The sequence below is a fragment of the Streptomyces sp. NPDC001194 genome, from assembly GCF_042896985.1.
Taxonomy (GTDB): domain Bacteria; phylum Actinomycetota; class Actinomycetes; order Streptomycetales; family Streptomycetaceae; genus Streptomyces.
Genome location: NZ_JBIAXU010000005.1, coordinates 109,972 through 340,657 on the forward strand (window position 1 = coordinate 109,972; position 230,686 = coordinate 340,657).

188 protein-coding genes and 1 pseudogene (2 of these 189 running past the window's edge) are annotated in these 230,686 nt (G+C 73.3%); 97 read left to right on the plus strand and 92 right to left on the minus strand.

The window, feature by feature from the left end:
- From ACFY1T_RS14355 to ACFY1T_RS14365, 3 genes are all read right to left on the minus strand, one after another.
- Positions 1-646, minus strand: partial view of a cytochrome b/b6 domain-containing protein gene (locus ACFY1T_RS14355; protein ID WP_390788377.1) — the 5' portion only. 44 nt of this gene lie to the left of the window's left edge; only the first 646 of its 690 coding nucleotides appear in the window; its start codon is at positions 644-646; the stop codon falls past the left edge of the window.
- Entirely contained in the window at positions 630-1,400 is a 771-nt protein-coding gene (locus tag ACFY1T_RS14360; protein ID WP_390788378.1) for a molybdopterin-dependent oxidoreductase, read from the minus strand. Before ACFY1T_RS14360 ends, ACFY1T_RS14355 begins: the two co-directional genes overlap by 17 nt.
- A gap of 95 nt (positions 1,401-1,495) precedes the next feature.
- Positions 1,496-2,164, minus strand: coding sequence for a DUF6445 family protein (locus ACFY1T_RS14365; RefSeq protein WP_390788379.1), 669 nt, complete (start codon positions 2,162-2,164; stop codon positions 1,496-1,498).
- Between the two features lie 144 nt (positions 2,165-2,308).
- On the opposite strand from ACFY1T_RS14365, the gene ACFY1T_RS14370 reads away from it, so the two are divergent.
- Positions 2,309-2,968 (plus strand): DUF2278 family protein, encoded by a 660-nt coding sequence (locus ACFY1T_RS14370; RefSeq protein ID WP_390788380.1) that lies wholly within the window; start codon positions 2,309-2,311, stop codon positions 2,966-2,968.
- A gap of 204 nt (positions 2,969-3,172) precedes the next feature.
- Here the strand turns inward: ACFY1T_RS14370 and ACFY1T_RS14375 are convergent, their stop codons facing one another.
- Positions 3,173-3,448, minus strand: coding sequence for a hypothetical protein (locus tag ACFY1T_RS14375; protein WP_390788381.1), 276 nt, complete (start codon positions 3,446-3,448; stop codon positions 3,173-3,175).
- A 130-nt stretch (positions 3,449-3,578) separates the two neighbouring features.
- Positions 3,579-3,983, minus strand: a complete 405-nt coding sequence (locus ACFY1T_RS14380) for an LPXTG cell wall anchor domain-containing protein (RefSeq protein ID WP_234435226.1) — start codon at positions 3,981-3,983, stop codon at positions 3,579-3,581.
- Between the two features lie 178 nt (positions 3,984-4,161).
- Between ACFY1T_RS14380 and ACFY1T_RS14385 the strand changes: the two genes are divergently transcribed.
- The 3 genes from ACFY1T_RS14385 (at position 4,162) to ACFY1T_RS14395 (ending at position 6,862) form a co-directional block, all read left to right on the plus strand.
- Positions 4,162-5,397, plus strand: a complete 1,236-nt coding sequence (locus ACFY1T_RS14385; RefSeq protein ID WP_390788382.1) for a histidine kinase — start codon at positions 4,162-4,164, stop codon at positions 5,395-5,397.
- Positions 5,385-6,038: a response regulator gene (locus tag ACFY1T_RS14390; protein WP_390788383.1), complete on the plus strand. Its 654-nt coding sequence runs from the start codon at positions 5,385-5,387 to the stop codon at positions 6,036-6,038. The genes ACFY1T_RS14385 and ACFY1T_RS14390 overlap by 13 nt, the downstream gene beginning before the upstream one ends.
- Positions 6,039-6,103: 65 nt before the next feature.
- Complete coding sequence (locus ACFY1T_RS14395) at positions 6,104-6,862, plus strand: hypothetical protein (RefSeq protein ID WP_390788384.1); 759 nt, start codon at positions 6,104-6,106, stop codon at positions 6,860-6,862.
- Positions 6,863-6,980: 118 nt separating this feature from the next.
- Here ACFY1T_RS14395 and ACFY1T_RS14400 read toward each other — a convergent pair whose 3' ends face one another.
- Together ACFY1T_RS14400 and ACFY1T_RS14405 are read right to left on the minus strand one after the other, a co-directional pair.
- Positions 6,981-7,805: a hypothetical protein gene (locus tag ACFY1T_RS14400; protein ID WP_390788385.1), complete on the minus strand. Its 825-nt coding sequence runs from the start codon at positions 7,803-7,805 to the stop codon at positions 6,981-6,983.
- A complete protein-coding gene (locus ACFY1T_RS14405) occupies positions 7,805-9,085 on the minus strand; it encodes a VWA domain-containing protein (RefSeq protein WP_390788386.1) in 1,281 nt (426 codons plus the stop codon). Before ACFY1T_RS14405 ends, ACFY1T_RS14400 begins: the two co-directional genes overlap by 1 nt.
- A gap of 155 nt (positions 9,086-9,240) precedes the next feature.
- Here ACFY1T_RS14405 and ACFY1T_RS14410 point away from each other — a divergent pair, with 155 nt between their 5' ends.
- Positions 9,241-9,519: a hypothetical protein gene (locus ACFY1T_RS14410; RefSeq protein WP_030860610.1), complete on the plus strand. Its 279-nt coding sequence runs from the start codon at positions 9,241-9,243 to the stop codon at positions 9,517-9,519.
- A 98-nt stretch (positions 9,520-9,617) separates the two neighbouring features.
- Here the strand turns inward: ACFY1T_RS14410 and ACFY1T_RS14415 are convergent, their stop codons facing one another.
- On the minus strand, positions 9,618-13,097 hold the full coding sequence (locus ACFY1T_RS14415) for a M28 family peptidase (RefSeq protein ID WP_390788609.1): 3,480 nt from the start codon (positions 13,095-13,097) through the stop codon (positions 9,618-9,620).
- Between the two features lie 178 nt (positions 13,098-13,275).
- Here ACFY1T_RS14415 and ACFY1T_RS14420 point away from each other — a divergent pair, with 178 nt between their 5' ends.
- On the plus strand, positions 13,276-14,235 hold the full coding sequence (locus ACFY1T_RS14420; RefSeq protein WP_390788387.1) for a LysR family transcriptional regulator: 960 nt from the start codon (positions 13,276-13,278) through the stop codon (positions 14,233-14,235).
- Positions 14,236-14,254: 19 nt separating this feature from the next.
- Here the strand turns inward: ACFY1T_RS14420 and ACFY1T_RS14425 are convergent, their stop codons facing one another.
- The 4 genes from ACFY1T_RS14425 to ACFY1T_RS14440 all read right to left on the minus strand — a co-directional run bounded on the left by ACFY1T_RS14425 (position 14,255) and on the right by ACFY1T_RS14440 (position 19,457).
- Entirely contained in the window at positions 14,255-14,911 is a 657-nt protein-coding gene (locus ACFY1T_RS14425) for a TetR/AcrR family transcriptional regulator (protein WP_390788388.1), read from the minus strand.
- A gap of 108 nt (positions 14,912-15,019) precedes the next feature.
- Entirely contained in the window at positions 15,020-17,083 is a 2,064-nt protein-coding gene (locus ACFY1T_RS14430; RefSeq protein WP_390788610.1) for a discoidin domain-containing protein, read from the minus strand.
- 201 nt (positions 17,084-17,284) lie between these two features.
- A complete protein-coding gene (locus ACFY1T_RS14435) occupies positions 17,285-18,478 on the minus strand; it encodes an aromatic amino acid transaminase (RefSeq protein ID WP_390788389.1) in 1,194 nt (397 codons plus the stop codon).
- A complete protein-coding gene (locus ACFY1T_RS14440) occupies positions 18,471-19,457 on the minus strand; it encodes a DMT family transporter (RefSeq protein ID WP_390788390.1) in 987 nt (328 codons plus the stop codon). Before ACFY1T_RS14440 ends, ACFY1T_RS14435 begins: the two co-directional genes overlap by 8 nt.
- 138 nt (positions 19,458-19,595) lie before the next feature.
- Here ACFY1T_RS14440 and ACFY1T_RS14445 point away from each other — a divergent pair, with 138 nt between their 5' ends.
- From ACFY1T_RS14445 to ACFY1T_RS14470, 6 genes are all read left to right on the plus strand, one after another.
- On the plus strand, positions 19,596-20,054 hold the full coding sequence (locus tag ACFY1T_RS14445) for an Lrp/AsnC family transcriptional regulator (RefSeq protein ID WP_030860603.1): 459 nt from the start codon (positions 19,596-19,598) through the stop codon (positions 20,052-20,054).
- A gap of 526 nt (positions 20,055-20,580) precedes the next feature.
- Positions 20,581-22,089: an aldehyde dehydrogenase family protein gene (locus ACFY1T_RS14450; RefSeq protein WP_390788391.1), complete on the plus strand. Its 1,509-nt coding sequence runs from the start codon at positions 20,581-20,583 to the stop codon at positions 22,087-22,089.
- A complete protein-coding gene (locus ACFY1T_RS14455) occupies positions 22,086-23,612 on the plus strand; it encodes a GMC family oxidoreductase (RefSeq protein WP_390788392.1) in 1,527 nt (508 codons plus the stop codon). The genes ACFY1T_RS14450 and ACFY1T_RS14455 overlap by 4 nt, the downstream gene beginning before the upstream one ends.
- Positions 23,609-24,697, plus strand: a complete 1,089-nt coding sequence (locus ACFY1T_RS14460) for a glycine betaine/L-proline ABC transporter ATP-binding protein (protein WP_390788393.1) — start codon at positions 23,609-23,611, stop codon at positions 24,695-24,697. Before ACFY1T_RS14455 ends, ACFY1T_RS14460 begins: the two co-directional genes overlap by 4 nt.
- Complete coding sequence (locus tag ACFY1T_RS14465; protein WP_390788394.1) at positions 24,697-26,670, plus strand: ABC transporter permease subunit; 1,974 nt, start codon at positions 24,697-24,699, stop codon at positions 26,668-26,670. The genes ACFY1T_RS14460 and ACFY1T_RS14465 overlap by 1 nt, the downstream gene beginning before the upstream one ends.
- 1 nt (position 26,671) lies before the next feature.
- On the plus strand, positions 26,672-27,691 hold the full coding sequence (locus tag ACFY1T_RS14470) for an ABC transporter substrate-binding protein (protein ID WP_390788395.1): 1,020 nt from the start codon (positions 26,672-26,674) through the stop codon (positions 27,689-27,691).
- A 24-nt stretch (positions 27,692-27,715) separates the two neighbouring features.
- Here ACFY1T_RS14470 and proC read toward each other — a convergent pair whose 3' ends face one another.
- Positions 27,716-28,525 (minus strand): pyrroline-5-carboxylate reductase, encoded by an 810-nt coding sequence (gene proC, locus ACFY1T_RS14475; protein ID WP_390788396.1) that lies wholly within the window; start codon positions 28,523-28,525, stop codon positions 27,716-27,718.
- 55 nt (positions 28,526-28,580) lie between these two features.
- Positions 28,581-29,696, minus strand: a complete 1,116-nt coding sequence (gene proB, locus ACFY1T_RS14480; RefSeq protein ID WP_390788397.1) for a glutamate 5-kinase — start codon at positions 29,694-29,696, stop codon at positions 28,581-28,583.
- Between the two features lie 205 nt (positions 29,697-29,901).
- Between proB and ACFY1T_RS14485 the strand changes: the two genes are divergently transcribed.
- The 9 genes from ACFY1T_RS14485 to ACFY1T_RS14525 all read left to right on the plus strand — a co-directional run bounded on the left by ACFY1T_RS14485 (position 29,902) and on the right by ACFY1T_RS14525 (position 41,244).
- The gene (locus ACFY1T_RS14485) at positions 29,902-30,915 is read left to right on the plus strand and encodes a pyridoxal-phosphate dependent enzyme (RefSeq protein WP_390788398.1); all 1,014 of its coding nucleotides are present in this window, start codon (positions 29,902-29,904) and stop codon (positions 30,913-30,915) included.
- Positions 30,916-30,976: 61 nt separating this feature from the next.
- Positions 30,977-32,176, plus strand: a complete 1,200-nt coding sequence (locus tag ACFY1T_RS14490; protein ID WP_390788399.1) for an acetyl-CoA carboxylase biotin carboxylase subunit family protein — start codon at positions 30,977-30,979, stop codon at positions 32,174-32,176.
- Positions 32,173-33,369 (plus strand): MFS transporter, encoded by a 1,197-nt coding sequence (locus ACFY1T_RS14495; RefSeq protein ID WP_390788400.1) that lies wholly within the window; start codon positions 32,173-32,175, stop codon positions 33,367-33,369. Before ACFY1T_RS14490 ends, ACFY1T_RS14495 begins: the two co-directional genes overlap by 4 nt.
- On the plus strand, positions 33,362-34,546 hold the full coding sequence (locus tag ACFY1T_RS14500) for an ATP-grasp domain-containing protein (protein ID WP_390788401.1): 1,185 nt from the start codon (positions 33,362-33,364) through the stop codon (positions 34,544-34,546). The genes ACFY1T_RS14495 and ACFY1T_RS14500 overlap by 8 nt, the downstream gene beginning before the upstream one ends.
- A gap of 77 nt (positions 34,547-34,623) precedes the next feature.
- On the plus strand, positions 34,624-35,631 hold the full coding sequence (locus ACFY1T_RS14505; RefSeq protein WP_390788402.1) for a RimK family alpha-L-glutamate ligase: 1,008 nt from the start codon (positions 34,624-34,626) through the stop codon (positions 35,629-35,631).
- Positions 35,628-36,959: a hypothetical protein gene (locus ACFY1T_RS14510; protein ID WP_390788403.1), complete on the plus strand. Its 1,332-nt coding sequence runs from the start codon at positions 35,628-35,630 to the stop codon at positions 36,957-36,959. Before ACFY1T_RS14505 ends, ACFY1T_RS14510 begins: the two co-directional genes overlap by 4 nt.
- Before the next feature lie 62 nt (positions 36,960-37,021).
- Positions 37,022-37,864, plus strand: coding sequence for an ATP phosphoribosyltransferase (hisG, locus tag ACFY1T_RS14515; RefSeq protein WP_390788404.1), 843 nt, complete (start codon positions 37,022-37,024; stop codon positions 37,862-37,864).
- A 200-nt stretch (positions 37,865-38,064) separates the two neighbouring features.
- A complete protein-coding gene (locus ACFY1T_RS14520; protein WP_390788405.1) occupies positions 38,065-39,621 on the plus strand; it encodes an alpha/beta fold hydrolase in 1,557 nt (518 codons plus the stop codon).
- Between the two features lie 78 nt (positions 39,622-39,699).
- Complete coding sequence (locus tag ACFY1T_RS14525; RefSeq protein ID WP_390788406.1) at positions 39,700-41,244, plus strand: alpha/beta fold hydrolase; 1,545 nt, start codon at positions 39,700-39,702, stop codon at positions 41,242-41,244.
- 11 nt (positions 41,245-41,255) lie between these two features.
- On the opposite strand, the gene ACFY1T_RS14530 is transcribed toward ACFY1T_RS14525, so the two are convergent.
- A complete protein-coding gene (locus ACFY1T_RS14530; protein WP_390788407.1) occupies positions 41,256-42,992 on the minus strand; it encodes an amidase in 1,737 nt (578 codons plus the stop codon).
- A 304-nt stretch (positions 42,993-43,296) separates the two neighbouring features.
- Between ACFY1T_RS14530 and ACFY1T_RS14535 the strand changes: the two genes are divergently transcribed.
- The 3 genes from ACFY1T_RS14535 (at position 43,297) to zapE (ending at position 47,740) form a co-directional block, all read left to right on the plus strand.
- On the plus strand, positions 43,297-43,875 hold the full coding sequence (locus ACFY1T_RS14535; protein ID WP_390788408.1) for a TetR/AcrR family transcriptional regulator: 579 nt from the start codon (positions 43,297-43,299) through the stop codon (positions 43,873-43,875).
- A gap of 111 nt (positions 43,876-43,986) precedes the next feature.
- A complete protein-coding gene (locus tag ACFY1T_RS14540; RefSeq protein WP_390788409.1) occupies positions 43,987-46,560 on the plus strand; it encodes a PEP/pyruvate-binding domain-containing protein in 2,574 nt (857 codons plus the stop codon).
- Positions 46,561-46,615: 55 nt separating this feature from the next.
- Positions 46,616-47,740, plus strand: coding sequence for a cell division protein ZapE (gene zapE, locus ACFY1T_RS14545; RefSeq protein WP_390788410.1), 1,125 nt, complete (start codon positions 46,616-46,618; stop codon positions 47,738-47,740).
- Here the strand turns inward: zapE and ACFY1T_RS14550 are convergent.
- A complete protein-coding gene (locus ACFY1T_RS14550; RefSeq protein ID WP_390788411.1) occupies positions 47,679-48,179 on the minus strand; it encodes a hypothetical protein in 501 nt (166 codons plus the stop codon). The two genes, zapE and ACFY1T_RS14550, sit on opposite strands and share 62 nt — an antisense overlap.
- A gap of 195 nt (positions 48,180-48,374) precedes the next feature.
- A complete protein-coding gene (locus ACFY1T_RS14555) occupies positions 48,375-51,710 on the minus strand; it encodes an ALF repeat-containing protein (RefSeq protein ID WP_390788412.1) in 3,336 nt (1,111 codons plus the stop codon).
- A 626-nt stretch (positions 51,711-52,336) separates the two neighbouring features.
- On the opposite strand from ACFY1T_RS14555, the gene ACFY1T_RS14560 reads away from it, so the two are divergent.
- The 5 genes from ACFY1T_RS14560 (at position 52,337) to ACFY1T_RS14580 (ending at position 60,764) form a co-directional block, all read left to right on the plus strand.
- Complete coding sequence (locus ACFY1T_RS14560) at positions 52,337-52,852, plus strand: hypothetical protein (protein ID WP_390788413.1); 516 nt, start codon at positions 52,337-52,339, stop codon at positions 52,850-52,852.
- Positions 52,853-53,239: 387 nt separating this feature from the next.
- Positions 53,240-55,696: a trypsin-like serine protease gene (locus ACFY1T_RS14565; protein WP_390788414.1), complete on the plus strand. Its 2,457-nt coding sequence runs from the start codon at positions 53,240-53,242 to the stop codon at positions 55,694-55,696.
- Between the two features lie 130 nt (positions 55,697-55,826).
- The gene (locus tag ACFY1T_RS14570) at positions 55,827-57,401 is read left to right on the plus strand and encodes an FG-GAP-like repeat-containing protein (RefSeq protein ID WP_390788415.1); all 1,575 of its coding nucleotides are present in this window, start codon (positions 55,827-55,829) and stop codon (positions 57,399-57,401) included.
- Between the two features lie 185 nt (positions 57,402-57,586).
- A complete protein-coding gene (locus ACFY1T_RS14575; RefSeq protein WP_390788416.1) occupies positions 57,587-59,143 on the plus strand; it encodes an FG-GAP-like repeat-containing protein in 1,557 nt (518 codons plus the stop codon).
- A 94-nt stretch (positions 59,144-59,237) separates the two neighbouring features.
- A complete protein-coding gene (locus tag ACFY1T_RS14580) occupies positions 59,238-60,764 on the plus strand; it encodes an FG-GAP-like repeat-containing protein (RefSeq protein ID WP_390788417.1) in 1,527 nt (508 codons plus the stop codon).
- A gap of 62 nt (positions 60,765-60,826) precedes the next feature.
- Here the strand turns inward: ACFY1T_RS14580 and ACFY1T_RS14585 are convergent, their stop codons facing one another.
- Positions 60,827-61,945 (minus strand): fatty acid desaturase family protein, encoded by a 1,119-nt coding sequence (locus ACFY1T_RS14585; protein WP_390788418.1) that lies wholly within the window; start codon positions 61,943-61,945, stop codon positions 60,827-60,829.
- A 7-nt stretch (positions 61,946-61,952) separates the two neighbouring features.
- A complete protein-coding gene (locus ACFY1T_RS14590) occupies positions 61,953-62,963 on the minus strand; it encodes a ferredoxin reductase (protein ID WP_390788611.1) in 1,011 nt (336 codons plus the stop codon).
- Positions 62,964-63,094: 131 nt separating this feature from the next.
- On the opposite strand from ACFY1T_RS14590, the gene ACFY1T_RS14595 reads away from it, so the two are divergent.
- Positions 63,095-64,234 carry a helix-turn-helix domain-containing protein gene (locus ACFY1T_RS14595; RefSeq protein WP_390788419.1) on the plus strand — a complete coding sequence of 380 codons (1,140 nt, stop codon included), beginning with the start codon at positions 63,095-63,097 and terminating at the stop codon, positions 64,232-64,234.
- A 674-nt stretch (positions 64,235-64,908) separates the two neighbouring features.
- Here ACFY1T_RS14595 and ACFY1T_RS14600 read toward each other — a convergent pair.
- Entirely contained in the window at positions 64,909-72,231 is a 7,323-nt protein-coding gene (locus tag ACFY1T_RS14600) for a LamG-like jellyroll fold domain-containing protein (RefSeq protein WP_390788420.1), read from the minus strand.
- A gap of 394 nt (positions 72,232-72,625) precedes the next feature.
- Here ACFY1T_RS14600 and ACFY1T_RS14605 point away from each other — a divergent pair, with 394 nt between their 5' ends.
- Positions 72,626-72,871, plus strand: coding sequence for a hypothetical protein (locus ACFY1T_RS14605; protein ID WP_390788421.1), 246 nt, complete (start codon positions 72,626-72,628; stop codon positions 72,869-72,871).
- Between the two features lie 230 nt (positions 72,872-73,101).
- Here the strand turns inward: ACFY1T_RS14605 and ACFY1T_RS14610 are convergent, their stop codons facing one another.
- Together ACFY1T_RS14610 and ACFY1T_RS14615 are read right to left on the minus strand one after the other, a co-directional pair.
- Positions 73,102-74,625 carry an aldehyde dehydrogenase family protein gene (locus ACFY1T_RS14610; protein WP_390788422.1) on the minus strand — a complete coding sequence of 508 codons (1,524 nt, stop codon included), beginning with the start codon at positions 74,623-74,625 and terminating at the stop codon, positions 73,102-73,104.
- A gap of 54 nt (positions 74,626-74,679) precedes the next feature.
- On the minus strand, positions 74,680-76,005 hold the full coding sequence (locus ACFY1T_RS14615) for a GAF domain-containing protein (RefSeq protein WP_390788423.1): 1,326 nt from the start codon (positions 76,003-76,005) through the stop codon (positions 74,680-74,682).
- 214 nt (positions 76,006-76,219) lie between these two features.
- Between ACFY1T_RS14615 and ACFY1T_RS14620 the strand changes: the two genes are divergently transcribed.
- Positions 76,220-76,402 carry a hypothetical protein gene (locus ACFY1T_RS14620; RefSeq protein WP_030860521.1) on the plus strand — a complete coding sequence of 61 codons (183 nt, stop codon included), beginning with the start codon at positions 76,220-76,222 and terminating at the stop codon, positions 76,400-76,402.
- Positions 76,403-76,433: 31 nt separating this feature from the next.
- Here ACFY1T_RS14620 and ACFY1T_RS14625 read toward each other — a convergent pair whose 3' ends face one another.
- On the minus strand, positions 76,434-76,889 hold the full coding sequence (locus tag ACFY1T_RS14625) for an SAM-dependent methyltransferase (protein ID WP_390788612.1): 456 nt from the start codon (positions 76,887-76,889) through the stop codon (positions 76,434-76,436).
- A gap of 43 nt (positions 76,890-76,932) precedes the next feature.
- Positions 76,933-77,727 (minus strand): hypothetical protein, encoded by a 795-nt coding sequence (locus tag ACFY1T_RS14630; protein WP_390788424.1) that lies wholly within the window; start codon positions 77,725-77,727, stop codon positions 76,933-76,935.
- A 135-nt stretch (positions 77,728-77,862) separates the two neighbouring features.
- Between ACFY1T_RS14630 and ACFY1T_RS14635 the strand changes: the two genes are divergently transcribed.
- Entirely contained in the window at positions 77,863-78,777 is a 915-nt protein-coding gene (locus ACFY1T_RS14635; RefSeq protein ID WP_390788425.1) for an oxygenase MpaB family protein, read from the plus strand.
- Between the two features lie 77 nt (positions 78,778-78,854).
- Here the strand turns inward: ACFY1T_RS14635 and ACFY1T_RS14640 are convergent, their stop codons facing one another.
- A complete protein-coding gene (locus ACFY1T_RS14640; RefSeq protein WP_390788426.1) occupies positions 78,855-79,454 on the minus strand; it encodes a class I SAM-dependent methyltransferase in 600 nt (199 codons plus the stop codon).
- Positions 79,455-79,611: 157 nt separating this feature from the next.
- Here ACFY1T_RS14640 and ACFY1T_RS14645 point away from each other — a divergent pair, with 157 nt between their 5' ends.
- From ACFY1T_RS14645 to ACFY1T_RS14665, 5 genes are read left to right on the plus strand one after another with little or no spacing between them, the layout of a single operon-like run.
- Entirely contained in the window at positions 79,612-80,433 is an 822-nt protein-coding gene (locus ACFY1T_RS14645; RefSeq protein WP_390788427.1) for an MHYT domain-containing protein, read from the plus strand.
- Between the two features lie 57 nt (positions 80,434-80,490).
- The gene (locus tag ACFY1T_RS14650) at positions 80,491-83,214 is read left to right on the plus strand and encodes a nitrate- and nitrite sensing domain-containing protein (RefSeq protein ID WP_390788428.1); all 2,724 of its coding nucleotides are present in this window, start codon (positions 80,491-80,493) and stop codon (positions 83,212-83,214) included.
- On the plus strand, positions 83,214-83,657 hold the full coding sequence (locus tag ACFY1T_RS14655) for a roadblock/LC7 domain-containing protein (RefSeq protein WP_390788429.1): 444 nt from the start codon (positions 83,214-83,216) through the stop codon (positions 83,655-83,657). Before ACFY1T_RS14650 ends, ACFY1T_RS14655 begins: the two co-directional genes overlap by 1 nt.
- Complete coding sequence (locus ACFY1T_RS14660; RefSeq protein WP_390788430.1) at positions 83,657-84,055, plus strand: DUF742 domain-containing protein; 399 nt, start codon at positions 83,657-83,659, stop codon at positions 84,053-84,055. Before ACFY1T_RS14655 ends, ACFY1T_RS14660 begins: the two co-directional genes overlap by 1 nt.
- Positions 84,055-84,708: an ATP/GTP-binding protein gene (locus tag ACFY1T_RS14665; RefSeq protein ID WP_390788431.1), complete on the plus strand. Its 654-nt coding sequence runs from the start codon at positions 84,055-84,057 to the stop codon at positions 84,706-84,708. The genes ACFY1T_RS14660 and ACFY1T_RS14665 overlap by 1 nt, the downstream gene beginning before the upstream one ends.
- Positions 84,709-84,746: 38 nt before the next feature.
- Here the strand turns inward: ACFY1T_RS14665 and ACFY1T_RS14670 are convergent, their stop codons facing one another.
- Complete coding sequence (locus ACFY1T_RS14670) at positions 84,747-85,175, minus strand: PPOX class F420-dependent oxidoreductase (RefSeq protein WP_390788432.1); 429 nt, start codon at positions 85,173-85,175, stop codon at positions 84,747-84,749.
- A gap of 107 nt (positions 85,176-85,282) precedes the next feature.
- On the opposite strand from ACFY1T_RS14670, the gene ACFY1T_RS14675 reads away from it, so the two are divergent.
- Positions 85,283-85,681, plus strand: coding sequence for a roadblock/LC7 domain-containing protein (locus tag ACFY1T_RS14675; RefSeq protein WP_390788433.1), 399 nt, complete (start codon positions 85,283-85,285; stop codon positions 85,679-85,681).
- A gap of 122 nt (positions 85,682-85,803) precedes the next feature.
- Positions 85,804-86,664, plus strand: coding sequence for a DUF6397 family protein (locus tag ACFY1T_RS14680; RefSeq protein ID WP_390788434.1), 861 nt, complete (start codon positions 85,804-85,806; stop codon positions 86,662-86,664).
- On the opposite strand, the gene ACFY1T_RS14685 is transcribed toward ACFY1T_RS14680, so the two are convergent.
- The 3 genes from ACFY1T_RS14685 to ACFY1T_RS14695 form a co-directional block, all read right to left on the minus strand.
- The gene (locus tag ACFY1T_RS14685; protein WP_390788435.1) at positions 86,628-87,029 is read right to left on the minus strand and encodes a YchJ family protein; all 402 of its coding nucleotides are present in this window, start codon (positions 87,027-87,029) and stop codon (positions 86,628-86,630) included. The genes ACFY1T_RS14680 and ACFY1T_RS14685 overlap by 37 nt on opposite strands.
- A gap of 47 nt (positions 87,030-87,076) precedes the next feature.
- Complete coding sequence (locus ACFY1T_RS14690) at positions 87,077-87,979, minus strand: acyl-CoA thioesterase II (RefSeq protein WP_030860497.1); 903 nt, start codon at positions 87,977-87,979, stop codon at positions 87,077-87,079.
- Between the two features lie 73 nt (positions 87,980-88,052).
- Entirely contained in the window at positions 88,053-90,575 is a 2,523-nt protein-coding gene (locus ACFY1T_RS14695; RefSeq protein ID WP_390788436.1) for a DEAD/DEAH box helicase, read from the minus strand.
- Positions 90,576-90,720: 145 nt separating this feature from the next.
- Here ACFY1T_RS14695 and ACFY1T_RS14700 point away from each other — a divergent pair, with 145 nt between their 5' ends.
- A complete protein-coding gene (locus ACFY1T_RS14700; RefSeq protein WP_390788437.1) occupies positions 90,721-91,512 on the plus strand; it encodes a metal-dependent hydrolase in 792 nt (263 codons plus the stop codon).
- Positions 91,513-91,607: 95 nt separating this feature from the next.
- Here the strand turns inward: ACFY1T_RS14700 and ACFY1T_RS14705 are convergent, their stop codons facing one another.
- From ACFY1T_RS14705 to ACFY1T_RS14720, 4 genes are all read right to left on the minus strand, one after another.
- Positions 91,608-93,389: an ABC transporter ATP-binding protein gene (locus ACFY1T_RS14705; RefSeq protein WP_390788438.1), complete on the minus strand. Its 1,782-nt coding sequence runs from the start codon at positions 93,387-93,389 to the stop codon at positions 91,608-91,610.
- Positions 93,386-95,239: an ABC transporter transmembrane domain-containing protein gene (locus ACFY1T_RS14710; RefSeq protein WP_390788439.1), complete on the minus strand. Its 1,854-nt coding sequence runs from the start codon at positions 95,237-95,239 to the stop codon at positions 93,386-93,388. The genes ACFY1T_RS14705 and ACFY1T_RS14710 overlap by 4 nt, the downstream gene beginning before the upstream one ends.
- Before the next feature lie 154 nt (positions 95,240-95,393).
- Positions 95,394-98,342, minus strand: a complete 2,949-nt coding sequence (locus ACFY1T_RS14715; RefSeq protein ID WP_390788440.1) for an FAD-binding and (Fe-S)-binding domain-containing protein — start codon at positions 98,340-98,342, stop codon at positions 95,394-95,396.
- Positions 98,343-98,410: 68 nt separating this feature from the next.
- Positions 98,411-98,872 carry a MarR family winged helix-turn-helix transcriptional regulator gene (locus tag ACFY1T_RS14720; RefSeq protein WP_030860487.1) on the minus strand — a complete coding sequence of 154 codons (462 nt, stop codon included), beginning with the start codon at positions 98,870-98,872 and terminating at the stop codon, positions 98,411-98,413.
- Positions 98,873-98,985: 113 nt separating this feature from the next.
- Between ACFY1T_RS14720 and ACFY1T_RS14725 the strand changes: the two genes are divergently transcribed.
- Positions 98,986-100,842 (plus strand): ABC transporter ATP-binding protein, encoded by a 1,857-nt coding sequence (locus ACFY1T_RS14725; protein ID WP_390788441.1) that lies wholly within the window; start codon positions 98,986-98,988, stop codon positions 100,840-100,842.
- A gap of 63 nt (positions 100,843-100,905) precedes the next feature.
- Positions 100,906-101,808 (plus strand): endolytic transglycosylase MltG, encoded by a 903-nt coding sequence (gene mltG, locus ACFY1T_RS14730; RefSeq protein ID WP_390788442.1) that lies wholly within the window; start codon positions 100,906-100,908, stop codon positions 101,806-101,808.
- Between the two features lie 25 nt (positions 101,809-101,833).
- Here the strand turns inward: mltG and ACFY1T_RS14735 are convergent, their stop codons facing one another.
- From ACFY1T_RS14735 to ACFY1T_RS14745, 3 genes are all read right to left on the minus strand, one after another.
- Entirely contained in the window at positions 101,834-102,961 is a 1,128-nt protein-coding gene (locus tag ACFY1T_RS14735) for an FAD-dependent oxidoreductase (RefSeq protein ID WP_390788613.1), read from the minus strand.
- 69 nt (positions 102,962-103,030) lie between these two features.
- Positions 103,031-103,708: an HAD family hydrolase gene (locus ACFY1T_RS14740; RefSeq protein WP_390788443.1), complete on the minus strand. Its 678-nt coding sequence runs from the start codon at positions 103,706-103,708 to the stop codon at positions 103,031-103,033.
- Between the two features lie 46 nt (positions 103,709-103,754).
- The gene (locus ACFY1T_RS14745; RefSeq protein WP_390788444.1) at positions 103,755-104,234 is read right to left on the minus strand and encodes an Lrp/AsnC family transcriptional regulator; all 480 of its coding nucleotides are present in this window, start codon (positions 104,232-104,234) and stop codon (positions 103,755-103,757) included.
- A 140-nt stretch (positions 104,235-104,374) separates the two neighbouring features.
- Between ACFY1T_RS14745 and ACFY1T_RS14750 the strand changes: the two genes are divergently transcribed.
- From ACFY1T_RS14750 to ACFY1T_RS14760, 3 genes are all read left to right on the plus strand, one after another.
- On the plus strand, positions 104,375-106,045 hold the full coding sequence (locus ACFY1T_RS14750) for an SDR family oxidoreductase (RefSeq protein ID WP_390788445.1): 1,671 nt from the start codon (positions 104,375-104,377) through the stop codon (positions 106,043-106,045).
- Positions 106,042-107,430, plus strand: a complete 1,389-nt coding sequence (locus ACFY1T_RS14755) for a cryptochrome/photolyase family protein (protein ID WP_390788446.1) — start codon at positions 106,042-106,044, stop codon at positions 107,428-107,430. Before ACFY1T_RS14750 ends, ACFY1T_RS14755 begins: the two co-directional genes overlap by 4 nt.
- Before the next feature lie 142 nt (positions 107,431-107,572).
- A complete protein-coding gene (locus ACFY1T_RS14760) occupies positions 107,573-108,538 on the plus strand; it encodes a MerR family transcriptional regulator (RefSeq protein WP_390788614.1) in 966 nt (321 codons plus the stop codon).
- Here ACFY1T_RS14760 and ACFY1T_RS14765 read toward each other — a convergent pair.
- Together ACFY1T_RS14765 and ACFY1T_RS14770 are read right to left on the minus strand one after the other, a co-directional pair.
- Entirely contained in the window at positions 108,465-109,061 is a 597-nt protein-coding gene (locus tag ACFY1T_RS14765) for an RNA polymerase sigma factor (RefSeq protein ID WP_390788447.1), read from the minus strand. The two genes, ACFY1T_RS14760 and ACFY1T_RS14765, sit on opposite strands and share 74 nt — an antisense overlap.
- A 101-nt stretch (positions 109,062-109,162) precedes the next feature.
- A complete protein-coding gene (locus tag ACFY1T_RS14770; protein ID WP_390788448.1) occupies positions 109,163-109,894 on the minus strand; it encodes a YoaK family protein in 732 nt (243 codons plus the stop codon).
- A 51-nt stretch (positions 109,895-109,945) separates the two neighbouring features.
- Here ACFY1T_RS14770 and ACFY1T_RS14775 point away from each other — a divergent pair, with 51 nt between their 5' ends.
- From ACFY1T_RS14775 to ACFY1T_RS14800, 6 genes are all read left to right on the plus strand, one after another.
- On the plus strand, positions 109,946-110,539 hold the full coding sequence (locus tag ACFY1T_RS14775; protein ID WP_390788449.1) for a histidine phosphatase family protein: 594 nt from the start codon (positions 109,946-109,948) through the stop codon (positions 110,537-110,539).
- Positions 110,540-110,584: 45 nt separating this feature from the next.
- Positions 110,585-112,735, plus strand: a complete 2,151-nt coding sequence (locus ACFY1T_RS14780; protein WP_390788450.1) for an FUSC family protein — start codon at positions 110,585-110,587, stop codon at positions 112,733-112,735.
- Positions 112,736-112,835: 100 nt separating this feature from the next.
- Positions 112,836-113,477 (plus strand): class I SAM-dependent methyltransferase, encoded by a 642-nt coding sequence (locus tag ACFY1T_RS14785; RefSeq protein WP_390788451.1) that lies wholly within the window; start codon positions 112,836-112,838, stop codon positions 113,475-113,477.
- A 285-nt stretch (positions 113,478-113,762) separates the two neighbouring features.
- A complete protein-coding gene (locus tag ACFY1T_RS14790) occupies positions 113,763-115,256 on the plus strand; it encodes an FUSC family protein (RefSeq protein WP_390788615.1) in 1,494 nt (497 codons plus the stop codon).
- A gap of 228 nt (positions 115,257-115,484) precedes the next feature.
- Positions 115,485-116,621, plus strand: a complete 1,137-nt coding sequence (locus tag ACFY1T_RS14795; protein ID WP_030860463.1) for a nitric oxide synthase oxygenase — start codon at positions 115,485-115,487, stop codon at positions 116,619-116,621.
- A 58-nt stretch (positions 116,622-116,679) separates the two neighbouring features.
- Positions 116,680-117,756 (plus strand): lactonase family protein, encoded by a 1,077-nt coding sequence (locus ACFY1T_RS14800; protein WP_390788452.1) that lies wholly within the window; start codon positions 116,680-116,682, stop codon positions 117,754-117,756.
- A 253-nt stretch (positions 117,757-118,009) separates the two neighbouring features.
- On the opposite strand, the gene ACFY1T_RS14805 is transcribed toward ACFY1T_RS14800, so the two are convergent.
- The 3 genes from ACFY1T_RS14805 to ACFY1T_RS14815 form a co-directional block, all read right to left on the minus strand.
- The gene (locus tag ACFY1T_RS14805) at positions 118,010-118,930 is read right to left on the minus strand and encodes a sirohydrochlorin chelatase (RefSeq protein ID WP_390788453.1); all 921 of its coding nucleotides are present in this window, start codon (positions 118,928-118,930) and stop codon (positions 118,010-118,012) included.
- Positions 118,931-119,039: 109 nt separating this feature from the next.
- Positions 119,040-119,726, minus strand: a complete 687-nt coding sequence (locus ACFY1T_RS14810) for a uracil-DNA glycosylase (RefSeq protein WP_030860457.1) — start codon at positions 119,724-119,726, stop codon at positions 119,040-119,042.
- 11 nt (positions 119,727-119,737) lie between these two features.
- The gene (locus tag ACFY1T_RS14815; RefSeq protein ID WP_390788454.1) at positions 119,738-120,841 is read right to left on the minus strand and encodes a WD40/YVTN/BNR-like repeat-containing protein; all 1,104 of its coding nucleotides are present in this window, start codon (positions 120,839-120,841) and stop codon (positions 119,738-119,740) included.
- A gap of 216 nt (positions 120,842-121,057) precedes the next feature.
- Between ACFY1T_RS14815 and ACFY1T_RS14820 the strand changes: the two genes are divergently transcribed.
- The 3 genes from ACFY1T_RS14820 (at position 121,058) to ACFY1T_RS14830 (ending at position 124,085) form a co-directional block, all read left to right on the plus strand.
- Positions 121,058-122,419, plus strand: a complete 1,362-nt coding sequence (locus ACFY1T_RS14820; protein WP_390788616.1) for a wax ester/triacylglycerol synthase family O-acyltransferase — start codon at positions 121,058-121,060, stop codon at positions 122,417-122,419.
- Between the two features lie 80 nt (positions 122,420-122,499).
- Positions 122,500-123,645 (plus strand): NADH:flavin oxidoreductase/NADH oxidase, encoded by a 1,146-nt coding sequence (locus ACFY1T_RS14825; protein WP_390788455.1) that lies wholly within the window; start codon positions 122,500-122,502, stop codon positions 123,643-123,645.
- Between the two features lie 89 nt (positions 123,646-123,734).
- The gene (locus ACFY1T_RS14830; RefSeq protein WP_390788456.1) at positions 123,735-124,085 is read left to right on the plus strand and encodes an ArsR/SmtB family transcription factor; all 351 of its coding nucleotides are present in this window, start codon (positions 123,735-123,737) and stop codon (positions 124,083-124,085) included.
- A gap of 75 nt (positions 124,086-124,160) precedes the next feature.
- Here ACFY1T_RS14830 and ACFY1T_RS14835 read toward each other — a convergent pair whose 3' ends face one another.
- Positions 124,161-125,519: an FAD-dependent oxidoreductase gene (locus tag ACFY1T_RS14835; protein ID WP_390788457.1), complete on the minus strand. Its 1,359-nt coding sequence runs from the start codon at positions 125,517-125,519 to the stop codon at positions 124,161-124,163.
- Between the two features lie 52 nt (positions 125,520-125,571).
- A complete protein-coding gene (locus ACFY1T_RS14840; RefSeq protein WP_390788458.1) occupies positions 125,572-126,228 on the minus strand; it encodes a DUF305 domain-containing protein in 657 nt (218 codons plus the stop codon).
- Positions 126,229-126,320: 92 nt separating this feature from the next.
- Here ACFY1T_RS14840 and ACFY1T_RS14845 point away from each other — a divergent pair, with 92 nt between their 5' ends.
- The gene (locus tag ACFY1T_RS14845; protein WP_390788459.1) at positions 126,321-127,808 is read left to right on the plus strand and encodes an LVIVD repeat-containing protein; all 1,488 of its coding nucleotides are present in this window, start codon (positions 126,321-126,323) and stop codon (positions 127,806-127,808) included.
- Positions 127,809-127,817: 9 nt separating this feature from the next.
- Here ACFY1T_RS14845 and ACFY1T_RS14850 read toward each other — a convergent pair whose 3' ends face one another.
- The 3 genes from ACFY1T_RS14850 to ACFY1T_RS14860 all read right to left on the minus strand — a co-directional run bounded on the left by ACFY1T_RS14850 (position 127,818) and on the right by ACFY1T_RS14860 (position 130,210).
- Entirely contained in the window at positions 127,818-128,459 is a 642-nt protein-coding gene (locus tag ACFY1T_RS14850) for a TetR/AcrR family transcriptional regulator (RefSeq protein WP_030860442.1), read from the minus strand.
- Positions 128,460-128,646: 187 nt separating this feature from the next.
- Positions 128,647-129,585 (minus strand): M56 family metallopeptidase, encoded by a 939-nt coding sequence (locus ACFY1T_RS14855; protein WP_390788460.1) that lies wholly within the window; start codon positions 129,583-129,585, stop codon positions 128,647-128,649.
- Between the two features lie 91 nt (positions 129,586-129,676).
- Positions 129,677-130,210, minus strand: coding sequence for a DUF5134 domain-containing protein (locus ACFY1T_RS14860; protein WP_390788461.1), 534 nt, complete (start codon positions 130,208-130,210; stop codon positions 129,677-129,679).
- A 147-nt stretch (positions 130,211-130,357) separates the two neighbouring features.
- Between ACFY1T_RS14860 and ACFY1T_RS14865 the strand changes: the two genes are divergently transcribed.
- Positions 130,358-130,897 carry a GNAT family N-acetyltransferase gene (locus ACFY1T_RS14865; protein WP_390788462.1) on the plus strand — a complete coding sequence of 180 codons (540 nt, stop codon included), beginning with the start codon at positions 130,358-130,360 and terminating at the stop codon, positions 130,895-130,897.
- Positions 130,898-130,973: 76 nt separating this feature from the next.
- On the opposite strand, the gene ACFY1T_RS14870 is transcribed toward ACFY1T_RS14865, so the two are convergent.
- Both ACFY1T_RS14870 and ACFY1T_RS14875 read right to left on the minus strand, forming a co-directional pair.
- A complete protein-coding gene (locus ACFY1T_RS14870; RefSeq protein ID WP_030860438.1) occupies positions 130,974-131,666 on the minus strand; it encodes a glycerophosphodiester phosphodiesterase family protein in 693 nt (230 codons plus the stop codon).
- A 188-nt stretch (positions 131,667-131,854) separates the two neighbouring features.
- On the minus strand, positions 131,855-132,526 hold the full coding sequence (locus ACFY1T_RS14875) for a PadR family transcriptional regulator (RefSeq protein WP_390788463.1): 672 nt from the start codon (positions 132,524-132,526) through the stop codon (positions 131,855-131,857).
- 49 nt (positions 132,527-132,575) lie between these two features.
- Between ACFY1T_RS14875 and ACFY1T_RS14880 the strand changes: the two genes are divergently transcribed.
- The 6 genes from ACFY1T_RS14880 to ACFY1T_RS14905 all read left to right on the plus strand — a co-directional run bounded on the left by ACFY1T_RS14880 (position 132,576) and on the right by ACFY1T_RS14905 (position 139,170).
- Positions 132,576-133,700: an LLM class flavin-dependent oxidoreductase gene (locus ACFY1T_RS14880; protein ID WP_390788464.1), complete on the plus strand. Its 1,125-nt coding sequence runs from the start codon at positions 132,576-132,578 to the stop codon at positions 133,698-133,700.
- Positions 133,701-133,922: 222 nt separating this feature from the next.
- On the plus strand, positions 133,923-135,329 hold the full coding sequence (locus ACFY1T_RS14885) for a DUF6421 family protein (protein WP_390788465.1): 1,407 nt from the start codon (positions 133,923-133,925) through the stop codon (positions 135,327-135,329).
- A 26-nt stretch (positions 135,330-135,355) separates the two neighbouring features.
- Positions 135,356-136,120 carry an SDR family NAD(P)-dependent oxidoreductase gene (locus ACFY1T_RS14890; RefSeq protein ID WP_390788466.1) on the plus strand — a complete coding sequence of 255 codons (765 nt, stop codon included), beginning with the start codon at positions 135,356-135,358 and terminating at the stop codon, positions 136,118-136,120.
- A complete protein-coding gene (locus tag ACFY1T_RS14895) occupies positions 136,117-137,178 on the plus strand; it encodes a low specificity L-threonine aldolase (RefSeq protein WP_030860423.1) in 1,062 nt (353 codons plus the stop codon). Before ACFY1T_RS14890 ends, ACFY1T_RS14895 begins: the two co-directional genes overlap by 4 nt.
- Before the next feature lie 72 nt (positions 137,179-137,250).
- On the plus strand, positions 137,251-137,868 hold the full coding sequence (locus ACFY1T_RS14900) for a transglutaminase family protein (protein WP_390788467.1): 618 nt from the start codon (positions 137,251-137,253) through the stop codon (positions 137,866-137,868).
- 81 nt (positions 137,869-137,949) lie between these two features.
- Positions 137,950-139,170: an alginate lyase family protein gene (locus ACFY1T_RS14905; protein ID WP_390788468.1), complete on the plus strand. Its 1,221-nt coding sequence runs from the start codon at positions 137,950-137,952 to the stop codon at positions 139,168-139,170.
- A gap of 90 nt (positions 139,171-139,260) precedes the next feature.
- Here the strand turns inward: ACFY1T_RS14905 and ACFY1T_RS14910 are convergent, their stop codons facing one another.
- Complete coding sequence (locus ACFY1T_RS14910; RefSeq protein WP_030860417.1) at positions 139,261-139,983, minus strand: 1-acyl-sn-glycerol-3-phosphate acyltransferase; 723 nt, start codon at positions 139,981-139,983, stop codon at positions 139,261-139,263.
- 150 nt (positions 139,984-140,133) lie between these two features.
- Between ACFY1T_RS14910 and ACFY1T_RS14915 the strand changes: the two genes are divergently transcribed.
- The 6 genes from ACFY1T_RS14915 to ACFY1T_RS14940 all read left to right on the plus strand — a co-directional run bounded on the left by ACFY1T_RS14915 (position 140,134) and on the right by ACFY1T_RS14940 (position 144,872).
- Positions 140,134-140,559, plus strand: coding sequence for a thioredoxin family protein (locus ACFY1T_RS14915; RefSeq protein ID WP_390788469.1), 426 nt, complete (start codon positions 140,134-140,136; stop codon positions 140,557-140,559).
- A 170-nt stretch (positions 140,560-140,729) separates the two neighbouring features.
- On the plus strand, positions 140,730-140,810 hold the full coding sequence (locus ACFY1T_RS14920; RefSeq protein ID WP_351040880.1) for a putative leader peptide: 81 nt from the start codon (positions 140,730-140,732) through the stop codon (positions 140,808-140,810).
- 80 nt (positions 140,811-140,890) lie between these two features.
- Positions 140,891-141,406, plus strand: a complete 516-nt coding sequence (locus ACFY1T_RS14925) for a flavin reductase family protein (protein ID WP_051805146.1) — start codon at positions 140,891-140,893, stop codon at positions 141,404-141,406.
- A 203-nt stretch (positions 141,407-141,609) separates the two neighbouring features.
- Entirely contained in the window at positions 141,610-142,395 is a 786-nt protein-coding gene (locus ACFY1T_RS14930) for an electron transfer flavoprotein subunit beta/FixA family protein (protein WP_030161916.1), read from the plus strand.
- 62 nt (positions 142,396-142,457) lie between these two features.
- Positions 142,458-143,420 carry an electron transfer flavoprotein subunit alpha/FixB family protein gene (locus tag ACFY1T_RS14935; RefSeq protein ID WP_327131047.1) on the plus strand — a complete coding sequence of 321 codons (963 nt, stop codon included), beginning with the start codon at positions 142,458-142,460 and terminating at the stop codon, positions 143,418-143,420.
- Positions 143,421-143,573: 153 nt separating this feature from the next.
- A complete protein-coding gene (locus tag ACFY1T_RS14940; protein WP_030860410.1) occupies positions 143,574-144,872 on the plus strand; it encodes a DUF6986 family protein in 1,299 nt (432 codons plus the stop codon).
- 57 nt (positions 144,873-144,929) lie between these two features.
- On the opposite strand, the gene ACFY1T_RS14945 is transcribed toward ACFY1T_RS14940, so the two are convergent.
- Positions 144,930-147,494: a WD40 repeat domain-containing protein gene (locus ACFY1T_RS14945; protein WP_390788470.1), complete on the minus strand. Its 2,565-nt coding sequence runs from the start codon at positions 147,492-147,494 to the stop codon at positions 144,930-144,932.
- A gap of 199 nt (positions 147,495-147,693) precedes the next feature.
- Here ACFY1T_RS14945 and ACFY1T_RS14950 point away from each other — a divergent pair, with 199 nt between their 5' ends.
- A complete protein-coding gene (locus ACFY1T_RS14950; RefSeq protein WP_390788471.1) occupies positions 147,694-147,888 on the plus strand; it encodes a hypothetical protein in 195 nt (64 codons plus the stop codon).
- Positions 147,889-147,898: 10 nt separating this feature from the next.
- Here ACFY1T_RS14950 and ACFY1T_RS14955 read toward each other — a convergent pair whose 3' ends face one another.
- On the minus strand, positions 147,899-148,936 hold the full coding sequence (locus ACFY1T_RS14955; protein ID WP_390788472.1) for a LacI family DNA-binding transcriptional regulator: 1,038 nt from the start codon (positions 148,934-148,936) through the stop codon (positions 147,899-147,901).
- Between the two features lie 130 nt (positions 148,937-149,066).
- On the opposite strand from ACFY1T_RS14955, the gene ACFY1T_RS14960 reads away from it, so the two are divergent.
- Complete coding sequence (locus ACFY1T_RS14960; RefSeq protein ID WP_390788473.1) at positions 149,067-150,125, plus strand: NUDIX domain-containing protein; 1,059 nt, start codon at positions 149,067-149,069, stop codon at positions 150,123-150,125.
- A 148-nt stretch (positions 150,126-150,273) separates the two neighbouring features.
- On the opposite strand, the gene ACFY1T_RS14965 is transcribed toward ACFY1T_RS14960, so the two are convergent.
- Positions 150,274-150,975 (minus strand): MBL fold metallo-hydrolase, encoded by a 702-nt coding sequence (locus ACFY1T_RS14965; protein ID WP_390788474.1) that lies wholly within the window; start codon positions 150,973-150,975, stop codon positions 150,274-150,276.
- A gap of 74 nt (positions 150,976-151,049) precedes the next feature.
- Positions 151,050-152,414: a dipeptidase gene (locus tag ACFY1T_RS14970; RefSeq protein WP_390788475.1), complete on the minus strand. Its 1,365-nt coding sequence runs from the start codon at positions 152,412-152,414 to the stop codon at positions 151,050-151,052.
- 302 nt (positions 152,415-152,716) lie between these two features.
- Here ACFY1T_RS14970 and ACFY1T_RS14975 point away from each other — a divergent pair, with 302 nt between their 5' ends.
- Positions 152,717-153,994 carry a geranylgeranyl reductase family protein gene (locus ACFY1T_RS14975; protein WP_390788617.1) on the plus strand — a complete coding sequence of 426 codons (1,278 nt, stop codon included), beginning with the start codon at positions 152,717-152,719 and terminating at the stop codon, positions 153,992-153,994.
- A gap of 564 nt (positions 153,995-154,558) precedes the next feature.
- On the opposite strand, the gene ACFY1T_RS14980 is transcribed toward ACFY1T_RS14975, so the two are convergent.
- On the minus strand, positions 154,559-155,017 hold the full coding sequence (locus ACFY1T_RS14980) for a nitroreductase/quinone reductase family protein (RefSeq protein WP_390788476.1): 459 nt from the start codon (positions 155,015-155,017) through the stop codon (positions 154,559-154,561).
- Between the two features lie 145 nt (positions 155,018-155,162).
- Between ACFY1T_RS14980 and ACFY1T_RS14985 the strand changes: the two genes are divergently transcribed.
- Entirely contained in the window at positions 155,163-155,861 is a 699-nt protein-coding gene (locus ACFY1T_RS14985) for a TetR/AcrR family transcriptional regulator (protein ID WP_390788477.1), read from the plus strand.
- A 294-nt stretch (positions 155,862-156,155) separates the two neighbouring features.
- On the plus strand, positions 156,156-157,088 hold the full coding sequence (locus tag ACFY1T_RS14990; RefSeq protein WP_390788478.1) for a spherulation-specific family 4 protein: 933 nt from the start codon (positions 156,156-156,158) through the stop codon (positions 157,086-157,088).
- Positions 157,089-157,194: 106 nt separating this feature from the next.
- Here the strand turns inward: ACFY1T_RS14990 and ACFY1T_RS14995 are convergent, their stop codons facing one another.
- Together ACFY1T_RS14995 and ACFY1T_RS15000 are read right to left on the minus strand one after the other, a co-directional pair.
- Positions 157,195-157,446, minus strand: coding sequence for a DUF6332 family protein (locus tag ACFY1T_RS14995; protein ID WP_390788479.1), 252 nt, complete (start codon positions 157,444-157,446; stop codon positions 157,195-157,197).
- Positions 157,447-157,516: 70 nt separating this feature from the next.
- Positions 157,517-158,263, minus strand: a complete 747-nt coding sequence (locus tag ACFY1T_RS15000) for a maleylpyruvate isomerase family mycothiol-dependent enzyme (RefSeq protein WP_390788480.1) — start codon at positions 158,261-158,263, stop codon at positions 157,517-157,519.
- 48 nt (positions 158,264-158,311) lie between these two features.
- On the opposite strand from ACFY1T_RS15000, the gene ACFY1T_RS15005 reads away from it, so the two are divergent.
- On the plus strand, positions 158,312-158,998 hold the full coding sequence (locus ACFY1T_RS15005) for an alpha-ketoglutarate-dependent dioxygenase AlkB family protein (RefSeq protein WP_390788481.1): 687 nt from the start codon (positions 158,312-158,314) through the stop codon (positions 158,996-158,998).
- Between the two features lie 44 nt (positions 158,999-159,042).
- Positions 159,043-160,353: an ROK family protein gene (locus tag ACFY1T_RS15010; protein ID WP_390788482.1), complete on the plus strand. Its 1,311-nt coding sequence runs from the start codon at positions 159,043-159,045 to the stop codon at positions 160,351-160,353.
- Positions 160,354-160,637: 284 nt separating this feature from the next.
- On the opposite strand, the gene ACFY1T_RS15015 is transcribed toward ACFY1T_RS15010, so the two are convergent.
- Complete coding sequence (locus tag ACFY1T_RS15015) at positions 160,638-161,162, minus strand: ATP-binding protein (RefSeq protein WP_390788483.1); 525 nt, start codon at positions 161,160-161,162, stop codon at positions 160,638-160,640.
- Between the two features lie 198 nt (positions 161,163-161,360).
- On the opposite strand from ACFY1T_RS15015, the gene ACFY1T_RS15020 reads away from it, so the two are divergent.
- Positions 161,361-162,497 (plus strand): PLP-dependent cysteine synthase family protein, encoded by a 1,137-nt coding sequence (locus tag ACFY1T_RS15020; RefSeq protein WP_390788484.1) that lies wholly within the window; start codon positions 161,361-161,363, stop codon positions 162,495-162,497.
- Between the two features lie 55 nt (positions 162,498-162,552).
- Here ACFY1T_RS15020 and ACFY1T_RS15025 read toward each other — a convergent pair whose 3' ends face one another.
- Positions 162,553-163,047 (minus strand): SRPBCC family protein, encoded by a 495-nt coding sequence (locus ACFY1T_RS15025; RefSeq protein ID WP_390788485.1) that lies wholly within the window; start codon positions 163,045-163,047, stop codon positions 162,553-162,555.
- 298 nt (positions 163,048-163,345) lie between these two features.
- Here ACFY1T_RS15025 and ACFY1T_RS15030 point away from each other — a divergent pair, with 298 nt between their 5' ends.
- Positions 163,346-165,940: a hypothetical protein gene (locus ACFY1T_RS15030; RefSeq protein WP_390788486.1), complete on the plus strand. Its 2,595-nt coding sequence runs from the start codon at positions 163,346-163,348 to the stop codon at positions 165,938-165,940.
- Here ACFY1T_RS15030 and ACFY1T_RS15035 read toward each other — a convergent pair.
- The 5 genes from ACFY1T_RS15035 to ACFY1T_RS15055 form a co-directional block, all read right to left on the minus strand.
- Positions 165,882-168,347, minus strand: coding sequence for a right-handed parallel beta-helix repeat-containing protein (locus tag ACFY1T_RS15035; protein WP_390788487.1), 2,466 nt, complete (start codon positions 168,345-168,347; stop codon positions 165,882-165,884). The genes ACFY1T_RS15030 and ACFY1T_RS15035 overlap by 59 nt on opposite strands.
- A 138-nt stretch (positions 168,348-168,485) precedes the next feature.
- Entirely contained in the window at positions 168,486-169,085 is a 600-nt protein-coding gene (locus ACFY1T_RS15040; RefSeq protein ID WP_390788488.1) for a hypothetical protein, read from the minus strand.
- Positions 169,086-169,391: 306 nt separating this feature from the next.
- A complete protein-coding gene (locus ACFY1T_RS15045) occupies positions 169,392-170,216 on the minus strand; it encodes an MOSC domain-containing protein (protein WP_390788489.1) in 825 nt (274 codons plus the stop codon).
- Between the two features lie 117 nt (positions 170,217-170,333).
- Positions 170,334-170,855 (minus strand): DUF6643 family protein, encoded by a 522-nt coding sequence (locus ACFY1T_RS15050; RefSeq protein ID WP_390788490.1) that lies wholly within the window; start codon positions 170,853-170,855, stop codon positions 170,334-170,336.
- Between the two features lie 259 nt (positions 170,856-171,114).
- Positions 171,115-172,284: a glycosyltransferase gene (locus ACFY1T_RS15055; protein WP_390788491.1), complete on the minus strand. Its 1,170-nt coding sequence runs from the start codon at positions 172,282-172,284 to the stop codon at positions 171,115-171,117.
- Between the two features lie 1,289 nt (positions 172,285-173,573).
- Between ACFY1T_RS15055 and ACFY1T_RS15060 the strand changes: the two genes are divergently transcribed.
- A complete protein-coding gene (locus ACFY1T_RS15060; protein WP_390788492.1) occupies positions 173,574-174,368 on the plus strand; it encodes a glutamate racemase in 795 nt (264 codons plus the stop codon).
- Between the two features lie 237 nt (positions 174,369-174,605).
- Here the strand turns inward: ACFY1T_RS15060 and ACFY1T_RS15065 are convergent, their stop codons facing one another.
- Positions 174,606-175,526 carry an ADP-ribosylglycohydrolase family protein gene (locus ACFY1T_RS15065; RefSeq protein WP_390788493.1) on the minus strand — a complete coding sequence of 307 codons (921 nt, stop codon included), beginning with the start codon at positions 175,524-175,526 and terminating at the stop codon, positions 174,606-174,608.
- A 510-nt stretch (positions 175,527-176,036) separates the two neighbouring features.
- On the opposite strand from ACFY1T_RS15065, the gene ACFY1T_RS15070 reads away from it, so the two are divergent.
- From ACFY1T_RS15070 to ACFY1T_RS15080, 3 genes and pseudogenes are all read left to right on the plus strand, one after another.
- Positions 176,037-176,552, plus strand: a complete 516-nt coding sequence (locus ACFY1T_RS15070) for a hypothetical protein (RefSeq protein ID WP_234435694.1) — start codon at positions 176,037-176,039, stop codon at positions 176,550-176,552.
- Positions 176,553-176,594: 42 nt separating this feature from the next.
- On the plus strand, positions 176,595-178,190 hold the full coding sequence (gene lnt / locus ACFY1T_RS15075; RefSeq protein ID WP_390788494.1) for an apolipoprotein N-acyltransferase: 1,596 nt from the start codon (positions 176,595-176,597) through the stop codon (positions 178,188-178,190).
- 59 nt (positions 178,191-178,249) lie between these two features.
- Positions 178,250-178,717, plus strand: a pseudogene (locus tag ACFY1T_RS15080) (NUDIX domain-containing protein); the annotation flags it as partial.
- A gap of 356 nt (positions 178,718-179,073) precedes the next feature.
- On the opposite strand, the gene ACFY1T_RS15085 reads toward ACFY1T_RS15080, so the two are convergent.
- Positions 179,074-179,838: a trypsin-like serine peptidase gene (locus ACFY1T_RS15085; protein ID WP_390788495.1), complete on the minus strand. Its 765-nt coding sequence runs from the start codon at positions 179,836-179,838 to the stop codon at positions 179,074-179,076.
- A 154-nt stretch (positions 179,839-179,992) separates the two neighbouring features.
- Between ACFY1T_RS15085 and ACFY1T_RS15090 the strand changes: the two genes are divergently transcribed.
- Positions 179,993-180,808 (plus strand): alpha/beta hydrolase, encoded by an 816-nt coding sequence (locus ACFY1T_RS15090; protein ID WP_390788496.1) that lies wholly within the window; start codon positions 179,993-179,995, stop codon positions 180,806-180,808.
- A gap of 7 nt (positions 180,809-180,815) precedes the next feature.
- Here ACFY1T_RS15090 and ACFY1T_RS15095 read toward each other — a convergent pair whose 3' ends face one another.
- Complete coding sequence (locus ACFY1T_RS15095; protein ID WP_390788497.1) at positions 180,816-182,327, minus strand: hypothetical protein; 1,512 nt, start codon at positions 182,325-182,327, stop codon at positions 180,816-180,818.
- Positions 182,328-182,487: 160 nt separating this feature from the next.
- Between ACFY1T_RS15095 and ACFY1T_RS15100 the strand changes: the two genes are divergently transcribed.
- The gene (locus ACFY1T_RS15100) at positions 182,488-183,777 is read left to right on the plus strand and encodes an ATP-binding protein (protein ID WP_390788498.1); all 1,290 of its coding nucleotides are present in this window, start codon (positions 182,488-182,490) and stop codon (positions 183,775-183,777) included.
- 281 nt (positions 183,778-184,058) lie between these two features.
- On the opposite strand, the gene ACFY1T_RS15105 is transcribed toward ACFY1T_RS15100, so the two are convergent.
- The 5 genes from ACFY1T_RS15105 to ACFY1T_RS15125 form a co-directional block, all read right to left on the minus strand.
- Positions 184,059-184,676 carry a hypothetical protein gene (locus ACFY1T_RS15105; protein WP_390788499.1) on the minus strand — a complete coding sequence of 206 codons (618 nt, stop codon included), beginning with the start codon at positions 184,674-184,676 and terminating at the stop codon, positions 184,059-184,061.
- Positions 184,673-186,295 carry a serine/threonine-protein kinase gene (locus ACFY1T_RS15110; RefSeq protein WP_390788500.1) on the minus strand — a complete coding sequence of 541 codons (1,623 nt, stop codon included), beginning with the start codon at positions 186,293-186,295 and terminating at the stop codon, positions 184,673-184,675. Before ACFY1T_RS15110 ends, ACFY1T_RS15105 begins: the two co-directional genes overlap by 4 nt.
- 195 nt (positions 186,296-186,490) lie before the next feature.
- Entirely contained in the window at positions 186,491-187,747 is a 1,257-nt protein-coding gene (locus ACFY1T_RS15115; RefSeq protein WP_390788501.1) for a Tm-1-like ATP-binding domain-containing protein, read from the minus strand.
- A 54-nt stretch (positions 187,748-187,801) separates the two neighbouring features.
- Complete coding sequence (locus ACFY1T_RS15120) at positions 187,802-188,284, minus strand: NUDIX domain-containing protein (RefSeq protein WP_390788502.1); 483 nt, start codon at positions 188,282-188,284, stop codon at positions 187,802-187,804.
- A 64-nt stretch (positions 188,285-188,348) separates the two neighbouring features.
- Positions 188,349-189,440 carry a cation diffusion facilitator family transporter gene (locus ACFY1T_RS15125; protein WP_390788503.1) on the minus strand — a complete coding sequence of 364 codons (1,092 nt, stop codon included), beginning with the start codon at positions 189,438-189,440 and terminating at the stop codon, positions 188,349-188,351.
- 161 nt (positions 189,441-189,601) lie between these two features.
- Here ACFY1T_RS15125 and ACFY1T_RS15130 point away from each other — a divergent pair, with 161 nt between their 5' ends.
- Genes ACFY1T_RS15130 through ACFY1T_RS15140 form a run of 3 tightly spaced genes read left to right on the plus strand, consistent with a single transcriptional unit; the run spans position 189,602 to position 193,728 of the window.
- Complete coding sequence (locus ACFY1T_RS15130) at positions 189,602-192,058, plus strand: FHA domain-containing protein (RefSeq protein ID WP_390788504.1); 2,457 nt, start codon at positions 189,602-189,604, stop codon at positions 192,056-192,058.
- 6 nt (positions 192,059-192,064) lie between these two features.
- Positions 192,065-192,784 (plus strand): hypothetical protein, encoded by a 720-nt coding sequence (locus tag ACFY1T_RS15135; RefSeq protein WP_390788505.1) that lies wholly within the window; start codon positions 192,065-192,067, stop codon positions 192,782-192,784.
- Positions 192,784-193,728 carry a serine/threonine-protein kinase gene (locus tag ACFY1T_RS15140; RefSeq protein ID WP_390788506.1) on the plus strand — a complete coding sequence of 315 codons (945 nt, stop codon included), beginning with the start codon at positions 192,784-192,786 and terminating at the stop codon, positions 193,726-193,728. The genes ACFY1T_RS15135 and ACFY1T_RS15140 overlap by 1 nt, the downstream gene beginning before the upstream one ends.
- Before the next feature lie 18 nt (positions 193,729-193,746).
- Here the strand turns inward: ACFY1T_RS15140 and ACFY1T_RS15145 are convergent, their stop codons facing one another.
- Positions 193,747-195,072 (minus strand): streptophobe family protein, encoded by a 1,326-nt coding sequence (locus tag ACFY1T_RS15145; protein ID WP_390788507.1) that lies wholly within the window; start codon positions 195,070-195,072, stop codon positions 193,747-193,749.
- A 97-nt stretch (positions 195,073-195,169) separates the two neighbouring features.
- Between ACFY1T_RS15145 and ACFY1T_RS15150 the strand changes: the two genes are divergently transcribed.
- Together ACFY1T_RS15150 and ACFY1T_RS15155 are read left to right on the plus strand one after the other, a co-directional pair.
- Positions 195,170-196,447: a DUF6777 domain-containing protein gene (locus tag ACFY1T_RS15150; RefSeq protein WP_390788508.1), complete on the plus strand. Its 1,278-nt coding sequence runs from the start codon at positions 195,170-195,172 to the stop codon at positions 196,445-196,447.
- Positions 196,448-196,500: 53 nt separating this feature from the next.
- Entirely contained in the window at positions 196,501-198,567 is a 2,067-nt protein-coding gene (locus ACFY1T_RS15155; RefSeq protein ID WP_390788509.1) for a SpoIIE family protein phosphatase, read from the plus strand.
- A gap of 27 nt (positions 198,568-198,594) precedes the next feature.
- On the opposite strand, the gene ACFY1T_RS15160 is transcribed toward ACFY1T_RS15155, so the two are convergent.
- Complete coding sequence (locus ACFY1T_RS15160; RefSeq protein WP_390788510.1) at positions 198,595-199,656, minus strand: DUF4328 domain-containing protein; 1,062 nt, start codon at positions 199,654-199,656, stop codon at positions 198,595-198,597.
- 182 nt (positions 199,657-199,838) lie between these two features.
- Between ACFY1T_RS15160 and ACFY1T_RS15165 the strand changes: the two genes are divergently transcribed.
- Entirely contained in the window at positions 199,839-202,619 is a 2,781-nt protein-coding gene (locus ACFY1T_RS15165; protein ID WP_390788511.1) for a phosphodiester glycosidase family protein, read from the plus strand.
- 70 nt (positions 202,620-202,689) lie between these two features.
- On the opposite strand, the gene ACFY1T_RS15170 is transcribed toward ACFY1T_RS15165, so the two are convergent.
- From ACFY1T_RS15170 to ACFY1T_RS15180, 3 genes are all read right to left on the minus strand, one after another.
- Positions 202,690-204,645 (minus strand): ABC transporter permease, encoded by a 1,956-nt coding sequence (locus ACFY1T_RS15170; RefSeq protein ID WP_390788512.1) that lies wholly within the window; start codon positions 204,643-204,645, stop codon positions 202,690-202,692.
- Positions 204,646-204,799: 154 nt separating this feature from the next.
- Positions 204,800-205,624 (minus strand): molybdate ABC transporter substrate-binding protein, encoded by an 825-nt coding sequence (modA, locus tag ACFY1T_RS15175; RefSeq protein WP_390788513.1) that lies wholly within the window; start codon positions 205,622-205,624, stop codon positions 204,800-204,802.
- Between the two features lie 120 nt (positions 205,625-205,744).
- Entirely contained in the window at positions 205,745-206,140 is a 396-nt protein-coding gene (locus ACFY1T_RS15180; RefSeq protein ID WP_030157692.1) for a molybdopterin-binding protein, read from the minus strand.
- A gap of 134 nt (positions 206,141-206,274) precedes the next feature.
- Here ACFY1T_RS15180 and ACFY1T_RS15185 point away from each other — a divergent pair, with 134 nt between their 5' ends.
- Positions 206,275-206,694 (plus strand): RNA-binding S4 domain-containing protein, encoded by a 420-nt coding sequence (locus ACFY1T_RS15185; RefSeq protein ID WP_390788514.1) that lies wholly within the window; start codon positions 206,275-206,277, stop codon positions 206,692-206,694.
- Between the two features lie 108 nt (positions 206,695-206,802).
- Here the strand turns inward: ACFY1T_RS15185 and ACFY1T_RS15190 are convergent, their stop codons facing one another.
- The 6 genes from ACFY1T_RS15190 to ACFY1T_RS15215 all read right to left on the minus strand — a co-directional run bounded on the left by ACFY1T_RS15190 (position 206,803) and on the right by ACFY1T_RS15215 (position 213,475).
- Positions 206,803-207,207, minus strand: coding sequence for a PTS fructose transporter subunit IIA (locus ACFY1T_RS15190; RefSeq protein ID WP_390788515.1), 405 nt, complete (start codon positions 207,205-207,207; stop codon positions 206,803-206,805).
- A complete protein-coding gene (dhaL, locus tag ACFY1T_RS15195; RefSeq protein WP_390788516.1) occupies positions 207,204-207,815 on the minus strand; it encodes a dihydroxyacetone kinase subunit DhaL in 612 nt (203 codons plus the stop codon). The genes ACFY1T_RS15190 and dhaL overlap by 4 nt, the downstream gene beginning before the upstream one ends.
- A gap of 31 nt (positions 207,816-207,846) precedes the next feature.
- A complete protein-coding gene (gene dhaK / locus ACFY1T_RS15200) occupies positions 207,847-208,851 on the minus strand; it encodes a dihydroxyacetone kinase subunit DhaK (RefSeq protein WP_390788517.1) in 1,005 nt (334 codons plus the stop codon).
- A gap of 116 nt (positions 208,852-208,967) precedes the next feature.
- Positions 208,968-210,785: a glycoside hydrolase family 15 protein gene (locus tag ACFY1T_RS15205; RefSeq protein WP_390788518.1), complete on the minus strand. Its 1,818-nt coding sequence runs from the start codon at positions 210,783-210,785 to the stop codon at positions 208,968-208,970.
- Between the two features lie 47 nt (positions 210,786-210,832).
- A complete protein-coding gene (locus ACFY1T_RS15210; RefSeq protein ID WP_390788519.1) occupies positions 210,833-212,413 on the minus strand; it encodes a GMC oxidoreductase in 1,581 nt (526 codons plus the stop codon).
- 129 nt (positions 212,414-212,542) lie between these two features.
- The gene (locus ACFY1T_RS15215) at positions 212,543-213,475 is read right to left on the minus strand and encodes a cyclase family protein (protein ID WP_390788520.1); all 933 of its coding nucleotides are present in this window, start codon (positions 213,473-213,475) and stop codon (positions 212,543-212,545) included.
- A gap of 153 nt (positions 213,476-213,628) precedes the next feature.
- Here ACFY1T_RS15215 and ACFY1T_RS15220 point away from each other — a divergent pair, with 153 nt between their 5' ends.
- Positions 213,629-214,582, plus strand: coding sequence for a DUF389 domain-containing protein (locus ACFY1T_RS15220; RefSeq protein ID WP_390788521.1), 954 nt, complete (start codon positions 213,629-213,631; stop codon positions 214,580-214,582).
- Positions 214,583-214,596: 14 nt separating this feature from the next.
- Complete coding sequence (locus ACFY1T_RS15225) at positions 214,597-216,342, plus strand: cation:proton antiporter (RefSeq protein ID WP_390788618.1); 1,746 nt, start codon at positions 214,597-214,599, stop codon at positions 216,340-216,342.
- A gap of 4 nt (positions 216,343-216,346) precedes the next feature.
- Here the strand turns inward: ACFY1T_RS15225 and ACFY1T_RS15230 are convergent, their stop codons facing one another.
- Genes ACFY1T_RS15230 through ACFY1T_RS15245 form a run of 4 tightly spaced genes read right to left on the minus strand, consistent with a single transcriptional unit; the run spans position 216,347 to position 220,265 of the window.
- Positions 216,347-216,862: a gluconokinase gene (locus ACFY1T_RS15230; RefSeq protein ID WP_390788522.1), complete on the minus strand. Its 516-nt coding sequence runs from the start codon at positions 216,860-216,862 to the stop codon at positions 216,347-216,349.
- Positions 216,859-217,911, minus strand: coding sequence for a cytochrome d ubiquinol oxidase subunit II (locus ACFY1T_RS15235; RefSeq protein WP_390788523.1), 1,053 nt, complete (start codon positions 217,909-217,911; stop codon positions 216,859-216,861). Before ACFY1T_RS15235 ends, ACFY1T_RS15230 begins: the two co-directional genes overlap by 4 nt.
- Entirely contained in the window at positions 217,908-219,377 is a 1,470-nt protein-coding gene (locus tag ACFY1T_RS15240) for a cytochrome ubiquinol oxidase subunit I (protein WP_390788524.1), read from the minus strand. Before ACFY1T_RS15240 ends, ACFY1T_RS15235 begins: the two co-directional genes overlap by 4 nt.
- Before the next feature lie 45 nt (positions 219,378-219,422).
- The gene (locus ACFY1T_RS15245) at positions 219,423-220,265 is read right to left on the minus strand and encodes an SDR family oxidoreductase (RefSeq protein WP_390788525.1); all 843 of its coding nucleotides are present in this window, start codon (positions 220,263-220,265) and stop codon (positions 219,423-219,425) included.
- 184 nt (positions 220,266-220,449) lie between these two features.
- On the opposite strand from ACFY1T_RS15245, the gene ACFY1T_RS15250 reads away from it, so the two are divergent.
- Positions 220,450-221,364, plus strand: a complete 915-nt coding sequence (locus ACFY1T_RS15250; protein WP_390788526.1) for an aldose 1-epimerase family protein — start codon at positions 220,450-220,452, stop codon at positions 221,362-221,364.
- Between the two features lie 51 nt (positions 221,365-221,415).
- Here the strand turns inward: ACFY1T_RS15250 and ACFY1T_RS15255 are convergent, their stop codons facing one another.
- Entirely contained in the window at positions 221,416-221,931 is a 516-nt protein-coding gene (locus ACFY1T_RS15255) for a universal stress protein (protein ID WP_390788527.1), read from the minus strand.
- A 149-nt stretch (positions 221,932-222,080) separates the two neighbouring features.
- Positions 222,081-224,048 carry an amino acid transporter gene (locus tag ACFY1T_RS15260; protein ID WP_390788528.1) on the minus strand — a complete coding sequence of 656 codons (1,968 nt, stop codon included), beginning with the start codon at positions 224,046-224,048 and terminating at the stop codon, positions 222,081-222,083.
- A gap of 359 nt (positions 224,049-224,407) precedes the next feature.
- On the opposite strand from ACFY1T_RS15260, the gene ACFY1T_RS15265 reads away from it, so the two are divergent.
- Entirely contained in the window at positions 224,408-225,043 is a 636-nt protein-coding gene (locus ACFY1T_RS15265; protein WP_390788529.1) for an alpha-ketoglutarate-dependent dioxygenase AlkB, read from the plus strand.
- Between the two features lie 40 nt (positions 225,044-225,083).
- On the opposite strand, the gene ACFY1T_RS15270 is transcribed toward ACFY1T_RS15265, so the two are convergent.
- The 3 genes from ACFY1T_RS15270 to ACFY1T_RS15280 all read right to left on the minus strand — a co-directional run bounded on the left by ACFY1T_RS15270 (position 225,084) and on the right by ACFY1T_RS15280 (position 227,312).
- The gene (locus ACFY1T_RS15270; RefSeq protein WP_390788530.1) at positions 225,084-226,379 is read right to left on the minus strand and encodes an SUKH-4 family immunity protein; all 1,296 of its coding nucleotides are present in this window, start codon (positions 226,377-226,379) and stop codon (positions 225,084-225,086) included.
- Between the two features lie 98 nt (positions 226,380-226,477).
- The gene (locus tag ACFY1T_RS15275; protein WP_390788531.1) at positions 226,478-226,801 is read right to left on the minus strand and encodes a YkvA family protein; all 324 of its coding nucleotides are present in this window, start codon (positions 226,799-226,801) and stop codon (positions 226,478-226,480) included.
- A gap of 46 nt (positions 226,802-226,847) precedes the next feature.
- A complete protein-coding gene (locus ACFY1T_RS15280; RefSeq protein ID WP_390788532.1) occupies positions 226,848-227,312 on the minus strand; it encodes a MarR family winged helix-turn-helix transcriptional regulator in 465 nt (154 codons plus the stop codon).
- A gap of 131 nt (positions 227,313-227,443) precedes the next feature.
- Here ACFY1T_RS15280 and ACFY1T_RS15285 point away from each other — a divergent pair, with 131 nt between their 5' ends.
- The gene (locus ACFY1T_RS15285) at positions 227,444-228,001 is read left to right on the plus strand and encodes a DoxX family membrane protein (protein ID WP_390788533.1); all 558 of its coding nucleotides are present in this window, start codon (positions 227,444-227,446) and stop codon (positions 227,999-228,001) included.
- Positions 228,002-228,082: 81 nt separating this feature from the next.
- Positions 228,083-229,885, plus strand: a complete 1,803-nt coding sequence (locus ACFY1T_RS15290; RefSeq protein WP_390788534.1) for a glycoside hydrolase family 15 protein — start codon at positions 228,083-228,085, stop codon at positions 229,883-229,885.
- Between the two features lie 166 nt (positions 229,886-230,051).
- Here the strand turns inward: ACFY1T_RS15290 and ACFY1T_RS15295 are convergent, their stop codons facing one another.
- Positions 230,052-230,686 carry the 3' end of an APC family permease gene (locus tag ACFY1T_RS15295; protein WP_390788535.1) on the minus strand. 772 nt of this gene lie beyond the right edge of the window, so only the last 635 of its 1,407 coding nucleotides appear in the window; its start codon lies off the right edge, out of view; its stop codon occupies positions 230,052-230,054.

Here is a 230,686-nt window from a genome sequence, read left to right on the forward strand (position 1 = left end):
CCCGGTCCGCGGGGCCGACGCGCCCGGTCCGCCACAGCGGGTGCTCGCGCTCGGCCCACCCTCGGTCGACGGAGCCGGTACGCAGGCCCCGCCGCGCCTCGGGGTCGGCCAGGGCCTTGCCGATGTGTGCGGCGAGCACGACACCCACGGTGAGGGCCAGCCAGTCGTGGACGAAGGTGGCGGCCGTGCGCCGGACCAGCGGGACGAGTCCGGTCCACCACATGAGCGTCCCGGTGCCCGCCATCACGAGCACCGCCCCGGCCAGCCAGCCCGCGTACACCTTCTGCCCGGCGTTGAACTTCCCGGCGGGCCGCCCGGTCACCCGGTCCCGTCGCAGAGCGGCCCGCAGCCAGACCCGGTCGTGCGGCCCGAAGCGGCCGAGGCGCCGCAGATCGGCGCGGAAGGCGCTCGAGGCGAGCCCCAGCAGGAACGGGACGACCAGCAGCAGCCCGGACCAGACGTGCACGGTGACCACGAGGTGGCGGCGGCCGACGAGCTCGGCGAGCGCCGGCAGGTACAGGCAGGCCGCCGTGCCCGCGCAGAGCCCCATCAGCGCGGCGGTGGACCGGTGGATCCACCGCTCGGCCCGGCTGAACCGGTGGATCCGCTCGGCGCGCCCGGGCGCCGGCTCAGACGGTCGGGGCATCGTCGCGTCCGTTCGACCGGCCGACCCACGCGTCGACGTCGTACCCGAGGTCCTCCCAGTAGCCCGGCTCCACGTCACGGGTCACGGTGATGCCGGAGAGCCACTTCGCGGACTTGTAGAAGTACATGGGGGCCACGTACAGGCGGACGGGGCCGCCGTGGGAATGGCTCAGCGGCTCGTCCCGCATGCGCAGCGCCACCATGACGTCGTCCCGGCGGGCCTGGGGGAGGGTCAGGCTCTCCGTGTACGTGCCGTCGAAGCAGCTGAAGCGGATCGCGCGGGCCTCGGGGCGCACCCCGGCGGCGTCGAGCAGCCGCGTCAGCGGCACCCCCTCGAAGGGGGTGCCGGGCACCCGCCAGCCGGTGACGCACTGCACGTCCCGTACGACGCGGGTCTGCGGAAGCGCCCGGAGCGCGTCGAGGGTGTACGTCATGGGGCGGTCGACGAGGCCGTCGACGGTGAGCCGGTAGTTCCCGGGGCCGCGCTCGGGGACGGAGGCGGTCACCGAGTAGTAGCGGAACCCGCCGCCGTTGGGCAGCAGTCCCGTGAGGCCGGTGGGGTCCTTGGTGGAGGCCGCGCCGAGGAAGGCCTCGAAGCCTCCTTGCAGGTACGGGGCGGTGACCAGCCCGGCGGCGCCGAGCCCGATCGTGCCGAGGACCAGGCGGCGCCCGATCGGCGCGCCCTGACCGTCGGGGTCGGGGTCGGGGTCCGGTGGCGGCTGGGGTGCGGGTTCGGCCGCGGGTGCTGGGCTCACAGCCCGATTCGACCACCGCCGCCGCGCCCGCGCCAGGCCCGGCGGCGGTCCGTCAGACTTCCGTCACACCTTCCCCGCCGCCGGCGCCGCCGGGGTCAGGCCTTCCAGAAGAAGACGGCCGTCATCCGCTTCTCCTCCAGCGTCCGGCCCCAGTAGCCGGTGGCGCTGTGGATCAGGTTCGCCGAGTACAGGAGCAGCCGGTTGGCGCGATGGGGGACCCGTACGTCCTCGGTGAAGGAATCCGGGGAGACGAAGCGGGTGCCCAGGGCGTCGACCAGGTTGTTGTGCGGGGCGATCACCTGGTTGCCGCCCAGTGCGCCGCCGGGCAGGCTCTGCCGGTAGAAGCTGGTCCCGCAGTCCTTCGGCACCGTCGGGTTGAGGTAGAGCACGGCGGCGTAGCGGCACAGGCTCCGCGAGTCGGTGTGCGGGCGCGGCTCGGACTCGCCCTCGCCGACGACCTGGACGCAGTTGTGGTTGAACGTGCCGCCGCCCGCGTGCCGTTCGGCCCAGAGCTTCGGGGCGCCGGTGGACTTGCGCACCAGCCGCTCCACCAGGGCCAGTTCATCGGGCTCCAGACCCGGCATCGCGCGCAGCCCCGGCCAGCTCTCGGGCTTGTGCGGATAGCCCTCGGTCCAGTCGTCCTTGGCCAGGCAGCGCTCCCGTACGGCGTCCAGGTCGGGCAGTACGTCGTCCAGTACCCAGTAGTCGCGTCCGCGGGTCGGCTTGCGGTACGGGAGGACCGGGAGGGGAGGAGGTAGGGGCATGGCAGGGACGGTAGCCACCGGGTGCGGTGCGGCTCACTCCGGAAGGAGTCAACGTTCCGTCAAGTGTTCACCATGGCTTGGGAGATCGCCGGGACACGCCTGCGGGCACCCGCGGCCGGGCGGCCCGGGTGGTTCACTGGCGGCATGCCGCTCGAAAACTACGGAGTGCTGTCCGGAACCCTGCACCGCCACTTCCGTGACCGGCCCGACGACCAGGGCCGCTGGTTCCACGTCCACCTGGAGGTCGACACGCCCGCCGGCCGCTACGAGTGCGCGATCGACGTGGACAGCAAGCACTCCGCCGTGGGGGTGCAGTGGAAGGTCTTCACCCTGCACGCCTCGGTGCTCGAGCCCGCCGACTCGCCCGCGCCCGGCTACCACGACCTCGCCCGCACCTGCGGATCCGGCGCGCTCGACTACCTGCGGCACCCGGCGCTCGCGGACCGCCCCGGCTGCCTGCTCGGCGGCCACCCGCCGCGCTGGTTCCAGCGGATCCTGGACCGGCTGAGCCCGCCCCGGCCCTGGGTCTCGGGCTCGTACCTGGAGGCCTCGGCGGCGCTGGAGCCGATCCTCGTCGTGGGCCGCCCCGTCCTGGTCTTCGGCGAACCCTTCGACGAGGGGCTCGGCATGCACAACGTCCACCAGAACCAGGGCGATCCCCGCGACAGCCAGTGGTGGCCGGACAACGGGATCTGGCAGGACGGGGCCACGCTGACCCGGCGCCCGGACGGCCTCTTCGACGTGTTCGTCTCCAGGTTCTCCACACAGAAGGAGCCCACGGACGACGAAGGCCATCCGGTGTGACGTCCGCCCGGCGTTCTAGGGGGTGTCTTGTCGATCAGGCCGGGTCAGGGAGCGGTGGTGGGCGCCGTGGATCGCAAGGCGGACGTGGGGGTCCCCCCGCCGAAGGCAGGGGGAGGAGGCGACGTGGTGTGTCGGCGAGCGAGGACAACGCGGCGAGGCGCGGTGCCCGCCGCCGCGAGCCCGGCGTGATCGGCAAGACGCCCCCTAGTGCGCGGCGCGGCAGGCCCCGGACGCGATGTCCGCGGAGAATCCGACCGCCTGGAGGCTCGCGGCGCAGCTGGTCTGGTTGCCGATCTGGCCTTCGTAGCAGGCCTGCCCCACCCCGTCGACGATCTTCTTGCCGTGCTGCGTGATGTACTGCTCGCACTCCTGGACGCTGGTGGGGGCGGCCGCGCCGGCTGCCGGAGCGGCGAGGAAGGCGCCGCCGGCGGCGAGGACGAAACCGGCGAGGACGCTGGGGATACGGGCCGACGGACGCATACGGACGCACCTGCTCTCTCGGTCGGTCACGTGGCCCGCCGAGGCGCCGGGCCACGGGCGGGGGCGGTGCGGCGCGGGCACTCCGGGAGAGCGGCCGGCGTGGCACATCGGTCACCCCGCCCTTCCGACGCTAGAACACCGGGCGGCGGCCCGCCACCGCCGCGCAGGCCGCCGCCAGGGGCAGTTCCGCGCAGACCGCCAGGGCCACGGCCGCCGCCCGGGCGCTGCCCGGAGCCGCGGTCGTCACGTCGAACCAGGCGTCCATCACCAGCAGCGCGGCGGTCGCCGCGGCCAGGGGCGCCGCGCGGGGATCGTCGCGCCCCAGCAGCAGACCCGTACCGCTCAGCCCGGCCGCCAGCATGGCGTCCAGCCCGATCCAGGCGGTCGACCAGTTGGAGACCTCCGCGGTCTGCGGCAGCGTCTTCGCCAGCACCACCATCCACGGCAGCAGCGCCACCCCGGCGCCGGTGAGCAGCGTGGCCAGCCGGGGGCGGGACGTGCGGCGGGTCCGCAGGTGCGGGGCGACGAGGGTCATGGCGGTGGAGCTCCTTCCGGCCCCGGTGGTCCGTCCTCCGGGTACGGACATCACTCTGGTCGCGCGCAGGGGCGGAATCAGTAGCGGCACTGTCCGAACCGGGGGTGGCACTGGCTACACCCCCGACCGGGTACCAGGGTGGTGGAGCGGCCCTGACCAGTGCGATTACCGTACGGGCATGGGACTTTCCGGGGCGCTGAGGCGCACCACACGGTGGATCGCCGACCACGCGCCCTGGTCGGCGTGGGCCTGGCGGAGCACCGCCTTCACCGTCGCCGCGATTCCGATGGCCCTGCCCGCCGCGGCCGCGTTCGTGTTCCCCAAGGCCGCCGGTCTCACGCTGCTCGCGCTGCTGATCCTGACCCCGCTGCTCACCCTGGCGCAGCGCAGCCGGTTCAGGGAGCTGCTGGAGCGGGAGATCCCGGCCGTCGCGCAGGGCCGGCGGACGCTCCACCCGAAGGCGTTGCCCGCATGGCTGCGCGCGGAGTCGACCTGGCGGCAGTACGGGTACCACCTGCTGGTCAGCCCGCTCGCGGGGATCGGCGGGGCGCTGGTCGTCCTGGCCTGGGCGGGCGGGTTCGCCGGGGCCGCCGTGTACGGCTGGTCGTGGATGCTGCCCGACGAGTACGGCGGCCCCGGCTGGACCGGGCGCTACGACACCGTCACCGTGCTCGGCGCCCTGCTGCTGCTCGCCACCCCCTGGCTCGCCGCCGCCCTGGCCCGGCTCGACGCCTTCGCCGCGGCCGCCCTCCTCGGGCCCAACCGGGCCAAGGAGCTGGAGCGGCGCGTCGAGGACCTCGCCGAGAGCCGGGCCGACGTCCTCGACGCCGCCGACCTCGAACGCCGGCGGATCGAAAGGGACTTGCACGACGGCGCCCAGCAGCGCCTGGTCGCCCTCGCCATGAACCTCGGCATCGCCCGCGCCACGCTCACCGATCTGCCGCCGGAGGCCAAAGCCGTGATCGACGAGGCCCACCGCGAGGCCAAGGAGGCCATCGAGGAGCTCAACAGCCTCGTACGAGGCCTGCATCCGGCGGTCCTGGAGGACCGGGGGCTCGACGCGGCCCTGTCCGGGATCGCGGCCCGGGCGCCGCTGCCCGTCGAACTGACCGTGGAGCTGGCGCGCCGGCCCGGCCCCACCGTCGAGGCCGTCGCCTACTTCGTCGTCTCCGAGGCCCTCGCCAACGTCGCCAAGCACGCCAAGGCCTCCCGCTGCCGCGTGGACGCCCGCCGGGACGCCGACCTGCTGCGCATCACCGTCACCGACGACGGGGTGGGCGGCGCGGACCCGGCCCGCGGCACCGGACTGGTGGGCCTGCGCAAACGCGTAGGGTCGGTCGACGGAACCATCTTGATCAACAGCCCCCTCGGGGGCCCGACCGTCGTGACTGTGGAGCTGCCGTGCGGGCTGTGATCGCTGAGGATTCGGTGCTGCTGCGAATAGGGCTGGTCAAGGTCCTCGAAATGGCCGGATTCGAGGTGGCCGCCGAGACCGGGGACGCCGACGCCCTGCTCGCCGCCGTGGCCGCGCACGAACCCGACCTGGCCCTGGTCGACGTGCGCATGCCCCCGGGCTTCACCGACGAGGGCGTGCGCGCGGCCCTGATGATCCGCCGGCAGTGGCCGGGTACCTCGGTCCTGCTGCTCTCCCAGTACGTGGAAGAGCGTTACGCGGCCGATCTGCTGGCCGGTCGGGCCGGTGGCATCGGGTACCTGCTCAAGCAGCGCGTCGCCGACGTCGAGGAGTTCATCGACGCCGTCAGACGGGTCGCGGCCGGCGGCACCGCCCTCGACCCGCAGGTGGTCTCGCAGCTCCTGCTGCGGCGCGGCGGGGGCATCGATCCGCTGGAGCGGCTCACCCCGCGCGAACGGGAGGTGCTGGCGCTGATGGCCGAGGGACGCTCCAACGCGGGGATCGCGGCGCAACTCGTGGTCGGCGAGAGCGCGGTCGCCAAGCACATCAACAACATCCTGGCCAAGCTGGACCTGCCGCAGGCCGACGGCGACCACCGTCGGGTGCTGGCGGTCCTGCGCTTCCTGGACGGCGCCTCGTGAGCGGGGGCGGCGGCGGTCCCCGGCGTCCCGGGCGGCCCCGGCGGCCCCGGCGTACGGCGTGGGTCGTGGCCGCGGCCCTGAGCGCCGTGTTCGTCGTCGCCCCCGCCACCTGGCAGGTCTGGTCGTACGCCTCCGGCGAGAGCGGCCGCGCGACGCTGAGCGGCGGCAGCGGCGAACGGCCGGTGTCCGCCGTGGAGATCGACGCGGGCGGCGCCGACGTGCGCATCACCCCCCGCTCCGACGGACAGGTGGTCTACCGGGCCGAGACGCGCTGGTCGACGGCGGCTCCGGCCATCGAGGAGAGCTGGCTCGGCGACACCCTGAAGCTGACGCCGCGCTGCCCGGCGGCCGCGGGCTTCGTGGCCTCCGGCATCGGCTGCTCGGTCGACCTGGGCGTCACCGTGCCCGCCGGCATCCCGGTGAAGGTCACCGCGGGCTCCGGCACGGTGGCGGTCAGCGGGCTGGGCGGGGCCGTCGACGCCTCGGTCGGTGCCGGGACCCTCCGGCTGAGCGCGCTGCGCGGGCCCCTGAGGGCGAGCGTGGGCACGGGCTCGCTCGAGGCCACCGGGCTCAGCTCGCCGGAGGCCGAGGTCCGGGCCGGGGCGGGCTCGGCCGTCGTCCGGTTCGCCGCCCCGCCGGAGCGGGTCACCGCCCGGGCGGGTGCGGGGCGGCTCCGGCTCACCGTGCCCGCGGAGACCCGCTTCCGGGTCACGGCCCGGGCCGGGGCGGGTCGTTGCGACATCGCGCCCGGCCTGCACGATCCGTCGGCGGCGGGCCGGCTGGACATCGCGGCGGAAGCGGGCCGTGCCGAGGCGGGCTACTGACACCGGGAGCAGGCACCGGACGCCGCGGGAGCGCCCTCCGTGCGGACGGCTCTCCTTCGCGGACACCCCCAGGCGGGTGTCCGGCGGCCGCGGCGGGGTGCCGCGGCCGCCGGGGCGGTCAGCCGCGGGGCGGGACCCCGGAAGGGCGGCCCCTGCCGCGGGTGAGGGAGTACCCGAAGATGCCGGCGAGGGCGCCGAGGACCCCGCCCGCCGCCGTCCAGATCCAGCGGTCGGACCACCGGCCGCCAGACCAGCCGTCGGCCGGCTCGCCGAGCGCCGCCGGCTGCGCCGAACTCCCGGACCCCGCCTGCGCGGTCTTGCCGATGCCGGGTACGAGCGGCTTCGCCAGTGCCCCGTCCACCGCGAAGGCGCCTCCCGTGTCCCGGGTGGAGGCCTCGACCTCGGCCCGTACCGGAAGACCGAGGTCCTCCTCCGCCACGCCGACCACCGTCAGGCGGACGTAGTAGCTGCCGGGCAGCGGGTCGTTGGCCCACGGCTCCGCACCCGGGCGGACGGTGCGCAGCGTGCAGGACAGCTCCACCGAGGCGGCCTCCTTGGCAGCCGCGGCCTGCTGCGTGCCGTAGGTGCACGCCTGGCGGCGGCGCAGCCCGTCGTACACGTCGAGCTGCCACGTCGATGCGGAGTGCCGGTTCGCCGCCGGAGGCAGTTTCACCGTGGCCTTGACCGTGGCCCGCTGCCCCGAGTCCAGCGGGACCACCCAGTACAGGTAGTCACCCGTGGACGCTTCGGCCGTGGCCCGCTGGCCCGGCCGGATCGCCGTGGCGGTACGGAAGGCGGTGCCCGCCTCGGTCGGACCGGAGGCCTTGCCACCCGGGCTCGCGCTCGCACTCGCCGACGGGGTGTCGGCCAGGGCGGCGCCCGCCATGCCGAGCACACCGCCCGCGGCGAGGGCGGCAGCGGTCAGTATGCGTACGGTACGCATCAGTTGGTCCTCCAGACCGAGATACGCCAGCGGGAGACCCAGCCCCACAGCAGACCGGCGACGAGGCCGGCGAGCACCAGCACGCCGAGCAGCCACCAGCCGCGGCCGAGACCGAACGCCGCCGCGTCGGACGCGTCGTCGGGCCCGTCCACCACGTCGATGGTGAGCTCGACGGGCAGGCCCGGCGTGGTCTTGACCGAGGCGGGCGCCGAGAAGGAGTTGCTGACCTGCAGGCAGACGGTCTCCACCGGTTGCTTGCCGTCGCCGTCCTCGTCGGCGTCGTCGACCTCGGCCTTCGGGTAGCGCAGACCGGTCGAGATCATGTCGGTGCGTCCGTCGCCCGCCTCCGAGCCGCGGACGATCTCCCGCCCGTGCACGGTGGTGGCCCGCAGCATGACCCCGTAGTCGTTGTTGACGGTCCGGTCGGCGGCGATGCTCACCGAAGCGCGCAGCTCCTGGCCGGGCTTGACGTCCACCCGGTACCAGCGGTGCTCGCCGAAGGTCTCGCGGTCGGTGTACAGGCCCGCGCCGAGCTGCGGGGCGCCGGCGCACTGCTTGGCGCCCTCGGTCGCCACCGGGGTGACGACCGGTGTCGCCGCCCGGTCCACCAGCTGCTTGACGCGGCCGGAGAGTTCGGCGGTGTGCTGCACCGAGGTGTAGGTGCCGCCGGTGGCCTCGGCGATGCAGATCAGCTGGTTGCGCGTCTTGGCGTCGGGGACGAGCCCGAGCGTGTCGATGACGAGGTGGATGCCCTGGGCCGCGATGTCGCGGGCCACCTCGCACGGGTCGAGCGGGGCACAGGTGTCCTCGCCGTCGGTGATGAGCACGATCCGCCGGGTGGCGTCGCCGCCCTTGAGGTCCTCGGCCGCACCCAGCAGGGCCGGCCCGATCGGCGTCCAGCCGGTGGGGGCCAGGGTGGCCACCGCCGTCTTCGCCTCGGTCCGGTCGAGCTTGCCGACCGGGTAGAGCTGCTTGGTGTCCTTGCAGCCGAGCTGCCGGTCGTCACCGGGATAGGTGGCCCCGAGGGTCCGTATCCCGAGCCGTACCTCGTCCGGAGTGGCGTCCAGCACCTCGTTGAACGCCTGCTTCGCCGCGGCCATCCGGGACTTGCCGTCGATGTCGGTCGCCCGCATCGAGCCGCTGACGTCGAGGACCAGCTCGACCTTGGGGGACTCCTTCGCCACCGGTTCGCCGGCGGCGGCATTCGCCGGGAAGAGCCCGACCGCCAGAGTGGCCAACAGGCCACAGGCCCCGGCCGCCACCCATTTTCTTGTGATCATCGCCGGATCGTATTGAGGATCCGCCCCGGGACCAAAACGTTCCGGGCAACCCTGCCCGGCCCGGTGGCGGCCGAGGCCGACCTGCCGTCCCCGGCCGGCGCGGCTACCCTGGACGGGGGGACGGTTCGCAGTGCCCCGAAGCCGGAGGCGATCCCATGAGACGACGCCATCACTTCCACATCGATCATGCGGGGCACTCCGTCAGCGCCACCGTCGAGACCGGCCACCACGTCGAGGTGGAGATCCTGGTCGACGGCAAGGAGACCGGGCACGGCTCCACGCACCACGACCGGCCCGTCACCGTGCAGGTGGAGCTGCCGACCGATCCGCCGACACCGGTGTCCGTACGCGCCACGCCGGGGCCCGGCCTCCCGCGCTGCGTCCTGGAGGCCCCGGACGCCGTTCCCCAGGTCATGTCCCCGCGCCGCTACTGACGGCAGCCGGCAGCCGACGGCCGCGCACGCGGCCGGGCGGCACGCGCCCCGGCCGTGTGGCCGGGGCTCATGCCGCCCGGAAGGGGATCAGGCGGGCGTCAGCTCGCCTGGAGGGTGACGTCGTCCACGACGAAGGAGGTCTGGAGGGACTGGTCCTCCACGCCCTGGAACTTCAGGGTGACGGTCTGGCCGGCGAACCGGGACACGTCGTAGCTCTTGAGCACGTAGCCCGGGGCCGCGTCCAGGTTGGACAGGGTCTCCAGGGTCTGGCCGCCCACCGAGACGGTGAACCGGTCGTAGACCACGCTCTCGTCCTCATCGGTGTCGATGTGGAGGTAGAAGGCGAGCCGGGCCGTGGCGCAGCCGGCCGGGAGGGCCAGCGACTGCGAGGCGCTGTCGGTGTGCGAGGCGCCGTAGCCGTTCAGCCACGCCATGTACGAGCCGCTGTGCGAGACCTGGCCGGACTGGTTGGTGACGACCCCTGCGGTGGCGGTCCACGGGCTGCTGCCGCTCTCGAATCCGCCGTTGACCACGACCTGCTTCGGGGTGCACGTACCCCCGCCGCCGACGGTCAGGGTGTAGGTGGTGCTGTGCGCCACCGTGCCGGTACCGGTGACCGTCAGGGTGTAGGTGCCCGCCGTGGTGGCCGCGTCGACCTGCACGGTGAGCGTCGAGGAGCCGCCGGACTGCACGGAGGACGGGCTGAGCGTCGCGGTCACCCCGGACGGGGCGCCGGAGACCGACAGGGCGAGGGTCTGCGCGCTGCCGCTCACGGTGGTGGTGTTCACCGTGGACGTGACGCTGGTGCCCGGGGTGGCGGATCCGGCGGCCGGTGACGTGGAGATGGAGAAGTCCTGCGCCGGGGTGTCGCCGCCGACGGCCTGCTTCCAGATCGCGTAGGCGACGCCGTCGGCGCTGCGGTCCAGCACCGTCGCGTTGATGTTGTTCGTCGTGTCGCAGGAGCTGTGGTAGCAGGAGTCGTACGCCGCGTTCGCGGTGCCGCCCCACTTGGTCGCCTGCGCCGAGGTCTTGCGGGCGCTGGCGCCGGCGGCGTAGCCGGAGGTGGGGATGCCGCCCTGCTGGAAGGAGTAGTCGTCACTGCGGCCCTGGCCCTCGGTGTTCTCCTCGGGGGCGAGGTTCAGCGAGGCCCAGTACGCCTTCAGCGGTGCGGCCGTGGTCGAGTTGAGGTTGTTGATGAAGTAGCCGCCGTTGGGCGAGCCGACCATGTCGAAGTTGTAGTAGCCCTTGATGGCGGCCTTCTCGGCGCTGCTGAGCCGGCCCACGTAGAACTCCGAGCCGTTCAGGCCCTGCTCCTCGTCGGTCCACCAGGCGAAGCGCACGTGCTTGGTCAGGGTGGGGTTCTTCTGCGCGAGGACGAGCGCGTTCTCCAGCAGGGTCGCGGAGCCCGAGCCGTTGTCGTTGATGCCGGGGCCCGCCGAGACGCTGTCGAGGTGGGCGCCGAACATGACGGTCTGGTCGGCCGGGCCGCCGGGCCAGTCCGCGATCAGGTTGTTGGACGGGTAGGTGCACGAGGTGCAGTTCTGCTCGGTGACCGTGAAGCCGGCCGCCTGCAGCTTGCCCTTGATGTACGCCACGGACTGGGTGTAACCGGCGCTGCCAGCGCGGCGGTTGCCGCCGTTCTGCGAGGCGATGGTGTTCAGCTGGGTCAGGTGCGCCTGGACGTTGGCCACGTTGATGTTCGGGGGGTCGTTCCCGGGCTGGGTGCTGCCGACGGTCAGCGCGTAGTCGACGGTGTGCGCGAGGCTCGGGCCCTGGCCCTTGACCGTGATGGTGGAGGATCCGGGCGCCGCGTTGGCCGTGGCGGACAGGGTCAGGGTCGAGGACTGCCCGGACTGGACGGTGGCCGGGTTGAAGGAGGCGCTCACCCCGGACGGCAGGCCGGTGGCGGTGAGGGTCACCTGCTGCGCCTGGCCGGTGGTGGTGCTGGTGGTCACGGTGGTGGTGACCGAGGCGCCCTGCTGGACGCTGCCCGCGGACGGGTTCAGCGCCATCGAGAAGTCATCGTTCTGCCCGCTCGGGGTGCAGGTCGGGTCGCCGGACTGGGCGGGCACGCTGATCGCGTCCCAGGCCGCCTTGGTCCTGGTGAAGAGGTTGCAGGTGGCCGGGTCCAGCGACTTGGCGGAGCTGAGCGTCGCCGTCCGGTACTTCTTGTACGACATGCTGCTGGTCTTGAGCAGCATGCCGCCGTAGAAGATCTTGCCGGCGGTCTGCACGCCCACACCGGTGACCGTGGACTGGTTGCAGGTGGGGCTGGTGGGCTTGCCGCCACCCGGGTTGCTGCCCTCGGCCAGCAGGTAGAACCAGTGGTTCAGGGGTCCCGCGGCCGCGTGCACCTCGGTGCCGGGTATCGCGGAGCTGTAGCAGGCCGGGTCGTTGTTGACGGCCGGCGGGTTGTACATGTTCCGGATCGGCCCGCGGCCCTGGAGATTGATCATCTCGCCGACGGTGTAGTCCGGGGTGTCGTACGGGGCCGGCTCGTTGGCGTACGCCTCGGTCAGCGCGCCGAAGATGTCGCCGGTGCCCTCGCCGAGCCCGGACTCCTGGCCGCTGGTGCCGCCGGGGGTGTTGGAGTCGATGGCGTGCCCGTACTCGTGGCCCACCACGTCGATCCCGGCGATCCACTCGTTGGCGCTGTTGTGCCCGATCGTGACCGAGCTGCCGTCCCAGTACGCGTTGAGGTCGCTCAGGCCCACCTTGCCGGGGAAGCTGCGGCCGTTGCCGCTGACGCCGTTGCGGCCCAGCCACTGGCCCAGCATGTCCCACTGCTTCTGCGCGGCGAACATCAGGTCCGTACAGCCGGTTTCCTTGGACGTGGCGTTGCCCGTGCCCCAGGAGTCCGAGGACTTCGTGAACACGCTGCCGGTGCTGTAGTCGGCGCAGCTCAGACCGGGCCGGTTCGGGTCGCGCAGCGAGTACGAGCCGCCCGAGGCGGTGGTGTCGAGGGTGAGCGGGTTCGGGCCGTTCCACTTGCTGGTCCCGCTGCCGGCGACGACCTCGTCGTGGCGGTCGACGACCTTGCCGGTGCGGGCGTCCACGAAGACGTGCAGCTTGCTGGGCGCGGTCTTGCTGTTGCCGGAGAGGACGGTCTCCCAGGCGAGCACCTGCCGGTCGTCCTTGATCTTGACGACGAGCCGGCTGTCGAGCACCTTGTCGACCTTGGCCAGCTCCGCGCGCGAGAGCGTCTCCGCCGCCTTGGCGCTGACGGTGGGGGTGGTCGCGACGTCGATCGCGGCGGCCGAGGCCGACTGGACGGCGCGCACGCGGCCGGCGCCGTCGGCGAGGACGACGGCGTCGCCGCCGACGACCGGCAGCCCGCGGTAGCTGCGCTCGTAGGAGACGGAGTACAGGTCCTGTACCCAGGGGGTGACCAGGCGCCGGTCGTACTGCTGCTGGGCCGAGTTGACCAGGGTGTCGAGGCCGCTGCGGACCGCCGCGTCGGCGGCGGCGACGGCGCGCTCGGCGGATGTGGCCTGCGGGGAGGGGGAGGGGGGCTGGGCCTGCGCCGAGGCGGACGCGGCGGTGGCCAGCGTGCCGGCGAGGCTCGCCGTCAGCGCCATGGCCGCCACGGAGGCCGTCCATCTGGTGGGCTGCAAGAGTCCACTCCGATCGTGTGGGGGGCATTACGGGTGGGTGTTGGCGCCGAGTATGGGCGTGGACATGGCGAGATTGGGACATCCCTGCGCACATAAGGTCCGCGTTATGGTGCCGTGGGGTCACGCTGCGTAAGCTGCCCGGATGCAGCTGGAGTTGAGGCATCTGCAAGCCGTGTGCCAGATAGCGGAGTCAGGGAGTCTGGGCGGCGCGGCCCGCCGGCTGGGGGTCTCCCAGCCCGCGCTCTCCGCGCAGCTGCGCAGGATCGAGCGGGTCACGGGCGGCGAGCTCTTCGTCCGCGGCCGCAGCGGGGTGGAGCCCACGCCGCTGGGCCAGTTCGTCCTGGCCAAGGCGCGGCGCGTGCTCACCGAGATGGAGAGCCTCGGAGCCGAGACCCGCGCGATGGCGACCGACGCCCCGCTGCGGCTCGGCTGCATCCTGCTCGTCCTCATCGACGGACTGCTCGCGCGGACGGACCTCGTCCTGTCCGGGCGGGAGATCACCGTCGACGTGGAGCACTCGGTGACCGCGCTCGTACGGATGCTCGGAGCGGGCCGGTACGACGTCATCGTCTACGGCGAGGTCAACGACCACGAGGTGGCGCTGCCCCAGGGCACCCTGGCCCGGACCCTGGTGCCCAGGGAGCCGTTCTGCATCCGGATGTCCACCCGGCACCCGCTGGCCGGTCGGGAGGTGCTGGACCTCGCCGAACTGGCGGGCGAGCAGTGGATGACCCTCGTGGAGGACGACGACGGCGGTCCCGAGGCGCTGGTGGAGGCCTGCGCCAAGGCGGGCTTCGCCCCCTCGCTGCGCCACCGGATCACCGACCGCAAGATGCGCCACGACCTGGTGGCGGCGGGCCGCGCCATCTCCCTCACCCAGCCCACGGCCCCCGCGGTGGAGGGCACGGTGATGCGCCCGCTGCTCGGCACGCCGATCACGGGGCGCATCCGGCTCGCCTGGAACCGTTCGGCGGTCTCCGCCGGACAGGCGGACGCCCTCTACCGCGCGGCGGCCGGCGCGTACCTGGCCAACGTGGACAACAACCCCTTCCACCGGGCGTGGTGGGACGCCCACCCGGAGGCGCACCCGGTCCTGGGGTGAGCGCGGGCGTCAGCGGGCCTCAGGGGACCTCGGCGGCCTGTGCGGGCTTCAGGGCCGGGGAGCAGGACGGCGGAGGCGGCCGCTCGTCGTGGACGAGGCCGGCCACGTGGTCGGAGACCATGTCGAGGATCGCCTCCGCCGCGGCCGCGTCGCCGAGCACGAGGAAGTTCAAGGTCAGCCCGTCCGTCATCGCCGCCAGGTAGCGGGCCAGTACGGGCACGGGGACGCGCAGCCCGGTCTCCATGTCGAGGCAGACCTGCTCCAGCAGCTGCGCGTACGTCGCGCAGTACAACTGGTGCTGGCGCCGCGCCAGGTGCTCGAACCCCGGCTCGCGCAGGGCGTACTGGGTGAGCTCGTACGTGAGCATGTGCTCGGCGGGGTGGGCGCGGACGTGGTCCCAGTAGGCCCGGAAACCGGCCCTGACGGTCTCGCGGAGGGTGGTGCGCGGCAGGATCGCCTCCTTCACCACCGCCAGGTAGTGCTCGGTGATGGTCTCGATGACCGATTCGAGCAGTGCCTGCTTGGAGTCGAAGCAGTAGTGGAAGACGCTCAGCGACACGCCCGCCTCGGCGGCGATCGACCGGGTCGTCGTCCGCGGGACGCCGTCGCGGGCCATCGCCCGGATCGCGGCCTCGGTCAGGTGTCTGCGCCGCTGCGCCAACGGCATCCGTGCCATGCGGAATCGGTTCCCTTCGTGCGGGCGGCGGTACGGCCGAGGCCGGGGCCGGCGGGATCGGAAGAGCCGATCCCACCGGCCCCGGCCTGCGGGCGCCGCTTCGGGCCGTCAGCTGCTGTAGACGCCGACTTCGTGCAGGGAGTAGCCCCACTGCGTGCCGCGCCCCGCTCCGTGGACGCGTACGTACCGGGCCGGGACCCCGGCGAACCGTGCCGTGTCCAGTCCGCCGTCGCCGGCGGTGGTGGACCACACGGTCTGCCAGTTCACGTCGTCCGTCGAGACCTCGATCCGGTAGGACTTGCCGTACGCGCGCTCCCAGTCGAGGGTGACGCGCTTGACCACTCCGGCGGAGCCGAGGTCGATCCGCAGCCACTGGTCGTCGTTCCAGTCGCTCGCCCACCGGGTTCCCGTGTCACCGTCCACGGCCCGGCCGGGCGCGTAGCTGACGAACGGGTTCCACTCGGCGGAGCTGGCCGAGGAGGGCGCGCCCGCGGCGAGGTTGACCCCCGCCTTGTGCTGCTCCGACGCCCCCCAGGTGTGCAGGTAGGACTCGGCGCCCTTGAAGAGGTCGTCCACGACTCCCTGGCCGCCGACCTGCCGGATGTCCTCGATCCAGTCGGGGACCAGGCCGTAGTGCGCGGCGCCGTCGGTGTTGAGGTCCCAGGTGCGCTGCCCGGTGGTCTGCCTGTCGATGACGGAGCCGCCGTCGGTGCTGCGGAAGGGGTACTTCACCGGGTTCGGGGTGTCGGCGCCCCGCGGGCCCGGCCAGCCGCCGACCCCGTTCATGTCGGTGCCGTACCCGTAGCCGACCTGGTACTTGTCGCGCAGCGCCTTCGTACGGGCGGCCTCGCCGCTGAACCCCTCGGCGCCGTTCATGTACTGCGCGGCGAACCCGCCGAGCTTGTAGAGGCGTTCGGTCCAGCCCAGGTCCATCCAGCTGTGGGAGGAGATCACGCCCGGGTAGGACTCGGATTCGAGGATGTCGAAGGCCCGGCCCGCGGCCTTGACGCTCATGTGGTCGACTTCGAGCATCATCTTGCGTTTCATCATGCCGCGCACGGCGTACTCGCCGAGATCGGTCAGGCCGCGGGAGTTGCACTGCGCGTTCGCCGCGTACGAGGGGACCGCCACCCCCGCCGGCAGCTCCTTCTGCGCCGAGGGCGCGGGTGCCAGGCCGATCGGGTTGTCGTGCTGCGGGCCGGCGCACTGCTCGGTCTTCCAGAAGGTGCCGGTGGACAGGAACTGCCCGACGTTGATCGCCGTTCCCAGGGCGCCCTCGTCGAAGCGGACCCCGCACAGCGCGTTGTCGAACTTGTGGCAGAGGAACATGCTGCGGACGCCGAGCCGGTACAGCTCGTCGAGCCCGCGGTCGATGTCCTGCTTGCTGCACTGGGAGATGTCCAGGATCTGCTTGCAGCCGAACGGCTCGGAGGTCTCCACGCCCAGCACGACGGCCAGCTTGCCCTGCTGGACGACGTCGCGGGCCTGCGCGGAGTCGGTGACGATCCGGAACCAGCCCTTGCCTGGGCCGCCGTACATCTTGTCGATGTAGGCCTGCATGTCGTACGTCTTCTGCGCCTCGAGGCGGATGGCGGTCATCTCGTCGCAGCTGCGGTCCTTGAAGAAGTAGACCGAGCAGATCACGCCGTTGGTGACGAGGTCGTTGACGAGGACGCGCTGGCCGCCGCGCCAGGCGCGCTCGATCCAGGCGTAGTAGTTCTGCTGGTGGGTCAGGGAGTCGTGGGCGGGCCAGTCCTTGAACGTCGGCCAGCCGTTGGGGTCGTGCTTGCCGTCCCCGCCCTTGGTGATGAAGTCGAAGATCGCGAGGGAGCCGTCGGGGTAGTGCTCGGGGCAGTCCTTGAGGGCGTCGGCCACCCCCAGGTCGGAGAAGGCCTTGCCGCAGATGAGCCGGCCGCCGAAGCCCTCGTTGGACATGATGTGGTCGTGGGCGTCGACGAAGCCCCGGACCCGCCCCTGGGCGTCGGTGCCCTTGAACGGCTCGCCCGTGACGTTGATCTGGGAGTCGGGCGCGGGCCGTGCGGTCGGGTTCCACCAGCCGGCATCGCCGTCGGCCGCCGCGCCGGGCGCGGGACCGAGGGCCATGGCCGCCATGGCGAGGAGAAGGGCGAGCAGCGCGAGGGGCCTGCGCCTTCGGTGCGGGACTCGGGTCATGGTCATCACTCACGTCATCGGTCGGCGGATGGCGCGGTCGAGGACGCAGACCGTCTGAGGGAGCCGGCTGATTGTCATGTCCCGCGCAGGCAGTGTGACGAGAATGGCTACCGGCGGTAACAGAGTCAAGGGTCCGGGACGGACGACCTGATGGAATGTCATGTGACGGGCCGGGCCCGCCCGGGGGAGGGCCCGGCGCCGCTACTCGGCGCCCTCGGCGAGGACCGCCGCGACGCCCTGCGCGAGGCAGGGGATCCGGTGCGCCGGGATCCCCGCGATGTTGATCCGCCCGGCCGTCGTCCCGTAGATGGCGAACCGGCTGCGCAGCCGCAGCATCTGACGCGCGGTGAGCGGCAGCATCGAGAACATCCCCTTCTGCCGCGCCAGCACGTCGGCCTGCGCCTCCCACCCCAGTGCGGTCAGCTCCGCGGTCAGCCCGCGCCGGTTGTCCTCGATGCGCGCCCGCATCCCGTCCAGCTCCGCGCGCCACAGGGCCCGCAGCCCGTCGTCCTCGAGGATCGCCGTCACCACCGCGGCGCCGTGCTCCGGCGGCATCGAGTACAGGGTCCGGGCGGCGTTCTGCAGCGCCGTCTCCACGTGCCGCAGCGACTGCCGCGAGGCGCCGACCACGACGGCGCAGCCGGTCCGGTCGCTGTAGAGCCCGAAGTTCTTCGAGCAGCTGATGGCGACGAGCATCTCCGGCACCCGCTCCGCGAGCATGCGCGTGGCCGCCAGATCGGCCTCCAGGCCGTCGCCGAGCCCGTGGTACGCCAGGTCCACGAACGGCACCCAGCCGTGCTCGGCGGCGAGCTCGGCCACGGCCTCCCAGTCCTGCCCGGACGGGTCGACCCCGGTCGGGTTGTGGCAGCAGCCCTGGAGCAGGACCACGTCGTCGCGGCGCGCCTGGCCGAGGTCGCGCAGCAGGCCCGCCGTGTCGAAGCGGCCCTCGGCGTCCTGCCAGCCGTACGTCCGCACGGTCAGCCCGGCGGCCTCCAGGATGGGCCGGTGGTTGACGTACGCGGGGTCGCTGATCCACACGGTCGTACCGGGCCGGGTCCGGCAGATCAGGTCGGCCAGCAGCCGCAGCGCGCCGCTGCCCGCGACGGTCTGGACGGCCACCGCCCGCTCGGCCGCGCCACCGGAGCCCAGCACCAGCGACAGCATCGCCCGGTTGAAGGCCGTGTTGCCGGAGAGACCCCGGTACTCCTTGGAGGCGGAGCGCTCCGCCAGCCGTATCTCGGCCTCGCGCACCGCCGCCATGACGGGGGTGCCGCCCGTCTGGTCGCGGTAGACGCCGAGGACGAGGTTCAGGCGCTCGGGCCGGGCGTCGGCTCCGTACGCCTCGGTGAGGTCCCACAGCGGGTCGACGGGCGGCGGGAGGAGGAGCTCAAGCATGGTCGGGAACCTCGGGCTGCTGGATGCGGGTGGTGGTACGAGGGCGTCGGTTGGCGAGGGCGACGCCCGCGGTGATGAGGGGGACGCCGACGAGCACGGCCGCGGTCGGCACCTCGCCGAGCAGGGGGATCGCCAGCAGGACCACGGCGACCGGGCTGAGGCTGCCCACGGTGGAGCTGCGCTCCGCGCCGAGGCTGCGGATGGCGAAGGCGTACAGCAGGCCGGCGCACAGGCCGACCCCCAGCCCCTGCACCACCAGGAACAGGGCGATGTCGCTCCCCGTGGCCGAGGCCAGGCCGGTGGGCAGTGCCCCGGTCAGGACCAGGAGCGCCATCACCGCGAACGAGGGCAGGCACAGGAGGCCGATCGATCCGACGGGATCGAGGTCCACTTCCTTCAGGCCGACCGTGTACAGGGCCCACAGCCCGCTCGCGACGAGCAGGATCCCGGCGCCGGCCAGCACCTGCGTGTTCAGCGGGACGACGTGGCGCCAGACCAGGGCGATCACGCCGACCGCGATCAGTCCGAGCCCGGCCGCCTGCGTGCCCCGGGGCAGGCCCTTGCCCGCGGCGACCATCAGTGCGGAGACGAAGAGCGGGACCATCCCGGGGACGATCGAGCCGACGAAGGCCGCCGAGGTGAGCGAGCCGCCGTACATCGCGGCCAGGAAGAACGGCACCCCGGCCCCGCAGGCGATCTTGAGCGCGGTGGCGGGGCGGACGGCGGCCATCTGCCGGCGGCGCCGCCACAGCGCGGGCGCCAGGACGAGCAGCGGCACGCCGAAGCGGAGCAGGGCCGCGTCGGCGGGCAGCAGGGAGGAGGAGCTCAGGGCGCGGGCGCTGAGCGCGAAGGCGGCCCAGATCAGGACGGTCACGGCCAGCGCCACGGAGCCCTTCGCCTGCGGGGACATGCGCGGGCGGCCGGAGGCGCGGGCGGCCGGAAGGGGCGCCGTCGCGGGACCGGTGTGCGTGGTGACCAAGGGGGCTCCTCCAGCCTCGGGGGCCGGATCCGGCCATGGAGCAACGCTAGGGCTTCCGCCGGGGCAGCCGATTGCCAGTTCTGCCTTCCGGACATACGTTTGAGGCAGAATCTGCCAAGGAAGGGCGGGGGAGGGGTCATGGACGCAGTCGATCTCCAGATCATCCGGGAATTGCAGGCCGACGGGCGGTTGTCCAACCAGGACCTCGCCGACCGGGTCAGGCTGTCCCCGTCGCCCTGCCTGCGCCGCGTGCGGCGCCTGGAGGAGGCCGGCCTGATCCGCGGCTACACGGCCATGGTCGACCAGGTGGCCTTCGGCCTGCCGATCACGGTCTTCGTCCGGATCCGCCTGGACCGCCACACGAAGGAGGCGGTCGGCGTCTTCGAGGGGCACGTCGCGCTCATCGAGCACATCCAGGACTGCTACCTGATGGCCGGAAGCAGCGACTACCTGCTCCGCGTGGTCATCGAGAGCCTGGAGGCGTACGAATCCCTCGTCCGCAACCGGATCCACGCCATCCCCGGCATCGCGTCGATCGAGTCGAGCTTCGCCTTCGGCAGCGTGAAACAGTCCCGGGTCTATCCGACGCCCGCGTGACACGGGCGATCGCGCCCCGGCCGTCGCCGGGAGCCGCGGTCGATCCTCGCCGGGGCCCGCATGCTTGACCGCGCGTCAGAGGGAAAACCGGGGACCTGCAACTCGTGCGGGCACTGGGCAACGGCCGCTACCAGGCGCGCACTTGCGACGGCCGGCTCCAGGAGGCCCGAGGCGCGGCCGAGGGCGTGGCCCTGGTGGTCGCCGAGCTGCCGGCGGACGTTCCCGCTCCGCTCTGGGTCTTTCCCCGTCCTGATCGCGCCGACGCCCCGTACGGGGGTGGCCATTTCGCGCGGCCGGAGCCGAACGCCCGCCCTCACCCTGTGTGACGACCTGGTGCAGCGGTGGACCTCTGTGAATTCCACACCGCGCGACCTGCGTTACATGTCCGTATTTGCCCTGTCTTCGAGCGTGAACAAGAACACTCTCCGCAAGGTATTGCGCATGGATGTGGGGACCCGGGGCAGGCGGCCGGTTCATGTCGGTCAACCCGACAGGGGGATCCAGAGGACGAAAGGCAATACGCAACGTGACCGCAGCACAACAGAGCATCCATGTGGGCGGAGAGTGGCGCGCGGCCCTCTCCGGCGCCACCCGCGAGATCATCGACCCCGTCGACGCGACCGCGTTCGCGGTCGTGGCGGAGGGCGGCGTCCAGGACACCGACGAAGCCGTCGCCGCGGCGCGAGCCGCCTTCGACGACGGTGCCTGGCCTCGTACCCCGGTCGCCGAGCGGGCCGCCCTGCTGCGACGGGTCGCCGCCCTGCTGGAGCGCGACCGCGAGCGGATCGGCGCCCTGGAGAGCCAGGACGCGGGCAAGACGCTCGAAGAGGGCCGCGTGGACGTCGACTGCGTCCGCGACGCCTTCCTCTACTTCGCCGACCTCGTGGCGAACGAGAGCGGCGCACGGGTCGTCGACGCCGGTTCGGACGAGATCCGCAGTGTCGTCGTGCACGAGCCGGTCGGCGTCTGCGCCCTGATCACGCCGTGGAACTATCCGCTGCTCCAGGCCAGCTGGAAGATCGCCCCCGCACTGGCCGCCGGCAACACGTTCGTGATCAAGCCCAGTGAGATCACCCCGCTGACCACCGTCGCGCTGATCGAACTGCTCCTGGAAGCCGGGCTCCCGCTCGGCGCGGCCAACATCGTCACCGGCCCCGGCGGTACGGTCGGCGCCCGGCTCGCCGAACACCCCGACGTCGACCTGATCTCCTTCACCGGCGGTCTCGTCAGCGGTACGAAGGTGGCCAGGGCGGCCGCCGACAGCGTGAAGAAGGTCGCCCTCGAACTGGGCGGCAAGAACCCCAACGTGATCTTCGCCGACGCCTGTTCGACGCCCGACGGGTTCGACACCGCCGTCGACCAGGCGCTCAACGCCGCCTTCATCCACAGCGGCCAGGTCTGCTCCGCGGGCTCCCGCCTCATCGTCGAGGAGCCGCTGCGCGATCGCTTCGTCGCCGAGCTCGCCCGCCGGGCCGAGCTGATCCGGCTGGGGCGCGGCACCGACAAGGGCGTCGAATGCGGTCCGCTGGTCTCCGCGGCCCAGCTGGCCCGGACCGAGGAGTACGTGGCCTCCGCCCTCGCCGAGGGCGCGGTCCTGCGCGCGGGCGGCGAGAAGCCGGACGGTCCCGGCTACTTCTTCCGGCCCACGGTCCTGGACCGGTGCCACCGCGGCATGCGCGTCGTCCGCGAGGAGGTGTTCGGCCCCGTCCTCACCGTGGAGACCTTCCGCACGGAGGAGGAGGCCGTCGCCCTCGCCAACGACACCGAGTACGGCCTCGCCGGAGCGGTGTGGACCTCCGACGGGGACCGTGCCCGCCGGGTCGCGGCCGCGCTGCGCCACGGCACCGTATGGATCAACGACTTCCACCCCTACCTGCCGCAGGCGGAGTGGGGCGGCTTCGGGAAGTCCGGCATCGGCCGCGAGCTGGGCCCCGGCGGCCTCGGCGAGTACCGCGAGGCCAAGCACATCTACCAGAACCTCGCCCCGCGCCCCGTGCGCTGGTTCGCGGGCGCGACGCAGAAGGGCCGGGCATGAACGACCAGCACGTGTACGACTACGTCGTCGTCGGCGGCGGCACCGCCGGTTCGGTGATCGCCTCCCGGCTGACCGAGGACCCGGACGTCAGCGTCGCCGTCATCGAGGGCGGCCCCAGCGACGTCGGCCGCGACGACGTCCTCACCCTGCGCCGCTGGATGGGCCTGCTGGGCGGCGAACTGGACTACGACTACCCCACCACCGAGCAGCCCCGCGGCAACTCGCACATCCGCCACAGCCGTGCGCGGGTGCTGGGCGGATGCTCCTCGCACAACACCCTCATCGCGTTCAAGCCCCTGCCCTCCGACTGGGACGAGTGGGCCGAAGCGGGCGCCGAGGGCTGGGACGCGGCGGCCATGGACCCCTACTTCGCCCGGCTGCGCAACAACATCGTCCCCGTCGCCGAGGCCGACCGGAACGCGATCGCCCGCGACTTCGTCGACGCGGCGCAGACCGCGCTCGGCGTGCCCCGCGTCGAGGGCTTCAACAAGGCTCCCTTCCACGAGGGCGCCGGCTTCTTCGACCTCGCGTACCACCCGGAGGACAACAAACGGTCCTCCGCCTCCGTCGCCTACCTCCACCCGTTCCTGGACCGGCCGAACCTGCACATCGCCCTGGAGACCTGGGCGTTCCGGCTGGAGCTGGAGGGCGCCCGCGCGACCGGCGTGCACGTCCGTACCAAGGAGGGCCAGGAGCACGTCGTACGCGCCCGGCGCGAGGTCCTGGTGTGCGCCGGGGCCGTGGACACCCCGCGCCTGCTGCTGCACTCCGGCATCGGTCCCCGCGCCGACCTGGAGAAGCTCGGCATTCCCGTCGCCCACGACCTGCCGGGCGTCGGCGAGAACCTGCTCGACCACCCCGAGTCGGTCATCGTGTGGGAGACGCACGGCCCGATCCCGGAGAACTCCGCGATGGACTCCGACGCCGGGCTGTTCGTCCGCCGGGACCCGGCGTCCGAAGGCCCGGACCTGATGTTCCACTTCTACCAGGTCCCCTTCACCGACAACCCCGAACGCCTGGGCTACGAACGGCCCGCGCACGGGGTGTCGATGACCCCGAACATCCCCAAGCCGCGCAGCCGCGGCCGGCTCTACCTGACGAGCGCCGACCCCGAGGTCAAGCCCGCCCTCGACTTCCGCTACTTCACGGACGAGGACGACTACGACGGCCGGACCCTCGTCGACGGGATCCGCATCGCACGGCAGATCGCGGCGAGCGAACCGCTGGCCGGATGGCTGGCGCGCGAGGTCTGCCCGGGGCCGGAGGTGACCTCCGACGAGGAACTCAGCGCCTACGCCCGCCACGTCGCGCACACCGTCTACCACCCCGCCGGCACCTGCCGGATGGGGGCCGCCGACGACGAACTCGCCGTCGTCGCACCCGACCTGCGGATCCGGGGCCTGGACGGCATCCGGATCGCCGACGCGTCCGTATTCCCCACCATGACCGCCGTGAACCCGATGATCGGCGTCCTCATGGTCGGCGAGAAGTGCGCCGACCTGCTGGGAGGCACCACCCGATGAACACCGCACCGCACCCCCCGACCGAGCTCCGGCCCCCCGCGGACTCCGTCTTCTCCGTACGCGACCTGTGGAAGGTCTTCGGCCCCAAGGCCGACCGCGTGCCCGCCGACAAGGAGCTCGCCTCCCTCGAAGCCGCCGAACTGCGCGAGCGCACCGGCTGCACCGCCGCCGTCCGGGACGTCTCCTTCGACGTCCGCAAGGGCGAGGTCTTCGTCGTCATGGGCCTGTCCGGCTCGGGCAAGTCGACGCTCGTACGCTGCCTGACCCGGCTCATCGAGCCGACCTCGGGCACGATCTCCATCGACGGGGAGGACGTGCTGTCCATGGACACCGGCCGCCTCCGCGAGCTGCGCCGGCACCGGGCGGCGATGGTCTTCCAGCACTTCGGGCTGCTGCCGCACCGCACGGTGCTCGACAACATCGCCTACGGGCTGGAGATCCAGGGCGTGGGGCGCGCCGAGCGGCGCGAGCGCGCGGCGGGGTTCGTCGCCAAGGTCGGGCTGGACGGCATGGAGGACCGCAGGCCGAGCCAGCTGTCCGGAGGCCAGCAGCAGCGCGTGGGCCTGGCCCGCGCACTCGCCGTGGATCCCGAAGTCCTGCTGTTCGACGAGCCGTTCAGCGCGCTCGACCCGCTCATCCGGCGCGACATGCAGGAGGAGGTCGTACGCCTGCACCGGGAGGAGGGGCGGACGATGGTCTTCATCACGCACGACCTGAGCGAGGCGCTGAAGCTCGGCGACCGCATCGCACTGATGCAGGGCGGCCGGATCGTGCAGCTCGGCACGCCCGAGGAGATCGTGGGCGCCCCCGCCGACGACTACGTCAGGGACTTCGTCCGGGACGTGCCGCGCGAGCAGGTGCTGACCGTCCGCTCGGCGATGCGTCCCGCCCTCGCCGGCGAGCGCGACACCGGTCCCGCGCTCGACCCCGGTGCCACCGTCCACGAGGCCATCGAGGCCGTCGCCCGTACCGGCGAGAACGCGCGGGTCGTCGAGAACGGCCGCTGCCTCGGCGTGGTCGACCACGCGGGACTGCTCGGTGTCGTCGCCGGGGTACCGGTGGCACCGGGGAAGGCGGTGGCCTGATGTACGCCCATACGACCTGGCCGCCGCCGGGCGGCACGACCGCCGACGCCACCCGGCCCGGCGGGCTGCGCGCGCTCGCGCGCCACCGCGGCCGGCTCATCGGCGCGGGCGCGGCCCTCGCGCTCGTCCTCGGCTCCGTCCTCCTGGGCGGCGGCAGCTGGCCGGCCGCGCTCTCCGTCGACCTGTCCGGGCCGCTCGACCGCACGAGCGACTGGATCATCGACAACCGGGACGGCCACCCGCTGTTCCTCTACTTCCTCGGCCACGTCAGCAACCTCGTGGTCGTGTCCGTCCGCGCGGTCTACCTGCTGCTGCTCGCCCTCGGCTGGGCCGGCGTCACCGCCGCCGCCGGACTGGTGGCCTGGCGGGTCGCGGGAGTTCGCCTCGCGCTGACCTCCGTCGCCGCGTTCGCCGCGTGCGGACTGCTCGGCATGTGGGTCCCCACCCTGCAGACGCTCGCCCTGATGGTGGTCGCCGTCGCCGCGTCCGTACTGGTCGGAGGCGTGCTCGGGCTCGCCGCCGGGCTGTCGGACCGCATGCACCGGATCCTGCGGCCCGTGCTGGACACCATGCAGGTGCTGCCGGCCTTCGCGTACCTGCTGCCCGTCGTCCTGGTCTTCGGCATCGGTGTGCCCGCCGCCGTCCTCGCGACCGTCGTCTACGCGGCTCCGCCCATGGCCCGTCTCACCGCACTCGGGCTGCGCGGCGCGGACGCCGGAGTCGTGGAGGCGGCCACCTCCCTCGGCGCCACCGGCAGGCAGCGGCTGCTGACCGCCCGGCTGCCGCTGGCCCGCAAGGAACTGCTGCTCGGCGTCAACCAGTCGATCATGATGGCGCTGGGCATGGCCGTGATCGCGTCCGTCATCGGCGCGGGCGGCCTCGGCGACCGCGTGTACCAGGCGCTCGCCTCCGTCGACGTGGGCGCCGCGCTCGCCGCCGGTGTGCCGATCGTGCTGCTCGCCATCGTCCTGGACCGGGTCACCGCCGCGGCGGGCGAGCGGATCGGCACGGCCGGTCCCGGCCGGTCCCGGCTCGGCTGGGCCGTCGCGGCCGCGGTGACCGCCGCCCTCGCCGTCGGCGGGCGCCTGGCGGACCGGCTGTCGTGGCCCGACGGGTGGACGGTGGACATCGCCGAACCCGTCAACCGGGCGGTCGACTGGATGACCGCCCACCTCTACTCCGGTGTGCCCCTCGTCGGCGGCACCGCCGACTGGGCGGCGGGGTTCACCACCTGGGTCCTGGGCCCCCTGCGCGACGGCCTGCAATGGCTGCCCTGGTGGGCGGTCCTGCTGGCCGTCGCCACCCTCGCCCTGCTCATCGGCACCTGGCGCACCGCCGTGACCGCCGTCCTCGCCATGGCCGCCATCGGCGTGCTCGGTGTCTGGGACCCGGCGCTCGACACCCTGTCCCAGGTGCTGGCCGCCGTCGCCGTGACCCTCCTGCTCGGCTTCGCACTCGGGGTCGCCGCCGGGCGCAGCACCCGCCTGGGGCGCGCGCTGCGCCCGGTCCTCGACGTCTTCCAGACGATGCCGCAGTTCGTGTACCTGATCCCCGTGGTCGCCCTGTTCGGCGTTGGCCGCGCCCCGGCGGTCGCCGCCGCCGTGGTCTACGCGCTGCCCGCCGTGGTGCGGATCACGGCCCAGGGCGTACGCGCGGTGGACCCGGCCGCGCTGGAGTCCGCGCGCTCGATGGGCGCCACCGGGCGCCAGCAGCTCCTCCAGGTCCAGCTGCCGCTGGCCCGCCCCGCGCTGCTGCTGGCCGTCAACCAGGGCGTGGTGCTGGTCCTCGCCGTGGTCGTCATCGGCGGCCTCGTGGGCGGCGGCGCGCTCGGCTACGACGCGGTCTTCGGCCTCGCCCAGGGCGACCTGGCGACCGGTCTGGTCGCCGGCGCCGCGATCGTCTGCCTCGGCCTGATGCTCGACCGCGTCACCCAGCCGACGGACCGCCGCGACCTCGCCGGAAAGGGGGCCTGACATGGCTCGCACACGCCTCACCACCTGCACCCGCGCCACCGCGCCCCGTACGGGCCGCGCCGCGCCCCGTACCCGCTTCGCCGCCCTCGCGGCCGCCGTCGCCCTGACCGCGCTCACCGGCTGCGGCGCCGCCGACATGACCCGCCAGGCCTCCCCGTACGCCGACGCGAAGGGCTCCCGCACGGTGACGCTGTCCGTCCAGTCGTGGGTGGGCGCACAGGCCAACGTCGCCGTGGCCCAGTACCTGCTGGAGCACGAGCTCGGCTACCGGGTGGACACCGTGCAGATCGACGAGGTGCCGGCCTGGGACGCGCTCAGCCAGGGCCGGGTGGACGCCCTCCTGGAGGACTGGGGCCACCCCGAGCAGGAGAAGCGGTACGTCGACGACAAGAAGACGATCAAGCCGGGCGGCGAGCTCGGGGTGACCGGCCACATCGGCTGGTTCGTGCCGACGTACTTCGCCGAACAGCACCCGGACGTCACCGACTGGAAGAACCTGAACAAGTACGCGAACGACTTCCGTACGGCGGAGAGCGGCAGCAAGGGCCAGCTGATGGACGGCTCCCCCTCCTACGTGACGAACGACAAGGCGCTCGTGAAGAACCTGGGCCTCGACTACCAGGTCGTGTTCGCGGGCTCGGAGGCGGCGCAGATCACGCAGATCAAGCAGTTCGCCAAGGAGAAGAAGCCCTTCCTGAGCTACTGGTACAAGCCCCAGTGGCTGTTCGAGAAGGTCCCGATGACGGAGGTGAAGCTGCCCGCCCACGAGGAGGGCTGCGACGCCGACGCGGAGAAGGTGGCCTGCGCGTACCCGCACACCCCGCTGCGCAAGTTCCTCAACGCGCGCTTCGCGGACGGCGGGGGCGACGCCGCCGCCTTCCTGAAGAAGTTCCGCTGGACGACCGAGATGCAGAACGACGTCTCCCTGATGATCGCGGAGGAGAAGCTGGCGCCACAGGAGGCGGCGGCCCGCTGGGTGAAGGCGAACGAGGCCACCTGGCGGGCGTGGCTGCCGTCCTGACGCCCGCCCCCACGCCCGTCCGGCTCACCCGTACGAGGCGGCCAGCTCACCGCTGCGGTCGCGGGCGGCCTCCAGGGCCGCCATCAGGGCGGCGCGCACGCCGTGCCGTTCCAGCTCGCGCACCGCGCTGATGGTGGTCCCCGCCGGTGAGGTGACCGCCTCACGGAGCCTGACCGGGTGCGTCCCGGAGTCGCGCAGCATGACCGAGGCGCCCACGGAGCTGCGTACGGCGAGCTCGTGGGCCTTGTCCCGCGGAAGCCCCAGCAGGACGCCCGCGTCCGTCATCGCCTCCACGAGGAAGTAGAAGTAGGCGGGTCCCGACCCCGACAGCGCGGTCGCGGCGTCCTGCTGGGCCTCCGGCACGGTGAGGGTGTGGCCGACGCCGCGGAACAGCTCCGCGGCCTGCTCCACGTGCTGCTGCGAGGCGTGGCTGCCGCCGGAGAGCACGGTCATCCCCTCGTCGACCAGCACCGCCGTGTTGGGCATCGCCCGGACCACCGCGACGCCGTCCGGGACCCGCTCCTCGAAGAAGGCCGTCGTCAGCCCGGCCGCCACGCTGATCAGCAGGGCCCCGGGCGCGATCGCGGGGGAGACCTCCTCCAGCAGCGCACCCATGTCCTGCGGTTTCACCGCGAGGATCAGCACGTCGGCCCACGCGGCGGCCTCCGTGTTGCCCATCGGCGCGATCCCGTGGCGCGCCTCGATCTCGGCGGCCCGCTTCTTGCGGCGGCAGGTGACCCCGAGCTCCCGGGCAGGCCGGCCGGAGCGCAGCAGCCCGCCGAGGAGTGCCTCGCCCATTTTGCCCGCGCCGAGCACGGCGACCTTGCACGTCATGACTTGCTCCCTCGTGGTGGAAGTGACGGAAGAGAAGCGGGGCGGCCGCCCCCGGTCACCCCGAGCCCGTCTCCGCGTACGGGTGCGGTGCGAACAGGGCCACGTCCTGTGCGCCGACGACCTCGGGATGCGCCAGGGCCGCGGGCCCCTCGTCCGGTACGGGGAATCCGGCGAGCAGCCGGATCAGGTCGCCGGAGGCCAGCCGGGCGAGGGCGCGGGCGACGGGCCTGCCCGCGCCGTCGGCGAGGTCCACCGGGTCGCCCGCCGTGAACTGCCCCTCGACGGCGGTGACTCCGCTCCACAGCACGGGCCGGCCGTGCTCCCGTACGCCCCGCACCGTGTCGGCGTCGAGGACGATCCGGCCCTGCGGCGCCGTGGCGTGGGCGAGCCAGAACAACTGCTCCGCGGGCCGCTGCCGCGCGGGGTGGAAGTACGTCCCCGTCCGACCGCCCGCCAGCGCCCGCGCGGCGTGCGAGGCGGCGGCCAGCACGACGGGGATCCCGGCGCTCGCCGCGGTCATCGCCGCCTGGACCTTGGCCCCCATGCCGCCCGTTCCCACCCCCGAGCGCCCGGGGGCGCCCGTACGGATGCCGGCGAGGTCGGCCGGTCCGCGGATCTCGGCGATCGGGCCGCTTCCGGGGGCCAGGGGGTCCCCGTCGTGCAGCGCCTCCACGTCGGAGAGGAGGACGAGCAGGTCTGCGCCGATCAACTCGGCCACCAGCGCCGCGAGTCGGTCGTTGTCCCCGAAGCGGACCTCGTGGGTGGCGACGACGTCGTTCTCGTTGACGACCGGCACGATCCCCATGAGCATCAGCTTCTTCAGGGTGCGCCGGGCGTTGTGGTAGTGGTCGCGGCGGGCGATGTCGTCCGCCGTGAGCAGCACCTGCCCGACACTGGCCGCGGCCTGCTGCGCGGACAGTTCGGCGGGCCGCGCGCTCAGGCCCAGCGGGGCCAGTCCCGCCGCGACGGCGCCGGAGGAGACCAGGACGACGCTCTTGCCCTGCCGGCACAGCCCGGCCAGGACCTCGACCAGGGCGGCCGGCCGGGCCGGATCCAGCCGCCCCGACTCCGAAGTGAGCGAGGAAGAGCCGATCTTGACCACGATCCGGTGGGCCCCGGCCACGTCCGCGCGCTCGGTGCGCGGCTCGTCCGGCACGGCTTCGGGTGTCACGAGAGCTCTCCTCGGGCGGCGGGGCGACGGCTGCGGGGATCCGATTCAGCCACATGCCGTTCCCGTTTCGTTCCCGTCCCGCGGGAACCGTTCAGGATCGATTCAGTAGCCACCTGCCCCATTTTTGCGGGGCATCTGATAGGCCCACATCCCAGAAACGGAGAAGGGAGTACGGAGTACGGTGTATTCGTCATTCACTGAGAAAATGTCCCAACCGGATCTGATAGATCTCGGCGACGGCATATACGTTCTCCGGTTCGAGGTCATGAAGGTGACCTCGGTCTACCGGGCGGTCAAGGAACTGCTGGCGCGCGGGGTGATCCGGCACGGCCAGACCCTCGTCGACAGCTCCAGCGGCATCTACGGCCACGCGCTCGCCCTGGTCTGCCGCGAGCTCGGCCTCAAATGCCACGTCTTCGCGTCCGTCGCGGTCGACGACGGCATCAAGACGCAGCTCAAGTACCTCGGAGCCACCTACGACCAGGTCTCCGGCGGCGGGGCCGACCTCCAGCACGACCAGGAGGCCCGCGTCCGGCTCGTCCACGACTACCTGCGGCGCAATCCGGACGCGTACTGGATGCAGCAGTACCACGACGACGTGCACTACGCCGGCTACGAACACGTCGCGGAGCTGCTCCTGAAGGAGCTGGGCTGGGCGGAGATGACCCTGGTCGGCGGCGTCGGAACCGGCGCGTCGACCAGTGCGATGAGCCGCTACCTGCGCGAGTCCTGCCCCAACGTCCGGGTGGCGGGAATCCAGCCGTTCGGCAGCCGCTCCTTCGGCTCCGAGAACTTCCCGCTCGACGGGTTCATCATCGCCGGGATCGGCAGCGGCATCCGCTTCGACAACATCGACTACAGCGCCTACGACGACATCCACTGGGTCGACTTCGACGTGTCGGCCGCGGGCTGCCGCCACCTGCTCTCCACCACGGGCGTCTTCGCCGGACTGTCCGCGGGCGCCGGCTGGCAGGCCTCCCGGTACATCCGCTCGACGGAGCCCTCCGGAGGTCCCGTCGTCTTCATGGCGGCCGACCCCGGACACCGCTACATCAAGCAGGTCTTCCCGCCCGACGGCCCGCTCGTCGAGGACCCCGAATACCGGCCCGTGGTCATATCCGCGCTGGAGGAGCTGACCGGACCCTGGTCCACGATGAACTGGGCGAGAAGGCCGTACAGCGTCGAGGACGACCTCCCGGTGCTCGCCCTGCAGGGCTGAATGCCCGCACGGCCGACCCTGGCTCGCCTAATTCCACCGTAAAGAATCCGAGGCAGCACCCATGACCGATGTCGCCATCATCAATTATGGCGCCCAACACGACTATCCGGCCATGCTCCACGAGCTGGCGGGCGGGCTCCACGTCTACAGCCACAACCCGCTCGCGCACACCGCGGGGCTCGGCTCCTACGAACACGTCCAGGACTGCGAGTTCGTCCCCTACGCCGAGCTGCGCATCCGGCAGCTGGCGCGGACCCGCCGCTTCGCGCACGTCATCACCGACAACGAGTACGACCTCGAGCGGGCCGCGCGCATCCGCGAGGACCTCGGCATCCCCGGCCAGTCGGCGCGCAGCGCACGGCAGTTCCGCGACAAGGTCGTCATGAAGCAGACCGCCGGCCGCACGGTCGCCACCCCGCGCTACGCGCGGCTCAAGACGATCGTCGACCTCACCCGGTTCATCGCGGAGAACGACTACCCGGTCGTCGTCAAGCCGGTGAGCCAGGGCGGTTCGCGCGACATCGTGGTGCTGCGCGACGAGGACGACCTGATGGAGTTCAGCCGCCGCCACTGGCGCGAGGACCTCATGGTCGAGGACTTCGTCGAGGGCGAGATCTACCACGTCGACGCGATCCTGGCGCCCGGCTACCGGTTCGTGGCCTCCTCCCGGTACCTGCGGGACTGCCTCGGCGTCCTGTCGGGCCGGAACAACGGCTCGCTCCAGCTCGACCCCGCCGGCAAACCGGCGCAGCGGCTGGAGGAGTTCCTCGACCGGGTCCTCGAAGCCTTCGACACCCCGGAGGTCGGCGCCTACCACCTCGAGGTGTTCCGCACGCCCGAGGACGAGTTGGTGCTGTGCGAGATCGCCTCCCGCGTCGGCGGCTCCCGCATCCCCGCCCTCACCCGCCTGACCTACGGCGTCGACCTGCACGCCACCTGGCTGCGGCTGTCCTGCGGTCTGCCCGTGGACCCGGCGCCGACCGCCCCGCCGGCCGAACTCCGCGGCTCCATCGGCATCGTCCCCCAGGGCCGCCCGGTGCGGGCACCGCGCACCCTGCCCTTCGACTGGGTCGAGCACTACCAGGTCAACGAGCAGCTCGCGCCCGGCGCCACGGCGCAGAACAGCACCTCCAACCTCTGCTTCGCCCTGGTCCGCGGGGCCGACACCGCCGAGGTGGAGCAGCGGCTGCTCCAGGTCGAGGAATGGATCCTGGACAACCTGACCGAGGTCGGCGAACCCGCCCGGATCCCCGCGCCGTGAACGCATGGCGCGAGGCGTCCCCCACCGCGCGCCTCCTGCTGGTGGCGGTGCTCTTCACCGGCCTCACCACTTTCATGTTCCTGCCCCTGCTGGCCATAGAACTGACGGCGCAGGGCATACCGGCGGGCCGCACGGGATTCCTGGTCGGTCTGCTCGCCTTCTCCGGCCAGGCGTTCTCGCTCCTGACCGGGCTGCTGGTCGACCGGTTCGGCGCCCACCGGGTGATGTCCGCCGGCTTCCTCCTGCGCGTCCTCGGCTACGTACTCCTCGGGCTCGCAGGCGGCGGCGCCCGGGCGCCGCTCGTGGCGGGAATCGTGGCGGTCGGGGTCGGCGGCTCGCTGCTGGGCCTGTCGACCAAGACGCTGCTCGTCTCCCAGGACGGCAGCGATCCGCGCACGATGCTCGCGCTGCGCTCGACGTTCGTGAACGTCGGGGTCGTGGCCGGGCCCGCGCTCGGCGCCGCGGTGTACCCCCTCGGGTTCGGCTGGATCCTGGCGGCCTGCGTGCTCTCGCACCTCGTCCTCGGCACCTGCCTGGTCCTGCGACGGTCCGTGACGGCCTCCCGGTCACGGCCCGCCGCGGGACGGGCGCCCGCCCCGGCGGCGGACGGCACTCCCGCCACGCCGTGGACCCTGCGCCAGTGGCTGCCCCTGTGCGGTCTGGGGGTCGCGTACTGGGCGATCTACAGCCAGCTCAACGTCCTGCTCCCGATCACCGCGAACGAGATGACCGGCAGCACCGCCGCCATCTCGGTGGTGTTCACGGCCAACGGCCTGCTCGTCGTGGTGTTCCAGTACACCCTGCTGCGCCACGTGTTCCGCCGCGCGACCGCCCGCACCCTGCTGGTCCTCGGCTTCCTCGCCTTCGCCTGCGCCTACGCCACGCTGATACCGCTCGCCGGGTGGTACTCGCTGCTCGCCTTCGTGGTGCCGGTCACGCTGGCGGAGATGCTGATCGGCCCCAGCCTCGACGAACAGGCGGTGAACGCCGCCGCCACCCGCCGCACCGGGCTCGCCCTCGGCGCGATGAGCGCGGCCGGAGCCCTCGGCAGCCTCTTCGGCTCCAGCGCGAGCGGCTACCTGCTGCAGACCGCGCGCGGCGGCAGCGAGGTCTGGCTGGTGCTCGTCGGCTCCTCCCTCGCCGCCGCCGCGGTCTGCCTCCTCCTACCGAAAGTGCGTACGCGCCATGCCTGACACACAGCCGACCGTCGTGCTCCTCAATCCGCGCAGCCACGTCCTGGCCGCGGCCCGGAAGCTGGGCGCCGCCACCGTGACCGTCCCCGAACCGGGCAGGCCGCTGCCCGCGGACGGTCCGGGACTGGCCTTCCACTCCCCGTGGACGACCGACCCCGAGGACCTCGTCGAGCGGCTGCGCGCGCTCGACCTGCCCGCCCCGGTCAGCTGCTTCGGCTTCGGCGAACTGGGCTGCTCCGTGGCCGCGCTGGTCAACCGCCGCCTCGGCTGGCCCGGCAACCCGCCCGAGGCCATGGAGGCGTTCAAGGACAAGGCGAAGCTGCGCTCCGCGGTGGGAGACCGGGCCGGCGCGCCCGTCGCGTACCGGCTGTGCACGCACAAGAGCCAGATCCCCGCGGCCGTCGAGGCCATCGGCTACCCCTGCATCGTGAAGCCGGCCGACGGCACCGGCAGCGCCGGGGTGCGCCGCCTCGCGGGGCCGGACGAGCTCGAAAGCCACCTGGCCACCCTGGACTTCAAGACCCCGCACCTCGTCGAGGAGTTCCTCGTGGGGGCCGAGTACAGCGTGGAGGCGATGAGCTCCTCCGCGGGCCACCGGATCCTCGCGATCACGGAGAAGGCCACCACCGGCGCACCCGGGTTCGTCGAGACCGGCCACACACTGCCCGTACGGCTCGACCCGCAGGACGAGGAGGCCGTCGCCGCCCTGGTCACCGCGACCCTGGACGCGGCGGGCTACCGTACGGGCCCCTCGCACACCGAGGTCATGCTCACGGCCAAGGGGCCCCGCCTCATCGAGTCGCACGGCCGCCCCGGCGGCGACCGGCTCAGCGACATGCTGGACCTGGCACTCGGCGAGGACGTCTTCGAACAGGCCATGGCGGACCTCCTCGGCCTGCCCGTCCCGGGCGCCCCCACCCGCGACCGGGTCGCCGGGATCCGCTACGTCACCTTCGACCGCACGGTCCCGCTCACGGTCACCGACGCGCAGACCGCGGCGGTCGCCGCCCTCCCCGGGGTCACGGAGGTCGCCATCGCCGTCCCGGCCGGCCAACTCCCCCCGGAGATACACCGCTCCGGAGACCGGCACGGCTTCGTGGTCGCCTTCGGGGCCGACCGCGAGGAGCTGGAGAGCCGTCTCGACCTCGCCGTACGCACCCTCACCGCCGGCCGCTGACCTCCCCGCCCCCCACCGTCCCACCCACCCCCCGTGCACCGGCACGCCAACACGCCAGCGCCCGAAAGGCACTTCCCATGTCGTACAAGATCCTGGTCCTCGTATCCGAGGCAGCGAAATTCCGGCTCGACAACCACTCGATCATTCCGAGTGCGCTCCACCGCGAAGGGCACGACGTCCACATCGGCGACATCGACACCCTCTGCCTGCACGACAACACCGTGGTCGTCGACCGTGTGCGGCTCAGCGAGGAGTACCTGACCGGCCACGACTTCCCCGCGCTGAGCGAGTCCTACGCCTCCGCCGAGGACTTCGACCTGGTCTGGGTGCTCACCGGCACCCACCCCGAGGCGCTCGCCGACTCCTTCCAGCTGCTGTGGCTGCTCAACAAGAGGGTGCCGTTCGTCAACGACGCCTCCGCCCTCTTCTACCTCAACTCCAAGATCACCCTGGGTGCGGCGGTCCCCGCGGAGCACCTGCCCGCCTCGTACGTCTCGAACGACTTCGACTACCTCACCGAGCTGGTCGAATCCGACGAGAACCGCACCTGGGTGCTCAAGCCGACCAACGAGGGCTGCGGCGCCGGCGTGTACTTCGTCCACAAGAACGAGCGCAACCGGCCCGCGCTGCTCCAGGCCGCCACCGGCAACGCCGTGCCGCGCTACGAGATGTACAGCCGCAACATCATCGGGCTCTCCAAGCGGTACACGGCCGTGCAGGAGTACATCCCCAACGTCCGCAGCAACGAGAAGCGCGTGATCATCGCCGGTGACGTCCCGGTCTGCGGCTTCCGCCGCTTCCACTTCGACAACGACGACCGGGCCAACGTCACGCTCGGCACCAAGTTCGAGGGCCTCACCCTGACTCCGGAGGAGGACGCGTTCGTCCGCGACCTCGGCAAGCGCATGATGGACCTGGGCATCTTCTACTCCGGCATCGACATGGCGTACCCGTACGTCATGGAGTTCAACCTGGTGAACCCGGGCGGGCTCAACTACTCCTTCCGGGCCACCGGCGTCGACCAGTCCTCCGAGACCGTCAACGCCGTCCTCGCCGCACTGCGCACCGCCGGGAAGATCTCGTGACCGCCTGGTCCTCGCTCGATCCGCGAGCCACCGTCGCCTGGACGGAATTCGCCGCCACCGGCGCGGCCGGCCCGGACAACGAGCGATTCCAGAAGCGGCTCCACCGTCCCGGCTGGGTCCACGCGTACCCGCCCGTCGTCTTCCACGGAGCGGCGGCCGACGAGGTCACCGACCTCGGCCTGCGCCTCGCCGAGCTGGTCTCGGACTTCCCCCGCCGCGCCTTCGGCGACGACCTGGAGGCCTGGGCCGGGTACCTCGGCGTCCCCGCCGAGGACGCGGACCTGATGGTCAGCGCGCTGCGCCACCCGCGCACGGGCCGCGCGGCCACGTCGATCATGCGGCCGGACCTGGTCGTCACCGACCACGGACTCCAGCTCGTCGAGCTCAACGTCTCCACTCCGATGGGCGGCATGAGCACGATCGCCCCCTACACCGAGGCCACGCTCGACACGGACTACGCCCGCTTCCTCGCGGAGCGCGGCCTCGTCCCGGAATCCGCCGCCACCTCGCACATCTGGCTCGACATGTTCGTCGGCCTGCTGCGCGACCACGACACGGAGCGCCCGCTGCACGTGTTCGAGGCGATCGCGAACCCCGCCGACTCCGATTCCGGGCGGCGGTTCTTCGTCGACATGATCCGCTCGGGCGGGTACGAGGTCAGCTGCGGCCTCGTCACCGACCTCGAACTCGACGAGGAGGGGGCCTCCTTCGAGGGCAGGCGGGTCGACGTGGTCGTCACCATGTACACCTGGCACGAGACCAAGAAGTACGTACCGCCCGCCCTCACCCGCACGCTGATGGAACTCGACATCGCCGAGAAGCTCGACTTCATCGGCGCCCCGGCGACGGCCCTCCACGACAACAAGGCCAACCTGGCCCTGCTCACCGAGCCGGAGTTCGACCACCTCCTGAGCGAGGAGGAACGGGCCCTTGCGCGGGCACACGTCCCGCTGACCCTCCGGCTGCGGGCCGACACCCTCGACCGCGCCCTCGCGGAACGCGAGGAGCTCGTCTGCAAACCCGCCTCGGCCTACGGGGGCAAGGACCTGGCCTTCGGCTTCACCCAGGACGACGCGCAGTGGCGGGCCCTGCTGGAGGAGCGCCTCGCCGACCCGGGCGAGACGTACGTCCTCCAGCGCCGGCTGCGCCCCGCCGTCGTCGACGTGCCCGGAGCGGAACCGGCCGGGCGCGAGGTGGTCCTGGCCCCGCTGGTGTTCGGCGGCCGCTTCGCCGGCACGTTCCTGCGCCAGGCCCCGCCGAGGTCCGCCTCGGCGATCAACGCCTCCAGCGGTGCGGAGGCGGCCGGTGTCCTGACCTTCGACACCTGAGCCGTCCCCCGGACCCGGCCCACGCCCACCCCTCGTCGTGCGCACGCAAGGAGTTCAGACGGATGCTAAGGATCGCGGTTCCCAACAAGGGCTCCTTGTCCGAGCGGGCCTCGGCCATGCTGAAGGAAGCCGGCTACCGGCAGCGCAAGGAGGCCAAGGAGCTCGTCACGGTCGACCCCGGAAACCGGGTCGAGTTCTTCTACCTCCGCCCGCGCGACATCGCCGTGTACGTCGGCACGGGGCGGCTCGACCTCGGCATCACCGGCCGCGACCTGCTGCTGGAGTCGGGCGTCAACGCCGAGGAGGTGCTGGCGCTCGGCTTCGCCCGCTCGACGTTCCGCTTCGCGGTCAGGCCGGGCTCGGCGCGGGACACGGCGGACTTCGACGGCATGACGATCGCCACCTCGTACGAGAACATCGTGGCCAAGCACCTGGCGAACCAGGGCATCCAGGCCACGGTCGTCCACCTCGACGGCGCCGTGGAGACCGCCGTCGAGCTGGGCGTGGCCCAGGTCGTGGCGGACGTGGTGGAGACCGGGACCTCGCTGCGCAACGCAGGTCTCGAAGTGATCGGCGAGCCCATCATGGAATCGGAGGCCATCCTCGTCCGCCGCCCCGGCACCGACGATCCGAGGGCCCGGCAGTTCCTGCGCCGCCTCCAGGGCGTCCTGGTGGCCGGCGCCTACGTGATGATGGACTACGACTGCCGCGCCGAGCACCTGGAGGCCGCGGTCGCCCTGACCCCGGGGCTCGAGGCACCCACCGTCTCCCCGCTGCACAACGAGGGGTGGGTGGCCGTGCGGGCCATGGTCCCGGCCAAGGAGGCGCAGCAGATCATGGACGACCTCTACGCGCTGGGCGCCCGCGCGATCCTCACCACGGCGATCCACGCCTGCCGGCTCTGAAGGACCGCCGACCGCTGCCCGCCGCCCCCGCCGCCCCCGCCGACCCGGTCGGCGGGGGCGGCGGGGACGGGACGGGGCCGCCGGTCGCTCCGCGTGCGCGCGTGCGGTCCACCGAGTAGCGTCGGGAGGGAGCGTTCCGTCCACACCGCTCGGTCAGGCCCGGCGGTCCCGCCGCAGGCACGGCAGAGGGACGAGATCACATGCCGAAGCACAACGCCCATGCGGTGACCGCCGCGGCCGCTCTGGTCTGCCTGGCGGCATTCGGCCCCGCACCGGTCAGCGCCGCGTCACCATCGGCCCGGTCCGCCGCGCCGTCCGGTGCGGCGACCCCGTCCCGGTTCGTCCCCGGGCCCTGCCCCCAGACGCCCGAGCCGATCGAAGCGCTCGCCGGCGCGCGGTGCGGCCACCTCGAGGTCCCCGAGAACCGCTCCCGCCCCGGCAGCCGGACGATCAAGCTGGCCGTGGCGGTCATTCCGGCAGCCAAGCCGGCGAAGCCCGCGCAGGACCCCCTGGTGTTCATGGCGGGCGGCCCCGGTGGCGACACGTTCGACGACATTCCCTTCCTCGTCGAGTCCGGCCTGAACAAGGACCGCGACCTGATCGTCATGGCCCAGCGCGGCAACCTCTACGACCGGCCGAATCTCGCCTGCCCGGAGATCGACCGCTTCAACGCGCGGTCCGTGGGCCTCGGATACGACGCGAAGCAGGCCCAGCAGCTCATGCTGAAGGCGGTGAAGGAGTGCCGGGACCGCCTGACGTCCGCCGGTGTCGACCTGGGCGCCTACAACAGCACCGAGAACGCGGCCGACTTCGCCGACCTGCGGACCGCGCTGAACATCCCCCGGTGGAACGTCTACGGCTACTCGTACGGCAGCGACCTGGCCCTGACCTACCTGCGCCTGCACCCCGAGGGAATACGCGCCGTGGCCCTCGACTCGGTGACGCCGCCCCAGAGCGCGGTCCTGCCGTGGGGGTGGCCGAGCGCCGCCGAGGGGATCGACAACATCTTCGCGGCGTGCGCGGCGGAGCCCGCCTGCAAGAGCCGGTACCCGGACCTGCCGCGCACGCTCACGGAGCAGGTGCGCAAGCTGGAGGCCCACCCCCTGACGCTGAACGTCCCGCCGCCGGGCGGGGGCGAGCCGGTCAAGGTCGTCCTCGACGGGGGCGCCCTGCTGAACCTGATCGTCGCCTTCACCCCCCGGCCCAAGGACCTCCCGGCGGCGCTCGACGAACTGAGCCGCGGGAACCCGCAGCGCTTCGCACAGGCCCGAGCGGCCGGCTCGGTGCAGAACACCGGAGCGTTCGCGCACGGCCTGACGAACTCGGTGGCGTGCAGCGAGTGGGCGCCGGGGTACGGGGAACCCGACGTGCTGAAGGCGGGGCGCGCGGCCTTCCCCGGCTGGCCGGACACGGTCCTGGCCCAGGTGCCGCAACTCCCCTTCCAGTACCCGGCGTGCCGGATCTGGAACGTTGCGGACCGCGCGTCAGTCCAGCGGGTGGCCACGGTCAGCCCGGTGCCGGCGCTCCTCATCTCCGGCACGTTCGACGTGAAGACCGGGGCGAGTTGGGCGAAGGGCGTGGCGCGGGACCTGTCCCGCTCGACCGCCGTGGAGATCCCCGGGATCGGCCACTGGGTGGTCCCGCAGTCGCCGTGTGCGCAGCGCGTGCTGGCCTCGTTCCTCGCCCGTCCGACCGCGCCCGACACCGCTTGCGTGGACGGCCTCGAACCCGCGCCGTTCACGATCGTCCCGAAGTGACCGGGAGGCCAGATGACCCGCCACCAAGACCCCCGTCGCCGCCGTGGCGCACGGCGAGTCCGGGCCGCGTCGGCCGGCATGGCGACCGGGCTCCTCGTCACCGGACTGCTCGCGGCGCCCGCTCAGGCGCTGTCCCGCACCGACGCCACCGACGGCCCTTCGGCGCCGATCGGCACGAGCGCCCGCACCGTGGGCGACGCCCGGTACGAACCGGGCCCCTGCCCCAGGACACCGGAACCGGTCGAGGCGCTCGAGGGGGCCCGCTGCGGCACCCTCACCGTGCCCGAGAACCGCGCCGAGCCGACCGGAAAGACGATCACACTCGGTGTCGCGATCGTGCCCGCCAAGGCCGACAAGCCGAAAGCCGACCCCATCGTCTGGCTCGCGGGCGGCCCCGGCGACGACGCCGTGGGGGAGGCGAAGATGGCGATCGACGGCGGCCTGAACCGCGACCGCGACGTGATCTTCATGTCCCAGCGCGGCACGTACTCGGCCCGGCCGAACCTCCTGTGCCCCAACATCGACGAGTTCAACGCACGCTCGGTCGGCCTCGTCTACGACGCCCCGTCCACCGAACGCCTGCACGTCGAGGCCACGAAGGCCTGCCGCGACCGGCTGGCGGCCGGCGGGATCGACCTCGGCGCCTACAACGACATCCAGAGCGCCGCCGACTACGAGGACCTGCGTGCCGCGCTGGGCCTCGAGCAGTGGAACCTGTACGGGATCTCCTACGGCACCCACCTCGCGCTGGCGTACATGCGCCTGCACCCCGAGGGACTCCGCGCGGTGGGCCTCGACGGCATCCTGCCGCCGTCCACGGGAGGCTCGGCCGCGACCTGGAGCAGCGCCCGGCAGGGCTTCGACGGCCTGTTCAAGGCCTGCGCCGCCCAGCCCGCGTGCAACAAGCGCTACCCGAACCTGTCGGCCACCTTCGACCGGCTCGTCCGCCGGCTCGAAGCCGAGCCGGTCACCACCACCGTCACGCTCCCCGGCAGCGACAAGCCGGTGAAAGTCGTACTGGACGGCGGGGCCCTGGTGAACTGGATGACCTCCGCCACGCACGTGGCACCCCAGGTCCCCATCGCCCTCGACGAGCTGGCACACGGCAAGCCGCAGCGGATCGCACGGCAGTGGGCGGGCGGAAAGCTCAGCCCGCAGGCCGTGGGCCGGGTCGCGCACGGTCTCGTCTACGGGGTGTTCTGCAGCGAGTGGACCCCCTACGAGACCCAGGCCCAGGCACTCAAGGGCGGCCAGGACGCCTTCCCGACGTTCCCCCGCTCGGTACAGGCCCAGGCCCCGCAACTCACCTTCCTCCGTCCGGACTGCGACGTCTGGAACGTCCCCGCGGCCCCGAGCTCGATCCGGGACGCCACGCGCGGTGACGTCCCGACCCTCGCCCTGTCAGGCGGCTTCGACTCCCAGACCGGCGCGGACAACGGCCCGTACGTCGCCCGGACGCTGAGCAAGGCCAAGGTCGTCACCGTCCCGTACGAGCCGCACGTGGTGTTCGCCACCTCGAAGTGCGCCCAGGAGATCGCCGTCTCCTTCTTCGACACCCCGTCCGCCCCGAAGACCGCGTGCCTGAAGACCCTCAAGGCGCCCCCCTTCGAGACGGGCCCCTGAGAGCACCGGGGTCACTGCGCCGACAGGCGCGGTGTGCGCGGCGGCACCGTGCGCCGGCTGCCGGTCTTCTCGAAGGCCGCGGCCAGGGACAGCAGGGCGTTGTCGTCGTAGGCGCGGCCCGCGAAGGTCAGCCCGACGGGCATGCCGGTGTCCGTCATGGTGCCCATCGGGACGGTCACGGTCGGGATGCCGAGGTGGCGGGGGACCAGGTTGCCGTTGGCGACCCAGACGCCGTTGCGCCAGCCGAGGTCGGCGGAGGCCTCGGAGACGTCCATGTCGGCGGGCCCGACGTCGGCGACCGCGGGGAAGACCACCGCGTCCAGGCCCAGCCCGTCCATCCACAGCTCCAGGTCGACGCGGCGCGTCTCCTCGAGTCCGCGCAGCCCCTGCTCCAGGTGCGGCATGTCGGTGAGGGAGGCGTACGGGCGCTCGCGGACGAAGCGCGGGTAGTCGCCGATCGTGTCGTCGAAGCCGTCGTAGCGGTCGGGGAGCTCGCCCTCCCGCTTGGGCCAGATGCGGGTGCCGTCGACCCCGGCCAGGGTGGGGAGCGCCGGGTCGCCGTTGGCCCGCAGGAAGTCGTCCCAGGCCCAGGCCGACAGGTCTTCGATCTCGAAGGTGAGGAAGTCGCGGCCGACCAGCCCGCGGGTGAGCAGCGAGGGCGCGCCGGGGCGGTCGGACTCGTAGTTCGACACGACGGGGAAGTCGACCTCGACCACTTCGGCGCCGGCGGCCTCCAGGTCGCGGCGTGCGGCTTCCCACAGGGCGATGACCGAGGGGCGCGTGTCGATGCGCCGGCCGGTCTGACCGCCGATGCCTCCGTCGGGGTTCGTTCCCGCGTCGGGATCGGCGTTGACGTACATCCCGGGTACCCCGACGCGCTTGCCGGCGAGCGCGTCGGCTGCGGCCGGGGCGTCGGCGGGTGCCAGGGCCGGGTAGGAGGCGGGACGTACCTGCGACGCCGCGGGCAGCGCCACCCACGGCTGTGCGCGCCACAGGTCCCCACGGGTCCGTGTGTCGTCGGCGACGATCACGTCGAGCAGTTCGAGCAGGTCCGCCATGGTGCGGGTGTGGGGGACCACGACGTCCATGGTCGGCACGAGCGGCCAGTTGCCGCGGACCGAGATCACGCCACGGCTGGGCGTGTAGGCGCACAGGGCGTTGTTCGACGCGGGGGCCCGGCCCGAGGACCAGGTCTCCTCGCCGAGGCCGAACGCGCCGAAGGAGGCCGCCGTCGCCGTGCCCGAGCCGTTGGAGGAGCCGGAGCCGTAGGCGCTGGTGAGCCAGTCGGCGCTGTACGGGCTCTCCGCGCGGCCGTACAGGCCGCGCTGCATGCCGCCGTTCGCCATCGGCGGCATGTTGGTCAGACCGATGAGGACGGCGCCGCCCGCGCGCAGCCGCTCGATGGCGAAGGCGTCGTGCTGGGCGACGAGGTGCTCGAACGCAGGGGAGCCGGACGCGGCCGTCAGTCCCTCGGCGAGGTAGCTGTCCTTCGCGGTGTACGGGATGCCGTCCAGCGGCCCGAGCGTCCCACCGCGGGCGCGGCGGGCGTCGGAGGCCTCCGCTTCCGCGCGGGCCCGCGGGTTCATCACGACCATCGCGTTGAGGGAGGTGGCCGTACCCGGCCGGTCGTACGCGTCGATCCGCGCGAGGTAGGCGTCGAGCAGGCCGACCGCCGTGGTCTCGCCCGTCTCCAGCGCTGCGCGCAGGTCGGCGATACAGGTCTCCACAACATCGAATCCACGCGTCATGAGGGTGTCTCCAGGATGGTCGGGTCGCACGGGCGAGCCGGCGGCACCGGGGCGGCCTGCGGCCGTCGCACTCCCCGATGCACTGACTAGATTTTCAGTCTAGACTGAAAATCTAAACTCTGGGAACCGAGGTGCGCTCATGTCGACGTCAGAGACCGGGCCGGCGCGGCCTGACCGCCCTCTCGCGCCGGAAACCGCGAGAGGACCGGCGGGCTCCGAGGCCGGGGGCGCTTCCGGGCCCGCCTCCAGGGCCCCGGTCGACCGGAAACGTCAGCCCAGCGGGGACGAAGCGCGGGGGCGGGCGATGCGGGCCGCCATCGGTGTGATCGCCGAGAAGGGCACCGCGGCCTTGCGGATGTCGGACATCGCCGCGCGGGCGGGCATGAGCACCGGGCACATCCTCTACCACTTCGGCAAGAAGGACCGGCTCCTGCTCGAAGTCCTCGCGTGGAGCCAGGAGGACCTCTGGGGCCGGTTCCGGCAGGCCGCCGACCAGGCAGCGTCCCCCGCCGAGAAGCTGGACCTGTTCGTGCGCTTCTACCTGCCCCGCCACCAGGGCGACGAGCGTTACGCGCTGTGGACGCAGGTACTGGCCCAGCGCCACGACGAGGCGGGGCGGCAGGTGCTCACCGCACTGCTGGACGGCTGGGACGAGCGACTGGAAGCCATCCTGCGCGAAGGACGGGACCTGGGGCACTTCGCCGAAGTGGATCTTCCAGAGTTCACCATCCGGGCCGTGGCCATGCTGAGCGGGCTCTCCGAAGACGTGATGTTCGGACGGTCCCGCTGGCAGAACACCTCCGCCCACGCCTTCGCCCTGTCCGCCCTCGAACGCGAACTGCGTCCGACCGCGGTCGGGCATGACGGCGGCCGGAGCGGCTGAGCGCCGGCGCCACCGCCGCGCGGTCTGCGGGCAGGCCTGTTCGCGGGGCCGGTCCGGGTGCGACCATGATCCGTTCCCGGAAGCCGAGTTGGGGGTTGGATCATGGTCTTCGTGCTCTCGTTGGACGCCGCGACCGCGACGCTGGAGACGGCGGGCGGCAAGGGAGCGGCCCTCTCCGAGCTTGCGCGCGCAGGGCTGCCGGTACCGGGCGGGTTCCATGTGACGACCGCGGCGTACCGGGAGTTCGTCACATCGACGGGCCTGGCCGACCGCATCCGTGCGGAGCTCACCGCCGCACCCGGACCCGACGGTGCCCCGGACCCGGACCCGGGCGCCGGTGCGGGGGCCCGCATACGGGCGCTCTTCGAAGAGGGGCCGCTGCCCCCTGCCCTGGAGCGGGCCGTCTCGAAGGCGTACGCGGAACTCGGCGACGGCGCGCGCACGGTCGCCGTACGGTCGTCGGCGACGGCGGAGGACCTGCCCGACCTGTCCTTCGCCGGCCAGCAGGACACGTACCTGAACATCACCGGCCGGAGCGTCCTGCTGGCGGCCGTGCGGCGCTGCTGGGCATCGCTGTGGACCGACCGCGCCCTCGCGTACCGCGCGAGGGCGGGCATCGCGCACGAGGACGTCTCGCTCGCCGTGGTGGTGCAGGAGCTGGTGGCCGCGGACGCCGCCGGGGTGATGTTCACCGTCGACCCGCTCGGCGGGCGCGGTGACCGGCTCGTGGTCAACGCGGCCTGGGGGCTGGGAGAAGCCGTGGTCAGCGGGCTGGTCACCCCGGACACCCTGATCGTCGACCGGGCCGGCCTGGTCGTGGTGGAGGAACGCATCGCCGTGAAGGAGGTGATGACCGTGCCGACCACCGACGGCACCGCGGAACGGCCGGTCCCCGCCGGCCTGCGTGAAGCCCCGGTCCTCACCACCGCCGAGGCCCGTGAACTGGCCCGGCTCGGACTCGCGATCGAGGAGCTGTACGGAGAGCCGCGCGACGTCGAGTGGGCCCGCGAGGCGGGCACCTTCCGCATCCTCCAGGCACGGCCCATCACCACGGTCGCGCCGCCCCCGCCCGAGGTGTGGAACGACAGCACGGGCACCGACTCCCTCTGGACCAGCGCCAACCTCGGCGAGGCCGTCCCGGACGTGATGACGCCCGCGACCTGGTCCTTCGTCAAGGCGTTCATGGGCGACGTCATGGTCGGGGCCAGCCTGGAAGGACGCCCGATGTACGGGAACATCGGCGGCCGTTTCTACATGAACCTCAGCGTCACGGCCACCCTCGCCGCCGCGTTCGGACAGAGCCGCAAGTTCGCCCGGGCCAACGAGCTCGTGTTCGGGCGCCTTCCGGAGGGCGTGGTCATCCCGCTGCTGCCCGCATCCAGGGCGCGGATCTGGCGGGAGACGATCGGCGAGGCGTTCGCGGTGACGAGCCGCATCCGAGCGAACGGAAAGCAGCTGCCGGCGTTCCTGGAGGAGGCGCCCGAGCGCTGCGAGGAACTGCGGGCCCGCGTCACCGCGGCGGCGACCGCCGGGGACCTGACGGCCCTGTGGCAGTCGCAGGTGGCGCCCTACTTCCGCCGCTGCTGCCACATGCTCCAGGCCGCGACCCGACAGGGCGGCGATTCGCTCGTCACGGTGCGCGGCACCCTGGAGTCCCTGGTGGGGGAGGAGGACGCCGACCTGATGACCACCGGCCTCGGCGACGAGGGCCGACTGGCCAGCATGGGACCACTGCTGGGCCTGGAACGGCTCGCCCGCGGGGAGACCGACCGGGACACCTACACCCGTACGTACGGCCACCGCGGCCCGCACGAGTTCGAGGTGTCCCTCCCGCGGCCCGCCGAGGACGCGCGGTGGCTCGACCGGCAGCTCGCCGGACTCGGCGCGGTCGAGGAGAACGGGGCACTGCGTCTCGCACGGCAGACCGCCGCTCGCGCGGCGGCATGGGACCGCCTGGCCGCCGGACATCCGCGACGGGTGAAGGGGATGCGCGCCGCCGTGGACGCGTGGGCGGCCTCCGCCCGCCTGCGAGAGGCCGCCCGCACCGAGGTCGCCCGCGCCTTCTGGCTGTTGCGCGCGTTCGTCCTGCGCGCCGGCGAGGTCAGCGGGGAGGGGGAGGATCTGTTCTTCCTGTCCCGCGAGGAGATCCTCGCCGTGCTCGGCGGCGACCGCGCTCCGCTCGCCGCGGTCCGGGCCCGCCGTGCCGCGTACGAGGGCTACCGCGCGCTGCCCACCTACCCGACCCTGATCCGGGGCGAGTTCGACCCGGCGACCTGGGCCGCCGACCCCGACCGTCGGGCCGACCGGTTCGACGCGCAGGACACGACCCCCGCCGCGGACACGGTCGCGGGCTCGCCCGCCTCCGCCGGGGTGGTGGAGGGCGTCGCCCGGGTCGTCGCCACCGTGGAGGAGGGCGAGGTCGTCCGGCCGGGCGAGATCCTGGTGACCACGGTGACGAACATCGGCTGGACACCGCTGTTCACCCGCCTCTCGGCGATCGTGACGGACGTCGGCGCGAGCCTTTCGCACGCCTCGATCGTCGCGCGGGAGCTCGGCATTCCGGCCGTGGTCGGATGCGGCAACGCCACGACCCGGATCCGGACGGGGGACAGGATCCGCGTGGACGGCGGCCGCGGGACGGTCGACGTCCTGGAACCGGCGGCCTCGACCCCCGAACCCGCCTGACCACCGCGTCGATGCCGCGACCCGACAGCCAGCGTACGAAGGAACGGACCGACCGGTGCCCCAGCACGCCCAGGCCATGCGCCGCCACTTCCACGAGGCCGCCGCACGGCGCGGCTTCCGCGTCGCCCCCGCGCAGGAGGCCGCCGTCGAACGGCTGGCCGGCCTGGCGGCCGAACTCGTCCGACCCGCCTGGACTTTCCCCAGAGCACCGCGCGACCTGTACGTGTGGGGCCCGGTGGGCCGGGGGAAGTCCTGGCTCGTGGACACCTTCTACGAAGGACTGCCCACGGAGCGCAAACGGCGCCTGCACTTCCACGACTTCTTCCGCCGGCTGCACGACGGAGTGACCCGGCCGGGCGCCCGTCACGACGGGCAGAGCGCCGTCGACAGCGCCCTCGACGAGCTGATCGGGGACAGCCGGATCCTGGTCTTCGACGAGTTCCACGCGCACGACGCGGGGGACGCGATGCTGATCGCACGCCTCTTCCGGACCCTGCTCGACCGCCGGATCACCCTGGTCACCACCTCGAACTACCCGCCCGCCGGGCTGATGCCGGACCCGCTCTACCACCACCTGTTCGAGCCGACCATCCGGCTCATCGAGGAGCGGATGGACGTCCTGGACGTCTCGGGCCCGGTGGACTTCCGCCGCGTGGCGGCGCCCGCGGCGCAGGGCTGCCGGTTCGCGACGGGCCTGTGTCTGCCACCCGGTGACGGGGGCCCGGCGGCGCTCGGCCTCGGCGCCCCGGAGCCAGGGGACGCCACCCCCGTCCAGGCCCACCTGCGGGAGCTGCCGGCCCGCGCGGTGCGCGGTGACATGGTCTGGTTCGCCTTCGACGCCCTGTGCGAGGCCGCGACGGGGGTGCCCGACTACCTGGCCCTCGCCGAACGGTTCGGCACGCTGGTCCTGGACGGGGTCCCCCCGCTGACCGAGGCCTCCGCGGACGGAAGGCAGCGGTTCGCGAACCTCGTCGACGTCGCCTGCGACCGGGACATCCGGCTCGTCCTCATCGGGGCCGACCCCCTGACCGCCCTCCCCGAAGGCCAGGCCCTGACCCGTGACCTGGACCGCACGACGAGCCGGCTCGCGATGCTCCGGCGTCCGGGCCGGCTCGGGCTCAGGGACGACCGCCCGACGGGCCGTCGGAGCCCCGCCACGCCTCCGCCACCGCTTCGCTGAGCCGGCGGCGCGTCATCCGGGCGCTCAGCGACGTCAGGCGGTCGACCACCTGTCCGAGCAGATCGGGGTCACCGAGACGGTGTGCCTCGTCCGCGGCGACGACGTGCGACAGCAGTTCTTCCAAGAGGAAGGTGTCGAGGAGCCGGTACGCGCGTGCGTGCCGGTCGAACGTAAGCTTGCGGTCTTCATAGGGGTCGCGGAGCGTCATGTCGAGGTGACCGCCACCGCGCCCCCTGAAGGGACCGGGAAGGTTGCCGAGCATTCCCGCGAGCGTGTACTGCCCCGTACGCGGATACCCGCGCCCGATGTACACCCCGACGCCGAGCATGATCCGGGGCCACGGGATCAGCTCGCCACCCCCGGCGGCACTCTGCCGGTACAGCCCCTCCGCGCGGAATTCGAGCCACGTTCCGCCAGGGCGCCGGGAATCCCCCACCACCCAGATGCCTCCGACCAGTTCCAGTGGTCCCAGGGCCGCACTCGTATTTCCCATGAGATCAGTTGATCACACGGGGGATGTCCTCTTCGAGTGGCAAAAGCCCGGTCGCGCCCGGTAGGGGTGCGCGGGAACCGGTTCAGGGCCGACCGCAGGTGCGCCGGCCGGCCCTGAACCCGTACGCGTCCTTCTACCTCCCTAGAACCCCAGGGTTCCGAGGAGGCCGGTGACCGGTGAGATGAGGTCGTGCCCGAACTGTGTGATCTTCGTCGCGATCGGAGCCACCACCTTGCCGTCGATCTTGCCGAGCGCACCGATCCACTTGGACTGGCCGAAGGTGAGGAGGCCCAGGGCGGTCCCCCCGAGGGACGTCTTGAACTCGCCGCTCGTCCATCCGTAGCCGATTCCGGTGAGCACCGTGCTGATGGCGGACAACCCGAGGGAGGTGTAGGCGAGTCCGCCGGCGATGACCTCCAGGGGCGGGAAGAAGATGCCCGCGACACCGAAGCCGGCAGACAGGAAGCCCGTACCGATGCTCGCCCAGTTCGTGGCGTTGGCCCACCACTTGACGTCCTTCCACCACGGAACGTCGTTCTTGACGGTGTCGTTGTCGGACGTGTCCGCCGGGTTCTTCCCGGCGTCCTTGGCCGCGCGTGCGTCGTCCGCCGCCTTCTTGGCGGCCGCCGCGATCTCGGCCGTCCGCTTGTCCGTCGCGATCCGCTGCGCATCGCTCGCCGCGACCGCCGCGGTCCGCGCGTCCTGACCGGCCTGAAGGGCCGAGGCGTGGGCCGAAGCGGCCGAGGCCTGGGCCGCGTTGGCCGAGGCCACCGCGCTCCGGGCGGAATCCAGGGCGCGGTTGGCGGAGTAGTTCGCCGAGCGGGCGGCGGTGCGTGCGGTGGCGGCCGCCTGCTTGGCCCGGTCCGCCGAGGACTGAGCGGACACCGCCGACTTCTCGGCGTCGTCGGCGTACGTGTTCGCCTGCTGTGCGGAGGCGGCGGCCTGCCGCTTCGACGCGTCCGCCCTGTTCGCCCACTCCTGCGCTTCGGCGGCGGCGTCACGGGCGAGCGCGGCGGCCTGCTGGGCGCGCTGGGCGTTCTCCTGAGCCTTGTAAGCGATCTTCGCGGCCGCCGCGATCGCGCCCTGCATGGCCGCGATGTGAGTGGCGGAGTCGTAGTCGAGCAGCGCGGTCTTGTACTGGACGGAGGCGATGAAGTTGCGTCGCATCCACTCCGGGCCCTCCATCGCCGCCTGGGCGTGGGCCTTGGTGTACCGGCCGCCCGAGGCGATGAGGGCCGCGGTGGCGACGGCGTCGTCCTCCCGCTGCGCAGCCTCGTGCTTGATGTTGACGAATTCGTGCAGGGCCTGGGCGGTTCCGGCGTTCATCGCGTCGTTCGCCGCCAGTTTCACCGCCTTGCCGGGGTTGGCGGCGAGGATACGGCCGACCGTGACGCGGTTGTCCGTCGCGGCGGCCTGGACGGCGCCGGTGCCGAGGAACTTCGTGGCGGCTTCCGGGTCGGCGCTGGCCAGCGCCTTGGTCGCCGCATCGGCGATGTCCGGGGCGCAGGTGCGCGCGAGGTAGAGACTGGTCTCCCGGTCGTCCTGCCGCTGGGCGATCTGCCGGGAGGCGTCGATCCAGAGGTGGACGTCGGAGTCCGTGCCGGACAGGGCGAACCGTGCGGCCTCGAGCGACCAGGTTCCCGTGGAACGCATCGTGGTGACGGCGGCCTTGCGCCCGAGCGCCGCGGCAAGGTTCGTGTCACCCGCCTTGAGCGCCGACTCGGCCTGGGCTATCAGGTCCTTGTGGGCCTGTACGGCCTGCGCGGCCTGGGTGCGCTTCTCGGCGAGCTCCGCCCGCTCGAGGTCCTCGATCCGCTTGAGCAGGCGGGTCTCCTCGACCGCCTGTTGCGCGTCCTGGTCGAGGCGCTGCCATTCGGCCTCACGCGCGGCCTTCTCGACCGCGACCGCCTCGGCGACGGCGTCGGTGGCGGTCTTCGCGGCCTTGCTGGCCTCGTTGGCGAACTCGGTCGACTTGTTCGCGTACTCCAGTGCCTGGCCCGCGTACTGGACGGCCCAGTCCGCGGCGGCCGCGGCCTTCTCGGCGTGCGCGGCCGCACTGTTCGCCGCGTCGCGCGCAGTGCGGGCGGCCGTCGCCGCCGTGTTCGCGAGGCTCTGTGCCATGCCGGCGGCATTGGTGGCGATCTGGGCGTTGGTGCTGGCGATCTGCGCCTCGCGCCTGGCCTCGGCGGCCTCGGACTGGGCGACGCCGGCCGCCTCGGCCGCCGCGGCCGAAGAGTTCGCGGCGGAGGCGGCGTTGCGTGCGGCCGAGGCGGCGGCGGAGCCCGCACCCGCCGCCTGGGTCGCGGCATCGGCGGCGTAGCCGGCGGCGGTCGCCGCGCTGCGCGCCCTGGCCGCGGCGTTGCGGGCGTAGACGGCGGCGTCCTTGGCGGCGGCCGCCTGGGAGGCGTCCTTGGACGCGGCGATGGCGGCGCCGTACGCCTGGGCGGCGGCGGAGCCGGCGGTGGCCGCGGCCTGGCTCGCGGCGGCGGCCGCGTACGCGGCGCGACGGGAAGCCTGAACGGCGGCGTGCGAAGCGCTGGTCGCGACACGCGCCGAGTCGGCCGCGCCCTTGGCGGCCTCGGCGGCCTTGCGGGCAGCCCTGCCGGACTTGGCCACGTCGGCCTGGGCCTGCTGGGCTTCGGAGGCGGCCTTCTCCGCGGCTTCCTTGGCCTGTGCCGCCGCCTTGACGGCGCGGGCGGACGCCTCCTCGGCCTGCTTCGTCATCGCGTCGGCCTTCTTGCCTTCGCGTTCGACGACCGCGACGAGTTCCTCGATCTTCGTCGACTCCTGGTCGCGGGCGCGCGCGATGTGCTGGCCGGTCTCCAGGAACCATTCGATGTCGGCGGCCGTGCCCGACATGGCGCGGTTGGCGTACTTCTTCACCTCCGGACCCGCCTGGAAGGTGAGCTTGGCGACCTCGACGCGCATGTCCTCCTGGCGGGCCGTGTACTGACCGTCGGTGAGGAACGTCTCCAACGCGGCCTGGTTGCCCGCGTTCAGGGCGTCGTTCCCGGCTCGGTTCACGGCCTTGCCGCCGGTGGCCATGACGATTCCGGTGGCCACGCGCAGGTCTTCGGCGATGGCGGTCTTGAAGCCGCCCGCGAGGAAGGCGGCGATGGCGGTGTCGCCGCCGTTGAGTGCCGCCTCCGCGTCTCGCCGGGTGCCCTTGCCGCCCCTCGCGAGAGAGGTGCCGATGGCGACGCGGTTGTCCACCGACGTCTCCGCGGGAAGCGTGACGGTGAGGAAGGTCTGGACGTCGGCGTCGGATCCGACCAGCGCCGCTTCCGCGGCCGCGCGAACGCCCTTGCCACCCAGCAGCCAGGCCCTGACGACCTTGGCCCGGGGAGTGTCGGGCAGCTTGAACGGGTCGCCTCCGTCGCCCTCCGGCGGCGGCGTGTCCGCCCACGCCGCAGCGGGGTTGAGAACGAGGCTGGAGGTGGTGACGACAGCCGTGGCGGCCGCGACGGCGGTGAGCACACGCCGCCTGCTCCAATAAATGGTGTCCAAAACAGTCCTTCGGAATCAGCGCCTGACGCTCGACGCACCGGCGGCGGCCTGTCGCCAGACGGGGAATTGCCTTGGCCGAGGCCATGTCCCCCGGCCCGTAAGGAATTCGGGCGGGGACACGACAGATCTGCCTCGTGACCTTATGCGGCGATGAAGGTATTGAACACCCGCGACACGCTGCAAGCGACACGGTTTGAGCCAAGCCGATAACGGGAATTCGGCATTCCGGTTCGGGAGTTCGGATCCTCGTGTTCCGTATGGATCGGCCCGGTCATCTCGATGGTGGCGCAAGTCACTCGTGGCGCGCGCGGGTTGTCCCGTCCGGCTCTGGGAAAGTTGTTGGACGGGCATCGGCCCGGTGTGCTTGCGTACACGGGCCGCAGAGTGTTCCGTCTGTATGACGTCTCGTCGTCAAGCCGCTTCTTGCCAGGTTTACGAGACTCCTGACGAACAGTTATGCTGCGACTGGAAGTGGGGGGCTTCCAGCGGGGGACGGGCTCGTCGACGAGCCGTTTCCTGTTGGTCAGATGGTGTCCTTCACCTCCGACGTTGACGCATGTTTCGGGGCTTCCTCGAAACCGACGACTAGGACAGCGATGAAGGCACGTAAGGCAATTGTGCGAACCTTTGGTGCGGCCGCGGGCGCAGGCATCTTGGCGTGGTTCGCGGTAGCGGGCGGCGCGACGGGCGGATCCGCCGTGGACGCCTCCTCCGTGAAGACGATCGCCGACGAAGGCCCTGGTTACGCCATCGAGGACTTCTCCTACCCGAACGCCGACAAGATCCTCGCGGAGCAGCACATCACGCTCAAGCGCGGCGATGGCCACATCCTCCTCGCGGACTGCGCGAGCTCGGCCGACGTGCTCGAGGTCTGGGGGCGGAAGAACGAAAAGGTCTGCTTCAGCGTCACGGGAACCAGCGGCTACCTGACCCTGGAGATTCCCGCGGTCTACTTCATCAAGGGAAACAGCTACAACGCCCAGGTGGACATGTCTGCTGGTGCCGTGGAGAAGTCGTTCGAGGTGAAGAAGAACGACTGGACTCCGGTCGGTGAGAGCGCGGACGAGCAGGGTCGTGACTTCATGCTCATGGAAATCAGGGCTTCCAAGTAATATTCGTACGGCAGCACCTGTTCCGTGCGAAGTCATCTGCTTTGAATTCCTGATGTCTTGCGCACGGGTTCGCTGAATCCGGATCCGATTACCCATTCTCCCGCGAGGCGCAGGAATGCCCGGAGAGAATCGTCCGCCTGTCTTCGTTCGACATCGCCCTGGCGCCGTTCGGCGCCTGCGGGTCGCGGCGAAATGACGGATCGAGTCCGACTGCACGACGGGCCGCCCCTGTGGAATTGCGGCCCGAATCGAGACGGTCGCCTCAATCGGCCATCCTTGTCAGCGCCATCACCAGACACACCGACTCGACGGTCGACATTCAATCGACCGGGGCTCCGGCGCGCTCGAAAACGACCGCCCGCCGGCGCTCTGCTCCGAAGGAGAAGCATGTCTGTACCCCATCTGCGCTCTGCGCGGATGACCGGCCTACTCGTCTCGGCCACCGCGGTCGCCGCGGGCCTCGTCACGGCCGGATCGGCCTCCGCCCTCACCGGGCCCGAGGCCCCCGCCGGCCGGCACGCCGCCGTGGTGAAGCTCAGCATCGGTGACGAGGCGAACAGCCGCTCGTGCACCGGCACGCTGGTCGACCCCCGCTGGGTTCTGACCGCCGCGAGCTGCTTCGCCGCCACCCCCGGTGGGTCGGTCCCGGCCGGGAAGCCCTCGCTGCAGACCGCCGCGGCACTGAGCAACGGTCAGAGCCGCGAGGTCGTCGAGGTCTCCGCGAGCGCCGCCGACCGTGACCTGGTCCTCGCGCGTCTTGCCACTCCCGTGTCCGACATCGCCCCCGTCAAGCGGGCCGGTGCCGTCTCCGCGGTCGGTACGGACCTCACCGCGGTCGGGTTCGGCCGGACGAAGACCGAGTGGGTGCCCGGCAAGCCGCACACCGGTGCGTTCACCCTCGACGCGGCCGGCGCCACGTCGCTGACCATCACGGGCAAGGGCACCGACGCCATCTGCAAGGGTGACACCGGTGGCCCGCTGCTCAATGCCGCGGGCGAACTCGTGGGCGTCAACAGCCGCTCCTGGCAGGGTGGCTGCCTCGGCGTCAACCCCGCCGAGACCCGCACCGGCGCGGTCTCCACCCGGACCGACAACGTCGGTCAGTGGATCGACCAGGTCACCGCTCCGCGTGGCGGCGCGCAGGTGTCCCTGCTCGCCGGTGGCAGCGGAACGATGTGGTCGCAGTCCGGTGACCTCGGCTACGGCGAGTACGGTGCGTCGTGGGGGAAGGTCGACGGTCAGGACGTCACCCGCGTGAGCACCGTGCGGCACGGCGACGCCGTGCGTGCCTACGCCATCGCCGGCGGCCGCGTCTACGGCGAGGACCTTGACCTGGCGACCGGCAAGTGGTCCGGCTGGGGCGAGATTCCCGGTGGTGCCGCCGGCGCGAAGGACATCTCGGCCTCCTTGGTCGGCGACACCGTCCACGTGCTGATCGTCGGTTCCGAGGGCAATCTGTACGCTCAGGCCGCCGACTACAGGGCCGGGCGCTGGAACAACACCTGGGCCGCGGTCGGCGCGACCGGACTCACCCACGTCACCAGCGCGGCTTCGGGCACCACCGTGCGTGTCCAGGCCATCGGCGGCGGCGGCGAGGTCTACGGCCGCGACCTGGACACCCGCACGGGCAGCTGGTCGCAGTGGGGTGCGGTCCCGGGCGGCGCCAAGGGCGCCGTCGACATCGCCTCCAGCGTTGTGGGCAACAACGTCCACGTCCAGATCATCGGCTCCGACGGCGCGATCTGGACGCAGTTCGGCAACTACGACGCCGGCCGCTGGAACGACCAGTGGGCCAAGGCGGGCGGCAGCGGCCTGACGCGCATCAGCAGCATCGCGGACGGCGGCACCGTCGAGCTCTACGCCGTGGGTGCCGAAGGCAGGATCAACAATGCCTCCATGAACACCACGACCGGTTCCTGGAGCGCCTTCAAGCAGCTCCAGGGCGGTCTCGCCGGGGCTTCGGACGTCTCCGCCTCCGTCACTTCCGCCCCCTCGAACGTGACGCTGGCCGCCCCGGCCGGCACCACCCTGTTCAGCCAGAGCGGCAAGCTCGACACCGGTGTGTTCGGAGCCCAGTGGGCCGGCGTCGGCGGCGCCACCGTCAGCCGGATCGTGGGCGTGGACACGGGCAGCACCATCCGCTACGTCGGCGTGGCCGACGGCAAGGTCTTCGACCGCGAGTACGACGTCCGCAACAACAAGTGGGGCAACTGGACCGAGGTTCCCGGCGGCGCGGGCGGCGTCAAGGACGTGGCGGCTGCCATGATCAACAACGTTCTGTACGTACAGGCCATCGGCTCCAGCGGCGACCTGTACACGCAGGTCGGCGACTACAACGCCGGGCGTTGGAACACCTACTGGACGCCGGTGTCCGGCGGGACCGGTCTGACCGACATCGCCAGCGTCAAGGCGGGTCCGTTCGTACGCCTCTACGGCATCAAGAACGGCAAGGTCCAGGGGCGCGACTTCGACAGCCGCAACGGCAGCTGGACCGCCTGGGGTGAACTGCCCGGCGGCATCACCGGTGCCAAGGACATCGCGGTGTCCAACATCGGCAACACCGTCCAGGTCCAGGTCATCGGTTCCGACGGTGCGCTCCACGCGCAGACCGGCGACTACCTCGCCGGAGCCTGGAAGCCCTCCTGGACCAAGATCGGCGGCACGGGTCTGACGCACGTCACGAGCGCCTCCGCCGGCAAGAACGTCCACGTCTACGCCACCGGCGCGGGCGGCAAGGTCCAGAACACCACGCTCGACGCCACGTTGGGCTCCTGGACCGGCTGGCACGAGGTTCCGGGCACGCTCACCAGCCCGACCGACGTCGCCGCCACCACCACCAAGTAGGGGCGGGCGCCGCCGCGCCCACCCTCCCGGAATGACGCAGCGGCGTACGCAGGACGCACTCCTCCGTACGCCGCTCCGCTTCCCACACGCTCGCTCACCCATCCGGATCCCCTCCTGGAGGATGCCTCGCATGTCTCTTCTCCGTACGCGCCCGGCGCGGATGACCGGTCTTCTGGCGACTGCCACCGCGGTCGCCGCCGGCCTCGCCGGCACCGTCCCGGCCCACGCCCTCACCGGGCCCGAGGCCGCCGCCGGCCAGCACCCCGCCGTCGTGAAGCTCAGCATCGGTGACGAGGCGAACAGCCGTTCCTGCACCGGCACGCTCGTGGACGAGTGGTGGATCGCCACCGCCGCCAGCTGCTTCGCGGCCACCCCGGGCCAGCAGGTTCCGGCCGGAAAGCCCGCGCTGAAGGCCACCGTCGCCCTCGCCGGTGGTGAGACCCGCGAGGTCACCGAGCTCGCTCCCCGCTCCGACCGCGACCTGGTGCTGGCCCGCCTCACCCTGCCGGCCAGGGGCGCGGCCACGGCCAAGATCTCCGCCACGGCTCCCGCGGTCGGTACGGACCTCACCGCGGTCGGGTTCGGCCGGACGAAGACCGAGTGGGTGCCCGGCAAGCCGCACACCGGTACGTTCACCCTCGACGCGGCCGGCGCCACGTCGCTGACCATCACGGGCAAGGGCACCGACGCCATCTGCAAGGGCGACACCGGTGGCCCGCTGCTCAATGCCGCGGGCGAACTCGTGGGCGTCAACAGCCGCTCCTGGCAGGGTGGCTGCCTCGGCGCCAACCCCGCCGAGACCCGCACCGGCGCGGTCTCCACCCGCACCGGCGACCTCGCGGCCTGGATCGCCGAGACCGTCAAGCCGCGGCGCTCCGCCGCCGCGAACGAGGCCGGAGCGGGCGAGCGGATCCGGTGGGCGGACTTCGACGGTGACGGCAAGCCCGACTACATCAACGTCGCCGACAGCGGCGCGGTCTCCGTCTGGCTCAACCGGGGCGGCAACCCGGCCGGTGCCAACGGCTGGCAGCCCCTGGGACAGGTGGCGACCGGCCTCACGAACGACCGCAACCGGGTCCGCTTCGCCGATTTCGACGGCGACGGCAAGGCCGACTACTTCCTGATCAACACGGACGGTTCCGTCGAGGTCTACCTCAACCAGGGCGGCGACCCGGGCAACGGCTGGAAGCACCTGGGCAAGGTGGCCGTCGGCACCACCAACGACCCCACCAAGGTCCGCTTCGCCGACTGGGACGGCGACGGCCGCTCCGACTACCTGGTCTTCACCGACGCCGGCGAGGTGTACGCCTACCTCAACCGGGGCGGCGACCAGTCCGGCAAGGGATGGCCCGCGGTGGGCAAGGTCGCGTCCGGCGTGACCGGCGAGCGCAGCCGCATCCGGTTCGCCGACAACGACGGTGACGGCAAGGCCGACTACTACTTCGTCAAGCCCGACGGCAAGGTCGACCTCTACATCAACCGTGGAGGCGACGTCGTCCCCAACACCGGCTGGCTCACCGTCGGTCAGATCGCGACCGGCCTGACCACCGACCACACCAAGGTCCAGTTCGTCGACTTCAACGCCGACACCCACGCGGACTACGTCCTCGCCGGCCCCGGCAACAGCGCCACCGTCTTCGCCTGGAACGGCGGCGACAAGGGCAACGGCTGGACCGACCTCGGCAAGGTCGCGAGCGGTACCTGACCCGGACCGGGCCACCGGTACGCCGGGAGCCCGCCGTACGGCCCCACGTGACCGACCGCCTCCGGTACCTCCCCGCAGGGAAGGACCGGAGGCGGTCGTCCGTTGCGCCGCCCCTTCTCTCTCCGGCGAGGCCCTCCCGCAGTTCGAAGCCCCGCCGTCCGTCACCCGCGAAAGCGACACCAGCGATGAAACGCACCGCATCCGCGGCCTCCGCCCTGGCCATCGGCGCCGCCGCCGCACTCGGCCTGGGCTGCACGCAGGCCGCAGCGGCACCGCAGCCCGCCCCCGCACTGCTGCGGATCATGCCGCTCGGCGACTCGATCACCGCCGGCGCCGGCAGCAACGGCGAGACCGGCTACCGCGCGCCCCTGTGGAACCTGATCTCCACGCAGAACCGGTACACGCCCGACTTCGTCGGGTCCGGGTCGTTCGGCGGAGGCGGCGATCCCGACAACGAGGGCCACAGCGGCTACACGATCGGGAACGTCCGGGACGGAATCGACCGCTGGCAGGCCGCCGCGAACCCCGATGCCGTACTGCTCCACCTCGGCATCAACGACCTCAACACCCACCGGGCAGATCCGCACGCCGCGGCTGCCGAGCTGGCCTCGCTCATCGATCGCATCCAGGCCAACAAGCCCGGTACCGCGGTCGTCGTGCAGGGGCTGCTTGCGGACACCCGCGGCCAGTACGACCGTGTCAACACCTTCAACGCGGACCTGCGGACGGCCGTCTCCGCCCGTGCCGCGGCCGGGGTGCACGTACGGTACGTCGAGTCCCCGCGCCTGGACGGGCCGTCCGAGCTCCCCGACGGGCTCCACCCCAACGAGGCCGGATACCGGAAGATGGCCGCCGCGTACCGCGAGGGCCTCGAGCAGGCCGTCACCGACGGCTGGACCCGGCGCCCCGCCGTACCGCGGGCGGGAACCGAATCGGGCGGCACCGGGAGCATCCGCTGGGCCGACTTCGACGGCGACGGACGCGCCGACCGGCTCACCATCGGCGAGAGCGGCGAGGTCCGGGCCACGCTGAACCGCGGCGGCGAGGGCGTGGGGACGTGGCAGGACATCGGCCGCATCGCCACGGGCGTCACCACCGACCGCACCCGGGTACGTTTCGCCGACTTCGACGGCGACGGGCGGGCCGACTACCTGTACATCGCCCCGAACGGCAATGTGACCGCCTACCTCAATCAGGGAGGCGATGTCGGCGGCCCGGACGGCTGGAAGCACATCGGCCGGATCGCGTGGGGCACGACCACCGCACACGAGCAGGTCCGCTTCGCCGACCAGGACGGCGACGGACGTGCCGACTACTGGGTCATCGCGGACAACGGATCGGTCAACGTCCACCTCAACCGCGGCGGCGACCCGTCCGGAGCGGGCGGTTGGGCCGATCTCGGCCAGATCGCCACCGGAACGACGACCGACCGCACACGCGTACGTCTGGCCGACTTCGACGGCGACGGCCGCGCCGACTACTGGACCGTCAATCCCGGCGGCAGCGTGACGACCTACCTCAACCGCGGCGGTGACCGCCACGGGGGCTGGAAGCCGCTCGGTCAGACCGCCACGGGAGTGACACCCGACCACTCCCGGGTCCAGCTCGCCGACCTCACCGGCGACACCCATGCCGACTACCTCTTGCAGCAACCCGACGGCACCACCGTCTACGCCTTCAACGGCGGCGATCCGGGGGCCGGGGGCTGGACCGACCTCGGCGGCGTCCCCAGCGGCTCATGACCGGGCCGCGTCTGCCGCAGGCGCAGGGAACCGACCGGACCCGCCGAGCGCGGGCAGTGACGAAGACGAGGTGTCACCACGTATGTTGCGCAAGATGATCACACTGACGGCCGCCACGGCCGTCGGCGTCAGCGGCCTCGTCGGGGCGAGCGCAGCCCCTGCGGCAGCCGCCCCGAATCCGGCTCCGCCCGTCCTTCGCGTCATGCCACTGGGCGACTCGATCACCGACGGGTACCAGGGTTCGACCGGCCTCGGCTACCGCCTGCCGCTCTGGCAGAAGAGCTTGACCCACGCCCGCTTCCGGGTCGACTTCGTCGGGTCGCGCCAGGCCGGCCCGAACGGCGACTCCGACAACGAGGCGCACGGCGCCACCATGATCAACGACATCCGGGCCGGCGCCCCGGGATGGGTGCGGGCCGCCGAGCCGGACGTGGTCCTGCTCCACGAAGGCGTCAACGACCTCGACCGCGGGACGGACAAGGCCAACGCCCCCGCACGGCTCGCGGCGCTCACCGATGAGATCCTCGCCGCACGGCCCGGTGTCACGGTCGTGGTGATGGGCCTCATACCGACCTCGAACGTCCCGGGGGTTCCCGCCTTCAACCGTGAGGTGAAGAACTGGGCTTCGGCCAAGGCCGGAGCCGGGGCGAAGGTGCGGTACGTCGACGCGCCCGCGCTGAGTCCCGGTGAAATGGCCGACAGCCTGCACCCGCGGGACGCCGGCTACGCCAAGATGGGCGCGGCCTTCTTCGAGGGCCTGGACAAGGCCGTCACCGACGGCGTCGCCGCCCGAACGCACCTGGGCAGGGCGGGCACGGAATCCGGCGGGACCGGTCCGGTGCGCTGGGCGGACTGGGACGGCGACGGCCGGGCCGACCGGATCGTCGTCGAGGACAGCGGCGTGGTCCGCGTCCTGCTCAACCGCGGCGGCGACGGCCGCGGAGGCTGGTCGGACCTCGGGCAGATCGCCACCGGCCTCACCACGGACCGCAAGCGGGTCCGGTTCGCCGACTGGGACGGCGACGGCCGGGCGGACTACATCCTGATCTCCGAGACCGGCAGCGTGTCCGTGTACCTCAACCGGGGCGGCGACGGCCACGGCGGCTGGGAACTCGCCGACTCGGTGGCGAGCGGACTGACCCGGGACGCCGACCAGGTCCGCTTCGTCGACTTCGACGGCGACGGCCGCACCGACTACGCCCTGGTGCGCCCCGACGGTCCCGTCACCGTCTTCCTCAACAAGGGGGGCGACGGGCACGGCGGCTGGCAGGACCGCGGCACGATCGCCACCGGCACGACCAAGGACCCGTCTCGCGTGAGGTGGACGGACTTCGACGGAGACGGGTACGCGGACTACACCGTGCTCGCGGAGAGCGGAGCCGTGACGACGTACCTCAACCGCGGCGGCGACGGCCACGGCGGCTGGTCCGTTCCCGCGGGACCGGTGTCGGCCGGCGAGACGACCGACCAGCGGATGGTCGCGTTCGCCGACTACGACGGGGACGGCCACAGCGACTGCATCCTGACCGCCGCGGACGGCTCCGTCCGCGTCCTGCTGTGGAACGGCGGCGACCGGGCCGGCGGCTGGACCGACCTCGGCCCGGTGTCGGCAGGAGCGTGACGCCGAGGTCCTCCGGCTCTGCGCGAGCCGGAGGACCTCGGCGTCTGGACCGATGCCGGGAATCAGGCAGCGACGAGCTCCTGCTCGCGGTCCGGCGCATCGACCTTGGGCCTCTTGTTCGGCAGCGAGAGCCGGAAGACCTTGCGCCACGCGGAGAACACCTGCTTGGGCAGCGGCCCGGTGACGTACTCCAGCTCGTACTTCTCGAACAGCGCGCGCACCTTCACCGCGACCTCTGCGTACCGGTTGCTCGGCAGGTCCGGGAACAGGTGGTGCTCGATCTGGTGCGACAGGTTGCCGGTCATGAAATGCATGGCCCTGCTGCCGCTGATGTTCGCCGAGCCCATCATCTGGCGCAGGTACCACTGGCCGCGCGTCTCGCCCTTGATCGACCGGCGCTCGAAGACCTGCACGCCCTCGGGGAAGTGCCCGCACATGATCACCGAGTGGGACCAGATGTTGCGGACCAGGTTCGCGGTGAACGTGGCGGCGAGCGTGGTGAGGAACGACGGGCCCGACAGCAGCGGGTGGATCACGTAGTCCTTGAGCACCTGCTTGCGGATCTTGCGGCCCACGGCACCGGCCCGTGCGCGGAACTCCGGGTCCTTGCGGCGGCGCTTGTGCAGGTTCTTGCCGAGCTCCAGGTCGTACGCCGCGATGCCGTACTCGAAGAAGCAGGCGTTGATGAAGTTCCACAAAGGCTGGCCGAGGTGGAACGGGTGCCACTTCTGGTCCTCGTCGACGCGCATGATGCCGTAGCCGAGGTCGTTGTCCTTGCCGATCACGTTGGTGTACGTGTGGTGCAGCTCGTTGTGCGAATGCTTCCACTGATCGGACGGCGAGACGTGGTCCCACTCCCAGGTGGTGGAATGGATCTTCGGGTCCCGCATCCAGTCCCACTGGCCGTGCAGGATGTTGTGGCCGATCTCCATGTTGTCCATGATCTTCGCCACGGACAGCCCGGCGGTGCCGATCAGCCAAGCGGGCGGGAAGAACGAGAACAGCAGCACGCCCCTGCTGACCAGCTCGAGCTTGCGCTGCGCCGAGATGACCTTCCGGATGTAGGCGGCGTCCTTCTCGCCCCGGCTGGCGATCACCTCATCGCGGATCGCGTCCAGCTCGCGGCCGAGCTCCTCGATCTGCTCCGCGGTCAGGTGGGCGGTGGGGTCGATGGCGGTCAAGGTGCTCCTACCGTTCGATGTCGCAGGGGCCCGCCGCGGCGGACACGCAGGTCTGGATGAGGACGCCCGGCTCGGCCTCGGTGATCTCGCCGGTGCGCAGGTCGCGGACGGCGCCCGTCTTGAGCGGCGTGACGCAGCCGAAGCAGATGCCCATGCGGCACCCGGACGGCATGAGCACACCGGCCTCCTCGCCGACGTCCAGCAACGGCGTGGCGCCGTCCGCGTTGACGGTCTTGCCGGTGGCGCTGAACGTGACCTCGCCGCCGTCACCGGCGACGACGACGCCGGCGCGGAAGCGTTCGGTGTGCAGCCGCTCTTCGACGCCGTGTTCGCTCCAGAACCCTTCGGCGGCGTCGAGCAGGCCCGCGGGCCCGCAGGCCCAGGTCTCGCGCTCGGCCCAGTCGGGTACCAGTTCGTCGAGACGGGCCATGTCGAGCACGCCGTCCGTGTCGGTGTGCACCTCGGTGAGCCGCAGCTTCTTGTCCGCGACCAGGCCGTGCAGTTCGTCGCGGAAGATCACGTCTTGCGGCCGTGGCGCGCAGTGGACCATGACGGCGTCGTCGAACTCGATGTCACGCAGCATGCCCATCACCGGCGTGATGCCGCTGCCGGCCGTCAGGTAGAGCACCTTGGCGGGCTTGGCCTTCGGCAGTACGAAGTCACCGGTCGGCTGGTCGAGCTGGACCAGAGTGCCCGGCTTCGCACTGCGGACCAGGTGGTTGCTGACCTTGCCGTCCGGGATCGCCTTCACGGTGATCGTGACGCGGCCGTCCCGGCGGTTCGTCGGCGAGGTGAGGGAGTAGGCGCGCCACAGGCGCCTCCCGTCGACGTCGACCCCGATCCGTACGTACTGACCGGCCGTGTGACCGCGCCAGCCCCTTCCCGGCCTGATCACGATGGTCGCGGCGTCACCCGTCTCGGGGTGCACGGCCTCGATGCGCCCACGCAGGTCGGCGCCCGCACGCAGCGGGCTGACCAGGTCGAGGTAGTCCGACGGCAGCAGCGGCGTCGTGATCATCTCCAGCAGTTTCCACGCCCTACTGCGGAGGGCTGCACTCGTCATGACCCCAGCTTGATGCGCCTGAAGGCGTAAAGTCCTGACCGTAAGACGTAAATTTGGCCGGCCGAATTGTTCGCAGGGAATAAAACATGAGCCATCCAATCCGGAGGGTCACCGAACTGGCCCTGGATCGGACAACCGTCACCGCACTTCGGGCCGCGCTGAAGACCACCGCCGACGAGGTCGTCGAGGCGATCATCGACGAGGTCCCTCCCTACGCCAACGCCCTTTCGGGCCGCATGGGCGTCACCATCCGCCGGGCCGTCCGCACCGCCCTGGGGCACTACCTGGACCTCGCGAGCGGGAACGCCACGGGCGGCGACGCCGGTGACGCGGCCTACGAGCTGGGCCGCGGCGAGGTGCGCGACGGGCGTTCGATGGACGCCCTGCTCAGCGCCTACCGCGTCGGCGCCCGCGTGGCCTGGCGATGCCTGGCAGCGGGTGCCGTACCCGCAGGTCTGCCCGCCGCCGAGGTCGCCAAGTTCGCCGAGCTGACCTTCGCCTACATCGACGAGCTCTCCGCCGCGAGCGCCGCGGGCCACGCCGACGAACTGGCCGCCCGGGGCCGTGACCAGGAGCGCCACCTGGAACACCTGGCCCGCGACCTCCTCGCCGGCGCGAGCCCGGACGTACTGCTGGCCTCCGTTCAACGGGCCGGGTGGCAGCCTCCGGTTTCGCTGACCGCCGTCCTGCTGCCCGCCGCCCACGCCCGGCCTGCCTACCGCGCGCTCGACCCGGGCACCCTCGTCCTCGACGATCTGCCGGACGCCTTCGGTGTGCTGCTCGTCCCCGATGCAGACCGGCCGCATCTCTTGCGGCAGCTGACCGACCGCGCCGCCGTGGTCGGCCCGGCCCGGCCGTGGACTCGCGCATCCGCCTCGTACGCGCGAGCCGCACGCGCGCGCTCCCTCTCCTGCGACATCCGCGACACCGAGGACCACCTGCCCGAGCTGGTGCTGAGCGCCGACGCGGAGGCGTTCGCAGACCTGCGGGCCCGAGCCCTCGCACCGCTCGCGACCTTGTCCGTCGCGACCGCACGGCGGCTGGAGGAGACGTTGCGGGCGTGGCTGCTGCACCAAGGCAGGCGGGACGAGGTGGCGGCGGCGTTGTTCGTCCATCCCCAGACCGTCCGGTACCGGATGTCGCAGCTCCGGGAGCTGTTCCCGGATCTCGCACTGCCGCACCGGGTCCTCGAGCTGACGCTGGCGGTCGGTCTTCGGGCCGGCTGACGCGTACTCCGGCCGTCCGCGGCCGACTTCGGAAGACCGCGTCGGCGCCTGACGGGCGAAAGCCCCGGGTCAGGCGCCGACATTCGTACCCCTAGAAGAAGCCGAGCTTCTTGGGGGAGTAGCTGACCAGGAGGTTCTTGGTCTGCTGGTGGTACAGCAGTTGGAATAGGGCTGACCAGGCAAAACGGTGGTTCGGGATGTCCATCCCGGCAGTATGGTCCGAGAATGGACCGGATCTTGGTCCCGGCCGACCAGACACGGGTTGCTCATCCGGAGGGCCAAGCTGCCGGGCTGGCGACGTCGTTGCAGTGCAGGATGCGGTGGGCGGTTGAGGGGGTGATCCCGGTCGGGGCGGTCACCCGCAGGGATCGATCAGGCAGCCGGTTGGCATGTCTGGTAGCGGCGCGTGGGCCGCGCGCCGCGAGTGTGTGGAGAGCCTGCTGGGGCTGGGGCTGGGGCTGGGGCTGGGGCTGGGGCCGGCCCGGGACGCGTACGGTCGGCGTCGGGTAGCGCTCGTTCCTCGCCCGGCTGCACCAACTCGGTGATCGGCACCGCCAACACGGTCACCGCCTTCTTCCCCGCCCGTGCGCAGCGCCTCTCCTTTCCGCAGTGGGATGCTGTCGCCGGACGCCTGGCGCGCCGGCCCTCCGAGGTGACGGAGGGCCGGGCCCAGGTCAGTTGTCCATGCCGAAGTAGCGGCTGAGGTAGTCGATGATCTCCGTGGAGTGGGGGAGGAGCTCGGGCAGCTGGGCGGCCAGGGCCGCGCGGGTGGCGGTGGCGAGGGCGGCGGTGCTGGTGGCGGCGGGGCGGACGTACGGTTCCAGGCGCTTGATCAGCTCGTAGTTGCTGTCGATGTTCTCGGCGCGCATCGCCTTCTCCAGCGGCGGCGCCCCGGGCGGCGGGACGGGTGCGAGCACCCGGCTGACGTAGGTGACGCGGTGCAGGATCCGCCAGCACGGGGGCTTGGCGGAGTTCTGGCGGGTCTGCCGCAGTGCGGCGGCGTCGGGGGCGTCGCTGCCCGACAGCCAGGTGGGGTCGACGACCTTGTGGTAGAAGTCGTCGAAGTTGGCGCTGTTCTCGCCGAGGTAGAAGGTGAGGAAGCGGTAGGCGTCGACCTTGCCCGGCACCAGGACGGGCTTGCCCGCCGTGTCGTAGACGGGCTTTCCGTCCTTGTCGCGGCGCTGCAGGTCGCCCGGGGGTGCGCACTGGACGTCGAGGCCGAAGGAACGGGAGGCGTCCTTGCCCTTGGCCCGGGTGACGCTGAAACCGCCTCCCACGGAGGCCTCGAGCTGGCCGTAGAAGTTCACACCTTTGAAGCCGAAGTTGCCCCCGTAGGTGCCGCCGATACTGCCGCTGAGCGCGTAGGAGCCGGAGGTGGTCTCGCTGACGGCGTCGGTGGCCTCGGTGGTCTCGGCGAAGAAGCCGCCCTGGGCCGTCCAGACGTAGGTGTTGACCAGGTCCCGGTGCGAGAAGCCGGTGGCGGCGGCGCTGCCGGCGGTGCTGCGCCCGGTCTCCTGCTGCTCGACGGACATGCCCATCGAGCGCAGGAGCGCGTTGGCCTGTCCCTGGGTCGGGTCCGGGCGGTGGGTCTCGGTCGAGACCGATTCGTAGAAGGCGTGCAGCCGCTGCTGGTCGCGGGTGATCCGGCGCTTGAGCGCGTAGGCGTCCCGCGGCTTGAAGTAGCTGTACTCGCCGTAGCCGGTGGCGGTGGGGTAGTCGGGGTCGGTGACCTTGCCGCGGTCGTCGAAGCCGACCGCGCCGTCCAGGGTGCCCTGCTTGGTGTAGCGGGGGTTGATCGGGAAGTGGATGAGGTTCCAGTCCGGCGGGATGTCCGGGTTGGGCAGCATCCGGTAGGCGACCAGGGCGCCGGTGTGCGCCAGGCGCAGCGCGAAGACGTCGGCGGTCTGGGACTGCACGAGCGCCATGCCGGTGTTGGCGGGCACGTACCGGCGGCCGACGGCGGAGTTCAGCACCTTGGCGGCGTCCTCGGTGTAGCCGGTCAGGGCCAGCTTGGCCTTGCGGGCGGTGTTGGCGCCCTGGCTGACCTTGGTGTCCTCGCTCCAGGTGTTGGAGAACTCCAGGCGGCCCGTCAGGCCGACCTTCAACTGGGCGTCGGCGAGCGGGGACGCGATGCCGAAGCCGGCCGGAGCAGTGATCGAGAGGACGCTGGCATCGGTCTCGAAGCCCACCGCGAAGCCGAAGGCGGCGTTGACGCTGCGGGTCTTGCTGGAGGACAGGCTCCGCACCACCTGGTTGGCCTCGGCGAACTCCACCGAGGAGGCGGCGGCGTAGCCGTCGGCCTTGTCTGTGAGGTTCTCCGAGGGCACCGGCGGGGCGCCCTCGATGTAGCCCATGAGTTGCGGGTCGAACTGGGCCTGGCCGACCCACTCGGTGGTCAGGTCGCCCACCTTGTAGCCGGTGACCAGGTGCCAGCGGCCGTCGCGGACGAAGCCGTAGCAGCGCTTGAGCACACCGAGCGTCTCGCCCTTCGCGTCGTACTGGAGGTCGGCGTACTCGGTGGCGCCGGGGGCGCCGGCGATGGTGTCGTGGAAGGGAGTGCGGACGTCGGCGAGGGCCGACCGCACCTGGGCGGTGTCCGTGGACACGGGGGCGGTGGAGAGCAGGACGCGGGGCCGCTTCGCGGAGAAGGCGAGGTTGTTGCCGCGCAGGCCCTCGTCGCGCACCGAGGTGGTGCCGGGTTCGGTGGAGTCCCGGTCGAAGGGCCAGTAGCCGAGCAGGTCCCGCTTGTTCTCGCGCAGGCGGGTGAACAGGTTGTCGCTGATCTGCTCCCGGGTGCGGACGGTGCGCCAGATCCGCACCTCCTCCAGCGTTCCGGTCAGCAGCTCCGTCGGTTTGGCCCCTTCCAGGCGGGCGCCCAGGGTGAGCTGGGCATCGCCCCAGGAGGCGGTGTCCTGGGCGGTCACGGGGGCCTCGGACAGCGGCTCGCCGTTGCGGTACAGCCGCAGCGGGCTGGCCGTGGGGTCGACGTCGCGGGTCCAGCGGGCGCCCCGCAGCTTGGCCGGGAAGGAGCCGGAGACGTCGACGGTGACGTTCCCGGCGTTCTCGTTGAAGGGCCAGCGGGCCAGCAGCCCCCTCTCACGCGCGGTGACCGGCTGCCCGAGCTGGACGGCCGGCCGTGCGGAGTTCCACAGCCGCACCTCGCACAGGACACCGTGCAGCCCACGGCCGATCTCCAGCTCGCCGGAGTTGGACTGTGCACCAGGGCCGCTGTACAGGTGACTGCCGGCGGCTGCGCCGTCCAGGTAGAAGCGGATGTCCTGCTCGGACTGGATGCTCGCGTTCGCCTGGGCGGCAGCTGAGGTGTCGGGTTTGCGGCGCTGCCGCACCACGGTCACCCGCTGGAAGGCACCGACCGTCACGGGCCGGTCGGAGGTGTGCCGGACGGCCTTGCCGTCGGCCTCGGCGAAGGCGAACTCCACCCGGCCGTCGGCCAGGATGCCCAACTGGTACGGGACGCCGTCCCGGCCGCCGTCGACCACCGTGCCCTTGGCGAGCAGGCCCATCGGGGCGCCGAGCTTGTCGATCCGGACGAACGCCTCGATGGTGAGGTCCTCCAGGACGTCCAGCGAGTTCTGCGGGGCCACCGACAGGCCCGCGCCGCCGTTCAGGCTCAGGGCCCAGGACTGGGTGAAGGTGGCGGCCAGGTGCGCCCACTCGTTGCACGGGAAACGCTCTGCCGAGCGCACCACCCGGTCGCCCACCCGCGCGACCACCTGGTAGCCCTTGATCGGTGAGGGCGGGCTGCTCGGCCCGTCGAAGGTCCAGTGGCCGAGCAGGCCCGGTTCGCGGCCGGAGAGCCGCTGGTGGCGCTCGGAGGAGATCTCGTGCTGGGTGCGGGCCCGGCCGAAGACGCGGACCTCGTCGATCCGGCCGTCGAGGTAGTCGCCGGTGAAGGGGAAGTGGCCCAGGATCAGCGGGCCGTTGCCGGTGTAGGCCCCGTTGGAGGTGCGGCGGGCGACCTCGACGCCGTCCCGGTAGAGGATCTGCTCGCGGGTGGCGTTCTTGTAGACCGCGGCCCAGTGGTGCCACTCCAGGTCCGGGTAGGCCTGGGTGGTCTTCAGGTCGTCGCCGTACAGCGAGAAGTAGAAGGTCTCGTCGGGGTGGACCCACAGGTGCAGGGACTGGTCGACCCGGCCGTCCGTCGCACCGTGGAACAGCAGCGGCTCGACGCGGCCCCGGGACTGGTTGCGCTTGGCCCACAGCTCGATGGTGAAGTCCCGGTTCGCCAGGTCGAGCGAGGGAGTCAGCTGGGCCTTGGTGCCGCCGACGAACTGCCAGGCCGGCAGGGCGGCCGGGGCGAGCGCCAGGGAGTAGCCCGATCCGTCCGTCCTGGCGTGGACGATCCGGCCCCCTCCGGCCTCGGGGTTGACCCAGGCCTCCAGGCTCAGGTCACCGGTCGGGGCGATGTTCTGCTGCTGGCCGGCGGGCAGGGTCAGGTACTGCTCCTTGCCGTCGAACAGGAAGGCCCGGCCGGGCATCTCGGCCCGCCAGCGGCAGCCGCGGCCGGTGATCGTCGCCTTGGCCGTGCCGTTGGGGACGGAGTCGACGCCGCCCGGGGTGAGCCCGATCAGACGGGAGCCGGCGGACAGCAGGACCCCGGCCCGGGTGGACTGCGCCCGGGCCGAGTCGTAGCCGACCAGGCTGACCTTGTCGCCGGGCTTGATCGCGGTGCCCGCCGTCGTGAGGGTGAGCGTCTTGGCGCCGGTGGGGTTGTCGGCCTCCGCGGCGTAGCCGGTGCTGCCGATCACGAGGTGGGCCTTGGCCGGGACCGGCACGGTGGTGGCCCCGGCCAGCTCCACACTTCTGCCCGTCACCCGGGCGACCGCCCCGACCGTCACCGGCCGGCCGGGGCTCCCGGCCAGGGCGGCGGCCATCAGGTCGGCCTTGCGCGGCAGCGACCGCCAGGTCTCGGTGTCCGTCCCGACGGTGATCGTGAGGTCGCAGCGGCCGGGCGCGTCGCCGTCCGCGACCTTGATGGTGGCGCTGTCCAGGGCAACGGCCGGGTCGCGGGCGAGGAAGGTGAGCGTGCCGCCGTCCCCGGCGAGGGTCTGGGCACCGCGGACGACGCCGGTGTCGTAGTACACGGCGAAGAACTGGTTCTCGGCGCCGCGGAAGTACAGCACGACGTTGCCGGTGCCGCTGTCCAGCAGTGCGGGCCGGTCGGTGCCCCGGGCGAATTCGAGCAGGCCGCCGGACAGGCTCAGACCGGTGGAGTCCACCGCCAGCAGCGGCATCGCCACTGTGAGGTCGTCGTCCCCCTGCAGGGCGGTCGACAGGCGGGCCAGCTGGTCCCGGGCGTCCTTGAGTTCGGCCTGCTTGGCGGCCAGCACGAGCTGCAGTTCGGCGACCCGCTGTTGGGCCGTGCGCGCCTCTTGGAGGAGCTGGCGCGCGGCGTCCAGCTTCTCCTTGGCCGCGAGGTACGCCACGTCCACACCTGAGCGCATGGACAGACGCGTCATCTTGAACAGGCCAGAGTCCGCCGTGAGGCATTCGCTCGACTGGACCAGGTGGGGCAACTGGTACGTGGAGGGCGAACCGATCGCGAGCCGGCTGCCGCGGTTGACGATGCGGACGTACTCGCCCTCGGCGATCAGCTGGAACTGTGCGCTGACGTTGCCCGGTTCGCGGACGATCGTGCTCAGCCGGGCGGTATCGGACGTCGAGTTGCCGGTGACGCGCAGGTCCCGGTTGCGCTCGCGGGCGACCAGGAAGTAGCAGGGCCGGCCGTTCTGGCTCTGACCGGTGTCGTCCAACCACCAGGTCGTCCGGGGGCCGTTGGGGGGGACGAACTGCACCCCGGCCTCGTACTCCGAGGTGAGGATGGCGAAGAGCGACTGCGCCAGGTGGCCGCTGGCCAACTGGCGCGGTGTCTTGAGCTCCAGGCTGTAGGTCCAGGAGGTGACCAGGTCCTTCTCGGCGAGGTATCGCCGCTCCAGGTCGTCGAAGCCCGGCTTCAGCCGGTCGACTTCCGCCTGGCACTCGGCCACCCTGCCCGCGGTGCCGGCCAGCCGGGTCATCTCCGACTGAAGGGACGCGACCTCCGGCTCCAGCCGCTTGATCAGCTGCTGCAGGGCGCTGACCTGTTCCGAGTCCTGGCCCTTCGTCGGCCGCTTGAGCACCGCCGGGTCCAGCACGTCCGGCGCCTGAGCCAGCCGGCCGTCGCGGCCGACCGCGAAGTCCAGGCCCGCCAGGCACGGGTTCTGGCCGTACCTGGCGGCGAACGCCAGCAGCACCCGGGCCTGCCGCTTGGCGGGCTTGGGGTCGGGGCGGTACCCGGCGACCACGTTCTCCTGCTGGTGGTACAGCACGGCCGACAGGCCGGACACCACCGAGCGCCCCTTGAGGACGAAGCTGTCGCGCCGCACCCCGGGGTGGTCGCCGACCGGGGCCTCCGAGCCGGTCCACTGCACGCCGCCGCCGAGGGTGCCGTGCAGTGCCCGGTCGGTCTGGTCGTTCGCGGTGCTCCCCGTGCCCTCGTCGAACCGGTAGTAGGCCACCAATCCCGGCTCGTTGCCGATCAGCCGGTAGCTCATGTCCTCGGTGAGCTCGGCGGCAGAACGCACCCGGTCCCAGATCCGGAGCTCGTCGACGTCGCCCTTGAAAAGCTTGTCCGTACCGCCGGAGGAGTCCTTGCCGACCAGGGTGTTCACACCGGTGGCCGGGGTGAACGGCAGCGCCCCGGTGCCGGCCGGCCTGCCGTTGACGTACAGCTTCGCGGTGGTGCCGTCAAAGGTGGCGGCGATGTGGGTGTAGGCGTCCGTCGGCACCGACTCGGTGGACAGCAGCGGCGACGGCGCGCCCCGGTGGGTGAGGCTCACCAGGCCGGCGGCGTCCACCGCCAGCAGGTACTCCCCGCTCCTGGCCAGCACCGGACCGTCGAGGGCAGCCGGTTTGACCCAGGCCTCGATCGAGTACGCCTTGCCGCCGAACCGCAGCGCCGCCGGATCGCCCAGGTCGACATGGGCGTCGGTGCCGTCCAGCCGCAGCGCGGTCTCCGCGCGCCCCTCGGTGCCCGTCACCGATACCAGCTCGCGACCGGTGAAAGGGCAGTTGCCCGGGCTGCGCTCGAACACCGCGTCGCGGTAGAGCGGGTCGGGGCTGGTGTAGAAGCGGGTGCCCCGGGTGTTGAACAGGCCCTGGGTGCCTTGCTCGACGCTGAAGGAGTCGACCCGCCCGGTGGCGTCGTTGTGGGCGAACAGCTGCCAGCGCTGCACGCCGCTGATCGCGGTGGGCACCAGCACGGCGGCGAACCGGCCCTGGGTCAGGTTCCGTACGAAGGACAGCTCCTGGGTCGGCTCGTGGAAGGGGCGGCCCTCCATGTCCTCGGTGCCCAGGCTGTCCTTGGCCGACTCGGGACGGGTGGCGTGCCGACTGCGCTTGTAGCGGACCTCGAGCACCGGCTTGAGCTTGCCGTCCACCAGCAGGAACCGGTCGCACAGCAGGGTGTCGCGCACCAGCGGCACCTTCTTCGTACCGCTGAGCACGTAGTCCGTGCGGGACGCGTTGCCCGAGCAGCCGCCGCCGGTCAGCTTGTACACCGCGTCGGAGTGCGTCTCGCCGACCGACTGCCGTAACACCACCACGTACGTGCCGTCGGAGACCACGTGGAACGGGGCGTCCGCCGTCAGCCGCGCGGTGGTGGACAGGAACGGGTCGGTCTCCTGGGCCGTGGGCCGCTCGTCGACGGCCGCCTCGGCCCCGCCGCGCTTGACCGTCGGCATCGCCGTCGCGCCGACCACTGCGTACCCCACCTCGGCCAGCTCCCGGGGGAAGACCAGCTCGGCCGGGTTGTCGCTCCAGTACGCGGTGTCCGCCTCGCCCTTGGCCGGCGGGCCGGACAGGTCCAACACCGAGTAGACGATCCGGCGGGACGCGTCCATCGCGAACGCGATGGTGGTGCCCTGGTGCCGCGCCATCGTCACGTGCCGGTACGACCGGTCTCCGTAGATCTTGAGCAGGGATTCCTGCGGTGCCACTGCTTCCCCTCCCGCGAGCATGGCCGCTGACCCCGGCCCTCACGGTCCGGAGCGGCGCTGGACGTGCGGATCACTCCTGACGGAGCGTCGGCCATTCTGGCACCCACAGTTACGATTGCGCGGAGGTCGTGGAGCCACTCGGGCGGTACACGGCTTGAACACCGCTCCGGGTGGCCGGACTTCGCCGTCCGGCGACCATTGTCACGGCCGAGGGGTCGCAGGCCCGGCGAAGCCGTCGGGTGGCCGCCCCGCCGTGTCGTTCCGCGTTCCACCCGCCGTCGGCACCCGTTGCGACCGGCGCCTGCTGCCGCCCGAGCGGTAGGCCGAGCGGCTCAACTCGCTCCTGCCGGAGCCGGGAAAACCGGAAACCAGCTACGGCCTTGGTCTTATGGGCGTGCGCGACTGGATCGGGCACACCGGCGAGATTCCCGGCTTCACCGCGACGCTCTTCTACCACCCGGGGCTGGACGCCACTGTGGTGGTGCTGGTCAACAGCGATGTCGCGGCGGGAGGATGCCCGCCTCAGATACCCACCTTGGCGAAGAGCCGCCGCAACGGCCCGTGCGACGTACCGGCGAACCTGATCAGTGCCGCACTCGCGGACGCCCTTGGCAAGCCCATTCCGCCGCCCACCCCCTGAGAACATCCTGCGAGGCGAACGGCGACACCCCTCCGTCCGGCCGTAGCTGGAGGATCGACTTGCGCTGTTCCGCAGGGGCGCCGGCCGGGAATCTGGTCCGTGACTGATCCGGAAGGAAGGGCTGAGTTGACCCCTTGGGTACTCGGTGCAGTGGTTTCACACCGTTCGGTGTCTGACCGCAAGAGAGCTCCCGGAGAGCAATCTGCATTCCAGGAGCTCAACTTCGGGCTCTAGAAGAATCCGAGCTTCTTGGGGGAGTAGCTGACCAAAACGTTCTTGGTCTGCTGGTAGTGCTCCAGCATCATCTTGTGGGTCTCGCGGCCGATCCCCGACTGCTTGTAGCCGCCGAACGCCGCATGGGCCGGGTAGGCGTGGTAGCAGTTCGTCCACACCCGGCCCGCCTGGATCGCGCGGCCCGCGCGGTACGCGGTGTTGATGTCGCGGGTCCAGACGCCCGCGCCCAGCCCGTACGGCGTGTCGTTGGCGATGCGGACGGCGTCGTCGAAGTCCTGGAACGAGGTCACGGACACCACCGGGCCGAAGATCTCCTCCTGGAAGATCCGCATCCGGTTGTCCCCCTCGAAGATGGTCGGCTGGACGTAGAAGCCGCCCGCCAGCTCACCGCCCAAGTCCTGCCGCCGGCCGCCCGTCAGGACCTTCGCGCCCTCCTTCTGCCCGATCTCCACGTACGACAGGACCTTGCGCAGCTGCTCCTCGGAGGCCTGCGCGCCGATCATGGTGTCCGTGTCCAGCGGGTGCCCCGGCACGATCAGTTCGGTACGGGCCACGGCCGCGTCGAGGAAGTCCCCGTACCGGCCCCGCTCGATCAGCGCGCGCGAGGGGCTCGTGCACACCTCGCCCTGGTTCAGGGCGAACATGGTGAACCCCTCCAGCGCCTTGTCGCGCAGGTCGTCGTCGGTGGTCCAGATGTCGTCGAAGAAGAGGTTGGGGCTCTTGCCGCCCAGTTCGAGGGTGACCGGCTTCAGGTGCTCCGCCGCGTACTGCATGATCAGCCGCCCGGTGGAGGTCTCCCCGGTGAACGCGATCTTCGCCACGCGCGGGCTGGACGCCAGCGGCTTGCCCGCCTCCTCGCCGAAGCCGTTGACGATGTTCACCACGCCCGGCGGCAGCAGGTCCGCCACCAGGCCCAGCCAGTAGTGCACCGACGCCGGGGTCTGCTCGGCGGGCTTCAGCACCACCGTGTTCCCCGCGGCCAGCGCAGGGGCCAGCTTCCACACCGCCATCAGGATCGGGAAGTTCCACGGGATGATCTGCCCGACCACGCCCAGCGGCTCGTGGAAGTGGTAGGCGACGGTGTCGTCGTCGAGCTGGCTCAGCGCCCCCTCCTGGGCGCGCAGCGCACCCGCGAAGTAACGGAACTGGTCGATGGCCAGGGGTATGTCGGCGGCGAGGGTCTCGCGGACCGGCTTGCCGTTCTCCCAGGTCTCCGCGACCGCCAGGGCCTCCAGGTTCTGTTCCATCCGGTCCGCGATGCGCAGCAGCAGCGTGGACCGCTCGGCGGCCGGGGTGCGGCCCCAGGCGGGCGCGGCCGCGTGCGCCGCGTCGAGGGCCCGCTCCACGTCCTCCGCCGTGCCGCGCGCGACCTCGGTGAAGGTCCGGCCGTCGACGGGGGAGGGGTTGGCGAAGTAGCCGCCGAGGGCGGGCTCGACGTACTCGCCGCCGATGAAGTGGCCGTAGCGGGACGCGTACGACATGAGCGCGCCTTCGGTACCGGGCGCAGCGTAACGGGCCATGGTGTCCTCCCCTTGCCGGGCGCCGGCCGCCGTCGGACAGCGCTCGGGAGGAGGCTAGGAGCGGACGGGTTGCGGATACGTTGCACGGCGCGGCGGCGCGGCCGGCCCCGTGCGCACGAGGGCGGATGCGGCGCCGAGTTCCCCGTCGAGGTCCCGTACGCGGGCCAGGGCGGCCGGACGTCGCTCCGGCGGCAGCGCTTCGGCCAGCGCCCGCCACGCCGCCCGGTCGTCGGCGCCCCACGGGGTGCACACCCAGTCGGTCAGCAGTCCCGCGTCCGCCCGGGCGATCACCGCGGCCCGCGCCTGGTCCTCGATCCGGCGCCGCAGCCGGACGATGCCCGGCGCGGTCGAGCCGGGGAGCAGCGGGCCCGCGTAGTGGTGGAGGGCCGCCGAGACGGCGCCGGCCGCCAGGTGGCGGGACACGACCGTGAAGTCCGCCTCCAGCGGCGCCGCCGTCCGGTACGGGCGCGAAAGGGGAGCGCGGTCTCCCGACAGCCCGCGCAGACGTGACATCTCGGCGCGCAGGGTCACCGGTGACATCGACTCGTCCTCGTAGAGCTCGATCGCCAGCTCCTCGCCGGACAGGCCCGCCGGGTGGTGCGCGAGCAGCGCCATGATCTCGCTGTGCCGTCTGCCCAGGCGGACCCGCGCACCCCCGCCGACCAGCAGCGCCTCGTCCCGGCCGAGGGCGGCCAGGGTGTCCCCGGCGGCCGGCGGGACCGGGTCCAGCAGCGCCAGCTGTGCCTCCGCGGCGCGGGCCACCGCCTGCACGAAGGCGAGGGAGTGCGGATGGGCCAGGCCGTCCCCGCCGGTGATGTCGACCGCGCCGAGCACCCGGCCGGTCCGGGGATCGCGCACCGGGGCCGCCGCGCAGGTCCAGGGGTGTGCGCGCCGGCTGAAGTGCTCGGCCCCGAAGACCTGGACCGGTTCGCCGACCGCGACCGCCGTGCCGGGTGCGTTGGTGCCCATCGCCGCCTCCGCCCAGCGCGCCCCCGGCACGAAGCCGAGCCCCTCCGCCCGCCGCAGCGTCGCCGACTCGCCCTCCACCCAGAGCAGGCTGCCCCGGGCGTCGCACACCGCCAGCAGATGCGCCCCGTGCGCCGCGAACGCCCCGACGAGGTCCCGGAACACCGGCATCACCCGGGCCAGCGGGTGCTGCGCCCGGTACGACCGCAGATCCGCCTCCGCCAGCTCCACCCGGGGCGTGCACTCCGGGCTGACCCGCGCGCGGGCGCACCGCCGCCAGGACCTCGCGATCACCGCCCGGACCGGGTCCTCGACCCGCCCGTCCCGCGTGAACGCGGTGTGCGCCCGGCGCAGTACGCGCGTGCGCTCGGCGGGATCGGCCCCGCCCGGCAGTGCCACCGACGGATCGTCCATTCACCCTCCCGTGGTGCCGCGGTACCCGGAGCGCCCCCATCGTCGTGCCGGTGGCGGGCGCCGACAAGCGCTGCGTCGGCCATGGCACAGCCGAATCGCCGCCGAGCGGTGTCCGCCCGGTCGCCTTCGGTGTCCGTCCGCGGGGGCCGGGAACGCGCGGTCGCGGCGGCGCGTTGTGGGGGTAGTGGACGACGACAGGTGGAGGTGTCCGCAGATGTCCAAGCGCGGCAAGGTCGCGGTTGCCGGAGTCGCGGCAGCCATCGTGTTGTTCTGGACGGTCGGGTTCTGGGCGGGACTGCTGGTCCTGATCGGTGTGCCGGCCGCCGCCTACCTGCTGCTGGACCCCTCCCAGCGGCGCCGCCTGCGGGGTGTGTCCAGGAAGCAGCTGGGCCGCTGAGCGGGCGGCGCGGGCCGGCGGACGGCGCGGCTCAGTAGTAGTCGCGCATCAGCGCCGTGGCCCACCGGGGCTGGCGCAGTTCGCCGCGCGGGCCGAACTCGGCCATGTACGGCTTGAGGTCCAGGACCGGGGTGCCGTCGACCGCGTCCAGGCCCTCCACGTGCACGTCCAGGCCGTCCACCTTCAGGATCCGGCACCGGGAGACCCCCAGCCGGTTGGGCCTGTTCTTGCCGCGCTGGGCGAAGATGCCGACCAGCGGCCAGTCCGTGTTGCCCCGGGGGTGCCGCGCGCCCGTCTCGATCTTCTCCACCGGGACCCGGTCGAAGTGGTAGACGACCTCCAGGTGCGAGAAGTCCGCCAGCCCGTAGAGGGCCTCCGGGCCGAACCGCCCGGCGTCCAGGCGGATCACCGCCGTCTCCCGCCCCCAGTCGTCGTCGACCGTCTCCGCGCGGCCGCCCACCACCACGGCCACCGGCTCCGATTCCACCAGCACAGCGTCTCCTTCGGTTCGGCCCCGGTCCGGGCCCGGTTCAGGCCGGGCGCACGGCGACGCGGTCCAGCGCCGCGAGCAGCTCCGGCAGTTTCGGCAGGCCGAGATCAAGATCCCCTTCGCGGGGGACGGTGAGCACCTCGCCCGGCTCCTCGTCCAGCAGTACGAAGGCCGCGTCGCCGGTCCGCGCCACCAGCGACCAGCCGGGGCCGTCCACCCGCAGCGTCCGCACGCCCTCGCCCGCGAACGAGGAGCGGACCCGGCCGGGCGGCGGCGGGCTCTGCGCGTACTCCAGGGCCTCCCGGAGCGCCCGAGCGAGCCCGGGGTGCGCCGCGGCGGCCGCGCCGCCGTCCGTCGCGACCCGCTCGCGCCACCCGGTCCACTCCCGGGCGATCTGGTCCGCGCCCATCCGCCGCTGCACCGGCCCCCACACCTCGGCGGACGGCGGTGCCAGCGGCACCCGCCCCGTGCCGTCGGCGCCCTGCTCCGGGTCGTGCGGATCCGGGATGCCCGGCGCCGCCACCGACAGGGCCAGCGGCCAGCCCGCCAGCGAGACCACGATCGACCGCTCGTCGGGTGACAGGTCGTACTCCATGCCGCAGTCCCAGGAGGCGATCGCCATGGCCACGAGCGACACGTCGTCCACGACGACGGTCCAGCGCGCGCCCTCCTCGTCCTGGCCGAGCACCAGCCCGTATCCCCGTGCAGCCGGCTTCACACCCAGCAGCGCGCAGGCCTCCGGGAAATCGTCGCCCAGGATGCTCGGAAACTGCGCGGGGGTCAGCAGCACGGCGGTCAGCACGTAGAGCGCACCGCCCCCCTCCTCGTCCGTCACGTGGCCTCCCGGTCGCTCTCTCGTCGGCGCACCCTAACCAGCGGGTAACCCCCGCGTCGAGAGCCTGCGGCCGGCGATTTCCAAGCCCGCCACCTGCACGTAGAGTTGGCCACCCGCCACAGAAAGGGACACCCGGTGCAGCGTTACGACCGGCTGAGGGAGATCCTCCGGCTCGATCCCGACAAGGACTTCCTGGCCATCTACCGGCTCACCGCCACCTACGAGTTCCCATGGGACTTCACCCGCGCCCTGGAGCTCGCCCTCTTCCGTACGTACGCCGTCCCCAGCATCGGCGGTCTGCTCGCCGAGACCGGCGAGTTCACCGAGCGCCCCCAGAAGCGCTACGACGACACCTCGCTGCTCCTCGACGCCGTCGTGGAGCACGGGTTCGAGAGCGAGACCGCGCGCACCGCGATCCGCCGCGTCAACCAGATGCACCGCGCCTACGACATCACCAACGAGGACATGCGCTACGTCCTGTGCACGTTCGTGGTGATTCCGGCGCGCTGGCTGGACGCCTACGGCTGGCGGCCGCTGACCCACCACGAGCGCCGCGCCAGTGCGAACTACTACGCCGAACTCGGCCGGCACCTGGGCATCACGGACATCCCGGGCTCCTTCGAGGAGTTCGAGGAAACCCTGAACTCCTACGAGGAGGCCCACTTCGGCTGGGACGAGGGCGGCCGCAAGGTCGCCGACTCCACCATCGCCCTGATGGCCTCCTGGTACCCCGCGGCGCTCACCCCCGCCGTGCGCGCGCTCAGCCTCTCCCTCCTCGACGAGCCGCTGCTGTCCGCCTTCCGCTACGAGAGCCCCCGCCCGCAGGTCAAGCGGCTGTTCCGGGGCGCCCTCAAGCTGCGCGGGCGCGCGATCCGCCTGCTGCCGCCGCGCAAGGCCCCCCACTACGCCCGGCAGAACCCGGAGATCAAGGGCTACCCCCACGGCTACGACGTGGGCGAGCTCGGCACGTTTCCGGTGCCCGGCTCGGGGGGATGCCCCGTGCCCCATCCGCGCCGGCCGGCCGGGGCGGAGGCTCAGCCTCCGGCATGATCCGGGGCGCCTCCGCGGGTCCCGGGCCGGGTGCCGACGTACGACGTGTCCGGCACGAGCCGCTGGGGCGAGGGCGGTCAGGGGCGGCGCAGCGCGAGTGCCAGGAAGCGGGCGTCCTCGTCGGCGTACGAGGTCATGTCCCAGCCTGAACCCGCCAGCAGCGGGCCCAGGTTGTGCTCGGCCCGCATGTCGTCCGGCGTCAGCTCGCGGCCCTGCCGCGCCGCCAGTGCCGCCCGCCCGATCGGGTGGAACAGGGCGAGCCGGCCGCCGGGGCGCACGACGCGGGCGAGCTCGCGCAGGTTCGCCTCCGGGTCGGGCAGGTGCGCGACGAGCCCGGCGGCGAACACGGCGTCGAGCACCCCGTCGCGCAGCGGCAGCCGGGCCACGTCCGCCAGCAGCAGCGCGCCCTCGGCGTCGCGCCCGGCCCGCCGTGCGGCGGCCAGCATCTGCGGGGTGAGGTCCGCTCCGAGCACCGTGCCGGCCGGGCCGACGGCGGCGCGCAGCGCCGTCAGCGCGCGCCCGGTCCCACAGCCCGCGTCGAGGACGCGGTCTCCGGGGCGCAGGCCGAATTCGGCCACGGCCGCCTCGAACGCGGGGCCGTCCGACGGGAACTTCCGGTCCCAGTCGGCGGCGCGCGTCCCGAAGAACTCCTGCACGTGCGTGTGGTCTTCGCTCATGTGGACATGATCCCCCATGGGCTCCGCGCGGTGCGTGTGCAAGGTGGCACGTGGCGTGATCGAAGAAGAACGTAGCTCTGTCATATTCCAGCAGTTCCAGCTGCTTTCGAAATGCGCCCCTTGTTCGCGCCCTCACCCGGACTAGCGTCCCGGGGCCATGGGACACCTCGACCACGCGGCCTATGGCTGGCTGACACCCGTACTGTCATACGTGATGGCATCCATCGGCGCCGCCCTCGGGCTGCGCTGCACCGTCCGCGCGCTCGCCGCGACGACCGGCTCCTCCCGCCGCAACTGGCTCCTCACCGCGGCCTCCGCCATCGGCACCGGCATCTGGACGATGCACTTCGTCGCGATGCTCGGCTTCAACGTCACCGGCACCGAGATCCACTACAACGTGCCGCTGACGATCCTCAGCCTGCTCGTCGCCGTGCTCGTCGTCGGCGCCGGGGTGTTCGCCGTCGGCTACGGCCGGGCCCGCGGCCGCGCCCTCGTCCTCGGGGGGCTCACCACCGGTCTCGGCGTCGCCAGCATGCACTACCTCGGCATGGCCGCCCTGCGCCTGCACGGCAGCGTCTCGTACGACCCGCTCACGGTCGCGCTCTCGGTCGCGATCGCCGTCGTCGCGGCCACCGCCGCGCTGTGGGCCGCGCTCAACATCAAGGCACCGGTCGCCGTGGCCGTGGCCTCGCTCGTCATGGGCGCCGCAGTCAGCAGCATGCACTACACCGGGATGCTGGCGGTCGCGGTCCGCGTCGTCCCCTCGGACCAGACCCTGCCCGGCGCCACCGCGATGCAGTTCATCTTCCCGCTCGCCGTCGGGCTCGGCTCGTACCTGTTCATCACCGCCGCGTTCGTCGCGCTCTCCCCGACCGCCGATGAGCGCGCCGCCTCCGCATCGGCCGCCCGGCACCTGGGCGCGCAGGCACCGGCTCCGGCGGGGGCGGCCTCCGCGGTGCCGCCCGCGCCGGCCCGCTGAGCACCCGAGCCGATCCGCCCCGCCCCCCTGCTGGACCGCACCCGGAACGAGGAGCCCATGCGCACACCCCGCAGACGACCGGAAGCAGCTGCGCCGCAGCTGCCGGCGCCCCCGGCGCGCGGCCGCCGGGCCCACGCCGGACCGCCCGCCGAGGAACCGGCGGCGCCGGACGGGCGACGGTCCGGCGGACCCGGCCCGGTGACGACGGCCGGGGCCGCTCCGGCGTCCGGCGGCGGGTCCCGCAGGCCCACGCTGCGCCCCGCCACCGTCCGCGCGAAGATCGTTTCCCTCCTGATGGTCCCGGTCGTCTCCCTCCTCGCCCTCTGGGGCTTCGCGACCGTCAGCACCGCCCAGGAGATCGCCCGGCTCACCCACGCCCAGCGCGTCGACGAGCAGATACGCACCCCCGTCGCGGCGGCCGTGACCGAGCTTCAGGCCGAACGGCGCGCCGCCGTCCGTTACCTGGCCGATCCCGGCTCCGACCAGGGCGCCGCACTGGAACAGCAGACGCGGCGCACCGACGCCGCCGTGCGGCGGCTGCGGCTCGGCGACCGGCACACCGTCGCCGAGTCCGGCGACCACCGCTCCGACGTCGTGGTCCGCGTCGGCGCCTTCGTCGCCGCGGCGGAGGGGCTCGGCGCCACCCGCAAGGAGGTCACCGACCGGCGGGCGACCCAGGACGCGGCGTACGAGACGTACACGCGCGTCGTCGACAGCGCCCTCGCCGTCGACGGTTCCCTCACCGGCGGATCCGAGGCCGAGCTCGGCCCCGAAGCGCGCGTCCTGCTCGAATTCGCCCGTGCCGGGGAACTCCTGTCCCGCGAGGACGCGTCGATCGCCGCGTCCGGCCCGCGCACCGCCGAAACGCTTCGGCGCCTGACCGGCGTCATCGAGACGCGCCGCGCCCTCACCGCGGGCAGCGCCGACGACCTGCCCGCCGCCCAGCAGGCCGCCTGGCAGTCCGTCGCGAAGAGCGCCGCCTACGCCGAACTGACCGCAGCCGAGGACCGGGTGCTCGTCGGAGCGGCAGCCACGGGTGCGGCGCCGGGAGCGGCCGCGGGCACGTCCAAGGACGCGGGCACGTCCAAGGACGCGGGACCGTCCAAGGACGCGGGACCGTCCAAGGACGTGGGCAGGGACGCCGCCACCGGACCGGCCAGGGACGCGGCCCGCGGTGCGCCCGCCGGCTGGGACGCCGCGTACACGAGCATCAGCACCTCGATGCGGGAGATCGCCGCCGCCGCCCATGCCGGAGCCGTCGACCGCACCGACCCCCTCGCCCAGGGCGGCCTCAGCCCCGCCGGAGCCGCCGTACTGCTGGGCCTCGCCGCCGTCGCCGCCTCCCTCGTCATCTCCGTGCGCATCGGCCGCGCCCTCGTCGTGGAACTGGTCTCGCTGCGCAACACCGCGCTGGAGATCGCCCACCGCAAGCTCCCGCACGCCATGGACCGGCTCCGGGCCGGCCAGGACATCGACGTCGAGGCCGAGACCCCGCCCCCGCCCCCGGCCGACGACGAGATCACCCAGGTCGGCGAGGCCCTCGCCACCGTCCACCGGGCGGCCCTCGGGGCCGCCGTGGAGCGCGCCGAGCTCGCCAGCGGCGTGAGCGGCGTCTTCGTCAACCTCGCACGCCGCAGCCAGGTCCTGGTGCACAAGCAGCTCACCCTGCTCGACTCGATGGAACGGCGCTCCGACGACCCCGGCGAACTCGGCGACCTCTTCCGCCTCGACCACCTCACGACGCGGATGCGCCGGCACGCGGAAAGCCTGATCATCCTCTCCGGAGCCGCTCCCGGGCGGGCCTGGCGGATGCCGGTCCCGCTGACGAACGTCGTACGGGCCGCCGTGTCCGAGATCGAGGACTACCCGCGCGTCGAGGTCGGCCGGCTGGCCGAGGCGGCCGTGCTCGGCGGCGCGGTCGCCGACCTCACGCACCTGCTCGCCGAACTCATCGAGAACGCCACCCAGTTCTCCCCGCCCCACACCAAGGTCCGCGTCAGCGGCGAACCCGTCGGCGCCGGATACGTCCTGGAGGTGGAGGACCGCGGGCTCGGCATGGGCCGCGACTCCCTCCACGAGGCCAACCGGCGCATCGAGCAGTCCGAGGCCCTCGACCTCTTCGACAGCGACCGGCTCGGGCTCTTCGTGGTCAGCCGGCTCTCGGCCCGGCACGGTGTGCGGGTGCACCTGCGCACGTCGCCGTACGGCGGCACGACCGCCGTGGTGCTCCTGCCGAACTCCCTGCTCCAGGGCGCGATCGAGACCGGCCCCGGGCCGGCGCCGGACCCGGGCGCGCCCTTCGAGGCCCCCGCCGAACCGGGGGAGCGGGCGCCGCAGCCGCCCGCGATGACCGTCGTACGGGAGGACGCGCGCAGGCCGGCGGTACGGGAGGGCGTGCAGCGGTCGGCGGTACGGGAGGACGCGCGCCGGTCGGCGGTACGGGAGGAGCCCCGCGGCATCCCGGCGCCGGAGCGGACCCCCGTACGGGACGAGGAGCCGCGCCCGGCCCCGGTGGCCTCCCTGCGGCCGCGGGGCCCCGGGGGCGCGGAGACCGCCGAACTGCCGCGCCGCGTACGCCAGGCCAGCCTGGTCCCGCAGCTGCGCGAGGCCCCCGCTCCGAAGGAGCCGGCCGGGACGCGCCCGCCCGAGGGTCCGCCGGGGCTCAGCCCTGAGCAGGCCCGGGACCGGATGGCGTCCTACCGGGCCGGCTGGGTCCGCGGCGCCCAGGAGACCGGCGCCCAGGAGACCGGCACCCACGCAGGCAGCGAAGGAGAAGTGTGATGATCGAGCACCAGAGATTCAACCCCGACGGAATCCGCCGGTCCGGCGAACTGGACTGGCTGCTGGACGATCTGGTGGTCCGGGTCCGCGAGGTCCGGCATGCCGTGGTCCTGTCCAACGACGGCCTGGCGGTGGGCGCGTCCAGCGCGCTGAGCCGGGAGGACGCCGAGCACCTGGCCGCCGTCGCCTCCGGCTTCCACAGTCTCGCGAAGGGCGCGGGCCGGCACTTCCACGCCGGGGGCGTGCGCCAGACGATGGTGGAGATGGAAGAGGGGTTCCTCTTCGTCGCGGCCGCCGGGGACGGCTCCTGCCTGGCCGTGCTGAGCGCGGCGAGCGCCGACATCGGGCTGATCGCGTACGAGATGGCCCGGCTCGTGAAGCGGGTCGGGGAGCACCTCTACACCCCGTCCCGGTTCGCGGCGCGGCCGCCGGCCGCGGGCTGATGGCGGCGGTCCGGTCCGTGAACGGCCAGTGGTACGACGCCGACGCGGGCCCGCTCGTCCGTCCGTACGCGATGACGGGCGGGCGTACGAAGCCGGGACCCCACGGGGTCCGGTTCGACCTGATCGCGCTGGTCGTCGTGGACGGCGAAGGCGCGGACGCGGCGGCCGAGTCGCTGCTCGGCCCCGAACACCGGGCGCTGCTCGGCCTCTGCCGGTCCGTGACCCAGTCGGTGGCGGAGCTCGCCGCGGACGCGGACCTGCCGGTGGGCGTGGTGCGGGTGCTGCTCGGGGACCTGCTGGAGGGCGGCCACGTCAAGGTGAGCCGGCCGGTGCCGCCCGCCCGTCTGCCGGACGAGCGGATTCTGCGTGAAGTCATCGAGGGATTGCGAGCGCTGTGATGGGACAAGACCACGACGGGACCGGCGGACCGGACGTGTTTGCGGATCCGGAGGAGGACGGGGAGCTGGCGGCGCTCTCGCTGAAGATACTCGTGGCGGGGGGCTTCGGTGTCGGCAAGACGACGCTGGTCGGCGCGGTCAGCGAGATCCGGCCGCTGCGGACGGAGGAGCTGCTCAGCGAGGCGGGCGCGCTGGTCGACGACACGGGCGGGGTGGCCCGGAAGACGACGACGACCGTGGCGATGGACTTCGGGCGGATCACCATCCGGTCGGGGCTGTCGCTCTACCTGTTCGGGACGCCGGGGCAGGACCGGTTCTGGTTCCTGTGGGACGAGCTGTCGCAGGGCGCCCTCGGCGCGGTGGTGCTCGCGGACACGCGCCGGCTGGAGGACTGCTTCCCGGCGGTGGACTACTTCGAGCACCGGCGCATCCCGTTCGTGGTGGCCGTCAACTGCTTCACGGACGCGCGGCGGTTCGGGGCGCACGATGTGGCGCGTGCACTGGATCTGGAGTCGGGAACCCCGGTGGTGCTGTGTGACGCGCGGGACAAGGACTCGGGGAAGGAAGTGCTGATCAGGCTGGTCGAGTACGCCGGGCGGGTGCACACCGCCCGGCTGCTGGACTCGGTGGAGCCGCAGGCCGATTCCGTGTGAGGGGGCGGACGGCGGCAGGAGAAGGGGCGGTGCGCGGGTCAGTGGGTGATGCCGTCGACGGAGATCACCTTGTCGACGGGGACGCGGACGAGGAGTTCGCCGGGGACGGCGTTGCGGCGGCCGAAGGCCTCGGCGCGCTCCTCACCCATGTAGCGGGCGGCGATCCGCGTCGCCCAGGGGAGCATCTCCTCCACGTCCTGGCCGATCTCGGCGCGCCCCTGGAGGACGACGTAGGAGTACGGCGGGCGGTCGTCGTCCACGCAGAGCGCGACGCGGCCGTCGCGCAGCAGGTTGCGCCCCTTCACCGTGTCCTTGCCGGTGTTGAACACGAAGGCGTCGCCGTCGAGAACGAACCAGACGGGTGCGACGTGCGGGCTGCCGTCCTCGCGGACGGTGGACAGCTTGCCGGTGCGGGTCCCGTACGAGACGAATGCCCGCCATTCCTCTTGAGTCATCTTCTTCGCCATGGGCACATCCTCCTTGCCCGAAAGGAGCTGGTGGGGAAGGCTTGCGGCACTTACCAAGAGGGGTGGGGCGCGGCCACGCCGGCGGCGTCTACGGGGAGGGGCTCGAAATGGCACTGGACAAGCAACTCGACTGGCTGCTCGATGACCTGACGCGCAGGGTCCAGCAGGTCAGGCACGCGGTGGTGCTCTCCAACGACGGCCTGGTGACGGGCGCGAGCGCGGGGCTGGCCCGGGAGGACGCGGAGCATCTGGCGGCGGTGGCGGCGGGGTTGCAGAGTCTGGCGAAGGGGTCGGGCCGGCATTTCCGGGCGGGCGAGGTGCGCCAGACGATGGTCGAGTACGACGACGGTGCGCTGTTCGTCATGGCGGCGGGCGCGGGGAGTTCGCTGTGCGTGCTCAGCGCCTCCGAAGCCGACATCGGCCAGGTCGCGTACGAGATGACGCTGCTGGTCAACCGGGTGGGTGAGCACTTGGGAGTGGCCGAGCGGCGGATCACGGGGGGCTGAGCCCCCTGGATTTCCGGGGGTTTCGCGGGTTCTGGGGAGTTGTCCACAGGCCTCGCGGGGTGTCGTAGCGCTGAGTTACGGTCTTCACACAGAGTAATCGTCTCGTGTGGGGGAGGACCGTCATGGAGGTCGCGGCGCAGGTCGTGTGGGATGTACGGGGGCCGTCCTCGCCGGTGGTGCGGGTGGCAGGGCCGTCGGCGGTACGGGCGGAGCCGCCGCCGGATGCGGCGGTGGGCGGCGCCCGGGCGGCCGGGGAACTGAGGCTGACCCGGACCGAGTTCGCCCGGGCCGTGCAGCTGGGCATCGTACGGGCCGGGCCGCCGGCGCCGGGAGGGGCCGCGCGGTACACGCGGGCCGAGCTGGAGCGGGTCCGGTCGGCCGAGGGGTTCCCGGACGCGCTGCGGGAGCGGGTCGAGACCGTGGCCGGAGCCGAGGCCGCCGGTGCGGTGCTGGGGATCAGCCCGGGCCGGTTCACCCGGCTGGCGCGGTGCGGGCACGTCACCCCGGTCGGCTATCGGATCAACCGCTACCGGGTGGTGGTGTGGCTCTATCTCGCCGCGGAGCTCAGGGAGTTCGCCGGCCGGGAGGCGGGGATGCTGCGCGGGAGCGCACCCCCGGCCGATCGGGAGCTGCTGGCCGCCAAGGCGGATCTGCGGCCTCGGAAGTGGCGCGGTCGGCATGTGGGGCTGCTGCTGAGACGAACGGCAGACCCCTGGGAGCGGGCCGCGGTGCTGGCCTCCGTCCTCCCGGAGGAGGAGCTGCGGGAGGCCGTGCCCGATCCGGCGGAGCGAACCCTGCTGGCCGCGCTCGCCCCGCCCCCGCCGTACGGGCATCCCCAGATCCCCGCCGCGGCGGCCGTGGCGCTGAGGCTGCTGCGGGCGGAGCCGCCGGACGAGGCCCACTGGTACCGCACCAGCCTGGACTTCGCCCTGACCGGGGCCCGCGGTCAGTCGAAGTCGACGGGGGAGAGCGGGCCGACGTAGACCCAGGCACCGGCCTCCCGGGCGAAGGCGCTGTGCTCGTGCAGGGAACCGGTGTGCCGGCCCTCGCGGTAGTGCGCCCGGAACTCCACCGACCCCTCCGTCTCGAACATCCCGCCGCGCTCGGTGGCGAGGATCTCCAGACGCTCCCAGCGCTGGCCGGGGTCCAGGTCGAGCCGGCCGGGCCGGGTGCTCGGGTGCCAGGAGCGCAGCAGGTAGGCGGTGTCGCCGACGGCGAACGCGCTGAAACGGGAGCGCATCAGCAGCTCGGCGGTGGGCGCCTGCCGGGCACCGGAGTGGAAGCGGCCGCAGCACTCCGGGTAGGCGGCGGGCAGCCCGCAGGGGCAGGGGAGGGCCGGGGTGGGCATCGGGGTGCTCAGCTCTTCGTGGACGGGACGGACTGGCGGAAGGGGGGCTACTGGGGTGACACGGGCGGCTTGGCCGCGTTCTCGGCGTACGGCCGGAAGAGGCCTTCCTGGACCACGGAGACCAGCAGCCTGCCCTCCAGGTCGTAGATGCGGCCCCGGGCCAGTCCCCGGCCGCCGTGCGCGATGGGCGACTCCTGGTCGTACAGGAACCACTCGTCCGCGCGGAACGGCCGGTGGAACCACATGGCGTGGTCGAGCGAGGCCATGTCGAAACCGCGCATGCCCCACAGGGGCTCCACGGGGATGCGCACGGCGTCGAGGAGGGTCATGTCACTGGCGTAGGTGAGGGCGCAGGTGTGCACCAGCGGGTCGTCGCCCAGCGGGCCGACCGCGCGCATCCACACCGCGCTGCGCGGATCGGCGCCCTTGAGCTCCTCGGGAGTCCAGCGGAGCCGGTCCGTGTAGCGGATGTCGAACGGCTGGCGGCGGGCCATCCGCTCCAGCGCCTCGGGCAGCGCGCCCAAGTGCTCGCGGATCTCGTCCGCGACCTTCGGGAGCGTGTCCGGGTGGGGGAAGTCGAGTCGGGGAGGCAGCTGGTGCTCGATGCTGCCCTCCTCCGGATGATGGAAGGAGGCGGTGAGATTGAAGATCGTCTTGCCCTGCTGGACCGCGGTGACGCGGCGGGTGGTGAAGGACCGGCCGTCGCGCACCCGCTCCACCTGGTACACGATCGGCACCCCGGGGATGCCGGGGCGCAGGAAGTACGAGTGCAGCGAGTGGACCGGGCGGTCGCTCTCGGTGGTCCGGCCGGCGGCCACCAGGGCCTGGCCGGCGACCTGCCCGCCGAAGACCCGCTGGAGGGATTCCTGCGGGCTGGCGCCACGGAAGATGTTGACCTCGATCTGCTCCAGGTCGAGCAGATCGACGAGTCTCTCGGCGGGATTCGTCATCAGAGGTTCTCCACTGTCGGGTCCGGCGGTTCCGGCGGGTCCGGGTACGGGGGCGGGTCGGGTCGCTGGCGGGTCAGAGCGCGCCGAGCTCACCGACCGAGGTCAGCCGGATGATCGCACGGCCTTCCTCGTCGGAGGCCGCGAGGTCGACCTCGGCGCTGATGCCCCAGCCATGGTCCCCGTTGGGGTCCGCGAAGGTCTGGCGGACGCGCCACAGCCCGTGCGCCGGGTCCTCCTCGATCTGGAGCAGCTTCGGACCGCGGGCGTCGGGACCCGTGCCCAGGTCGTCGTACTCGTCCCAGTACGCGTCCATGGCCTCGCCCCAGGCGTCGGCGTCCCAGCCGGCCTCGGCGTCCAGCTCGCCCAGCTGGTCGACGTGGTCCAGGGCGGCGAGCTCCACACGGCGGAACATGGCATTGCGGACCAGGACGCGGAAGGCGCGGGCGTTCGCCGTGACCGGCTTGACCTGGTCGGCCTTCTCCTGGGCCTGCTCCGCCGTCTCCACCTCCGGGTTCGCCAGCTGCTCCCATTCGTCGAGCAGACTGGAGTCGACCTGGCGGACGAGCTCGCCCAGCCAGGCGATGAGGTCCTGAAGGTCCTCGGACTTGAGGTCGTCGGGGATGGTGTGGTCCAGCGCCTTGTACGCGCTCGCCAGGTAGCGCAGCACGATGCCCTCGGTGCGGGCGAGTTCGTAGAAGGAGGTGAACTCGGTGAAGGTCATCGCGCGCTCGTACATGTCGCGGATGATCGACTTCGGGGAGACCGGGTGGTCACCGACCCACGGGTGGCTCTTGCGGTACACGTCGTAGGCGTGGAAGAGGAGCTCTTCGAGCGGCTTGGGATAGGTGACGTCCTGGAGACGCTCCATCCGCTCCTCGTACTCGATCCCGTCGGCCTTCATCGCGCCCACGGCGATGCCGCGCTCCTTGTTCTGCTGCGCGGCCAGGATCTGGCGCGGGTCGTCCAGCGTGGACTCGACCACGGAGACCATGTCCAGCGCGTAGGAGGGGGACTCGGGGTCCAGCAGGTCGAAGGAGGCCAGGGCGAAGGTGGACAGCGGCTGGTTGAGCGCGAAGTCCTGCTGGAGGTCGACGGTGAGCCGGATGGTGCGGCCCTCCGCGTCCGGGGTGTCGAGCTTCTCGACCACGCCGCCGTCCAGCAGCGAGCGGTAGATCGCGATCGCCCGGCGGATGTGCCGCAGCTGCGCCTTGCGCGGCTCGTGGTTGTCCTCCAGGAGGTGGCGCATCGCCTTGAAGGCATCGCCCGGGCGGGCGATGACCGACAGCAGCATGATGTTGGTGACCTTGAACCGGGAGGTGAGCGGCTCCGGGTCGGCGGCGATGAGCTTCTCGAAGGTGGTGTCCGACCAGGCGACGAAGCCCTCGGGAGCCTTCTTGCGCACCACCTTGCGGCGCTTCTTCGGGTCGTCGCCCGCCTTCGCGAGGGCCTTCTCGTTCTCGATGACGTGCTCGGGCGCCTGGGCGACCACGTACCCCGCGGTGTCGAAGCCGGCCCGGCCGGCGCGGCCGGCGATCTGGTGGAACTCGCGGGCGCGCAGCGTGCGGACCCGGTTGCCGTCGTACTTGGTGAGCGCGGTGAACAGCACCGTGCGGATGGGGACGTTGACGCCGACCCCGAGGGTGTCGGTACCGCAGATCACCTTCAGCAGTCCGGCCTGCGCCAGCTTCTCGACCAGGCGCCGGTACTTGGGCAGCATGCCCGCGTGGTGGACGCCGATGCCGTGCCGGACGTAGCGGGAGAGGTTCTGGCCGAACTTGGTGGTGAAGCGGAAGTTGCCGATCAGATCGGCGATCTTGTCCTTCTCCTCGCGGGTGCACATGTTGATGCTCATCAGCGACTGCGCCCGCTCGACCGCCTGGGCCTGCGTGAAGTGCACGATGTACACCGGGGCCTGCCGGGTCTCCAGCAGCTCGGTGATGGTGTCGGTGATCGGCGTCGTGACGTACTCGTACGACAGCGGCACGGGCCGGCTCGCGGAGCGCACCACCGAGGTCGGCCGACCGGTGCGCCGGGTCAGGTCCTCCTCGAACCGCTTCACGTCGCCGAGCGTCGCGGACATCAGGACGAACTGCGCCTGCGCGAGCTCCAGCAGCGGGATCTGCCACGCCCAGCCGCGGTCCGGCTCGGCATAGAAGTGGAACTCGTCCATCACGACCTGGCCGATGTCGGCGTACTTGCCGTCACGCAGGGCGATGGAGGCCAGCACCTCGGCGGTGCAGCAGATCACCGGGGCGTCCGCGTTCACGGAGGCGTCGCCGGTCAGCATGCCGACGTTCTCGGTGCCGAACAGCTTGCACAGGTCGAAGAACTTCTCCGACACCAGCGCCTTGATCGGGGCGGTGTAGAAGGTCACCTTGTCCTGGGCGAGGGCGGTGAAGTGCGCGCCCGCCGCGACGAGGCTCTTGCCGGAGCCGGTCGGGGTGGACAAGATCACGTTCGCGCCGGAGACGACCTCGATCAGCGCCTCCTCCTGAGCCGGGTACAGGGTGATGCCCTGATCCTCCGCCCACGAGGAGAAAGCCTCGAAGAGGGCGTCGGGGTCGGCGTTCGGCGGGAGCTGATCAATGAGGGTCACACCCCCCATCTTGCCTGGCTTCCCGCCGGAAGAGGGAACCGGCGGACGGATCGAAGATCACCGCCGGTACGCTGTGCCGTTGACCGGGCCCGAACGAAACCGTCAACAGGGCCCGACCACCACACGACTGGGGCGGGGAACGACCATGATGGGTCCGGCGCACTCACTGTCCGGGGCGGCAGCCTGGCTGGGGGTGGGAGCGGCGGCCGCGGCCGCCGGGCACCCGATGCCCTGGCCGGTCCTCGTCGTCGGAGCGCTCATCTGCGCCGGCGCCGCGCTCGCCCCCGACCTGGACCACAAGTCGGCGACGATCTCGCGCGCCTTCGGCCCGCTCTCCAAGGGCCTGTGCGAGGTGGTCGACAAGATCTCCTACGCGGTCTACAAGGCCACCCGCGCCCCCAAGGACGCCCGCCGGACCGGCGGCCACCGCACCCTGACGCACACCTGGCTGTGGGCCGTCCTGATCGGCGGCGGCTCCTCCGCCCTCGCGGTCACCACCGACCGCTGGGGCGTGCTGGTCCTGCTCTTCGTCCACCTGGTCCTGGCCGTCGAGGGCCTGCTGTGGCGGGCGGCCCGGATGTCCAGCGACGTCCTCGTCTGGCTGCTGGGCGCCACCAGCGCCTGGATCCTGGCCGGCGTCCTGGACCAGCCCGGCAACGGGGCCGGATGGCTGTTCACCGGCCCCGGGCAGGAGTACCTCTGGCTCGGCCTGCCGATCCTGCTCGGCGCCCTGGTCCACGACATCGGCGACGCCCTGACCGTCTCCGGCTGCCCCATCCTGTGGCCCCTCCCCATCGCCGGGAAGCGCTGGTACCCCATCGGCCCGCCCAAGGGCATGCGGTTCCGGGCCGGCAGCTGGGTCGAGCTCAAGGTGCTGATGCCCGTGTTCATGCTGCTCGGCGGCATGGGCGGAGCCTCCGCCCTCGGCTTCATCTAGGCCTGCCCCGGAGTTCCTCCGGCACGGCGAGGGCCCCGGGCCTCCCGCAGGTCAGCGGGGGCCCGGGGCCTCGTACGGCAGGCGGTGCGGGACGGTCAGCCGTGCCAGGAACGCCAGAGCGCCGCGTAGGCGCCGTCCGCCGCGACCAGCTCGTCGTGCGAGCCCAGTTCGCTGATCCGGCCGCCCTCGACCACCGCGATCACGTCCGCGTCGTGTGCGGTGTGCAGCCGGTGGGCGATCGCGATCACCGTACGGCCGTCGAGCACCCGGGCCAGCGAGCGCTCCAGATGCCGTGCGGCCCGCGGGTCCAGCAGCGAGGTGGCCTCGTCCAGCACCAGCGTGTGCGGGTCGGCCAGCACCAGCCGGGCCAGCGCGATCTGCTGCGCCTGCGCCGGCGTCAGCGCCGCACCGCCCGAGCCCACCTCGGTGTCCAGACCGGTCTCCAGAGCGCGGGCCCAGCCGTCCGCGTCCACCGCGCCCAGCGCCGCCCACAGCTCGGCGTCACCGGCCCCGGTGCGGGCCAGCCGCAGGTTGTCCCGCAGCGAGCCCACGAAGACGTGGTGTTCCTGGTTGACCAGCGCCACCTGCTCGCGCACCCGCTCCGCGGGCATCCGCGACAGCTCCGCCCCGCCGAGGGTGACCTCGCCGGTGCGCGGCGCGTAGATGCCGGCCAGCAGCCGGCCCAGCGTGGACTTGCCCGCCCCCGAGGGGCCGACCAGTGCCATCCGGGTGCCCGGCGGCACGGACATGGACACCCGGTGCAGTACGTCCACGCCCTCCCGGTAGCCGAAGCGCACCTCGTCGGCCCGCACGTCACGCCCCACCGGGGCGACGCCCGCGTCGCCCGCGTCCGGCTCGATCTCCCGTACGCCCACCAGGCGGGCGATCGAGACCTGGGCGACCTGAAGCTCGTCGTACCAGCGCAGGATCAGGCCGATCGGGTCGACCATCATCTGCGCCAGCAGCGCGCCGGTGGTCAGCTGGCCCACGGACATCCAGCCCCGCAGCACGCAGTAGCCGCCGATCATCAGCACGGAGCCGAGGATCGTCACGAAGGTGATGTTGATGACGGGGAAGAGGACCGTCCGCAGGTACAGCGTGTACCGCTCCCACGCCGTCCACTCCTTGATCCGCCGCTCCGACAGCGCGATCCGGTCCGGGCCGAGGCGGTGCGCCTCCACGGTGCGCCCCGCGTCCACCGTCTCGGTGAGCACGGCGGAGACCGCCGCGTACCCGGCCGCCTCCGAGCGGTACGCCGACGGCGCCCGCCGGAAGTACCAGCGGCAGCCGACCACCAGCACCGGCAGCGCCACCAGCGCGGCCAGGGCCAGCGGCGGCGCGGTCACCGTGAGCGCTCCGAAGAGCAGCGCGACCCAGACCACGCCGATGGCCAGCTGCGGCACGGCCTCGCGCATCGCGTTGGCCAGCCGGTCGATGTCGGTGGTGATCCTCGACAGCAGGTCACCGGTGCCGGCCCGCTCCAGCACGCCCGGGGGAAGGCCCACGGACCGCACCAGGAAGTCCTCGCGAAGGTCGGCCAGCATCTCCTCGCCGAGCATCGCGCCGCGCAGCCGGACCAGCCGGACGAAGAAGGTCTGGGCGACGAGGGCCAGCGCGAACAGCAGGGCCACGCGCCCCAGATGGAGCTCGCGCGCCCCCGCCGCCAGCTGGTCCACGACCCGGCCCAGCAGGTACGGGCCGACCATGGAGGCCGTCACCGCGGCCGCGTTGACCGTCACCAGCACCACGAAGGCCCGCCGGTGGCGGCGGAACAGGCCGCGCACGTAGCCCCGTACGGTCGCCGGCGTGCCCACGGGCAGCGTGGCGGCCGATGAGGGGGCCGCCGGATCGTATTGCGGCGGCGCCACGCCGATCATGCGGATTCCTCGATCTCTGTCAGTGCCTTTTCCAGCCGGTCTTCTTCCAGCCGGGTCAGTTCGATGCGGGCCACCCGCTGCTCCTCCTCGGTTTCGCGGGTGACGACCGCCCGGTAGAGCGGTTCGCCGTTCAGTAGTTCGCGGTGCGTACCGGTCGCGGCGACCGAGCCCTCGTGGATCAGGACCACCCGGTCGGCGCGGTCCAGGAGCAGCGGCGAGGAGGCCAGTACCACCGTCGTCCGCCCGGCGCGCAGAGCGCTGATCCCGTCCGCGATCCGCGCCTCGGTGTGCGAGTCGACGGCCGAGGTCGGCTCGTCCAGCACCAGCACCTCCGGGTCGGTGGCCAGCGACCGTGCCAGCGCGAGCCGCTGGCGCTGCCCGCCGGAGAGCGACCGGCCGCGCTCGGTGATCCGCGCGTCCATCGGGTCCTCCACCCCGTCCGGCGCCGACTGCAGCAGTGCGTCCAGGACGTCCGCGCACTGGGCGGCGGCCAGCGCCGCCCCGGGCTCGACCGCTCCGGACGCGGGTACCTCGAACAGCTCGCGCAGGGTTCCGGACAGCAGCACCGGGTCCTTGTCCTGTACGAGGACCAGCGTGCGCGCGGTGTCCAGTGCCAGCTCGTCCAGCGCGACCCCGCCGAGCAGCACCGAGACCCGCTCGGAGGCCGGGCCGTCGTCCGCCGGATGCCCGCCGAGGCGCTCGGCGAGCCGGCCCGCCAGGTCCGGGTCCCCGCAGACCACGGCGGTGAACCGGCCCGCCGGGGCCAGCAGTCCCGTCGCGGGGTCGTACAGGTCTCCGCCCGGCGCCGGAGTCCCGGGGATCCGGGCCGGCGCGGTTTCCTGCTCGGGGGCGTCCGTACGCGTCAGCGACAGCACCCGCGCCGCCCGCGCGGCGGAGGGCCGGGAGAAGGAGTACGCCATGGCGATCTCCTCGAAGTGCCGCAGCGGGTAGAGCATCGTGGCCACCGCGCTGAAGGCGGCGACGAGTTCACCGACCGCGAGGCGGCCGTCGAGCACGAGCCCGGAGCCGTACCAGACCACGGTGATCAGCAGGGCGCCCGGGAGCAGCACCTGGATCGCGGAGATCAGCGCCCACATCCGGGCGCTGCGCACGGCGGCCTTGCGGACCTCCTGCGAGGCCTCGCGGTAGCGGCCCAGGAACAGCTCCTCGCCGCCGATGCCGCGCAGTACCCGCAGGCCGGCGACGGTGTCGGAGGCCAGTTCGGTGGCCTTGCCGGCCTTCTCGCGCTGGATGTCGGCGCGCCGGGTGGCGCGCGGCAGCAGCGGCAGCACGGACAGGGCCAGCACGGGGACGCCGATCGCGACGACCACGCCGATCGAGGGCGCGTAGAACAGCAGGCCGACGCAGATGGCGACGACGGAGAAGGCGGCGGCGAGGAAGCGGGAGACCGCCTCGACGAACCAGCCGATCTTCTCCACGTCGCCCGTGGAGACCGCGACCACCTCGCCCGCCGCGACCCGCCGGGTCAGGGCGGAGCCCAGCTCGGCGGTCTTGCGGGCGAGCAGCTGCTGCACCCGCGCGGCGGCGGTGATCCAGTTGGTGACGGCGGTCCGGTGGAGCATCGCGTCGCCGACCGAGATGGCGACGCCGATCAGTGCCAGCAGCGCGCCGACGAGCAGGAGCCGGGTGCCGTCGCGCTGCACGACCGCCTCGACCCCCAGACCCACCGCGTACGGCAGCCCGGCGACGCCGCCGAAGTGCACCAGTCCCCAGCACAGGCTTCTGGCCTGTCCGCCGAGTTGGCCGCGCCCCAGCCACACGAGGAAGCGCGGGCCGGAGCGGGCGTCGGGTACTCCGGGGTCCGGATACGGAAGATCGCTGATCTGCATGACGCCTCATGACTGGTCGAGTGGTTCAAACCGAGCAAGGTTCGCCTTCCGGACCGGTCCCGGGCAATCGATTTTGCGTTGGCCAGGGCCTCACGCGGCGGGATGTGCGGCTCGGGCTGCCGCAAACCGCCAGGTCAACGCCGCGTGCCCGAGGTCAGGGGCGAGTGGCCCACTCCAGTTCCAGCAGCGCCGAGCGGTAACTGCGGCCGGTGGCCCGGTCCATGCCCACCTCGCACATCCGGTTCGCCGACAGATGCGCGTCGAACGCCCGCGAGGTCACCTCCGCCGCCTCGCGCTCCGTCGCGGAGGCCGTCAGCTCGGGATGCAGCATGCCCCGGTCGCCGGCGAAGGCACAGCAGCCCGCGTCCTGCGGGACCACCACCTCCGTCGCGCAGGCCTCGGCCACCGCCCGCAGCTGCGCCACGTCGCCCAAGTGGTGCATGGAGCAGGTGGGATGGAGCACGGCCGAGCCGACCGTGCGCCGGATCTCCAGGTGCGCGAGCAGCTCGTCCGCCGCCCACACGAGGGAGTCGACGACCTTCAGCTCCGCGTGCAGCGCCCGGTTGTCGTCCGTGAGGTAGGGGACCACCTCGTGCGCGATGCCCAGCGTGCACGAGGAGGCGTCGACCACCAGCGGCAGCCGCCCGCCTGCGGTCCAGCCCCAGGCGGCCTCCACGATCCGGTTGGCCATCACCCGGTTCCCGGCCTCGTACCCCTTCGAGTGCCAGATCGTCGCGCAGCAGGTGCCCGCGACGTCGCCGGGGATCCACACCGGCTTCCCGGCCCGCTCCGACACCGCCACCACGGCCTCGGGCAGCGAGGGGCCGTTCCGGCCCCCGGGACCGCCGAAGATCCGGTTCACGCACGCCGGGTAGTACACCGCCGCCGCGCCCACCCGTTCGGTGCGGGGCATCTTCGCCGCGGCGGCGCCGGGGAGCTGCGGCAGCCACTTCGGCACCAGGTCGGGCCGTACGGCCCTGCGCGCGGCCCCGGTGACCGCCTCCAGCAGCCGGTCCCCGACCGTGTCGGGCAGCCGGTCGACCAGCTTGTCGGCGGCGGCCACGGCCAGCCGGGCGGCGCTCTCCACGCCCTTGAACCGCTGCGCGGCGAGCTCGGCGGTCCGCTCCTCGCGCGGGCTGTGCCGGTGGTTGCGGAACTCCCGCATCAGCGCGCCCGTGTCGATGCCGACGGGACAGGCCAGCTTGCAGGTGGAATCCCCCGCGCAGGTGTCCACGGCGTCGTGGCCGTAGGCGTCGAGCAGGCCGTCCAGCACCCGGGATCCCGGCTGCTGGCGCATCATCTCCCGGCGCAGCACGATCCGTTGGCGGGGCGTCGTCGTCAGGTCCCCGCTGGGGCAGGTCGGTTCGCAGAAGCCGCACTCGATGCACGGATCGGCCACGGCCTCGACGCGCGGGATCGTCTTCAGCCCGCGCAGATGGGCCGCCGGATCGCGGTCGAGGAGGATGCGCGGGGCGAGCAGCCCGTCCGGGTCCACGACCCGCTTCGTGCGCCACATCATTTCGGTGGCCTTGGGCCCCCACTCCAGTTCCAGGAAGGGGGCCATGTTGCGGCCGGTGGAGTGCTCGGCCTTCAGCGAGCCGTCGAACCGCTCCACCGTCAGCCGGCAGAACGCGTCCATGAAGGCCGCGTACCGCTCCACGTCGGCGGGCTCGGCCGCGTCGAAGGCGAGCAGGAAGTGCAGGTTGCCGTGGGCCGCGTGGCCGGCGACGGCCGCGTCGAAGCCGTGCTCGGCCTGGAGCGCGAGGAGCGCCTCGCAGGCCTCGGCCAGCCGGGAGGGCGGCACCGCGAAGTCCTCGGTGATCAGGGTGGTGCCGGGGGCGCGGGCTCCGCCGACGGCGGTGACGAAGGCCTTGCGGGCCTTCCAGTACCCGTTGATCGTCTTCGTGTCGCGGGTGAACGCGTTGGTGATCGAGGCCGCCGGGGCGACCAGGTCCAGTCCGGCGAGGACCTCGGCGGCGCGGCGCTCGTACTGCGCGCGTCCCGCCTCGTCCGGGGCGCGGAACTCCACCAGCAGGGCGGTGGTGTCCTTCGGCAGCCCGGCCCAGTCGGCGGGCACGCCCTCGACGCTGACCGAGGCGCGCAGGGTGTTGCCGTCCATGACCTCCACCGCGAGGGCGCCCGCCTCGTTGAACAGCGGTACGGCGGCGGCCGCGGCGGGGAGCGAGGGGAAGAAGAGCAGTGCGCTGGTGAGCTCCCGGTCCAGCGGAACGGTGTCGAAGACGACCTCGGCGATGAAGCCGAGGGTGCCCTCCGAGCCGACCATCAGCCCGCGCAGGATCTCTGCGGGGCCGGCGCCGTCCAGGTACGCGTCGAGGCGGTAGCCGGTGGTGTTCTTGATCTCGTGCTTGGACCGGATCCGCGCGACGAGCTCCGGGTCGGCCTCGATCTCCCGCTTGATCTCCATCAGTCCGCGGCACAGCGCCGGTTCCGCGTGCGCCAGCTGCTCCTCCGCCGACGGGTCGGCGGTGTCCACGACGGTCCCGCCGGGCAGCACGAAGGTGAGGGAGGCCAGGGTGCGGTACGAGTTCCTCGTGGTCCCCGCGGTCATGCCGGACGCGTTGTTGGCGACGACCCCGCCGAGCGTGCAGGCGACGGCGCTCGCCGGATCGGGGCCGAGGACGCGGCCGTGCCGGGCGAGCGCGGCATTGGCCCGGGCCACGGTGGTGCCGGGCCGGATCCGGGCGCGCCGGCCCTCGTCCAGGACCTCGACGCCGGCCCAGTGGCGGCGTACGTCGACCAGGATGTCCTCGCCCTGGGCCTGGCCGTTCAGCGAGGTGCCGGCGGCGCGGAAGACGACCTCGCGGCCGCGGCCGTGCGCGTACGACAGGACGGCGGAGACGTCGTCGATGTCCTCGGCGACCACCACCACCTGCGGAAGGAACCGGTACGGCGAGGCGTCGGAGGCGTAGCGGACCAGGTCGGAGACCTTCCACAGCACCTTGTCGGCGCCCAGCAGCTCCGTCAGCTCGGTGCGCAGCGGCTCCGGCGTGCCGGCGGCCTGGTGGTCGCGGACCCGGTCGGGGGCGGGGCCGGTGACGCCGTGCGGCCGCAGGGCCCCCGGCTTCGGTTCCAGCAGCGGCATGCGCGACCCCTCGACTTACTCGTTCGGCCCAGTCCGCGGAACCCTGTGCCGGTCCCGGAGCGGCCTTCTCAGCAGCTGCCTTCCAGCGGGGCGTCCGTCAGAGCGTTCAGCAGGCCGCCGAGCACCTCGCGCTGTTCGGCGGTCAACGGAGCCAGGATCTCCTCTGCCGCGTCGGTTCGCGCGTTGCGCAGCCGGCGCAGCGTGGCGCGGCCCGTGTCGGTCAGCTCGATCCTTATGACCCGCCGGTTCGCCGGATCGGGCGCGCGGCGCACGCATTCGGCGGCCTCCAGGCCGTCCACCAGCGTGGTCACGGCGCGGGGCACGACTTCCAGGCGGGCGGCGAGGTCCGCCATCCGGGGCGGCCGGTCGCCGTCGTAGTGCGAGACGAGGCGCAGCAGCCGGCTCTGGGCGGGGGTGATGCCGAGCGGTTCCAGATGGTGCTTCTGGATGCGGTGGAGCCGACGGGTCAGCCGCAGCAGCTGCTCGGCGAGCACGCCGTCCGTGCTGTCGGTTTCGGAAGCGGTCCTCATACTGGGAAACAGTACCAGGACCACGTTCATTGTGAGTATAGGTAACAATGAGCTATGCTCATTCGAGTCTCATCAGGTCTTGTACTCAGACAGGTCTCGCCAGAAGGAGGCCCATGCGCCCCGAAGAGCCGAAATGGATCCCATCGAAAGAAGCCCTCGACCCCGACCGGCCCGCCCCCGCGGAGCAGCCGCGTGAGCTGCGCCGGATCGTGGGCCTGTTCCGCCCCTACCGCGGCCGCCTCGCCGTCGTGGGGCTGCTCGTCTGCGCCTCCTCGCTGGTGGCGGTGGCCTCGCCGTTCCTGCTGAGGGAGATCCTGGACGTCGCCATCCCGCAGGGGCGCACCGGGCTGCTCAGCCTGCTCGCGCTCGGCATGATCCTCACCGCGGTCGTCACCAGCGTCTTCGGCGTGCTGCAGACGCTGATCTCCACCACCGTCGGCCAGCGCGTCATGCACGACCTGCGCACCGCCGTCTACGCCCAGCTCCAGCGGATGCCGCTGGCCTTCTTCACCCGCACCCGGACCGGCGAGGTGCAGTCCCGCATAGCCAACGACATCGGCGGCATGCAGGCGACCGTCACCTCCACCGCGACCTCGCTCGTCTCCAACCTGACGGCGGTGATCGCCTCCATCGTCGCGATGCTCGCGCTCGACTGGCGGCTCACCCTCGTCTCGCTGCTCCTGCTGCCCGTGTTCGTGTGGATCAGCCGGCGCGTGGGCCGCGAGCGCAAGAAGATCACCCTGAAGCGGCAGAAGCAGATGGCCGCCATGGCGGCCACGGTCACCGAATCGCTGTCGGTGAGCGGCATCCTGCTCGGTCGCACCATGGGCCGCGCCGACTCGCTGACCAGGTCCTTCTCCGACGAGTCCGAGAAGCTCGTCGATCTCGAGGTGCGCTCCAGCATGGCCGGGCGCTGGCGGATGTCCACCATCGGCATCGTCATGGCCGCCATGCCCGCGCTCATCTACTGGGCAGCGGGCATCGCCCTCCAGTCCGGCGCCCCTTCGCTGTCGGTCGGCACCCTCGTCGCCTTCGTCACGCTCCAGCAGGGCCTCTTCCGGCCCGCCGTGAGCCTGCTGTCGACCGGCGTGCAGATCCAGACCTCGCTCGCCCTGTTCGGCCGCATCTTCGAGTACCTCGATCTGCCGGTGGACATCACCGAGCGCGCGGACGCGGTACGTCTGGACCGGGCCCGGGGCGAGGTCCGGCTGGAGGACGTGCACTTCGCGTACGACGCCAAGAGCGGGCCCACCCTCACGGGGATCGACATCACCGTCCCGGCCGGCGGCTCGCTCGCCGTGGTCGGCCCCACCGGCTCCGGCAAGAGCACCCTGAGCTACCTCGTGCCCCGGCTCTACGACGTCACCGGCGGCCGGGTCGCCCTCGACGGGGTGGACGTCCGCGATCTCGACTTCGACTCGCTCGCCCGCTCCATCGGCGTGGTCTCCCAGGAGACGTACCTCTTCCACGCCTCCGTCGCCGACAACCTCCGCTTCGCCAAGCCGGACGCCACGGACGAGGAGATAGCCGAGGCGGCCCGCGCGGCCCAGATCCACGAGCACATCGAGTCCCTGCCCGACGGGTACGACACCCTGGTCGGCGAGCGCGGCTACCGCTTCTCCGGAGGCGAGAAGCAGCGCCTCGCCATCGCCCGCACGATCCTGCGCGACCCGCCGGTCCTGATCCTCGACGAGGCCACCAGTGCGCTCGACACCCGCACGGAGCATGCCGTGCAGCGGGCCATCGACAACCTCTCCCAGGGCCGCACCACCATCACCATCGCGCACCGTCTCTCCACCGTCCGCGACGCCGACCAGATCGTCGTCCTGGACAAGGGGAGCATCGCCGAGCGCGGTACGCACGAGGAGCTGCTGGAGGCGGACGGCCGGTACGCCGCCCTGGTCCGCCGGGACCGGGAAGCCGCGCTCAAGCCGGAGGTGGTCGTACACCCCGCACCGGTAAAAGTGTGATCGTATGACTGATATCGGGGCGTAATGACGGGAATGTGGCGTTTGGCGGGTTAGCGTGCCCGCATGCGCCATGAGTACCAGCCGCCACGGCGTCGCTCCCGGCTCACCCGCCGGGGCCGTCTGGCGCTCTTCGTCGGCATGCTGCTCGCCATCGGTGTGGCCGCTCTGGTTCCGCTGCTGCGGAGCGGGGGAGCCCCCGAGAAGCCGCGCCGGCTGACCATCCCGGAGGGCTGGCGGACACCCCAGGTGTACGCCGCGATCGACCGCGAGCTGAAGCTCCCCGCCGGGTCCACCAAGGCGGCCGTCCCCACGGCCGGACTGGCCCTGCCCGCGGAGGCGAAGGGCAATCCGGAAGGCTTCCTGTTCCCGGCGACGTACCCCGTGACCTCCAAGTCCACCCCCGCCACCCTGCTCGCCCGCATGGTGGACACGGCGAACCGGAAGCTGGCGACCAAGGCCGTCGCCGACGGCGCCAAGGCGCACGGGATGACCCCGTATCAGACGGCCACGCTCGCCAGCATCATCGAAGCGGAAGCCGAGTCCCGCACCGACCGGGGCAAGGTCGCCCGGGTCGTGCACAACCGGCTGGCGCGCTCGATGCCGCTCCAGATGGACTCCACCATCAACTACGCGCTGAACCGCAGCACGGTGGACACCAAGCTGAGCGAGACGCGGATCGACAGCCCCTTCAACACCTATGAGCGCCAAGGGCTCCCGCCGACCCCGATCGACAGCCCGGGCCTGGAGTCGATGGCCGCGGCCGTCGCGCCGACCCCGGGCGACTGGCTGTTCTTCGTCACCGTGAAGCCGGGGGACACCCGCTTCTCGGCGACGTACGAGGAGCACAGGAAGCACGTCGCCGAGTTCAACCGGATCCGTGCGGGCGCCGGCGCGGGCACGGGGTCGGGTTCGGGAACCAGCGACGCGGCGGCCGGGCACACCCGGGCGGGCTCCCGCGCCGGCTAGGGGTGTCTTTCGGATCGGGGCCGGATCAGCCCGCGGCGGTGGCCGGTTCGAGGGCGGCTTCGGTCCCGTCCGCGCCGTCCGCGCGGGCCGTGGCCGCGGTGCCGCGGGCCAGCAGGCGGCGGATCTCGCGGACCGCCGCGCCTCCGGCGCGGTTGGCGCCGATCGTCGACGCCGACGGGCCGTAGCCGACCAGGTGGATGCGCTCGTCGCGGACCGCGCGGGTGCCCTCGACCCGTATGCCGCCGCCGGTCTCGCGCAGGTGCAGCGGCGCCAGGTGCTCGATCGCGGCGCGGAACCCGGTGGCCCACAGGATCACATCGGCCTCCACCCGCCGTCCGTCCGCCCAGGCGACGCCGGTCGCCGTGATCCGGTCGAACATCGGTTGCCGGTCGAGCACTCCGGAGGCCAGTCCGGCCCGGACGGCCTCGTTCAGCGGGAGTCCGGTCACGCTGACCACGCTCTGCGGCGGCAGCCCCCGGCGCACCCGCTCGTCGACCAGGGCCACCGCGGCCCGGCCCTCGGCCTCGCCGAAGCTCCCGTCGCGGAACACCGGGGGACGACGGGTCACCCAAGTGGTCTCCGCCGCCACCTCCGCGATCTCCAGCAGGTGCTGCACCGCTGAAGTGCCGCCGCCCACGACGACCACCCGGGCCCCGGCGAACTCCTGCGGACCCGGGTAGTTCGCGGTGTGCAGCCGGCGGCCCCGGAACGTCTCCTGGCCCGGGTGGCGCGGCCAGAACGGCCGGTCCCAGGTCCCGGTCGCGTTGATCAGCGCCCGCGCGGACCAGATCCCGGCCGAGGTCTCCACCCGCAGCCGCCCGTCGCCCCCGTCCCGTACGGCCGAAACGTCCACGGGGCGCCGTACGCGCAGCCCGAACCGCTCCTCGTACGCCGCGAAGTACTCCCCGATCACCGCCGAGGAGGGCCGCAGCGGGTCGGCGCCCGAGAGCTCCATGCCCGGCAGCGCGTGCATCCCGTGCACCTTGCCGTACGTCAGCGAGGGCCACCGGAACTGCCACGCGCCGCCGGGGCGCGGCGCGTGGTCGAGCACCACGTGCCCGATCCCGGCCCGCGCCAGGTGGTAGGCACTGGACAATCCCGCCTGCCCGGCCCCGACCACCACCACGTCGACGTCCGCCGCACCCCGCACCATTTCGTTCACGGTTCCACCAACCCGCCGGCCCGGCCGGATCTTCCCAGGGCCTGATCCGGAAGACGGCCCTCAGGCGGCCGGGTGCTCGCAGAGCCAGTCGTAGGCCGCCTCCGCGCTGAAATCGCGCTGGCCGCCGCGGAACATCAGGCCGGCGCCGGTGAAGGCCGGGTCGTGGGCCGCTTCCGGCACGTACGGGATCGCCACGCAGGCCATCCCCGCCGCGTGGGCCGCCCGGGCGCCCGGGGCCGCGTCCTCGACGACCACGCAGTCGGCGGGGTCCGCGCCGAGGCGGCGGGCCGCCTCCAGGAACACGTCGGGCGCGGGCTTGCCGTGCGCCACCTCCTCGGCGGAGACCGCCGTGGTCAGCAGCGCGTCCAGGCCCGTCCCCGCCAGCACCGCGTCGATCGCCTCGCGCGAGGACCCGGACGCCACCGCCATCGGCACCCCCTCCGCGTGCAGCCTCTCGACGAACTTCCGCATCTCGGGGAAGGCCTCGGTCCCGTTCCGGGCCAGCTCCAGGTACGCGGCGTTCTGCTCGGCCAGCAGCTGCTCCACCGGGGCCCGGATCCCGTACCGGTCCCTGAGGATCTCCAGCGTCTCCAGGGTGCCGATGCCGATGAAGCGCGCGTGCTGCTCCCAGGTGAAATCGGGGACGCCGTGCCGCGCCAGGGTGCGGCGACCGGACTCGTAGTAGTTCGGCTCGCTGTCCACGAGGGTGCCGTCGAGATCGAATATGACGGAAATCATCCGCTCTGCCCGTCCTGCCGGTTACATACCTTTCCCAGCCATCCTGTCAGGGTTTGCGCGCCGCTCGTCCCACGGACTCCACCAGCGGCAGCAGACGGTGTGCGACGCGCTCGCGCAGCGCCACCTCCGTACGGGTGCGGACCACGCCCGGGAGCCGGATCAGCCGCTGGATCACGTCCTCGAGATGCGCGTTGTCCCGGGCCGCCACCCGGGTGAGCAGATCCCCGCCGCCCGTGATGGAGAAGGCCTCGATGATCTCGGGTACGTCGGCCAGGGCCTCGCCGACCTCGTCCAGGTGCCCCTGCGTGACCTCGATGTGCACGAAGGCCAGCACCGGATGCCCGAGCGCCGCGGGGGAGAGGAAGGGACCGGTGCCGGTGATCACCCCGGTGCGCTCCAGCCGGTCCAGCCGGGCCTGCAGGGTGCCGCGCGCGACCCCGAGGATCCGGGCGTACTCGCGGACGCTGGTGCGCGGCTGTTCGATCAGCAGACGCAGGATCCGGGTGTCGAGCTCGTCCACCGCCATGCCGCGACTGTACCAATGGCCCAGTGAGGTGCCATTGCGGCGGACCGTGCATCCGTGGGCGGCGGTCGGCCGGAATGCCCTTACGGGCACACGCCGAGCAACGGCGAGCAGCGGCGAGGAACCGAGGAACGGAGAGAGCGATGAAGGCCACCACCGGTCTGCACTGCCTGGTCACCGGGGCCACCGGCTACATCGGAGGCCGCCTGGTGCCCGAGCTCCTCGACGCGGGGCACCGTGTCCGCTGCCTGGCCCGGTCCCCCGAGAAGCTGCGCGACCACCCGTGGGCCGGGCACGCCGAGATCGTCCGCGGCGACGTCACCGACGCCGCGTCGGTCGCGGAGGCCCTGCGCGGAATCGACGTGGCCTACTACCTCGTGCACGCCCTCGCCGGCGGATCCGGATTCGAGGACCGCGACCGCTCGGCCGCCCGCATCTTCGCCGAACAGGCCCGTGCGGCCGGCGTCCGCCGCATCGTCTACCTCGGCGGGCTCACCCCGGCCGGGATCCCGGTCCGAGACCTGTCCCCGCACCTGCGCTCCCGCGCCGAGGTCGGCGAGATCCTCCTCGCCTCCGGGGTGCCGACCACCGTCCTGCGCGCCGCCGTCATCATCGGCTCCGGCTCGGCCTCCTTCGAAATGCTGCGCTACCTGACCGAACGGCTCCCCGTCATGGTCACCCCCAGCTGGGTCGGCACCCGCGTCCAGCCCGTCGCCGTCCGCGACGTCCTGCGCTACCTCGTCGGCAGTGCCGCCATGCCGCCCGAGGTGAGCCGCGCCTTCGACATCGGCGGCCCCGACGTGCTCACGTACGAGGAGATGATGCGCCGCTACGCCGTCGTCGCCGCCCTGCCCCACCGGCTCATCCTGCGCGTCCCGATGCTGACCCCGCGGCTGTCCAGCCACTGGATCGGCCTGGTCACGCCCGTACCGCGGGCCCTGGCCCGACCGCTCGCCGAGTCCCTGCGCCACGAGGTCGTGTGCGCGGAGCACGACATCGCGCGGTACGTACCTGATCCGCCCGGCGCCCCGATCGGCGTCGACCGGGCCGTGTCCCTGGCCCTGCGGAGGGTGCGCGAGGCGGACGTGACCACCCGCTGGTCCTCCGCCTCCCTGCCCGGTGCGCCCAGCGACCCGCTGCCGACCGACCCCGACTGGGCGGGCGGCAGCCTCTACACCGACCGGCGCGAACGCGCGGTCGACGCCTCGCCCGCCGCGCTGTGGCGGGTGGTGGAGGGCATCGGAGGGGAGAACGGCTGGTACTCGTTCCCGCTGGCCTGGGCCGTACGGGGATGGCTCGACCGGCTGGTCGGCGGGGTCGGCATCCGGCGCGGCCGGCGCGACGCGGCGCGGCTGCGGGTGGGGGACTCCCTGGACTTCTGGCGGGTGGAGGAGATCGAACCGGGCCGCCTGCTGCGGCTGCGCGCGGAGATGCGGCTGCCGGGACTGGCCTGGCTGGAGATGTACGCCGACCCGGCCCCGTCCCGGCCGGCGGACCGGGCAACGGGCGCCCGCTACCGGCAGCGGGCCCTGTTCCATCCGCACGGGCTGCTCGGCCACCTCTACTGGTGGAGCGTGTCGCCCTTCCACGCGGTCGTCTTCGGCGGCATGGCCCGCAACATCGCCCGCGCCGCGCGCAGCCTGGAGGAAGAGGCCGCCGCGACCGGATCGGCCGCGACCGGAGCCGCCGCGACCGGAGCCGCCGCATCCGAACGGCCGCCGGCCGAACGCCCCGCATCCGAACGCCCCGCATCCGCCGAAGTACCCGAAGACAGCCGTCCCCCCGGTCCCGACGCGGAGCGAGAGAACCCATGAACGTCGCGGTGGTCCTGTACACCTCCGACCTGCGCCTGCACGACCACCCGCCGCTGCGCGCGGCCCTCTCCTCCTGTGACCGGGTGGTGCCGCTCTTCGTCCGCGACCGGGCCGTCGACGCGGCCGGTTTCGCCGCGCCCAACCGGCTCGCCTTCCTCGCCGACTGCCTGGCCGACCTCGACGCCGGACTGCGCGAGCGCGGCGGCCGCCTGGTGCTGCGGTCCGGCGACGTCGTCGCCGAAGTCGGCGCACTGGTCCGGGAGTGCGACGCCGACGAGGTCCACATGGCGGCCGGGGTCAGCGGCTACGCCCAGGCCCGCGAGGAACGGCTGCGCGCCGCCCTCGAAGCCGAGGGCGTGCGGCTCTACGTACACGAGGCGGTGGTCACGGTCGCCGCCCCCGGGGCCGTACTCCCCGCGGGCTCCGACCACTTCGCCGTGTTCACCCCGTACTTCCGCCGCTGGTCCGAACTCCCGCCCCGTCCCGTCGCCGCCGCGCCGCGCTCCGTCCGCGTGCCCGAGGGCATCGGATCCGACCCGCTGCCGCGGCGCGCGGACGTGACCGGGGTCTCCCCGGGCCTCGCCCGCGGCGGCGAGCGCGAGGCCCGCGACCTCCTCAAGCGCTGGCTGCGCGCGGGCCTCTCCCGCTACGCGGACGCCCACGACGACCTGGCCGGCGACGCCACCTCCCGGCTCTCCCCGCACCTGCACTTCGGCACGCTCTCGCCCACCGAGGCGGTCCACCGTGCCCGCGCCGCCTCCGCGGGTCCCGCAGCGGATCCCGGCGCCGAGGCGTTCGTCCGGCAGATCTGCTGGCGCGACTTCCACCACCAAGTGCTCGCGGCCCGACCCGAGTCCGCCGCAAGGGACTACCGCGACCGCCGTGACCACTGGCGCACCGGGGCGGCAGCCGAGGAGGAGACCGAGGCCTGGAAGGAGGGCCGCACGGGCTACCCCGTGGTCGACGCGGCCATGCGCCAGCTCCGCCACGAGGGCTGGATGCACAACCGGGGCCGGCTGCTCACCGCCAGCTTCCTCACCAAGACCCTCTACGTGGACTGGCGGATCGGCGCCCGGTTCTTCCTGGACCTCCTCGTGGACGGGGACCTCGCCAACAACCAGCTCAACTGGCAGTGGGCGGCCGGGACGGGCACCGACACCCGGCCCAACCGCGTCCTCAACCCGGTGCGCCAGGGCCTGCGTTACGACCCGGCGGGACGTTTCGTGCACCGCTGGGTGCCGGAACTCGCCGGGCTGGAAGCGCCGAGGGTGCACGAGCCCTGGCGGCTGCCCGCGCCCGAGCGGGCCCGCTACGCCTACCCGGACCCGATCGTGGAACTCGCCGACGGGCTCGACCGGTTCCGGCGCGGACGTGACGCGGAGTGAGGCGGGCCCGTCCCCGGAGCCCTATCGTGAGCGGGTGGACCGTGTGCCCCAGACACCACCGCAGTCTCAGACACCACCGCAGCCCCGGACGCCACCCCGGCCCCAGGGGCCGCGCCAGTCCCCGCCCCGGCCCGCCGCCGCGCTGAGCACCGGCGCGGTCGCCCGCCGCCTCGGGGTCTCGCCGACCACGCTGCGCTCCTGGGAGCGCCGTTACGCGATCGGCCCGGCCCGTCGCGAGCCCGGCCGGCACCGCCGCTGGACCGCGGGGGACATCGCCCGCCTCGAGCTCATGTGCCGGCTCACCGCCGACGGGGTGCCACCCGCCGAGGCGGCCCGGGCCGCGCTCGGCGGCGCCCCCGGAGCGGGCGGCGCCGCAGCGGGGCCGACGGCCGCACCCGGCGGCCCCGACGCCCTGCCGCTCGGGGCGGTCCGTCCCGAGTGCCGGGGGCTCTCGCGGGCCGCCGTACGCCTGGACGCGCCGACCGTGGCGGAGCTGCTGGATGCGGCTCTGGCCGAGAACGGCCTGGTCACGGCGTGGGAGGAGGTCATCGCACCGACCCTGCACGCGGTGGGCCGCAAATGGGCCACCGCCGGGGAGCGCTACGTGGAGGTCGAACACCTGCTGTCCTGGCAGATCTCGGCGGCGCTGCACCGGATCCGGCCCCTGCCCGAGCCGCCCCGGAGCCCGCCGGTGCTCCTCGCCTGCGTCCCCGGCGAGCAGCACAGCCTCCCCATCGAGGCGCTGACCGCGGCCCTCGGCCAGCGGGGCGTGCCGGCCCGGATGTTCGGGTCCGCCCTGCCCGCCGAAGCCCTGCACGACGCCGTGCGGCGTACCGGCCCGCGCGGCGTCGTCCTGTGGGCGCAGTCCCGGACGACCGCCGACCCGGCGCTGGCCCGGTCGGTGGCGGGCATCGAGTGGGGACTGCGCGGGGCCCGGACCCGTCCGGCGCTGCTGCTCGCCGGACCCGGCTGGGGAGCGGATGCGGGAGGGCCGCGCACCGAGCGGCTGTTCGGGCTGCGCTCGGGCCTCGCGGTCATCGAGTCGCTGGCTCGGCCGAGGGCAGGGACCGGCGCAGCCGGTGCAGAGCCCGCCGCATATGGCTCTTGACGGTGCCCAGCGGCAGCCCCGTGCGGTCCGCGATCTGCGTCTGGGTCAGGTCCCCGTAGAAGGCGAGGTGCAGCACCCTCCGCTGCTCCGAAGGCAGTCGGGCCAGCTCCCCGAGGACCAGTACCCGGTCCAGGACCTGCTCCGCCTCCTGGAGCGCCGGACCCCCGGTCCGCCCGGCCGTACCCGGGGAGGCGCCCACGGCGGCCGCGGCGGCCGCGGCCGCCCGGGCCCGCCGGGTCCGCGCCTCCAACGCGTCCGCCACCTTGTGGCGGGTGATGCCGGTGATCCAGGCCCCCAGCCCGCCGGGGCCGGGCCGGTAGCGGAGCCGGCCGTGCCAGGCGGCGAGGAAGACCTGCTGGGTGACGTCCTCGGCCTCCCGCTCGTCGCCCAGGAATCGGTACGCGATCGAGTGGACCAGCGGCCGCCAACGCCGGTAGACGGCCTCCATGCACCCCTCGTCCCCCGCCGCGAAGCCCGCCGCCAGGTACTCCTCGGGCGTCCTCTCGTCCATGGCCTCGTCCATGGTCCGAGCCTGGCGAGCGCGCCCCGGATCGGCCACTCGCAGCGTTTGCGCATCGATTCCGGCGGCCCGACCGGCCGACGCTGCACCCGCCACCGGGCGGCTCAGAGCGCGTGCAGCCTGGGCTGGGGCAGATAGGCCAGGGCCACCGCCAGCACCAGGGCGGCCGGCGGCACCAGCAGCCAGTTCACCGGCCAGCCCGCCCGCACCAGCAGCGCCCCCGCCATCCCGCCCGTGAACATCGCGAGGACGGCCGCGGCCCGCCGCGCCCACGCTCCCGTCCCGTACCCGAACGCGCCGTCCTGCCCCAGGGCGGAACCGCCGAGGAAGGAGGTCATGGACCGGGTGACCAGAGTGGTCGGCAGCCCGGGCACGTTCACCCGCATGCTCGTGACGTTGCGCATGCCCATCGTCGCGGCCAGCACCGCCGCCACGGCCATGTGCCGCCCGGTCGGCTCCCCGTAGTGAGACGCCAGGTTCCAGCCCGCCCCCGCCGCGACCAGGATCAGGCCTCCCTCGATCCCCAGGCCGATCACGAACCAGCGCCGCCCGAGCGCCTCCGACGCGCCTTCGAGCCGGGCCCCGCACACCGCCCCGAGGGCGAAGGCGGCCAGCGACACCGCGGGGGCCAGGGCGGGCAGGCTCCCCTCCCGTACCGCCCCGAAGGCCAGGAACAGCACGTTGCCGGTCTGCATCGCCGTGAACACCGGACCGAGGGCGAGCAGGCTGACCGCCTCGATCATCCCGGTCACGAAGGTCAGTACGACCAGCAGCGCCGTCAACGGCGGCAGCCGTGACGGGTGCGCGCTCACGTCCATGACGCCCGACAGTGACATGCCGTGCGAATCCTCCGGCGCCGACATGCCGAAGGGCTTAGGGTCCGGAGCATGAGCGACCTGCTGCTGGTGAGGCACGGTGAGACGGCTTGGAGCGCCAACGGGCGCCACACCGGACGGACCGACATCCCGCTGACGGCGGCCGGGGTCGAGGAGGCCATCTCGCTGGCCCCGTACTTCCGCGACCGGCACTTCGCCCTGGTGCTGACCAGTCCGCTGCGCCGGGCCGTGGCCACGGCCCAACTCGCCGGACTGAGCGGCGGAGTCACCGACCCCGACCTGTACGAATGGGACTACGGCGGTTACGAGGGCGTCACCACGGCCGAGATCCGGCGGACCCGGCCGCACTGGTCTCTGTGGACCGACGGCGTGCCGCCCGGCGACGCCGAACACCCCGGTGAGAACGCCGCCCAGGTCGGCGCCCGCGCGGACCGGGCCCTGGCCCGGGCCGCCGAGGTGCTCGCCGAGGACCGCGGAGACGCCGTCATCGTCGCCCACGGCCACTTCCTGCGCGTCCTGACCGCCCGCTACCTGGGCCTGCCCCCGCAGGACGGCCGGCTCTTCCTCCTGCGCACCGGCACCGTCAGCATCCTGTCCACCGAACACGGCCTCCCGGTGATCGCGGGCTGGAACACCCACCCCTGAGCCCGTCCCCAGGTCCCGCGGCCGTCCCCGTGGGATTCTGAAACCGTGCGAGCCCTTGGGGAACTCGAACGGGAACTCCGGACGGGCACCGGCCCGGTGCCGGCGGCCGCGCGCCGCGCCGTCCGGACCACGTTCGCCTCCTGCACCGGCTTCTTCGTGTTCCTGTACGGATTCGACCGCCCCGTCGGCGCCACGTACGCCCTCTTCGGCGCCGTCTCCCTGGCCGGGCTCGCCCGGATCCCGGGCACCGGACGGCAGCGCGCCGCCGTCATGGTCAGGCTGATCCCGGTGGCCTGCTTCCTGGTGACCCTCGGCACCTTCCTCGCCGTGCGGACCTGGAGCGCCGTCCTCGGCATGGCGGTCGTCGGCTTCTGCCTGGCCTTCTCCGCGGCGGCCGGACCGCGGGCGGCGGGCGCCGCGCCCGGCCTCCAGCTGCTCTACATCCTGCCGAGCTTCCCGCCGTACCTGCCGCACACCCTCGGCGAGCGGCTCGGCGGCACCCTCGCCGGCCTCCTCCTGCTGATCATCGCCGAGGCGTGGATGCTGCCCGACCCGCGCGTGCCCACGTACAGGGAGCGGGCGGCGGGCGCCGTGGCCGAGGCGGTCCGGTGCGCCGCAGCGCTGGAGCGGCCGCCGTACGTCATGACCGGTCCCGCGTCCGACCGCGCCCGGGCGGCGGCCGAGTCACTGCGCTCCTCCCGCGTCCCGGAGGCGGAGCGTCCCGCCGGACCCGGGCTGCGCGAGCGGGCCCTCGTCCACACCGGACTGGCCGCGCGCACCCTGCTCTCCCGGCTGCGGAACCTGCCCGGGCCGGCGCCGGGGCGGGAGCCGAGACGGGTGGGGATCGACCTCCTCGACGCGGTCCGCGCGTCGGCGTGCGGCACCGCGACCCTGCTCCACGACGGGCGGCCGCCCGCCACGGACTCGGCGGAACTGCTCCGGCTGCGCGCCCGCAACTCCCGCACCCCCGCCGACCTGCCCGAGTCCCGCCGCCGGCAAGCCGCCCTGCTGGAGGTCGCGGACGCCACCGTGGCGCTGCGCACGGCCGCGGAGATCGCCGTGCACGGGCGCGGGGCGCATCCGGACGCGGACGCGGCGGACCGGTTCTGGTACGTCCGGCAGAGCGCCGTCCGCCTCTGGTGGCACCGGCTCGCCGCCCACACCGGCCCGCGCTCGGTGTACTTCCAGAACGCCGTACGGATCGCACTGGCCCTCGCCGTGGCCCGTACCGTGGCCGGGATCGACTCCCTTCCGCACGGCTTCTGGGCGATGCTCGCCGTCGTCAGCCTCACCCGGACCACCGCCGTGCAGACCCGGGGCACGGTGCGCAGCGCACTCATCGGCACCTGCGTGGGCGCGCTCGCCGCCGGCACGGTCCTCGCCCTGGCCGGCGGGCAGACCACCGTGTACGCGATCGCGCTCGTACCGCTGATGCTGTTCACGTTCACCGCCGGGCCGGTACGGGGCGTGGGCTGGTCGCAGGCCCTGTTCACGCTGGTCGTCTCCGTCGTCTTCGCCCAGCTGTCCCGGGTCACCTGGCAGCTGGCCGAGGTCCGCTTCCTCGACGTGCTCATCGGCAGCTCGATCGGCATCGTGTGCGGGCTGCTCGCCTGGCCGCGCGGGGCCCAGGACGAGCTGGGCCGGGCGGTCGCCCGGATGCTGCGCGCCTGCGCCGACGACGTCGAGTCGACCACTGCCGTGGTCACGGCGCAGGGGCGGCCGGCGGAGCCGCCCGGAGACGAGGAGCACCGGGTCCGCCTCACGCTGGTGATGGCCGAGTCGGCGTACGCCCAGTACCAGACCGAGACGCAGCGCCCGGCGGGTCCGGGCCCCGACTGGCAGGCCGCGGTGATGACCGGGCACCACGTGCTCTGGGGCGGCGGGCGGGTCCTGGGCAGCGCGGACGGGACCCCGCTCGCCCCCGGCGAGGCGGCGGGGCTGCAGGAGTACGCGGCCCGCGTCGCGACGGCGCTGCGCCGCGCGGCGGCGGTCGCCGACACCCCGTACAAGACCCGGGAGGGCCGCCCACCGGGCGGCTCGGGGACCCTCCTGCCGGACGCACTGCCCGCGCCCGGCGAGGCGGCGCCGCCCGACGCCGGGCTCGCGTACTTCGCCACGACGGCCTGGCTGGACTCCCTGACGGCGGACCTGGAGCTCATCGACGCGAGCCGGGCAGCGGCCCGCGTCCGGGACTGAGCGTCCGGACCGGGGCGTTTTCGGCCGTTTCCCGGCCGCCCGCCCGGGCAGAACTCCACGGAGTCCGGGCCGGCCGGGCGGCGCAGATCACGGAGCGAGGGTGACGGTGGGGGAGCCGAAGAAGCGCGGCACATCCGCGGCAGAGGTCTTCGACGACGTCGGCGCGCGGTACGAGGAGGTGTTCGCACGCGTCCCCGGACAGCTCGCCGCACTGGACTGGCTCACCGCCCGCCTCGCCCCCGGCGCCCGCGTACTGGACGTGGGCAGCGGTACGGGCCGGCCGACCGCCGAGGTGCTCGCCCGGGCGGGCTGCGCGGTGACGGGCATCGACGTCTCGGCGCACATGGTCGACCTCGCGCGCTCCCGGGTCCCGCAAGCCCGATTCGAGCAGGCCGACGTCCGCACGTACACGCCCTCGGAGGGCGCCTTCGACGCGGTGTGCTCCTTCTTCCCGCTGCTCGTGATGGGCCAGCGGGAAGTGGCCGGGGCCCTGGCGCGGATGGCCTCCTGGGTGGCGCCCGGCGGGTTCCTCGTACTGGCCACGGTGCCGGGGGACATCAGCGACCTCGACATCGTGTGGATGGGTCACGAGGTCACCGTCAGCAGCCTTTCCCCGGCAGAGCACCTGCGGCTGCTGGGCGAGGCCGGGCTGGTGGTGCTGGAGCACCACACCGCGCTGTTCCGCCCCGAAGGCGCCGAGCCGGAGGAGCACTTCTACTGCCGCGCGCGCCGCCCGGCCTGAGCGGGCGGGCGCCGGGCGCTGGTCCGTTGGCCGCGGGTGGCCGAAAAATACCCTCCGGTACTGGGCCGATGGCCCAGTGATGCGGAGCTGTGTTGAGCCAGTGGGCCTTCGGATGCTTATCTGTGTCGTATCCATGTACTTACGGCGCCGCGCAGCGCCGGGCGGCAACGAGGCCGGTCCGGAGCGCGGTGCCTTCGCCGTGCCCGCCTGCCGCCCACCACCCCCGGGCGGACGCCGGACCGGCGCGCACCACTGCAAGGGGGGCGGCACACCGCCGTGAAGAGGATGTTCGTGGCTCCGGATCCGGGGCGCCTGAGAATGCGGAACTCGCTGCGGGCGGTGCTGGGCATCGGGCTCGCCGTCGCCGTGTCCGAGGTCTGCGGCCTCTCCCTCACCGCCTCCATCACCGGCGGGCTGGCCGCCCTGCTGACCCTGTTCACCGTGCTCGACCCGACGGTGCGGGCCCAGCGCGTGACCAGCGCCCTGCTGCCCGTCGCCGGATTCCCGGTCCTCGCGCTGGCCACCACCCTCCACGGGACGCCGCCGGCCCGGGACGCCGCCTTCCTCGCCGTGGTGTTCGCCGGGGTCTACGCCCGCCGCTGGGGGCCGCGCGGGCACGCCCTCGGGATCTTCGGCTTCATGATGTTCTTCGTCACGCAGTTCCTGCACGCCGTACCCGGCCAGCTGCCCGAGCTGTACGCCGCCGTCGGGCTGTCGCTGCTCTCCGCGGGAGCGGTGCGGTTCGTCTTCTGGCCGATCGAGCGGCGCACCCCGCCGCCGGCCGCGCCGCCGGGCCTGCCCGGCACCGGCCTGGCCCGGCCGACCACGCGGCAGGCCTTCCAGGCCACCGCCGCCTGCGCCTTCGCGCTCGGCATCGGCCAGGCGCTCTCCGACGACCGCTGGTACTGGGCCGTCGGCACCGCCTGGTGGATCTTCGTCAACACCGCCTCGCGGGGCGAGACGCTCGTCCGCGGGTTCCGCCGGGTCGTGGGCACGGTCGTCGGCATCGCCGCCGGGCTGCTGATCGCCGTACCCCTGCACGGCGCGCCCGCGCCCACCGCGGCCCTCGTCGCCGTATGCGTCTTCGGGATCTTCTACACCGCGGCGCCCTCGTACTCCTGGATGATGTTCTTCGTCACCGTCATGGCCGGACTGCTCTACGGACTCCTCGGCGTCCTCCACCCCGGCCTGCTGCTCCTGCGCTTCGAGGAGACCGCGATCGGCGCGCTGGGCGCGGCCCTGGCCGTGGTGCTCGTCCTCCCGGTGACCACGCACGCCGCCAACGACGCCTGGATCCAGCGCGCCCTGCACTGCGTACGGGCCTCCACGGCGGCCGCCCTCGACCGCCTCGCCGGGGACCCCGAAGCCGATCCCGCCCCGCACGCGGCAGAACTGGAACTGCTGCTGGCCCGGGTACGGATGGCCCTCGCGCCCCTCGTCCACCCGCTGAGCCCGCTGCGCGCCCGCAAGGCCCGGGCGCGCCAGGTCCTCGCGCTGCTCGACGACTGCGCCCGCGAGGTGCGCGGACTGGCGGCCGTCGCCGCCGACCCGCAGGCCTCGCACGACGCCCGGCTGGCCGCCGCCTGCTGGCGGGTGGAGACCGCCGTCGAGGCGCTGACCGCCCCGAGGGCCACGACAGAACGAGCCGTTCCGGCCCATCCCCGGCCGGCCGGCTCGGAACCGGCCCTCGCGCACCTGCACGGCCTGGAGCACGCCCTCGCAGCCCTGCACGCCCCCCTGCGCACCGACCCGCGCGCCCCCCTCGCCGTCGGCGCCTGACCCCGCCCCGTCCGCGATCCGCGAGGTCAGGGCCCTGATGGCGGCGGATCCTACGCCCCGCCGGGCCCCCTCCGCAGGGCAATGGCCCGAAGATCACCCGGTGGAGTTGTTCCGGCCGCACGTGCGGTATGCCTCTGACCTGCGACATGTACAACGGGTGTCTGTGGGTAGCACGTTCATCCGGCACGTACAGGGTGGATCTGGTCGGACAGGGGGTAACCGCCCGGGATGGAAATACTTCAACAGCGCTCGACCACAGCCCAAGTGTGGGAAGCGGCCGAGGAGTTCATCCGACTCTTCCACCGGGAGAGTCCGCAGGCGGGTGATCCGCGGGCCCGGCTCGCCGCCGTGCGGGCCGAGCTCGCCGACACCGGAAGCTACCGGCACACCCCGCAGGAGCTCGTCCACGGGGCCCGTGTCGCCTGGCGCAACAGCAACCGCTGCATCGGCAGGCTGTACTGGAACTCGCTGCGGGTGCGCGACCGCCGCGAGCTCACCGACGCCGACGAGATAGCCGCCGAGTGCTTCGAGCACCTGCGCGACGCGACCAACGGCGGCCGGGTCAGACCCACCATCACCGTCTTCGCCCCGGACGCTCCGGACCGCCCCGGCCCGCTGATCTGGAGCGAGCAGCTGGTCCGGTACGCCGGATACGGCGACCACCACTCCGTCACCGTGGGCGACGCCCGCAACGCACCGCTCACCGGCGCGCTGCTCGGCCTCGGCTGGACCGGCGGCGCGGGCACCCCCTTCGATCTCCTGCCGCTGGTGGTCCAGGGCGTCGACGACAAGCCCCGCTGGTTCGACACCCCCGCGGACGCCGTGCTGGAAGTCCCGATCGAGCACCCCGACGACGCCGGCTGGGCCGGCTGGGGGCTGCGCTGGCACGCCGTACCCGCCATCTCCAACATGTGCCTGGAGATCGGCGGCATCCACTATCCGGCCGCGCCCTTCAACGGCTGGTACATGGGGACCGAGATAGGCGCCCGCAACCTCGCCGACACCGACCGGTACAACCTCCTCCCCGCCGTCGCCCGGCGCCTCGGCCTCGACACCGCCAGCGACCGCTCGCTGTGGAAGGACCGCGCGCTCGTCGAGCTCAACCGGGCCGTGCTGCACTCCTTCGACCGGGCCGGGGTCACCATCGCGGACCACCACACCGAATCCCGGCGCTTCCTCAGCCACATGGAGCGGGAGGAGCGCAAGGGGCGCGAGGTGGGCGCCGACTGGTCCTGGATCGTGCCGCCGATCTCGGGCTCCGCGACCCCGGTCTTCCACCGCACGTACGAGGACCGGCCCAGCTCGACGGCGTACGTGCACCATCCGGGTGCGCGGGAACGGGCCCAAGGGCGGGATCTGGTCTAGACCCTTCTGTTACCGTCGGCTCCGCACGGATCGATCCGGACGGTGGAGAGGGGATCTTGTGGACGGCACCGAAGGTGCGGACGGCAGCGACCGGAGCGGCGGACTGCGAGCCCACATCGGCTCGTTCACCTCGGGAGGCGGCCGCGGCATCACCACCGCGGCCGTGGACCCGGCGACCGGTGCGCTGACCCTCCTGTCCGCCACCGACGCGCTCGCGGACCCCTCGTACCTCGCCCTCGACCGGGCCGCCGGGGTGCTCTACGCCGTGAGCGAGACGGAGCGCGGCGCGGCCGCCGCCTTCCGGTCCACCCCCGAGGGCCTCACGGCACTCGGCCCCGCCGTCCCCGTGGGCGGCTGCGGACCGACGCACCTCAGCGTGGCCGGACGCCGGCTGCTCACCGCCAACTACACCTCCGGCAGCGTGAGCAGCCTGCCGATCGCCGCGGACGGCAGCCTCTCCGGGCCCGCTTCGGTCCTCGCGCACGAGGGCTCCGGCCCCGACACGAGCCGTCAGGAACGGCCGCACGCCCACCAGGTGCTGCCCGATCCGAGCGGTCGCTGGGTGCTCAGCGTGGACCTCGGCACCGATTCGGTCCGGGTCTGCGCCCCGGACCCGGCCACCGGGGCGCTGCGCCTGCACGGCGAGACCGCGCTGCGCGCCGGGACGGGCCCGCGCCACCTCGCCTTCCACCCCGGCGGCGAGGTGGCCTACGTCCTGCACGAGCTGGAGCCGCAGCTGACCGTCTGCCGCTGGAACGCGGACTCCGGGCAACTGGATCCGATCATCGAGGTTCCGGTCGCGCCTGTGGCCCCTCCGGGGGCCGTACGGGCCTACCCCTCGGCCGTGGTGGCTTCGCCCGACGGCCGCTTCGTGTGGGCGGCCGTGCGCGGGGCCGATGCCATCGCCACCCTCTCGCTCGCCGACGGGGCCGAGAAGCCGCAGCTCACGGGCAGCGTGGACTGCGGCGGCAGCTGGCCGCGGGACCTCGCCGCCGACCCCTCGGGACGCCGGCTGTACGCGGCCAACGAGCGCTCCGGTGACGTCACCTGGTTCGACGTCGACCCGCTCACCGGCCGCCCGCGCCGGGCCGGCTCGGTGGCGGTGCCCGCCGCGGCCTGCGTGGTCTTCGCCTGACCCGGCCGTACGCGCAGGCACGGACGAGGGCCCGCGCCCCGGGAGTCGAAACCCGGGGCGCGGGCCCTAGGGGGTGTCTTGTCGATCAGGCCGGGTCAGGGAGCGGTGGTGGGCGCCGTGGATCGCAAGGCGGACGAGGGAGTCGACGCGGAGCGTCGGCGACCGAGGACAACGCGGCGAGGCGCGGTGCCCACCACCGCGAGCCCGGCCTGATCGGCAAGACACCCCCTAGTACGAGCGGATCCGTGCGGGATCAGTGGGCGGCGGCACCCTGGGCGAGGCCGAGGGCCGCGGAGTACTGGGTGACGACCAGCTTGCCGAGCGCCGAGTAGGCCCCGAGCACCTCGGCGGCCGCGCAGTCGGCCTCCTTGCAGGCCGTGTCCAGCAGCCCCTCGGCGGCCTCCGGGCCGATCAGGTAGGGAGCCAGCGCGAGCTGCGTCGAGCCCTCGCTGCGCAGCTGCTCGGCGACCGCGGCCACCGAGCCCTCCTGGTCGAGCGCCGCGGCCTTGACCGGCACCGCGAGGCGCGCGGCCAGCAGCATGCCGGTGACCGCGGCGGCCTGCACGGCCTCGTCGCCACCGGTGGTGGCCACGATGATGCCGTCGGCGGCGGTGGTGACGGTGAACAGCCGGGCGCGGTCGGCGCGGGCCAGGCCGGCCTCGGAGAGCCGTACGTGCAGGCCCTCGGCGAGCAGCGGGTGCGGGCCGAGCACCTCGGCCAGCTCGACCGCGGCCGAGGAGTCCATGACGGCCTGGCGCATCCGGCGCAGCAGGTCGGCGTCGGGGCCGGCGAGCAGCGGGACGACCACGGCGTCCGGGCCGGTCGGCGCGGGCACCTCGTGGCCGGCGGCGCGGGCGAACTCCGCGCGGGCGATGCGCTCGGCCGCGACCGAGGTCAGGACACGCGAGAGGGCCGGGAGCTCGGAGCCGTCGGCGTCATCGCCCTCGAGGAAACCGATGCGGGCGTCGAGGCCCGGCAGCTCGGAGCGGCCGATGCTGATGATCTCTTCCGCGAGTCCCCGAGAGGCGGCGGAAGGGGCACCGGGCACGGCGAGCACCAGCGCGGGCGCGCCCTCGGGCGCCACCGCGGGCTCGGGTCGGCGGTGCCGTCCGGCAGGGCGGGGTCGCGGCATTCGTACGGGCAGGCCATTCGCGGGCCCAGTGGGGGAGCTCATGGCGCCGCATGCTACTGGCTTATCGGAACCGAGTGTTCGGGCAGGGCCTCAACGGGCGGCTTCTGTCCGTATTTATCCGGTGAATGTCGTATACCGTTCAACCGAAACGTCAACCCGCGGCCGGAAGTCGCCAGTCCACCGGCTGGGCTCCCTGGCGGACCAGCAGGTCATTGGTCCTGCTGAACGGCCGCGAGCCGAAGAAGCCCCTGTCCGCGGACATGGGGGAGGGGTGGACGGACTCCACGGCCGGCAATTCGCCGAGCAGCGGCCGCAGATTGCGGGCGGCGCTGCCCCACAGGATCGACACCAGGGGCTTGCCACGCGCGGCGAGCGCTCGGATCGCCTGCTCGGTGACGCTCTCCCAGCCCTTGCCGCGATGCCCGTTGGGCTTGCGCGGGGCGGTGGTGAGGGAGCGGTTCAGCAGCAGCACACCCTGCCGGCTCCACGGGGTCAGGTCCCCGTTCGCCGGACGGGGCACCCCGAGGTCGGCGTACAGCTCGCGGAAGATGTTGTCGAGGCTGGGCGGCCACGGGCTGACCTCGGGCGCCACCGAGAAGGACAGGCCCATCGCGTGCCCCGGGGTGGGGTACGGGTCCTGGCCGACGATGAGCACCTTCACCTCGTCGAAGGGCTGCTGGAAGGCGCGCAGCACGTTCGCCCCGGCGGGCAGGTACGTCCTCCCCGCCGCGATCTCGGCGCGCAGGAAGTCGCCCATCGCGGCGATCTGCGCCGCCACCGGCTCCAGAGCCCGGGCCCAGCCCGGCTCGACGATCTCGTTCAACGGTCGTGCTGCCACGGCGAGTCACTCTACTGGCCGATCGGGCGGGGGACGACCGCCGCCCGTACGCACAGGACGTCGGGCAGGTGCTCGGCCATGAGCCGCCAGCTGTCCCCGTCGTCCCGGCTGGCGTACAACTCGCCGTTGCGGTTGCCGAAGTAGACCCCCGCCGGGTCCCCGTCGTCCGTGCACAGGGCGTCCCGCAGCACCGTCCCGTAGTGGTCCCCGGCCGGCAGCCCGCGGGTGAGCGGCTCCCAGGTCGCGCCCGCGTCCCGGGTGCGGAACACCCGGCACCGGTGCTCCGCCGGGACCCGGTCGGAGTCGGCGTTGAGCGGGAAGACGTACGCGGTTCCGGGCCGGTGCGGGTGCGCCGCCACGGCGAAGCCGAAGTCGGAGGGCAGTCCGGCGCCGATGTCGGTCCACCGGGCCCCGCCGTCGTCGCTGCGGTACACGCCCCAGTGGTTCTGCAGGTACAGCCGCTTCCGGTCACCGGCGTCCCGGGCGATCTTGTGCACGCACTGGCCGAACTCCGGATGCGGATCCGGCAGGAACACCGCCGAGACGCCTTCGTTGGACGGGGTCCAGCGGGCGCCGCCGTCCCGGGTGCGGAACACCCCGGCGGTGGAGACCGCCACGGTCACCGCGGCGGGGTCGGCCGGATCCGTGAGTACGGTGTGCAGTCCCTCACCGCCGCCGCCGGGCACCCAGCTCCCCCGGCTCGGGTGCTCCCACAGCGGCCGGACCAGCTCGAAGGACTCCCCGCGGTCCGTCGAGCGGAACAGGGCGGCGGGCTCGGTCCCCGCGTACACCACGTCCGGCGCCTCGGGGCCGGCCGGATGCAGCTGCCAGACCCGCTCCAGGGAGGCCCCGGTGTCCTTCGGGAACTTCACCGCGGGGGCGGCGGGCTCGTGCCAGCTCGCCCCGAGGTCGTCGGAGCTGAACACGGAAGGCCCCCAGTGCGAGCTGTCCGCGCCGACGAGCAGCCGGGGCGCGGGGCCCCGCCGGTCGATCGCGACGGCGTACACGGCCTGGGCGTTGAAATGGGGCCCGTCGAGCTCCCAGGGGCCTTCACCCCGCCTGCGGCCGATGAACAGCCCCTTGCGGGTCCCCGCGAGCAGGATCACATCCGACATGATCGACACCTCCGGACTTCGTCGTCCCGGCCGTCGTGCTGCGTACCGTTCCCGCCAGTCTGCACCCGGCCACCGACAGCGGCCGGTCAGCCGATCCGGTGTCCCGGGCAGTCGATCGGCATCGATCAACGGGCGTATTCAAAGGGTGGCTACTTGATCGTAGGAGGCCGAAAGGGGTTGACTTCCACCTCTGCCACCGCACGCGAGAGGCAATACGTGGCCACCGAGCACCTGTCACCGCTCGACCTCGCCTTCTGGCGGATCGAATCCGCCGCCCACCCCATGCACCTCGGAGCCCTCGCGGTCTTCGACGCCGCCCCGCAGGGCGCGCCCGGATCCGGGCCGGGCCCCGACGCGGACCCGGACCCCGCCGTCCGCGCCGCCGCACTGCTCACCGCCCGCTGCGCCACCGTCCCCGGCCTGCGCCGCCGCATCCACGACGTGCTGCTGCCGATCGGCGCGGCGGCCTGGTCGCCCGACGCGGACTTCGACGCCGCCCGGCACGTGTTCCTCGTCCGCACCCCCGATCCCCGGGCCGCCGCCGGGCCCCTCATGGCGCGGCCGCTGGACCGCGGCCGGCCGCCCTGGGAGGCGCACGTCCTGGCCGGGCCCGATCCGAGCTCCTTCGCGGTGCTCTTCAAGTTCCACCACGCCCTCGCCGACGGACTCGGGGCCCTCGCGCTGGCCGCCATGCTCTTCGACGAGGGCCCGACCGCGCGGGGTCCCGCGCGCCCGGCCCCGGAGCCGCAGCCCACGGCCGCCGGCTCCGCCCTGCGCAGCCTGCCCGGCATGCTGGCCGCCCGGGTCCAGGACGTCGGCCAGGCCCTGGAGATCGGCGCCTCCGTGGCCCGCGCCGGACTGCCCCTCGGGGTCCCGGCGGCCCTGACGGCCGCCCCGGCGCGGACCGGCACCCGCGCGGTCGCCGGCCTCGCGCTCGACCTCGACGACGTCAACCGCATCCGGAAGGTGGCCGGGGGCACCGTCAACGACGTGCTGATCGCCCTCGTGGCCGGCGCCCTGCGGCGCTGGCTGCTGGGCCGCGGCGATCCGGAGCCCGAGGGGCCCGGCCCGCGCGCCCTGATACCGGTATCCCGCCGCCGGCCCGGCGGTGCGGCGAAGTACGGCAACCGGCTCTCCGGCTACCTGCTCCGGCTCCCGCTCGCGGAGCCGGACCCGCTGCTGCGCCTGGACCGGGTGCGGCTCGGCATGGACCGCAACAAGGAGGCGGGACCCGCCCGGGGCGCCGGAGCCGTCGCCCTGCTCGCCGACCACGTCCACCCGCTCGGCCACCGGCTCGGCGGCCCCCTGGTCGCCCAGGCGGCCCGGATGCTCTTCGACATCCTGGTCACCAGCGTCCCGCTGCCCGGTTTCACCTTCTCGCTCGGCGGCAGCCGGGTCCGGGAGGTCTATCCGCTGGCCCCGCTCGCCCGAGGCCACTCCCTCGCGGTCGCGGTCTCCACGTACAAGGGCACGGTCCACTACGGCCTGGTCGCCGACGCGGCCGCGGTGCCGGACCTGGCGGCCCTCGCGGAGGCACTGCGCGCCGAGCTCGACGAGCTTGTACGAGAGGTCTCGTAGTACGGAAGGATTCGTAGTACGCTGACTCTCGTACAAGTCGCCGATCCGCGGCGTGCCCGGCCACCTCCGGAGAGTCCTTCATGAGTGCTGCCCCCATGGCCCCCACCGACCCCGCCACCCACGCCGAGGCCCTCTTCGCGCCCTTCACCCTGCGCTCGGTCACCGTGCCGAACCGGGTCTGGATGGCGCCGATGTGCCAGTACGTGGCAGAGGCCTCGGGTCCGGACGCGGGCGTGGCCCACGCCTGGCACTTCGCCCACTACGCGGCCCGCGCGGTGGGCGGTACCGGGCTGATCCTCCAGGAGGCCACCGCCGTTTCCCCGGAGGGCCGGATCTCCCCGTACGACCTCGGCATCTGGAACGACGCGCAGGCCGAGGCGCTGCGCCCGATCACCTCCTTCATCAAGGCCCAGGGCGCCGTCCCGGGCATCCAGATCGCCCACGCCGGCCGCAAGGCCTCGACCGGCCGGCCCTGGGAGGGCGGCGGATACGTCGGTCCCGAGGCGGGCGGCTGGCTGCCGAGCGCCCCGAGCCCGGTGCCGTTCGCCGAGGGCGACCCGGTGCCGCACGAGCTGACGACCGCCGAGATCCACGAGATCACCGGCCGGTTCGCGGACGCCGCGCGGCGCGCGCTGGCCGCCGGCTACGAGGTCGTCGAGATCCACGGCGCCCACGGCTACCTCATCGGCCAGTTCCTCTCCTCGCAGATCAACCGGCGCACCGACGCGTACGGCGGCTCCTTCGAGAACCGGGTCCGCTTCGCCCTCGAAGTCGTCGACGCCGTACGGGCGGTCTGGCCCGAGGAGCTCCCGCTGTTCTTCCGGATCTCCGCCACCGACTGGCTGGAGGAGACCGGCTGGACCTCCGAGGACACGGTCCGGCTGGCCGCACTGCTCCAGGAGCGCGGGGTGGACCTCCTGGACGTGTCCACCGGCGGCATGGCCCCCAAGGCGGACATCCCGGCCGCGCCCGGATTCCAGGTGCCGTTCGCGGCCGAGGTCAAGGCCCGCACCGGCCTCCCGGTGGCCGCCGTCGGGCTGATCACCGAGCCGGCGCAGGCCGGCGGAATCCTGGCCGACGGGCAGGCGGACGCGGTCCTGCTGGGCCGCGAGCTGCTGCGCGACCCGTACTGGGCGCGCACCGCGGCCGCCGCCCTGGGCGCCGAACGCGGCCTCGAAGCGGGCGCCGGGGTGCGGGTGCCCGTCTCGTACCACCGGGCCTGGTAGCCGGGCCCGTTGCCGGTCCTTCCGGTGGCGGTCGATGTACTACGGTGGCTCTCGTACAAGCAGGGGAGCCGGGCGAGACGAGGGCAGACGTGACGGATACGGCCACCACCCGCGCGCTCGCGCATCCCGGCCCCGCCGAGATCCGGCTCGAAGCGGTGCTGCACGCGCTGTCGGACCCGATCCGGCTGTCCATCGTGCGGGACCTCGCGGCCACGCCGGACGAGCTGGCGTGCTCGTACTTCGACCTGCCGGTCACCAAGTCGACGACCACGCACCACTTCCGCGTCCTGCGGGAGGCCGGTGTGGTCCGCCAGACCTACCGGGGGACGGCGAAGATGAACGGCCTGCGCGGCGAGGAGCTGGAGGGCCTGTTCCCGGGGCTGCTCGACAGCGTGCTCGCGGCGGCCGCCGCTGAAGAGGCCCGCGGGGCCGGCCGGTAGGTCTCCGCGAGCAGCGGCCCGGGCCGGATCAGGCGCCCGCCGAGTTCGCCGCGGCCGGGCGAGCATCGGCCGTGATCAGGCGCCCGCCGCCGCGGCCAGCAGGCCCGGCCAGTCCGGGATCTTCACCGAGCGGCGGCCCAGCGAGCGCCCGAGATCGGCCTCCGCCGTCTCGATCGCCAGCCAGCCCGGCCACTCCACCGGGTGCAGCCCCGCCGCCCGCAGCGCGTCCAGCGGGTCGCCGGGCAGCTCCCGCCGGGCCAGCGCCGGCGCGTCCTGGAGCAGTGAGGACGCCGTCTCCTTGGCGCAGGGCCGGTTGGTGCCGATCACCCCGGTCGGGCCGCGCTTGATCCAGCCCGCCACGTACTCGCCCACCGAGGCCCGGCCCTCGCGCAGCACCCGGCCCGCGGCGTGCGGGACGGTGGCCCTGACCGGGTCGAACGGCAGGCCGGGCAGCGGAACCCCCTGGTAGCCCACCGAGCGCAGCACCAGCTGCGCCTCGACGTCCTCGTACGCGCCCGTCCCGGTGACCCCGCCCCGGCCGTCCGGGGCGGTCCGCTCGAAGCGCATCCCGGCGACCCGGCCGCCGGGGCCGGCCAGCACCTCCACCGGGCGCAGGTAGAACCGCAGGTCGATCCGGCGCCGCGCCGCGTCCGGGTCCTGCCCGGCCCAGCCGCGCAGCACCTCCAGGTTGCGCCGGGCCACCGCGGGCAGCGCGGCGGCCGCCTCCTGGTCGGCGTACGCGGGGTCGAGCGCCAGCTCGGCGGGGTCCACGACGGCGGCCACGCCCGGCAGCGTGCCCAGCTCCCGCAGCTCCTTGGTGGTGAACTTGCCCTGCGAGGGCCCCCGTCGGGCCACCATCGACACCGACTGCACCCCGCTGTCCGCGAGCGCGCCCAGGGCCGGCTGCGGCATGTCGGTCGGGGCCAGCTCCGGCTCGCCCCGGGCCAGCATGCGTGTCACGTCCACCGCGACGTTGCCCGCTCCGACGACCACCGCCGAGCCCACCCCGGGCAGGTCGAAGGCCTCGGCCACGGCGTCCGGATGTCCGCTGTACCAGGCGACGAAAGCCGTCGCGGAGTGCACCCCGGCCAGCTCCTCGCCGGGGATGCCGAGGAGCCGGTCACGTGCCGCGCCCACGCAGTACACCACCGCGTGGTACAGCTCCAGCAGCCGTGCGGTGGTGAGCCGCTCCCCGCCGACCTCGACGTTTCCGAGGAAGCGGATCCGTTCGTCCTCCAGCACGGTGCGCAGGCTGCCCTGGAGCGATTTGATCTTCTCGTGGTCGGGGGCCACCCCGTAGCGCACCAGCCCGTACGGCGCCGGCAGCCGGTCCAGTACGTCGACGCGCACGCCGGGCACCTCACGCTGCTGTACGAGCGTCTGAGCGGCGTAGACCCCGCTGGGGCCCGAACCGACGACGGCGACACGAAGCACGGCGGAGCTCCTCCCGCAGGTGCTCCCAGCATGCCACCGGGTCCGGCGGCCGTCAGCCCATCGCGCGCATCCGGTGGATCTCGGCGGTCTGGGTGGCCACCACCTCGTTGGCCATTTCCTCCACCGCGCCGTTGTTCCCGGCGGCCAGCGCCTCGCCCGCCATCTTCACGGCGCCCTCGTGGTGGGCGGTCATCAGGGTGAGGAAGAGCCTGTCGAATTCGGGGCCCCTGGCCGCGGTGAGCCGGCTCAGCTGCGCCTCGGTCGCCATGCCGGGCATCGCGCCGTGGTCGTGGCCGCCCTCCGGGGCCCCAGAGGGCGCGGGGTAGCGGGCCAACCACTTCTCCATGGCGCCGATTTCGGGCTTCTGGGCGGCCGAGATGCGCTCGGCGAGCCGTTTGACCCCGTCCGCCGAGGCCCTCTCCGGGGCCAGCGCGCTCATGGTGAGGGCCTGCCGGTGGTGTTCGACCATGTGCCGCACGTAGGCCCGGTCGGCCGCGTTGGGGCGGTCGTCGGGCTGCGCCTTCGCGGCTTCCCCGGGGGAGAGGGTGCGGGCCTTCTCGCCCGGTCTGCCGGGGGCGATGACCGCCGCGCCGCCGTTCTCCGACCCGCCGCCGCCGTCCCCGCCGTCGCAGCCCGCCAGGGCGAGCAGGATCCCGGCGGCCACGGCCGCCGCGGTCGTCCGGCCGAGTAACCCTTTTGCCATGTCCATGAAGGGAACATACTGCCGGGGTCCGCTCCGGTACCCCGGCGGGCACGTTCCCCTCACGAGCGCAACCGATCGGATCCCCCTGGGAGGGCGCAGTGACCTCGAAGCACACCACCCGAGTGCGGCACAGGAGCCTGGGAGCGGCCGTGGCCGCGGCCGGGCTGCTGACCACGCTGTTCGCGGCCGGTCCCGCGGCCGCCACCCCCGATCCGGGGGACTTATCGCCCGGCAGCGCCTCCGCGCGGGGGGCGGACCCGGCGCCGGGCGGCCGCGTACCGGCCCCCGGCGAGATCCCCGGCCAGGACGAGATCGTGCACAGCGCCAACGTCAGGCACCTGGCCAACGTCCCGAGCACCTATCCGGGCGTCATCAACACCGACCTGGCGTTCCAGGGCAAGTACGCCTACGCCGGCAACTACAACGGCTTCACCATCTACGACATCGGCAACCCGAAGGCCCCGAAGACCGTCAGCCAGGTGCTCTGCCCCGGAGGCCAGAACGACGTCTCCGTCCAGGGGGACCTGCTCTTCCTCTCCACCGACTCCTCGCGCAGCGACGACTCCTGCAACAGCGTCTCGCAGCCCGCGACCGAGAAGTCCTCGTGGGAGGGCATCAAGATCTTCGACATCAAGGACAAGAAGAACCCCAAGTACATCAAGTCCGTCGAGACCAACTGCGGCTCCCACACCCACACACTGGTGCCGGGTGAGCGCGACATCTACCTCTACGTGTCCTCGTACTCGCCCAACGAGGCGTTCCCTGACTGCCAACCGCCGCACGACGGCATCTCCGTGATCAAGGTCCCGAAGAAGCATCCGACGCAGGCGGCCGTCGTGGCCTTCCCCGTCCTCTTCCCGGACGGCGGCAACCCCGGCGGGCCCGCCAACCCCGGCGTCACCAAGACCACCGGCTGCCACGACATCACCGTGTTGCCGTCGAAGAAGCTGGCCGCCGGCGCCTGCATGGGCGACGGCATCCTCTTCGACATCAGCAAGCCCGAGCAGCCGCGGGTGATCGACCGGGTGCAGGACAACGTGAACTTCGCCTTCTGGCACTCGGCGACCTTCAACGAGAAGGCCGACAAGGTGGTGTTCACCGACGAGCTGGGCGGCGGGGGCGGAGCCACCTGCAACGAGGCCACCGGCCCGAACCGCGGGGCCGACGGCATCTACGACATCACCGGCCGAGGCGACCAGCGCAAACTCGTCTTCCGCAGCTACTTCAAGATCCCGCGCCTGCAGGCCGACACCGAGAACTGCGTGGCCCACAACGGCTCGCTGATCCCGGTCGGCGGCGGCCGCGACATCATGGTCCAGTCCTGGTACCAGGGCGGCGTCTCGGTGTGGGACTTCACCGACTCCGCCCGGCCCAAGGAGATCGGCTACTTCGAGCGCGGCCCGCTCACCACCGACCAGCTCGGACTCGGCGGGTCCTGGTCGGCCTACTACTACAACGGGTACGTCTACTCGAACGACATCGCCAAGGGGCTCGACGTGCTGCGGATCGACGACTGGCGCACCGAGAGCGCCAAGCGGGTGTGGATGGACCGGCTCAACGTCCAGACGCAGCCCGAATACCACTGACCCGGCGCACTAGCCCGCCGGGGGACCCGCCGTGGGGAACGCCGCGCCGGGCGGCCCGCCCTCCGGCGGGAAGCCGAGTTCCCACTCCAGCCCGTACCGCTGGAACAGCTCCGCCCGCAGGCGTGCCATGGGCATCGGTGCCCCCGGCAGCAGGACGGCGACCACCGCGCCCATCAGCAGGGCCCGCAGCAGCGGGTAGTCGGTGTCCACGTCCGCCGATCCGTACCGCGTGACCGTGTCCCGGAGCAGCTCCGCCAGGCGCCGCTGCTCCGGGCACCGCACGAAGCCCTCGGCCTGGAGGATGCCCGCCATGTGGGTCCGCATCAGCAGCGGCTCGTCCCGGGCGAGCCCGAGGATCGCGTCGATCGCGCGGGCGAGCCGCTCGCGGCCGTCGTCGCTGCGCGGCTCGCGCTCCAGGGCGGCGTCCAGCGTCAGGTGCATCAGCCGGTGCACCGCCGACTGGAGTAGCTGGCGCTTGCCCGGAAAGTAGTAGGAGACCAGGCCGCGGGCCGCGCCCGCCCTGTCGGCGATGTCGCCGAGCGTCGTGGCCTCGTAGCCGCGCTCGGCGACGAGTTCGACCGTGGCCTGGAGCAGCCGCTCCCGGGAACGTCTGCGCAATTCTTCATTGACCGATGCGCTGCGCGGGGACATGCTTACTCCTGCGTTGACTGGCTCCCAGCCAATATACTCAGCGCACGGGGTCGCCTGCTCTGGGTGACGCGGGGGATCACCCAGAGCAGGGACTTCCAAACCTCCGGGCAACAACCGGTTTCGGCCTCGCGGAGCGGGCCCGAGCGGGCGTGAGCGGGCCCGATGGATCGCGCGTGGACCCGGTGGGTCAGGCGAGCGCGCTCAGGCCCGGCATCAGGGCCACCACCAGTGGGACGGCCGGGACCAGTGTGGCCAGTGCCGTGAGCCGAAGCCGGCGGCCCGCCGACAGCCGCGGCGCCGCCGACAGCAGCCGCCGCACCCGCTCGGACACATGGGGCTGCGGGCTCGGGTAGGGCCCGAACACCCCCCGGTCCTCGTTGAGCCCGACCAGCGCCAGCGCGATCGTCAGTCTCCCGAACCGCCGCGAGGCCACGTCGTCGGCGGCCAGTTCGACGAGCCGGTGCATCTCCGCCTCGAACGCCGCGAACACCGGCACCTGCGGGAATCCCCCTGCCAGCGCCCTCGAGCAGTGCAGCAGCCAGTCGTGCCGGGCCTGCGCGTGCCCCTGCTCGTGCGCCAGTACGGCGTCCAGCTGGCTCCCCTTGAGCCGTCCGAGCGCGGCCGTGGTCACCACCAGCTGGGGGGCGGCGCCCGGCAGCCACCACGCGTCGGGCCGCTCCCCCTCCAGGACCACGAGCCGGGCCCCGGCCGGATCCTCGCCGGGCAGCAGCGGCGCCCGTACGAGCAGTTCGGCGCCCTGCGCCCGGCGCCGCGCGCGGGCCCGCAGCACCTCCCCGGTCAGCCGGGCCCCCGTCCACAGCCCGCCGCCGGCCAGCACCAGCGCGGTCCCCACGGCCCACGGGCCGCCGGTCGGACCCAGCGCGTACGCGTCGACCACCCCGTGCGGGGCCGCCGCGAAGAGCCGGCCCCGCACCGCCAGCCAGGCGGCGGCCGCGCTCAGCAGCATCGACAGGGCGAAGCACAGGAGCACCGCGCCCACCACGCACTGCCACACCCACAGGGCGACGACGGGCTCCCGCTCGGGCCATTCGGCCCGGGCCAGCAGACGGGGAGCGAGCACCGCGGTCAGTGCGCCGAGCAACAGGAGTGCGGCGGGGACCATCATGTCCGCCAGCCTATGAGCGCGGGGCTACCTGCCGGTACGGCCTTTCGGGATTGGTGACGCAGGACACGTTTGTCCACCCGGGCCCGGATCTTCACAGACTCAGGAGCATCGCCAACATCCCGATCCCCATGGCGAGTCGGCACGCCCGCGTCAGATCCCCGGGCCTGGTGGACGGCCCGCCCGCGACCGGCTGCGCACCCCCGCCCGCCGTCACCAGCCGGGCCCCGCCGAGCAGCACGTACCCCGCGAAGTAGAGGAGCAGCGCCCCGGTGACGAGCGGCGGCCCGCCGCCGTGCCCGTGCCCGCCCCCGCCGGTCATCGTCAGCGCCATGTACGCCATGGCCAGCGAGCCGACCAGGTGGTGCGCGTGGTGCGCCCCGCCCCGCAGCAGCCACAGGGCGTGCAGCACGGCCCCGCAGAAGACGGCCAGCAGGACCGCGGGCCCCCACGGGCCGATGCCCGGGGGCACGGCCATCACCGCCATCCCGAAGCCCATCAGCGCCTCGCCCGCCGCCCCGCCGCGGGCCTCCCGCTCCGATCTGCGCGCCCGCGACAGGCAGTACGCGCCGCTCACCGCGCACAGCAGGACGAGCAGCCACGCGGAGAGGGAAGCGGGAAGGGACATGGCGGGACCGTGCACGGCGGAACCTCCCGGTTCGTCGGCGTCACGGGAAGAGATGCCCCGGCCCGGACGCCCGCACGCCGCCCCGGGTTAGGCTCTCCTTGCCGCACCGGGCATGTCATATGCCGCTGAGCTGAACGGAGCCCCCCGATGTCGACCGCCCACCCCACCGCCCTGAACTTCCGCAGTGCCGTGGAGGCGGACGTACCGGAGCTGGTGGCTCTCGTCGAGTCCGCCTACCGCGGAGACGCCAGCCGGGCCGGCTGGACCACCGAGGCCGACGTCCTGGACGGGCAGCGCACCGACCCCGAGGGCGTCCGCGCGGTCATCGACGGGGCCGACGGCGTCCTGCTCGTCGTCGAGCGCGGCGGCGAGCTCGTCGCCTGCTGCCAGCTCGAACACCGCGGCGACCACGTCTACTTCGGGATGTTCGCGGTCCGCCCGGGGCTGCAGGGCGCAGGCCTCGGCAAGGAGATCCTCGCCGAGGCCGAGCGCCGCGCCCGCGAGACGTGGGGCGCCAAGGAGATGCGGATGACGGTGGTGAACGTACGGGAGGAGCTCATCGCGTACTACGTGCGCCGCGGCTACCGCCGCACCGGCGAGCTGAGCCCCTTCCCCTACGGCGACGAGCGCTTCGGCGTCCCGCTCCGCGACGACCTGGCCTTCGAGCTGCTGGTCAAGACGCTGTAGCGCGGAGCGGGAAACCGGGACCCAGGCACCGGAGCCGGGATGCCGGGTCACCGGATCCCGGCGCCGGGCGCGGCCGTCACGCCAGGAACCGGCCCGTGCTGCGGATCTCCGGGAAGTCCGTGGCCGCGCCGTCCAGTTCGAGGGCCCGGGCCAGCCGCAGCTGCTGCAGGGTGTTGACGGTCCAGCCGGTCACCCGCAGCCCGGCCGCGTGGACCGACTCCACCATGGCCAGGGTGAGCTCTCGGATGCCGAGGGCGACCGTGTTCGCCCCCACGGCGAGCGCCCGGTCCTCGACGGACCTCGGGTGGGTCATGCGCAGGTCCGCGTACAGGGTGGTCCGTACGCCGGGCAGCAGCCGGGCCGTTCCGGCGAGCACCGCGTCGTCGAAGGAGGCCACCTCCACCCGCCCGCTCAGGTCGCGGCGCCGGACCAGCTCCGCGAGCGCCGCGGCGGTCGGCCCGTCCTGCACCGACACCTGGAGCGGGGTCCGGACGGCGTCCAGGACCTCCTCGAAGACCGGCACGCGCTCACCGTGGCCGGCGTCCAGTTCGCGCAGCGCGGCCAGGGTCAGATCGGCGACGGCTCCGGAGCCGTCGGTGGTGCGGTCCACCTCGGCGTCGTGCAGGACGACGAGCACGCCGTCCTTGCTCAGCTGCAGATCCAGCGCGATGACGTCCATTCCGGAACGTTCCGCGCGGACGAACGACCGCAAGGTGTTCTCCGGTTCGACACCCATGACCCCGCGGTGACCGATGGTGAGGAAAGTCAAGGTTCTCTCGCTTCCGTCGACGGCGGCTCCCCGCACGGTCGCGGCGTCCCTACCGGCCGGGCGGTGAGGACGCATGCTAGTGCGCCGGGGATGCGATGGGACCGCCCGTGCAGCGCCCGGAACGGGGCCTTCGGCCGGTTCCCGCCAGGGTCGTGCGCCGCCGCGCGCGCCGCGGGGGCCCTGCCGCGTCACCCGGGCGTGGGCGCGTCCCCACGGCCTTGACGATCCGCGGCCGGGCGGCCGGCCGGGGCTCCCCCGGGGGCTCCCTCCCGGGCTTCCGCGCCGGCCGCGGCCAGCTCCGCCAGATCGGCCAGCAGGGCTTCGCCGAGCTCCAGTTCGGCCAGGTGCTGCCGCTCGCTCCAGCGCAGTGCGAGCGCGGGGAAGGCCCACTCCGCCACCTCGCCCGCCCGCGCCATGGCCTCCCGCACGGCGGCCAGTTCGCCCCGGGTGCGCTCCAGGTGCCCGTCGACCATCGCGCGCAGCAACTCGGGTTCGGCGAGATGGCCGAGCCAGATCCGCAGCAGCAGCCCGTGCTTGAGCACCGGGGGTCCGGCCTCCGCCGTGTCCGAGGCCCAGCCGGCGAGGGCGGCGCGGCCGGTGTCGGTGATGGCGTAGCGGCGCTTGGCCCGGGCCTCTTCGGGCCCCGAGCGCGCGGAGGCCGCGTACCCGAGCCCCTCCAGCCGGCGCAGTTCGGCGTAGATCTGGCTGATGGCGGGGGACCAGTAGAAGAAGCGCAGGGAGGAGTCCGCCCACTTCTTCAGCTCGTACCCGGTGCGCTCCCCGGGGAAGGACAGCATCCCGAGCACCGCCCACGCGGTCGCCGGCAGGTCTTGCTTCTTCGACGTCTGACTACTAGTCATATGGCGAATTGAAGTAAGGCCGGGCACGGGACGCAACCCTGGAGGCATCGTGAAATTCTCCGTGATCTTCGAAGCTCAGCTCGCCGACCCGACCGTGGAGAGGGAGCACCAGGTCATCCGCGACTGCGTGGAGCAGGCCGTGCTCGCCGAACGGATGGGATTCGACCGGATCTGGGCCGTCGAGCACCACGCGCTGAAGTGGTACGCGCACATGTCCGCCCCGGAGATCTTCCTGACCTGGGTCGCGGCCCGGACGCACACCATACGCATCGGCCACGGGGTCGTCTGCATGCCCTTCAACTTCAACCACCCGGTCCGCGTCGCCGAGCGCGCCGCGATGCTCGACCTGCTCTCCGGCGGCCGCCTCGACCTCGGCGCCGGGCGCGGCGGCACCGAACAGGAGACCTCCCTGTGCGGGGTCGACCGGGAGCGCACCACGCAGGAGGTGGAGGAGGCGCTGCGGATCATCGGCAGGGCATGGCAGGAGGAGGAGCTGGAGTACCACGGCGAGCTGATCGACATCGACCCGCACCCGATCCTGCCGCGGCCGCGGCAGACCCCGCATCCGCCGCTGTTCCTGGCGTGCAGCCGCGCCGAGACCCTCGTACAGGCCGCCGAGCTGGGTGTCGGTGCCCTGGTGATGGGCTTCGCCGGGCCGGAGTCCATCGCCACGATGCGGGCCGTGTACGACGGGGTGGTGGCCGGCCGGGACGGCGGGCGCCTCGTCTCCACCGCGGTCAACGACCACTTCTCGGTGCTCTGCCCGACCATCGTGCTCGACGATCCGGCCGAGGCGCGCCGGATCGGCATCCGCGGCCAGCGGTTCTTCGCGCAGTCCATCGGCCACTGGTACGGCGGCGCCGGCGTGCCGGACGAGGCGGTGGTCGCGGGCGCCGACGAGGCGGCGCAGATGCGCAGCGCGGCGGAGCAGGTGGTGGCCCGGCTGCACGAGCAGGCCATCCCGGTGCGTCCCACCGCGACGGCGACCTTCCACGCCGACCACGCGTACGGGAGCGCCGACGACGCCATCGCGTACGTACGGCGGCTCGAGGAGGCCGGTGCCGACGAGATCATGTGCCTGATCCAGATGGGCACGGTGCCTCAGGAGGCCTGTCTGGAGACGCTGCGCCAGTGGGGCGAAAAGGTCATTCCGTACTTCCGTACGCCTGAGTGACCGACGTCACCCGTCGGCCGCGCGGATGAGCGCCCGCGGGGCCGACGGGTGCGGGCGCCGGTGCGCGAAAGGGGCGAAGCGCTCGCCCGGACGGTGGACGGCGGGAAGAATTACGGTGTCCATAGGGGTCGCGCAGGACAATTTCCCGCACAGGCCCTTGAGCAGGAGAGGCTCGCACGCATACGCTGTGTTGACGCGAGGTTCTCCTGTGGAGGAAGTGACATGACGGAAATTCTTGTGCCGGGTTCTGGCGGTGCGGTGATAGCCGCCGGTGCGCGGGTGGTCGACCACCCGGCGTGGCCCGAGCTCAAGGCCGCCGTGGAGGAGATCCGCCCCTGGCAGGCCAAGGACGGTTCGATCGACTTCGAGGCCGCGGACGCCCCGGCTCCGACCGAGGTCGCGGCCGCCGTCGAGCGGGCGATCGCCGCCGTGGAGGTGCTGTCGCCGCTGCTGCCGCACGCCGCCGCCTACCACCGGGCGCTCGTCGCCGACCTGCGCAAGTGGGTCGCGGACGGCTTCAAGGTGCCGGACTTCCTGGACTCCCTGCTGGCCTTCCACCCGGCCGCCGAGCGCGCCGACGGGCTCCAGCACCTGGTCGTCTTCCCCATGTACACGCAGAACGGCAACCTCGACCGCAACTTCGAGGCCGTCGTCCTGAAGATGGTGTGGCCCGAGTGGCTCTCCGAGCTGGAGCGCACCCGGTACGACAACCCGCTCTTCCTCGGCATCACCTTCGAGGACTTCACCCCCGGTTACGACACGCACTCGGCCGTGCTCTTCCCGGAGACCATCGCCGTCCGCGAGGCCCCCGAGCGCTTCACCTGGGGCGGCATCTTCTGCGACCGCGAGGCCGCCCGCTACCGCAAGGTCACCGAGGCCGCCGTCGACATCCTGGGCATCGAGCTGCCCGAGGACATCGCGCGCATGGTCGAGGACCAGGAGCGCTGCGAGAAGGCCTTCGTCCTGTGGGACATGGTCCACGACCGCACCCACAGCCACGGCGACCTGCCGTTCGACCCCTTCATGATCAAGCAGCGCCAGCCGTTCTGGATGTACGGCCTGGAGGAGCTGCGCTGCGACCTCACCGCCTTCAAGGAGGCCGTGAAGCTGGAGTCCGAGGGCAACGAGCACGGCCGTGACGTGCAGTACGCCGTCCTCTTCGACCGGATGTTCCGCTTCCCGGTCTCGGGCGACCGCAACCGCAACTACGACGGCCTCGGCGGCCAGCTGCTCTTCGCGTACCTCCACAAGCACGACGTCGTGCGCTGGACGGACAACAAGCTGAAGATCGACTGGATGCGCGCCCCGCAGGTCACCAACCAGCTGTGCGCCGAGATCGAGGACCTCTACCGGGCCGGCATCGACCGCCCGAAGCTCGTCCACTGGTTCAAGGCGTACGAGCTCGTCTCCACCTACCTGGCCCCGCACCCGGGCTCCAAGTGGGCCAAGGGCCCCGACGCCCTCGACCTCACGCAGCCGCCGCGCAAGCTCGTCGACGACGTGCTTCCCGACGAGTTTCCGCTGAGCATGTTCTACGAGGCCCTTGCCAAGAAGCTCAAGGGAGTGATCGCCTCCACGAAGGGCATCACTGCAGTGAACGCCGATTCGGCCGAGCGGGTCGCCGCGTGAGCGCTCGCCCACAGGAGGCTGCACAGATGAACAGCGCTGGGAAGTCCGGGAACGGCATGCTCCACGGTGCCGTGGTGGCGGTCGCCGGGGCCGGCGGCCCCGCCGGGCGCGCCGCCCTGCTCCGCCTCGCCGAGGCCGGTGCCGTCGTCGTCGCGGCGGACGCCGACCCGTCGCGCCTCGCGGAGTCCGTGGACGCGGCCCGCTACGCCCACGGCGGCGCCACCGTCACCGGTGACACCGTCGACCTGCTCGACCTGGAGGCCACCAAGGCCTGGGCCGAGCGCACGGAGAAGGAGTTCGGCCGGATCGACGGGGTCGTCCACCTCGTCGGCGGCTGGCGCGGCAGCAAGACCTTCACCGACGTGGACCTCGCGGACTGGGACTTCCTGGAGAAGCTCCTGATCCGCACCGTCCAGCACACCTCGCTCGCCTTCCACGACGGGCTGCTGCGCAGTGACCGCGGCCGCTACGTCCTGATCAGCCAGTCCGGCGCGCACAAGCCGGTCGCCAACAACGCCGCGTACAACGCGGGCAAGGCGGCCGCCGAGGCCTGGACGCTGGCCCTCGCCGACTCCTTCCGCAAGGCGGGGGGCGAGGACGGCCCGGGCGCCGCGGCTGCGATCCTGGTGATCAAGGCACTGGTGCACGACGCCATGCGCGCCGAGCGCCCCAATGCGAAGTTCGCGGGCTTCACCGACGTCAAGGAGCTGGCCGAGGCCATCGCCGGCGTCTGGGAGCGGCCCGCCATCGATGTGAACGGACAGCGTCTGTGGCTCACTCCGCAACCGTGAAAACCGATGCCCGCCGCCACCACGATCCGGCGGTGCGCGGATTCGCGAGCGACAACTACGCGGGGGTCCATCCGGAGATCCTGGAGGCCCTCGCCCTGGCCAACGGCGGCCACCAGGTCGCCTACGGCGAGGACGAGTACACCGAGCACCTGCAGAAGATCATCCGCAGTCACTTCGGCCCGTACGCGGAGGCCTTCCCGGTCTTCAACGGCACCGGCGCGAACGTCACGGCCCTCCAGGCCCTGACGGACCGCTGGGGCGCGGTGATCTGCGCGGAGTCGGCGCACATCAACGTCGACGAGGGCGGCGCCCCGGAGCGGATGGCCGGGCTCAAGCTGCTCACCGTCCCGACCCCGGACGGCAAGCTCACCCCCGAGCTCATCGACCGGCAGGCCTGGGGCTGGGAGGACGAACACCGGGCGATGCCGCAGGTCGTCTCGATCACCCAGAACACCGAGCTCGGCACGGTCTACACGCCGGACGAGATCCGGGCGATCTGCGAGCACGCGCACTCCCACGGCATGAAGGTCCACCTCGACGGGGCCCGGATAGCCAACGCCGCGGCCTCGCTCGACGTGCCGATGCGCACGTTCACCAACACGGTGGGCGTGGACGTGCTGTCCTACGGCGGCACCAAGAACGGCATGATGTTCGGCGAGGCCGTGGTGGTCGTCAACCCGGACGCGGTCCGGCAGATGAAGCACATCCGCAAGATGTCGATGCAGCTCGCGTCCAAGATGCGGTTCGTGTCGGTGCAGCTGGAAGCGCTGCTCGCCAAGGACCTGTGGCTGCGCAACGCGCAGCACTCGAACGCGATGGCGCAGCGGCTGGCGGCGGGCGTGCGCGAGACCGACGGTGTGGAGATCCTCTACCCGGTGCAGGCCAACGCGGTGTTCGCGAAGCTGCCGCAGGAGGTGACGCGGCGGCTGCAGCAGCGCTACCGCTTCTACTTCTGGGACGAGGCCGCGGGCCACGTGCGCTGGATGTGCGGCTTCGACACCCAGGAGGAAGACGTCGACGGCTTCCTCCAGGCGCTGAAGGAAGAGCTGTCCCGCTGAAGATCTGAATAGATATACCCCCGACCGTAAATCTATTGATTCACGGTCGGGGGTATGCCTATGCTCCGGGCCATGCAGCTGATCCCGCAAAGCCCGGAGATTCACGCCTATCTGGCGGCCGATGAAGTCATAGATCACGGCCACCCGCTCGTGGGCGAGACCGCCGACGCCCTCTGGACCTCCACCGGCGACGCATACTCATACGCCAAGGTCGCCTTCGAGTTCGTCCGTGACGCGATCCCGCACTCCGCCGACTCGGGGGACCCGCGCGTCTCCTGGCGCGCCTCGGACGTGCTGCGCACCCGCAACGGCATCTGCTACGCCAAGTCCCATGCGCTGGTCGCCCTGTTGAGGGCTCGCGGCATCCCGGCGGGCCTCTGCTACCAGCGGCTCACCGATGACGACGGCTCGAACCCCGTCGTGCACGGGCTGATCGCCCTCCGGCTGCCGGGCGCGGCGGACTGGGCCCGCCAGGATCCGCGGGGCAACAAGCCGGGTGTGGACGCGCGGTTCTCCCTCGATGCCGAGCGGCTCGCCTTCCCCGTACGCCCCGAGCTCGGCGAGGTCGACCACCCCGAGCTGTACGCCACCCCGCATCCGGCCGTGCTGGGAGCCCTGCGGGAGTCCGCCGACGGGCCGGCGCTCCGGCGCAACCTCCCTGCGGAGATAGGAAAGTTTCCTGTCGGATAACGTTGTCAACTTGGCATGCCCATGGGTACTTTCGGCGGCAGACCATCCCCGTTCCCCCCACCCCCGAACGGAAGGTGCTCCATGCCCCACGGAGTTCCCGCCGGACTCGCCGCCCTCGCACTCGGCGTGACCGCGGCCCTGGCCCTCACCCCCACCGCCCGGGCCGGACCCCGGCCGGCTCCCGCGCCCGCCCCGGCCGCGGCCGCCGCCCCCGCGCAGTTCGCCCACCCCGGAGTCCTCAACAGCCGGGCCCAGCTGGACTTCGTACGCACCAAGGTGCGGGCGGGGGAGCAGCCGTGGAAGTCGGCGTTCGACGCCATGCTCGCGAGCCCGTACGGCTCGCAGTCGCGCACGCCCAAGCCGCGCGCCGTCGTCGAGTGCGGCTCGTACTCGAACCCGGACAACGGCTGTTCCGAGGAGCGCGAGGACGCCATCGCCGCGTACACCGACGCCCTCGCCTGGTACGTCACCCGGGACGCCGAGTACGCGAAGAAGTCGATCGAGCTGATGGACGCCTGGTCCGCGAAGATCAAGGACCATACCAACAGCAACGCCCCGCTGCAGAGCGGCTGGGCGGGCTCCACCTGGCCGCGTGCCGCCGAGATCATCAAGCACACGTACACCGGCGGCTGGCCGAACCAGGGGCGCTTCGCCACCATGCTCCGCGACGTCTACCTGCCCGAGGTCGTCAACGGGAAGCCGAACAGCAACGGCAACTGGGAACTGATCATGATGGACGCCGCCATCGGCATCTCGGTCCATCTCGACGACCGTGCGAGCTACGACAAGGCGATGGCGATCTACCTCGGCCGGGTCCCGGCGTACTTCTACCTCGCCTCCGACGGGGCGCAGCCCGCCTACCCGCCGCGCTCCACCATCGACACCAGGAGCGAGCTGGTCGAGTACTGGCACGGCCAGAGCACCTTCGTGGACGGCTTGGCCCAGGAGACCTGCCGGGACTTCGGCCACACCGGCATGGTGATCGCCGCGACCATGCACGTGGCCGAGACCTCACGGATCCAGGGGCGCGACCTGTACCCGCAGTTCAAGGAACGCTTCCGGTACGCGCTCGGTTTCCACGCCCTGTACGAGCTCGGCGCGCAGGTGCCCGCGTGGCTGTGCGGCGGGAGCCTGGCGAAGGGCATCGGGCCGTCCACCGAGGTCGGCTACAACGCCCTGCACACGCGCCTGGGCGTCAGCATGGAGAACACCCGCAAGCTCACCGAGGGGCGGCGTCCGGCGGGCACCGAGAACCACTTCGAGGCGTGGGAGACGCTGACCCACGCCGAGAACCCCCACTGACCGCCGGGCGGGCGGGGCGCCACGGGCACGACACCGCGGCCCCGCCGTGAACAGCGGGGCCGCACGATCACCCGGACCGGTGGTACCCGATCAGCCCGCTTCCTTGACCTGGGCGGCCGTCGGCGCGGTTCCGCCCAGGTGCGCCGGCAGCCACCAGGTGTCCTCGGGGCCCTTGGGCTTGCCCGGGTAGGCGCTCTGCGCGGCGTCCAGCAGCTCCTGCACCCGCTCGCGCAGGCGGCGGGTGATGGCGCCTGCGTACTGGTCGGTGGGCGCCTCGATGGGCTCGCCGACCCGCATCGTCACGGGGATGTGGCTGCGCTTGAGGTTCTTCGGGCGGCCCTTGGTCCACAGCCGCTGGGTGCCCCACAGCGCCACCGGGATGAGCGGGACGCCGGCCTCCTGGGCCATGCGCGCGGCGCCCGACTTGAAGCTCTTGAGGGTGAACGACTGGGAGATCGTCGCCTCCGGGAACACGCCGATGATCTCGCCGGACCGCAGCGAGTCGAGGGCGTGCTGGTAGGCCGTCTCACCCTGCGTGCGGTCGACCGGGATGTGCTTCATCGCGCGCATCAGCGGGCCGGACACCTTGTGGCGGAAGACCGACTCCTTCGCCATGAAGCGGACCAGGCGCTTCTGCGGCCGCGCGGTCAGACCGGCGAAGATGAAGTCGAGGTAGCCGATGTGGTTCGACACGAGAACCGCCCCGCCCTTGCGCGGGATGTTCTCCGTGCCCTTCATGTCGATACGGATGTCCAGCGCCCGGAAGAGGGTGTGTGCGGCGCCGATCACCGGAGGGTAGACGAGCTCAGCCATGAGGGGGAGACCCCGCTTTCTGCCTGGGGAGGTGCTCCCGGCCGGAAGTTACGGCTGCGTAGGTACGCTGCCCTTGGGGATCGTGCCCCATACGAGAGCTGCTGGCCAGCCCAGACGACCGTGCCCGAGGAGATTCTCGTCACGCCGGGAATGCGGCGCGTAGCCGGGGCGCTCGGATCACCGTACGAGCGCAATTCAATGATGCGGCAACGAGGTCCGCGCGACGGGAGCAGTGTGCAAGGGGACGAGGAGGCGCAGGCCGCGGGCCTGGTACGGCTGGGCGCCGCCGAACTGGGCGCATCGCCCGGACGGCGGGCCAGCCTGGTGCAGTTCTCCAGCGCGTTCTGCCAGCCCTGCCGGGCCACCCGGCGGATCCTCGCCGACGTGGCGAGCCTGGTCGAGGGCGTCGAGCACATCGAGATCGATGCTGAAGCCCGTCTCGAGCTGGTGCGGGCCCTGGGCATCGAGAAGACGCCCACCGTGCTCGTCCTCGACGCCGGGGGCCGGATCGTGCGGCGCGCGGTGGGGATGCCGCGCAAGGCGGACGTGATCGCCGCCCTCGGCGCGGCGATATGAGGCGTTCGGCGGCCGGTTCAACGGCCGGTTCGGCGGCCCGCTCGACGGCCTGGCCGTCGGCCGGCGCCGGGACCGGTACGCCGGTGCACGCGCCCGCACGCAGCGTGACGCGCCTCGCATCTGCCCGATGCGGCTTGACTGTGTACACGGGAGATCGCCAGGCTGGCGGCATGCGGTATGAACTCCTGCTTTACGGGCGGGTCCACGTGGACCTCGTCCGCTACGCGAGCGCGCGTTGTCGGGGCCACTGAACGACCCCGGTCCCCGACCCGATCGACCTGATCCCACCGCGCCCGTGCCCGCCGCCCCGGCGGCAGAAGGAAGCACCTCCATGACGGCCCCGACCGCCCCCATCGTCCAGACCGCCACGCCGGGCTCGCCCGACCTGTTGCGCTCCGTCTTCCGCCGCCACGCCGCGGGCGTGGCCGTGATCACCGCCGAGGACGGCGGCAGTCCCGTCGGGTTCACCGCGACCTCGCTCAACTCGGTCTCCGCCGACCCTCCGCTGCTGTCGTTCACCATCGCCACGGGGGCCTCCAGCTGGCCCGCGATACGCGACTCCGAGCACCTCGGCGTCCACATACTCGGCGAGCACCAGCAGGACCTCGCGGGGCTGTTCGCCCGCAGCGGAGCCGACCGCTTCGGGCCCGGCACCGGCTGGGCCCCCGGCCCGTACGGGGTTCCGGTGCTGGACGGCGTACTGGCGTGGCTGGTGTGCCGGGTGGTGGCGCGCGTGCCCGCCGGGGCGCATCGGGTGATCATCGCGGAGGCGGTGGCCGGGGACCCGGCCGGGGAAGGCCGGCCGCTGCTGTACCACCAGGGTCGCTTCAACGCGTTGCGCGACTGAATCGTCCCTGCTGGGGCGGGTTCGTGCGGCGTTGGACAGATCACAGTTCACCGGCCTTGCCACCGTGGAGGACCCACGGTGTACTGACGAGTAACATTCCCTTCGGAGCGCGGGCCGCCCCGACCGGGATCCGCCCGACAAGGCGCCTATGCTGCCTGCACAAGGCGGTATCAGAAAAAAGACGATGCGGTAGGAGAGCCGGCGTGAGCCTGAGGATCGTTGTCTGTGTGAAGTACGTGCCCGACGCCACCGGCGACCGGCACTTCGCCGATGACCTGACGGTCGACCGCGACGACGTCGACGGTCTGCTGTCGGAGCTCGACGAGTACGCCGTCGAGCAGGCGCTGCAGATCGCCGAAGACGCCGACGACGCCGAGATCACCGTCCTGACGGTGGGCCCCGAGGACGCCAAGGACGCGCTGCGCAAGGCGCTGTCCATGGGTGCCGACAAGGCCATCCACGTCGAGGACGACGACCTGCACGGCAGCGACGTCATGGGCACCTCGCTGGTGCTCGCCAAGGCCATCGAGAAGGCCGGCTACGACCTGGTCATCACCGGTATGGCCTCGACCGACGGCACCATGGGCGTCCTCCCGGCGATCCTGGCCGAGCGCCTGGGCGTCCCGCAGGTCACCCTGCTCTCCGAGGTCAAGGTCGAGGACGGCACCGTGACGGGCCGCCGCGACGGCGACTCCGCGAGCGAGCAGCTGGAGGCCTCCCTCCCGGCGCTCGTCTCCGTGACGGACCAGTCGGGCGAGGCCCGCTACCCCTCCTTCAAGGGCATCATGGCCGCCAAGAAGAAGCCGGTGGAGTCCTGGGACCTGGAGGAGCTGGAGATCGAGTCGGACGAGGTCGGCCTCGAGGGTTCCTGGACCGCGGTCGACTCCGCGACGCAGCGCCCGGCCCGCACCGCCGGCACGATCGTCAAGGACGAGGGCGAGGGCGGCAAGGCGCTGGCCGAGTTCCTGGCCGGCCAGAAGTTCATCTAAGAGCTTCGGCCGAAACCCTCTCGATCGCCCCCTGACTACTTCGCATTCGCAGGAGCATTCCCATGGCTGAAGTCCTCGTCTACGTCGACCACGCGGACGGTGCCGTCCGCAAGCCCACCCTCGAGCTGCTGACGCTCGCCCGCCGCATCGGCGAGCCCGTCGCCGTCGCCCTCGGCGCCGGTGCGGCCGACACCGCCGCGGTGCTCGCCGAGCACGGCGCGGTCAAGGTCCTGACCGCCGACGCCCCCGAGTTCACCGAGTACCTCGTGGTACCGAAGGTGGACGCGCTGCAGGCCGCGTACGACGCCGTATCCCCGGCCGCCGTGCTCGTCCCCTCCTCCGCCGAGGGCAAGGAGATCGCCGCCCGCCTCGCGGTCCGCATCGGCTCCGGCATCATCACCGACGCCGTCGACCTGGAGGCCGGTGACGAGGGTCCGGTCGCGACGCAGGCCGCGTTCGCCGCGTCCTTCACCACCAAGTCCCGCGTCTCCAAGGGCACCCCGGTCATCACCGTCAAGCCGAACTCGGCTCCGGTCGAGGCCGCCCCGGCCGCCGGTGCCGTCGAGGCGCTCGCCGTCACCTTCGGCGCCCTGGCCACCGGCACCAAGGTCGTCTCCCGCACCCCGCGCGAGTCGACCGGCCGCCCCGAGCTGACCGAGGCCGCGATCGTGGTCTCCGGTGGCCGCGGCGTCAACGGTGCCGAGAACTTCGGCATCATCGAGGCCCTCGCGGACTCCCTCGGTGCCGCCGTCGGCGCCTCGCGCGCCGCCGTCGACGCCGGCTGGTACCCGCACTCCAACCAGGTCGGCCAGACCGGCAAGTCGGTCTCCCCGCAGCTGTACATCGCCTCCGGCATCTCGGGCGCGATCCAGCACCGGGCCGGCATGCAGACCTCGAAGACCATCGTGGCCATCAACAAGGACGCCGAGGCCCCGATCTTCGACCTCGTCGACTACGGCGTCGTGGGCGACCTGTTCGCGGTCGTCCCGCAGCTGACCGAAGAGATCCAGGCCCGCAAGGGCTGACCTGCACCGATGCTGTGACTCGGGGCCGCGTGGTGACACTCACCACGCGGCCCCGAGGTGTTTCCTGCAACCATTGACTAGACAAGAAGCCCTCATTAAATTCTGCTATGCGGATCTATGCTTCCGTGAAGCGGAAAAAGAGGAGAGTGCACGATGGGTCAGCAGGAGAAGGTGGCGACGAGCCTCGCAGGCGCGGTCAGCGAGGGGATCAGCGCTTCCCTCGCGCCGGTGGACGCGGAGCTCGCGCGCCACTACCCGGGCGACCCCGGCACCCGCCAGCCCATCCACACGGTCTACGTCCCCGGTGACGTCTTCGCCGCCGACACCATCCGCTCCTGGGGCGACCAGGCCCTCGCGGCCCTCGACGAACACGCCCCGGACGCCGCCACGTTCGCCAAGGTCCTCGGGATCTCCGACGAGCTCGCCGTACCCGTCTACGAGCGGGTCCGCGCCAAGCTCCTGCGCGAGCCCATCGAGGACCTCCGCGTCGACTTCGAGGACGGCTTCGGCGTCCGCTCCGACGAGGAGGAGGACCAGGCGGCCGCCCGCGCCGCCCGCCTCGTCTCCGAAGCCTTCTCCAACGGCACGAACGCCCCGTACATGGGCATCCGCATGAAGTGCATGGAGTCCAACGTCCGCGACCGCGGCATCCGCACCACCGACATCTTCCTGTCCGGGCTGCTGGAGCACGGCGGCCTCCCCGAGGGCCTCGTCCTGACCCTCCCGAAGGTCACGTACGCCGAGCAGGTCAGCGCCTTCGTCAAGCTGCTGGAGGCCTTCGAGACCGCCCGCGGCCTGCGCCCGGGCCGGATCGGCTTCGAGATCCAGATCGAGACCAGCCAGTCGATCGTCGCCTCCGACGGCACCGCCACCGTGGCCCGGATGATCGAGGCCTCCAAGGGGCGTGCCACCGGCCTGCACTACGGCACCTTCGACTACAGCGCCTGCGTCGGCGTCTCCGCCGCCTACCAGTCGAGCGACCACCCGGCCGCCGACCACGCCAAGGCGATCATGCAGGTCGCGGCCGCCGGCACCGGCGTACGCGTCTCCGACGGCTCCACGAACGTCCTGCCCATCGGCAGCACCGAGCACGTCCACGAGGCCTGGAAGCTGCACTACGGCCTCACCCGCCGGGCCCTGGCCCGCGCGTACTACCAGGGCTGGGACATGCACCCGGGCCACCTGCCGACCCGCTACGCGGCGGTGTTCACGTTCTACCGCGAGGGCCTCGAAACGGCTGCCGCGCGGCTGAAGGCGTACGTCGCGAAGATCGAGGGCGACGTGATGGACGAGCCCGCCACGGCCAAGGCCCTGGCCGGCTACCTGGTCCGCGGTCTGGACTGCGGCGCGGTGGGTGCGGAGGAGGTCACCGCCCTGACCGGCCTGTCCCGCGCCGAACTGGACGCCTTCGCGATCCCGCGCCGCTCGGCGACGCTGACGGCGACCACCTGATCCGACTCGCGCCGACGGGGCCCGGCCGGGGACGTCCCGGCCGGGCCCCGCCGCGTCTCACAACGGGCCGATGACCCACCGGTTCAGGGTTCCGTCGCGGCCCGCGGTGACGAGCAGGCTCCCGTCGGGGGAGAAGGCCACGGCGTTGACGGCCTCGTCGTGGCCGGACAGCGGTCCGCCGGCGCGCCTGCCGGTGGCCGGGTGCCACAGCAGGACCACGCCGTCTTCGCCCGCCGAGGCCAGCAGCCGCCCGTCCGGGGAGAACGCCACGTCGTACACCGCGGAGCGGTGGCCGGTCAGCGGCGGCCCGACCGGCAGGCCGCCGCCCGCATCCCACACCCGTACGGTGGCGTCGGCGCCCGCCGTGGCCAGCAGGGTCCCGTCCGGCGAGAACACCGCCGACCACACCGCGCCCCGGTGCCCGAGCGAGACGTGCTCGGGCAGCAGCGGCCTGCCGGGATCCCGCCACAGCACCTGGCCGTCGGCGCCGGAGGTGACCAGGCGCCGCCCGTCCGGGGCGAAGGCGAGTCCGACGACCTCGTTGGTGTGACCACCGAGGGGCTCGCGGGAGCGTGTCCCGGTGGCCGGATCCCACAGCTCCACGGTGCCGTCCGCGCTCGCCGTGGCGAGCAGTCGCCCGTCGGGGGAGAACGCGAGCCGCTTCAGGGGTCCGCGGTGGTCGGTCGGCAGTTCCCGCACCCGCGTGCCGGTCGCCGGATCCCGCAGGTACACGGTCCGGTCGGCGGCTGCCGTGGCGAGCACGGTCCCGTCGGGAGAGAAGGCCAGGCACCAGGGCAGGGCGGCGAGCTTGGCCGCGGGCGCGGCGAGGGCCCGTCGGGTGACCGGGTCCCACGCCTCCACGGACCCCGTGCTCGTGGTCGCCGCGACGAGGCGGCCGTCGGGAGAGAAGGCCACCCGGACGAGGGCGGCCCCGGCCTTCACGGGCGGCAGCCGGACCGGCTGCCGTTCCCGCAGGGCGACGGCCAGGGCCTCGGCCGCGAGCGGTGTCGTACGCGGGGTGCCGGAGCGTTCGTACAGCATCACCGTCTCGTCGGAGGAGGCGGTGGCCAGCAGCCGTCCGGTCGACGAGAAGGCGATGTCCTCGACCCGGCCGCGGTGGTCGCTCAGCGGCGGGCCGACGGGCAGCCCGGTGGCCGTGTCCCACAGGCGTACGGTCGCGTCGTCGGAGCCGGTGGCGAGGAGGCGGCCGTCGGGGGAGAAGGCCAGGGCGCAGACCGGTCCGGCCCGGCCCCGGAGCGTCAGCGCGCCGCGGCCGCCGGCCGCCTCGCACACGGAGGTCCGGCCGTCGCGGTAGCCGAGGGCGAGCAGCAGCCCGTCGGGGGACAGGGCGATCACGTCGGGGTGGCCGGCGGGCACGGTGCGGGGCAGCCCGGCGAGTCCCCCGCCGAGCAGGTCCCAGACCCGTGAGCTGCGGGCGGCGGCGAGGAGCCGGCCGTCGCGGGCGAAGGCGACCGCGCCGATGGGGTCCGTGCCGCCGCCGTGCGTGACGACGACCGGGTGACGGCCGACGGACAGGTCGCAGAGCCGTACGGTGCCGCCGAGTTCGAGCGTGGCGGCCATGCCGCCGGTCGGTGCGCAGGTGATGCCGGTGACGGGGGAGGCGTGACCGGTCAGGGGCGGGCCGTCGGGGCGGCCGGTCGCGGGGTCGATCCGGTGGAGCAGGGAGGGATCCCTGGCATCCGCCGCCAGCAATCGCCCTTCGGGGGTGAACGCGAGGGGGTGCGTCGCGGTGAAGGGGGTGATGGTGCCGAGGCCCGTCGCGGTGTCCCAGAGCTGGACGGTGTTGCCGCCGGCCGAGGCCAGCAGGCGGCCGTCGGGGGAGAAGGCCAGGTCCCGGACCGGGGCGAGGTGCCCGACGAGGCGGTGCCGCAGGGCGTACGGGGCCTGCCCGGCGGGCTGCCCCGTGGTCGGCGCGGCAGCCGGCCGGGGACCGGGTCCGGGATCCGGTGCGGAGGTCGGCGCGGAGGCCGGCGCGGGGTCCGCACCGGGGTCCCTGACGGCCGCCGGTTCGAGATGCCACGGCGTTCGCGCCCGATCGGCCGGGCCCGCGGAACCGGCGGGGGCGTGGAAGCCGTCGGGGCTGGCGATCCGGCCGGGGGCGCCGTACACGGGGGCTTCGCGGCCCGGTTCGGGCGCCCGGCGCCCGGCGGCTTCGCGCGGCCCGGCAGCCCTTTCCCCCGCGCCCTCCCGTACCGCTTCCCCGCTCGCGCTCGCGCCCGCGGACCGCGCGCCGCGGGCCGCGCGGGCACGCGAGTGCCCGGGAGGCTGCAGCGCGGCGAGTTCCTGCCAGCGCCGCCGCCAGACGGCGAGTTCGGGTGCGGCGTGGGACGGGACGGCGGCCGGGCGGCCGTACTCGTCGTACGAGAGCAGGATTCGGACCAGTGCCATGAAGGTGTCGGCGCGGACGAGCCGCTTGCCGTTGAAGACATCGCTCTGGGTGGCCACCGGCAGCCGGATCCCCGTCAGGGAACCGGCCGCACGGGCTTCCAGATCGCGGTACGAGGGCCTGCCGCGCTCGATCCGTAATCGCGTCAGGTCACCGGCGAGCGCGGCCAGTCCCTCTTCGAACGTGCCGCATTGCTGCGGCTCCACATCCCCCATGTCCCCCCTCGGCCATGCGTGGCCGCCCAGGTTAGAACGCCGCGGGCGGAACAGTCCCGTACTTTCCCGAACAGCCGGGAACAGTCCTGGTGTTCCGCCGGACGACCGCGTCGTTCAGGGGACTTCCGGGGCGATCGGCCGGGCCCGGATCCGTTCCGCACGTGGCGGCCGGCCGCCTCGGCGGGGGTCTGATCGAGCCATGACCACTCCACGTGACCCGGACCAGCCGTTCCTGTCCCTGCACACCGCCGTCGTCCTCGTCATCGCCTTGCTGATCGGCTGCGCCGTCGGCGGGCTGAGCTTCATGGGCGCGGTCCCCCTCGCCCTCTCCGTACTCGCCGGCCTCACCGCCGCCGGCGGGGCCGTACCCGTACTGCGGGGGCTGATCCGCTGAGGCCGAACCCTTACGGAGCCGGGGGGAGTTCGCCCGAGCCGCGCGGGATCAGCCGGGTCGGGAGTTCGATGCGGGCCGGGGCGAGGGCGGCGCCCGCCAGGCGCTGGAAGAGGCGGTCCGTGGCCACCCGGCCCAGGGCCGCCGCGTCCTGGGCCACCACCGTCACCCCCGGCCGCAACAGGTCCGCCAGCTCGAAGTCGTCGAAGCCGACCAGGGCCACCGGCCGGTGGTGCGCGGCCAGGACCCGTACCAGCGTCACCGTCACCCGGTTGTTCCCCGCGAAGACCGCCGTCACGGGATCGGGGCCCGCCAGCATCGCCCGGGCCGCCTCCCCGACGCGGTCCGGGGCGGTCGAGCCGAGGGAGACCCAGGGCTCCGCCACCGGCAGGCCCGCCTCCGCCATGGCCGCGCGGTAGCCGCGCAGGCGCTCCGTCGCCGTGTGGATGTGCGGGTGGTCCCCGATGAAGGCGATCCGGCGGTGGCCGCCCCCGATCAGGTGCGCCACGCCCGCGCGGGCACCGCCGAAGCTGTCGGACAGCACCACGTCCGCGTCGATCCGGCCCGCCGGGCGGTCCACGAACACGGTGGCCACCCCCGCCCGGATCTCCGGCTCCAGGTAGCGGTGGTCGTCACCGGCGGGGATCACGATCAGCCCGTCCACCCGGCGCGCGCACAGCGCCAGCGCCAACTCCCGCTCCCGGTCGGGGTCCTCGGCACTGGACCCGTTGATGAGCAGCGCCCCGTGGGCCCGTGCCACCTCCTCCACGGCCCGGTTCAGCGGCCCGTAGAACGGGTCCGCGAGGTCCTCCAGGACCAGTCCCACGGTGGCCGTACGCCCCTTGCGCAACACGCGGGCACTGTCGTTGCGGCGGAAACCGAGCGCCTCGATCGCCTCCTGGACCCGCCGCACGGTGTCCGGGGTGACCCCCGCCTCGCCGTTGACCACGCGCGAGACCGTCTTGAGGCCCACTCCGGCGCGGGACGCCACGTCCTTCATGGTCGGCCGGTTGCCGTAGCGGGGGTCGGACGGGCGGCGGGTCTGCGGCACGGGACGGAAACCTCCGGAGGTGGCGGGGCGGGCGGGGCCGGGCTCTGACCTTGAGGATAAGCACTGGGCCGGGGAGTGGGTTTCCGTGACAGGGTGTTGCGGGCAAGCCACTGGGGGCTCCGGACGAGCCATGGGGAGAGGTGTAGACGTGATTGTCTGGATCAACGGCACATTCAGCGCCGGGAAGACCAGCACGGCCCGCGAACTGACCAGGATCCTGCCGGACAGCACCCTGTACGACCCGGAGCTCGTCGGGGACTCACTGCGCCAACTGCTGCCGCGCAAACGCCTCGCGGAGGTCTCGGACTACCAGGACCTGCCGAGCTGGCGGCGCCTGGTGGTGGACACGGCCGCCGCGATGCTCGCGGAGCTGGGCGGTGTGCTCGTCGTGCCGATGACGCTGCTGCGGCAGGAGTACCGGGACGAGATCTTCGGCGGGCTGGCGGCGCGCCGGATCCCGGTGCGGCATGTGCTGCTCGCCCCGGAGGAAACGATCCTGCGCGAGCGGATCGCGACGCGTGAGGAGCCGGGGGACCCGGCCGACGTGGACGTGCGGGTGCGGCAGTGGGTGTACGACCACATCCCCGTCTACCAGCAGGCGCTGGCAGGCTGGCTCGCGGCGGACGCGCACGTCATCGACAACGGCGCCCTGAGCGTCCGGGAGACGGCGGAGCGGATAGCCGAGGCCGTACGCACGGACGCGGCCCGCGTCTGCGACATCGTGCAGACGCCGGAGCCGACGCGGGAGACGGTGGCGGCCGGGGTGCTGCTGTTCGACGACGAGGACCGGGTGCTGTTGGTCGATCCGACGTACAAGCCGGGCTGGGAGTTCCCGGGCGGGGTCGTGGAGGCGGGCGAGGCGCCGGGGGGCGCGGGGGTGCGGGAGGTCGCGGAGGAACTGGGCCTGGAGCTGGGGGCCGTACCGGGGCTGCTGGTGGTGGACTGGGAGCCGCCGGTGCCTCCGGCGTACGGGGGGCTGCGGCTGCTGTTCGACGGCGGCCGCCTCGCGCCCGGCGCGGCGGCGCGCCTGCGGCTGCCGGGCCCGGAGCTGCGGGAGTGGCGGTTCGTGACGGAGGAGGAAGCGGCGAACCTCCTCCCCCCGATCCGCTACGAACGCCTGCGCTGGGCCCTCCGGGCCCGCGAACGGGGCCGCCCCCTCTACCTGGAGGCGGGCCGCCCGACGCCGTAGCCGGGTCGGGGCGGCGGCCAAGGGTGTCTTTCCGATCGGGCCGGCCCGATCGGCAGGACACCGGCTGGGGAGCGTCGTCAACGTGGCGCCGGCCGCCCGCAAGGGCGTGCCAGGCGTCGCCGGCCGGCCGGGACTCTGACGACACCCTTTAGGGCAGGGGAGGTTCCGCGGCCGCGGCCGTGCGGAGGGCGGCCGCGGTGTCCTCGGTCAGCGGGTCGCCGTGCCCGAAGCAGGCCACGGACGGGGACAGTGCCGCGAGGCGCCGGAACGAGGCCCGGGCCTGCGCGCGGTCCACGTTGAACACACCCAGCATCACCTGCCCCACCGCGGCGATGCAGTCCCCCGCGAACAGCACACCGTGGCGCGGCAGGTGGATGCCGATGCTGCCCGGCGTGTGGCCCGGGGCGTGGACCACCACCGCGCCGCCACCGAACGGCAGCACCTCACCGTCCTCGACCTCTTGGTCCACCCGCGTCGGCGGCGCCTGCGGCGCCGTCAGGCCGTGCTCGTAGAGCGGGAGCTCCCAGTCGAGCAGGTCCGGTTCCGGGACCGGGAGTTCGCCCCGGACCACCGGAGCGTCCAACCGGTGCGCCACCACCTGCGCACCCCAGCGGCCGGCGAGTTCCTCCGCGGCGCCGACGTGGTCGCGGTGGCAGTGGGTCAGGACGATCCGCTCCAGCCGGCGCGGGTCCAGCCCGATGGAGCGGACGGCCTCCTCGATCACGGCCGCGGAACCGGCGTATCCGGCGTCGACGAGGGTCAGGGCTTCGCCGTCCTGCCAGAGGTAGGCCTGGCCGATCGGGAAGCGGAGCATGTGGAGCCGTTGCGGGAGCACTTCGACGAGATCCATGCCCCGAACGTACGTCCGCCGGCTCCGCTCCCGGCACGCCTTTCACCGGGAGCGGAGTTCGCCCGTAGCGCAGGTCAGACGCGCTTGGACTCCGCGTAGTTGACGAGGAACAGGGCCTCCGCGACCGAGAGCCGCTCCAGCTCCTGCGGCGACACGCTCTCGTTCACCGCGTGGATCTGCGCCTCGGGCTCGCTCAGCCCGATCAGCAGCATCTCGGCCTCCGGGTACAGCGAGTTCAGCGTGTTGCACAGCGGAATCGACCCGCCCATGCCGCTGACCTGCATCTCCTGGCCCGGGTACGCCTCCTGCAGGGCGGCCGCCATCGACGCGTACGCCGGGCTGTCCGTGTCCGCCCGGAAGGGCTGGCCCTGGCCGACGACCTCGAGTTCGAGGCGCGCCTGCCACGGGGTGTGCGCCACCAGGTGCGCCTCCAGCAGCTTGACGGCGTCGGCCGTGTCCACGCCCGGCGGCACGCGCAGGCTGATGAGGGCGCCGGCGCCCGCGTGCACCGAGGGGGTGGCGCCGACGACCGGCGGGCAGTCGATGCCGAGCACGGTGACGGCCGGGCGGGCCCACAGCCGGTCCGCGACCGTGCCCTCGCCGATCAGCTCGACCCCGTCCAGTACGCGGGCGTCGGCGCGGAAGTCCGCCTCCGGGTACTGCAGGCCCTCCCAGACGGCGTCCGAGGCCAGGCCGTCGACGGTCGTCGAACCGTCCTCCGCGCGCAGCGAGTCCAGCAGCCGGATCAGCGCGGCCAGCGCGTCGGGGGCCGCGCCGCCGAACATGCCGGAGTGCAGGTTGCCGCCGAGCGTGTCGATCTTCACCTTGATCAGGCACATCCCGCGCAGGGTGGCCGTCACCGTCGGCAGGCCGAGCCGGAAGTTGCCCGTGTCGCCGATGACGATCGTGTCGGCGGTCAGCAGCTCCGGGTGCGCCTCCGCGTACTGCTGGAGGCCACCGGTGCCCTGCTCCTCCGAGCCCTCGACGATCACCTTCACGCTCACCGGGACGCCGCCGTTGGCCTTCAGCGCGCGCAGCGCCAGCAGGTGCATGATGAACCCGCCCTTGCAGTCCGCGGCGCCGCGTCCGTACCAGCGGCCGTCGCGCTCGGTCAGTTCGAAGGCGGGCGAGATCCAGGCGGCGTCGTCCAGCGGCGGCTGCACGTCGTAGTGCGCGTACAGGAGGACGGTCGGCGCACCCTCCGGGCCGGGCAGGAAGCCGTACACCGACTGGGTGCCGTCGGGGGTGTCGAGGAGGGCCACGTCCTGGAAGCCCTCGGCGCGCAGCGCGTCGGCCACCCAGTTGGCCGCGCCTTGGCTCTCGCTCTGCGGGAACTGTGCCCAGTCCGCCACCGACTGGAAGGCCACCAGCTCGGTCAGCTCCTGCTTGGCGCGGGGCATCAGCGAGGTGATGGTCTCGGCGATCGGATTCTGGGACATGGGCACGCTCCTCTTGGGTGCGACGTTGTGTAGGTGTACGCCGTGTGCGCGTACGCCGTGTATGTGTGTACTCGGCGGTACGCGTATGCCGCCCGTATCCGCGTGGTGGGCGTATGCCGGGTACGGCCAAAGACAGTCCCGATCCTCGCACAGCAGGACGGGCCGGACTCGCGCCGTAGGATTTCCCTGCATCGGAGCAACCGCATGATCAGGAGCAGCAGCACATCGTGAGCAGCGACGACAGCACCGTCGGGGGACCCGACTCAGCAGCAGGGCAGGCCGCTCAGGGGGCGGAGGACGGGGTGGCCGAGGTGCCCGGGGGCACCGGTGAGGTGTGGGACGTGGTCGTGGTCGGGGCCGGGCCGGCCGGCGCCTCGGCCGCGTTCGCGGCGGCGACGGCAGGGCGGCGGGTACTGCTGCTCGAGAAGGCCCAGCTGCCCCGGTACAAGACGTGCGGCGGCGGAATCATCGGTCCTTCGCGCGATGCCCTCCCGCCCGGATTCGTCCTGCCCCTCAAGGACCGCATCCACGCGGTCACCTTCTCGCTGAACGGGAAGCTGACCCGGACCCGCCGTTCGCGGCAGATGCTCTTCGGGCTCGTCAACCGGCCCGAGTTCGACGCGGCGCTGGTCGCCGAGGCCGAGAAGGCCGGGGCCACCATCCGTACGGGTACGGCCGTCGCGCGGGTCGAGCAGCACGGCGCGGCGGTGCCCGACCGGCGCACGGTCGCCGTGGTGCTCGCCGACGGCGAGACCGTCCTGGCGCGCGCGGTGGTCGGCGCGGACGGCAGCGCGAGCCGGATCGGCGCGCACGTAGGCGTCGAGATGGACCAGGTGGACCTCGGCCTGGAGGCGGAGATCCCGGTTCCGGAGACGGTCGCGGACGACTGGAAGGGGCGGGTGCTCCTCGACTGGGGCCCGCTGCCCGGCAGTTATGGCTGGGTCTTCCCCAAGGACGACACCCTGACCGTCGGGGTCATCTCGGCGAAGGGCGACGGGGCCGCGACCAAGCGGTACCTGGAGGACTTCATCGCCCGTCTCGGACTCGCCGGCTTCGAACCCGCCGTCTCGTCCGGGCACCTGACCCGCTGCCGCAAGCCCGAATCCCCGCTGTCGCGGGGCCGGGTCCTGGTCGCGGGCGACGCGGCCGGGCTGCTGGAGCCGTGGACCCGGGAGGGCATCTCCTTCGCGCTGCGCTCGGGTCGGCTGGCCGGTGAGTGGGCCGTGAAGATCTCCGAGGCGCCCGACGCGGTGGACGCGCGCCGCCAGGCCCTCAACTACGCGTTCGCGGTCAAGGCCGGACTGGGCGTGGAGATGAGCGTCGGCAAGCGGATGCTGACCGCCTTCGAGGCCAAGCCGGGGCTGCTGCACGCCGCGATCACCGGCTTCCGCCCGGCGTGGCGGGCGTTCGCCCGCATCACCCGGGGTGCGACGACGCTGCCGGACCTGGTGCGCACGTACCCGCTCGCCCGCAAGGCCCTGCACATCCTGGACGGCAGGCAGGCGCGGAGCCGTGCCGAGCGGCCGGAGCCGGGGCAGGGGCAGGAGCCGGGGCAGGGGCAGGAGACGGAGAAGGCCTGAGGCGTGCGAGCTTCGGGCTCTGGGGCTTCTGGCTGTGGGGCCTGAGGCCTGGGGCCTGGGGTTACGGGGCCTGGGGCTCTGGGGCCGGGGCTTTGGTCCGGGAGTGTGGCCCGGGCCGGGGGGACGGCACGGGCGCAGGCCGGCCGGGACCGGGCGGCGCTGATGAGCGGGCGCGATGGCAGAGATCTTTCCTGCCGGTGTGCTGATGATGGTGGCGGTCTTGCCGGGTGTCCGGGCAGGGCCGCCACTGCTTTTCTGCGGGGTGGACAGGGCTGCCGGTGCGGGAGGGACGGTAGGGGCAGGCGGGGTGTGAAGGGGGCTGCTGGGACGGTGTCGCGGCAGGCGCGGCAGGCCGGGCGGGCCGGGCAGGCCGGGCGGGCGCGCCGGGACTCTTGGCTGCCGGGGTGTGCAGGGCTGCCCGAAGGGTCATGACAGGCCGGGTGGGCGGGGCAGGCCTGGCCGGGCGGGAAGGGCGGGAAGAGCAGACCGGGCGGGCTGCCGGGTGGGCTCGGGCGGGGGTGGGGCGCGGGGTGCGGACCGCGGGGCGCCGGATGCCCGGGTGGGTCACTTCGACACGGTGATGCGGAAGACCGGGTGGTCGCCGGCGGTGGCCTGGAGCTCCGCGTCGGTCGACCGGGCGGTGACACCCTGGAAGAACCGGTTGACCTCCCAGCCCCATTTCTCCAGGTAGGTGCGCAGCAGGACGGCCTTCTGCACCGGGTCGGTGATCTCGGTGACCGTGAAGGCACGCACCCTGCGGCCCACGCGCAGCTCGCCGCCGCCCGCCACCCGCATGTTGCGCACCCACTGGGAGTGGCCGCGCGCCGACACCAGGTACTGCTCGCCCTCGTACGTGTGGGGGTTGACCGGGATCCGCTGCATCTGGCCGGACTTGCGTCCGCGCACCGACAGCTCGGCGGAGCCGGCCAGGCTGATGCCGAGCCGGGCCAGCTTCCCGAAGAGGGAGTTGAAGCGAGTGGCGAGCGGGCTTGCCTGGACGTAGTACGGGCTGGGCGCGTTCATGGCTTGCTCCGGGATGTCGGGAGAGCGGTGCTCTCGCTTGAGATCAGTGTGCACGGATTGCCGCTCTAAAACAAGAGCAGTGCTCTCTGAATGGATCGACGCTCTGATTTTTGGGCAGTGCTCTGACTTCTGGCACACTGCTCGTATGAGTACCGTGCGCGGGGCCCGGGAACGGGCCCGTATCGAGGTCACCGCCGCCATCAAGGACGAGGCGCGCCGCATGCTCGCCGCCGAGGGCGCCGCCAAGCTTTCGCTGCGCGCCGTGGCCCGCGAGCTGGGCATGGTGTCCTCGGCCCTCTACCGCTACTTCCCCAGCCGCGACGAGCTCCTCACCGCGCTCATCATCGACGCCTACGACAGCCTCGGCGCCGCCGCCGAGCAGGCCGACGCCGCCGCCCGCGCCGCAGGCGCCGCGCCCCGCCGTCGCTGGACGGCCGTCTGCGAGGCCGCCCGCGCCTGGGCCCTGGACCACCCGCACGAGTACGCGCTCATCTACGGCTCCCCGGTCCCCGGCTACAGCGCCCCCGCCGACACGATCGCCCCCGCCTCCCGTGTCGGCAACACGCTCATCGGCATCGTCCGGGCCGCCCACGCCGGCCAGGGCCTCGCGCTGCCGCCGCTGCCCGCCGCCCTGCGCCCCGAAGCCGTGCGGATGACCGCGGACTTCGCCGAAGGTCTGCCCCCGGAGGTCACCGCCGCCCTGGTCGCCGCCTGGGCGCAGTTGGTCGGCCTCATCTCCTTCGAGCTGTTCGGTCAGTTCAACCGGGTCGTCGAGGACCGCGCCGCCTTCTTCGCGCATGCCGCGGACCAACTGGCCCACGCGGTCGGGCTGCCCGCAGTGTGACCGCCCGCGCCGTCGTCGGTACGGGGTCCGCGCGGTCGTCGGTACGGGGTCCGCGCCGTCGTCGGTACGGGGTCGGCGCCGTCGTCCGGCGGCGGGCCCGTGCCGTCGTCCGTACGGCGGTTCGCGCCGGCCGCCCGTACAGCCGCGTGGTGCGCGTCGTTCACATGATGAGGTGACGGATCGCTTGTCTGTTCCTCACACCAATACGAGTGGTTCGGCTTTCACCGAACGGGCGCCCGTCTAGTGTTCGTCGGGTCGTGCTCCCTGCCCCCGCCCCTTGCCGGAGGAACAGCCGTGGCCCGCGCCGTGAAGGCCCTGTACGCCGTCCTGGTCACCTCTTTGCTGGCCGCCCCCGCGCCCGCCGTGCCCGCCTCGGCCGGCACGGCCGCCGAGGACGCCGTCCCGGCCCCGAGACCCCGGGCCGCCGGCGTGCGGGGCCTGGAGGTCGGGGTCCCCGCGTACGCGTGGGCCGGGGACCGCATGCTCGGCGACCTCGTCGCCACCACGCCCGCCGCCTCCGTGGTCGTCCTCAACCCGGGCAACGGCGATGCCCCGTTCGACGCCCGCTGGCAGGCCCGCGCCGACGCGCTGCGGGCCGGGACCACCGCGACCGGTGAGAAGACCAAGGTCCTCGGCTACGTCCACACGGACCACGGAAACCGCGACGTCGACGCCGTCAAGGCCTCCGTCGACAACTACCTGAAGACCCGCGACGGCCGCCTGCACGTGGACGGCATCTTCTTCGACGTCGTCAGCCGCGACTGCGGCCCCGGCAACGCCACCCGCGACCACTACGCGCGGCTGCGCGAGTACGTGCAGGACACCATGGACGCCGCGGACCCCACGGCGGCCGAGCTCGTGGTCGACAACCCGGGCACCGCGATCGCCGACTGCTACCTGGAGCCGGGCCACCGCACGGCGGACGTCTTCGTCACCTTCGAGGACACGTACGCCGCGTACACGGGAGACGGCTGGCTCGGAGGGAACGTTTTCTCGGAGTCGGGCGGCTACCGCGCCGGTACGGAACTCGACCCGACCGGCACCGCGTTCTGGCACCTCGTCCACGCTGTCCCGGACACGACCGCCATGCGCTCCACGCTCCGCACGGCCTTCGACCGCGGTGCGGGCTACGCGTATGCGACGGGTACGCGGATGCCCAACCCCTGGGACGAATCGCCGAGTTGGAAGTACCGCAGCCAGACGCTGTACGCCGCCACTCTGGGCTGAGCGGCGGGCGACACGTCCGGCCCCGACGTCCGGCCCCGACGGCCGAAGTCCGGCGGCCGAAGTCCGGCGGCCGGGCCGCGGCGCTCCGCACGGGGCGTGGCGGCGGTCAGTGGCCGTCGTTCTCCGGGCGGCGGGCGAAGCGCCACAGGACGTGGGTGATCCGGAACAGGAACACCACCCCCGCGAGGACGCCCGCCGCCACCTTCAGTGCCGCGTCGGCGGTGGGGGAGAGCTCGAAGACCAGGGCAGGTCCGTACACCGCTCCGAAGGTGAGCGCGGCGGCGACGCATCCGCTGACGAACGCGTAGCCGATCTCTATCGTGATCGCGTCGCGATCCGCCTGTGTCCGTCGCACCATGAACGCAGTGTCACAGCCCGTACCGCACCGTCACAAGGGCGTCTCGGGTCGGCGCCCCCGCTGCGACGCCTCAGCCGATGCCGGCCGTCTCCACCCACCGCCGGGCCAGTGCCTCGTCCCCGGTCACGCCCGGGCCCATCAGCGGAAGCCGGTTCCACAGCGCCTCGTACAGCCACGAGGCCGTCCCGATCACCTCGCAGTCCGCCGGGTCGCCCGTATCGCCCGCCACCGTGCGCGGCGGCTCCGCCGAGAGGTGCACGGTCCACACCGCGCCCGTGTCGGCGGCGCGCACGCGCAGTACGCGCGGCTCCTCCGTCCGCATCCGGCTGCGCGGCCGCGCGTGGAAGCCGGTCAGCAGCTCGTCCACCCCGTCCTCGGCGAACTCCGGTGACAGCGGCGAATAGGCGACACCGAGCGCCGCCTCCCCGTCCATCCGGTGCACGGCCGTCTCGTGCGCCTGCCGGCGCGCCCAGAACGCCAGCGGCGACGGCGCGGCCGTCGGCAGGAAGGTCCAGCACTGTACGTCGGCCGGCGCCTCGGTCAGCGTCCGGACCAGGGCCTCGTGCCCCTCCCGGTACCAGGCCAGCAGCTCGGCGCCGGCCAGCTCCGGGGCGTCCGGGAACGGTCCCGGCTCCAGGACGGCGTCCCCGACGTACCCGGTGGCCCACCGGTGCACCGCGCCCGTGTGCCGCAGCAGGTCGGTGACCCGCCACCCCGGACAGGTCGGCACGGGGGCCTCCGTGCCCGCCCGCTCGGCCGTCTCGGCGAGCAACTCGCCTTCCCGCGCCAGGGTCTCCACATACTCCGAGATCTTCATGCGGGCAGTGTCGCACCGGCCGCCGAAGATGCCGGTGAAAATGGAGCCATGGACGGGGAACTCTTCCCGGCTGACGGGGAACTCTTCCCGCGCGAGCGGACCGAGATCGCCCCGGGCGCCGTGCACGTGCCCGACTGGCTCGGGCCCGGGCTCCAGCGGGAGCTGCTCGACGCCTGCCGCGCCTGGGCGCGCCCGCCCGCCGGCCTGCGCACCGTACGGACACCCGGCGGCGGCACGATGACCGCCCGCCAGGTGTGCCTCGGGCTGCACTGGTACCCGTACGGCTATGCCCGCACCGCCGTGGACGGCGACGGGGCACCGGTCAAGCCGATGCCCGGCCGGCTCGCGGAGCTGGGGCGGGAGGCGGTGGCGGCGGCGTACGGCGGGCCCCCGCCGGCCTCGTACGCGTACGACATCGCGCTGGTCAACTTCTACGAGGGCGACTCCCGCATGGGCATGCACCGGGACGCCGAGGAGAGGTCGGGGGCTCCGGTGGTCTCCCTCAGCCTGGGCGATACGTGCGTCTTCCGCTTCGGAAACACCGCCTCGCGCGGCCGCCCGTACCAGGACCTCCGGCTGCGCAGCGGCGACCTGTTCGTCTTCGGCGGCCCGGCGCGGCTGGCGTATCACGGGGTGCCGAGGGTCCTGCCCGGCACCGCCCCGCCCTGGCTCGGGCTGACCGGGCGGCTGAACATCACCCTGCGGGTCGGCGGCCTCGGGACGGCCCCCGACTGATCGACGGCGCCGCGCACACCGCCGATCATGCGAGGATCGCTGTCATGAACGGCAACGGGGCCCCGCCGCGGGTGGGGGATGCGACCACGGTGTCCGCGGCGTCTTCTGCGTCTTCGGCCGCGTCTTCGGCCGGGTCTTCGGCCGGGGCCTCGGCGAGGACCAAGCTGGAGCGGGGCCGCGGCGCCCTCGGCCCGGCGCTGGAGCTCGTCCACACCGGCCGGGCGCCGACCCGCGCCGTCCTGACCGCCGAGCTCGGCGTCACCCGTGCCACGGCCGGGGCCGTCGCCGCCGAGCTGGAGGCGCTCGGCCTGATCCGCGTCGACTCCCGCCCGGGCGGCGCCGGCGGCACCCAGGGCCGCCCCTCGCACCGGCTCTCCATCGACGAGAACGGCCCTGTGGCGCTGGCCGCGCAGGTGCACTCGGACGGGTTCCGGGCCGCGCTGGTCGGCCTCGGCGGCCGGATCGTGGCCACCGCCCCCGGCAAGGTCACCGTTTCCGCGGATCCGGCCCAGGTGCTCGGCGAGGTCGTCGAGGCGGGCGCGGCGCTGCTCGCCGAGACCGGCCGCCGCTGCATCGGCGCGGGGCTCGCGGTGCCGTCGGCTGTGGCGGAGCCCGACGGCACGGCGCTGAACCCGCTGCACCTGGCCTGGCCGGCCGGGTCTCCCGTACGGGCCATCTTCACGGAGTGCGTGAAGGCGGCCGGCATCGACGGCCCGGCCCTGACCGGCAACGACGTCAACCTCGCCGCGCTCGCCGAGCACCGGCACGGCGCGGGCCGCAGCGCCCAGCACCTGCTGTGCGTGGCCACCGGCCACCGCGGGGTGGGCGGCGCGCTCGTCCTGGACGGCCGCCTGCACAGCGGGAGTTCGGGGCTGGCCCTGGAGGTCGGCCACCTCACGGTGAACCCGGAGGGCCGGCCCTGCCACTGCGGCGGCCGCGGCTGCCTGGACGTGGAGGCCGACCCGCTGGCCTTCCTCACTGCGGCGGGCCGCATCCCGGGTCCGGAGGTGTCGCTGCTCCAGCAGGCGCGCGACCTGCTGCACGGGGAGTACGCGGAGCCCGCGGTGCGGGCGGCCGCCGAGGAGCTCATCGACCGGCTGGGCCTGGGCCTCGCGGGGCTGGTGAACATCCTGAACCCGGACCGGATCATCCTCGGCGGGCTGCACCGGGAACTCCTGTACGCGGACCCGGAGCGGCTGCGCGCGGTGGTCGCGGACCGCAGCCTGTGGGGCCGCAGCGGGGGAGTGCCGATCCTGCCCTGCACCCTGGACCACAACAGCCTGGTGGGCGCCGCGGAGCTGGCCTGGCAGCCGGTCCTGGACGACCCCCTGGGCACCCTGGGCACGGCGGCCTAGGGGCTCTCCGCACAGCAGCCCGGTCCGCCGGTGAGACGGCACCGCGCCGGGCATCACGGGACCCGCGCGACCTTGGGGACGCCCCCGGGCAGCCGCCGCGCGCGGGGCGCCGGGCGCGGGGCGCGGTGGCGGGCGGGGCGGGGTGTCCGGGGTCGGCCCCCGGTGCAGCGGTGCCGGAGCCGATGGCGGAGCACGCCCGCCGCCTCGCCTCGCCCGGAGCCGGGGCGCCGGGGTGGCGCCGACCGGGGCGGTGGTGCCGGGGCCGGGGGTGCGGCGGCCGGAGCCTACCCGGGCCTGGCGCCGACCGAGGCCGCTACCGGCATCGCTGTCGGGACGGCGCTCGGGTCGACGGCCACCACCACCGTCGGCGCGGGCTCTCGTACGGGCCTGGAACCGCTGCCGACCGGGGCGGCGCGGAGCGAGAACCAGACCACCTTGCCGGGGCCGTCGGCCTGGTTCCGGGCGCCCCAGGCCTCGCTGACCGCCTCGACCAGCGCCAGCCCGCGCCCGCAGGTCTCCAGCGCGTCCGCGGCCGCCTCCCGCAGGACGGGAAGGCGCGGATCGCTGTCGTACACCGAGACCGTGAGCCGCCCCAGCCGCAGCTCGATCTCGACCGTGCAGGTCTTGTCCGGCTGCGCGTGGCGGTGGACGTTGCTGAGCAGCTCCGTCACGCCGAGCGCAGCCCGGTCTATGAGCGGATCGAGCTGCCAGTGGCGCAGTTGCGCTGAAACGATCCTCCGGATCTGTCCGATCCGGGACGGCAAGGCCTGCAGTTCGACGACGCAGTGCCTGCGTGAATGACTGATCACGGCTGCGACTCCCCGACATGAGTGTTACGGGTGCTGCACCCTCAGTAATGCTCCACCAGGGTCACCCACGGTGCCCGTGTATGCAACCGAACGCGATCGAAAGCGATCCGCATAGATACCCAAAGTGACTGTTTGTGCAGGTGAGGGAGGTACATTGCGAAAGCAGGGGGCGAAGAACCGCACGAAGGAGCCAGTCGCATGAGCACCACCCGTACCTCCGGTACGACGGCTACGACAATCGACGTCGACCGTAGCGACGCGGACTACCGCGCCTGGCTGAAGGAGGCCGTCCGCAAGGTCCAGGCCGATGCCAACCGATCCGCCGACACGCACCTGCTGCGCTTCCCGCTCCCCGAGGAATGGGGCATCGACCTCTACCTCAAGGACGAGTCCACGCACCCGACCGGCTCCCTCAAGCACCGCCTGGCGCGCTCGCTCTTCCTCTACGCGCTGTGCAACGGCTGGATCCGCCCCGGACGACCGGTCATCGAGGCCTCGTCCGGCTCGACGGCCGTCTCCGAGGCGTACTTCGCGAAGCTGATCGGGGTTCCGTTCATCGCCGTCATGCCGCGCACGACGAGCCCGGAGAAGTGCCGGCTCATCGAATTCCACGGCGGCGAATGCCACTTCGTGGACGACTCGATGAAGATGTACGAGGAGTCCGCGGAGCTCGCCGCCCGCACGGGCGGGCACTACATGGACCAGTTCACCTACGCGGAGCGGGCGACCGACTGGCGCGGCAACAACAACATCGCCGAATCGATGTACCAGCAGCTGCGGTTGGAACGCTACCCCGAGCCCGCGTGGATCGTGGCGACGGCGGGCACGGGCGGTACGTCCGCGACGATCGCGCGCTACGTGCACTACATGCAGCACGACACCCGGGTGTGCGTCCCGGACCCGGAGAACTCCTGCTTCTTCGACGGCTGGACCAACAACGACCCGCACGCGAGCAGCGATTGCGGCTCGCGCATCGAGGGCATCGGACGGCCGCGGATGGAGCCGAGCTTCGTTCCCGGGGCCATCGACCGGATGATGAAGGTGCCGGACGCGGCGAGCGTCGCCGCCTGCCGCGCCCTGGAGCAGGCCATCGGCCGCAAGGCGGGCGGCTCCACGGGGACGGGCGTGTGGAGCGCGCTGAAGATCATCTCGGAGATGGTGGCCGAAGGCCGCAAGGGCAGCGTGGTCACGCTGCTGTGCGACCCGGGCGACCGCTACCTGGACAAGTACTACTCGGACGAGTGGCTGGCCGGTCAGGGCCTGGACATCGCCCCGTACGCGCAGACCCTCGACACCCTGCTGGCGACCGGCGTATGGCGCGAGCCGGTGGCCTGACCGGCTTCGGCCGGCCCCTGCCCGGGAGTCGTGCCCTCCCGCTCCGGACTCCGCGTCACTGACCGGCCGGGCGGCGGGCGGCCAGGCGGGCGTCGAGTGCGCGGACCGCGGACCGGAACGACTGCCCCAGGGCCGGGCGGGCGGCGGCGAGGGCGAGCCGGAGCGGCGCCGGGCCGTCCGCCGCGAAGGTCCACCGGACGAGGGTGCCCGAGCAGGGGTCGGCGGGGGTGAGCCGCCACTCCTCCAAAAGGGCCCGGAGCCCGGGGGCGTTGGTCGTGTCGACCCGGTACGCGTAGCGCCGCCCCGGCTCCGCGGCCATGATCGTCTCCTCGAAGCGGGTCCCGCCGACCAGCCGGACCTCCCGGCCCGCGCCCCCGTGCGTCGGCCGGGCCAGGGTCACCGCCCGGAACCACCGCGGCCACCCCTCGACGTCCTCGGCCAGGGCCCGGTACACGGCCTCGGGCCCCGCCGCCGTCCGCGCGGCGAAGACCAGGCGGGTCGGGGCGTTCTCGATGAAGTCCAGCTCCACGGGGCGGAGTCGGCGAGCCATGGCGGTTCCTCCTGGGGACGGGCAGTGGAACGTGCGTCCGCGTACCTTAACGGCCGACCCGTCGGATGTCCGCCGCACGACGGCCGCCACTTCGGCCCGCGCGGGAGGCCATCGGCTCCCCGCCACCGGCCCCGCCACCGGCCCCCGCCATCAGCCCCCGCCACCGGCCCGGTTGCCGCCGCCCGTCGCCCGGACGGGGCCTAGGCAGGGGCGTCGGGGCGCGGGATGCTCGAAGGTGCGCCGACCCCGCCGAGCGAGCGGGAATTGCGCCGATCCCGCCCAGCGAGCGGAGGCCGTAGTGCCGGACCGTCCCCAGCCTCCTCAGTCTTCCCACTCTCCACAGTCTCCCCAGCCCCCGCATCCCCTGGCCCTCGAACTCCTCACACCCCCACGCCCCCTGGCCCTCGAACTGCACGTGCACGGAGTCCACGGCGCACCCCCCGACGAGCTGCTCGGTGACCCGCGCACCGTGCGCATCACCGGCGACTCCACCGCCGCCGTGTTCCGCCGCGCCGCCGACGCCGACGCCGAGAAGCACCCCGAGTGCTACGCCGGGCGGCCCGTGGTCGAGGCCTACTGCTGGTCCCGCCTCACCTCCGGCAACGGCTCCCGCGCCCTGTGGCTGCTGCTCCTGCCGTTCATGGTGGTCAACCTCGCCCACTGGGCCCGGCCCGCCGCGCCCGCCACCGGTCCGGCGGGCCGCGCGGTGCGCACGTACGGGGTCCTCGTACGGGTCCTCGCGCTCAGCCTCACCCTGCTGCTGATCGCGGCCGCCTGCGAGGTCGCGCTCGACCTCCTCGCCTGGCAGTGCGCCGGGTCCGGAGCGTGCACGGGCTCACGCTCCTGGCTCGGGTTCCTGCGGCCGGGCGGCTGGTGGGGCCAGCCGGGGCGCCGGCTGGCGCTCGGCGCGCTGGTCCCGGCCGCGCTGACCGGGCTGCTGTGGTACCTGTCGAACCGGACCTGGAGCGCGTACGAGTCCCAGCCGCCGCCGGCGGACGCGGCCGCCCCCGCGGCCGCCCCGGACGGGACACCCGCCCTCGGCCGGCCCGGATTCTGGTACGGGCGCCGCATCGTGGCCCGGCTGCGCGCCGCGCACACCGCGGCCGGGCTGCTGATCGTCGCGGCCGCCGTCGCCGCGCCCACCGCCCGCTACGACCGCCGCGCCGGCAGCCCCGTACTCGAAGCCGTCGGCTGGGCGGTGGAGGCGGCGCTCGCCGCCGGGGCCCTCTCCGTCACCTGGGTCGTCTGCCGGCGCGGCCGCACCGAGGAGCGCGCCGACCACCGCCTCGACCGGGCCGCCATCACCCTGATGCCCGGATCCGCCCTCGCCCTGCTCGTCGCCGTCCTGCTCTACGCCGGCTGGTCGCGCCCCGGGTGGACCTCCGGCGGGCGACTCCCCGGAGACTTCACGTTCGGCGCGCTCATGCTCGGCCAGGGCTGCTGCGTCCTGCTGCTCGCCGCCGTCGCCGTCCGCCTGTACCGGATGGCCCCCGACCCGGCGAGCGCGCTGTACGGGCTCGGCGGTCCCGCCGTCGCCATGCTCGGGTGCGCCCTCGGCGGGGTGATGACCGGCGGGGTCGCGCAGCGGGTCGCCGACTGGCTGGACGCGCCCGGGAGTCCCGGACCGGCCGGGGCCGCCGCCCTGTCGCACCCGGCGCCCGCGCCGCCCGTGCTGCTGTCCTGGCAGGCCGCCGTACTGCCCCCGCTGCTCCTCGTACTGGCCCTGCTCGCGGCCTGGTTCGCCGTACGCGGGGTCCTCGCCCGGCGTCGGCTCGCCGCCGGGGTCGCCGCCGAGTACCCGGGGGAGCGGCCCGACGTGAACCGCAGCCGGCAGATCGCCGGGGCGCGGGCCGCCGCCGCACTCACCGACTCCGCACCCTGGTTCGTGGCCGCCGTCTCCGGGATCACCCTGCTGCTCGGCGCCGGAGCCCTCGCCGGAGCCTGGCTGAGCGGGCAGGTCCCGGGCGAGGCGGCCCGTGGCGCCCACCCGCTGCTGGAGACCGCGGCCCGGGCGGCGCAGGACGCCGGGTCCTGGCTGATAGGGCTCGCCATCGCCGCGTTCGTCGCCTGGGGCCGCCGCGCCTACCGGGACCCCGCGGCCCGCCGCACCATCGGCGTGCTCTGGGACGTCGGCACCTTCTGGCCGCGCGCCGCGCACCCGTTCGCGCCGCCCTGCTACGCCGAGCGCGCGGTCCCCGACCTGACCTGGCGGATGACCGGCTGGACCGGCCGCACCGGCGGCCGCCTGGTCATCTCCGGGCACTCGCAGGGCAGCGTCCTCGCGGCCGCCGCCGTCTGGCAGCTGCCGCCACAGGTCCGCCGCCGGGTCGCGCTGCTCACGTACGGCTCCCCGCTCCGGCGGCTCTACGGCCGCTGGTTCCCGGCGTACTTCGGCCCGGGCCCCCTCGCCGCACTGCACGCCGACATCGACTGCTGGCGCAACCTCTGGCGCGCGACGGACCCCATCGGCGGCCCGGTCCTCCCGCACCCCGCCGAAACCTCCCCGCCCACGGCCCCGACCACGGCTCAGGCCCCGACCACCGCCCCGGGCGACCCCGTCGACCGGGGGCCGCTGGCCGACCCGCTCGCCTACGGGCGCAGCGCCCGCAACCCGCTGCCCGCGCCGATCCTCGGGCACTTCGACTACCAGGCCGACCCCGCCTTCGCCGCCGAGCGCGACGCGCTCCTGGCCAGGCTGGCCGGACCGGCCCGCCGCGCCCGCTCCGCCGCGCTCGCCGTCCCGGCCCCGGCGCCACCGGCCGATCCCGCCCCACCTGCCCCGACCCCACCCGCCACACCGGCCCCGGAGGCCCCCGGTTTGCCCGGGCCCAGGGTCAGCAGGGCGTCGGCAGCGCCGGCAGAGTCGGGAGATCCTCCGGGAACAGGAGGGTGAGTTCGTCCGTGCCCGGGTCCGACAACTGCGCCACGCGCCCCGCGTGGCGCTCCACCATCGACTCGAAGGTCTGCCGCGCCGTGCGGCCGTTTCCGAACGCCGGGCCCTTCGGCAGCTCCGTGAAGTACGTCAGCAGCGCCTTCGCCGTGCCCTCGCCGAGCCGGTACTCGTGCTCCTCCGCCTGCTGCTCCACGATCCGCAGCAGCTCCTCCGGCCCGTAGTCCCCGAAGGTGATGGTCCGGGAGAACCGCGAGGCCACACCCGGGTTCACGGTCAGGAACCGGTCCATCTCCGCCGTGTACCCGGCGACGATCACCACGACCGCATCGCGGTGGTCCTCCATCAGCTTCACCAGGGTGTCGATCGCCTCGCGCCCGAAGTCCCGCCCCGAGTCCTCCGGGGCCAGCGCGTACGCCTCGTCGATGAACAGCACCCCGCCGCGCGCCCGGTCGAACGCCTCCTGGGTCCGGATCGCCGTGGAACCGATGTGCTCCCCGACCAGGTCCACCCGCGAGACCTCGACCAGATGGCCGCGCTCCAGGACCCCCAGCGACGCCAGGATCTCCCCGTACAACCGGGCCACCGTCGTCTTGCCCGTGCCGGGGCTGCCGGTGAACACCAGATGGCGGCGCACCGACGCCGCCTTGAGACCCGCCTGCTGCCGGCGCCGCCCCACCTCGATCATGTCGGTCAGTGCCCGCACCTCGCGCTTGACGCTGTCCAGGCCCACCAGCCCGTCCAACTGCCCCAGCACCTCACCGGAGCCGCGCGCCGCCCCCGGCGACTCCCGGTCCGCCTCCTGCGCGGCGCGCGGGGCCGGCATCTGCGCCGCAGCCACCGCCGCCGGTCCCCGCACCTCGCCGACCGTACGGATCCCCGCGCGCTCACCGGCGAGGGCGCCGGCCCCGGCGCCCGGAGACTGGGCGGCGAGCCGCGACCCGGACTCGTCGCTGGTGCAGTCCTCGGCGATCGGGCCGTCCTCCGCGAACTCGTAGCCCCCGCGCGCACAGCGCTCGGTGTGGCAGCGGGTCAGCGTGGTGCGGCAGCCGTCGATGACGTGGAAACCGAAGCCGGAACTGCCCGTCACCCGGCAGGACTGGAAACTCCCGCGGCCGCCCGCCGACACGTAGAACCCCGCCTCGGAGGGGGAGCTGACCGTGCACCGCTCCAGCGAGGGATCGGCCCCTTTGGTGACGATCACCCCCGTCTGGACCGCGTCGATCGTGCAGTTGGCGAGGGTGCCGCCGCTGCCGTGGTCGCGGAACCAGGCTCCGGTCGCCGCCTCCCGGATCCGGCAGTCGTCGACCTGCACGGTGGCCCCGTCGCTCACCGAGACGGCCGTGTTGCGCACCTGGGAGAGATCGCTGTCGACCACGTCGGCGCGCGAGCCCCGGTCCAGGACGAACACCGCGTCCGGTACGTCGTGCACCCGGCAGGAGCTCAGCGAGGCGGTGGCCCCGTCGCTGATCCACACCGCCGGATAGTCGCCCGTGCTGTCATGGATCTCGCAGGACTCGGCATCCACCCGGGTACCCGGATCCCACACCGACAGGCCGTTGCGGCCGAACCGGCGGACGGTGGTGCGGCTGAGCGTGAGCACCGAACGGGAACGCAGGTCCACCGCGTTCTCCGGGATGTCGTGGATGTCGCAGCCGGCGAGCGTGAGCACCGCGTCCGTGTCGAGGGTGACCCCGTCCGTCGAAGTGCGGTGCACCGAGCAGTCGGTGAGACGGGCCGCCGCACGCGAGGCGATCTGCACACCCGTGCCCTTGATCTCGTACACCTCGCAGCCCAGCGCCTCCAGGCCCGAGCCCTCGCCGGTGACCGCGATGCCCGCACCCGAGGCGTGGTGGATCCGGCAGCGCTCAAGCCGCGGCCGCCCGCCGCCGCGGACGGAGACCCCGGTCTGCCCGGCGGCCACCACCTCGCACTCCTCGAACACCCCGCCCCCGCCGTCCAGTACGGCGATCCCCACGCCCGCCGGATTCTCCACCGTGCACCGCCGCACCAGGGGGCGGGCGGCCCCGCCGCGCACCTCGATGCCCGCCGCGGACCGGGTGCTCACCCGCAGGTCGGTGAGTTCCGGCGAGCCCTCCTCGACCAGCAGCGCGGGCGCCGCCCGGTCCTGACCCTCCAAGTGCAGGTCCTGGACCACGGCCGAGGCGCGCACCGTCAGCGCGACCCCGTCGAGCGGCGCGATCCGCACCGAACCCACCGAGCCCTCCGGCCCGCGCAGGGTCACGGCATGGTCGATCACCAGGTTCTCCCGGTAGGTGCCGGGGGCGATGGACAGCACGTCCCCGTCGCCCGCGACGGCGAGCGCGGCGGCCAGCGTCGGATACTCACCGGAGCGGCGGCGCCACCGCGAAGACCCGCCGTGCGTCACCTGGACCGTGCCCTGTGCCATGGTGCTGTCGCGCCCCCGCCCTCGTGCTCGTGCTCGTGCCATCGAAGCGGCGGAAACCACCGCCGCCGCCCACCGCCTTGGCGACGACCGACTCTGGCCGCTCCACCGTAGCGCGCGCGGAGCCGGTGAGATGCCAGGTCAGCTGCCCGCGCCCGCCCGGCCCCAGTCCGGTCCCGCCGCCGCCCACGCGCGGTCCAGCCGCATGTACCGACGATGCATGAGCCTTCGTACGACCAGGCGGCGAACCGTCTCCACCAGCGCGGCCGCGCCCAGAGCGGCGGCCAGGCCCACCATCCCCGCGTGGACGCTCGCCGAGGCCTCGTCGAGGGGCCGACCCACGAGCCGGCCCTGCGTATCGGTCCATATCCGGAACCGGTCGCCCGCCTGCGGCGGTTCCTCCGCGGCCGGCACCGTGCCCTGGTGGCTGCTGCCGTCGGGCGCCGTCCAGGACGCGACGATCTGCGTGCGCTGCGGGGTCTGCCGCGGCGCCGACGGATCGGCCTCCGTCCCCTCGGACGGCGCCTCCGCCGGCCTCACCACCACCGCCGGGACGAGGTACCGCTCCTGCCGCTGCTCGCGCGCGGCCCGCTGCAGCGTGCCGTCCACCTCCAGGCCCGCGACCGTGCCGACGGCCGGAGCCACCAGCAGGACGCACACCAGCGCGGCGAACGCCACCCACGCCTCGAAGAGATCAGTCGGCCGGCGCAGCGGATTGCGCCGCCAACGCCACACACCCATTGCTGTCCACACGGTCCGGCACCCCCTTTGCCTCCGTCTGCCTGCGGTCCAAGCCTCCCGCACGCCCCGGCAACGCGCATTCCGGGACGTGCGGCAGCCGTGTCATCCGATCCGGTGCAGAAAGCACCGGGAGCGAGGCCGTGGTCCTGGCCGACGCCGAGCTCGCTCCCGCACTTTCCTGTCACAGCCGTCGCATGCACCAACGGCCCGCCCACGGTGCTTGGTTCCAGAGTTCCCCCACAGCCCCTCGAAGGTGTCATTCCGAGGGGTCGGTGCCGCGGTTGCGCGGCCCATCGGTCCCGCCCGCTACTCCAGGACGCGGACCTCGTCGCCCACCCGCACCGTGCCCGTCCGCACCGGCACCAGCTGCCGCCCGAAGGCCAGGGACTTGCCGATCCGCCGGTGCCGGGCCAGCGTCTTGAGGGGCTCCTTGCCCCGCTCCGCCGTCGCCTGGTCGGTGGTCGTGACGATGCACCGCCCGCACTCCCGCACACCGCGGAAGACGGCGTCGCCGATCGCCAGGCGCTCCCAGCCGTCCTCCGCCCACGCCTCGGCGCCGGCGACCACCACGTTGGGGCGGAAACGGTTCATCGGCAGCGGACCCTCCTCGGGATGGTCCCCCTGCGCGATCAGCGAGTTGAGCGCGTCCAGCGACGCGAGGGTCGTGAGCAGCACCGGGTAGGCGTCGGCGAGGCTCACCGTCTCGCCCGGCAGCGCGTACTGCGGGTCGACGGGACGCCGTACCGCGGGGTCGTCCATGTGCACCAGCCGCGCCGGGACCCCCAGGTAGGCGCTGAACCAGTCGGCCGCGGCGCTCGCGGCGACCACGGTCTCGATCTTCTTGCCGAACAGGGTGACCGGCTCCAGCGGACCCGGCTCCGGCACCTCCACGGTCAGCCCGGCCATGCCCGGCGCCGACAGGGCGACCGCGCCGCCCCCCAGCGGACGCGCCGCGGCCAACGCCAGCCGGGGCTGCTGGCGTTGGGTGATGACCGTGCCCTCGGTGTCCACCACCGCCCACCGCCGGTCCCCGGACAGGCCCCAGGGCTCCACGGCCATCTCGTCGGGAGCTGTCCCCGCCACCGACTTGACGGGATGGATGTGGAGCGCCTGGACGTACAAGTTCGACATGGGAGCATCCTGCCAGGAGCTCCCGCGCGCGCCCTAGTGAGCGTCCCCGGGTCTGTCAGTACCGGGGCCCGCCGGTACCGGGGTCGGCCAGTACCGGGTCTCCCTCTTCCGGATCCGTCAGTAGCCGCGCCCCTGGTACGGGCGGCCGTACGGGTCCTCGTACGAGGCGGCCGGAACCGGAGCCGGAACCTGCATCGGGCGCGGCGCGGCCGGACGCATCGCCTCGTACCCGGTGCCCATGGCCACCGGCCGGGGCTGCTGCGGCTGGGCCTGCTGCATGTATCCCGCGCGGGCCACGGCCGGCTGCTGCTGCGGGATGTACGGAGCGGGCGCCTGCTGCAGGGGCATCGGTGAGGGCGCCGCCTGCTGCTGGTACGGGTACCCGTACGCCGGGGCTTGCTGCTGCTGCGGCATGGCCGGGGGCAGCGCGGCCGGCAGGGCGGGCAGCGAGGAGGCGAGTGCCGGGAGGTACCCGCCGCTCGAGTAGCCGGAGCCGGGGGAGTCGTAAGCGGCCGGGACGCGGATCGGGGCGATCTGCGGGGTGCCCCGTTCGGCGACGAGGGAGTCGTAGATGGGGGTGTCCGGGAAGGAGGGCGCGGAGTAGTAACCGCCGCCATAAGTGGAGCGGGGGGAGGTCATGGGACCTAAGTTAAGCCCACGACTTCACCGGGTCCATAGCGAGGTGTGACGAACACCGCGCTGACCTGCATATTCGCAGGTCAGAGCCACACCCTTCACTTCCCGTTCACGTGCACGTTTTCGCCACTTCCGCACCGGGTTGCTCCTACTCGTACTCACCGGTTGGCTGTTGCACCGACTTGCCGCTGACGTAGCGTCACAATGCGGTGACCTGGGATGACATCGATGAGGGGGGTGGTGCAGAGGGTGATTTTTCGTTTCAGGCGTCACTGGGACGGGCATAGGTACGGCCCTTCCAGGCCGCACCGCGGCCGCGGTAGTGCTGAACGGCTGAGTCCACGGTCATCAGGAGGTACAGGAGGGCCGTGAGCGGAAGGAGTGGCGCGAGTACTGCGGGCTGCCGGTAGTAGCGCAGTATCGGCAGATATGTGCCCGCCATCAGCAGCCAGGCGAGCCCGCCCGCCCAGGCGGTCGCGGCCTGCCCGGTCGCCAGCCCCGCGAGGAGTGCGGCCGGCGGGACCAGGTAGACCAGCACGAGCCCGGCCACCGTCCCGGCCAGCAGCAGCGGCTGGTGGCGCAGTTGCGCGTACGCACTGCGCGAGACCATCCGCCACAGGTCCCCGAGCCCGGGATAGGGGCGCACGCTGTCCACCCGCTCCGCCAGCCCCAGCCAGATCCGGCCGCCCGAGCGGCGGACGGCGCGGGCGAGGGAGACGTCGTCGATGACGGCCTGCCGGATGGAGTCGGGGACGCCGGCGCGGACGGCGACCTCGGTGCGCAGCAGCACGCAGCCGCCGGCCGCGGCGGCGGTCCGGCCGGCCGGGCGGTTGATCCGGCGGAAGGGGTAGAGCTGCGCGAAGAAGTACACGAACGCCGGTACGACGAGCCGCTCCCAGAGGCTGACGGCGCGCAGGCGGGCCATCTGCGAGACCAGGTCGAGGTCGGCGCTGGTCGCGGCCGATACCAGCTCGCGGAGGCTGTCGGGCTCGTGCGCGATGTCGGCGTCGGTGAGGAGCAGGTACGCGGGCTCGGTGGCATGGGCGGTACGGGCGAGCGCGATGCCGTGGCGCAGCGCCCACAGCTTCCCGGTCCAGCCGGGGGGCGGGTCACCGGGCGAGGTGACGGTGAGGGGCAGCCCGGGGTGCTCCCGGGCCAGCCGCCGGGCGAGGTCGCCGGTGCCGTCGGTACTGCCGTCGTCGACCAGGAAGACCTCGGCCTCACCGGGATAGTCCTGGGCGATGAGCGAGGGCAGGCTGCGGGGCAGCACCTCGGCCTCGTCCCTGGCCGGGACCACGATGGCGACGGAAGGCCACCGCCCGGGGGCGCTGCGCGGCGGGAGCCGCACGTCGGTCCGCCAGAACATGCCCTGGGCGAAGGTGAGCCAGAGCCAGGCGAGGAGGGAGGCGCAGGCGGCGCAGAGAAGGCCCATGCGGGCAGTGTGCCGAAGACGGAGGGGGGTGTCGTGGATTTGGGCGGAGTGGGGCGGGGCGGGGTTCCGTCGGGTGGGGTCGGGGGTGTTGGGCGGGGTCGGGGGACGGCGGGGTTCCGGTGATCGGGGTCGGTGGGGGTTCGGGGGTTTCCCGGCAGTCCACTGTCCTTCCGTGTCGGTCCGGGCCGTCAAGGGCGCTCCCTGCGGTCGCGTCGCTTCGCGATGGCCTTCGGCCACCCTGGATTGCCCGGCCCGCCCCGGAATGCCATAAGACTGCCGGGAAGCCCCCGAAGGAACGGTCAGGGGGACGGCCAGGCCCACGGGTGCGTCAGGGATGCGGCCCTTGCCACCCGGTTCGGCCACGTCCCGCCTCACCCGCACCACCGGCCGTCGGCCAGTCCCAGGGGCGCCCCAGATCGCTACACGCTCCTCTCGGCATGGCGTCCAGCGACCGCCTGTGGCCGGACATAAGCCGCCCACGACCAGCCCCAACCCCTCTCATAGGGCGCCTGCGGCCCGTTTGTCCCTTTTGGTAGATGGCAGGGACTCAAGAACCGTCTTGCTGGAGTGGGAGGTTGGGAAATCCGGCATGAGGCTCCCTCTCGCCTGTTTTTCGTCCTCAGACGGTCCGCAGGCGCCCGCAAGCGGCCCATGAAGGTCCTTTGGCGTCCTCCGGCGACCCGCAGACGCCGAAATAGTCGTCTATGGACGACGTCTGGGCGGCTTATGTCCGGCCACGGGCGGTGGTCGGTCGCTGAGACGTGAGGAGCGTGTAGCGATCTGACGCGCCCCCTGGTCGTGGCCGGGGCCGGTGGTCCCGGAAGGGGATTACGGCTGGCGAAGAGTGCCGGTCAGGGTCGCTGAGGGCCCGCTCCTCCTCGGTATCCTCCCGGCCATTCCTTCGGGGGTTTCCCGGCAGTCTGTTGTCTTTCCGGGGCGGGGCGGTCGGTCAAGGGTGGAGCGCAGCGACATCGCGCAGCGACGCGACCGCAGGGAGCGCCCTTGAGGGACCGCCCCGACACGGAAGGACAGTGGACTGACGGGACGCCCCCGGACACACCACCGACCCCGACCGCGTGGGTCCCGCCCCCCCGAAGCCCCCGCCCAGCCCTCCCGACCCCCCAATCGGCGGACCCCGCCGGAGCCCCCCTCCCCCCTCCAGCTCCCCCCGCCGAGCCCGGCGCCACCCCGCCCCCGCACCCGCCCCCCGCGCCCGGCCTCGCGGCGCACCGGGGCCGCACGGCGGCCTCCGCCCGACCCCGTGGCGTCCCTTCCATTAAGGTGACCAGGTGAAGATCGCCCTTATGGACTCCGGAATCGGCCTCCTCGCGGCGGCTGCCGCGATGCGGCGGCTGCGGCCCGACGCCGATCTCGTCATCTCCTCCGACCCCGTCGGCATGCCCTGGGGGCCCCGTACGCCCGCCGATCTGACCGGGCGCGCCCTCGGTGTGGCCCGGGCCGCCGCCGAGCACCGGCCGGACGCGCTGATCGTGGCCTGCAACACCGCCAGCGTGCACGCCCTGCCCGCCCTCCGGGCCGAGCTCGAGCCCGGGATCCCGGTGATCGGGACCGTGCCGGCGATCAAGCCCGCCGCCGCCCCGGGCGGGCGCGTGGCCATCTGGGCCACCCCCGCCACCACCGGCAGCCCCTACCAGCGCGGGCTGATCGCCGACTTCGCCGCCGGGGCCCGGGTCACCGAGGTGCCCTGCCCGGGACTGGCCGACGCCGTCGAGGTGGGGGACGAGGCCGCCGTCGCGGCGGCCGTCGCCGCAGCCACCGCGCTGACCCCGGCCGACGTCACCGACGTCGTCCTCGGCTGCACCCACTACGAGCTCGTCGAGGTGGCCATCCGGGCCGCCCTGGCCGAGCGGACCGGCGGCGCCGAGCTCCGCTACCACGGCTCCGCCGAGGCCGTCGCCGTACAGGCGCTGCGCCGCCTCGGGGCCCTCCCCGAGCCGGGTCTGCCCCGTACCGGCACCCTCACCGTCCTGCTCAGCGGCCAGGAGGGCGCGCTCCCCGCGGCCGCCCTCGGGTACGCCGAAGGACGGCTTCTCGCGGGCGAGGGCGCGGCCGTCGGGCGATGAGCCCGCCCGGCCCGCCCGGCCCGCCCGGCCCGCCCGGCCCGCCCGGCCCGCCCGGCCCGCCCGGCCCGCCCGGCCCGCCCGGCCCGCCCGGCCCGCCCGGCCGGCAGGGCCTCGCCCCCGTCGGGGCCGCCTCAGATCCGGCGCGGAGGCGCTGACACGGCGAGGACCACGCCGGGTCGTCCCCGGATCCGACGCCACCCCGTGCGCCGTGCCCGTGGCGGGTCCGCCTCCCGAGCGCTACGTCCGCTGCGCCAGTGACCGGGCGAGCGCGCGCAGCCCGTCCGCGTCCAGGACCCGGTCCCCGAACCCGGGCAGCGGCACGTGCAGCGGAGCCGTCCACTCCGCCGGGATCGCCGCCTGGCCGTAGCGGGCCCCGGCCAGGGTGCCGGTGACCGCCGCCACCGTGTCCGTGTCCCCGCCCAGGTCCACGGCGGCCCGTACGGCCCCGGCGAAGCCGGTGGTCGTCCGCAGGGCCCACACCGCGGAGCCCAGACAGGGCCACACCGCCCCGTTGAACTCGGTGGCCAGCCCCGGATGCCAGTCGGGTCCCAGGACGAACGCGTACCGCTCGCGGTGGTCGGGGTGCACCGCGGCGAGCACCTCGGGGAGCGCGGCCAGCGGATCGCCCTCGTCGAGCATCACCCGTACGAGCTCGTGCAGTACGGCCGTACCCTCCCAGGCCGCCCGGTCGCCGTGGGTCAGGGCGGCGATCCGCCGGGCGGCGTCCATCGTCTCCTCCCGCCCGTCGGCGGCGAAGTAGACCGCCGAGGTGGAGGCCCGCATCAGGGAACCGTTGCCGGCGGCCCGCGCGTTGATCTGGAAGTGCAGTGCGGCGGCGAGGTCCCAGGCCTCGCCGCTGGTCAGCACGTCTTCCGTCTGGAGACCGATGTCCTTCGGCTGGGCGGCCGCCCAGCGCTGGAACCGCCCGAAGACGTCGGGGAGTTCGAGGCCGTCGTGCTCGAGGAGGGATTCGCCGACCATGACGGCCATCTGCGTGTCGTCGGTCGCCTCGCCCGGATCCCAGCCGCCGCCCCCGCGCATCTCCTGGCCGCGCGCGGTCAGTTCCCCGGCGGGCCCGAACTCGTAGGGCGCGCCGAGGGCGTCGCCGACGGCCGAGCCCAGCACCGCGCCCACGGCGCGGTCGAGTCGAGTGATCATGATTCCTCCTCGGGCGGTTCGGGGCATACGCAGGCCAGTACACCGCGTCCGAAGCCGTCGGGGTCGTCGGGGTCGTCGAATCCGCCGATGCCGAAGGCCTGCAGCCCCTCCGTGAACGCCGCCGCCTCATCCGGCCGTGCGGCCGTGCAGCCGTGCAGCCGTGCGCCGTGCGACCGTCGACCGTGGCTGCGCCCGTGCCTCCCGCGGGCGGTCCGGAGGCCGTCCGGCGGGACGTCCTCGAGGTGCGTCAGGAAGATCCAGAGGTGGCCGCACGGGTCGCGCAGGACGGCGGCGCGGTCGCCGTGGAACCGGGCGTCGGGGCTGGAGCGGGTCCGCGCCCTCCGCCACCGCCGTGCGGACGGGCGCGTCCTCGTCCGGTGCGTACACGTGCAGCGCCGTCGGGCGCGTCCGGCACCGTGATGCGCGGTGCGACCGCCGTCCGGCGACGCGCCCGTGCCGAGTGGCCCGGAGGCGGTGCCGCACATGCGGAACGTGAGTACGCTGCTACACATGACGGTGCACCCCCCGGGTCCGTTGTGGACGGGACGGGCCTCCAATCGCGTGCAGTGGCTGCTCGCCGCGGCCGGCGCGGCCTGTCTCGCGCTCGGAGTCCAGCTCGCCGTCGACTCGAACTGGACCTCCGGCATCGTCCCGCTGCTGATGTCCGTGATCGGCTGCCTCGCCGTCGGACTGCTGATCCTCTTCGGCACCCTCGCCTTCGTGCACGTCGCCGTCACCGTCGACGCCGAGGCGATGGAGGTCCGCTGCGGCCACATGGGGCTGCCCCGCCGCAAGATCCGGCTCGCGGAGGTGGCCTCCGCCGAGTTCGTCCCCCGGATCACCCCCCAGCAGTGGGGCGGCTGGGGCTACCGCTGGCGACCGGAAAGGGGAACCGCCGTGATCGTCCGCCGCGGCGAGGGAGTGGAGCTGCGGCTCGGCGACGGCAAGGTGTTCACCGTCACCGTCGACGACGCCGAGAACGCGGTCCGGGTCATCCGTACCCACCTGCGCGCCCTTGCCCGCTGAGGGTCCTCCCGCCGCCGCGGGCGGGCACGTACACTCCGGCAGATGAGCAGCAGCATCACCGCGCAGCGCGGATCCGGCACCGCCGGCGAAGCGGAACCCGGAACCACGGCCGCACCCGCCTGGAAGGGGTGGCCGCTGCGCGCCGCCCTCGCCGTCGGCTCCGGCGCGCTGCTCTACCTGAGCTTCCCGCCCCGCCCCCTGTGGTGGCTGGCCCCCTTCGCCCTCGCCATGCTCGGTGCCTGCCTCCGCGGCCGCCGCGCCCGCGCCGGCTTCGGCCTCGGCCTCCTGCACGGCCTGGGCTTCCTGCTGCCGCTGCTCATCTGGACCAGCGAGGGCGTCGGCCCGATCCCGTGGCTGGCCCTCGCCACCCTCGAAGCCCTCCTGATCGGCCTCACCTGTCTCGGGATCGCCCTCGTCAGCCGGCTCCCCGCCTGGCCGCTGTGGGGTGCGGCCGTCTGGATCGCCGGCGAGGCGCTGCGCGCCCGGGCCCCCTTCGGCGGCTTCCCCTGGGGCAAGCTCGCCTTCGGCCAGGCCGACGGCGTCTTCCTCCCGCTCGCCGCCCTCGGCGGCACCCCGCTGCTCTCCTTCGCCGTGGCCCTGTGCGGATTCGGGCTGTACGAGGCCCTGCGCGTCGGCGCCGACACCCGGCGGGCCACCGCCGCGCTGCTCGCCGCCACCGCCGTGGCCGCCCCGCTCGCCGGGGCGCTCGCGTCCAGGCCGCTGGTCTCCGACGCCGCCGAGGAGGGCACCGCCGTGGCCGCCGTCATCCAGGGCAACGTCCCGCGCGCCGGGTTCGACTTCAACGCCCAGCGCCGCGCGGTCCTCGACAACCACGCCAACCGCACGCTCCAGCTCGCCGCGGACGTCAAGGCCGGCCGGGTCCCGAAGCCCGACTTCGTCGTCTGGCCGGAGAACTCCTCGGACATCGACCCGTACACCCAGCCCGACGCGTACGAGGTCATCGACAACGCGGTCAAGGCCATCGGCGTGCCGGTCGCGATCGGCACCGTGGTGGCCCCGGAGACCGGCCCGCTGCGCAACACGATGATCTTGTGGGACCCGGTGAAGGGGCCGGTGGACACGTACGACAAGCGCAAGATCCAGCCCTTCGGAGAGCGCATCCCGATGCGGTCCTTCGTCCGCCTCTTCAGCTCGGACGTGGACCGGGTGCAGCGCGACTTCGGCCCCGGCAAGGAGCCGGGCGTCTTCGCCATGGACGGCAGCGCGGTCGGCATGGTGACCTGCTTCGAGGCCGCCTTCGACGACGCCGTGCGCTCCACCGTCCAGGACGGGGCGCAGGTGATCGCCGTGCCGAGCAACAACGCCACGTTCGGCCGCTCGCAGATGACGTACCAGCAGCTCGCGATGGACCGGGTCCGGGCGGTCGAGCACAGCCGGACCGTGCTCGTGCCCGTCACCAGCGGTGTCAGCGCCGTGATCCGGCCCGACGGGCAGATCGTCCAGGAGACGAAGATGTTCACGGCGGACGCGCTGGTCGCGGAGATCCCGCTGCGCTCCACGCAGACCCCGGCCACCCGTTTCGGGCCGCTGGCGGAGTACGTGCTGCTCCTGGCCGCCGCGGGCGGCCTCGGCTGGACCCTCGCCCGCCGGATCCGGTCCCGCGGGACGGCCGCCTGACCGCGGCCGGCCGGGGTGCGCGGCCGCGGTCACTGCCCGCGGCCTCGTAGGGTCGGAGGATGACCACACCCGAGTTCATCCGCCAGATCCGCGCCTCCGCCGGGAACCAGCTGCTCCTGCTGCCCGGGGTGACCGCCATCGTCTTCGACGACCACGGGCGGGTCCTGCTCGGCCGCCGCTCCGACACCGGCCGCTGGTCCGTGGTCGGCGGGATCGCCGAGCCGGGGGAGCAGCCCGCGCAGACGGCGGTGCGCGAGGTGTACGAGGAGACGGCGGTGCACTGCGTCCCGGAGCGGGTGGTGCTGGTCCAGATGCTCGAACCGATCACGTACCCGAACGGCGACGCCTGCCAGTTCCAGGACATCACCTTCCGCTGCCGCGCCACCGGCGGCGAGGCCCGCGTCAACGACAGCGAGTCGCTGGAGGTGGCCTGGTTCGAGGTGGACGCCCTGCCCGAGCTGGAACCCTTCGCGGTGGACCGCATCCTGCGCGCCCGGACCGAGGACCCGACCTGGTTCGCGCCGGCGGCGGGCCCGGCGGGGGAGACGGCGCCTGCGGTCGAGGGCGCGGAAGCCCTCCGCGCGGAACTGGAGCGGACCCGCGTCGAGCGCGACGCGGCCCTGGGCGACCTCGCGCGGCTGCGGATCCAGGTCGAGTCACTGAAGGGGGCGAGTGAGGCCACGGAGGCGAGCTGGTCGCGGGTCGACCACCTGATCCTCGGCGGCCGCAGGATCCAGGCCGTGCAGAAGATCCGGGAGGAGTTCGGCTCCAGCCTGCCCGAGGCGGCCGAACTGCTCGACAACCGCTGCGGACGGCTCCGGCAGGAGCGGCCGGACGACTTCCACACGGACGGGGTCGGTCGGGCCGGTGACGAGGGGGTCGGTCAGCCGGCGGATACCGCCGCTTCGCGGTAGAGCTCCAGAGCCTGGTCGTCCATGACCGCGCTGTACGAGACCTCCGGGACCGTGCCGCCGCCCTCGTAGCCGCCGAGGACGCCGGCCAGGGCGCCGTCCGCCAGCCAGGGGCTGCCGCTCGTGCCGCCGCTGAGGTCGGGGCAGTCGATCCGGCGCTGGGTCCCGGAGAACAGGCTCGTGGCGTTCGCGCAGCGCAGCGGGGCCTCGTCGCTGCTGGGGTAGCCGAGGATCGTCACCGTCACGTCGTCCGGCTGTTCGGAGGCGACCGGGAAGCCGCCCACCGCGTCCTCGACGCGGGCCGTGCCGCCGTCCGCCGGGGCGACCGTCGCGAAGGCGATGTCCTCGTCCGGGTCCTTGCCGCCCGTCCAGCCCGGGGCGAGGGACACGCCGGTCAGCTTCCACGTCCCGTACGGGGCCTTGCCGTCCCGGTAGCCCGGCGCGAACACGGTGGTGTCCGGGTTGTCCAGGCAGTGCGCGGCGGTCGCGATCACGTTGCGGTCGTCGCTGTGCACCACGGCCGCGGTGCAGAAGTGCCCGCCGTCGAGGGAGCCCGCGAACAGCGCGCCCACCCGGTTCGCCGTCGGATCGGACCCGGCCTCGGCGGTGACCCCCAGCGGCGGCACGGCCGCCGCGTCGGGCAGGTCCACGCTCAGCAGCGCGGCCATCGCGGCCAGCGCCAGCAGGATCCGGGAGGCCCGCCGGGTGCGGGCGCTGTGGGCCGGTCGAGGAAGCATGCGGGGGATCATGCCCCGAGCCTCCCCGTCGAAGCTATGCCCGGAGCCTCGTATTCCATATGAATGTCCTGTGAATCCGGGCTCCGCAGGCGGCCGCCCGCCGCGCGGGCGAGACTGGCAGAGGCCGGCAGGGGGGCCCAGGAGGTGTCCCCCCATGACCGCACAGCACCGCACGCCCGTGGTGTTCATCCACGGTCTCTGGCTGCATTCGACGAGCTGGGAGGGGTGGGCCGACGCCTTCAGGGAGGCCGGCTACGAGCCCGTGCTGCCGGAGTGGCCCGGGGTCCCGGACACCGTCGCCGAGGCCCGCCGCCGCCCCGACGACCAGGCCGGGGTGGGACTCGTCGAGATCTCCGACGCACACGCCAAGGTGATCCGCGACCTGCCCGTCCGGCCGGTCCTCGTCGGGCACTCGGTCGGCGGGTTCATCGCCCAGCACCTGCTGGGCCAGGGTCTCGCGGAGGCCGCCGTCGCCATCTGCCCCGGGCAGATCAAGGGCGTCAAGGCCATCGCCCCGGCCCAGGCCAAGTCGACGTTCGCCGTCCTGCACAACCCGGGCAACACCCGCCGGTCCGTCTCGCTCAACCGCGAGCAGTTCCGCTACGGCTTCGCCAACGCCGTCTCCGAGGAGGAGTCCGAGGAGCTCTACGACGAGTGGACCATCCCGAGCACCGCCCGGCCGCTGTTCCAGCTGGCCCTCGGCAACTTCACCCCGCACTCCCCGGCGGAGGTCGACACCGCGAACGAGACCCGGGGCCCCCTGCTCCTGCTGTCCGGCCGGCTCGACCACACCGTCCCGGACCTGTTGACCCGCTCGACCTACCAGCAGTACCGCCACTCGCACGCGACCACCGAGTACCAGTGTTTCGAGGACCGCGGCCACTCCCTGACCGTCGACCACGGCTGGCCGGACCTGGCCCGTGCCTCACTGTCCTGGCTGGACTCCCACACCGCCGCCGCGGCCGCGTGAACGCAGGCTAGGGGGTGTCCTTCGCGGACAGCGCCTCGCGCCGCTCGTACACCGTCACCCGGCGGCCCCTGACCTGCCGGTCCTCCACCACGGTGAACCGCTCCTTCAGCACCGCGGCCTTCGCCGCGTCCCGGGCGGCCCCCGAGGGCTTCGCCACCTTCGCCGCGTCCGTCACCAGCAGCACCCGCGACCGCCCGAGCAGCGCTTCCCGGATCCGCGCCGGGTCCGCCTCCTCGCCCTTGAGGGTGGCCGAGGCCACGGGACCGCGCTCCAGGGCCACGTCCGCCAGCCCCGCGAAGGCCCGCGGCGACACGAGCGCCGTGTCCCGCCGGGCCGCCGGTACGAACAGCACCGCGTCCCCGGGCCGCCCCAGCCGGGCCACCTCCCCGGCCACCGCCATGACGTCGTCGACCCGGCTGGCCGGAGCCCGCTTGCCCAGCTCCACCGGGAGCAGCGCCAGCACCGAGATCCCGATCGCTCCCGGCACGAGCAGGCCGGCCCCGTCGGGGAACACGGGCCGGACTGCCCGTACGGCCGCCCCCAGCCCCGCCCCGATCAGCAGGGCCAGCCCCACCATGCTGAACAGCACGTACCGGTCCAGGAACAGCGGCTGGACCAGGGAGATCCCGATCAGGCCGAGCTGCGGGACCGCCAGCAGCGGCAGCCCGACGGCCGCCGCCGACAGCCGGCCCGCCCGCGGCCGGTCCGCGAGGGCGCAGAGCCCCCCGACGGTCAGCAGGATCGCCGGGCCGATCATCATGTGCCAGGTCAGCGGCGGTATCCAGGACACCTGGTCGGACTGGCTCCGGCTGAACAGCACCAGCGGCAGCGCCCCGGCGACCGCGCAGGCCCCGTACGCGGCCCAGCGCAGCCACACCCCGCGGCCGGCCCGCACCCACCACAGCGTCGCCGCGTGCGCGGGCAGGACCAGCAGCGAGAGCCAGTTCAGCAGCGCGCACACCAGCACCGTGATCGCGTACGCCGTCCACCGCGGCCAGGACCGCCGCCCCGTCCGCCCGCTCCGCCCGGCCCCGGAACCTTCGGACACCCCGGACAGCAGCGAGACCAGCAGCAGGGTGGAGAGTCCGGCACCGGCCGCGACCAGCGCGTACGGGCGGCCCTCCTGGAGGTAGAACTGCACGGCCGGCAGCAGGGCGAGCGCCAGCCCGCCGCCGAGCCCCGCCCAGAACCCGGCCAGCCGCCGCCCGATCACGGCCACGCAGGCCGCGGCGGCCGCCACCGCCAGGACCGACGGCAGCCGCAGGGTCGTCGTACCCGCCCCGAAGACCTCGAAGAGCCCGTGCATCAGCAGGTAGTACAGCCCGTGCACCGCGTCGACGTTGCCGAGCATGTCCACGATCTCGCCCGTCGAGCGCCCGGCCACCTGCCAGGTCGCCGCCTCGTCCCGCCACACGCTGTCCTGTCGCGAGAGCCCCCAGAGGCCGAACGCCAGGGTCCACAGGGAGGGGATGAGCCAGATGAGGGGCCCGCGACGGGCCGCGGGTATGTGGCAATGCATGAAGGCGCTGGAATCCTAGGTCTGGCGTTCGGGCGGAAGACACCAGTCTATGGACGACACGGACGGTTTCCGGACCGGCTGTTGTGCACCGCGGAGCGTGATCGCCTGACCCGCCCGCCCCTAGCCTCGCCGCAGGAGCACGAACGAGGGGCGGTACCCGGTGAACTGGCTCATCCACGACTACCGCGAGAGCGATCTCGCCGCGGTGGTCCACCTGATCGACACCACGGCCGAACTCGGCCAGGAGTCCGTCTTCTCGCTCGCCGAGTGCATCAGCGCCCTCACCGGCCGGCAGCCCTGCGTGGTCGCCGTCCACCAGGGCGTCCCGATCGGCGCGGCCCTCGCCTGCGTCACCGGCGAGCGCGCCTGGGTCATGCGGATCGCGATCGCCGCCGGCTGGCGCGGCCGGGGCCTGGCCAGCGCCCTCCTCGTCGAGCTGGAGCGGCGGCTGATCGCCGCCCGCGTCGGGCGGATCGCGTACGTCCTGCCCGAGGAGGACCTGCTCGGGGAGGGCCTGCTCAACGCCGGCTACACGCGCCAGCCCGCCGTCGCCTACTTCGAGAAGACCGAGCCGCTGCACGGACCGGCCGCCGGCCTCCTCGACGACCTCGGCGGCCGCTTCCTCCAGGGCGACCTGTGGGCCAAGGTCGCCGGGATGGAGCGCGAGAAGGACCTCATAGAACGGCGCGTGGTCCTCCCGCTGGCCGAGCCCGAGCGGGCCGCCGCGCACGGGGTGCGGCCGCCGCGCGCCATCACCCTCTTCGGCCCGCCCGGCACCGGCAAGACCACCTTCGCCCGGGCCATCGCCTCCCGGCTCGGCTGGCCCTTCGTGGAACTGCTGCCCTCCCGCCTCGCCGACGAGGGGAACCTGGCCGCCGCGCTGCGCGCCGCGTTCGCCCGGATCGCCGAGCTGGAGCGGGTCCTCGTCTTCATCGACGAGGTCGAGGAGATCGCGCCCGTGCGCACCGAGCCCGCGCAGCCCGGCGGGATCCACGGGGTGACCAACGAGCTGCTGAAGCTGATCCCCGGATTCCGGGAGGGCGGCGAGCGGCTGCTGGTGTGCGCCACCAACTCCATCCGCTCGCTGGACCCGGCATTCCTGCGGCCCGGGCGCTTCGACTACCTGATCCCGATCGGCACCCCGGACGCCGGGGCGCGCGCCGCGATGTGGTCCCGCCACACGGCGGGCCGCACCGATGTGGACGTGGCGGCGCTGGTGGCCGCGAGCGAGCTGTTCACCCCGGCCGACATCGAACACGCGGCACGGATCGCGGCGCAGGTGTCCTTCGAGCGGGACCTGGAGGCGGTGGGTGCGCGCGGAGCGGCGGCGGCCCAGTTCGGGGCCTCCACGCAGGACCACCTGGCGGCGATCGCGCAGTGCCGGCCGACGGTGACGCCCGCGATGACGGGCGAGTTCGAGGCGGACATCACCGCCCACGCCAGGTTCTGAGACCCCGGACGGGGTCGGGACACGGGGCCGGCCTGCCACGGAAAGGTCGGCAGGATGGCCCGCGGCCACTCCCCAAAGCGGCTGCGGGCCTCCCGCGCGGACTGGCATCCGTGCGGGACGGCCACGCTCCGGTGGGGGTGTTCGCCGGCCGGAACGTGACGCGCAGGGGTGCCTGAGGGCGTCCCTGAGCCCTCGTCAACGCCTTCGAGTCAACCAGCGGGCGCGGTGCGCGCGCTTCGGCCGGACGGCCACCGCAGGGCCGGCCGCCCCGGCCGGAAGGACTATCCCGCGCAGCGGTACGTGAACCGCGTCGACGCGGTGCGCTCCCCGGGCGAGAGAAGCCGGAGCTCGGCCTCGGCCCCGTACGTCCCGCGGCCCTGGAAGGTCCACAGCAGGTGCAGCCGCGCTTCCTTCCTGCCGCGCGGCACCCGCTCGGTGAGCTGCTCCGACTGCGTGCCGTCGGAGCGGACCCACCGGTAGGTGAGGGTCCCCGGCCGGCCGTTGGTCCGTACGACGGCCACCACGTCGGCGGTCGAATCGCAGCCGGGACCCTGCGGGTCGGCGGTCGCGACCGTGACGTCCCGTACCTCGATGGCGGGTCCGTACCGCTGCCAGGCCAGGTACGCGAGCACGGCGAGCAGGACCACTACGGCCAGGGTGTACCGCCGCCATTCCCCGAGCCGGCGGCGCGGCACCGGCTCCGCGACCACCACGGGGAACGGCGCCGGCATGGCGGCCGTCACCCCGGGCCCGAAGCGCAGGACCGAGCCCTCGACCCGGTCGGGCACGGCCTCCCGCGGCTGGATTCGGGTCTGCTGCTGCGTCGGCTGCGGTCCGCTGAACCAGTGGCTGCCGAGGACGGTGGCGCTGTAGTCGTCGTCGCTGTCGCTGTCGCTCATGAGATCGTGCACCGCCTGATGAAGACCTGGCTGGTCGAGGAACCGTTGCCGGCGGCGGGCTTGGTGGTGGCGCGCACGCCCCAGTAGCAGCCCGCGCCGGAGAACGTGTGGGTCTTGACGAGAGGTGCGGCGGCGCCCGGCTGGTAGGTGAGGGTGTCCGCGGCGCCGTCCGCCTTGCCCAGCCGCCCCGCCACGTCACCCGTGAACCATTCGAGCACCACCGTCACCGGCGCGGTGCCCTTCGCGTCGACGCTCACGGTCGCCTGGCCGACGGAGACGCCCGTCTGGCGGATGGTGACGGACACCGCGCCGACGACCACCGTCGGCTTCGGCGAGGGCGGCGGGGTGGTGGTGGGCGGCGGGGTGGTCGGCGCCGTGACGGTGGGTGTCACCACCGGCGAGTAGCCGGGGCTCGGCGTGGACGAGGGCGACGCGGAGGCGGACGGGGAGAGGGAGGGGGACGGGGAAGCGGACGGCGAGGGGCTCGCCGACGTGCTCGGACCCGGCGCCGGCGAGGGGCCCGTGGCGCCGGGGCTCGCACTCGACGTCGCGAAGGCGTTCAGCGCGGCGGCCCCGCCGGCCTCCCCGCCGGCCGCGCTGTACGTGAGCGCCGTCAGCACGCCGAGGACCAGTGCGGCGCCGCCCGCGATCAGCCCGCGCCGGCCCGGAGCCCAGCGCGAGGGCTGCGCGATCGTGGTCGTCGCCACCGCCGTGGTGCCCGCGGCCGGGGCGCCGGCGGACGGGAACAGCAGCGGCAGCAGCGCGGCGAGCGCCGCGAGCTTGCGCTGCCCGCGCTCCTCCCAGTCGGGCCCGTAGGCGGCCAGCGCCACGCCCTCCAGCTCGGAGACGAACTGCTCGGCGTCCTCCGGGCGCTCCTCCGGGGCCTTGGCCAGGCCCCGCCGGATCAGCGGGCGGACCGGCTCCGGGGCCTCGGTCTCCGGGACGGGCGCCTCGATGTGCTGGACCGCGAGCTCCGCGAAGTTCTCCCCGGCGAAGGGCTTGCGGCCGGTCAGGCACTCGAAGAAGGTCGCCGTCGCCGCGTACACGTCGGCGGCGGGGGAGGCCGGGCGGCCCTGCCACTGCTCGGGGGCCATGTACGCCGGGGTGCCGGCCACCCCGGGGGTCGTACCGCGGCGCGCCGCGATCCCGAAGTCCACCAGCTTCGAGGAGCCGTCGGCGGAGACCAGCACGTTCTCGGGCTTGTAGTCGCGGTGGACCACGCCCGCCCGGTGTGCCGCGGCCAGGCCCAGCAGCGAGCCCTTGAGCACCACGAGAGCGGCCTCGGGATCGGCCTGCCCGGCCTGCTTGAGCAGGGCGCGCAGGGAGATCCCGTCGACCAGCTCCATCACGATGGCGGCGCCGCCGGGAGCCGCCGCGTGCTCGACGTACTCGTACAACCGGACCACGTACGGGGTGTCCAGTCCGCCGAGGAGGCGGGCCTCGGCCCGGAACTCCCCGACGAACGCCGGGTCCTCGCGCAGCCGGTCGCTGAGGTACTTCACCGCGACCGGCGTGCCCGTGGCCTCGTGGACGGCGAGCACCACGCGGCCGCTGCCGCCCGAGCCGAGCTCCCGGACCTGCGCATAGCCGGGCACCGTCCACGCGTTCTTCATCGTCATGCCCCCCGTCCGTACCCGTGTCCCGTGGCCGTGTCCCTGTGCCGGCGCCGCGTCGCCGGGCCCCGGGCGGCCGCCCGTGCCGGGCGGCCACACCCAGGGACACGGTTTCCGCCACGGCCGGTTCCCAACCGCGCGGAGCATTTCACAGGGTGGTCAGGGTGGTTCCACGGGGGTTGTACACGGGTCTTCCCGGGGTCACGCCGCGGCCGCCGCCGCGCCGATCATGGTGTGCAGCCGGTCGGCCGCCGCCCTCCCGAAGTCCGGGTCGTTGATGTGGGTGTCGTAGTCGTAGAGCCGGGCGGAACTGCCCCGCAGCCCCTCGCGCAGCGCCGAGAACAGGGCCCGGTCCGCGTCCGGGTCGTGGTAGGTGCCGCCCGGGGCGCCGAGCGTGGACAGTCCGCGGAGTGGGACGCACACGGCCGTGGGGCCGGTCGCGGCCCGGAGTTTGGCGGCGACCCGGCGGCCGAGCTCCGCGCATTCGGAGCGGGTCGTGCGGATCACCGTGATGGACGGATTGTGTACGTGGACCCGCCGGTAGCGGGCCCGTTCGGGCAGGGTCTCCAGCGGGCCGAACTTCACCATGTCCAGTGCCCCCAGGCTCACCACCTGCGGTATCCCGGCCCGCCCCGCGGCGCTGAGGCGGTCGGGGCCGGCGCTGAGTATCCCGCCGCACAGGTCGTCGGCGAGCTCGCTGAGCGTGAGGTCGAGGACGCCCGCGAAGATGCCCTGACCGGCCAGGGTTTCCAGGGTGCGGCCGCCGGTGCCGCTCACGTGGAAGACCAGCACCTCGTAGCCGAGTGCGGTCAGCCGCTCGCGGGCGGCGTCCACGCCGATCGTGGTGACGCCCGCCATGCTCGCCGCGATCAGCGGGCGGGAGCCGGCGCCCAGCCGGGCCGGCCGGTGCAGCTCCATGGAGGCCCGTTGGAAGGCCTTGGCCATCCCCGCGGCCGCCTCGACCGCGTTCGCCATGACCGGCGCGGAGATGCTGTTGATCCCCGCGATGTCCACCACGCTGTACATCATCGTGATGTCGCAGGATCCGACGTACGGGGCCACGTCGCCGGACGCCATGGACGAGACCATCAGCTTCGGCACGCCGAGCGGCAGCGCGCGCATGGCCCGGGTGGCGATGGAGGTGCCGCCGCTGCCGCCTATGGCGAGCACCGCGTGCAGCCGGCCCTCGGCGTGCAGCCGTAACAGCGTCGCCTCGGCACCTCTGGCCATCGCCGTCACGGCCGCGCCCCGGTCCCCGGCCGCTCGCAGTTCCGACAGTTCCGTCCCGGCCGCCCGGGCGACCGCTTCGCGCGGTACGTCCGCGGGCACCCGGGGATCGCCCATGATTCCTGTGTCGACCATGATCACCTCGACGCCGGCGCGCAGCAGCCTCTCGCGCAGCCAGCCGTACTCGACACCCTTGGTGTCCAGGGTTCCCACCAGCACGACGTTCGTCATATGTGCAATGTCCATGCACGTGGGGTTTGTTGGCAAGTCAAGGTCGGGTCAACCTCAGGAAAGCCCCAACAGCCTCTGGAGAAAGGGAATTTGAGAGGGAATCAGCTTGGTTTCGGCCACCGGGGGAGTGAACCAGGCCACCCGGTCCAGTTCGGGGAATTCCTGCGTCCGGCCCGAGTGCGGAGGCCATTCCATGGTGAAGGTCCCGGGGACCATCAGCGCCGGATCCAGGTCCGCCCGCACCGCCCAGATCGTCACCAGCTTGCCGCCGGGGATCCGCAGCTCGCCCAGCGGGAGGTACGGCCCCTCGGGCGGCGGCAGGCCGATCTCCTCGGTGAACTCCCGGCGGGCCGCGTCGATCGGGGCCTCGTCCTCCTCGTACTCGCCCTTGGGGATGGCCCAGGAACCGTCGTCCTTGTGCTCCCAGAACGGGCCGCCCATGTGGCCGAGGAGTACCTCGATGCCCCCGTCCGGGGAGCCGGCGGGCCCGGCGGCGGTGCGGAACAGGAGCAGTCCGGCGCTGCGCTTCTGCGTCATGCGTCCATGTATGCCCCGCGCGCGGGCTCCTCAGTGGTCGAGGCCCGCCCCGCGCGCGGGCTCCTCAGTGGTCGTGCGGGCCCTGCCGGTGCACCGGGCCGTGCGCGTCCGCGCAGTGCGGGTCGGCCGGGTCCTCGCCCGGGCGCCCGACCGTGAGCAGGGCCTCCTGCACGTGGTCCACCTGGAGGGTGGTGTGGGTGATCCCGTACTCCTTCTCCAGCAGGCGCTCCAGGTCGCGGCGCACGGCGTGGCAGTCGCCGGCCGGTTCGACCAGGACGTGCGCGGACAGCGCCGCCTGTCCGGAGGTGATGGTCCAGATGTGCAGGTCGTGCACCTCGGTGACCGGAGGGTGTCCGACGAGCCGGTCGCCGACCGCGTCCGGGTCCATGTGCGCCGGGGCGGCCTCCAGGAAGATCCGGCCGGACTCGCGGACCAGCCCGTAGCCCGCCTTGACCATCAGCACCACGACCACGAGCGTGGCGATCGCGTCGGCCTGGACGAATCCGGTCGTCAGCACCATCAGGCCGGCGACGGCGGTGCCGATGAAGGCGAACAGGTCGTTCAGGATGTGCTGGTAGGCGCCCTCGACGGCGAGCGAGGAGCGGTTCGCCTTGGAGATGCACCACGCGGCGGCCACGTTCACGACGATGCCCGCGAGCGCGGTCACGAGGACCAGCCCGCCCGCCACGGGCGGCGGGTCGAGCAGCCGCCGGACCGCCTCGTACGCCAGCCAGACGGCGAGCAGGAGCAGGGTGAGCCCGTTGGCCTGGGCGGAGAGTATCTCCGCGCGCTTGAGGCCGTAGGTGAACCCGCCGCGCGCCGGGCGGGCCGCGAGCCGCATCGCGATCAGCGCGAGGACGATCGAGACGGCGTCGGTGAGCATGTGGGCGGCGTCGGAGATCAGGGCGAGTGACTGGGCCACGATGCCGATGACGACCTCGATCGCCATGAAGGTGCCGATGAGGCCGAGCGCGATGGCCAGCCAGCGGCGGTCGGCGTCGGCGGAGACGCCGTGGCCGTGCCCGCCGTGGCCGTGCCCGCCGTGGCCGTGCCCGCCGTGCCCGTGCCCGCCGTGCCCGTGGTCGTGGCCCGCGGCGTGGTCGTGGCCGTGGTCGTGCGGCGCGTGGCGGTCGTGCGCGTGGTCGAGCCCACTCATGGCGTCCCCCGTGTGTTCGGTTCCGACGCGTGAAGTGAAGCGCACCGTGACGCAATGGGCAAAGGCTGCAACGGGGACCGTTGTCATTACCCATAAGAGGCCGCTGACCTGCGGTGATGCAGATCGCTGCCGAGCCGGGCGGATCGTGGGAAAATCTGCACATGGCCCAGCGCCCCGGTGCGCCGACCGCGCCCGAGCTCGTCCTGGAAACCGACGCCGGCACCACCGCGATGGTCCCGGGACGGACGTACCACGTCGGCCGCGACCCCCTGTGCGAGATCTGCCTCGACGACGCCCGGGTCTCCTGGCACCACGCGATCCTGCGCCCCGACGGAGACCACTGGACCGTGGAGGACGAGGACAGCACCAACGGCACCTGGGCCGACGGCCACCGCATCCACGCGTGGAGCGTCGGCGCGGGCAGCGAGCTGCGCTTCGGCGCCGCCACCGACGGCCCGCGCGCCCTGCTGCTCGGCCCGACGCCGACGCCGACGCCGACCCCGGCCCCGACCCCTGCCGCGACGCCGGCCGCGCCCGTCGCCCCGGCCGCGCCCGCTGCATCCGGCGCCCCGATCGACCCCGTCGGCGGACCCGTCGGCGCCCGGCCGTCCTCGGTGTCGTACCCGGCCCTGACCGGCACCTTCCGCCGTCCCACCACCGTGCGCCCGCTGCCCGCCCGTACCGCCGTGCGCATCGGCCGCGCCCCCGCCAACGACCTCGTCATCGACGACCTCATCGTGTCCCGCCGCCACGCCGAACTGCGCGCCCTCGCCGACGGCACGTACGAGATCGCCGACCTCGGCAGCCACAACGGCACCTTCCTCAACGGCACCCGCACCGAACGCGCCCCCGTCGCCGAAGGGGACATCATCGGCATCGGCCACACCGCCCTGTGCCTCGTCGGCGACCAGCTCCAGGAGTACGTCGACACCGGCGAGGTCTCCCTCGACGTCCAGGACCTCGCGGTCTCCGTCGACCACGGCCGCAAGACCCTGCTCGACCACGTCTCCTTCCCCGTCGGCGCCAAATGCCTGCTCGCCGTCGTCGGCCCGAGCGGAGCCGGCAAGTCCACCCTCCTCGGCGCCCTCACCGGACTGCGCCCCGCCGACCACGGGACGGTCCTCTACGACGGCCGCGACCTCTACCGCGACTACGCCGAACTGCGCAGCCGCATCGGGCTCGTCCCCCAGGACGACATCCTGCACGCCCAGCTCACCGTCCGCCGCGCCCTCACCTACGCCGCCGAACTGCGCTTCCCGCAGGACACCGCGCGCGCCGAACGCCAGGCCCGCGTCGACGAGGTGATCGGCGAACTCGGCCTCGGGCAACGTGCCGACCAGCCCATCCACAGCCTCTCCGGCGGCCAGCGCAAACGCGTCTCCGTCGCCCTCGAACTGCTGACCAAGCCCTCCCTGCTCTTCCTGGACGAGCCCACCTCCGGCCTCGACCCCGGCATGGACCGGTCGGTCATGCACATGCTGCGCGGCCTCGCCGACGACGGCCGCACCGTCATCGTCGTCACCCACAGCGTGCTCAGCCTCGACGTCTGCGACCGGCTGCTGGTCCTCGCCCCGGGCGGACGCATCGCGTACTTCGGGCCGCCCGAGGAGACCCTCGGCTTCTTCGGCTTCGAGCAGTGGCCCGAGGCGTTCGAAGCGTTCGAGAACGAGCGCGGCCGGGACTGGGCGGGGGAATACCGCAGCTCCCCGCAGCACGGCACGTACGTACGCAACGCCGCGCGGCAGCCCCGGACGGAGGGGGACCGGTCCGCGGCGGCCGCGTTCGCCACCCCACCGCCCAAGGCCCAGAGCTGGGGCTCCCAGCTCTCCACCCTGATGCGCCGCTACGCCGCCGCCCTCAGCGCGGACCGCACCTTCCTCGCCATCATGATCGCGCTGCCGTTCGTCATGGGCGCCATGACCCGGGCCCTCGCCGGCAGCACCCTCACCGCGGAGACGGCGATCAACGCCCTGCTCATCCTGTGTGTCGGCGGCGTGCTGACCGGCGCCGCCAACGCCGTACGCGAGCTGGTCAAGGAACGCGTCATCTACCAGCGGGAACGGGCCGTCGGCCTGTCCAGATCCGCCTACCTGATGTCGAAGGTGCTGGTGCTCGGCGCCGTCACCGTCGCCCAGGCCGTCGTGCTGACGCTGGTCGGCCTGTACGGGGTGGACACCAACGCCCCCGGAGGCGAGGGCGTCTTCATGCCGCCCCTGATCGAGATCACCCTCGCCGTGGCCCTGCTGTCCTTCACCGCGATGATGCTCGGCCTGCTGGTCTCCGCCCTGGTCCGGAAGGAGGAGGTCACCATGCCGCTGCTGGTCCTCCTCGCCATCGTCCAGGTGGTCTTCTGCGGGGCCCTGCTCCAGCTCGACGGCGTGCCGGTGATCGGACAGCTGGCCTGGCTGGTGCCCTCCCGGTGGGCGCTCGGCGCCATGGCCGCGACCATCGACCTCGGCGCGATCGTGCCCGGGAAGATCACGGACGACCCGCTCTTCGCGCACAGCCCCGGGGTGTGGCTGCTGGACATGGGGATGCTCGTCGCCCTGTCCGTCCTGTTCGGGGTGCTGGTCCTGCGGCTGCTGCGCCGCCACGAGCCCGCGATCATGCGGAAGTAGCCGCCGATGACCAGCGCGGCCGGACCCGCCGACTTCCACCCCACCCACGTGGTCCCCCGGGAGGGGCTGCCCGCGTGGGAGGGGCCGGACCTCTCCCGGCCCACCGCGGCCCTGGACCCCTTCCTGCCCGTACAGCTGCTGTCGCGGCGCGGGGAGTGGGGGGAGATCCTGTGCGCCAACGGCTGGTCCGCCTGGGTGGACGGGCGGCTCCTGGTCCCCGTACCCGAGCCGCCCCCGCCGACCGGCGGCCGGGCGCCGGAGCGCGCCGAGGACCCGCTGCCGCTGCTCGCGCAGGCGGCCGAGGCCCTCGAGCGCTACCGGCAGGCCGCCGCCGAACTCGCCTCGGGGCGCACCGGCACCGAGGCGTTCCGTCGGGCGACCCGGGGGCTGCGGGCGGGCATCGTGGTGGACGGGGAGTCCGTCTGGCTGTACGAGGAGGCCGGCGGGCGCTGGATGTACGGGGACGCCACCGGCCTCGTGACGTACGCGGTCGGCGAGGCGCCCGGGGCCCCGGCCGATCCTCAGCCGTCGGAGCCCCAAGGGTCCCAAGGGTCCCAAGGGTCCCAGGGGCCCCAAGGGCCGTCGGCGTCGGTGTCGTCGGCGGGTGAGGAGCGCGGGGACGAAGCCGACGTACGGCCGGACCCGGCGCGGGCCGCCGCGGCCGGGCGGGACGCCGGGCACGAGCCCACGCGGATCGTGACCCCGCCCGAGGGCGGAGGGCGGTGATGGCCGCCGAGCCGCTGGGCGGGCGCCCCAGCGACCTCCGCGGGAAGCGGATCGCCGGGTACCTGGTGGAGAGCGAGATCGGCCGGGGCGGGATGGCGGTCGTCTACCTCGCCCGCGACCTGCGGCTGGACCGACCGGTCGCGCTGAAGCTGCTGGCCCCCGAACTCGCCCGCAACGACGTCTTCCGGCAGCGCTTCGCCCACGAGTCCAAGGTCGCCGCGGCCATCGACCACCCGCACATCGTGCCGGTCTTCGAGGCGGGCGAGACGGACGGGCTGCTGTACATCGCGATGAGGTACGTCCCCGGACAGGACCTGCGCGCCCTGCTGGACCGCACCGGGCCGCTGCCGGTGGAGACCGCGGCCCGGATCGCGGGCCAGGTGGCCTCGGCGCTGGACGCGGCCCACGCCCACGACCTGGTCCACCGGGACGTGAAACCGGGGAACATCCTGGTCGCGGAGGGGACGGACGGCGAGCACCCGGAGCACGTGTACCTGACGGACTTCGGGCTGACGAAGAAGTCCCTGTCGCTGACCGGGTTCACGAGCGTCGGGCAGTTCGTCGGCACCCTGGACTACGTGGCGCCCGAGCAGATCTCCGGCAAGCCCGTCGACGCCCGCTGCGACGTCTACAGCCTGGGCTGCGTCGTGTACGAGACGCTGACCGGGAGCCCGCCGTTCCGGCGGGACGACGACATGGCGCTGCTCTGGGCCCACCAGTTCGATCCGCCGCCCGCGGTGAGCTCACGGCGGCCCGGTCTGCCGGCGGCGGTCGACGAGGTGCTGGCGAAGGCCCTGGCCAAAGCGCCGGACGACCGGTGGAGCAGCTGCCTGGAGTTCACGGGGGCGCTGCGCCGGGCAGGAGCGGAGCCGGATCCGCCGCCCGGCACGCCGCCCCCGCCGCGCTGGGCGCTGCCGGCGTTCGGGGGCGAAGCCACGGGGTGACGGCCGGCGGCCGTACGGTCACCTGCCGGCGGCCGCGGGCGGCTCCTCGACGAGACCGCGGCGGTGGACCCGGCGGGCCGCCAGCGCACCGAGGAAGCCCGCGAGGGCACCCCACAGCAGGGCCAGGCCCACGTTGCGCCACAGCAGCGGGCGCAGCTCCACGGCGCCGCCGAGCCCGCCGACGTCGCCGATGCCCAGCAGCGACAGCCCGAACCGGGCCTGGACACCGGCCAGCAGGCACACCATCAAGGTGGCGAGGGCGAGGGCCACGCCCAGATGGAGCGCGTGCTGCCGGGCGCGGACCCCGGCCGGGGAGCGTACGGCGGCCAGGAAGCCCGTAGCGAGCAGCAGGACGGCGGCGACGACCACCAGCCACCAGGCCCGGGAGTCCCGCTCGGCGAGCGAGGCCACGTCGACCCGGGACAGGTCGGTCCCGCGCAGCACCTCGTCCAGCAGCTGCGGCATCGGCAGCCCGAGCGGCCCCTCCACCTTGCCCTCCCAGGCTCCGCCGAAGCCCAGGGTGAGCCCGAGCCAGACCAGGTTCGGCAGGCCGAGCAGGATCACGGCGAAGGTCCGGTCCGCGTGGCCCTGGGTGGCCGCCACCACCAGACCGACGACGACGCCGAGCACCACGTACGCGAGGAGCAGGGCCACGGTGGCGAAGGCGGCGGGGCGCACCGCCGCGTGGAAGCGGACCAGCCGGGGCGGGAGCGGCGCCCGGCGCGAGACCAGCAGGGCGATCAGCAGCAGGCCCAGGATCCACAGCAGCCCGAAGCCGAGGGTCGCGGGCAGGGCGGCCCGGAAGCCGACCTTCGGGGAGGCGTCGAGGACCTCGGCGAGGTCGGCCACCGGGGAGTCGCCGGTGGCGATCCCGAAGGTCTGGCGGGCGAGGAGCGAGGCGCCGGTGAGGGCGAGCAGCCACAACAGGACCAACGGGCCGGCCCGGGTCAGGAGTTCCCCCGGCCGGGCCACGGCCCGGTTGTGCAGGGGACGCAGGAAGAGGGACCCGGCCGCCAGGGCCCCGGCGAGACTGACCGAGAGCGGGAGTACGGCCAGGCTCGCGTCGGCCTCGGCCAGGAAGCCCGCCCCGCCCGTCACCTCCACCGATCCGCCGGCCGCCATCACGACGACCGCCGCGACCACCCGGGGGAACGCGCCGTCCGGCAGACCGGTGGCGCCCGCGCAGGCCAGACCGGCCGCGGCGACGGCGGCCATCAGCGCGAAACCCGCCACGACGGCGACCAGGGCGTCCCGCCAGGCGCGCGCCGAGATCCCGGATGCCGCACCCGGCGATGCCGCACCCGGTGCTGCCGGACGCGGTGATGACGGACTGCTCGCACTCACGCCGCAACCGTAGGCACGCTCGGCTTGCGGCCACCACCGGGACGACGCACACAATGGTCCGCAGGGACCGGAACTCCGCCGCCTGGAAGAAGAGCCCGTGACCACGCAACCTTCCGGCCCCGGCCAGGAGCCGCAGCGGCCCACGCAGTCCTCTCAGCAGCCCGCGGGCCGCCCCACCGGTCCTCCGTCCGGCCCCCTCTCGGGCGGCCGGCAGGGACCGCCGCCGACTCCGCCGCCGCCCGCTCCGCCGTCCGGGGGCCCGCCGCCGGGGCCGCCGGGGCCGGCCGCCAAGGGGCCCTGGTGGCGTTCGGTACCGAAGCTGGCCACCGCACTCGTGGCGGTGGCCGCCGCCGTGGTCCTGGCCGTGGTGCTGACCCGGCCGAGCGGTTCCCCCGCCGCCCGGGGCGAGGTGTTCCTCCAGCCCGCCGCGGCCACCGGACCCGCCCCCTTCACCGAGTCCACCGTCACGCGGGAGGCCGTACCGCCGCCGCAGAGCCCGGCGCCGTCGGCGCGCAGCGCCACGCCCGGCACCGGCACCACCGCCACGCCCAGCATCAGCGGTTCGGCGCCCGGCCTGTACGGCGGCACCCGGTCCGCGGCCAGCTGCGACGTCGAGAAGCAGATCGGTGCGCTGTCCGCCGAGCCCGCCAAGAACGGGGCCTTCGCCTCGGCGCTCGGCATCCGGCCGGAGTCCGTACCCGGATACCTGCGCGCCCTGACCCCGGTGCAGCTGCGCACGGACACCCGGGTCACCAACCACGGCTACCGCGACGGGAAGGCCACCCCCTACCAGGCGGTGCTCCAGGCCGGGACGGCGGTGCTGATCGACGACCGGGGGGTGCCGCGGGTGCGGTGCGCGTGCGGCAACCCGCTCGGTGCCCCCGTGCCGCTGCCGGCCGACCCGAAGCGGCACGGGCAGCCGTGGAGCTCGTACCAGCCGTCGAAGGTGGTGGTCATCGCGCCGTCGCAGACGGTCGTCCACAAGTTCGTGATCTACGACCAGCACGACCGGGGCTGGTTCGAGCGGGGCCGGGGCGACCACCGGGGGACGCACGACAAGCCCGTGCCGCCGCCGGTGCTCCCGCCCGCGCCGGTCACGCCTTCGCACCCCGCCCCCGCGACCTCGGCGCAGCCCCCGAGCCCGCCGCCGCCCTCGCGCTCCCCGGCCGAAACGGCGTCCGTGTCCCCGCCCCCGCCGTCCTCCGCGCCGCCGTCCTCCGCGCCCCCGTCCCGGCCCGCGTCCGAGCCCGCGTCCAAACCGGCTTCCGAGCCCGCGTCCAAACCGGCGTCCGGGCCCGCGTCGGAGCCGGCGTCCGAGCCCCCGCCGGGGAAGCCGGCGGACTCCGCCACACCGTCCGCTCAGGGGCCCGGCTGACGGGCGGGCGGCTTGTACGGGCACGCGTACGGGAACGGTGAGACCCTGGCTGCATGGCCGAAAGGGGAGCGAGCCCCGAGTTCGACTGGCCCGCACAGCCGGACATGAGCCTCGCGCTCAACCGCATGGGCACCTTCGACTGGGACCTCGACAGTGGGCAGATGCATCTGGATCCCACCGCCCTCGAGGTCCTCGACCTGCGCCCGGAGGAGTTCACCGGCACCCCCGAGGGGCTGCGGGCACGGGTGCCGCCGGGCGAGGAGGTCCGGCTCGACGCCCGGGTCGCCCAGGCGCTCAAGGACGGCCGCAGCCACTACGGGGCGTACGTACGCACCCGTCTGCGCGACGGAACCCCCGTCTGGACCCACATCCAGGGCCACATCCTGCGCGAGGTGAACGGCCGGCCGTACCGGATCATCGGGATCCTGCGCGACGCCGCCCACGATCCCGGCGAGCCCGGCGCCGGCGGCCAGCAGGACGAGGGACGCCGCCGGATGACCGGTGTCGTCGAGCGGACCAGCGCGATCCTGGCCCACGCCCGCACCGTCAACGACGTGACCGACGTCCTCAAGGACCCCGAGGCCCTCGGCCACCTCGGCGCGGTCAGCGTGATGCTCGGCATCGTCGACGGCGGCCGGATCCACCTCGTCGCGGAGGGGCAGCTCGGCAGTTACGTCCCGGAGATCGAGTACACCCGCATCGACGCGCGGCTGCCGATGAGCGAGGCCGTACGCAACCTCCAGCCGGTCTTCATCGCCTCGCGCGAGGAGTTCCAGCGGAGCTACCCGCAGCTCTGGCCGTACATCGAGCCGCTGTCCGTGCGCAGCGGCGTCTACCTGCCGCTGATCGCGCAGGGCCGGGCCGTAGGCGCACTCGGGCTGCTGTACACGCGGGACGGGGACTTCACCGCCGAGGAGCGCAACCTGCTCGTCGCACTCGGCAGCGGCATCGCGCAGAGCCTCCAGCGGGCCATCCTCTTCGAGCAGGAGCACGACCTGGCGGAGGGGCTGCAGCGGGCGATGCTGCCGCGCCGCATCCCGGAGGTGCCGGGCGCGCGGATCGCCGTACGGTACCGGGCCGCCCGGATGGGGCGGGACATCGGCGGGGACTGGTACGACGTGGTCCCGCTCGGCGAGGGCCGCGTCGGGGTGATGATCGGCGACGTGGAGGGGCACGACACGGATGCCGCGGCCGTGATGGGCCAGCTGCGGATCGTCCTGCGGGCGTACGTGGCCGAGGGGCACACGCCCGGCACCGCCATGGCGCGGGCCTCGGCCTTCCTGCGGGAGCTGGAGACGGACCGGTTCGCCACCTGTACGTACGCCGAGGTGGACCTGAGCACCGGCATGCTCCAGCTGGTCCGCGCCGGCCACCTCGACCCGGTCGTGCGGCGCGGCGACGGAAGCTGCCACCGCATCCCTGTGGCGGGCGGACTCCCGCTCGGGCTGCCGCCCCGCGACGGGTCGGGCACCGGCTCCGGCTATCCCGTGACCAGCCTCGAACTGCACCCCGGCGACACCTTGGTGCTGTGCACGGACGGTCTGCTCGAACGGCCGGACGGCGCCCCCGAGGCGGGGATGCAGGAGCTCATGGAGGCGGTCCACGGCGGGCCGGCGGACGTGGAGGAGCTCGCCGACGTCCTGTGCGACCTCGTCGGTGACGCGGGTGTCGGCGACGACATGGCCCTGCTCCTGCTGCGCCGCCGCGGCACCCCCGCCGCGCGCGGCGGCGGGCCGCTGCGCCTGCCGCTCCATCCCGGAGACCCCGACGGCCCGGCCATGGCCCGCCACCTGATCCGCGCGGCGGTGTCCGCGTGGGGAGCCGAGGAACGGGCCGACGAGATCGAACTGGCGGCGGACGAGCTGATGACCAACGCCCTCGTGCACACCGACGGCGGCGGCCACGTCAACGTACGGCTGACCTCGGAGGGGCGGATCCGGATCGAGGTCGAGGACACCAGCAGCGCCCTGCCGCGCCGGCGCGAGGCGGGCGACTGGGCGGTGTCGGGGCGCGGCCTGATGCTGGTGGACCGGCTGGCACAGGAGTGGGGCGTGGAGCCCCGGGGCGGCGGGAAGAGCGTGTGGTGCGAGTTCGCCGTCCCGGGGCACGCGGCCGCGTGAGCCGCGCGGGCGCCGCCGGACGGCGGGTCAGACCGCCGCGTACGGGCCCTGTTCCGCCTTCGTGGTCTGCATGGCCGTCAGCTTGCGGACGAAGACGATGGCGAGGACGGCCGCGGCGACCGTGAGGAGGTCCGCGACGGTCCCCACCGTCGACGCCTCGCGCAGCGCCTCGGGGGTCGCGGCCCGCTGGTACTTGGCGCTGTACACCAGGGAGGACAGCAGCGAGAGGACCCACGCGGTCCACCAGGCGTTGAGGGGCCGGGCCGAGAACGCGCGGAAGGAGCCGTCGGGCGCCAACTGCGTGCTGGCGGTCCAGATCTGCTTGGCGGTCCGGAACGGCAGGAAGAAGTTGCCGATCGGGACGAACCAGCCACCGATGGCCCAGCCGCGCTTCTGCGAGAAGGCATCGGGGCGCATGATCTCGCCGTTCACCCGGACCCGGTGGAACCAGACGATGAAGACGACCGTCGTCGCCAGCATGATCAGGCGCTGGAGGGAGCCGGCGACCGAGGTCAGCACGTCCGCCCGCTCGAGCGTGCCCTGGCCGACGTCCGCCGGGTCGGCGATCACGCTCTTCATGAGGGAGAAGACGTATCCGCCGACGGCTGCCGAGAACAGGTTCACCGCGGCGGCGACCCCCAGCAGCGCGGTGACCGCGACCGCCAGGCCGCGCGGGGAGCGCAGCACGTCCGCGGGGGGCCACGGGGCGGCGTACGGCATGCCGGGGTACGGGCCGGCGGGGTGGCCGGACAGGGGCTGTCCCGCGTACGGCTGTCCGGCGTACGGCTGTCCCGCGTACGGCTGTCCGGCGTACGGCGGGGCCGGGTAGGGCTGCGGGCCGGGGTGGGGCTGGGCCGGGTACGCCGGCGCCGGGTACGGCTGCGGCGGTGTCGGCCCGTCCTCCGGCGCAGGGGCCGCGGTCGCGGCTGCGGTCGCGACCAAGGCGTCGGCCTCGGCCGCGGGCTGCGGCGCCGTCGGGGCCTCGGCCGGAGCCGGGGACGGGGCCGGAGCCGGGGACGGGGCCTGAGCCGGAGGTGGAGTCGGTGGGCCCTGCGGCTCGTTGACGGACATGCGGTGCGTACCCCCCACGGGAACATGATGCAGAGATGCGTTTGCCCGCCGACCTGCGGCGGGCACGCTCGAACCTTGCCAGCCGGGCATGCGGCCGCCAAATCCTTATCCGGGGTCCGGATGCCGGGCGAATGGCTGAAACCGCGGGGCACGGACGGCAGTGCCCGCCGGGGGCGGTCCGAGTGGCCGATCCTGCCGGGGTGCTGAGCCCGCGTCCGCTGCTGCCCGTCCTGCTCGCCGCCCTCCTCGTCACCCCCGCCGCCGCCCCCGCGCGGGCCGTCGGCCCGGGGTCCGAGGGGATCGAGACCGCCCGTACCGGCCGGGAGATCGCCCCCGGGATCCGGCTGGAATCGTACGACCGGCTGGAGGCCGACCGCTGGCTGCGGATCGACGAACTCCTCGTCGACCTCGGCGGGAGCGGCGGGGTGCGCGCCGAGTACCTGGGCGGCCGCGGCCCGGCCACCCTCGCCGAGTCCGCCGCCCGCCATCCCGCCGGGCCCGGACGGCGCGTGGTCGCCGCGGTCAACGGCGACTTCTTCGACATCCGGGGTACGGGCGCACCGCTCGGCCCCGGTCTGGGCGGCGGCCGGCTGCTGCACTCCGCGGGCCCCGGGCCCGGCGCGGCGCCGGCCGTCGGCTTCGGCGCCGACGGCAGCGGCCGGGTGCTGCGCCTCGGCCTCGACGGGAGCGTCACCCTGCCGGGCGGTGCGGTGCGCCCGCTGGCCGGCTACAACGCGGCCCGGCCCGCCGCCGAGGGCCTCTCCGCGTACACCGCCGACTGGCCGGGGACGCAGCTGCCCGCGCTGGGTACCGCCGTCGCGGTCCGGGACGGCCGGGTCACGGCCGCTGCCCCGCCCGCCCGGGGCCCGGTCCGCCGGGAGCGCCCCGGCCCCGGCACCGTCCTGCTGGCCGCTCCCGCCGGAGGCGCCGTCGCCGCCGAACTCGCGGCTCTGCGGCCCGGGGACGCCGTCGCCGTATCCGCCCGGGCCGTCCCGGGTGCGGGCCCCGTCCCGGTGGCGGCCGTCGGCGGGCGCGAGGCCCTCGTCGTGGCCGGCGTGCCGCAGAACCACGACGGCGAACCGAACGACACCGCCGCCCCCCGCACGGCCGTCGGCTTCTCGCGGGACGGGCGGCGGCTGCGGATCCTCGCCGTCGACGGCCGCCAGCGGGACAGCGGCGGTCTCACGCTGACCGCGCTGGGCGCGCTGATGCACCGGCTCGGCGCCTACGAGGCCCTGAACCTCGACGGCGGCGGCTCCACGACCCTGCTCGCCGGGCAGAGCGGGGCGAGCGCCCTGGTCCTGGAGAACTCCCCGTCGGACGGACGGCTCCGGCCCGTGCCGAACGGGCTGGTCCTCACGGCCCCGAGGGGCTCCGGCCGGACCGCCGGATACCGGGTCGAAGCCGTCGGCGGCGCCGCCGAGGACTTCACCCGGGTGTTCCCCGGGCTCACCCGGACCCTCTCGGCCACCGGATACGACGCGCTGCTGGGCCCGGCCCCGGGCGCACCGGTGTGGTTCGCCGAGGGAGCCGGCCGAGTCGACGCCACCGGGGTGTTCCACGCCGTGCGCCCCGGTCGTGCGACGGCGCACGCCCGGCGCGCGACGGCGCACGGCGAGCTCCCGCTCACGGTGCTCGGCCCGCTGACCCGGATCCGGCCCAGCCAGGCCCGGATCGGGCTCGCGGAGCGGGGGGAGAGCGCGGGGTTCCGGCTGACCGGGTACGACGCGCAGGGCGCGGCCGCCGTCGTGGAACCCCGTGACGTGGCCCTGGAGTTCGACCGGTCGCAGTGGAGCGTCACCGAGGACGGCCGAGGGGGCTTCACCGTCACGGCCCTCGTCCGACAGGCCACGGGCCGGCTGCGGGCCACGGTCCGGCCGGCCGGCGCGGCGCCTGCGCCGGGTGGCGCCGGTGCTCCCCGTGCCCCCAGGGCCTCCGGCGCGCCCGCCGCGTCCGGAGAGGCAGGCACGGCCGCCGCACCCGGGACCGGCCGAGCGGCCGCAGCCTCCCGCGCGTCCACCGACATCGCCCTCGGCGTCGGGTTGGTGACGCTGCCCGTGACCGATCTGGCCGACGCCGGGGACTGGACCGGAGCGGGGGTCTCCGTGGCCGAGGGGCATGCGGGCGCCGGGCTCACCCTGGAGCTGCCCGCGGCCGGAGCGCAGGGGAGCGCCGCAGCGCCCCGGCCCCTGCCCGTGCCGGAGCTGGCCCGGGCGCTCACGCTCTGGGTCGGCGGCGACGGCTCCGGGGCCCGGGCCGCCGTGGAACTGGCCGACGCCGACGGGGCCGCCGTCAAGCTGACCGGGCCCGCCGCGGACTGGACCGGCTGGCGGGAGGTCACTCTCGCGCTCCCGGCCACCGCGCGGCCGCCGCTCGCCGTGACCCGGCTCTCGGCGGCCGGGGGGACCCGCCCCGGGCGGCTCGCGCTCGACACCCTCGGCGCCCGGACCCCGCCGACCGGACCCGCCGCCGTGCCCGTGGTCCGGGATCCGGTGGTGGCCACCGAGGCCCGGGTCCGGGCGCGGCCCTGGAGGTTCGCCCTCGGGGCCGGCGCCCCCGGTGCCGACTTCGTGCTGACCGGCACCGACCGGCCGGAGTTCGTACACCGCGGCGTGCGGTTCCTGCCGCTCGACACCGCCGCGCCCACCGTGCGCGGAGGCGGCCTGTCCCGGATGCGCGCCCTGCGCGAGGCTCTGGCGGCCGCCGCCCGTGAGCCGGGCACGGGCGCGCTGGCCGTCGTACGCGAGTACGCACCCGCCACCGTGGACCGCAAGGAAGAGGCCCTGACGGGGCGCCTGCTCGCCGAGTTCCGCCGCACCACCGGCAAACGGGCCGCCACCTTGACCCTCGGCGCCCCGCAGTTCGCGGCGGACCGCTCCGAGGGCGTCCTGTCCATCACCACCCCGCGTACCGGCCGCACCCTGGTCGGCGCCGACGCCTTCGCCAGGGGCGACTGGCTGGCCGTCCGCCACACGCCCTAGGGGTGTCCGCAAACTAGCGCCGTCCGCCCGAAGGGCGGTCCCGCGGGCAGGCGGGACTTCGCGGACGCCCCTAGAGCTCCACGAGCGTCACCTCGGTCGCCTTCACGCTGGTCCACACGTGCGAGCCGTCGACCAGGCCGAGTTCGGACGCCGCCTCCGGGGTGATCTCCGCCACCAGGTCGGGGGCCTCGGACGAGCCGATCAGTACGCGCAGCCGGCTGCCGACCGCGGTGATCTCCCGTACGGAGCCCTGCCAGACGTTGCGCGGGCTGCCCGCCGGGCGGTCGCGGTGCACCGACACCGCCTCCGGGCCGATGATCGCCAACGCCCGGGACCCCTCGGGCAGCGGCTCCGCCACCACCAGCCGGCCCCCGGCCGCGAGGACGAGGCCGTCGGCCGACGCGGTGCCGGGCCAGGCGTTGCGGCCGAGCATCCGGGCGACCCAGGGGGAGCGGGGATGGCGGGTGACCTCGGCGGGCGGGGCGTCCTGGAGGGCCCGCCCCTCGGCGAGGACGAGGACCCGGTCGGCGAGCGAAACCGCCTCGACCGGGTCGTGCGTGACGATCAGGCAGACTCCGCCGAAGCCGGCCAGGTGCGTGCGCAGGGTGTGTCGGACGCGGGCCCGCGTGGTCTGGTCGAGGGCGGCGAGCGGTTCGTCGAGGAGCAGCAGCCGGGGCCGGGCGGCCAGCGCGCGGGCCAAGGCGACGCGCTGGGCCTGGCCGCCGGACAGTTGCGCGGGCTTGCGGGCGGCGAGGTGGCCGACACCGAGCCGGTCCAGCCACAGCTGCGCCTCGCGGCGGGCCCCGGCCCGCGGCACCCGGCGGGCCCGCAGTCCGTAGGCGGTGTTGGCCAGCGCGCTCAGGTGCGGGAACAGCGCGCCGTCCTGCGGGACCCAGGCCACCTGACGCCGGTGCGGGGGGAGCGCGGTGACCTCGGTGTCGCCGAGGCGGAGCTCGGCGTGGGCGCGCGGGGTGAGGCCGAGGAGGGCGCGCAGCAGGGTGGTCTTGCCGGCGCCGTTCTCGCCGACGACGGCGATGGTGGTGCCGGGATCGGCTTCCAGGGTGAGTTCGTTGAAGCCGGTGACGGTGGCGTGCAGCGGCCAGTGGCCGCCCTCGGCGGGATCGGCGGCCACGTCCGCCGCCACCGGGGCCTCCGGCATCCGCTCGGTCTCGGGAGCCGCGGCCGGCGCCTCGTCCGGCGTCCCCGCGGCCTCGGCGGGCTTGGCGGCGACCGGGGTCCCCGTCCAGCGGCCGCGCAGGGCGATCAGTACGGCCATGGCGATCACGAGCAGCAGCAGCGAGACGGAGGTGGCGGCTTCCGGCTCGTCCTGGAGCAGCAGGTACACCTGGAGCGGCAGGGTCTGGGTGGTGCCGGGCAGGTTGCCCGCGAAGGTGATGGTCGCGCCGAACTCGCCGAGCGCGCGCGCCCAGGTGAGGGCGGCGCCCGCGATCAGGCCGGGCGCCACCATCGGCAGGGTCACGGTGAAGAACACCCGGACCGGCGAGGCGCCGAGGGAGGCGGCGGTCTCCTCGTAGCTCTGCTTGAGGCCGCCCAGCGCGCCCTCCAGGCTGATGACGAGGAAGGGCATGGCGACGAAGGTGGCCGCCACGACGGCCCCCGACGTGTGGAAGGGCAGCGTGATCCCGAACGTGCCCTCCAGCCATGGCCCGAGGAGTCCGCGCCGGCCGAAGCCCAGCAGCAGCGCCACACCGCCGACGGTCGGCGGCAGCACCATCGGGAGCAGCACCAGCGAGCGGACGAACGCCTTCCCCTTGAACGGGACCCGGGCCAGCAGCCAGGCCAGCGGCACGCCCAGGAGCAGGGAGAGGCCGAGCGCCCAGAGGGAGACGAAGAGCGAGAGGCGCAGCGCCTCGACCACGCCCGGGCTGGTCAGGTGGGTGCCCAGCTCGCTCCACTCGGTGCGGCTGAGGATGCCGACGAGGGGCAGCAGCAGGAACGCGACGGCGAGCAGCGCGGGGAGCGCCAGGGTCAGAGGGGGCCGGGTGCGGGTGCGGTGTCTGCTCATGTGGGTTCCTGGCTGCAGCGTACGGGGGGACGGGGAGTTCGGGAGTGGCGGAGGCCGACGGGTACGTGCGGCTCCGGCGGGGGACACGCCGAAAGGGACCGCCTGTCCCCCCGGACCAGGCAGTCCCTCTCGATCCTTGCGGCTACGGCGCCGGTTACGCCTTCTGGAAGCCCGCGTCCTGGAGGATCTTCTGGGCCTCGGGGGTGCTCAGCCAGGCCACGAACGCGGCGGCCGCCTCGGCGTTCTTGGAGGACTTGAGGGTGGCCGCCGGGTAGGAGGCCACGGCGTTCTCGGCGTCCGGGATGTCCACGACGGAGACCTTGTCACCGGACTTGATGGTGTCGGTCTTGTAGACGAGGCCGGCATCGGCCTCGCCGAGCTCGACCTTGCTCAGCACGGCGCGCACGTTGGCCTCCTGCGAGACCGGCTTCACCTCGATCTTCTGGGCGTCGAGGATCTGCTTGCTGTAGCGGCCGACCGGGACCTCGGGCGCCGCGAGCACGACCTTGATCTTGCTGTCGGCCAGGTCCTTCAGCTCGTCGACCTTGAACGGGTTGCCCTTGCCGGCCGCGATGACCAGGCGGTTCTTGGCGATGATCGCCGGGTCGTTGGTCTCGGCCTTCAGGCCGTCCATGGTCTTGGTGTCGGCGGTGACCAGTGCGTCGGCCGGGGCGCCCTGCTTCACCTGGGCGGCGAGCTCCTGCGAGCCGGCGAAGGAGAAGGTGACCTTCGTGCCGGGGTGCGCCTTCTCGTACGCGGCACCGGCGGTCTTGAAGACGTCGGTGAGGGAGGACGCGGCGAGGACGGTGAGGTTCGCGGCCTTGGGCTCGGCGGAGGCGCTCGCCGAGGGCGAGGCCGCGGCGCCCGTGTCCTTGGTGTCCTTCGAGTCGCTGCTGCCGCAGGCGGCCAGTGCGGGCACGAGGAGGGCGGCGGTCAGCGCGGCGGCGAAGGTGCTGCGGCGGGTCAGGATCGGGGACATGAGCTGGTGCTCCTCGGTCGGGTCGGCGGCCGGCCGGGTGCCGGTTCCGCGCGGTGGTGACCCGCGCCGGTGACGGGCGGAGCGGGTGAGAACGTGCGCTGATGCTGGAGGGCTGGAGGGTCAGGTGCGGTCGATGTGCACGCTGGTGGACTTCACGCGGGCGGTGGCCTGCATGCCGACCTCCAGTCCGAGTTCCTCGACGGCCTCACGGGTGAGCAGGGAGACCAGGCGGTGGGGACCTGCCTGGATCTCGACCTGGGCGGCCACGTCTCCGAGCTTGACGGCGGTGACGATGCCGGGGAAGGCGTTGCGGGCCGAGGTGTACGGCTCTTCGTCCTCGGTGTGGGCGCCCTGGCCCACCGCCACGGAGAAGGCGGCCAGGTCGCGGCCGTCGATCAGTCGCCGGCCGGCGTCGTCGCGGTGGGTCGCGACACGGCCGGCGTCGGCCCAGCGGCGGGCGGTGTCAGGGCTGACGCCCAGCAGACGCGCCGCCTGTCCGATGGTGTAGGACTGCATGAGCGACAAGGTAGGGGCACGTGTCCCGCATTTGCAATTCCCTTGGGCTGATACACATGGCAGATGCCATGCCTCTTGGTGATTCCGCCAATATGCGTTCCGCCCGGGCCGGGCCGGCTGGCTAAGGTTTCGGCATGGCTGATGAAGCAACGGGAACGGGTGCGGGAACGGCGGGCACCGCGGGATCCGCTCGGGTGGACGCCTGGATCTGGTCGGTGCGTCTGACGAAGACCCGCTCGGTCGCGGCGACCGCCTGCCGGGCGGGCCACGTGAAGGTCAACGGGGAGCGCGCGAAGCCGGCCCAGGTGGTTCGGGCGGGGGACGAGGTACGGCTGTTCCACGCGGGGCGTGAGCGCATCGTGGTGGTCAAGAGGCCGGTGACGAAGCGGGTGGGCGCCCCGGTGGCCGCGGAATGCTTCGTCGACAACAGCCCGCCGGCGCCGACGCGCATCGAGGCCGAGGTGGTGGGCGTCCGCGACCGCGGCACCGGCCGACCCACGAAGCGGGACCGCCGCGAAATCGAATCCCTCCGGGGCGGCGGCCGCAGCCGCTGACGGGGCGGGGCGGGCCCGCAGGGTCGGCGAAGCCGCTGCGGCGACGGCGGCTGCCGTCGGTCCGGCCCGCGGGCCGGACCGCGGGCCGGCCTGCACCCGCCCCGCCGGTCAGACCTTGCGGTACGCGTAGGCCTCCTCGGCCGCCGCCGCCACCGCCTCCAGGGGGGCGCCCGCCGAGGCCGCCACCACCGCGGCCACCGCTCCCTCCAGGAACGGGGCGTCCAGCAGCCGGGAGTCCGGCGGGAGTTCGTCCTCCAGCAGCAGGGCCTTCACCGTCAGCACCGAGCTGCCCAGGTCCGCCAGGAGCGCCACCCCCGCGCCCCCGTCCACCTCTTCCGCGGCAGCCGCGATGCGGTCGGCGTCGGTGCCCAGGCCCCCGTCCGCGGTGCCGCCCGCCGCGGCCACCGGGACGACCGGGCCGCCCGCCGCCAGGCCCCGCGCCAGGGCCGCCACGGATTCCGCGACCACCGCGCTGTGCGACACCAGGACGATGCCGACCATCGGACCGCTCATGCGCCGTCCTCCGTGTCCGCCACGTCCGCGAGGGCACCCAGCACCAGGGCCGCAGAGGTCGCCCCCGGGTCCTGGTGGCCGATGCTGCGCTCGCCGAGGTAGCTCGCCCGCCCCTTGCGGGCCTGCATCGGCACCGTCGCCCTCGCCCCGTTCTCCGCCGCGTCGGCCGCGGCCCGGTACGAGGTGCCGAGCGCGGCCACCCCCGCCACCAGCGCGTCCAGCATCGTCTTGTCGCCCGGCGCGGCTCCGCCGAGCTGCGCCACCGCGCCCACCCCCGCGTACAGGGCCTTGCGCAACGCCTCGTCCGAGACCTCGGCGGCCTCCCCGAGCTCCTTGCCCGTCCGCCTCAGCAGCGTCCCGTACAGGGGGCCCGACGCTCCGCCGACCGTCGAGATCAGCGTCCGCCCCGCCAGTACCAGCACCGCCCCCGGGCTCTCGGGCGGCTCCGCCTCCAGGGCCGCCCGTACCGCCGTGAAACCGCGCAGCAGATTGCTCCCGTGGTCGGCGTCCCCGATGGGGGAGTCGAGCTCGGTCAGCCGGTCCGCCTCGCGCTCCACCGCGGCCGCGGCGGCCGTCATCCAGCGCAGGAAGAATTCCGCGTCACGCAACCGAGTCTCCTCACCGTGTCCGTCCACCTTCTCAGCAGCCCCACCGCAGCGCCGCCGTGCGGACCGGCGCGTCCCACAGCCGCAGCAGCTCCTCGTCCGCGCGGCACAGCGTCACCGAACACCCCGCCATGTCCAGGGACGTGACGTAGTTCCCGACCAGAGCCCGCGCCACCGTCACGCCGCGCTCCGCCAGCACCCGCGCCACCTGCGCGTGGAACCCGTACAGCTCCAGCAGCGGCGTCGCCCCCATCCCGTTGACCAGCGCCAGCACCGGCCCGTCGGCCGGCGCCACCTCCCCGAGCTCCTCCAGTACGGCGCCCACGGCCACCTCCGCGATCTCCCGGGCCGGCATCATCGCCCGCCGCTCGCGGCCCGGCTCGCCGTGGATGCCGATGCCCAACTCCAGCTCCCCGTCGGGCAGGTCGAAGGTCGGGCTGCCCTTCGCCGGTGTCGTGCAGGCGCTGAGCGCCACCCCGAAACTCCGCGAGGCCGCGTTGACCCGCCGGGCGAGCTCCGCGACCCGGTCCAGCGGGGCGCCCTCCTCGGCGGCCGCACCGGCGATCTTCTCGACGAACAGCGTGGCCCCGGTGCCGCGCCGCCCCGCCGTGTACAGGCTGTCGGTGACGGCCACGTCGTCGTTGACCAGCACGCTCTCCACGCGCAGGCCGTCCTCCTGGGCGAGTTCGGCGGCCATCTCGAAGTTCAGCACGTCCCCGGTGTAGTTCTTGACGACGAACAGCACGCCCTGCCCCGAGTCCACGGCCGCCGCCGCCCGCAGCACCTGGTCGGGCACCGGGGAGGTGAACACCTCCCCGGGGCACGCGGCCGACAGCATCCCGTGCCCCACGAACCCTGCGTGCAGCGGCTCGTGCCCCGAACCGCCGCCGGACACCAGACCCACCCGGCCCCCGGCCCGAGCGTCGCGCCGTACGACGACCCGGCGCTCCACGTCGACGTCCAGCTCGGGATGGGCGGCGGCCATCCCGCGCAGCGCATCGGCGACGACGGTCTCGGGGCTGTTGATCAGCATCCGCATGGGTGTCTCCTGATCGGGTCGGCCGGTGAGCCCGGGGGGCGGTGGGCCCGATGGTGACGGTAGGGCAGCCGGTGGCCCGGGACCAGGGCGCCGCGGCGGAGCCGACGGCTGCGGGTTCAGCGCTGGATGGCGTCGAGCGCATCGTTCAGGGTGGTCGCGGCCATGATGAGCGACAGGTGGGTGAAGGCCTGCGGGAAGTTGCCGAGTTGCTCGCCGCTGGGGCCGATCTCCTCGGCGAACAGGCCGACGTGGTTGGCGTACGTGTGCATCTTCTCGAAGGTGTAGCGGGCCTGCGGCAGCCGTCCCGCACGGGCGAGGGCGTCCACGTAGAGGAACGTACAGAGGCTGAACGTTCCCTCCGAGCCGCGGAGCCCGTCGGGGGAGGCCGCGGGGTCGTAGCGGTAGACGAGGCTGTCGGACACCAGGACCCGGTCCATGGCGTCGAGGGTGGACAGCCAGGTCGGGCTCCTCGGTGCGAGGAAGCCGACCCGGGGGACCAGCAGCAGCGAGGCGTCGAGGACGTGGCTGCCGTAGTGCTGGACCAGGGAACGCTCCGTGTCGCTCCAGCCGCGCTCCATGACCTGTTCGAGGACCTCGTCGCGGGCCTTGGTCCACAGGGCCGTGTCGGCCGGGCGGCTGAACTCGGTGGCGAGCTTGATCCCGCGGTCGAAGGCGGCCCAGCACATCACGCGGCTGTAGGTGAAGTCCTGGCGGCCTCCCCGGGTCTCCCAGATGCCCTCGTCGGGCCGGTCCCAGGAGTCGGCGAGCCAGTCCAGGGCCCGCGACAGGGCCTTCCATCCCCGGTAGTCGGCCTGTACGACGATCTCCCGGGCCTCGGACAGGGCGTACAGGGCCTCGCCGTAGATGTCGAGCTGCAGCTGGTCCATGGCCGCGTTCCCGGCCCGTACGGGATACGAGCCGCGGTAGCCCTCGAAGTGCTCGAGGACCTCCTCGGTCAGGTTGGGGTCACCGTCGACCCGGTACATGATCTGGAGGGGTTCACCGTCGCGGCCCTCGTGGGCGCGCAGCCGGTCGCCCAGCCAGTGGGTGAAGGCGGTCGCCTCCTCCACGAAGCCGAGGTCGAGCAGGGCCCGTACCGACAGGGAGCCGTCCCGCACCCAGGTGTAGCGGTAGTCCCAGTTGCGCTCGCCGCCGACCTGCTCGGGAAGACCCATGGTGGCGGCGGCGACCGGCGCGCCGGTCGGAGCGTACGTGAGCAGCTTGAGCGTGATGGCCGAGCGGTACACCATCTCCGCCCAGCGGCCGTGGTAGCGCGACCTGCGCACCCACTTCTGCCAGTAGTCGACCTGTTCCCACAGCTCGTCGGTGATCGTGTCGCGATCCGGCGGCGGCGGCGCCGCGCTGCCCTCCCCGCCGGTGGTGAACACCGCCGCCTCCGCCTGGCCCGCGGTGAGCGTGATCGAGGCCCGGACGTCCTCGCCGTCCCGCTCGAGCGGAAAGGTGGCCTGCAGGAACGCGGTCGCCCCGGGAGCCCGGAAGGTCGCCGTGCGCTCCGCCAGGTCGAGTCGGTGGGGTGCCCGCGCGTAGTCGAAGCGGGGGCGGCATTCGAGGGAGAAGCGGACCGTGCCGCGCACCGCGCGGATCACGCGCACCAGGGTGTGGCGGTCGGTGGCGGTGCGGCCCTGGAGGACCGGCATGTAGTCGACGGTCTCGCCGACCCCGTCCGGGGACATGAACCGGGTCACCACGATCGCGGTGTCCGGGTAGTAGAGCTGCCTCCACGTCCCCTCGTCGTGCTCCGGCGCGAGCAGGAAGTATCCGCCCTTGTCGTGGTCCAGCAGCGCCGCGAAGATGCTGGGCGAGTCGAATCGCGGAGCCGCGAACCAGTTGACCACTCCCCTGGACGACACCAGAGCCGCGGTCTGCAGGTCCCCCACGAGTCCGTGGTCGGCGATGGGCGGGTAACGGTCCATGGTTCTCCTCCTCGGGACGGCTCGGCGGTGGTCCGCCCGGGTCCGGGTCAATGCAGTCGCTGCGCGAGGTGGTCCCCGACGCGCAGGGCGTTGGCGATGGCCGTCAGCGAGGGATTGACCGCGCCGATGCTCGGGAAGAAGCTCGTGTCGACCACGTAGAGGTTGTCGAGGTCGTGGGCCTTGCAGTTGACGTCGAGAGCGGAGCTCTGCGGGTCGCGGCCGAAGCGGACGGTGCCGGCCTGATGGGCCGTGGCACCGATCGGCATGCCCTTGTGCAGGTAGATGCTGTGCGGCAGCAGATGGTGCTCGTGCATGCCCAAGTGGCCGAGCATGCCCTGCAGTTTGTGCCGCAGCCGCTTCAGTCCGGCGATGTTGTTCTTCTCGTCGAGGGCGAGGTGGATCCGGCCGTCCCCGTCGAGGGTGACGCGGTTGTCCGGGTCCGGCAGGTCCTCACCGCACAGCCAGAAGTCGACCGCGTGGTGGGCGAGCACCTCGAACGGCATGTCCGGGGTGACGGCGCCGGCCCAGCGGGGCGCCTCGCCGTGGATCTGCTCGGAGTCGGACTTGCCGAGCATCTGGATGCCGCCGAGCGGGTAGTCCCAGTCGTCGCTGCCCAGGTACCAGTCGTGCAGGGCCAGCGTCTTCTGGAACCTGGTGTCGTTCGGCTCCTTGGACACCGCCATCAGGGCCAGGTTGTTGTGCCGCATGTAGTGCCGACCGACCGTGTCGGAGCTGTTGGCCAGGCCCCGGGGGTGCCGGTCGTCGGCCGAACGCAGCAACAGAACGGCGGAGTTGACGGCCCCGCAGGCCACCACGACGATGCCGGCGGCGAACCGGACGGTCGAGCCGTCGCCCAGCTCCGCGACGACCGAGGTGACGCTCCGCCCGGTGGCGTCCGTCTCGAGCCGGCGCACGTCGGCGTGGGTGATCAGTTCGACGTTGGCGTGTTCCAGAGCCGGGTCCACGCAGATGACCTGGGCGTCCGACTTCGCTCCGACCAGGCAGGGGAAGCCGTCGACGCGGTCGCAGCGGATGCAGGCGCTGCCGTGCACCGCCCGCCCCTGGTCGTCCTGGAGGAGGTTCACCCCGATCGGAAGGTGGAAGGGGTGCAGCCCCTGCTTCTCCAGATCGTCGCTCAACTGCTGGATGCGCGGCTCGTGCAGCACGGGCGGATGGGCGTACTGGGCACTGGCCGGCCCCTCGGTGGGGTCCTCACCGTGCCGTCCGTGGACGAGGTAGAGGTGTTCGGCCTGCGTGTAGTACGGCTCCAGGTCGCCGTAGTCCAGCGGCCACGCGGGGGAGACGCCGTCGTGGTGGCGGATCTCGCCGAAGTCCTCGGGGCGCATGCGGAAGAGCGCGGCGCCGTAGAACTTGGTGTTCCCGCCGACGTAGTAGTTCACCTCGGGAGGGAAGCGCTCGCCGTGTTTGTCGTACCAGAACTCCGGTGCGCGGTACTTCCCTTTGACGAAGACCTCGGTCGAGTCCCAGTTGGCCCGCTCGCGCGGCAGGTAGCCGCCGCGTTCGAGGAGCAGGATGCGCTTGCCGGTGGGCGCCAGGCGGTGGGCGAGCGTTCCGCCGCCGGCACCCGTGCCGATGATGATGACGTCGTACTCCCGCGCCTCGGTCATGCAGGCCACCTCCCCGGAGCACGATCTGCTCCTGTCGGGTGAGTTGGGGTCCGTATCGCATCTACAACGTAGCCCCGGCGGGGATGCCCAGCGAATCGGGCGGGCCGGAGCGCCGGGACGCCCCGCCGGTCACAGGATCGCCAGGGGATTGACGGGAGAACCGGTCGCCGAGGACAGCCGTAGCGGGGCGATCACGCAGAGGAACGACCAGCGGCCCTCCCGTTCGCAGAGCGGGGCCAGCTCCTCGAACTGCAGGTAGTCGAGCAGGTGCAGCCCCATCGCGTGGATGGCGAGCACGTGTACCGGAAACGCGACGCTCCGCGCGGCACTGGGAGCCGTGTCGTTGTTGCCGTCACTGCCGAGTACGGCCACCTGGCGGTCGGCCAGGAAACGCAGGGCGGTCGGGTGGAGCCCGGCCCGCGCGCCCGCCGAGTCCCAGGCACCGAGCTGCGCACGCCGCCGCTGGTGCCCGACGCGTACGAGCAGGATGTCGCCCCTGCCGACCCGCACGCCCTGCTGCGCCTCGGCGGCGGCGAGGTCCTCGGCGCTCACGTGGGACCCCGGTTCGAGCCAGGGGGTGCCGTGCAGCCGCGGGACGTCCAGGAGCACTCCCCGGCCCACGATGCCGTCGCGGGCCAGGTCGATGGAGAGGGCCGCCGATCCGGCCGGGGAGAGCACGTCCGCGGCGGGGACGCCGCCGTGCAGGGTGCCTCCGTAGATGACGTGGCAGAGCGCGTCGATGTGGCTGTCGACGTCGCCGTGGATGTTCATGGCGATGCGGTCCCGGGCGAACTGCAGGCCGCCCGGGTCCGGGGCGCCGCCGACGGGCGCGGTGAGCCGGTGCTCCGCCGGTTCGGCGTTGTCCGGTCCCTCTCGGGTGTTCACGGGCGCGGCGAGAGAGACCGAGCGGCCGGAGCGCACTTCACGGACGGCCGCCAGCGTCTGTGCGGGGGTGATGGTGCCCAGAGCCCCCAGGGGCGCGACACCACCGGGTGCCGTATTGCGCAGTTCACGATAGAGCGACCCGAATTCGGCCTCGCTCATCCCGTCGGGCGTACCCATGTCCTCACCATCCGGCACACCCGCCGCCGGCGCGCGCCGAGGCATGGCGGCCGCATCCGATTTGCCGAGGTCCCGGGCCGCCGCGTTAATGGACGAGCGGCCTGTCCGGGCCCGACGCACCCGTGCGCCTCGCTCTCACACGCGGAGATTCGCTTGGACATGCTGCACGTCCGGGCCGTGAGCCCGCCGGACCTCACGGGACGTGTCATGGCCCTGTTGAGCGCCCAGCCGTGTGTCGTCAACCTCTCCCTGCAGCCCGACAGCGTACGGAACCCCGACGGCGACGCCATCGTGTGCGACGTCCTCACCGGAGTCGCCAACGAGGTGCTGCGCGGGCTGCGCGACCTCGGACTCGAACGGCGGGGGTCCATCGTCCTCGACCCGATCGACACGGCCTTCTCCGACCACGCGGCCAGGGCCGGGGCAGAGGTGCTCGGGTCCCGGCTGCGCGTGCCGGTATGGGAGCAGGTGGAGGCCAGGATCCGGGCCGAGGGGAGGTATCCCCCGAGCTTCTACCTCTTCATGGCCATCGCCGGTGTCATCGGTGCGGTCGGCATCATCACCAACTCGCAGATCCTCATCGTCGCGGCCATGGTGGTCGGCCCGGAGTACGCGGCCGTCAGCAGCGTCGCCCTGGGCATCGACCACCGTTCGCGCCCACCTGTCCGGGAGGGCCTCGCGGCGCTGCTCGCGGGCTTTCTGCTGGTCGTGGCCGTCACCTTGCTGTTCGGGCTGCTCGTCCGCGGTTTCGGCCTCCAGTCGCAGGCCTTCGAGCTCGGGATCAGGCCGGTGTCGAACCTGATCAACACGCCCAACTTCTTCTCGGCGGTGGTGGCCGTGCTGGCCGCGGTCGTCGGCATCGTCTCGCTGACCGAAGCCCGCACCAGCGCCCTGCTGGGTGTGTTCATCTCCGTGACCACCATTCCGGCGGCGGCCGACATCGGGGTCTCCTGCGCCTTCGCCAGCTGGGACGAAGCCCTGGGGTCCCTGTTCCAGCTGCTGCTCAACATCGTCGTGCTGATCCTGGTCGGAACCGGGACGCTGAAGGTCCAGCGGGCGATGTGGCGGCGCGTCAGTGCGCACCGCAAGCGGCGGAGCGGGCCGTGAACACGGCAGCCGCCCTGTCGCAGGACCAGGTGTTCACGGGCCTCGGACTGATCGTCGTCCTGGCCGTGGGCTCCCAGCTGCTGGCGAGCCGGCTGCGCATCCCCGCGCTGATCGTCCTGCTGCCCGTAGGATTCACCGCCGGCGCGCTGACCGGTGACGTGAACCCCGAGGAACTGCTCGGAGCCGCCTTCTCCCCGCTGGTCTCGCTGGCCGTCGCGGTGATCCTCTACGACGCCGGGCTCGGCCTGGACCTGAAGCGGTTCAGGGCGCACACCCGCCGGGTCGTGGTGCGGCTGATCTGGTTGGGCGGGCTGCTCACCGCGGGGTCGGCGGCCGCGCTCGCCTGCCTGCTGCTGGGGATGTCGGGCGGCGCGGCCGTGATGCTCGGAGCCATCCTCATCGTGTCGGGGCCGACGGTCGTCGGACCGCTGCTGGGCTTCGTGCGCCCCACGGAACGGCTGCAGCACGTCCTCATCTGGGAGGGCACGCTCATCGACCCGGTCGGGGCCATCCTGGGGGCCCTCGTCTTCCACGCCGTGGTGGCCGGGAACAGCAGCGGCGTGGCCGCCAAGGTGGTGGAGTTCACCACCAGTGCCGCGGTGGGCCTGGCCGGCGGCGTCGCGGGCGCCGTGCTGCTGAAGCTGCTGCGCGGCCTGCGGCCGGGGGCGGTACTGGGGACCACGGTCCAGCTGGCCGCTGTGATCGGCGTGGCGGCGGCCTGCAACGTGATCCGCGATGACACGGGCCTGATCGCCGCCGTTCTGATGGGGCTGGCCGTGGCGAACCTGCCCGGAGCCGAGACGGGCGCCCGCAATCCGTTCTTCGAGACCCTGGTGCACCTGATCATCGGCCTCCTGTTCATCTCCATCTCGGCCACCGTCAGCCCCCGTTCGCTGCGCCACGTGCTGCTGCCGACGCTGGCTCTCGTCGCGGTCCTCATCCTGGTGACCAGGCCGCTCGTGGCGGCCGTCGCCTCGCTCGGTACGGATCTGACGCGCGGGGAGCGTGGATTCCTGGGGTGGATGGCGCCGCGCGGCATCGTGGCCGCGGCCACCGCCTCGACGTTCTCGGCCGCGCTGGCGGCCAAGGGCGTGGCCGGCGCGTCGAAGATCCTTCCCGCCACCTTCGTGGTGATCGTGGTGACCGTCACGCTCTACGGGCTCACCGCCGTGCCGGTCGCGAGGCGGCTGGGCGTCGTGCGCCCGTCCCGCTCCCGGCCGCTGCTCGTGGGCGGTGATCCCTGGGTGGTCGACCTGGGGCTGGCCCTGCGGTCGGCCGGGCTGGAGGTCGTCATGTGGGCGGGGCACGACGCGCAGCGGGACCGGATCAGGGCCGCCGGGCTCGAACTCGCCCCCGGGGAGCTGTTCGCCGCGGCCACCGGCTCGGGCGCCGAGCTGGAGGGCCTCACCGGCGTCCTGCTCCTCACCGACGAGAGCGACTTCAACGCCCTGGCCTCCATGAACCTCCAGGGCAGCGTGGAGGGCCCGGTGTACCGGCTGGGGCCGGCGACCGACACCCAGGGCGTCGTCGCCCCGTACACCGGAGGCCGGGTGCTCTTCGATCCCGCGCTGACCGGAGCCGAGCTGTCCCGCCGCTACGACCAGGGCGCCCGCCTCGTCACGCGCCGCCTCCAGGGGCCCGTACCGGCCGGATACCACCTGCTGTTCCTGGTGCGTGAGGACGGCACGCTGCTGCCCGTCACCCGGACCGGCGGCCCGGTGCCGGGGCCCGGGGACATCGCCGTACTCCTGGGCGGATGACCCCTCAGCGGGCCGGCGCGCCGCCAAAGTCCGCGACGGCCCGACGCGCCCGGGCCAGGGTGGCCTCCGGGCCGCCGGCCGCGTCGACGGTCGCGCCGGGCTCGTCCGGTTCGAGCGGTTCGAGGATCTCGAACTGCGAGTCGACCAGGCGCAGCGGCATGAAGTGGCCCGTACGCCGGGAGACCCGGGCCCGGGCGGTGTCGCGGTCCAGCGCCAGGTACAGGCACCGGACTCCCGGGGCGGCCGCGCGCAGTTCGTCCCGGTACGCGCGCTTGAGGGCCGAGCAGGAGACGACCAGCCGCCGCCCCGACCGGGAGGCCTGCCGTATCCGGTCCGCGAGCGTACGCAGCCACGGGGCGCGGTCCGCGTCGTCGAGCGCGCGGCCGGCGGCCATCTTGGCGATGTTCGCGGCGGGGTGGAGGTCGTCGCCCTCCAGGAACGGCACGTCGAGTCCGGCGGCCAACGCCCTGCCGACGGTGCTCTTGCCGGCGCCCGCCACGCCCAGCACCACGACGATCACCGCTCCGTGCCAGGGTCCCGGTTCGCGGCCGTCCGCCGCAGGTCGTTCTCGGCGAGGGGCTGCAGGGCGCCGCGTGTGTCCAGCCGGTAGAGCAGGACCAGCGGCGGTCCGACGAGCACCATCGCGATGACCGTGACGAGGAGCAGCCAGCGCAGCGTGGTCGACGCTCCGGCCGCCTGGTCCACGGTCAGCGAGGTGGGGATGAGGTACGGCCGCTGGGCCAGCCCCCAGGCGACCACGACGAGGGCGACGCTGGTGACCGCCGTGATCCTCGCCCACCCCGTGGCCGTGCGGTACAGCAGCGCGGCGGTGGCCAGGGCGCTGACGACGGCCACCAGGACGGCGGCCAGGCCGACGCCGCTGGTGAGGCCGTCGTACACGTAGCGCGCGTCGTGGTGGGTGACGGCGAGGCCGACGAGGGCCAGGACGGCGATGACCCCGAGACTGCACCAGGCCCGCAGCCGGAAGTAGTGGACGAGGTCGGGGGCGTCGAAGCGGCGGGCGTCGGCGGTGAGGAACACCGCGCCCAGGAAGGCGGTGGCGGCGACGGTGAGCAGTCCGGCCAGTACGGAGGTGCCGTTGGACCACGCGTCGGCGGACGCCTTCGTCCCCGGCACGACCCGGCCGGTGGCCAGGCCGCCGACGACCGCCCCGAGGAAGAAGGGCACCAGGAGGGAGGAGACGGCGAAGGCGGCCCCGTAGATCCTTCGGCGCGCCAGGCGCGTCATGGGCTTGCGCAGGGCGAAGCCGGCGCCGCGCAGGACGAGCCCGACGGCCGCGAGCGCCAGGGGGAGCCACATGGCCGTGAACACCGTCTGGAACAGGATCGGGAAGCCCGTCCACATGAACACCAGGACGAAGATGAGCCAGACGTTGTTCGTCTCCCAGACGGGCTCCATGGCGTGGTCGATCAGCCACCGGGGCCGCTTGCCCCGTTCGGAGCCGCCCGCGAAGAGGTCCCAGAACCCGGCTCCGTAGTCGGTCCCGCCGGCGCACGCGTAGGCGGCCACTGCGGCCAGCAGCACCCAGGCCACGACGTCCTGGATCATCGCCCTCCTCCGTCACCGTGCGAAGGGCCGTGATCCGGCGCGGCCGCGGCGGTCGTCGCGCGGGGCCCGTAGGGGGTGTCGCCCTCCGGAGTGGCGGCGTGAGCGCCGCCCTCTTGTTCGTCGGCGGCCCGCCACCGGGTGCGCATCTTGAGCAGGACGACCAGGAAGGTGGCGAAGACCAGTGCGTAGACCACGATGACGATTCCGAGCATCGCCCACAGCGACGCGGCCCGGGTGTCCGTGACGGCTTCGGACACGCGCATGTTCTGGTAGACGATCCAGGGCTGGCGCCCGACCTCGGTGGTGATCCAGCCGCATTCCACCGTGACCAGGCAGGCCGCCCCGGCCACGGCGGCGCACCGGAAGAACCACGGTGAGCGCGGCAGGTCGCGGCGGCGCAGCCAGCACCAGCCGTACCAGAGCGCGAGCAGGACGAGCAGGCTTCCGATCGTCACCATGATGTCGAAGGCCCAGTGGGCGATCGTGGCCTGGGTCGCCGTCGGGCGGTCGCTCGCGGGGACCGACGACAGCCCCGTCACCTTGGTGGACGGGGTGAAACCGGCGAGGATCGAGTCCAGTTGGGGGATCTTGATCCCGCCGGAGATCGATCCGTCGGGATGCAGGCGGCCGAAGACGTACTCGGGTACGTGGGTGTCGGTCTCCCAGACGATCTCGGTGGCGGCGAACTTGATCGGCTGCTTGTGGAAGACGGACCGCGCGATGGAGTCCCCGAGCACGAACTGCACGGGGGTGAGGATCGCGGCGACGGTGAACGGCACGGTGAAACCGAGCCGGTGGTAGTGGTCGCGCCGGCCGCGCAGCCAGCCGACCGCGTACACCCCGGCCACGACGTAGCCCGCCGTGAGGACGACGCCCGCCACGAAGTGCCAGTACTCGGGACCGAACATCGGGGTGAAGATCGCCTTGCGGACGTTGACGTCCACGGGGTTGCCGTCCGCGTCGAGCGAGAAGCCGCGCGGCGTGTTCATCCAGGAGTTCGCGGCGATGATGCCGAACGCCCCCAGCAGCGCCGTCAGCGGCAGGGGCAGGCCCAGCCAGAAGTGCGTCCACGGCTTCAGCCTTCGCCAGCCGTAGAGGTAGATGGCGATGAGGATCGCCTCGAGGAAGAAGGCCCACGCCTCGACCCCGAACCCGATGCCGAACACATCGCCCCACCGGCCCATCAGGCCCGGCCAGAGCAGGCCGAATTCGAAGGACAGCACGGTGCCGGTGACGATGCCGATGGCGAACTGCACGGCCATGACCGCCGACCAGCGCCGCGCGAGCAGGAGGGCGACCGCGTCGCCCTTGCGCAGCCCGCGGTAGTGCATCAGGAGGGTGATGGCAGGCAGGGCCACGCCGAAGGGCACGAGCAGGATGTGGGAGGCCAGGGTGAAGGCCATGAGTTCGCGGGCGGGGAGCAGCTGCGGAGGGGTGTCCGCCATGATCGCGATTGCGCTGTTCATGTGAGCCTTAGCAGTTCGTGCCGGACGGCTGGAGGGCTGGGGGCCTCAGCCACCGGTGGCGAACCCGGGGAACAGGGTCATGCCTCCGTCCACGTAGATCGTCGTGCCCACGACGTAGTCGAGCAGGTCGGAGGCGAGGACGGTCACGGCGTTCGCGATGTCCTCGGGGTCCCCGACACGGCGGTACGGGATGAGCCGCAGCAGGTCCGCCTCGGCCTCGGGGGTGTCCCAGGCGCTGCGGTTGATGGGCGTGCGGATCGCGCCGGGCGCGACGGCGTTCACCCTGATCCGGTGCGGGGCGAGCTCCTGCGCGAGCGTGGCCATGAGCATCTGCACGCCGCCCTTGGAGGAGGCATAGTTCACGTGCCCCGCCCAGGGGATGATCTGGTGCACCGAACTCATGCAAATGATCTTCCCCGCGGAGCGGGACACCTCCGGCACGACGCCGCGGCGCAGGAACTCCTTCGTCGCCTCACGGGCGCACAGGAACTGGCCGGTGAGGTTGACGTCCAGCACCTTGCTCCACTGGGCCATGGTCATGTCCGTGAGCGCGGCGTCCCGCTGCAGGCCGGCGTTGGCGACCATGATGTCGATGGTCCCGAACTCCCGGACCATCCGGGCCACCATGTCGACGACCTGGTCCTCCTGCGACACGTCGCCCTCGTGCGCGTAGGCGCGGACCCCGAAGCCCTCGATCTCCCGCACCACCTCCGCCGCCGCGTCCTGCCCGGAGACGTAGTTCACGACGACGTCGGCGCCCGCCCGTCCGAGGCCGATCGCGGTGGCTTTGCCGATGCCCGAGTTCGCCCCTGTCACCAGGGCCTTCTGCCCCTTGAGGACCTGGGGAACGAGGAGCGTTCGACCACGGTCACTGCTGCTGGCTTCCACTGAGACGCTCCCTGGGTGCTGACGGGGACACGAAATCCGCGCCACCACGACAGCACCGGGGCCTTGCCGCGGCCCGCTGGCACGACTGCCGCTGGACCATTGGGGTGTTCTCCCGAACCGAACGGCCCAACGGAGGCCCGGGAGAAAGGCCGACGCGCACGCCCCCGCGGCGAGGATGGCGAGCATGAATCGGACGGGTGACCAGTACCGGCTGACCTGTGGTCCGCAGACGGTCGTCGTCGTGGAGTTGGGCGGCGCCCTGCGCCACTACTCCGTCGCCGGCCGCCCGGTCCTCGACGGTTTCGAAGCCGACGACCGGATCGAGGGCGGACGCGGGCAGCTGCTCGTGCCCTGGCCCAACCGGATCGGCGACGGACGGTACCGGTGGCAGGAGCAGGAACTGCAGCTGCCCCTCAACGAGACCGAACACGCCAACGCCATCCACGGCCTGCTGCGCTGGACGTCCTGGCAGGCGGTGGAGCAGGGGGAAGGCCGCGTCGTGCTGGCGACCACGCTCTGGCCGCAGCCCGGCTACCCCTTCCACCTGACGGCGCGGGCGCAGTACGCACTCGACCGACACGGCCTGACCGTCACGATCACCGCGCGGAACATCGGCGACGCCCCGGCCCCCTACGGAGTCGGTCAGCACCCGTACCTGGCGGTGGGACCCGGCACGGTCGACGGCATGCTGCTGACCGTCCCGGCCCGGACGTGGCTGCGCACCGACGACCGCGGCCTGCCCCTCGCGTCCGAGCCGGTCTCGGGGACCCCCAACGACTTCGGCGAGCCGCGGCCCATCGGCCCGCAGCGGCTGGACACGGCCTTCACGGACCTGCGGCGCGAGCCGGACGGGCGTGCCGTCGTCCGTCTCGCCGAGCCCTCCGGTGCGTACGGCAGCGACCTGTGGCTCGGTGAGGGGGCGGACTACGTGCAGGTGTACACCGGGGACACCCTGGCCGAGCCGCACCGGCGCCGGAGCGTGGCCGTGGAGCCCATGAGCTGCGGCCCCGACGCCTTCCGCCGCGACGGCGCGCGCGTACGTCTCGAACCGGGGGCCGTGCACACGCTCCAGTGGGGGCTCACGCCCTGGCCCCTGTAGCGGCCGGCGCGCTGCGCGGCCGGCCCGCGGCGGGGCGCGCCACCGGGTCCCTCACTCCGCGAGTTCGCGCGCGTCGAGCGGGAGCCGCCAGACGTTGCGCCGGTGGACGGCGTCGAGTTCGGCCTTGAGCGGGGAGGGCGGCACGGTCAGTACGGGGCAGGGCGCGTGGGCCAGGCAGTGTCGGGCGACCGAGGGACGCAGCAGGCGGCGTACGGCCCCGCGCGCACCCGTCCCCACGACCAGCAGGTCCTCGGGACCGCTCACCGCGTCGACCAGGGCCGCGCCCGGGGTGGCCCGTACGGCGTGGCCCGCGAGGGTCACGCCCGGGCCGGCCGGGCCGAACGCGGTGTCGAGGGCGAGCCGCAGCCGCTCCACGGCCGCGGCCTTGACGGCCGCGAGCATCGGGACGCCGCCCGGGCCGCGGCCGCCGATGTCCCCGCCCGGAGCCTGCCAGGCCAGGACCACCCACAGCCCGGCGCCGCGCACCCGGGCCTCGGCGGCGGCCCGGTGCAGGGCCGTCAGGCTGCCGCAGCTCCCGCTCACACCGACCACGACCCTGTGCCGCACCGCGTCCACCGTCCACCCCTCATCCGGTCCGTTGCCGGCTCCCATGCAAGCGCGGGCGGGCGGACGAGGGGGATCCCCTGACGGCTTCCTGACGGGGAAGCCGCGAACCATGACGGGTCGCTGACGCGGCCTTGGCGCCGGCGCCGCCGTCAGCCGGCGTGGACGTGGGGGCGGCGGTCCCGGTCGGGCTCGGCCTCGCGGATGACCTCGCGGGTGACGGGGGCGACCTCGCCCTGCCCGAAGAGGAAGAAGCGGAGGAAGTTGGCCATCGGGTTGCCCTCGGTCCACTCGAAGTAGATGTGCGGCCGCTGCCCGGTCTGGTCCCGTACGTGGAGCAGCAGCGCCGCGAGGGCGTTGGGGATGCTGGAGCTCTCCAGGGTCAGCACGCGGTAGCGGTCGTGGAGGACTTCGCCGCTCACGCGCATCCCCGATTCGAATTCGGAGGCGTCCAGGACGGTGACCTCGACGAACATGACGTCGTCGGCGGCCGGGATGTCGTTGTCCGCGCGGATCTGCCGGACCTTGTCCCGGTACTCGGCCTTGTCGCGGCTGTCCGGCTCGTTGGCGATGAACCGGATCGTCCGGTTGGCGGTGTCGCGGATGAACCGCTGCGCCATGTCGTCGAACTCCACGTGCGTGACGCGCAGCTCGAAGACGCGGGCGAGGCGGGAGAGCAGCGAGAGGGCCATGATGCCGGCGATGAAGCAGGCACCGATCTTCACGCCGTCGGGGCGCTCGGCGATGTTGACCCCGGTGGTGTAGACGAAGACCGCCGAGATCACGCCGAAGGCGATCGTCCAGCCGCGCTCCCCGGCCCGGCGGGCGGCGATGGTCACGGCGACGGCCGCCGAGGTGATCAGGACGAGGACGCCGGTGGCGTACGCGCCGCCCTGGGCGTCGACGTCGGCGTCGAAGATCCAGGTGACCAGGAAGGCGATCAGGGTGAACACGATGACCATCGGGCGCAGGGCGCGGGCCCAGTGCGGGGCCATGCCGTAGCGGGGCAGGTAGCGCGGCATCAGGTTGAGGAGGCCGGCCATGGCCGAGGAGCCCGCGAACCACAGGATGAGGATGGTCGAGACGTCGTAGACGGTGCCGAAGGCGGAGCCGAGGTACTCGTGGGCCAGGTACGCGAGGGCGCGGCCGTTGGCTTCGCCGCCGGGCTGGAAGGCGTCGGCGGGGATGAGGAGGGTGGTGACGAAGCTGCTGGTGATCAGGAAGACGCTCATGATCACGGCGGCGGTGGTCAGCAGCTTCTTCGTGCCCCGGATCCGGCCCGCGGGCTTCTCGTCGGTGTCGTCGGGGGAGCCCTGGACGTGCGGCATGACCGCGACGCCGGTCTCGAACCCGGACAGGCCCAGTGCCAGCTTGGGGAAGACGACGAGGGCGATGGCGATCATCATGAACACGTTGCCGTGTTCGGTGATCAGCGCCTGCTTCCAGTCGGTGATGACGTGCGGCTCGGCGGCGACCTGCCACAGGCCGACCCCGATGACGACGACGTTGAGCGCGAGGTACGAGAAGACCAGGACCACGGCCACCCCGATGGCCTCGCTGAACCCCTTGAGGAACACACCGCCCAGCAGGGCGATCAGGATCAGGGTGATCAGCACCTGGTGGCCGTTGAGGGTGCTGGTCAGATGAGGGTTCTCCACCAGGTGCGCGGTCGCGTCGGCCGCCGACAGGGTGATCGTGATGAGGAAGTCGGTCGCCGCGAAGCCCAGCAGGGTCAGGACGAACAGCTTGCCCTTCCAGAACGACAGCAGCCGTTCCAGCATCGCGATGGACCCCTCGCCGTGCGGGCTCTCCTCCGCGACGCGGCGGTAGACCGGCAGGGCGCCCAGCAGGGTCAGCACCACCAGCACGATCGTCGCCAGCGGCGACAGCAGGCCGGCCGCGAGCGCCGCGATGCCCGGCTGGTAGCCGAGGGTGGAGAAGTAGTCGAGGCCCGTCAGGCACATCACGCGCCACCACGGCCGCCCGTGGTCGGCGGCCGCGGCCGTTCCGCTCCCGTCGGGCGTCTCCTGGGACCCGTGGCCCGACCGGTGTCTCGTCTGGTCGGTCAGGCCTTCCAGGAGCCACGCCCTCAGGCGGCTCGGCTGGGTGGGGGTGGCCATCGCGGGTGCTCCTTCGTACGGCTTGGATCCGGCCATCGGTGCGACGGCTGGGCAAGCGTACGGAACTCGATCATTCGTGCACGCGCGCGTTCCCATGCTGACGGGCCCCCGACGCCGGCGCGCGGGGGACTGCTCCGGTTGGACGGAACCGCGTGCCGCGCCCGGAACCCGCCTCCCACCTGCGCAGACGTACCGTGCCCCGGCCTCGGTCCGGGGATCGCCGCAGCCCGTGGCCCCGGCCCGTCTTGACGGCTCCTTAACGCCTCTCTAGCGATACCTTGACGGCCCCTTTCCGGCAGGGAGGGCGCCTGTGGACGATGAATCGATCGAATGTTCGAGTGGCGCGATATGATGGACCCGTGCGAACGATCCCCGGCCTCCAGGGCTCCCTCTTCGACCAGGGCGACGAGATCCGCCTCGGCCCGCTCCCGGGGCTGCGCCGCACCGGGCTCGGCGCCGGGGCATGGGTCGACCACCTCCCCGGCTGGCTCTCGGGCGCCGACACGCTGTTCGAACGGCTGGCCGAGGACGTGCCGTGGCGGGCCGAGCGCCGCCGGATGTACGAGCGCGACGTGGACGTACCCCGCCTGCTCGCCTTCTACGACGAGGACGAGCCGCTGCCGCACCCGGTGCTCACCGAGGCGCGCACCACGCTGACCCGGCACTACGCCGCCGAGCTGGGCGAGCCCTTCACCACGGCCGGGCTCTGCCTCTACCGCGACGGCCGCGACAGCGTCGCCTGGCACGGGGACCGCATCGGCCGCTCCGCCACCGAGGACACGATGGTCGCGATCCTCTCGGTCGGCGACCCCCGCGATCTCGTCCTGCGCCCCCGCGAGGGCGGCCCCACCCTGCTGCGCCTGCCCCTGGGCCACGGTGACCTCGTCGTGATGGGCGGCTCCTGCCAGCGCACGATGGAGCACGCCATCCCCAAATCCACCCGCGCCGTGGGACCCCGCATCAGCATCCAGTACCGCCCCCGCGGCGTCCGCTGAGCCGGGGTCCCCATCGCGCTCCGGCCGCCGCCGCGCCCGTTCAGTACCCGTAGACGCTCAGTTCCGTGATGGACGCGAAGATGTGTTCCCAGACCGCGGCGCCGGGCTCTTCGGGGTCGCCGGACTCCAGGACGCCCGGCTCCAGCTCCCCCACCTCGGCGAGGAAGGAGCCGTGCCCGTCCTCCTCCGGATACGGGTCCCAGCACGCCCCCATGAACCGGCGCACGGCCTCCAGGAGGCGTACGAACGTCTCCGTGTCCCGCGCGAAGGGGAACGGGCCCTCGCCCTCGCGGACCAGTGACACCGCGCCCGTCTCCGGGTGGAGCACCACGCGGCCCTCGTCGGCGTAGCCCAGCTCGAACGTCCCCAGGTGCAGCAGGCCGCCGAAGCCGGCGCCGGACTCCGGCTCCCCGGGCCCCTCCTGCGGCCCCTCCTCGGTCCAGGCCAGCTCGAACGAGGTCACGCCCGCCGCCCAGTGGCGCGGCAGGCCCACCGTGCTGATCAGCTCCCGGGTCGGCAGGTGGGTCAGCTCCGACGGGAGCAGCGCGTCCGGGACGCGGACCGTGCGGTCGGCGCCGAACACCGCCTCCACGCGGGCCGCGTCCAGCGGGGTCTCGCCCGGCTCCGGGCCCGCGAACCACGCGGTGCCCGCGCCCTCGTCCCAGGAGGAGGCGTCGGCCCCGCCACCGGGCCAACCGGCCGCGGCCGCCGCCTCGTTGCGCTCCACCACCACGATCCCGCGCGCCTCGGTGAGCAGGAAGCGGCCGCCGCCGAGGGGTGTGGGTTCCTCCCAGGTGCCGGGGCAGCGCAGGCCCCAGGCGTCCTCGTCCGGGTCGAAGAGGAACGGCTCCTCCTCCTCGGGCTCCGCGGTACGCCGCGTGAACTCCCCGGCGGCGGGCGCCGGGCGCGGCTCGCCGGTCGCCAGGTCGAACCAGCGCTCCCCGGTCCACAGCGACCAGACCTTCAGCAGGCTCCGGCCGTCCGGCCCGTCGAGGACGTCGGCCGAGGCGTCCCCGCTGAGGTTCGGCTCGGCGCGGAAGGCCCCGACCGGCCGCCACCAGGCCCAGACGGTCCGCCAGGGCATTCCGGGCTCGGCCGCGGCGACCTGATCCGCGTACGCGTCGTGTCCCAGCACCTTCGCGGCGAAGTGCAGCCACGAGCCGAACTCCGCCCGCGAGACCTGTGCACGCCCGAAGACGGCCTCGGCCTGCGTGAAGACCTCGCGGCCGACCGCGCCGCCGGCCCCGGGGGCGGGCCACTCCCGTATGCGGGCGGCTCCGGCCTCCAACAGGGCGGCGGGGGAGGAGAACAGGGCGTCAAGATCTTCACGAGGCATGCCGGCCATGGTGCCGCAGGTCACCGACAGTCCCCGGTCCAGGGTCGGTCGGGAGGCGGGGGCAGGGGGGCAGGGGGCGGGAGGCGGGCGCCCCGGCGCTACGCGGGGTCCGGCTCCTTCGCCGCGGTGGGCTTCACGGCCGCCGTCGCGCCCGGCCGCACCGCCGCGGCCGCCGCGTGCAGGGAACGCAGCGCCAGCAGCAGCACGCCGATGTCGTCGAGGTACACCGGGTCCGGGATGAGGTCCACCGGTGAGACGGTGTAGATCACCGCGACCCAGAACAGCGCCTTGTCGCGCAGCGGGATCCCCGCGTCGAGCAGCAGCCGCCGCGCCGCGAAGACCCGTACGAGGAGCACGCCGGCGGCGATCGCCAGCCCGAGGGCCACGACCGCGGCGATCGTCAACCAGACCGTTGCGTCCATGCCACCCCTATACCCCGTTCGGGCCGCTCATGCGCACCGCTCCGGGCTATCCGCCGTGCTCGCGCAGCCGCCGGCTGACCTCGCCCAGCCCGTCCGCCACCGCTTCGAGCTGTTCGGGCGTGAGCACGTCGATCAGCGCCTCCCGGACCATCGCGACATGCCCCGGTGCGGCCTCCTCCAGGCGGGCCCGGCCGGCTTCCGTGAGGACGGCGAAGACGCCGCGGACGTCGGAGGGGCAGCTGCGGCGGCGGACCAGGCCCGCCTTCTCCAGCTGGGTGACCTGGTAGGTCAGCCCGCTCTTCGAATTGATCAGGCCATTGGCCAGTTCCGTCATCCGCAGCTCGCCGTCCGGGGCGGCGGAGAGGCGCACGAGCACCTCGTACTGCGGGTGCGAGAGGCCGGAGTCGTCCTTGAGCTGCTGGTCGAGACGGCGGTTCACCAGGGCGGACGCGGCCAGGAAGCCGCTCCAGGCGCGCATCTCGCGCTCGTCGAGCCATCTCGTTTCAGCCATGCGCCCAGCCTACACGGGTTGTTCCAATTTGAATCACTGGTTAGGGTCGGGGCTGGCGGTTCGAATTTGAACAACCCTGCTCCACCGCAACTCCGTCCCCGCCCGAACCGCCCGACCGGAAGGATCCCCCCATGACCAGCCCCTCCGTCACCGCGACGAAGCCGCAGGCCGCAGCCGCACCGGCCGTCCCGCTCGCCCTCTCCACCCCCGCCCACGACGCCGGCCTGCTGCTCCTGCGCGTCGTCCTCGGGCTCACCATGGCCGGCCACGGCACCCAGAAGCTCTTCGGCTGGTTCGGCGGCGGCGGCATCAGCGGCACCGGCCAGTTCTTCACCGCCAGCGGCTACCCCGCGGGCGACGCCATGGCCGTCGTCGCCGGCCTGACCGAGACCCTCGGCGGCCTCGGCCTCGCCCTCGGACTGCTCACCCCGCTCGCCGGAGCCGCCGTCGTCGGCACCATGATCAACGCGATCGCCGTCCACGGCGCCGGCGCGTTCTTCGCCCCGAAGGGCATCGAGTACGAGCTGCTCCTGACCGTGGCCGCCGCCGCGGTGGCCCTGACCGGCCCCGGCAAGTACGCCGCCGACCGCTTCCTGCCGGTCCTGCGCGGCCACCGCCTGGCCCACGGCCTCCTGGCCGTCGCCCTCGCCGTGGTCATCGCGGGCGCGCTGCTCCTCGTACGCAGCTGACGGCCGCGCGGCCGTAGTGCGCCTGAGGGTGCCCGGGTCCCGGATTGATTGGGCCCGGGCATTCGGGGGAACAGCGCACAAATGACACAACCCATCGAAGACTACGCACTCATCGGCGACCTCATGACCAGCGGGCTCGTCGGCCGCGACGGGTCCCTCGACTGGCTGTGCCTGCCGCGCTTCGACTCGCCCGCCTGCTTCGCGGCGCTCCTCGGCGACAAGGAGAACGGCCACTGGCGCATCTCGCCCGCCGGGGTCCCCGATGACGAACAGTGCACCCGCCGCGCCTACATCGACGGCTCGCTGGTCCTGGAGTCGTACTGGGACACCCCGGAGGGCGGCTCGTTCAAGGTCGTCGACTTCATGCCGCAGCGCGACACCGCCCCCGACGTGATCCGCATCGTCGAGGGCCTGACCGGCGAGGTCACCGTGCGCAGCGTCCTGCGCCTGCGGTTCGACTACGGGCACGTCGTCCCCTGGGTCCGGCGCGCCGACGGCGAGCGGGTCGCCGTCGCCGGACCCGACTCCGCGTGGTTCCGCAGCGAGCCGGCCGTGCCCACCTGGGGCGAGGCCAACAGCACCTGCTCGGAGTTCAGCCTCTCCGCCGGCGAGCGGGTCGCCTTCGTCCTCACCTGGCACCCCTCGCACGAGCCGCGCCCCGAGCCCTGCGACCCGTACGAGGCGCTGGAACAGAGCCGCGCCGACTGGCGGGACTGGTCCTCCCAGTGCACCTACGAGGGCCCCTACGAGGAGGCGGTGACCCGCTCCCTGATCACCCTCAAGGCCCTCACCTACGCCCCGACCGGCGGCATCGCGGCCGCCGCCACGACCTCCCTGCCCGAGGAGATCGGCGGCGTCCGCAACTGGGACTACCGCTACTGCTGGCTGCGCGACTCCACCCTGACCCTCGGCTCCCTCCTGGAGACCGGCTTCCTCGACGAGGCCCGCGCCTGGCGCGAATGGCTGCTGCGCGCGATCGCCGGAGACCCCGCCGACCTCCAGATCATGTACGGCATCGGCGGAGAGCGCCGGATCCCCGAATCCGACCTGCCGTGGCTGCGCGGCTACGCCTCCTCCGCCCCCGTCCGGGTCGGCAACGCGGCCGTCGACCAGCTCCAGCTCGACGTGTACGGGGAGGTCCTCGACTCGCTCTACCTGGCCAGGTCCAACGGACTGCCCGCGGAGCGGCACGCCTGGCGGATCCAGCTCGCGCTCCTCGACTTCCTGGAGCGCAACTGGCGGCGGCCGGACGAGGGCCTGTGGGAGGTGCGCGGTCCGCGCCGTCACTTCGTGCACTCCAAGGTGATGGCCTGGGTCGCCGCGGACCGGGCCGTGCGCACCATGGAGAGCGATCCCTCGCTGCTGGGCGACATCGAGCGGTGGCGGACCATGCGGGACGAGGTCCACCAGGACGTGATCGACAACGGCTTCGACCCGGTCCGCGGCACCTTCACCCAGTACTACGGATCCCGCGAACTGGACGCGGCCACCCTGCTCATCCCGCGGGTCGGCTTCCTGCCGCCGGACGACCCGCGCGTGATCGGCACGGTCGACGCGGTGCGGGTGGAGCTCGGCAGCAGCGGCCTGGTCCGCCGCTACAGCACCGAGGGCCCTTCGGTGGACGGGCTGCCCGGCGACGAAGGGGCCTTCCTGGCCTGCTCGTTCTGGCTGGCCGACGCGCTGCACATGACCGGGCGGGAGAAGGAGGCCCGGGAGCTGTTCGAACGGCTGCTGGCCGTACGCAACGACGTGGGACTGCTCGCGGAGGAGTACGACCCGGTGGCCCGCCGCCAACTCGGCAACTTCCCACAGGCGTTCAGCCACGTGGGCCTGGTGAACACGGCCATCACCCTGGGCCGGACGGCCGCCCCGCCCGCCGTCTGACCGCCCGCGATCCGACCGCCCGCCGTCCTGCCCTCCCACGGCCGGGGGCGGCCGGGTCATGCGGGGGCGGCGGGGCGCGGTGGTGCGCACCCTTCGGCGAGGTAGTCGTCACGACGGACGGGGCCGACGGGGGTGAACCCGTACGGCCCCGTCGGGGGAGCGCGGATCAGACGGCGGCGGGCTCGTCGTCCTCCGGGACGCTGACCAGCCAGCGGGTGTCCTGCCGCGGCCGCAGGTACAGCGCCCAGTACAGCGTGGCCACGGCCACGATCCCGCCGGTCCACAGCAGGTACTGGGTCTCCTGCTGCTTGAGGATGTAGGCGAGTACGGCGATCAGCACGATCGGCACGGCCGGCCACAGCGGCATCCGCCAGGCGGCCACCTCGCGGTGCGCCCCGCGCCGGGCGAACAGCGCGGCCACCGCGACCAGCAGGTACATGCCGGTCACCGAGACGCCGGTGACCCCGTACAGGGTGTCGAGGTTGACGAAGCACAGGGCCGCGCCGGGGACGCCCACGAGGAGCGTGGCGACCCATGGGGAGCCGAAGCGGCCGAGCTTGGACAGCGCGTGGTTGACCGGCTCGGGCCACGCCTTGTCGCGGGCGGAGGCGAACAGCACGCGGGAGTTCTGGATCACCATCACGATGCCGGCGTTGATGATGGCGAGGGCGACGCAGAGGCTGACGAAGGTGCCGACGGCGGAATTGGACCAGGCGGTGACCATCCCGCCGAGGTCGCCCTCGGTCAGCGCGGAGAGGTCGGGGGCGCCGACGGTGATGGCGATGACCGGGATCAGGATGA

Coding starts and splice junctions, on each gene's coding strand:
- ACFY1T_RS14365 (WP_390788379.1), bottom strand. CDS start 2,164: ATGCCCCTACCTCCTCCCCTCCCGGTCCTCCCGTACCGCAAGCCGACC.
- ACFY1T_RS14370 (WP_390788380.1), top strand. CDS start 2,309: ATGCCGCTCGAAAACTACGGAGTGCTGTCCGGAACCCTGCACCGCCAC.
- ACFY1T_RS14375 (WP_390788381.1), bottom strand. CDS start 3,448: ATGCGTCCGTCGGCCCGTATCCCCAGCGTCCTCGCCGGTTTCGTCCTC.
- ACFY1T_RS14380 (WP_234435226.1), bottom strand. CDS start 3,983: ATGACCCTCGTCGCCCCGCACCTGCGGACCCGCCGCACGTCCCGCCCC.
- ACFY1T_RS14385 (WP_390788382.1), top strand. CDS start 4,162: ATGGGACTTTCCGGGGCGCTGAGGCGCACCACACGGTGGATCGCCGAC.
- ACFY1T_RS14400 (WP_390788385.1), bottom strand. CDS start 7,805: ATGCGTACCGTACGCATACTGACCGCTGCCGCCCTCGCCGCGGGCGGT.
- ACFY1T_RS14405 (WP_390788386.1), bottom strand. CDS start 9,085: ATGATCACAAGAAAATGGGTGGCGGCCGGGGCCTGTGGCCTGTTGGCC.
- ACFY1T_RS14410 (WP_030860610.1), top strand. CDS start 9,241: ATGAGACGACGCCATCACTTCCACATCGATCATGCGGGGCACTCCGTC.
- ACFY1T_RS14415 (WP_390788609.1), bottom strand. CDS start 13,097: ATGGCGCTGACGGCGAGCCTCGCCGGCACGCTGGCCACCGCCGCGTCC.
- ACFY1T_RS14420 (WP_390788387.1), top strand. CDS start 13,276: ATGCAGCTGGAGTTGAGGCATCTGCAAGCCGTGTGCCAGATAGCGGAG.
- ACFY1T_RS14425 (WP_390788388.1), bottom strand. CDS start 14,911: ATGGCACGGATGCCGTTGGCGCAGCGGCGCAGACACCTGACCGAGGCC.
- ACFY1T_RS14430 (WP_390788610.1), bottom strand. CDS start 17,083: ATGACCCGAGTCCCGCACCGAAGGCGCAGGCCCCTCGCGCTGCTCGCC.
- ACFY1T_RS14435 (WP_390788389.1), bottom strand. CDS start 18,478: ATGCTTGAGCTCCTCCTCCCGCCGCCCGTCGACCCGCTGTGGGACCTC.
- ACFY1T_RS14445 (WP_030860603.1), top strand. CDS start 19,596: ATGGACGCAGTCGATCTCCAGATCATCCGGGAATTGCAGGCCGACGGG.
- ACFY1T_RS14455 (WP_390788392.1), top strand. CDS start 22,086: ATGAACGACCAGCACGTGTACGACTACGTCGTCGTCGGCGGCGGCACC.
- ACFY1T_RS14460 (WP_390788393.1), top strand. CDS start 23,609: ATGAACACCGCACCGCACCCCCCGACCGAGCTCCGGCCCCCCGCGGAC.
- ACFY1T_RS14465 (WP_390788394.1), top strand. CDS start 24,697: ATGTACGCCCATACGACCTGGCCGCCGCCGGGCGGCACGACCGCCGAC.
- ACFY1T_RS14470 (WP_390788395.1), top strand. CDS start 26,672: ATGGCTCGCACACGCCTCACCACCTGCACCCGCGCCACCGCGCCCCGT.
- proC (WP_390788396.1), bottom strand. CDS start 28,525: ATGACGTGCAAGGTCGCCGTGCTCGGCGCGGGCAAAATGGGCGAGGCA.
- ACFY1T_RS14485 (WP_390788398.1), top strand. CDS start 29,902: ATGTCCCAACCGGATCTGATAGATCTCGGCGACGGCATATACGTTCTC.
- ACFY1T_RS14490 (WP_390788399.1), top strand. CDS start 30,977: ATGACCGATGTCGCCATCATCAATTATGGCGCCCAACACGACTATCCG.
- ACFY1T_RS14500 (WP_390788401.1), top strand. CDS start 33,362: ATGCCTGACACACAGCCGACCGTCGTGCTCCTCAATCCGCGCAGCCAC.
- ACFY1T_RS14505 (WP_390788402.1), top strand. CDS start 34,624: ATGTCGTACAAGATCCTGGTCCTCGTATCCGAGGCAGCGAAATTCCGG.
- hisG (WP_390788404.1), top strand. CDS start 37,022: ATGCTAAGGATCGCGGTTCCCAACAAGGGCTCCTTGTCCGAGCGGGCC.
- ACFY1T_RS14520 (WP_390788405.1), top strand. CDS start 38,065: ATGCCGAAGCACAACGCCCATGCGGTGACCGCCGCGGCCGCTCTGGTC.
- ACFY1T_RS14525 (WP_390788406.1), top strand. CDS start 39,700: ATGGCGACCGGGCTCCTCGTCACCGGACTGCTCGCGGCGCCCGCTCAG.
- ACFY1T_RS14530 (WP_390788407.1), bottom strand. CDS start 42,992: ATGACGCGTGGATTCGATGTTGTGGAGACCTGTATCGCCGACCTGCGC.
- ACFY1T_RS14535 (WP_390788408.1), top strand. CDS start 43,297: ATGCGGGCCGCCATCGGTGTGATCGCCGAGAAGGGCACCGCGGCCTTG.
- ACFY1T_RS14560 (WP_390788413.1), top strand. CDS start 52,337: ATGAAGGCACGTAAGGCAATTGTGCGAACCTTTGGTGCGGCCGCGGGC.
- ACFY1T_RS14565 (WP_390788414.1), top strand. CDS start 53,240: ATGTCTGTACCCCATCTGCGCTCTGCGCGGATGACCGGCCTACTCGTC.
- ACFY1T_RS14570 (WP_390788415.1), top strand. CDS start 55,827: ATGTCTCTTCTCCGTACGCGCCCGGCGCGGATGACCGGTCTTCTGGCG.
- ACFY1T_RS14575 (WP_390788416.1), top strand. CDS start 57,587: ATGAAACGCACCGCATCCGCGGCCTCCGCCCTGGCCATCGGCGCCGCC.
- ACFY1T_RS14580 (WP_390788417.1), top strand. CDS start 59,238: ATGATCACACTGACGGCCGCCACGGCCGTCGGCGTCAGCGGCCTCGTC.
- ACFY1T_RS14590 (WP_390788611.1), bottom strand. CDS start 62,963: ATGATCACGACGCCGCTGCTGCCGTCGGACTACCTCGACCTGGTCAGC.
- ACFY1T_RS14595 (WP_390788419.1), top strand. CDS start 63,095: ATGAGCCATCCAATCCGGAGGGTCACCGAACTGGCCCTGGATCGGACA.
- ACFY1T_RS14610 (WP_390788422.1), bottom strand. CDS start 74,625: ATGGCCCGTTACGCTGCGCCCGGTACCGAAGGCGCGCTCATGTCGTAC.
- ACFY1T_RS14615 (WP_390788423.1), bottom strand. CDS start 76,005: ATGGACGATCCGTCGGTGGCACTGCCGGGCGGGGCCGATCCCGCCGAG.
- ACFY1T_RS14620 (WP_030860521.1), top strand. CDS start 76,220: ATGTCCAAGCGCGGCAAGGTCGCGGTTGCCGGAGTCGCGGCAGCCATC.
- ACFY1T_RS14640 (WP_390788426.1), bottom strand. CDS start 79,454: ATGAGCGAAGACCACACGCACGTGCAGGAGTTCTTCGGGACGCGCGCC.
- ACFY1T_RS14645 (WP_390788427.1), top strand. CDS start 79,612: ATGGGACACCTCGACCACGCGGCCTATGGCTGGCTGACACCCGTACTG.
- ACFY1T_RS14650 (WP_390788428.1), top strand. CDS start 80,491: ATGCGCACACCCCGCAGACGACCGGAAGCAGCTGCGCCGCAGCTGCCG.
- ACFY1T_RS14655 (WP_390788429.1), top strand. CDS start 83,214: ATGATCGAGCACCAGAGATTCAACCCCGACGGAATCCGCCGGTCCGGC.
- ACFY1T_RS14660 (WP_390788430.1), top strand. CDS start 83,657: ATGGCGGCGGTCCGGTCCGTGAACGGCCAGTGGTACGACGCCGACGCG.
- ACFY1T_RS14665 (WP_390788431.1), top strand. CDS start 84,055: ATGGGACAAGACCACGACGGGACCGGCGGACCGGACGTGTTTGCGGAT.
- ACFY1T_RS14670 (WP_390788432.1), bottom strand. CDS start 85,175: ATGGCGAAGAAGATGACTCAAGAGGAATGGCGGGCATTCGTCTCGTAC.
- ACFY1T_RS14675 (WP_390788433.1), top strand. CDS start 85,283: ATGGCACTGGACAAGCAACTCGACTGGCTGCTCGATGACCTGACGCGC.
- ACFY1T_RS14680 (WP_390788434.1), top strand. CDS start 85,804: ATGGAGGTCGCGGCGCAGGTCGTGTGGGATGTACGGGGGCCGTCCTCG.
- ACFY1T_RS14685 (WP_390788435.1), bottom strand. CDS start 87,029: ATGCCCACCCCGGCCCTCCCCTGCCCCTGCGGGCTGCCCGCCGCCTAC.
- ACFY1T_RS14690 (WP_030860497.1), bottom strand. CDS start 87,979: ATGACGAATCCCGCCGAGAGACTCGTCGATCTGCTCGACCTGGAGCAG.
- ACFY1T_RS14700 (WP_390788437.1), top strand. CDS start 90,721: ATGATGGGTCCGGCGCACTCACTGTCCGGGGCGGCAGCCTGGCTGGGG.
- ACFY1T_RS14705 (WP_390788438.1), bottom strand. CDS start 93,389: ATGATCGGCGTGGCGCCGCCGCAATACGATCCGGCGGCCCCCTCATCG.
- ACFY1T_RS14710 (WP_390788439.1), bottom strand. CDS start 95,239: ATGCAGATCAGCGATCTTCCGTATCCGGACCCCGGAGTACCCGACGCC.
- ACFY1T_RS14715 (WP_390788440.1), bottom strand. CDS start 98,342: ATGCCGCTGCTGGAACCGAAGCCGGGGGCCCTGCGGCCGCACGGCGTC.
- ACFY1T_RS14720 (WP_030860487.1), bottom strand. CDS start 98,872: ATGAGGACCGCTTCCGAAACCGACAGCACGGACGGCGTGCTCGCCGAG.
- ACFY1T_RS14725 (WP_390788441.1), top strand. CDS start 98,986: ATGCGCCCCGAAGAGCCGAAATGGATCCCATCGAAAGAAGCCCTCGAC.
- mltG (WP_390788442.1), top strand. CDS start 100,906: ATGCGCCATGAGTACCAGCCGCCACGGCGTCGCTCCCGGCTCACCCGC.
- ACFY1T_RS14735 (WP_390788613.1), bottom strand. CDS start 102,961: ATGGTGCGGGGTGCGGCGGACGTCGACGTGGTGGTGGTCGGGGCCGGG.
- ACFY1T_RS14740 (WP_390788443.1), bottom strand. CDS start 103,708: ATGATTTCCGTCATATTCGATCTCGACGGCACCCTCGTGGACAGCGAG.
- ACFY1T_RS14745 (WP_390788444.1), bottom strand. CDS start 104,234: ATGGCGGTGGACGAGCTCGACACCCGGATCCTGCGTCTGCTGATCGAA.
- ACFY1T_RS14750 (WP_390788445.1), top strand. CDS start 104,375: ATGAAGGCCACCACCGGTCTGCACTGCCTGGTCACCGGGGCCACCGGC.
- ACFY1T_RS14755 (WP_390788446.1), top strand. CDS start 106,042: ATGAACGTCGCGGTGGTCCTGTACACCTCCGACCTGCGCCTGCACGAC.
- ACFY1T_RS14765 (WP_390788447.1), bottom strand. CDS start 109,061: ATGGACGAGGCCATGGACGAGAGGACGCCCGAGGAGTACCTGGCGGCG.
- ACFY1T_RS14770 (WP_390788448.1), bottom strand. CDS start 109,894: ATGTCACTGTCGGGCGTCATGGACGTGAGCGCGCACCCGTCACGGCTG.
- ACFY1T_RS14775 (WP_390788449.1), top strand. CDS start 109,946: ATGAGCGACCTGCTGCTGGTGAGGCACGGTGAGACGGCTTGGAGCGCC.
- ACFY1T_RS14790 (WP_390788615.1), top strand. CDS start 113,763: ATGTTCGTGGCTCCGGATCCGGGGCGCCTGAGAATGCGGAACTCGCTG.
- ACFY1T_RS14795 (WP_030860463.1), top strand. CDS start 115,485: ATGGAAATACTTCAACAGCGCTCGACCACAGCCCAAGTGTGGGAAGCG.
- ACFY1T_RS14805 (WP_390788453.1), bottom strand. CDS start 118,930: ATGAGCTCCCCCACTGGGCCCGCGAATGGCCTGCCCGTACGAATGCCG.
- ACFY1T_RS14815 (WP_390788454.1), bottom strand. CDS start 120,841: ATGTCGGATGTGATCCTGCTCGCGGGGACCCGCAAGGGGCTGTTCATC.
- ACFY1T_RS14825 (WP_390788455.1), top strand. CDS start 122,500: ATGAGTGCTGCCCCCATGGCCCCCACCGACCCCGCCACCCACGCCGAG.
- ACFY1T_RS14840 (WP_390788458.1), bottom strand. CDS start 126,228: ATGGACATGGCAAAAGGGTTACTCGGCCGGACGACCGCGGCGGCCGTG.
- ACFY1T_RS14850 (WP_030860442.1), bottom strand. CDS start 128,459: ATGTCCCCGCGCAGCGCATCGGTCAATGAAGAATTGCGCAGACGTTCC.
- ACFY1T_RS14855 (WP_390788460.1), bottom strand. CDS start 129,585: ATGATGGTCCCCGCCGCACTCCTGTTGCTCGGCGCACTGACCGCGGTG.
- ACFY1T_RS14860 (WP_390788461.1), bottom strand. CDS start 130,210: ATGTCCCTTCCCGCTTCCCTCTCCGCGTGGCTGCTCGTCCTGCTGTGC.
- ACFY1T_RS14865 (WP_390788462.1), top strand. CDS start 130,358: ATGTCGACCGCCCACCCCACCGCCCTGAACTTCCGCAGTGCCGTGGAG.
- ACFY1T_RS14875 (WP_390788463.1), bottom strand. CDS start 132,526: ATGACTAGTAGTCAGACGTCGAAGAAGCAAGACCTGCCGGCGACCGCG.
- ACFY1T_RS14885 (WP_390788465.1), top strand. CDS start 133,923: ATGACGGAAATTCTTGTGCCGGGTTCTGGCGGTGCGGTGATAGCCGCC.
- ACFY1T_RS14890 (WP_390788466.1), top strand. CDS start 135,356: ATGAACAGCGCTGGGAAGTCCGGGAACGGCATGCTCCACGGTGCCGTG.
- ACFY1T_RS14900 (WP_390788467.1), top strand. CDS start 137,251: ATGCAGCTGATCCCGCAAAGCCCGGAGATTCACGCCTATCTGGCGGCC.
- ACFY1T_RS14905 (WP_390788468.1), top strand. CDS start 137,950: ATGCCCCACGGAGTTCCCGCCGGACTCGCCGCCCTCGCACTCGGCGTG.
- ACFY1T_RS14910 (WP_030860417.1), bottom strand. CDS start 139,983: ATGGCTGAGCTCGTCTACCCTCCGGTGATCGGCGCCGCACACACCCTC.
- ACFY1T_RS14915 (WP_390788469.1), top strand. CDS start 140,134: ATGCGGCGCGTAGCCGGGGCGCTCGGATCACCGTACGAGCGCAATTCA.
- ACFY1T_RS14920 (WP_351040880.1), top strand. CDS start 140,730: ATGCGGTATGAACTCCTGCTTTACGGGCGGGTCCACGTGGACCTCGTC.
- ACFY1T_RS14925 (WP_051805146.1), top strand. CDS start 140,891: ATGACGGCCCCGACCGCCCCCATCGTCCAGACCGCCACGCCGGGCTCG.
- ACFY1T_RS14935 (WP_327131047.1), top strand. CDS start 142,458: ATGGCTGAAGTCCTCGTCTACGTCGACCACGCGGACGGTGCCGTCCGC.
- ACFY1T_RS14940 (WP_030860410.1), top strand. CDS start 143,574: ATGGGTCAGCAGGAGAAGGTGGCGACGAGCCTCGCAGGCGCGGTCAGC.
- ACFY1T_RS14945 (WP_390788470.1), bottom strand. CDS start 147,494: ATGGGGGATGTGGAGCCGCAGCAATGCGGCACGTTCGAAGAGGGACTG.
- ACFY1T_RS14950 (WP_390788471.1), top strand. CDS start 147,694: ATGACCACTCCACGTGACCCGGACCAGCCGTTCCTGTCCCTGCACACC.
- ACFY1T_RS14960 (WP_390788473.1), top strand. CDS start 149,067: ATGGGGAGAGGTGTAGACGTGATTGTCTGGATCAACGGCACATTCAGC.
- ACFY1T_RS14965 (WP_390788474.1), bottom strand. CDS start 150,975: ATGGATCTCGTCGAAGTGCTCCCGCAACGGCTCCACATGCTCCGCTTC.
- ACFY1T_RS14970 (WP_390788475.1), bottom strand. CDS start 152,414: ATGTCCCAGAATCCGATCGCCGAGACCATCACCTCGCTGATGCCCCGC.
- ACFY1T_RS14980 (WP_390788476.1), bottom strand. CDS start 155,017: ATGAACGCGCCCAGCCCGTACTACGTCCAGGCAAGCCCGCTCGCCACT.
- ACFY1T_RS14985 (WP_390788477.1), top strand. CDS start 155,163: ATGAGTACCGTGCGCGGGGCCCGGGAACGGGCCCGTATCGAGGTCACC.
- ACFY1T_RS14995 (WP_390788479.1), bottom strand. CDS start 157,446: ATGGTGCGACGGACACAGGCGGATCGCGACGCGATCACGATAGAGATC.
- ACFY1T_RS15000 (WP_390788480.1), bottom strand. CDS start 158,263: ATGAAGATCTCGGAGTATGTGGAGACCCTGGCGCGGGAAGGCGAGTTG.
- ACFY1T_RS15005 (WP_390788481.1), top strand. CDS start 158,312: ATGGACGGGGAACTCTTCCCGGCTGACGGGGAACTCTTCCCGCGCGAG.
- ACFY1T_RS15010 (WP_390788482.1), top strand. CDS start 159,043: ATGAACGGCAACGGGGCCCCGCCGCGGGTGGGGGATGCGACCACGGTG.
- ACFY1T_RS15020 (WP_390788484.1), top strand. CDS start 161,361: ATGAGCACCACCCGTACCTCCGGTACGACGGCTACGACAATCGACGTC.
- ACFY1T_RS15025 (WP_390788485.1), bottom strand. CDS start 163,047: ATGGCTCGCCGACTCCGCCCCGTGGAGCTGGACTTCATCGAGAACGCC.
- ACFY1T_RS15035 (WP_390788487.1), bottom strand. CDS start 168,347: ATGGCACAGGGCACGGTCCAGGTGACGCACGGCGGGTCTTCGCGGTGG.
- ACFY1T_RS15040 (WP_390788488.1), bottom strand. CDS start 169,085: ATGGGTGTGTGGCGTTGGCGGCGCAATCCGCTGCGCCGGCCGACTGAT.
- ACFY1T_RS15045 (WP_390788489.1), bottom strand. CDS start 170,216: ATGTCGAACTTGTACGTCCAGGCGCTCCACATCCATCCCGTCAAGTCG.
- ACFY1T_RS15050 (WP_390788490.1), bottom strand. CDS start 170,855: ATGACCTCCCCCCGCTCCACTTATGGCGGCGGTTACTACTCCGCGCCC.
- ACFY1T_RS15055 (WP_390788491.1), bottom strand. CDS start 172,284: ATGGGCCTTCTCTGCGCCGCCTGCGCCTCCCTCCTCGCCTGGCTCTGG.
- ACFY1T_RS15065 (WP_390788493.1), bottom strand. CDS start 175,526: ATGATCACTCGACTCGACCGCGCCGTGGGCGCGGTGCTGGGCTCGGCC.
- ACFY1T_RS15070 (WP_234435694.1), top strand. CDS start 176,037: ATGACGGTGCACCCCCCGGGTCCGTTGTGGACGGGACGGGCCTCCAAT.
- lnt (WP_390788494.1), top strand. CDS start 176,595: ATGAGCAGCAGCATCACCGCGCAGCGCGGATCCGGCACCGCCGGCGAA.
- ACFY1T_RS15085 (WP_390788495.1), bottom strand. CDS start 179,838: ATGCTTCCTCGACCGGCCCACAGCGCCCGCACCCGGCGGGCCTCCCGG.
- ACFY1T_RS15090 (WP_390788496.1), top strand. CDS start 179,993: ATGACCGCACAGCACCGCACGCCCGTGGTGTTCATCCACGGTCTCTGG.
- ACFY1T_RS15095 (WP_390788497.1), bottom strand. CDS start 182,327: ATGCATTGCCACATACCCGCGGCCCGTCGCGGGCCCCTCATCTGGCTC.
- ACFY1T_RS15105 (WP_390788499.1), bottom strand. CDS start 184,676: ATGAGCGACAGCGACAGCGACGACGACTACAGCGCCACCGTCCTCGGC.
- ACFY1T_RS15110 (WP_390788500.1), bottom strand. CDS start 186,295: ATGACGATGAAGAACGCGTGGACGGTGCCCGGCTATGCGCAGGTCCGG.
- ACFY1T_RS15115 (WP_390788501.1), bottom strand. CDS start 187,747: ATGACGAACGTCGTGCTGGTGGGAACCCTGGACACCAAGGGTGTCGAG.
- ACFY1T_RS15120 (WP_390788502.1), bottom strand. CDS start 188,284: ATGACGCAGAAGCGCAGCGCCGGACTGCTCCTGTTCCGCACCGCCGCC.
- ACFY1T_RS15125 (WP_390788503.1), bottom strand. CDS start 189,440: ATGAGTGGGCTCGACCACGCGCACGACCGCCACGCGCCGCACGACCAC.
- ACFY1T_RS15130 (WP_390788504.1), top strand. CDS start 189,602: ATGGCCCAGCGCCCCGGTGCGCCGACCGCGCCCGAGCTCGTCCTGGAA.
- ACFY1T_RS15135 (WP_390788505.1), top strand. CDS start 192,065: ATGACCAGCGCGGCCGGACCCGCCGACTTCCACCCCACCCACGTGGTC.
- ACFY1T_RS15140 (WP_390788506.1), top strand. CDS start 192,784: ATGGCCGCCGAGCCGCTGGGCGGGCGCCCCAGCGACCTCCGCGGGAAG.
- ACFY1T_RS15155 (WP_390788509.1), top strand. CDS start 196,501: ATGGCCGAAAGGGGAGCGAGCCCCGAGTTCGACTGGCCCGCACAGCCG.
- ACFY1T_RS15170 (WP_390788512.1), bottom strand. CDS start 204,645: ATGAGCAGACACCGCACCCGCACCCGGCCCCCTCTGACCCTGGCGCTC.
- modA (WP_390788513.1), bottom strand. CDS start 205,624: ATGTCCCCGATCCTGACCCGCCGCAGCACCTTCGCCGCCGCGCTGACC.
- ACFY1T_RS15180 (WP_030157692.1), bottom strand. CDS start 206,140: ATGCAGTCCTACACCATCGGACAGGCGGCGCGTCTGCTGGGCGTCAGC.
- ACFY1T_RS15185 (WP_390788514.1), top strand. CDS start 206,275: ATGGCTGATGAAGCAACGGGAACGGGTGCGGGAACGGCGGGCACCGCG.
- ACFY1T_RS15190 (WP_390788515.1), bottom strand. CDS start 207,207: ATGAGCGGTCCGATGGTCGGCATCGTCCTGGTGTCGCACAGCGCGGTG.
- dhaK (WP_390788517.1), bottom strand. CDS start 208,851: ATGCGGATGCTGATCAACAGCCCCGAGACCGTCGTCGCCGATGCGCTG.
- ACFY1T_RS15205 (WP_390788518.1), bottom strand. CDS start 210,785: ATGGACCGTTACCCGCCCATCGCCGACCACGGACTCGTGGGGGACCTG.
- ACFY1T_RS15210 (WP_390788519.1), bottom strand. CDS start 212,413: ATGACCGAGGCGCGGGAGTACGACGTCATCATCATCGGCACGGGTGCC.
- ACFY1T_RS15215 (WP_390788520.1), bottom strand. CDS start 213,475: ATGGGTACGCCCGACGGGATGAGCGAGGCCGAATTCGGGTCGCTCTAT.
- ACFY1T_RS15235 (WP_390788523.1), bottom strand. CDS start 217,911: ATGATCCAGGACGTCGTGGCCTGGGTGCTGCTGGCCGCAGTGGCCGCC.
- ACFY1T_RS15240 (WP_390788524.1), bottom strand. CDS start 219,377: ATGAACAGCGCAATCGCGATCATGGCGGACACCCCTCCGCAGCTGCTC.
- ACFY1T_RS15250 (WP_390788526.1), top strand. CDS start 220,450: ATGAATCGGACGGGTGACCAGTACCGGCTGACCTGTGGTCCGCAGACG.
- ACFY1T_RS15260 (WP_390788528.1), bottom strand. CDS start 224,048: ATGGCCACCCCCACCCAGCCGAGCCGCCTGAGGGCGTGGCTCCTGGAA.
- ACFY1T_RS15270 (WP_390788530.1), bottom strand. CDS start 226,379: ATGCCTCGTGAAGATCTTGACGCCCTGTTCTCCTCCCCCGCCGCCCTG.
- ACFY1T_RS15275 (WP_390788531.1), bottom strand. CDS start 226,801: ATGGACGCAACGGTCTGGTTGACGATCGCCGCGGTCGTGGCCCTCGGG.
- ACFY1T_RS15280 (WP_390788532.1), bottom strand. CDS start 227,312: ATGGCTGAAACGAGATGGCTCGACGAGCGCGAGATGCGCGCCTGGAGC.
- ACFY1T_RS15285 (WP_390788533.1), top strand. CDS start 227,444: ATGACCAGCCCCTCCGTCACCGCGACGAAGCCGCAGGCCGCAGCCGCA.
- ACFY1T_RS15290 (WP_390788534.1), top strand. CDS start 228,083: ATGACACAACCCATCGAAGACTACGCACTCATCGGCGACCTCATGACC.